Source organism: Motiliproteus coralliicola (genome assembly GCF_003345655.1).
GTDB lineage: Bacteria > Pseudomonadota > Gammaproteobacteria > Pseudomonadales > Balneatricaceae > Motiliproteus > Motiliproteus coralliicola.
In genome coordinates, this window is the sequence record NZ_QQOH01000001.1 from 1,267,402 (window position 1) to 1,498,087 (window position 230,686).

Sequence of the window (230,686 nt, forward strand, 5' to 3'; positions counted from 1 at the left end):
TACGGTCTTCGCGAGCTTCAGCAGCCTTGATGGGAGAAACACCAGTTACGGCTTCTTTCATGCGGACAACCATGTTACGGATGACGGCATCGTTGAAGCGGAACAGGTTGGACAGCTCGTCCAGGGCTTCATTGCTGCACTCGACGTTCATCAGTACGTAATGAGCCTTGTGGATCTTGTTGATCGGGTAAGCCAGTTGACGGCGGCCCCAGTCTTCCAGACGGTGGATCTTGCCGTTGTCACCTTCGATAACGCCGGTGTAACGCTCGATCATAGCGGATACTTGTTCACTCTGATCCGGGTGGACCATGAACACGATTTCGTAATGACGCATTGTGTCTCCTTATGGGTTAACAGCCCCTCAACGCGGCTCGGAATGATCCGGTGAGAAGCAAGGAGTTAACTAAGTTTTTGGGACCGCGAATACTACAGGCTCTTTGACAACCAGGCAACCCCATCGTTCTAAATCAATTTCGACGACCGAGGGATCAACCGTTGCGCTGGCGAACCGCCTCGAACAGACAGACGCCAGCGGCCACCGATACATTCAGACTACTGACCGAACCGGCCATCGGAATCTTCACCAACTGATCGCAGTTCTCCCGGGTCAGCCGCCGCATGCCGCTACCTTCGGCCCCCATCACCAACGCCATTGGCCCGGTCAATGAAGCTTCGTTCACCAACTGGGTCGCCTCGCCGGCGGTACCGGTAATCCAGACCCCGGCGGCCTGTAGCTGCTTCAGGGTGCGGGCCAGGTTGGTGACCACCACGTAGGGCACCGTATCGGCAGCCCCGCAGGCCACTTTGACGGCGGTGGCATTGAGCGGCGCCGACTTATCCTTGGCGGCGATCACCGCCTGTACTCCGGCTGCATCGGCGGTACGCAGGCAAGCACCCAGGTTGTGCGGATCGGTGACCCCGTCCAGCACCAGCAGAAACGGCGGTACTTCGAGCTGTTGAATCAACTGTTCCAGGAAGGTCTCATTACGGATCTGCACCGCTTCGACTTCGGCAACCACGCCCTGGTGGACACCATCGATCATCTGATCAAGCTCTTTGCGATCCAGATGTCGGATCTTGATCCGGTGATGCTTGGCCAAGTCGATCAACTGCTGGATCCGCTTGTCCTTGCGTCCCTGTTGCAGCAGCAGCCCCCGCACCCGCTTGGGCTCGCGCTCCAACAACGACTGTACCGCGTGAATTCCAAAACTGTACTGGCTCATTGATCGGCTCCTGAAGCACGGCTGGGCTCAAACCACTGGGACGCCTGCTCTCGAACCAGTTGGGTCAGCAATCGGATATGGGCAGGATCACTATTCAGGGCCGGGATATAGCCATAGTTGGCTCCACCGGCCTCAAGAAACTCCTGTCGGTTTTCTTCGGCGATCTCTTCCAGGGTTTCCAGACAATCGGCCGAAAAGGCCGGGCTCAGCATATCGACCGACTTAACCCCCTCAGCGGCCAGGGTACGCAGGGTTTCATCGGTATAGGGTTTGACCCACTCCGCCGGCCCAAAGCGTGATTGGAACGTTGCCTGGTAACGGGATTCCGGCAGATCCAACTTGGCCGCCAACAACGCAGCCGTCTCACGGCACTGCTGCGGATAAGGGTCTCCCTTGTCGGCGTACTCCTTCGGAATGCCATGGAAGCTCATCAGCAACTTGTCGCCCGCCTCGTGCTCGCTCCAGTACTGCTGTACCGATTGCGCCAGCGCTTCAATATAGAGCGGATGATCGTGGTAGCTTTTCAGGATCCGAATGTCGCAGACTTCACGCTGATCCAACTGGAAGCGCGCCACCTGATCGTAGACCGGTGCGGTCGAAGTGGCGGAATACTGCGGATACAGCGGCATCACCAGAATACGCTGGTAACCGTCCTGTTTGAGTTGTTTGAGCATCGGTGTCAGGCCAGGATTGCCGTAGGTCATCGCCGCGAACACGTCCGGGCTTCGACCAGGAAATTCGTTCTGCAGCGCAACCTGTAGCGCCGCCACCTGCTGATTCAGAATCTTGCGCATCGGCGAATCCTGGTCCCAGATACTCTGGTACAGCTTGGCGACCTTGCCGGGTCGAACCTGCAGGATGATCAGATTCAGCACCAGCCACCAGAAAGCGCGCTTGAACGGCCCTCCTTCAATAACCCGCTTGTCCCACAGAAACGGTCTCAGGTATTGGCGGACAGCCTGAGCCGTCGGTTGATCGGGGGTTCCCAGATTGACCAGAATAACAGCGCTCTTTTGCATGCTCGTGCGAAGATCCTTAACGAGATGAACCCACCCGGGTCGGCGGGCCCTTTTTGAGAACCGCTATTATTCCCGAGCTGCCGCGGAAAATACACCGGCTTTATCGCATCCAGGCTCATCAACAATTCGGCAATGCCCAAATCCATTTACTTTCCGACAGGGGCTATGCAGAATCCGAGTCTCTTTCGTGCAACGAACCGCGCCGATCCGCATCGACGCCACCACCGGACCAACAACTGATGGACGCCACCGATCGCCAGATTCTCGACCTGCTGCAGCAGGATGCCACGCTCTCGACCGCCGCGATCGCCGAACAGGTAGGACTGAGCCCAACCCCCTGCTGGCGTCGGATTCAGAACCTGGAAAAAGCCGGGGTGCTGCGAGGACGGGTCGCCCTGCTCGATCGCAAGCAGCTCGACCTCAATGTCGATGTCTTCGTCGAGATCAAAACCGATCGACACACCCCAGAGTGGATCGAAACCTTTACCCGCGCCATCGACGAACTGGATGAAGTGGTCGAATGCTACCGCATGAGTGGTGAGGTCGATTACCTGCTACGGGTCGCCGTCGGCGATATCGAAGCCTACGATGCCTTCTATAAGCGTCTGATCGAGCGGGTTGAGGTGGCCAACATCAGCTCCTATTTCTCGATGGAGCGGATGAAATACACCACCGCACTACCACTACAAGCCGACGACCAAAGCACCGAAGTGTAGATTACACCGAAGGCAAACAGCGTCGAAGACAGATAGCCCCTGATCGCCAGCTCCTCCCCAGAACGAAAAAACCCGCCAATAGGCGGGTTTTTTTATCAACCGACAACTAAGTCAGTTTATTCCAGACCGGCAAATACCGCGTCACGGATATCCTGGACCGAACCGACACCGGCAACATAAACGTAGCTCGGAGCCGCTTCCGCGTCTTCTTTCGCCCAACCCTTGTAGTAAGTGATCAGCGGAGCAGTCTGCTCGTGGTAAACGCCCAGACGGTCACGAACGGTAGCTTCGTTGTCGTCGGCACGCTGAACCAGGTCTTCACCGGTCACATCGTCCTTGCCTTCCACCTTGGGCGGATTGAAGGTCACGTGGTAAGTACGACCGGAACCCGGGTGTACTCGACGACCGCTCATACGCTTGACGATCTCTTCGTCAGCCACATCGATCTCAACCACGGCGTCGATCTTCACGCCAGCTTCCTTCAGCGCGTCGGCCTGCGGGATGGTGCGCGGGAAACCGTCGAACAGGAAACCGTTGGCGCAGTCAGACTCAGCGATACGCTCCTTAACCAGACCGATGATGATCTCGTCGGAAACCAGCTGACCGGCATCCATCACCTCTTTGGCCTGCTTACCCAGCGGGGTTCCCGCCTTAACCGCAGCACGCAGCATGTCGCCGGTAGAGATCTGCGGAATGGAATACTTCTCGGTAATGTACTGTGCCTGAGTGCCCTTTCCTGCGCCCGGGGCGCCGAGCAAGATGATACGCATAAACGCTCACTCCATCATTTTTAAGAATAATTCGGTGTCAGGGCCACTGCCCTCAGATACAAACCCGTTCCGCCGGTCTTACCAGATTGCCGGAAACACGACGACTATCAGAATCGGGATTGTCAGCAGACAGCCATAGTTCGAAGAACCAGCTGTCTGCACGGTAATCATCCCACCCGATCCGCTCAATACGACATTAGGACTAACGACGGCCAGCGCTTCGCGCCCCGTCCGTCCGGATCGGGAGGATCAGGCAGACTAGCCTATCCGCTCAATAGACACAATCCCCTACAGATTCAAGCGCCTGCCATTCAAGAGTTGAGCAATATTTCGCCAGAAACCGTAGATATTGTTGATATAGGTCAGAGGACGTAAGAAATTGTTTTCATACGTCCGTTTTAATCACTAAGCTTGCCCCAAAGCCATGCCTGAGTGAGCCCCTTGACTGTACCCCAGCCCAGCCGATCCATCTTTATCTACACCTTGGTCAGCACCCTGATCTTTGGGCTCCTGATCTGGGTCGGTGCCGAAAGCCGCCCATCGGTTTCTCGGCTGCTGCTGGCTGGCCTGGGCGCGTTGCTCTGCGCCGGGCTGCTGCCGAAGATACTTCATCAATTCATCGACCGGTTCGGCCGCCATCCGGCCAGCGCCGCGATCGACTCCCCCCAACCGTCGGCAAACGCCCTCAACCTAACCATTGAATCCACCCCCAGTCAGGGCGAGATCTACCTCGACCAGGCCCAGGCTCTGATCCTGGTACTCGACCACGAAGGTCGGGTCGAATACCTGAACCAATACGGCTACCGTCTACTCGGCTACCCACAGGAGTCACTGACCGGTCGGGAATGGCTCAAACTCTGCGTTCCAGCCAGCGAACACAAACCGGTACTGGAAGCTCTTGAGGCTTACCATAAGCGAAACCAGCTGACACCATTGGCGGTGGAGCATCCGGTGCTGACCGCCGAGGGCAAGCTGCGCCTGATCGCCTGGAACTGCCGCAGTGTCGCACTGCCCGACGGCTGTCGACAGCTGCTCTGCTCGGGCCTGGATGTGACCGAAAACCGTCGCACCCAGAATTCGTTGGAAAAGCTGTCCTGCGCCGTCGAGCAAAGTTCGACCTCGGTGTTGATCTTTGATCGCCAGGGCCGGATCGAATACGTCAACCCGGCGTTCAGTCTGATGAGCGGCTACAACGCCGATGAGGTAATCGGCCGCAAACCCCGCTTCCTCGAAAGTCCCGATACCGAGCGCAAGACCCTGCTCGACCTACGCGCCACGATCCTGCGTGGCGAAAACTGGCAGGGGGAGATCTGCTACCGGCGTAAAGACGGCCAACACTTCTGGGTTCGCGCCCGGATCTCGCCGATCAAGGACGAACAGGGTCATATCGACCACTATGTCAGCGTCACCGAAGATATCACCGATGCCCGCAAGCATCAGATGCAGATCGAGCGGATGGCATTCCAGGATCCACTGACCCAGCTGCCCAACCGGCGCGGATTCCACCAGCAACTGCAGCAGATGCTTGAGGAGTGCGACGAGCAGCAACAAACCCTGATCCTGTACAGCATCAACCTCGATCACTTTAAGCGGATCAACGACAGTCTGGGCCATAATGCCGGCGACCAGTTGCTGTGTCGCACCGCCAAGATGTTAAAGAAAGAGATCACCGGCCAAGATCTGCTCGGACGTCTGAGCAGCGACGAATTTCTGCTGGCGCTGCGTAACGTTAACCACGATCAAGCCACCCAGTTCGGCAAACGGATCAACCGTCTGCTGCGCCAGCCGCTCACCTCAATCGGTGGAGACAGTCGACGTGAGAGCGGGCTGATGACCGCCAGCATCGGTATCGCCAGCTTCCCGGAACACGCCCGCGATACCAACGAGCTGATCAAATGCGCCGACCTGGCGATGCAGAACGTTAAACAGCACGACCGTAACGGTTACCGTTTTTTCTCAGCCCGAATGAAGGAAGCGTTGGAAGCCGACCTCTTCCTCGAACGGGAGCTGCAGCGTGCCTTGCAGAACGACGAGTTCGAACTCTATTACCAACCCCAGGTTGATCTGCAGCTGGGCTGCGTCAGCGGGCTGGAGGCGCTGTTGCGTTGGAAACATCCGCAGCGGGGGCTGATCGCACCGGATACCTTTATCTCGGTGGCCGAGCGCTCTGGATTGATCATTCCGCTGGGACAACTGGTGCTGCGCAAAGCCTGTCGCAGCTACCAGATTCTCGACCTGCTGGGATTGGGACACCTGCGAATCGCCATCAACCTGTCAGCGCTGCAGTTCCGTGATCCGCTATTCCCCCGCACCTTCCAACAGATCATGACCGAGCATCAGGTCAATCCGGCCCAGATCGAGCTGGAGCTGACCGAAAGCATGCTGATGACCAATATCGAAGAAGCGATCATGATCCTCGATCAGCTCAAGCAGCTCGGCGCCACTCTAGCGATCGACGACTTCGGCACCGGCTACTCGTCACTGAGCTACCTGAAGCGGCTGCCGGTAGATATCATCAAGGTCGATCGAGCCTTCGTGAAGGATATCCCCGACAACGAGAATGATATGGAGATCACTGCGGCGGTGATCGCCATGGCCCACAAACTCAAACGCAAAGTGGTGGCCGAAGGGGTCGAGACCCTGATGCAGGAGCAATTCCTGCGCGACAACGATTGCGACTACCTGCAGGGTTACCGCTACAGCCCGCCGCTACCTGAGTCGGAGTTGACCAGCCAGATTGCACGGATCGATCTGGAGTTGGGCAACAGCAGCGGCAATGGCCGCTGTATCCAGTTGGAATTCGACTCCTGATCAAACTCCACTTGCCGAGCCATATCCGCTGTATTAGTGTGGAATTAGAAATTACGCGGGTTGAAGGGGCAGCACGTCCCCGGTAACCGGCGACTGGAAAGAGGTTGCGCTAAATGGATTATGAGCAACTGTTTGATCAAAGCTTCGAACGCTGTCGGGCCAGAGATGACCTTGAGCCCTTCTTCGAAAGCTTCTACAACCGCTATCTTCAGACCGATCAGCGGGTAGCCGAGGTGTTCGCCAACACCGACATGGCGCGACAGCAGAAGATGCTGGAGAAATCGTTCTACCGGCTGCTGATCTTCTACGCCACCAACAGTGCCGACGACTATATCGAGCAGATTGCGGTGCTGCATAACCGCCACCATCTCAACATCACTCCGGATCTCTACGATCTGTGGCTTCAGGCACTGATCGAAACCGTGTCCGAATACGATACCGAGTTCGATGACTCGATCGAGCTGGCCTGGCGGCTGGTTCTCTCGACCGGTATTACCTATATGAAATTCAAATACGATCACTGAACATGATCGCTAGAACGGGGGAGCCAGAGCTCGGCCCACCCGTTACGGACAACTTTTTACCAGCCTTTAGGGCCGGGCTTGTCCGGTTTGTTCTTTTTCTTCTGCTTAAGACGCCACAAGGCGCCCTTCTTGACCGGCTTCTCCTCCATCCCCAACGCCTTGGTAAAGCGATCACGCAACTGCTCGAGCTTCTCTTCCTTACGCTCATGGGATTTACGGTGGCGGGCATCACCCAGTTGAACCACCTTGTCGTTATCGGCCATCAAAAGCCTCCGATCGGCAGAGTTAGTGTTTTAGAATACCCCGAATAGCTGGGCCTGTTAACCGGCTGCCATAAAGGCCGCCCATTCGCCCCATTTTAGGTCACCGATAGCAACGCTGTATGAAGTCACTCCCGATCGATAGCGCCCTGCCCGAGCTACTGCAGGCATTAACTAAGCACAATCGCTGCCTGCTCCAGGCCGCTCCCGGTGCCGGTAAGACCACCCGGGTGCCGCCGTCACTGCTGCAACAGCCCTGGCTTGGTGGGCAGAAGATACTGATGCTTGAACCCAGACGCATCGCGGCCCGCAGTGCGGCGGCCTTTATGGCCTTGGAACTGGGTGAGAAGGCCGGACAGACCATCGGCTACCGCTCCCGGCTCGACACCAAAGTCAGCGCCCAGACCCGGATCGAAGTGGTCACCGAGGGGATCCTGACCCGGATGCTGCAATCAGATCCGGCGCTGGAAGGGGTCGGCTGCGTGATCTTCGACGAATTCCACGAGCGCAACCTCAACGGCGATATCGGCCTGGCGCTACTGCTGCAGTCCCAGCAGCTGCTGCGTGACGAGCTGAAGATCCTGCTGATGTCGGCCACGCTGGAGCTCGAACCTATCCGCCGCCTGCTGGGCCCAGACACCCCGGTGATCAGCAGTGAAGGGCGCAGCTTCCCGGTGCAGATCGAGCATCTGGGCGGCAACCCCAGCCCGTTTGATCCGACCCGGATGGCCCAGGCGATCGAACAGGCCCTGAGCGAAACCGAACAGAGCCTGCTGGCCTTCCTGCCCGGTAGCGGCGAGATTCAGCGTACCCTGCGGGCGCTGCGGCAGTGCCGGTTGCCGGATAACGTCGAGTCGATTCCACTCTACGGCCAACTCAGCCCCAACCAACAGGACCGCGCCATCAATCCCCCTGAGCCGGGCCAGCGCAAGCTGGTGCTGGCCACCGCCATCGCCGAGACCAGTCTGACCCTGGAGGGGATCGACGCCGTGGTCGACGGCGGGCTGATGCGACTGCCCCGTTTTGATCCGCGCAGCGGCATGACCCGACTCCAGACCCAGGTGGTCAGTCGCGCTTCGGCAACCCAGCGCGCCGGTCGAGCCGGTCGACTCCAGGCCGGCCGTTGCTACCGGCTCTGGGCCGAGGAGCGCACCCTGGTCGAACAGAGCCCGGCCGAGATTCTCCACGCTGACCTGGCCCCGCTGGTACTGGAGCTGGCCCAATGGGGCGCCGAGGCCGACGAGCTGGAGTGGCTCGACGCGCCGCCGCCGGTGCACCTGGCCCAGGCCCGCGAGCTGTTGATTCAATTGGGCGCGTTGTCCGACAGCAACCAGCTGACTACGATGGGCGAGCAGCTGTTAAAGCTCGGCACCCATCCACGACTCGGCACCCTGATGCTACATGCCAAACAGCTGGGGCTGGGCGCGTTGGGCTGCCAGTTGGCGGCGCTGTTGAGCGAGCGAGACCCGTTCAGCAATCAACCCGGCGCCGACCTGCGCCAACGACTGCTACAACTGCAGCACAGCAAAGAGCCGGCCGCGCAACGCATCCGTGAGAGCGCCCGACGCTGGTGCCGCCAACTGAAGGTGTCCGATCAACTGGATGGGGATGGGAATGGAAATGTCGATGCGGCGCTGGAACAGTGCGGCCTGCTGCTGGCGTTCGGCTTTCCCGATCGGATCGCCCAACGGCGTAGTGGCAGCACGGATAACAACGACCAACCAGGTCAGCACTACCGCCTGCGTAACGGCAAAGGCGCCGAATTTCGAGATCGTGATCCGCTATGCCGCCACCGCTATCTGGTCTGCGCCGATCTGGACGGCGACGCCCGCTCGGCACGGATATTCCTGGCCGCCCCACTTGATGCCGAAGAGTTGAAACAACACTTCGATGCCCAGATCGAACAGCGCCAGCAGATCGGCTGGGATAACCAGACCGAGTCGGTTCGCGGCCACTCAGAGCGCTGGCTCGGCAAGCTGTGTCTGGATCGCCAACCGCTAGCCGAGTTGGACGAGCAGCAGCTCGCCGACGGCCTGATCGCCGGTATCCGGCAACGGGGAGTTCGCGCCCTGCCCTGGGAGCCTCGCAGTCGCCAGTTGCAACAGCAATTGGCGCTGCTACGACAATACCTGGGTGAGGACTGGCCGGATCTGTCCGACGCCCACCTGACCAACAGCCTGGAGCACTGGCTGGCGCCGTATCTCAACGGCATGCGCAAGCTGACCGAGCTGAAACGGCTCAATCTGCGCGAACTGCTCTACAACCAGTTGGACTGGAACCAGCAACAACAACTGAGCCAACTGCTGCCGGAGCGTATCCAGGTTCCCAGCGGCTCCCACATCCGGATCGACTACAGCAATCCAGAGCAACCGCTGCTGGCGGTCCGGCTGCAGGAGATCTTCGGTTGGCAGCAAACCCCGACGCTGCTGAACGGCAAACTGCCGCTGACGCTGCAGATCCTGTCACCAGCGCAGCGGCCGATCCAGATCACCCAAGATCTGGCCGGGTTCTGGAGCGGCTCCTACCGTGAGGTGTGCAAGGAGATGAAGGGGCGTTACCCGAAGCACTTCTGGCCCGACGATCCGCTCCAGGCGGTGGCGACCCGTCAGACCAAGAAGCGGATGGATCAGCAGGCCAAAGCCAAAAACTGAGGTGAAAGCTTAGCCATATTAACCCTCGAGCGCCTGCAGCAGATCGGACCAGATATCCTCGACCCCTTCAAGGCCGACCGATAGCCGGATCAGCCCTTCGGCGATACCGTGCTCGGCGCGCTGTTCCGGGGTGTAGGTCGAGTGGGTCATGCTGGCCGGGTGCTGGCAGAGGGTTTCGGCATCTCCGAGACTGACCGCCCGTTTGATCATCTTGAGCCGGTTCATAAAGGCCATGCCCGCTTCCAGGCCGCCCTTCAGTTCGAACGCGATCATGCCGCCGGGTTGCTCCATCTGCTTCCAGCACAGACCGAAATAGGGGTTATCCGACAGGCCTGGATAGTGTACCGCCTTGATCTGCGGCTGCATCGACAACTGCTCCGCCAAGGCCTGGGCACTGCGGCTATGACGCTCCATCCGCAGTTGCAGGGTTTTCAGCCCCCGTAGCACCAGAAAGGCGGTCAACGGTGCGATCACCGCGCCAGTCATATCCTTCAAGCCGACCAGACGGATCTGCTCGATGGTCGCCGCGTCACCCACCACCGCGCCGGCCACCAGATCGCCATGGCCGCCCAGGTACTTGGTGGCCGAATGCACCACAAGATCCGCCCCCAAGGTCAGCGGTCGCTGCAGGGCCGGGGTGCAGTAAGTATTGTCGACCACCACCTTGATCGACGGATCGCAATCGTGGACCAGATCGCTGATAGCCGCGATATCCATCAACCGCATGGTTGGGTTCACCGGGGTTTCGAAATAGACCACCCGGGTGTTGTCGCTCAACGCCGCCTTCAGTGCGTCCAGATCGGTACAGTCGACAAACTCCACTTCGATGCCGAACTTACGCAGCCCATGATCCAGGTAAGCGAAAGTGCAGCCGTACAGGGTGATGTCGGCGATCACCCGGTCGCCCGGCTCCAGCAGACTCCAGAGCGTGGCGCTGATCGCCCCCATCCCGGAGGCCGTCGCCAGCCCGGCTTCGCCCTGCTCCAGCGAGGCGAGGCGCTGCTCCAGCAAGTCCTGGGTCGGGTTGGAGATCCGGGTGTAGAAATGGCCCTGCTGCTCGCCGGCAAAGCGGGCGGCGCCCTGCTCCACCGAGTCAAAGCCGAAGGTTGAGGTCATATACACCGGTGCGGTCAGCGCACCATGGGGATCCTGTCCGGCATCCCCGGCATGGATCGCGCGGGTGGCGAAATTCGGAGCGGCACTGCCGTTGGGTGCAGTTAGGTTGAGAGTAGCTTCGTTGGCTTTAGCTCCGGTGGGAGTAACGTCGTTGGCAGCAGACATCGGTGGCTCCATAGCAGTTATTGTTCTAAAACCACTATATGCCAGGCATAATCGCCAAGAACTCCAATTACCAACACCATCAAACCAAATATTGGCACCAATGAATAAAAATAGAAAAATATTGGAATTATTCACCAATGACAAAACTTGACCGCATCGATCGCCGAATTCTGGCCGAACTGCAAAGCGACGCCACCATCAGCAACCTGGAGCTGGCCGAGCGCGTCGGCCTGTCACCCTCGCCCTGCTCCCGCCGCGTTCGGCAGCTGCAGGAGCGTGGTCTGATCGATCGAACCGTCACCCTGCTCAATCGTGACAAGCTCGACCTCACGCTGACGATCTATATCCAGGTACATATGGCCAACCAGCTGACCAAGACCTTGGATAACTTCGAGCTGCGGGTCAGCGAGTTCGACGAGGTGCAGGAGTGCGCCCTGGTCACCGGCAGCGATGCCGACTACCTGCTGAAGGTGGTGATGCCGGACATGGCGCACTATGAGAAGTTCCTGCTCAAGCAGCTGAACCAGATCGACGGTGTCGCCAGCATCCGTACCAGTTTCGTGCTGCGGCAAGTGCTAAGCCGGACCGAGCTGCCGCTCAAGCACGTAAACTGATCGGCTTTATCCCAGCGATTCCCTGGCGCTGACAAAGGCTCGCACGGTACGCTCGACATCCGCCTCGGTGGTGGCCCAGGAACAGACACTGACCCGCACCACCGGCCGATCCTGCCAGCGACCGGCACCGGCCCAGCATTCCCCTGAGGACTGGATCGCGGCCAGCAGCGGTTCGATCTGACTGTCATCGGCCAGCCCCACCAGCACCTGGTTGAACACCACCTCGTTGCGAATCTCGAAACCCGCCGCGCCCATGGATTCGGCTAACTGACGGGCACGCAGGTGCAGCCCGGTCACCAGTTGATCGACGCCCTCGCGACCCAGGTAGGCCAGCGTGGCCCAGAGCTCGACCACCCGGGCTCGCCGCGACATCTCCGGGGTATAGAGCATGCCGTCGCGCTGCTCGCCGTAAAGAATATAGGACCCGGAGGCCTGCAACGCGCCGCTCAGTGCCTCGGCATCGGTGCAGAGCACCAGGCCGTTGTCGTACGGGGTATTAAGGGTCTTGTGGCCGTCCACCGAGAAGGAATCGGCTAGCTCGATACCGGCAGTCAGATGCTTCAATGATTCACTGGCCGCAGCCCAGAGCCCAAACGCACCATCGATATGAACCCAGCTGCCCGCCTCCCGTGCCCGTCTGCACAGAGTCTGGAAATCATCGAACGCGCCGGAGTTGACGTTACCGGCCTGCAAAATCAGCAGAGTCTGTGCATCCAGCGGCGGCACCTGCTCGGCCAGGATTCGGCCCTGATCATCGGCGTCGACCCACTCGATCGAATCGGTACCCAACCCCAGCATCGCCACGGCTTTGATCACTGTACCGTGGGCATGACGACCGGCCACGATCCGCAGAGTCGGTGCCCCAGCCAGCCCCTGCCGATTGATATCCCAGCCCTGGCGCTGTAGCAGCCGAAAGCGTGCCGCCGCCAGGCCGCAGAGAATCGCCATCGATGAACCACTGACAAACCCAGCCACCGTCTGCTCCGGCAGCCCCAACAACTCACGCAACCAGCCTTCGGTAACTGTTTCCAGTGTCGCGGCCACCGGCGAGGTCACATACAACGGCGTGTTCTGATCCCAAAAATCGGACAGCCAGCGCGCCGCCAGACCGACCGGCACTACACCACCGTTGACCATGCCGAAATAGCGCCCGCCGATCTGCGCCACTGTCGCCGGCGATCCGACCCGGTGCAGTTGCTGCAACACCAAGGCAGGATCACCAAGGTGTTCGGGCAAAGGCGCGTCAAACTCACCCAACGCCGCTAGCGAAGATTCGGACGGATAGACCGGTCGCTCGCGGACCTGATCGGCATACTCAAAGGCATAACCGCTGGCTTGCTCGAATAGCTGCTTATCCTGCATCTGGGCAAACATCTGTTGCCGAAACTTGTCAGTTTTAGTCTCTTCGCTCACTCGCTAATCCACCCTATTAATCGATTAAGAATGGGTAGAACTTAGCAGCCGATAACAGATACAGACAGCAACAGTGATAAGAAATTGTACCTTGACTGTACTGGTGACACGACAGATACAGAGGCAGGTATATGAAGTAACCTTTCCTCTGGAAAATCAGCAATTATTCCTGCATTATCAATTTCTTAAGGATGAAAAACATCGAGATAGTGATAACTATCCACCAGATAGGCACACAGGCTCGTTTTCAATGGAATGGAATTACAGCTTATTCAAAATACCATTCCCTAAGTTGCTTTTGTTCATAACACAAGCTTTACAAGCCTAGTCGATCTATTATCAAGCCAACATGAAAGGGAATGAATATGCCAGACGATCTACAGCTATTAGTATCAGGTGATGACAGAGACTCACTAGTACAGATACCAATTAAAAAGAAAGATTTTGGAGACTTTGTTACTAATCTCCTAGGCCAACCTGAAACTATAGAATGGAGAAGGAGTGGCTCATTTGATATCGATTTCGGATGGCTTGTACATATACACCATTTATTAGATCAAAGAGTAACTCAACAAAATCACTCGAGCTTAGTAGATTTCTCCGCGGTTATTAAGTATGAAAAAGGTCCTGAGCGGAGGCTAAACGATATTGATAGCTTCCTTCATTTTAATGAAGCAAAGAAAGAAATCACAAAAAGTGTGAAGCTAACGTGGACTTATCTTGTTTCATTTCCCAATAAGCCAGCACCTGAAAAGCAAGAAGTTTCTATTTACATTTCAACAAACAGCGTTGTTAAGATTCGGTTTGGAAGTACTAGCAATACTAGAGAAGAAACTGAAGGCAGAGGAGATATTAGCTGCTCTATTGCTTACACGGAGCGTACTTGGGGCGACGACATCGAGTCATTACTGAAAAAAGAGACTGACTCCATTATCGAAAAGCCTAAGTGGTATAAAAGCGCATTAGACTTTTCACTATTTCTTCTCGTAATGAGTTTTTTTATATCAGGAATAATTGTTCCTGACTATATAGAGCAATTGATTCAAGAGCAAAATATCTCACAAATTTTTCAAGGATTCATTCCTGAAAGTGGAAATATAGAGTCCCTGAAAGATTCTGAAAAACTAGATCTAATAGTTAAAGTACTCGATCCTAGTAGTAAGCTACATGCTGTTGAAGCCTGGTTTAGAGTTGTATCATTTTTAGCTGGAATTGCCCTTTCTGCGATGGCTATGATGCTATTAATGATGGAAAAGCCATCATTTTTAGTTGTAACTAAGAGTGATGAAGAGCGTAGAGAAAAATTAAAGAGACAAAAGACAAAGAAATTTATCATGAGGTCTCTATCATTTATAGTCGCTGTATCTGCTGGAGTGGCAGGAAATTATTTATATTACTATCTCACCGTAAGTTAATTATATAAATAATAGCAAATACATTTTTAAGAACAAATATGCGAATTTAACCGGGCTAGTTTTGCGTCGTTATGGAGTAAGTTCAAAACGCCTTCACCCCTCTACCAGACTGGCTCATATTCGACCACTCTTAAAATCAAATAGCTCATTTAAAGCTTCACTGGCAAAACAGCAATAATGTTTTGCCAGCGAAGGTTTTTAAGCTTGGGAACACTTCCAGTTTAGCTGCCCGTCGCCACCGGACGTGCCGGATCGCGAATCCACTCGCTCCAAGAACCGGGATAGAGGCGGGCCCCTTTCAGGCCGGCGATCTCCAGTGCCAGCAGATGGTGGCAAGCGGTAACGCCGGAGCCGCACATCATGACGGTATCCTCGGCCTCGACCTCACCCAGTAGCTGCTGCCATTCGTCTTTCAGTTGCTTGGCAGTTTTGAAACGGCCTTCGGCGTTGAGATTGTCGGTCAGCGGTCGGTTCAGCGCGCCGGGCACATGACCGGCCACCGGATCGATCGGTTCCTGCTCGCCGGCAAAGCGCTCGGCGGCGCGGGCATCGATCAGGGTGAAGCTGGGATTGTCCAGATTGGCCTGTACCTTGGCGGTGTCGACCAGCCAGTCGTTATGCAGCACCACGGGGCCACCTTTGACCGGCGTAGTCTGTGCTTCGTTGTCGCTCAGCTCACCGCTGACCGCCTGCCAGGCCGGCAAGCCGCCATCCAGCACAGCGACCCGCTCGTGGCCGAGCCAGCGCAGCAGGAACCAGGCCCGTACCGCCATGGCGCCGTTCATATCGTCGTAAACCACCACCTGAGTGCCATCATCGATCCCCCACTGGCGCAGTTGGACAGCGAAGTCGAACGGATCCGGCAACGGATGACGACCGCTGTCGTCGGTGATCGGCGACGACAGGTCCTTCTCCATATCGGCGTGGATCGCACCGGGGATATGGCCCTCGCGGTAGAGCTTTTCACCGGCTTCCGGATCCAGCAGTTGCGAGCGGCAATCGAGAATCACAAGATCCTTGTTGCCGAGCTCGTTCTTCAGGCTCCAGGCATCGATCAGGGTACGGTTATCCATGGTCGTCTCCTCGGTTTGATCGGTTTCAGCTTGATTGACTTCAGCTTGATCAGTTTCAGTTTGATCTGACAACTTAAGGCGGTGAGCCGCTATTCAGCGGCTCATATCAGGCCCTTACAGGTACTGAGCCCACTCTTCGCGCAGCAGCTCCAGCTCGTTCTCGGCCTTCTGCTTGGCTTTCTTCTTCAGGCTTTCGACCTGGGCCGCTTTCTCGGCGATCAGCTGTTGAGCCACGGCAGCCTTGTCGTCGGCCTGTTCGACCTGTTCCAGCAACGGTTTCAGCTGCATCAGAATGCCGCGACGACGGCCCTCTTCGGCACGGGCCAGTTGCTCGGCGCTCTTCTCTTTCTTGGCTTTCTGCTCACTAACCGCAACCGAAGTCGCCGTCAGGGAGCGCAGGCCGACAGCATCGCGAACCTGCTGCAGCAGCGGTACCGAGTATTCACGGGCTTTCTCGGCTCCCTTGAGCAGCTCGGCTTCGACACTGCTCAGGTCCTGCATCAACTCGTTGTAGCGCTCGCGCGGGGCCTTAAGGTAGTTGTTGAGGTATTCGAACAGCTCCAGCTTGGCATCGCCCCAGCCGATACCCTGCTCGAACTTGGTCCGGAAGTCGGCGCTCTCTTCGTCGCTGGCAAACAGCGAGTAGAGCTCGAAGATGGTGCTGTCGTCGGCATCCTTTGGCTCGCCCGGTGCCTTGGAGTCGGTCTTGATCTGCTTGATCAGCTTCAGCAACTCGTCTTCAGAGCAGAACAACGGGATGGTGTTGTCGTAGCTCTTACTCATCTTGCGACCGTCGAGGCCGGAGATGGTCAGCGGATCGTCGTCCACCATCGGCTCCGGCAGCACGAACAGGTCGGCGTAGGTGTGGTTGAAGCGGCCGGCCACATCACGGGCCATCTCGATATGCTGGATCTGGTCCTTGCCCACCGGGATATGCTTGGCGTTGAACATCAGGATGTCGGCCGCCATCAGGATCGGGTAGCTGAACAGCCCCATGGTGACGCCGTCGTCCAGGTCGGTCTTGCCGGAGTCGCGGTTGGCATCCACCGACGCCTTGTAGGCGTGGGCCCGGTTCATCAAGCCCTTGGAGCACAGGCAGGTCAGAATCCAGGTCAGCTGCGGAATCTCGGGGATATCGGACTGACGGTAGAAGGTGGCGTTATCGGTATCGAGCCCCAGCGCCAGCCAGGTCGCCGCGATCTCACGGGTGGAGCGGGCAACCCGCTCCGGATCATGGCACTTGATCAGCGCGTGGTAGTCTGCCAGGAAGAAGTAGGAACTTAGGCTGGCATCTTGGCTGGCCCGTACGGCCGGCTTGATGGCACCAAGGTAGTTACCGAGGTGAGGGGTTCCGGTGGTGGTAATACCGGTCAATACACGATTCTGGGTCATGGATCTGAGTCTTTTTCGAGCGAATTTTCAAAGCCGACAATCATACAGCAAAGCGCTCGACATTGGTCGTGTTTACCGCGTCGACGCCGCTGCTTATAGTCGGTAAGTTACTAACTCGCCTAGAGGAATGGCGAGGCTTCTTGATAAAAGCCCAATAATAATAAGGAAAAATCTATGGCTTCCTGGCTGATCGTCGGCGTTTTCCTGGCCACGGTGGTTTATCTGATCAACTGTAACCGCAACTTCCAGCCCCTGGCGCTGGTCGCCAGCGTCGGCACCGCCATGATCCTCTGCTTCTTCGGTTTCCTGTTCACCGGTGTCATCAACGCCCTGCTGCAGCAGTTCGGCACGCCGATCGAGGCCCCGCTGGTTCAGTCCCTGCTGGTCGCCGTCGGGGTGGTTATCGGGCTGCTGATCCGGCATCGCTGGAAGCGGATCTGACCCTTCAGTCCTTCGTCTGCTCCATCATCCATCAACCCAAGCCCTACTGATGAACTCAACTATACTCAGGTAACCTGCCGAGCTGGCAGGTTTCTTTGTCGTGTTTGTTGTGAACAGGTTGTGATAGCCGGAGGACGGTCATGGACACCAGCATCCACAATATGCAGGGGCTTTTTCAACAACTGGGACTACCCAGTGAGCCCAAACAGATCGAGCAGTTTATTCGCCAACACCGCTGCCAGACAGGGCTCGACCCACTGGAAGGCGCTCCGTTCTGGAGTCCATCCCAGGCCCATTTTATTCAAGAAGCGTTGTATCAGGATTCTGACTGGACCGAAGTGGTCGACGAGCTAAACTGTCGGCTACATCAGTGATACCGGCGCAGAGCGAAGCCCTCGGAGGCTGGCCATATTAGGTCTCTAGACCGATCTGACGCTGATAGAAAGCCAGCTCACGCTCCAGCAGTTGGGCGCGATTGGCGGCCAGCTTAAAGCCGTGCCGCTCCTCGGAGAAGGCAACGTATTCCACCGCCAAGCCTCGGGCACGGAGTCGGTTGTACAGATTGTAGGTCTGGGTGGCCGGCACAACCCGATCCAACCCACCCTGGAAAAAGATCAGCGGGCGGCTGAATTGCTCCAGCTGATGGATCGGCGAGCGCTGGCGATAACGTGAGCGCTGCTCCGGCCAGTCGCCGATCAGCCAATCCAGGTAATGGGACTCGAATTTATGGGTCTCCTGCCCCAGCCGTTCCAGATCGCTGATCCCGTAGAGACTGGCGCCACCGGCGATGCCGTCGGTATCCGAACGGCTCAGCACCCGCAGCACCGTGTAACCGCCGGCGCTGTTACCCCGTACCAGAATCCGCCCCGCTTCGGCCCAGCCCTGGATTTGGGCATAACAAGCGGCGGCCAGCACATCCTCCACCTCCGCCTCCCCCCAGCGTTGCGCTAGACGGTGGCGATAATCCCGACCGTAACCAGTACTGCCACGGTAATTCAGGTCCAACAGGGTAAAACCCCGTGACAACCAGAACTGCTTGAGCGGATCGAAGCGGGCGTCGGCCTGGGCGGTCGGACCGCCGTGGAGCTGAATAATCAGGGTCGGCTGTGAAAGCGCGACCACCGGATCGGGGCGGTACAGCAACCCGTATACGGGCATTCCGTCCTGCCCTGGCAGCTCGATATGCTCGACCCTAGAGCCGCCCTTAATCTGAACCAAGGTTTCCAGTCTGGCCAAGGCTCGGATCTGCCGTCGGCCAGCTCCAACCGAACAACCGACCAACTCGCCGGGGCGATCCTGAGGCTCACAGATCGCCAGCAACTCAGATTCGTCAGGGGCCGTCTGAACCTGCGCCAGACTGTGGATCGCCGCTCCCTCCCGCAGCACGTTCAGCTGGCCGGATTCGGGATCCAGCACTCCCAGCCCAGCTTCGGCGTTGCGCCACCACTGGCAACCGATCTGACCATCATCGAGCAACACATAGGCCCGCTGCCCCAGCTGCCAGGGCGCCCGGCAGAAGTCCGCCTGACGCGGGCAGAGCGGCTCCACCACCGCCGCCGTTGTCGGACAAGGCTGCTCGTCCAGCCCGCCCTCTACGTTGGCTGCAAAACAGAGCTCAGATCCTGCTTCCCCTAGCCGGCAAAGATAACGGTATAAATTCCAGTAGCCGCTGCGATCGGATAGAAAATAGAGCCTGCCGTCGCGATCGAATTCCGGCTGCACCACCGCCTCGCTCTGCCCCAGCCAGTGGCCGTCGGTCAGCGATAGAACGGCGCTGGGCAGTCCTTGTGGGTCCAGCAGCGCCAGCTGCAACCGACTCGATAACCAGGGCTGATCGGGGTGATTCCAGCTAATCCAGGCCAGCTGGCGGCCATCGTGGCTGACCCGGGGCGAGGCATAGAAATCCTCCCCTTCGGCCAGCACCCGCCGCTGTGGTATGCCTTCGGCGCCCAACCCGATACCGACCAGTCGATTCACCACGTCGTGCTGTGCTGCATCGCCCGATTCCTGATGCTGCTCTTCGACCGCCAGCAGCCGTTGATGGGCCTTATCGAAGACCAGATCGCCATAACGACAACCCTCTTGGCTCCAGACGGGTTCGGGCGCAGCATCCGTTTGTCTGGCTAACGATTGGCGATAGATCGATTGATCGGCGCCGTTGACGAACCAGAGCCAGCCACCGCCCACAGCAAAGCTGCCGCCGCCGTATTCGTGTACCCGGCTGCAGACGCTGACGCCTTCCGGGGTGACGGGATGAGGGCGAGCCTGGCCAGGCAAAAGGCTAACAACCTGATTGGCGCCGCGGTTGGGATCAAACTCCAGCCAGAAGATCTGCTGCCCATCGGTACGCACTTCGGCCCACTGACGTCCGGCCCGGCTGGCGTCGGCGGCGCTGATCGGCTGGCTCAGTACCGTCGCCGTTTCCGGTTCAGTTTCCGGTAACGGCTCGACCCGTTTCAGCATCGGGCGATGATCCGATCCAGCTGCTGTTTGGCGCGGCCGATATTGCGGGCGTTTCGCAGCACCGGTTGGGAACCCTGGCCGCTGTTAGCGGCGGCGATCTCGTGCAGCGCGCTGTCCCGGGCCTGTTCGATCAGGTGATGGTGGGGCGATTTTTCACACACCGGGTCAGCGTTGGCGGCATCGCCGGTCAACTTGAACGCCTGACAGCGGCAACCACCGAAGTCCTTCTCCTTCTCGTCGCAGGAGCGGCAGGGTTCCTTCATCCAGCCGTAGCCACGAAAGTGATTGAAGCCGGCGGAGCGGTACCAGATATCCTCCAGCGAACTGTCAAGCACATTGGGGAAATCGATCGGCAGTTCGCGGGCGCTGTGGCAAGGCAGCGCGGTGCCGTCCGGGGTGATGGTCAGGAAGAACTTGCCCCAGCCGTTCATGCAGTCCTTGGGGCGCGACTCGTAGTAATCAGGCATCACGAAGATCAGCTTCGGTCCCCGGCCGTCGAGCTGATCACGGTAGCGGTTGGTGGTGGCTTCGGCGGCTTCGAGTTGGGCCGCGCTGGGTAGCAGCTGGTCACGATTGGCCAGCGCCCAGCCGTAGTACTGCGCGGTGGCCAGCTCGACGTAGTCGGCTTCCAGCTCGATCGACAGTTCGATGATCTGATCGATGGCGTCGATGTTGTCGCGGTGGATCACGAAGTTGAGCACCATCGGGTAGCCCTGGGCCTTAACCTCACGGGCCATCGCCAGCTTCTGTTCAAACGCTTTGTCGCTGCCGGCCAGGCGGTTGTTCAGCTCGGCCGAACTGGCCTGGAAACTGATCTGGATATGGTCCAAACCGGCTTCCTTAAAATTGGCCACCCGCTCGGCATCCATCCCCATACCGGAGGTGATCAGATTGGTGTAGTAGCCCATCTGGCGGGCTTCGCGGATCAAGACTTCCAGATCCTTACGCAGCAGCGGCTCGCCACCGGAAAAGCCTAACTGGGCGGCGCCCATCTTGCGGCCCTGGCGCAACACCTCAAGCCACTGCTCGGTGCTCAGCTCGTCGCCGCCGTTCTTGAAATCGACCGGGTTGGCGCAGTAGCTGCACTGTAGCGGACAGCTGTAGGTCAGCTCCGCCAGCAGCCAGAACGGCTGCCCCACCCCTTTGGGCAACGGCGAAGGTTTAACTGCGGCTTGGCCCGGGTTAGTCGAACTGCAACCATTGCTTGCCATGGGCGACCCCCAGAAACTCTTTGATATCGCCGCTCAGCCCACCCGCTTCCGGGTAGCGTTTTTCCAGCGTATCGATGATTTCATCAACGGTAGAACTGCCGTTGCAGCAGGACAGGATCTCACCGGCGCTGCCGTTGAGTTTGACCATGCCTTCGGGATACAGCAGCACATAGGCCTGCTGCGCCTCCTCCCATTGGAAACGGAAGTGACGGGCGATCGACGGGATCAGCTCGCCCTGACAGTCGTTGATGCTGTTCATGCGACCTCCTCCGTCAGTGCGCTCAGTGGCGTGGTTTTGACGTTGTGGTACGGCGCCCGATCCAGCTCGTAGGCCATCGTCATCGCATCGAGCATGGTCCAGAGCACATCGAGTTTGAACTGCAAAATCTCCAGCGCCCGCTCCTGCTGCTCGCGGGTGACAAAGTGATCCAGGGTCACTTGCAGGCCATGCTGCACATCGCGGCGCGCTTCGGTTAGGCGGTTGCGGAAATACTGATGCCCCTCGACGTCGATCCAGGGGTAATCCGTGGGCCAGGTATCGAGACGGGACTGATGGATCGTCGGGGCGAACATCTCGGTCAGCGACGAACAGGCCGCTTCCTGCCAGCTGCTGTGACGCACGAAGTTGACGTAGGCATCCACCGCAAAACGAACCCCCGGCAACACATGCCGCTGCGAATGCATCTCCTCGCGGCTCAGTCCGCAGGCTTCACCCAGCCGCAACCAGGCTTCGATCCCGCCGTGGGCATCGCCGTAGCCGTCATGGTCGAGAATTCGCTGAGCCCAAAGCCGGCGGGTGTCGCGGTCCGGGCAGTTGGCCAGCACGTTGGCGTCCTTGACTGGAATACTGATCTGGTAATAGAACCGGTTGGCGACCCAGCCCTGGATCTGCTGCTGGCTGCAGCGCCCTTCGTGCATCGCGATATGGTACGGGTGGTGGATATGGTACAGCTCACCCTTGGCCCGCAGGCGACGTTCGAACTCGACCCGCGACCAGGGTTGTCTTGCATTGCCAGGCTGGGCCGGAGGTACGCTGATCATCGGTTGGTGGAGTGAATTGATTGTCATGGGGAACCTCGGTTTTTTTATTATCTAGACCGGTTTTATTCCGGTGTGAGCATATTCCGGTGTGACCATGCCGTCCCTGTCTGTGCTTAGAGTCTGTGCTTGGATCGCACTAAAGATCGATCTCCATGCCGTCCCAGGCGACCTCGATTCCCTGACGGGTCAGCTCGGCCCGTTCGGGTGAGTCCTCGTTCAGAATCGGATTGGTGTTGTTGATATGAATCAGCACCTTGCGGCGGGCCTGCAGCGGCTGCAGCACTTCGATCATGCCGCCCGGACCGCTCTGGGGTAGATGGCCCATGGTACTGCCCAACTGCACCCCCACCTCCTGGCGGATCATTTCGTCATCGGACCAGAGAGTGCCGTCCACCAATACGCAGTCGGCCCGCTTCATCCAAGGCTCGAGATGGGGTTCCACCTCGCCCAGTCCGGGCGCGTAAAACAGGGTTCCCCCGGTGGCCAGGTCTTCGACAAAGACGCCGATATTGTCACCGGGGACCGGGTTGTCGCGATGGGGGGAATACGGCGGTGCCTTGGAGCTGAGCACCATGGCGTGAATCCGCAGGTTACGGATCGATGGAATCTCAAACCCGGCCTCGGCATCCGGCGAAACCGGCTGCCGGGCAAAGCCGCCATTCCAGGTCGGACAGTTGAGCATTGGGAAGATCGGAAAACCCTGACTCAAATCCTCAAAGACCGGGTCGGTGCAATACACATCCAACGGGCAACCCTCGCGGAGCATCAACAGGCCGCTGGCGTGATCAATCTGGGCGTCCATCAACAGAATCGCTGCAATGCCGGTATCGCGAAGTTTGCGGGCCGGCTGCAGCGGTTCGAAGGACGCGAGCTGTGCGCGTATGTCTGGAGAGGCGTTGAACAATAGCCAGTTCTCACCGTCACTGCTGATGCAGATCGACGACTGGGTCCGGGCCTTGGCATTGAGGGTACCCTCACGGAAGCCCCGACAATTACGGCAGTTACAGTTCCACTGCGGAAAACCGCCACCGGCAGCAGCACCCAGGACACGAACTTTCATGGCATCGACCTCCAGACTTTCACGGCAAAACGCGCCCGAAGGCGCGGGATCTTAACGGTTGCTGAAGTACATGGTGACTTCAAAACCAACGCGCAGATCGGTAAAGGCAGGCTTAGTCCACATGGTGTTATCCTCGTTTTGTTATTGTCGGTGAGCCGGTTGACTCAAACTCAGCATCGCAAAGCCTTACCCCCAGCAACAGAAGACCATGGAGGGCTTTAGGGGGGTCGAAAGTCGTAGAACCGAAGACCCTATCTCTATCTCTACCTCTATCCCAGCCCGGCCCTGCCTGGCCCAAAGCTGACCCTCAGATATAAAAAACCCCGGCCTAACAGCCGGGGTGTGGTAGATATCCACCAGGATAGGAATATCCGGGTCGAGAGGATGTTCCTGAGCCGTAAAAAATCAGCCTTGTTCGAGGCAGCCTCCCGCCGCCTCGAACGGTCAAGCTTAGAAGAAGCCCAGCGGACTGGTGCTGTAGCTGACCAGCAGGTTCTTGGTCTGCTGGTAGTGCTCCATCATCATCTTGTGGGTCTCACGACCGACACCGGACTTCTTGTAACCACCGAAGGCGGCGTGGGCCGGGTAATGGTGGTAGCAGTTGGTCCAGACACGACCGGCTTCGATGCCGCGACCAACGCGGTAAGCCCGGTTGATATCACGGGTCCACAGACCGGCACCCAGGCCGAATTCGGTATCGTTGGCGATCGCCAGCGCTTCTTCCTCGTCCTTGAAGGTAGTCATACTGATGACCGGTCCGAAGATCTCTTCCTGGAACACGCGCATCTTGTTGTCGCCCTTGAACAGGGTCGGCTCGACGTAGTAACCCTTGTCGAAGCCGCTGCCAACCTGAGCCGCATTACCGCCCATCAGCACCTCGGCGCCTTCCTGACGGCCGATCTCCAGGTAGCTCATGATCCGGTCATACTGCTCCTGAGATGCCTGAGCACCCACCATGGTATCGGTATCCAGCGGGTTGCCGCGTACGATCTTGGCGGCACGATCGACCACCAGTTGGGTGAAGTCCTGAGCGATCGACTCCTGCACCAGCAGACGGGACGGACAGGTACAGACTTCGCCCTGGTTGAAGAACGCCAGCACCGAGCCTTCGACACACTTGCTCAGGTAGTCGTCTTCGAAGTTCATCACGTCTTCAAAGTAGATGTTGGGCGACTTACCGCCCAGCTCGACGGTGGACGGGATAATGTTTTCGGCCGCGCACTTGAGGATGTGGCTACCGACCGGGGTCGAGCCGGTAAAGGCGATCTTGGCGATACGCTTGCTGGTGGCCAGCGCTTGCCCCGCTTCCTCACCGTAACCCTGAACCACGTTCAGTACGCCCGGGGGCAGCAGGTCGCCGATCACTTCCATCAGCTTGATGATCGAACAGGGAGTCTGCTCGGCCGGCTTCAGCACGATGCAGTTGCCGGTGGCCAGGGCCGGAGCCAGTTTCCAGGCCGCCATCAGCAGCGGGAAGTTCCACGGGATAATCTGACCCACGACTCCCAGCGGCTCGTGGAAGTGGTAGGCGGCGGTGTGCTCGTCAATCTCGGCGGAGCTACCTTCCTGGGCACGGATACAGCCGGCGTAGTAACGGAAATGGTCAACCGCCAACGGCACGTCGGCAGCCAGAGTTTCACGAACCGCCTTACCGTTATCCCAGGTCTCGGCAACGGCCAGCATCTCCAGGTTCTCTTCGATGCGGTCGGCGATTTTCAGCAGAATGTTGGAGCGCTCGGTCACCGAGGTTTTGCCCCAAGCGGCCTTAGCAGCGTGGGCGGCATCCAGGGCTTTATCGATATCAGCGGCGGTGGAACGCGCCACTTCGGAGATCACATCACCGGTTACCGGCGACGTATTAGTGAAGTAACGACCCTCAACCGGCGGTACAAACTCACCACCAATGTAGTTGCCATAACGCGGTGCAAAAGAGACGACGGCTCCCTCAGAGCCAGGATTTGCGTAAATCATATCGGTACCTTTTTGTTTTAGTTCGTAGCCGGATACCCGCCGCCAAGCGATTCGGGCATTCTACTGGCGCCCCTTGATTTGATTCCTTCCGGGAAGCGCAGCACTCGAATTCATAGTACGAACCCTGCCCCTGTCACCAAATGGCACTTTGGCGCAGAAAAACTAGTTCCTTGGTAGTAAAAACAGTGATCTGGCCAGCGGCGAGGGCCTGACGGCAAAGGGAGACCCTGCCGTTCAGGCAGCAGCTAAGAAGAGAGTTAAGAATGGAGGAATCAGGACAGGTTACGCTTCGAAAACGTCCTTTCGGCGGTTCCGCACGAACGACACTCGTAGGGTATGGTTATCCAAGTCTTCATATTAACCGAAACCCCATAGCGCTCCTTACAGCAGGGGCAACGGATTCCCCGAATCAGGGCTTTCCAGCCAAGCATTGTTAACAGCACAATCAGCGGGCCGAAGACAATCAACAGCGGCAACATGTCGTTTTGAACCGCTAAATAGATCAGCGCCAGCTCAGCAACCATGCAGAGACTAACGGCAAGTAAATGATAACGAGCAGTTAACGAGGTTACAGTCATAGCACCTGGGGTTAAGCTGCAATAACAGCACGGAACTTAGATTCCGAATACGCAGGGCGGTCGTTAATAACTTTTATCGCTGATCCTCGGTAGAGACCAACCTGCCGCCAAGGATAAACAGCAACCATTGCTACACAACTACCGATTAGTATAGGTCTGTATCGATGCAGGGAACGAAGGGCATTTATCACCCAGTTACGTTCTTACCGCTGAAAAGTCACCCCTGCTTATGACTTAACCTGAAACCGACCCGGTCGAATCATTTCGATGCTGTTCCTGCTCCTTGTCACTCTTCTTCTTTGTCTCGGTGCCCCAACCGTGCCAGCACCCCTCTAACAACCGCATCACAGCGATGTCCGGCAAACTCATAAAGCGCCACGCCGGATTCACTGAGATGCGAGCTCAGCTGCTTTTGTAACAGGGCGTTGGCGCGAAAGAGACGGGTTTTTACGGTCGCCTCTTCCAGATCGAGTATTTCCGCCGTCTCACGCACGCTGCATTGCTCGATCGCCCGCAGGATAAAGACACTACGGAAGCTGTCGGGCAACTGATTGATATTGCTCTCCAGCAATTGCCCCAGCTGCTTGTTGGCGACCTCGCTATCCGGTCCATTGTCGTTCTTTGTCATCGCCGTCAGCTCCACAACCGATTCCAGCTCCTCGGGGGCCATGGCGACATTACGCTGATTACGTCGCAGGAGTTGCAGCGCCTCGTTGCGTGCAATACGCGACAGCCAACCGGGTAACGCCGGGATCGACTGCAAGCGCTCCAGTTGCTCGTAGGCCTTGATATAAGCCTCCTGAATCGCATCCATGGCCTCTGCATCGCTATTCACGATGCCTCGGGCTACCCGGAACAACCGTTGGTTGTAGCGTCGCATAATGCCTTCATAGGCGTTCGTCTCCCCCTGCAGGATACGCGTCACCAGCTCAGCGTCGGAGCAACCCATCAGTGTTTGTGTCTTTAGCTGTTGTGCTGCGATCGTCATCACAGCCCTCCCATTCTTTTTGTTCTCTTTACCTAGCGACATTCAGGCCATTCGTTCATCGCGATTAAGTAAGCGATCAAATCGCTACGGTCATTGTCGTCTTTAATCCCGGAAATCCCCATATTGGTGCCGGGTATGTAGCCCAAAGGGGAGAATAGAAACGAATCCAACGTCCGGACTGACCAGATAAGCTTCGATTCACGCATCGACTTGGAGTAATCAAACCCCGCTGCCGTCCCGGCCTGACGACCGATCAACCCACAATGCTTAGGTCCCGTTCGGTGACGCTCCGGAGAGTGGCAACCGACACATTGAGCGTAAAGCTGTTTACCGCGCGTCGCGTCTCCGCTCGTCAACACGGACATCTCAGCGCTCGCTGCCGAGGCATCGGCAAGCAGGCCGGCAACCGTCAGCAGCGCGGTACCGAATGAAACCGTCGGCATCATGAGAAGAATGCACCCGGCACGGGATCCAGCCCCAGTGCGTGACGCAACACCGCCCAATGCATCGCTTCATCGGCCAGAATACTGGCCGCAGCCAGGGATAGATCACGGTTGTCGAAAACAGGAATCGCTCCGGCATAAGCACTCACCGCCCCACGCTCCAACCCTGCGGCAAACTCCAGCACATGGGTCTGATTTTTGAGCTGATGGACGGGGAAGCCGTAATCGCTCTTCGCCTCAGCCGGCGTGCCGCCCATCGACATCACGGCTTTGGCAAGGGCTTCGATATGTTCTTTGTGATGCCCTTGGAACTGCACCGCCACTTTCAGCACATCGTTACTCAACAAGCCACTCTCGGCGCCCACCTGGTAGGCCGCCACGGCCTCATGCTCGGCACCGATAGCGGTATTGAGTATTTTAACATCCTGGCTAACAGCCCCATCTGCGGTTCCGTATTTGCCGGCATTAACACAGCCGCTGAGCATCGCTACGCCGGCTGCAGACAGAGTCACAGCCCCAGTACGTAGCAGGAAGTTACGGCGCGAGCGGGCCGACATCGTTTCTACCAAACCCGATTCGGATATTTTTGACTGTAGGATTTTCATGATGCTCTCCGTTGGTAATAAAGGGCCTGATGGGCCCTAGTTGGCGAGAAATATCTCGCTCTTCACCAACAGGATGCAGCTGGACCAACGAAGGTTCCCAACGCGTTGAAAAAACCTGTCCCAGGTAAAATGGTTGGTAGTGCTTCCAGGCTTTATCGGAGATCAGGCGTCAGCCGGGTTAAAAGGATGCCAGTAACCAATCGATAAAACGCCGGGCATTGGCGTTATCGAGGGTTCGCTTCGGATAAACCAGATAATAGGCCCGCCCCAATGGCAGACTGATCTCGCAGGGAGCGACGAGTCGACCCGCCTTCAGCTCGTCGGCGATCAGCATCCGTTGCCCCAGCAGTAGCCCCTTCCCCTGAACGGCGGCGTCGATCGCCATACTCGACAGATTGAACCGCGGTCCCGCTTTCGAGGTGGCGATATCCAACCCGGCGGCCTGCAGCCAATCCTCCCAATCCGGCAGGCTGTCGTTGTCCTCACCCCAGTCGATATGGATCCGGGGCAATTGGGTGATTGCCTCGAGGGACTGGGGCTCGGCAACGGTTGCCAGCAGCTGCGGGCTGAGGACCATCGACACCGAATCGGTAAACAGCAGCTCTTTGTTCAAACCGGCATAGCCCGACTCACCGTAGCCGATACAGATATCCGATACCGAGCGGTTGAAGTCGACCCGAGCGTGACTGGCCTCCACCCGAACCTGCAGCCCGGGGTTGAGTTCCATCCATTGCAGCACCAGCGGCATCAACCAGTTCGAAGCCAGCGACGGCAATGCCGTGATGGTCAGCACATCGACACGACGAAACAGCTCGATCTGCTGCTGACCAAGGCGCAACTTTTCCAGCGCTTCACGGATAAACACCAGGTAGCTCTGCCCTGCCCGGGTTAACCGGACTCCGGACTTGGAGCGTTCAAACAGCCTGATGTCCAGCTGCTGCTCCAATACCTTGATCTGTTGGCTGACCGCCGCTGGGGTCACAAACAAGCGTTCGGCCGCCGCGGCAAAGCTACCGGCTTCAGCCGCAGCCTCAAAAGCCAGCAACGCCTTCAACGGTGGAATCTGTCTGGTTTTCATCAACGGGTCTCTCGCCACAGCATCAGCACTCATCCCATCATTAAGACTTTCTTATGGATAAGATCAATAAATATCGTTGGTTATGACTTATGTCATTAGCTTATTTTGTTTTTAAACAAATAAAACAGGTAGCCACAACATGCAACTAGAGCAGATCATTCAGTTCAACGAGTACCCGCTTTCCGATACCGCCTTCCAACAACGCTGCAAGCAACACCTGGATGAACACGGCGCCTTGGTCCTGCCGGACTTTATCTCGGCCGAGGCGCTGACCAAGATCTGCCAGGAAGGCGCGCACAAGAAACACCTGGCCTACTACTCCAAGGACGACCACAACGTCTATCTCAAAGACCCGGATCCGGACTTTGCTGACGACCACCCGAGAAACCAACCGGTCCAGTCCTCCAAAGGCTGTATCACCGACAACCAGATCGCTGAAGACTCACCGCTTCGCACCCTCTACGACGCCGAGACGTTCCGTGACTTTCTCGCCACCGTGCTGGGGGAACAGGGGCTGTACAACTATGCCGACCCGATGTCGTCGATCAACCTGCATTACGCCGATGAGGGTCAGGAGCTGGGCTGGCACTTTGACAACTCCTCCTTTGCCATCACGCTGCTGATCCAGAGTCCGGAAGCGGGTGGGAGCTTCGAATATGTCGAGAATCTGCGCGATGCCGATCGGGGCGAGATGAACTATGACGGGGTGGCTGAAGTTCTGGCCGGCAAACGTCAGGTCAAGACCCTGCAGGCCGGGCCCGGCACCCTGGCGATGTTCCGCGGCCGCAACGCCCTGCATCGGGTCACGCCGGTTAAAGGTGACAAGACCCGGATGCTGGTCGTGCTGGCCTACAACTCCGAACCGGGTATCGCGCTGTCCGAATCCGCCCGTCTGACCTTTTATGGGCGTCTCTGACTCGACTCAACCAAGCAGAGCTTGCTGGGAAGATAAGTCCGCGGATCAGGCGTTGGTCTGATCCGCGGCGGCCAGCATCCGCTCAATCTGTTCATCGGAGAATCCCTGCTCACGCAAAACATCGCGAGTGTGGGCTCCCAGCGGCGAACCTATGCTGCGGTATTCGGCTCGGCTACGGGAGAACTTGATCGGGCAGCCGATCTGACGAACCCTTTGTTGGTTTGATAAGGATTCCGGCTGCTGCCCTGACTGCCGTTCAGCAAGCGGAACCTCGACCAACATTTCACGGCTTCGGAACAGCTCCGAAGCCGCCGCCTCACTGAAGCTCAATACCGGCTCGACGCAGACATCAAGTTCGGCAAAGACCTCGCTCCAGTGCCGCAGTGACTGGGTTTCGATGATGGACTGGATATCGGCCTTGAATGCCTCAACCGCCTCGGGTCGGGTATCAGATGCCCGCCCTGCCCACTCCGGTTTACCCAGTGCCTGCAGCAACCCTTTCAGAAACGGCGACTCAAGGCTCCCCACCGACAGGTAACGATCATCGGCGGTTCGGTAGTAACCGTAGAAACTACCCCCGTTCAAGAACTCGCTGCTGAGTTGGGGGTCCTTGCCGCTGACCAAACTGTTGGCACCAAAGAGTGCGTTCATCGCCAGCGAGCCATCGGCCATACTGATATCGATCGCTTGCCCCTGCCCCGACTGCTGCCGCTCAATAACCGCCGCCAGGATCCCTACCACGGCCTGGTGCGAGCCGCCGGCGATATCGGCTATCTGGGTCCCCGACAACACCGGCCCGGTCTCTGCGCGGCCGCTGTAACCGGCCAAACCTGAAAGTGCCAGGTAATTAATATCGTGACCGGCTCGATCACGGTGACTGCCGTTCTGGCCATAACCGGTGATCGAGCAGTAGATCAATCGCGGATTGATCCGGGCGAGCTCGTCATAACCCAAACCCAGCCGGGCCATCACTCCCGGACGGAACTGCTCCACCAGGATGTCGTAGTCACCGATCATCCGCTTGATCGCTTCAACTGCGGCGGGATTTTTCAGATCCAACGCCATCGCCCGCTTATTGCGATTCAGGGTCGCAAAGCAAGCCGAGGTTTGATTCTCCCCCTCCCCTAGCAACGGCGGCAAATGTCGGAGCAGATCAACCCGGTTGGGGGCCTCAACCCGCACCACTTCAGCCCCCAGGTCCGCCAGCATCATGGTGGCGTAGGGCCCTGGCAACAGGGTGGAGAAGTCGAGCACTTTGAGTGATTTCAACGGCATAACGGCATCCTGCAGTCAGACAGAGGGTCGGAGACCACACTATGCCGAACCACAAAGACACAAAAAACGACGCAAACTAACTCATCAAATCACAAAAGATGACAATCGCTGTTGAAACAAGCAGGCCAACACTCTTATTCAGTGTGCGCTCGAATCGAATGAGAAAGCGGAAAATGAGAACCCTGCGAAAAGGCTGCAGGGGGTGCTGAACTCCAGCAGAACAGGGTCCGTAGGTAGACCCCCTGGCCCAGAACCTAAACGGGCCACCTTCTCAGAGGTAGCCCGTTGCGCTTGGAATAGAGTCAGTTTCTTACCGACTCACAGCAGATTATAGACGAATACCACCAGAACCGCAGCCGGTGTCAGGTAACGCAGTACGAACATAAAGACGTTCAGCGCCAAACCGTTACCCAGCTTCAGCTCACCTTCGGTGATTTGCTTCGACATAAACCAACCGACAAACACAGCGACCAGCAGACCGGACAGCGGCATCATCAGGTTGGCGGTGACAAAGTCGAGCAGGTCAAACAGAGTCTTACCCTCGAAGCGCTCGAACATCGCCAGCGGCGTCACATCGGCCCAGACGTTGAACGACAGCACCGTCACGATACCCAGCAGCCAGACCGACAGACCGGCAATCAGAGTCGCACCAAAACGGGAGATCGCCGGCTTCTCTTCCAGCCACTCGACCACCGGCTCCAACAGCGAGATCGCCGAAGTCACCGCAGCCACCACCAGCAGCACGAAGAACAGGGTGCCGAACAGCACACCGCCCGGCATCTGGCTGAAGGCCAGCGGCAGAGTTTGGAAGATCAGTCCCGGACCCGCACCCGGCTCCAGGCCGTTGGCGAACACCAGCGGGAAGATCGCCAGACCGGCCAGCAGCGCCACCACGGTATCCAGTACCGACACGGTCACCGCGGTCTTCACGATCGAGACCTGCTTGGGCAGATAGGAGCCGTAGGCCATCATCACGCCCATCCCCAGGCTAAGGGTGAAGAACGCATGACCCAGCGCGGTCAGCACGCCTTCGGTGGTCAGCTTGGAGAAATCCGGGCTGAACAGGAAGCTGAAACCGGCGGCAAAGTGATCGGTATTCATGGCGTAGCCGACCATCACCAGCAGCAATACAAACAGCAGCGGCATCAGGATATTGATCGCTTTTTCCATTCCGGAGCGGATCCCGCGGGCCACGATCAGAATCACCAGCGACATAAACAGCGTGTGCCAGAGCAGCAGTTCGCCAGGATTACCCAGCAGGTTGCCGAAGATCGCGCCGATCTGCTCGGTGGTAGCGCCGACAAAATTACCGCTGACCGAATTACCCACGTAGGTCATCGCCCAACCGCCGATCACCGAATAGAACGACAGGATCAGGAACGAAGCCAGCATGCCCATGCCACCCAGCCACTTCCAGCGCGACGATAGTCCGCTGTCGGCCACCAGCTTGCGCATGCTCTGCAACGGGCTGCCGCCACCGCGACGGCCGATCATGACTTCGGCGATCATGATCGGAATCCCGACGATCGCAATACAGAGCAGGTAAACCAGTACGAAAGCGGCACCGCCATTCTCGCCGGTGATATAGGGGAATTTCCAGATGTTGCCCAGGCCGACGGCAGAACCGCTGGCGGCCAGGATAAAGGCCATCCGTGAAGACCACATCGGATGGGATTTGGCTGATTCAGATGCCGCGGAGGCGGCGGAGTCCTGGATGATCTGTGTCACCGTTGTCTCTCCTGTTGTTTTTATTGGAATCAAAGTTGTCACTCGCATCTGCCGTTCGGATGAAATCCCGCTGGCAGACGCGCTGACTCATTTGTTTGTGATTGTTGTGGTTTAAAACTCAGACGCTGACCGTCTCCGGCGCCATAAAGCGCTCCTCGGCCAGTTCGTTAGCGATCTCGCCGGTCGGGCGATCCTGCAGATCGGCGCGGCGGAAGATCTCATCGAGGGTTTCGCTAATCGATTCGATATGGGCCAATACCTTGCGATGATCGTGACCGACCCGCTCGTAGAAGATATCGATGATGCCGCCGGCGTTGATGGCGTAATCCGGGGCGTAGAGAATGCCGTGCTCGCGCAGCATCGCATCGTGCTCGGGGGACGCCAGCTGGTTGTTGGAAGCACCGGCGACCACCTTGGCTTTGATCTGCGGAATGCTGACATCATTCAACACCGCCCCCAGTGCACAAGGTGCCAGCACATCCACGTCCAAGGACAGGATCTGCTCGGCGCCCACTTCGATGGCGCCCAGTTCGCTGACCGCCCGGGCCACCTGCTCCTGATGGATATCGGTGACGTACAACTCGGCACCGGCCGCGGCCAGGTGCTGCGCCAGACGATAGCCCACATTGCCGACCCCCTGGATCGCAACCCGCAAGCCACGCAGGTCCTGCTGACCCAGCTTGTGCTTCACCGCTGCCTGCAAACCGACAAAGGTGCCGTAAGCGGTAGCCGGTGACGGATCGCCATTACAGGGTTTGCCGTCAATTCCGATACGCTCGGTGATCCCGGCAACGTTGCCGGTGTGGCGAGACATCACCTTCAGGTCGGCCACGGAGGTCCCCGAGTCCTCGGCGGCGATATAACGATCGCCCATCGATTCCAGGCAACGCCCCATCGCTTCAAGCAGTGCTTCGCTCTTATGTTGACGGGGATCGCCGATAATCACCGACTTGCCGCCGCCCAGATCGATATTGGCCAGCGCCGACTTGTAGGTCATTCCCTTGGACAACCGCAGTACATCCCGCAGGGCCTCTTCATCGCTGCGATAATTCCACATCCGGCAACCACCCAATGCCGGACCGCGATTGGTGTTATGCACCGCCACGATCGCTTTTAGACCGCTTTGTTCATCGCAGAAAAAATTCAGTTGTTCATGCTGAGAAAACTCAGGATGACTAAATACACTCATGGTGTTTATCCCTTAATTCAGATCTGGGGGAGAAGCCTGTTTAACCGTTACACACGCACCATCCAGCCGAGCCAAACCCTGCCGAAACACAGGCAATGGTCGAACCGAAATCAGCGAAGCGTTAGATCAGTAGCGGGTCGGGATCCGCAAGAAGCGTAATGGAGTGCGCCCAAGAACTGCTGGGGCTGGGGAGCCGACGGGAGCGGCACAAGGTACAGGAGAGCACCTTAGCAATGGAGGCGACAACGGAGCCAGTGTCACCAACGGACGGTTGATCGGAAAACATAGACGTTCACCCACAATCCAGGCCGGATCACGGCTTGGACCAGATTTAATTATTTTTATCCGGTCGGTACGACCGTTATCTGTTATGCCTGCCACCCTCGTGAGGTAAGCAGGAGCCCAACGTTATGCCCACCCACAACAGCTCGTCAAGTATTTTTTACAAAATCGATAAGATTGGCCGATTTTAGAATTCAGGATCTTTACCAAAACGCAACCGTTCTATTTGATCCAGACCGCTTTAAATGTAACTGATCAGTTTCTGCCCGATTCTCTTAAGCGCCCGTCATGACTAGCCTGCAGCCATCTAAGCAAAAGCTGCCAACAACTCTATCCACAACAACTGGGGATAAATTAGCAACAGTAAGCCTGGCCGTGATGATGATGAATTTCTTCACAATCGGCACTGCTATGGCATCTTGCATCGACTCACTAGCTTCAGCGGTGACTCAATGCCACCACATCAGTAATCCTGATGGGCTACTCTTCTGAATACGCGAATACCCACGAATTAGATACCATCACTGATAGGAGGGTGAGCAGATGTCCGCTGAAGATAAATTAGGTGGTTATGCCCAAGGCTTCGGTAGCCTGGATGCCGCAACCGTCGCAGCGAATGTAACTGAGGATTACAAGCTACTCGATAAAGATGGAGTCATACACGAGAAGAAAGACTTAGCAGCCTACATCACCGAGTTGAAGCAGCTTGGAGAATCGATGGAAATAACAGATGTCAGTGTCAGTGAAGGCAAAGCCTGGTGTAAATGGAAAATCGGCGATGTCGTAGGAGCAGGATTGATTAGCTTCGGTGATGCGGGCGTCAGCGAGGAACAACTGTTCTATCACTAATCACTATGACCTGGCGACAACCGGAATGTCGAACTGAAAGAAACTCCAAATGGCGGGTGATCGAGCTTCATAGCTCGCAGGGATAGCCCGCCGTCTTTGCATCAGAAAAAATGCCTCATTACCAAGCATCGCATGGACTAGCGGAGAAGCCTCATTTCCAACGAGCAAGTTGATCTCGGGCCTGTCACCACGATCGGCTTCGCGTAACGCTGCAGCTACCCGACTGACATGGCAGAGACACGAAAGCGGCCTATTCAACGCACTGCACAAAAAACCAACGCACCGTACCAACCCAGACGGCATCAGGCTTTGCGGCTATTACCCTCAGCTCACAGACAAACTTATCCACACTTTCTGTGAATATCGACCAGGGCATCTCGGCGCTGCTCTGGGCAACAGATCGACGTCCAACAACGCCAGCGATTCGTAGTCATCCCTTTGACCACCCGTCGGCGGCTTGAATGCTCCAGATCAATTGTGCAACGCACAAGCCTGACCCATAATCAGGGTAGCGCCGGGAATCGAGATTCCATCTAGTCGCTGAGTCCGGCGCTTCGATCGATGCATTGACGATGAATTGAAAGGAGTTCAAGACATGTCCCCTGCTCGCCGAAATGACTGGCACGCCCTGAGCGAATCGGAAGTTGCAGACCTGCTCGATACAGAGTCTGAGCAAGGGCTGAGCGCCGATGAAGCCAAGCAACGCTTGGATCAGGTCGGTCCCAATGCGCTGACCCAGAAGCAAGATCAAAACCCCTTCCTGCTGTTTCTGCAGCAATTCAATCAACCGCTGGTTTATATCCTGCTTGGTGCGTCGCTAATCACCGCACTGCTGCAGGAGTGGGTCGATTCCGGGGTGATTTTCGGTGTGGTGCTGGTCAATGCCGTGATCGGGTTCCTGCAGGAGTCCAAGGCGATGAAGGCGATCCGCGCCCTGTCCCAGGCCATGGTCAGCGAGGCCACAGTGATCCGGGACGGGTTGAAGCGTCGCCTCTCTTCCGCCGAACTGGTGCCCGGCGATATTGTGGTGTTGCAGTCCGGAGACAAGGTACCGGCCGATATTCGCTTGGTCCGCTCACGAGAACTGCAGATCGACGAGTCAGCGCTGACCGGTGAGTCGGTACCGGTCGAGAAGCAGGTCGACGCCGTGGCCAAGGATTGTGTGCTGGCCGATCGCAGTAACATGGCTTACGGCTCGACTCTGGTGACCTACGGCACCGCCACCGGCGTCGTGGTTGCCACCGGTGATCGCAGCGAGATCGGTCGCATCAATGAGCTGATCGCTACCGCCGAGGTGCTGGCCACCCCCCTTACCCGCCGGATCGGCCAGTTTAGCCACATGCTGCTGCGGGTCATCCTGGCGCTGGCGGCGTTCACCTTTCTGATCGGGATCCTGCGTGGCGAATCCTGGATCGAGATGTTTATGGCGGCCGTGGCGCTGGCCGTCGGAGCGATCCCCGAAGGTCTACCGGCGGCATTGACCATCACACTGGCGATCGGGGTCGGCAAGATGGCCAAACGCCATGCGATCATCCGCAAACTGCCGGCCGTGGAAACCCTGGGTAGCACCACCATTATCTGCTCGGACAAAACCGGTACCCTGACCCAGAACCAGATGACGGTTCAGGAGATTCACGCAGCGGGTCTGAAGCTGTCTGTCTCCGGGGTCGGTTATGCACCCGAGGGCAGTTTCAGCCTCGACGGCAACGACTATCCACCGCAGAACCATCCGGCTCTGCTGGAGTGCCTGAAAGCCGGGCTGCTATGCAACGACTCCCAGTTGGTGAAGACCGACGAGGGTTGGCGTATCGAGGGCGATCCCACCGAAGGCGCTCTGATCACCTCCGCCCACAAAGCCGGGCTAACTCTGGATAGCCTGCTGCAATCATTACCGCGTATCGATGCGATTCCGTTCGAGTCGCAGCACCAGTACATGGCCACCCTGCATCAGCGGGCCGACGGCAAGCGGTTGGTGTATCTCAAAGGCTCGGTCGAGAGCTTGATTAAGCGTTGCGCCAACGTACTGGACGAGACCGGCGCTATCGCCGAACTGGACCAGGCACGCTGTCATCGTGAGGTGGAAAGCATGGCTGCCAACGGGATGCGGGTGCTGGCGTTCGCCGTTGCCGAACTGGCCGACGATCAAGCCCAGATCAGCCATGCGGACCTGGTCGAGGGGCTGACCTTTATCGGCCTGCAGGGGATGATCGATCCGCCCCGTCCCGAAGCCGTTGAAGCCGTCAGCGCCTGCCAAAGTGCCGGTATCAGCGTCAAGATGATCACCGGCGACCATGCGGTTACTGCCGCGGCGATCGCCCAGGAGATAGGGCTGGAGGGCAAGCGCCTTGAAAACGGTCGACTGGCGGCCGTGACCGGACACGAGCTGGCCGAGATGAGTGACGAGCAGGTTGAGCACCTGGTAGGACACATAGCTGTGTTCGCCCGCGTAGCACCCGAACAGAAGCTGCGCTTGGTGGAAGCGATGCAGCGTCGCGGCGATGTGGTCGCGATGACCGGTGATGGGGTCAACGACGCACCAGCACTGCGACGGGCCGATATCGGCGTGGCGATGGGCATCACCGGCACCGAGGTCTCCAAGGAAGCCGCCGACATGGTGCTGACCAATGATAACTTCGCCTCGATTCGCGCTGCGGTCGAAGAGGGTCGTGGGGTTTACGACAACCTGATCAAATTCATCACCTGGACCCTCCCCACCAACCTGGGCGAAGGCCTGGTGATCCTGACCGCAATCTTCGCCGGTTTAAGCCTGCCGATTCTGCCGGTCCAGATTTTGTGGATCAATATGAGTACCGCGGTCTTCCTGGGGCTGATGCTGGCGTTCGAGCCCAAAGAGCCAGGCATCATGGAGCGACCTCCGCGGGACCCGCAGAGCAATATCCTGTCGGGGGGCCTGATCATGCGGATCCTGCTGGTGGGTTTCCTGCTGTTGGTCGGCGCCTACGGCCTGTTCGAGTGGGAGCTGGCTCAAGGCGAGTCCGAGCTGGTCGCCCGTACCGTGACCGTCAACGTGTTTGTGTTTGGTGAGTTGTTCTACCTGTTCAACTGCCGCTCGTTGCGCTATTCGGTATTCAAGCTGGGGTTCTTCTCCAACCCTCTGCTGCTGGTCGGTGTGGCGGGCATGATCCTGCTGCAGCTGTTCTACACCTACTCGCCGATGATGAATGCCGCCTTTGGCAGCGCCCCGATCGGCGCCGCCGAGTGGCTGAATATTCTCAGTGTCAGCTTTGGTATCTACGCGGTGATCGGGATCGAAAAATGGTGGCTACGACATAAGCTAGCCACCAGCAGCATCAAACCGGAAGCTAAGCCGGAGTCTAAACCGCAGAAGCAATCCTGCTGATCGATTAAGTGTTCTCGGGACGCTTATGGCCATCGATATCCGGCTGAATTCCAGTCGGGAAAAAGCAGCTGAATTCCCTTGACAAGTTGATGATTTTCTTTGGATTCTCAACTTGCCAGGGAATTGAACAAAAAAGCACCGAGGCGCGCCAGGCACCATGGTATGGGGGCTTGAGCCGGATACCCTCAAACCACGGACAGTGTTATCCACAGTTACTGTGCATAAGCAGTTGGTCTAATTCCCAGGCAGCGGGTCAAGCTTCGGGCAGTAGTCGGGTCAACGGCATCTCTGCCTGCTTATCGGCCACCGACAGATAGAGAAGATCGTCCTGTCGGTTGAGCTGCACCTCGGCTCCGCTACGCAGCCCCTCGCTAAGGGTTTCGATCACCGTATTGTCGAGCTGATAGAAACGCAGTTTCGGCAATGCCGACAGGCTCGCCTGATGTTGATGCCACCAACGGTGGGCATTGGCGCCATAGGCATACAGGCTCAGACGTGGATGGCGCTTATGCAGCTTGGCCAACCGCTCCAGGTCAGGCTGACCGATCTCGATCCAGTGCTGAACCTCGTCAAAATCGTTACGCAACCAGATCGGTGCTTCGTCGGTGCTGGAGACTCCACCACCGAAGGCCAGGCCCGGCTCATACTCCAGCCCGAACGCCAGTAGCCGGGTCAGCAGCCGCTGCTCCGATTCCGACGGGTGCTGGGCCAGGGTCAGATCCAATTGTTCATAACAGTGGCGGTCCATGTCGCTCAGATAGAGCTTTAACTTAAAAATTCGACTACCTCGGGCCATTTAATCGAGTCCAAATTTGAGACGGTCCACCGCGGCTGTATGGTCGTCCAGTTGATGATATTTTTCGATCGCCACCAACAGATGGCTGTGCAGCTGTTCATCCTGACCGGCATGAAGAAACTGCTCGGTCAGTTTAAGCACCTCTTCCAGGTGCTGTAATCGGTAATGGCAATTCAATAAAGACTTCGCCACAGAGTGCGGATCGTGCTCACGTTCGCGCATCCCGATGGCGACAGCCAGCGCTGTTTCGAGTTGCTGCTTGGTCGGTTTTCCCATCATGCACCTCCTCACTAAGACCATTTATGCCTGAGCTTACAACGAAAACCTCTGTCCTCCCTATATTGCTGGTACTGTCTGAACGCAGTTATTGAGCCAGGTCTTAGGGAACGCACAATTACCTTGTGTTTATTAGACCATTGGCTATAGTCGACGAGCACATGGTGAAAATAATAAGTCCAATCGCACCGTTAGCTACTCCCTACTGTTCGATCAGTTAGCGGTGCACAGCAGTGATTTGGAGTACCGCTATGACCTTGCTAAACAGCCTCAACCGTAAACTGGTTGCGGCATTTCTTTGTCTCTCGCTGATTCCGCTTTTGATCTACGCCGGCATCAGCATTCAACGCGCATCAGACGCACTCGAATCCCAAGCCTTCAATCAACTTCAATCCATACGATCGATCAAACAGGCGCAAATCAGCGATTTTTTTGCCAATCGTCGGGCCGATATGAATGTGCTGGTCGATACGGTTGAAACCCTGAGCGATGAAGCTTTCAAAAAGCTTGCCGCCGTCCAGGCCAATAAAAAGTCCCAGCTCGACGAACATATCTCCTCAATGAAGGCTCAGTTGCGGATCACCCGCGACTCCCCCTTTATCGGTGAGGCCCTGGACGCCCTGAACCTGGCGGTAATTGGTAGCGACGATTTTATTAACAGCGGCCGCTGGCAGCGCCGTGCTGACGTCTACGGCCCCCGGGTCTCGAAGATTGTCGAAGCCAACGGCTGGTATGACCTCTATCTGATCGCCCCTGACGGCACCATTCTCTATAGCGATGCCAAAGAATCCGATATGGGGATGAACATCCCCAACTCCGAATTGAAAGACAGCGGTCTGGGCCAGGTACTGGAGATGGCGAAAAAGCAGGGGGCTAAAGCGATCACCGTATCCGACTTTGCCCCCTACGCTCCGGCCGGAGGGGCACCGGCGGCCTTTATGATGGCCACTGTCACCAACCTGATCGACGAAGTCAGCGGCTACGTTGCCTTCCAGGTACCGTTGGACAGCCTCAACGATGTGATGCTGCGCCGTGATGGCATGGGTAAAAGTGGTGAATCCTATCTGGTGGGTCCGGATCGACTGATGCGTTCGGACTCGTTCCTATCACCCAAAACCCACAGTGTAGAAGCCTCCTTCGCCAACAATACCCAGGTCAGTACCCAGGCGGTCGAGCAGGCTCTGGCAGGTAAGCCCGGTGCCGCCATTATCCGCGACTACAACGATAACCCGGTGCTCTCCTCCTGGGATCTGGTCGATGTCGGCAGCGGCGTACGTTGGGCGATCATCAGCGAGATCGATGTTGCCGAAGCCTTTTCACCGGTCGACAGCGATGGCGTCGACTTCTACAAAAAATATATCGATAAGTACGGCTACTACGACCTGTTCCTGATCGATGACAGCGGTTACGCCTTCTACACCGTCACCCGTGAAGCCGATTATCAGACCAATTTGGTCGATGGCAAATACGCCAGTTCCAACCTCGGTTCCTTGGTTCGCCAGGTCATGCAGAGCAAAGACTTCGGACTGGTCGACTTTGCCCCCTATGCGCCCTCCAACGATGCTCCGGCCAGTTTTATCGCCCGACCCATTGTTGATAACAACGGTCATGTCGTGATGACGGTGGCGCTGCAGGTTTCCCTTGGGGCTATCAACGCCATCATGCAGCAACGCGAAGGCATGGGTGAAACCAGTGAGGCTTATCTGGTCGGACCGGATAAACGCATGCGCTCCGACTCCTTCCTCGATCCGACCGGTCATTCGGTTACCGCCTCGTTCGCCGGTACCGTGGAAGCCAACGGCGTGGATACCGAGGCCTCCCGACGCGCGCTGAAAGGGGAGACCGGCGTCGATATCGTCATCGACTATAACGGCAACCCGGTCCTGTCTGCCTATACCCCGGTGCAGGTGGGTGATACCCAATGGGCATTGATGGCCGAGATCGACGAAGCCGAGGCTCTGGCCACCGTCAAGCAGCTGATGCTGCTAACCACGATTATGGTGGCCGTAGCCGTGGCCGTTATTGCCGCTCTTGGAGTTCTGCTGGCCAAGAGTATCAGCCGCCCGATCACCGAACTGGTCGATAAAACCAAACAGATCGCGGCCGGTGATCTGACCACCGATATCCGGGTCACTCAGCATGATGAAGTGGGCGTGATGCAGCAAGCGATGGCAGATATGGTCGCCAGCCTGCGCAGCACCGTCGGCACCATCAGTGACTCCGCCTCGCAACAGGCCGCCGCCTCGGAGGAGCTGGCCGCCATCACCGAACAGACCGGCCAGAACGTGGTCCTGCAACATCAGAATACCGATCAGGTTGCCAGCGCCATCAACCAGATGAGCGCCACGGTACGCGAGATCACCCAGAACACCTCATTGGCAGCCGATGCCGCCAACAGTGCCCGGGAACAGGTCGCGCAAGGTTCCGACGTGGTCGGTGAAACGCTACGCGGTATTCAGGCGCTGGCCGAAACCCTGGAAGGCTCGATGGGCATGGTCAACGAGCTCGAGCAGGGCACCAGCAACATCGCCAGTATTCTCGACGTGATCAAAGGGATTGCCGATCAGACCAACCTGCTGGCGCTGAACGCGGCCATCGAAGCCGCCAGGGCTGGTGAACAGGGTCGAGGCTTTGCCGTGGTTGCTGATGAGGTGCGCTCGCTGGCGCAGAACACTCAGAGTTCAGCCAGCGAGATCGAACAGATGATCAGCTCGCTGCAAACCGGCGCCCTGCGCTCCACCGAGGCGATGAAACGGGGAACCAGCCAAGCGGAGGGTTTGGTCGAACAGGCCCAACAGGTCACCGAAGCGCTGCAAGGGATTCGAGGTTCTGTGGACACTATCGGGGATATGAGCCTGCAGATTGCCAGTGCCACCGAAGAGCAGCTGAGCGTTGCTGAAGAGGTCAGTCGCAATGCTGAGGAGATCAGTAAGCTGTCTCAACAGACCGGCCAGGGCACCGAGCAGATCGCCAGTGCCAGTGAAGAGTTGGCCAAGCTGGCGGTCGGCTTGAATCATGAGGTAGAGCAGTTTAAGACCTGATTCGAGGAGTTTGACTCGAAAACCCATCAATTAAACCTCAAAGCCGGCATCAAGATGCCGGCTTTTTTCGCCTCCCCTAGCACGACCCCAATCGTGACCCCGGAGAGAGTCCCTTGGGCTCAGGGGCGAGACCAACGCCTTATCCGAGCAATCTCGTCAGCCTCAATATCGAGTGACTCCAGAAACGCTTGATGGCCGTCAGGCTCGTTGTGTTCAAACTGAATATGCCAGTTATGCATATCCTCATCGCTCAGACCGGCATTGCGCATAATCTGGGTCCAGCGCTCCTTGGAAACGGCGCCACGTTCGGGCAGTTGTGGCTGATCCATATATTGAACGATCGCTTTCTGTTGCAGCCGCAATTGCTGAATCTGCTGTTCTAGCGCATTGAACTGAGCCTGTAGAATCTGCTGCTGACCAGCATCGGCCTTCATTGCCAGCAGTGAAGCCAAGTGGGCCACCGGGACACCAAAGGAGCGGTAGGCCATGATTTTCCCCAATCGCTCGACAGCATCCTGACCGTACCAGCGATAACCGTTATCGCCGCGTTTACTGGGCAACAGCAGCCCCTGTCGTTCGTAGTAAAGAATGCTGGTACGCGAAATGCCGAACTGTTGGGCCAATTGAGAAACTGTCAGCACACTAAGCACCTCGCCAAGTAACTTATTAGTAAGCTAAAGCTTATACCTATAGACAGATTAAAATACTCCTTGGTACACCTTGATCCGAGTCCCATCAATCGAAGACTGCTTTCGGACGGCTAGATCTGAACGAGCAGACCACCTGCCAGACCCAAGGTACCAATGCACTCAATAGCAGCACTACAACGCCGAAAACCGATAGCACATTAGGAAGCTCAGCAAACAACAGGTAGCCCAAGATCAGCGAATACAAAATCTTGACGTATTCCACATTGGCTACGATATTGGCTTCAGCCTTTTGGTACGCCGTGACACCTATCCATTGTGCCAGCGACGATATCACCCCCACTGAAATCAGCAGCAATAACTCATTTTTTGTCGGCCATTGCCACGCACACCAACTCGGCACAAGGGTGATCAAGCCAACAAACAGGGCTTGGTAGCTGAGCAGCACCGTCCGAGGTTCAGTCTTTGCCAGCCAGCGGACACAGACCACCGCAACCGCCGCCCCCAAGGCAGCTGTCAGACCGGTCATCATGTAGATCAGCGACGGACTGTCAAAACCTGGTTGCACCACCAATAGCACTCCGACAAACCCGATTAGCAGGGTCAGCATCCGTATCGTTCCGACCGATTCAGCCAGAAACAACCTCGAGATCACAGCGACAAACAGCACTTGGGTAAACCCCAGGGCCGTGGCATCAGCTAGCGGAATATTACTGACCGTGACAAAACCCAGATACAGCGCCAGAAACGCACCAGTGATCCTAAGCAGGTGAAATCTAGCCATCGATGTGCGCTTCAAAGTATCGAATGACCTTAAAATAGCCGGCGTCAGCAGTGTGATAAAAACGAGTTGGCGGAACAGTAATATCTGAAACAGATCTATCCGCTCGCTCAGGATCCTAACCATCACCCCAACCACTACGAAAAGAGCCGTAGAGATCAAAGCCAGCAAGATACCCTGCATCGATTGGGAAACCCTGCCCTCAAACCGGCTCTTGAATCCCGATAAAACGACTAAAATTGCCTGTTGTTGCATGGTTGAACTACCTCATCATCAAGGATGGGTAGCATGTGGGTTACACCTGTAGACAGGTCAACGGTTTGAATTCATCTTACGCGTAGCTTCAGGCGCGGTAAGATCACAAGAAACGTTTCACAAGGCCTAGTCAGCCTGGCTGTCCGAGGTGATCTAGGAAAACCTTCTTGTTAAGCCTAACCGGCTAGTACCATCACAAAGACTCACCAATGTCGCTAAAACTGCTCATAACCGCTTTGTTGACGATTCTCTGCAGCCCGCTATACGCGAGTAGTAGCTGTGCGTTACATATCGCCAGTTTCAACATTCATTACATTGTTCCTAGTGACAGTGATGAAACCTGGGATACTCGTAAACATGCGGTCAGCCGTATCTTGAACGAGATGGATGCCGACATCGTGGCGTTTCAAGAGGCGGAGACCTTTGATGGGGGAGACTACAGTCCTAGAAACCTGCAGCTGGATTGGATCCATGCCTCCACCACCGGCTATCAAAACGCCGCCATCGGTAACCCCGCAGCTTTCCCGATAACACAACCGATTATTTATAAAGCCAACAAATTCGATCTGCTCGATCAGGGTTTCTTCTTTTTCTCAGATACGCCGGACAGGATCTATTCCAGCCAGTGGAACGGGGGCTACCCCTACTTTGCCAGTTGGGCCAGATTCCGCAGCCACTGCAGCAACCATCAGTTTTTTCTGTTCAACGTCCACAATGATTACAAGAGCCGCAGCAATCGGCTAAAGAGTTCGACACTTATCGTTGAGCGCATCAAAGATCTTGTCCGGGAACCTATTCCCGTCATCGTCCTAGGTGACTTCAATGTTCCCAGTGGCTTCCAAGAGGTTCGTCTATTTGAAGAGATAGGCTTGAAGGTCATTCCGCCCGAAGGTTCAACCAATCGGATCTTCGGGCTGGATCTACTACCGGCGATTGATCATATCCTTATCAGTTCTGCCTTCAGGCCGATGTCGGAAATCAAGGTATGGAGAAACCAGTACGATGGCGTTTATCCGTCGGATCACTACCCGATCAGCATCCAACTCAATCTCGCCCCTCCGTCGTAACCCTCAGCGACTGGACGAGTCCAAAGACAGAGCTAGACTGCATAAATTTCGCGCTAAGAGATCTGAAGCCCTTACCACGACCTATTAACCATGACCTATGACGAATTCAACGCCTTCTGCGGTGCGCTTCCAGCCACTACCCATGTGGTTCAGTGGGGCGACTCCCATGTCTGGAAAGTTGGTGGAAAGGTGTTCGCCATCGGCGGCTGGAGTAAAGCGGAGAAACCGGCCTATACCTTCAAGACCTCCGAGCGGAATTATTATTTTCTTCACGATATGCCCGGCTATCGCCCGGCACCCTACCTGGCCTCCCGAGGGATGAAGTGGATTCAGCAGTACGATGTATCGGAGTCGGCCGATAATGATCTGAAATACTATCTGAGCGAGTCTTATCGGATCGTTTCACTGGGACTAACCAAGAAGAAACAGAAAGAACTGGGATTGAACCAGCCATAACCCCACCTTGGCTCTCGGTGTTGCCACGGGTAGGATTTAGCTGAAACACTAACGCCCGATGACCCGATTCTATCAAGCGAGATACTTCCCTGATGTCCAATTCGCAGTACGGCAACATTCGTCTTCTAGGTCTTCCACAAGACAACAACTCCAGCTACCTGACCGGCCCGGCGCTGGCACCAACTCGGATTCGGGAGGCATTCCAGTGCGATTCAGCCAACCTGTTCACCGAAACCGGTTTTGATCTGGGCGATTCGTCCTTGTGGCAGGATGCCGGCGATGTCGCGCTATCGGGACTGGCAGGTAAAGCGGCCTTCGATGCCATTTACGACTCGGTACAACAGTCGCTCAATGCTGGACATCGATTACTGAGCCTGGGCGGCGACCACTCGGTCTCGTACCCGGCCATTCTGGCTTATGCGGACGCCTACCCAGGCTTGAACGTACTGCACCTGGATGCCCATCCGGATCTGTACGACAACATGCAGGGCAACCCCTACAGCCACGCGTCGCCGTTCAGCCGCCTGATGGAAACCGGCAAGTTGAACCGTCTGGTTCAGGTGGGTATCCGTACTCTGAGCCGCCATCAACAGCAGCAGGCCGAGCGTTTCGGGGTCGAGATCCACCATATGCGGGATCTTAGCGGCGTAGCCGAGTTGAGCTTTGAAGGCCCGGTTTACCTGTCGCTGGATCTGGATGCGCTGGATCCGGCCTACGCCCCTGGCGTTTCTCACCACGAGCCGGGAGGTCTATCGACCCGAGCCGTGCTGGATATCATCCATAACTTTAAGGGGCAGTTGGTAGGCGCCGATCTGGTGGAGTTGAACCCGCTTCGGGATATCAATGACATGAGTGCAATGGTGGCGGCAAAACTAGCCAAGGAGCTGATCGGTCGGTTACTGCTGGATCGTCCCGAATCTTAGGCTCGGAATAACTAACCCGGGATTATTTATTAGGGGCCGTTGCGGGGCTGTCACGAAGCCCCCTCTTTGATCGCGATCTGGTACAGCGGTACCCGGTTATCCTTGAGTACCGCATAGACCTGCAGGTCGATCTGCTCTGCATCGGCCATCTTATCCATAATTTTGAGCACACTCTCAACACTCAGTCGCTCTCGGTAGGGCCTCTTTTGGCATAACGCTTGGAAGATATCGGCAATACAGAGTATCCGTGTCGGCAGATCGATCTGCTCGGCACTCCAACCAAACGGATAACCGGACCCATCCAGCTTTTCATGGTGTTCCGAAGCCCACTTGGCGATCGGTGTATTCGGAAAGATCGCCCAAAGGACCCGTTTACTGTCCAGTGGATGGCTGTGGATCTGGGCCAACTCCTCGGCAGTCAGGGCGCCGGGCTTTTCCAGAATTTCATCCGGCGTTCTTAGTTTTCCAACATCATGGAGAAGCCCAGCTATCCTAAGCAGGCGCATCGTATGTTGATCGTATCCAACCAATCCGGCCAGGGAGTAGGCCAGATCGGCAACCCTCAGGCTGTGGTAGTGGGTGAATGGACTCTTGGCATCGACGATCTGCGACGTCAGTTCCCCTAGCGCTTCGATCTCGTCAAACCCCAACGAAATCCGGTAGTCCTCCGAAGAGAGCACTTCAAAGATCGCGTCATCGAGGTACTCATCGCGCAGCTCCAACCAAAAGCTGTCTTTCTTCGCCGCTTCTTCAAGCGCACTGAACAGAGTTTCGCAAAACAGCGTGCCCACATATTCGCGTAGTTCTCCGATCAGCTTATCGCGGTTCAGTAGAACTAGGTGATACGGATTCTCAAGCACGAACGCGGCATAGATAACATCCAGGCGATCCGCCAAAAAGATCAGGTTCGCATGTTCTCGGGTGGAAGGATCCAAAGCCTCTGGCAAGTGCTCCCAACGGGTATGGTGATGCCGAACTGCGGCTGCGTAGCCTTCAAAGGGGGCAAAGCTGCTAAGAAAGAGGTCCCCTCGGATACAATGTTGCTCTGCATCTTTCCACTCGACCTCATCCACCAACTTCTGATGCACAGCGGTGGACGAGACGCCACAGTCGTGGAGCATTCCCGCCAGCAGCACATGATGACGTCGATCCTTACTCCACCCCAGCGCATGGGCGATTCGATGGCAAAGTAAGCCGACCCGGCGACCGTGGCTCTTGTCATCGACACCGACATAATCCAACGCCTTGGTCAGAGTATGAACCGCACGGCCAACATCCACATCGAGTCCAGCAACGACTCCAGGCCCTCCGGCTGGTTCTGCTGTGAGCATCACGCCTCCTGCGAGCTATCTATCTGATTCAATTTAGAATAGACAATGATTTCCAACTTGTTTTTCCAGCTTGCTACCAAGGCCAAGCCGCAACATCGGCAGCGCGATCTGCCTAGACAACCAAGCTTGCCCCCCCCCCGATAGTCCGGTTCCGTTACTCCATTAATTTCGCCTCAGCATCGCCTGGTGATTTGACGGTTTGGTGGCAATCCTGTTCCTGGAGGGGCGGTTGTTCCGGTGGCTGCCGTTGCTCAAAACGGGCTGCCAATTTGCGGCACTGCTCGGCTTTGTCGGCCATGGCCGGAAGCTCGTCCAAGCATTGGGCCAGTAGACGGTAGGCCTCGGCTAGGGCTTCATACTCGGGAAAATCGCGATGGAGTCCGGCCAGCAGCTTCACCGCCAAGCGCGGGTTGCCGGACTGCTGGCAAGCTCTGGCCAAATGGTGCCTCAGCTCGGCACTGGCAGGCTGGTAGTTCTGGTCCAGCTGCAGCAGCTTTTTATAACCGGGATAGAGCTGATCCTGGCGGCCCGCACTGAGCAGGAAGTTAAAATAGCGCGGCGCAAATTTCACCAAATCGGAGCGATTGCCGGTTGAGTACAGAAACTCAAAACAGTTAAAAATGCAGTCCTTATCGTTGGGGTACTCTTTGAGCGCCAGCCTGAAACTGTCCAGCGCCTCTTGATAGAGTCCCTCCTTGACCTGAATATCGATCCGAGCCAGCAGCAATGCCTTGGCTGACCTGACCTCTCGCTCCACACCGTAGTTTTCTCTGGCGCTAAATCCCAGCTCCTGCTGATTCTGGAAGATGATGTAGCCCATCATATGGAACACCACGACCATGTAGTAATAAAAAACAACACTTTGCAGCGCGGCTGACAGGATGGAGAATTTATCGCCGATAACGCCGCTGATGATTCCTACTGAACCCGACATAATCAGAATAAAGCCCAACAACAAGCCGTAAGGCAGTCCGATAGCGAAGATCAGCTGCAGCATACTCAATGGATTGATCGCCTCGGTAAAGCGCTCGCTGATGGCATAGTTGATCAATACCGCCGGCAGACCGATGGTAAAGATCACGCTGAGGGTGCTGGCTATCCCAGGCCCCAGATAGATACCGGCGGCATAAATGGCACCGGACATGACCAGAAAAATGCCCAGGATATTGATGATCAGGTGGACCCCGCCCTGAAAGGCGTCACCGGTCCCCGGGGCGACCAGCAGTCCGTTGGCGGTATTTTGCAGACATAGGAAACTGTACTTGATCATCACCCCGGAAACCCCGACCCAGAGCAGAAAGGTGATCAGCGAGCCATAGGATGCAAGGATGGTGGACAGCACCGAAACCCCAATGATCAGCAGCATCGTGCTCTTGTTCATCGGGTAACGGAAACTTTGCTGTAGGCGGCGCCAGAACGGCTCGATACTGTTTGCCGCTCCCAAGCCTTCGACCTCGCTACCGCAGACAAAGCAGCGTTCGATGCCCCGAAACCCTCCCTCGTCCACGCAGCTATCGCACATCGAGGTTTCGCAGTTTGGACAGGTGTAGGTGGCCGAAACCAATGGGTGGTACTTACAATAATCCATTATTTGCTCTTCCTTAAAATCCTTGTCGACTAGCCGCTAAGACGACAAACGCAGCTCAGGACTGCTGCAACTGATCAGCAATACTGGCGTAACGCTTTTTCTTCAGATTATTGCCAAGATCACCGTGCAGGCGCGCCAGCTTGCGGGCCAGGTGCCCCAGCGGCCGCCCTCGCGTTTCACGGCTATTGAGTAATGCAAAGATCTGATCGGCGGTAGAAATATCCGGCAGTGCGGTCAGCTTCCAACCCAGTTTAAGCAGCGCTTCATCATCCAGCTGCGACTGCAGTTCGGGGTTGTCATGCCAGATCTCATCAACGGTCTTGAGCTGCTGAGGTCGCAGTCGATCCTCGCGCAACAGCGCCTGCACCGCATCGGAGTAGCCGTCACCCTTTTGCAACTTCAGCAGGTTGTAGCGCAGTAAAGAGAAGTCAAAACAGGGGCCGTACTTCTCAACCACTTTGTCGATCGCCTTCAGCGCCGAATCAAACCGATACTTCTCGATATACAGATAGATCTGGGCTAGATCCTGCTGGCGCGGGTCAATCTGCTGGTCCTCCTCGATATACTCCTCGTCGAGGATTCGAGAGTTGATCACCAACGCCAGCATAATTAACAGGCCGCCAGCGATAAAACCGCCGGTATGGGCCATAAAGGCCACGTTGGAATCCAGATCGGTCATATAGCTGTAGAGCTCCTTACCGATATAGAACGGCAGGATAAACAGGGCCGGAGCACGGAAATAACCGACAAAGATAAAAAACCAGTAGAAAAACTCGATCTTTTTAAGCCTGAACACCCCCAGGTACATCGCCATCACTCCGGAGATCGCCCCCGAAGCCCCCACCAGCGTGGTTGGACTGTTCAGATTCAGCGCCATATAAAGCAATCCACCGGCCGCGCCTGAGATCAGGTAGAACAGCAGAAAACGCCAATGCCCGATCGCCGCTTCCACCGCGAAGCCACAGATCACCAGGAAGAACAGATTGCCCATCAGATGCATCGTATCGCCATGCAGAAACTGGTGGGTAAGCAGTGTGATCGGGTTCAGGTCGTTGGGCTTCAGGCCAAAGGCCAGATAACTCACCGACTGGACCTGGTCATGGATTTCGGCCCGATTTTCCCAATAGCCGAAGTCTTCCGGTACCGGCAAGGTTTGACGATTGGCCTTCAGGTAGTGATAAAACCCGGCATCGCTGAGTACGTAGTAGCCCAACTCGGCGGTGTGCTGTTGCTGGTAGAGTTCGCGGTAGTCCTGTAACTGCTGAGAATCGGAACCATCGCTCTGCTCGCTCAGGTAAGTTTCAAAGATCGGCCACTCATAATCCAGATACTGTAGCTGCTCATAACTGACCAGTGCCCGTTCGAACTTGGCGTCGTCGTTGGACTGGTAGAGGGCGAAAATCAGAATATTCAGCAGCACGATTACGAACAGCACAATAGGTGCGTGCTCCCACTCAAACCGCTTCTCGGTGGGGATAATAACCATAACAATCCGATTCCATTCGTTGGTTATTGGCACGGTATCGGCTACCGTGATTCCTGTGCCGAGATTATCACTATTCGACCGGCACTGCCTATCGAATCAGCTCAGGCCTGAGCGTACGCTGGTCGTCAAAAATCCCTAGGGGAAACAGGAGCTATCTCTCTGAGATACAGAAAGTGGCTACCAAGGATGATACTTATTGGAGTTGTCCATCCATCAAAAAACGTTCATGCAGAACAACCTTTTGATTGGGAGTTATATGAACTATTCGGGCGCTAACACCCAATAACGGCCTACTGGGCAAGAATCTGTTCGATATCCAGACTATTTGCGATCGACTCTAACCTCTGCATCAGCAATTGAGCGTCCGGGTAGGTCTTGTTCAACACCAAATAGACATCTAAACGAGTTAGGACATCATAATCGATTGTCGGTATCGAAATGACTTCCAGCATCTCCTCTGAAGGGCCTGCATAGTCCAGCACGTAATCCACTCGTCTTTGTCGCAGCATCTTGAAAGCATTATCGTGACGGGCCGCCTCCGACAAAATAACTCGATTAGCGTTGTCACGAACATACCGACCGATTTTTCCATAACTGTAACCGAGCAGTGCAACAACCCTTTTCCCTTCCAGTTCCCGGTAATGATTAATAGCGGGGGCGTCCTTACGGCGGTATACCCTTAACTCAGTTGAAGTAATCGGCTTTTCGCTGAACAGGCAACACTCCTTCAGACTGGAGGCCCGCACCAGCATCGAGAACATTGAACGCCCTTCCTTGAGGCGTTTAAACATTCTCTTGGCAGGGTAAGGCGTAGAATACCAATCCAGATTGGCTTGATTGAATATCTCCTTGGCTAGGCCAAGAAGCGGATTTTTCAGCACTCCATTGGAGTCACGAAATGTGGTCCAAACCGATTGGTCCGGATAAGCGTATTCGATAGGATCAGCCGCATCTGCCTGCTGCAGAGGAACCGCAACAAGACATAGGGTTATGACGAGTGACGACAGTAGATAAAGCCTGCTTCCACTAAGCATATACAGTGCTCTCACGTCATACGATCTCTGAAGCATGCTCGTTTGACCTAATCAAGTAAATGGTTGATCCATATACGAGTTGATAGCTGACTATCAGCCTGCAAATTGAGTGTTATTGATCGGAATTATAGATTGCGTGTTGATCCCTTTTTATCGTCTGGTCTGGCAGCCAAACGTGTAAAGGTGGCGATGCAGAGTGCACGCAAAGCAGAGTGCACGCAAAGCCGAAAATCTAGAAGTGCCCTGCGCGCAAGTCAGACAAGCAATGGGGATGATCAATACTGCCAATCGCTGCTTTAACTTACTGCTTTACGTGATCGATTCCGGTAATCGCCAGTCGATCACTGACTTGCCGTGCTGCTGTAGGTAGGCATTGGCCTGGGAGAAATGGCGGCAGCCGAAAAATCCGCGATGGGCCGAAAGCGGCGACGGATGCGGCGCTTTGAGCACGCAGTGACGGCTCTGGTCGATAAAGGCGCCCTTCTTCTGGGCGTAGCTGCCCCAGAGCATAAATACGATGCCGTCATGCTGTTCGTTGAGGATATGGATGATCCGGTCGGTAAAGCGCTCCCAGCCTTTACCTTGGTGAGATGCGGCATTGGCCTGCTGCACGGTCAGCACCGAGTTGAGCAGCAGCACCCCCTGACGAGCCCAGGATTCCAGATAGCCGTGGTTGGCCGGCGGGATTTCCAGGTCGGTGGCCAGCTCCTTGTAGATATTGACCAGCGAAGGCGGCGTCTTGATTCCCGGTTTAACCGAAAAGCACAGGCCATGGGCCTGATCCGGGCCGTGATACGGGTCCTGCCCCAGTATCACCACCTTGACCTGTTCCAACGGAGTGAAGTTGAGGGCATTGAAGGTGTCGCTCGAGTGGGGGTAGATCACCTTACGTTGGGCTTTCTCCTCGACCAGAAACTGGCGCAGCTGCTGCATATAGTCGGCGTCGAACTGATCGGCCAAGGCTGTCTTCCAGCCTGGCTCTAGGTTCAGCAAAGGTGAATTCATCAAGAGATCTCCGATCTTTGAGCGTTCAGTCACCGTCGGGGTGACCCCAGCTCCAATCGTTAAGGGTGATTTTGCGACCGTAAAACGGCGAATAGTAGCGCTGGCGACTGGGAGCGTGGGAGATAATTCCGGAGATCAGAATCACCACAAAGATAACCCCCGGATCGAATGACGGCGGCAGCGCCGCAGCTCCACTCAACAGCACCAGTTTGACCAGAATTGCCATACCGCGAAGCTGCAGCAACCAGATGCAATGGCTCCAGAGCTCGATCAGCACCATCGCCGTTCCGGTCAACAGGGTCAGCCACAGAAACGGAAGCCAGTCTTGCGACTGGGCATGGTAGAGATAGGCGCCACCGATACCGGCAACGCCAAACAGATGCAGGGTACGTAGGACGATTTTGGCCCAGCGTTTACCCGGAAACTGACGCGAACGGGGTGGGAACAACCAACGCCCCATCAGGCTGTCGGTCGATCCACTGCGCCCATCCGCCATCGGCTTACTTGTCCTTACTCTTCAGCTTGAGCCTGTGGCTTCAGCTCAGGCCGCATATGCGGGAACAGCAGCACGTCACGGATCGACGGCGAGTCGGTGAAGTACATCACCAGACGGTCGATGCCGATGCCCTCACCGGCGGTCGGCGGCAGGCCGTACTCCAGCGCGTTGATGTAGTCGGCATCGAAGTGCATCGCTTCGTCATCACCGGCATCCTTCTCGGCCACCTGGTCCATAAAGCGCTGGGCCTGATCTTCGGAGTCATTCAGCTCCGAGAAGCCGTTGGCGATCTCGCGGCCGCCGAGGAAGAATTCGAACCGATCGGTTACGAACGGGTTGTCGTCGTTACGACGGGCCAGCGGCGACACCTCGGTCGGGTACTCGGTGATAAAGGTCGGCTGGCTCAGGCGGTGCTCGACGGTTTTCTCAAAGATCTCGATCTGCAGCTTGCCCAGGCCCCAGCTGTCCTTAACCGGAATATCCAGACGGGCCGCAATCTCACGGGCCGCATGCTCGTTGGCCAGTGCTTCGGGCTTGATGTCCGGGTTGTACTCGAGGATGGAGTCGAACACGCTCAGGCGCTTGAACGGTGCGGCCAGGTCGTATTCGATCGTTTCCAGCACTTCGCCCTGCTCGTTCTTGACGGTGTTAACCAGGGTGGTGGTGCCCAGTACCTGCTGAGCCACGGTGCGCAGCATGTCTTCGGTCAGATCCATCAGGTCCTTGTAGTCAGCGTAGGCCTGGTAGAACTCGAGCATGGTGAACTCAGGATTGTGACGGGTCGACAGTCCTTCGTTACGGAAGTTACGGTTGATCTCGAACACGCGCTCAAAACCACCCACAACCAGACGCTTGAGGTAAAGCTCCGGCGCGATCCGCAGGTACATGTCGATATCCAGCGCATTGTGGTGAGTCACAAACGGACGCGCGGTAGCGCCACCCGGGATCACCTGCAGCATCGGCGTTTCGGCTTCGACAAAGCGGCGCTCTGACAGGTAGTTACGAATCGCGGCGACGATCTTGGCGCGAATCTCGAATACCCGACGCGAGTCTTCGTTGGTGATCAGGTCGACGTAGCGCTGACGGTAGCGCATCTCGGTGTCCTGCAGACCTTTATGCTTGTCCGGCAGCGGGCGCAGGTTCTTGGTCAGCAGCTCGTTCTCTTCCATATCGACGTACAGGTCACCCTTGCCAGACTTGTGCAGGGTGCCTTTGATACCGACGATATCACCCAGGTCCAGCGACTTGGCGAACGGACGCGCGCCCTTGTTGACGTACAGCTGGATTCGACCGGTCATGTCCTGCAGTACCGCAAAGGCACCGCGGTTGAGCATCACCCGACCGGCAACGGCGACCTGGATACCCGCTTCTTCGAGCTCCTCTTTGCTCTTATCGCCATGCTCGGCCTGCAGATCGCCGGCGTAGCTGTCGCGACGGAAGCTGTTAGGAAAACCGTTGGACTTGGAGTCCTGCTCGCGCAGGGCGTTGAGTTTCTCGCGGCGTTCGGCGACTAAACGGTTTTCATCTTTCGGGGCGGCTTGCTTATCTGACATCGGTGTTATGTCCTAAAAATCGTCAATAAATTCGGTTATCGGTATTGAAGCTGTTTGAATAAGCCGGTTTATAAACCGGCTTTGAGAGAGGCTTCGATAAACTGGTCCAGATCGCCATCCAGTACCTTGTCGCAGTTGCTGGTCTGGACGTTGGTGCGCAGATCCTTGATCCGCTGATCATCGAGCACGTAAGAACGGATCTGGCTGCCCCAACCGATATCAGATTTGGTATCTTCCAGCGCCTGTTTCTCTTCATTACGTTTGAGCATCTCCTGCTCGTACAATCTGGCACGCAGCATTTTCCAAGCCTGATCACGGTTTTTATGCTGGGAGCGCTGACTCTGACATTCAGCCACGATACCGGTCGGTTCGTGGGTCAAACGTACCGCCGAGTCGGTCTTGTTGACGTGCTGACCACCGGCACCGGAGGCGCGGTAGGTATCGGTGCGCACATCGGCCGGATTGATGTCAATCTCGATATTGTCATCGATCTCGGGAGAGACGAAGACCGAAGTAAAGGAAGTATGGCGGCGACCACCGGAATCGAACGGCGACTTACGAACCAGGCGGTGCACACCGGTCTCGGTACGCAGCCAGCCAAAGGCGTAATCGCCCTCGAAACGAATGGTGGCGGATTTGATACCTGCCACTTCACCGGCAGAACATTCTTCCAAGGTGGTCTTAAAGCCCTTGGCTTCACCCCAGCGCAGGTACATCCGCAGCAGCATCTCACCCCAGTCCTGAGCTTCGGTACCACCGGAGCCGGCCTGGATGTCAAGGAAGGCGTTATTGGGGTCCATCTCACCGGAGAACATCCGGCGGAATTCCAGCACTTCCAGCTTGGCGACCAGATCGTCAAGTTCGGCTTCGACATCGGCAACGGTATCTTCGTCCTGTTCCTCGACCGCCATCTCCAGCAGGTCAGAGGTGTCGGTCACACCGGCTTCCATATCGTCGATAGTCTTGACCACCAGCTCCAGCGCCGAGCGCTCCTTACCCAGCTTCTGGGCGTTATCCGGGTCGTCCCAGACGCTTGGCTGCTCCAGCTCACGCTCCACCTCCACCAGACGCTCGTGTTTGGTCTCGTAGTCGAGGTAGTTTTTTAGCTGGGCAGTGCGGTCAGCGATATCCTTGATCCGCAGCTGAATGGGATTAACTTCGATCATGCCTGGGCCTTGTCGCGTGTTTCTTGAGGTAGGTAGCAAAACCGCTGTCTTCCCATCGGTCGAAGCGGCTGAAGCAAAAGGCGGAATTTTACCTGAATCGGACCGCTGTTGGGTAGGGGTTACAGGGGCGGTTTAGCCACTGTTTTGGCACTGAAAGCCACCCTTCCGAGCTTTCAGCATTCAGGCTACCATAGGCGCCAAGGTCAACTCCTCGTCAAATCGCTCAGGCGCCATTGTTACCATCAAGAGTTCATTTCCCCTTGCAGCAGTCATCATCGGAAATTTTCAGCGTTAGCTCCTTGAACCAGCAAGCCCGCCTGTTGCTTGAGTCCGGCTTCGGCCTGTTGCAGGTGGAGGGAGAGATCTCCAACTTCGTCTGCCCCAGCTCCGGGCACTGGTACTTCACCCTTAAAGACGAGCGAGCCCAGGTTCGTTGCGCCCTGTTCCGCAACCGTTCTCGTTACCTGAAGTACCGTCCCCAGAACGGCGATCGGGTATTGCTGCGGGCCAAAGTTAGCTTGTATGAGGGGCGCGGTGAGTTTCAGCTGATCGGCGACTATATCGAACCGGCTGGTAGCGGCGATCTGCAAGCCGCCTTCGAAGCGTTGAAAAACAAGCTCCAACTCGAAGGTCTATTTGAGGCCGAGCACAAAAAACCGCTGCCGGAACATCCGCAGCATATCGGTGTGATCACCTCCCCTACCGGCGCCGCCGTCCAGGATATTCTCAGCGTACTGAAGCGACGCTTTCCTGCCATTCCGGTCAGTCTCTATCCTGCGGCGGTACAGGGTGACGAGGCGCCTGCACAGCTACGCCAGGCGCTAGCCCTGGCTCAGCGGGATCAGCGTTGCGATGTACTTGTGATCGGTCGTGGTGGCGGCTCGGCCGAAGACCTGTGCGCCTTCAACGATGAGGCATTGGCGCGGGATATATTTAACTGCCAGATTCCGATCGTCAGCGCGGTCGGTCACGAGATCGATTTCAGCATCGCCGACTTTGTCGCCGACCTCAGGGCGCCGACCCCGTCGGCGGCGGCCGAACAGCTCAGTCCGGATCGACAACAACTGCTACAACGATTCGAACTGTACCAACAGCAACTCAGCCGCCAGATGCAGCAACGCTTGCAGCGCCATCGCTACCAATGCGAATCCTTGCGTGCACGGCTGCGTCACCCTGGACAACGGCTGCAGGAGCAAAGCCAGCGGCTCGACTCGCTGGAGCTACGGTTGCGACAGGCTACCGAGAACCGACTCCAGCGCCAACGCCTACGACTGGCCCATCTGCGCGAACGTTTGCAGACCCGGCTGCCTCAGCGTCAGGTGAACCTATACGCGGATCAGCTACCCAAACTTGAGTTGCGACTCAAACGTGCCATCGAACAGCAGCTACAACGCCTCGGACGGCGCCTCGGGGAACAGGCCCATGCGCTGAATACCGTTAGCCCATTGGCGACGCTGGATCGCGGCTACAGCATCAGCCGCGGTGAGTCCGGCCAGCTGATTCGCGACAGCGAGCAGCTCAGTGTCGGTGACCAACTGTATACCCGGCTGGCCAAAGGCGAACTGGTCAGTGAGGTCACCGAGGTGATTCCGGCGCTGGTCCAGCCACAACTTGAACTCGAATGATGGGTACCCCATGAAGCGATCACTAACACAACCGCTGAAACGATCCTGGCTTGCCCTGCCGCTACTAACGTTGACCCTGAATCTCGGCCTGCTGAGCCCCTCCCTGATGGCTCAGCCCCTAAATTTACCGGAACACTCATCGGTACCCGGCGGAGTTGCGTTGATTCCGCTGACGATCGACAGCAACACGCCCCCTGAGGCCCGATATGGCAAAAACCGGGTTCTGGTGGTACCCAGCACTAACACCGACTATGCCGATCAAGCCCCCTGGGTCGCCCTGATCGGCATTCCACTGAGCGCCAAGCCAGGAACCCAGCAACTTAACGTCGGTAACGAAGTCATCAGCTTCGAGGTGGTCGACAAGCATTACCGCGAGCAGCGACTGGTGATCAAAAACAAACGCAAGGTCAATCCCAACAAACTCGACCTGGACCGGATCGGCAAAGAGAAGAGAAAGATGCTGGCGGCACTGGGCAATTGGGGTGACTCCAATCTGAACGTGATCCGATTTGCCCGCCCGGCCAAAGGCCCGTTCAGCAGTCCCTTCGGCCTTAAGCGTTTCTTCAATGACCAACCCCGCAAACCCCATAGCGGCCTGGATATCGCCGCCCCCAAAGGCACCCCGATCGTTGCGCCGGCCCCCGGTATCGTTACCGACACCGGCGATTACTTTTTTAACGGTCGCAATCTGATCCTGGATCACGGTCAGGGGCTGATCACGATGTATTCCCATATGAATCGTATCGATGTCGAGGTTGGACAGCGCGTCGAACTGGGCCAGCAGTTGGGCACCGTCGGCAGTAGCGGCCGGGTGACCGGGCCTCATCTGCACTGGAGTGTCAGCCTCAACAATGTCCGGGTCGACCCGATCCTGTTTCTCTACCCGGATCAGCGTTAACTGTGCCATCAGGAAGCCCGCCGGCTAGCCGATCCTTAAATACACCGTAACCGCTGCGATGCTGCTATAATCGCGCGCTTTACGTTCCGTAATCTCACATCCACTCTCATAGAAAGCGAGAAATTGAATGAGCCAAGCAATCGACACCGTCGCCCAGAAGGTCAGTTACGGCATCGGCCTGCAGATGGGTTCCCAGCTGCGTGACAACAACATCGACGGTCTGGAGATCGACCTGGTTATCGAAGGTCTGCGTACCGCCATCGCCCGCGAAGCCTCCCGCGTTCCGAACGAAGAGCTGCAGGCGGCATTTGAAGAGCTGAACAAGCAGATGCAGGCTAAAGCAGAAGAAGCCGCCAAGGAAGCCGAAGCCGAAGGCCTCAGCTACCTGGAAGAGAACGCCAAGCGTGACGGCGTGGTTGTGACCGAATCCGGTCTGCAGTACGAAGTTCTGGTTGAAGGCAATGGCGCCAAGCCGGATGTCACCTCCAACGTTCGCACCCATTACCACGGCACCTTCATCGACGGTCGCGTGTTCGACAGCTCCGTTGAGCGCAATCAGCCGGCCGAATTCGCCGTTGGCGGCGTCATCTCCGGCTGGACCGAAGCGCTGCAGCTGATGGGCGTTGGTTCCAAGTGGCGTCTGGTTATCCCGTCCAAGCTGGCTTACGGTGCCCAAGGTGCCGGCGGTTCTATCCCGCCCCACAGCACCCTGGTGTTCGAAGTCGAGCTGCTGGACATCCTGTAAGTCGAGCACACAAAATACGAAATCCGATGCAACTGCACGCCAAAAGCTACGGTCAAGACAACAGCCCACCACTGGTTATCCTGCATGGGCTGTTCGGCTCGCTGGATAACTGGGCCGGCCAATCGAATGTGTTGGCCGAGCACTTTAAGGTCTGGACCCTGGACCTGCGCAACCATGGCCGCTCCGACTGGAGCGAGCAGATGAGCTACCCGGCGATGGCCGATGACCTGTTGGCTTTTCTCGACCAGCAGGGTTTGGACAGTATTGACCTGCTGGGCCACTCGATGGGTGGCAAAGTGGCGATGCAGTTCGCATTGGATTATCCGCAACGGGTCAAGCGATTGATCGTGGTGGATATCTCTCCGGTTCGTTACCCGCCGCACCATACCGACGTTTTCGCCGGTCTGCGGGGGGTCGAGCTGGACACCATCGGGTCCCGTCGCGAGGCGGATCAGCAGTTGCAGCAGCAGATCGAAGATGCCTCCATTCGCAACTTTCTGTTGAAAAACCTCTACCGTGACGGTGAGCGTTTTAACTGGCGTGCCAACCTTGAAGTACTGGAGCGCGAGTACGACTTCATCGCTAGCCCACCGGCCCCCCGCTTCGAACAACAACGCTTTGAAGCACCGACGCTGTTTATCAAAGGCGCCGAGTCCCACTACATCCAAGCCGAGCATCGACCGGCCATCGGTGCGCTGTTTCCAAATGCCGAAGCCCGGATCATGAACGGTGTCGGCCACTGGCCCCATGCCGAAAAACCCAAGGCCTTCAACGCCCTGCTGCTACGTTTTCTATCGCCGCAAGCATAAAAAACCGGGTAAGTCCCGGTCTAGCTCCAGCCGTTCGTTTTCTCCGTTGATCAGGCCGTTGTATCCAACAGACTTCCCTGTAATAAAGACAGCGGATCCACCTGGCCGGTTTCGATCAGCTGTTGCTGCACTTGCTGTATCCGCCGATTCAGCTCGGCCAGTTCCTGGGCAAATTCCTGTTGAGCCTGGGCAATCCGCTCCTGTCGCGCCTGCTGCTCTTCTTGTAACTGCTCGGCCCGCGCAGCTCGTTCGGCCTGCTCCACCTCACGCTGTTCAGCCGCGTTCAGCTCCTCATCGGTACCTAACTGACTGGGGCGTTCCGTTGAAACCGACGGCGTAAGTTCGTCCGTGGTTACATTAGTGCCCGCGCCTGGTGAAACATCGGACTCGGTGTCAGTTGCCGTGCTGGCTAAGGATAGCTCCGGCTGTTGCGCCGTTTCCTGTTGCTCTGCCTGCTCCAACTGCTGGCGCTCGCTGCGCTCCAGTTCTGCCTGGGCGGCGATCAGTTCGGCCCGTGCCTGGGCAGCAATCCGCAAATCCTGAGGTGAGGGTTCGGCCGGTGCCAACGCGGCCTCAATGACAGTTCGCGCCCGCTCAATCGTCTCCTCAGGGGTGGATCCTCTCGGCGATTCGACGCTAACTTCGCCGGAGGTCGCATAACGGCGACCATCAGGGCCTGTGGTATAGGAATAGGAAGGCGCCCCGGTCAGACTCCCACCGGCCGCGGCATGCGCCGCCTCGTGAGCCCGGACCTCACGATCACGCTGGGACAGTTGGCGGACTTGGCTCAATTCCTCGAGCTCCAGCTCACCATCAGCACGATTATCCCCTCCTCGCTGTTGAGCCAGGTTGCCCGAGCTCTGAGCCGCCGAACCAGCATCGCCACGATTGTCGGAGCGCTGTCCCGCTTCCGGGCTAAGAGGATCATTAATCCGCGCTGGCAGGCTGTCGGGTTGGCCGGCGTTGATACTGGAGGAATTGTTTGGGGAGGAAGCAGGCTGTCCTGAGGTCTCCAGTGGATTGGAGACCGACGGGGCTACAGAGCGAGGCTGTAGCGAATTTGCGGCTAAGCTGACACTGCTGATATCCATGCCGACTCCCCGGGGAACGACACCTTATGCAGTGGTGTCGATATTCAGTCCCAGGGTCGTGCCGAGGGTTTCATCGGCGGCAGTGACGACCTGGGTCTGGGTAGCAGCTTGGGGTTCCGGTGCGTCGGTGACTTCCTGCAGGCTTTGAGCTTGGCTTGTCACGGCATCACTGCTATCGGTCTGGCCGGTAGCCTGGGATGCGTCTTCAGGCTGGCTGGTGCCGCCCACGGCTCCCGGCGCCTGACGAGATCCATCAACATTCTGGGTGTTGGTCAGCAGCGTTTGGGCTGCCGATGAAACGGCTGGGATCTGCATAACGATTACCTCTTGGAATCTTCGCAAGTGGTTGAAGTATACGTCGCTATATTCGAATAGATCAATTTTTGGGCAGCAGGCTATCGACCGATCCACCGAAAGCTTGAGCTGCATCACGAATTGACGGAGTCGACTGGTGTCTAACCTCGGCCAACAGCGGTGCCCGGATCAGCCCCTGCAGGGTTTGAAGATTCTCTTCATAACAGCTCATCTGCGGGTCGATCTGATTGGCGACCCAACCAGCCAATGCTAGTCCGTCATTGCGGATCGCCTCGACCGACAACAACGCATGATTGATACAACCCAGGCGCATCCCCACCACCAGAATAACCGGTAGATTTAACTCCTTCGCCAGATCGGCCAGGGTTTCGACCCGATTTAACGGCACCCGCCAACCACCGGCTCCTTCAACCACAAACAGATCACTGGGCGTCATCATCGCCCCGCGACAGTAACCCGCCAACCGACCGACGGTCAGGTTCTTGCCTTCACGAGCGGCAGCGATATGGGGCGCCACCGGCTGTTTCAGCAGCATCGGATTGACCTGGGGATAGCTGAGCTTGACCGAGCTGTGTTCGATCAGCGATAACGCATCCTCATTCGCCTCGCCGCTATCATCGGCTCCGGCCGCCACCGGCTTGAGGCCAAAGCTGCGCAATCCTTTATCGGCAACCGCCTGCAATAGCGCACTGGCGCAAAAGGTTTTACCGACCTCGGTATCGGTACCCGCGATAAAGTAACCCTGTCCCACGTTAACTCCTTAAATTTGTCTTGCCGCGCTGAATATCGGCGGGCTTAGCGGCGACGCAACCTGAAGTAGAACACCTGATAGGTCGCCGGTATCTTGCCGTCTTGATCACGCAGCTGTTCGTAGGCATCCCGAAACGCACGAATCCGAGCCCGCCCCGACAATGAATGCTGGCGACCGGAATTGAGGTTATGGGCGCCGATCCCTTTTAGCTCATCGGTCATCTGCTTGAGCTGGTCGTACTGCAGCACGATATCCTGTTGCTTCAGTTCAACGAGCTCGAATCCCGGTTCGATCGCCTGACGCATGGTTTCCAGCGACTCGAAACGGTTCACATGTTCGAACTCGTCAACTGCGGCCCAGGCCTGTCGAAGTTCGTGTAGGGTCTGCGGTCCCAGCGTGGCAACCAACGCCGTAGCACCGGGCTTCAACACCCGCGCCAACTCGGCAAACAGCTGCGCCGGGCTCAGGCACCACTGGATCGCCAGCGAGCTGAACAAGCCGTCAATACTGGCGTCAGCCAGCGGTAACTGTTCGGCGTCGGCGCACAGGTAATCGATATCCGGGTGGGGCCGTTCACGACGGGCAAACTCCAGCATCCCCTCGGCCAGATCGACCGCCAGCACTCGACAGCCCGGCAGTTGCGCCAACGGCAGCGAAAAATAGCCGGTTCCCGAGCCCAGGTCGATCAGTTGCCCTTGCCAATCCGCAGGGCGTTGGGACAACAGTTCAGTACCGACGCGCCGTTGCACCCCGGCCATTGAGTCGTAACTAACGGCTGCCCGACTGAAGGAGCCGGCCACCTGGCGCTTATCGAAATGCTGCTCTTGCTGCAGCGACTGTTTTACCTTTTGCTGCGCCTTTTGACGCAGCTCCTGAGCCGGTTCAGCCATTGGCAGCCTCGGTTATCTGGGCGTTCAACCACTGCTCAAGTTGGCATACGAAAGCGCCGGTGGCGGTCAAAAAGGGAACATGTCCCACCGCGTCCATCACCCGAGCATGCTCGTCCAGCAGCGGCTCCCGGCTGACAGCCTCGGGAACCAATGCATCTTCGGCGGCGAACAGGTGTAGCCGGGGGCACTGAAGACGACCGAATAGATCACGGTAATCCTCAGCCAGCAGGGCCAGGGATTCCGCCAATTTCAGCCCGGGCTGCTCCAGTAGATCAGCAATCACCGGCTTGAGCTGTTTCAGCAGTGCCCTAGCCTGGGGATCACCCTGACCCTGTAACATGGCAAAACGGTTCAGCGTCTTGGCCGGCTGGGCCTCAAGGGAGGCCTGGAATGCATCGAAGGTATCCGGCGCCATCGCCGCAGGCCAATCGTCGCGCTGCACAAAGCAGGGATTGGTCGCCACGGTCACCAATGAGGCCACGCAGTTCGGATGGCGCTCGGCGATCGCCGCGGCCACCACACCACCCAGCGACCAGCCCAACCAGATTGCCGCTCGGTCCAAGCGCGGCTGGATCTCAGCCTGGATCCGATCCGCCAGGGCTTCGAGCCGGTAGGGCTGCTCGTCAGACCAGGTGCTACGGCCCAGCCCCGGCAGGTCAACGCAAAGCAGCCGATAGTGTTCGCTCAGGCGCGGCAAACAGGCCTGCCAGACCCGGCTGGACATGCCCCAACCGTGAAGTAGCACCAACGCCGGCTTGTCGGCGTCGCCATGCTCTTCGACATACAAAGATTCAATACACAAACTCATTGGCAGACCTGCTCCAACGCACCGAGAAGTCGATCAACCTGCTGCTCGGTATGGGCGGCACTCAGGGTCACTCGAAGGCGAGCACTGCCCTCGGGGACCGTGGGTGGACGAATTGCGGTGACGAAGATTCCCTGCTGTTCCAATGCCGCGCTGATCTGCAATGCTCGCGCTGAGTCGCCGATCAGGATCGGTTGGATCGGTGTCGTGGAGTTCATCAATTCCAAGCCAAGCTGCTGTGCTCCGCGACGGAAGCGGGAGATCAACGTCTCCAGTTGCTGACGCAGGTGCTGTCCGTCACGAATCAGTTGAAGCGAAGCCAGGGTTGCTGCCGCCACCGCCGGTGGCATCGCGGTGGTATAGATGTAGCTTCGAGCATGCTGGATCAGGGTTTCGATCAAAACTTCAGAGCCAGCCACGAAGGCACCGGCGGTGCCGAACCCTTTACCGAGGGTCCCAACCAATACCGGCAGCTGCTCCAGACTCATACCGAACGCCTGCGCACAGCCCCCGCCGGTTTCACCGAGACAGCCGAATCCGTGGGCATCGTCGACCATCAACCAGCCATCATGCTGACGGGTGACATCGGCCAGCTCAGTCAGCGGCGCAATATCGCCGTCCATGCTGAATACCCCGTCGGTCACCACCAATTTACGATTGGCCTCGGTGCGCGCCAGCTTCTTACCTAGACTATCCGCATCGTTATGCAGGTAGCGTTGAAAGCGTGCGCCGGAAAGCAACCCTGCATCGAGCAGGGAGGCATGATTCAAGCGGTCCTCGAATACCGCATCGCCCTTGCCGATCAAAGCATTGATCGCGCCCAGATTGGCCATATAGCCGGTCGAGAATAGCAATGCCCGGGGCCGACCGGTAAACTCGGCCAGCGCTTCTTCGAGCTGATGATGGTAACGGCTGTGACCGTTGACTAGGTGGGACGCACCGCTACCGACGCCGAATTTCTGGGCGGCATCGGTAAAGGCATTGATCACCTGGGGATGATTAGCCAGCCCCAGGTAGTCGTTACTGCAGAAAGCCAGATATTGGCGCCCCTCGACCACCACTTCGGGGGCCTGGGCCGATTCCAGCGTTCGGCGGACACGGTATAAAGCATCCTGTTGGCGCTGCTGCAGCGCCTGCTCCAGTCCTTCAAAGCCCGCCATGTGACTGCTTCCTTCTGTTTAAGCTTGGTAAAACAGCTTGTCATCCTGCTGCGCTTGCAGGTCTTTGGCGATCTGTTGCTCCTGCTGCTCGTCGGACGACTCGATCCGCTGCTCGACATTGATCCCCAGGCGCTTGAACAGTTGCAGGTCGCGGTGGGTTTCCGGGTTCGGCGTCGTCAGCAGGCACTCGCCGTAGAAGATCGAGTTAGCACCGGCGAAGAACGCCATCGACTGCAGTTCATCGGACATCTGCTCACGACCGGCGGACAGTCGCACGTGGGATTTGGGCATCATGATCCGGGCAACAGCGATATTGCGGATAAACTCCAACGGATCCAGATCCTCAACCTCTTCCAGCGGGGTCCCTTCAACCTTGACCAGCATGTTGATCGGTACGGACTCCGGCTGTTTCGGCAGGTTGGCCAACTGACAAAGCAGGCCGATACGGTCATTGGCGGTCTCGCCCATACCCAGGATGCCGCCGCTGCAGATCTTCATACCGGCATCGCGAACATGACCCAGGGTGTCCAGCCGATCCTGATAGGTGCGGGTAGTGATGATCTTGTCGTAGAACTCCGGCGAGGTATCCAGATTGTGGTTGTAGTAATCCAACCCGGCCTCGGCCAACTGCTCGGCCTGATCCTCTTTGAGCATCCCCAGCGTCATACAGGTTTCCAGCCCCATCTCTTTGACGCCTTTGACCATATCCAGCACATAGGGCATGTCACGGTCGGTCGGGTGCTTCCAGGCTGCCCCCATGCAGAAACGGGTCGAGCCGGCTTCTTTGGCCTGCTTGGCCTTGGCCAGTACGGCTTCGACTTCCAACAGCCGTTGCTTTTCCAACCCAGTATCGTAATGGGCGCTCTGGGGGCAGTATTTGCAATCTTCCGGGCAGGCACCGGTTTTGATCGACAACAGGGTGCTGACCTGAACTTCATTCGGATTGAAGTGTTGACGGTGGACGCTCTGGGCCTTAAACAACAGATCATTAAACGGCAGCTCAAACAGCGCCTGAACTTCATCGGCGCTCCAGTCGTGACGGACCGGGCTGGTTTGCAGTTGAGCGGTGGCATGATTTGACATAAAACAGACCCTGAAAAGTAATTGTAAGCGCACAGACCGGCTCTGAGCGCCTCTCAGCCATGGAAAGGCTGAGTCTACTGACAGGGAGGCCACTGTCAACCCATGACAAAACCCAGGGTTTACTTTAGATCATTTTTTGATCGCCTTATTATAAGTTCTTCGTGCCTGCTGTGTGGGCAACCAAGTCGACGACCGCTACCACTGTGCCAAGGTTGCGAACAGGACCTCCCCCGCCCGATGGCCAGTTGCTGCCGCTGCGCCGAACCCTTCTGCTGGCGCAACCCAACGCTTCGGATTTCGGTGACTGCATCGGGTACCCTTTGCGGTCGCTGCCTGAAACATCCGCCAGCATTCGATCGCACGTTATGCCCACTACTCTATGAATTTCCGGTCAACTGGCTGATCCAAAACTACAAGCATCACTTCGATGGCTGCAGTTTCAATATTCTCAGCGAACTGCTGCTACGCCATCTACAACAGCATTACGGCTCGCGGTCGCCCTGGCCGCAGTTGCTGATACCCGTTCCGCTGCACCCCAAGCGGCGTTTCGAACGCGGTTTCGACCAAGCCGCCGAGCTGGTCCAACGACTAGGCAATGCCCTCGACCTGCCGGTAAACACACTCAGCTGCAAACGCCGACTCGATACTCCACAACAGCAGGGCTTGGACGCCAAGCAACGGCGAAGAAACCTGCGTCATGCGTTTGAGGTGGATGCCGATTCACTGCAGCTGCACAGTAAGATTTCACATGTCGGCTTGATCGACGATGTGATGACCACCGGCAGTACTGCGCAAGCGTTATCGCGAAAGCTCAAGGCCGCCGGAGTCGAGCAGATCGATATCTGGTGTCTGGCCCGGACCCCCAGAGAGCGTATCAAGGGTATCTAGAGTTACCGATCGCTAAGACCTTGGCCTAATCAAGAGGATCTATGCGTCATTCTTGTAACGCTTGCATTGGCCGGCGCCGATATCTCGATTAGAGTTTGCGGTCGGAAACGATCCTGGACGGTTTACCATTGGGCCTCTTTTCGAACTCCAGATCGCTAGAGCAAACTCACAATGAAATCAGACTCTGATGAGATCTGGGGCAACAAACCCCTGCTGTTGTCCTGGCTGTTATGCATCATCTACGGTACTTATGTGGCCGTCACCAATGAACCCATCGAGGGTTCGCTGGATTGGTTCAGCGTCTGCATGGAAGGCACATTGACGCTGTTACCCGCCTCCGTCCTCTACGCCATCCAAGGGTTAAAAAAGCAATCCCAGGTTTATCTGCCCCTGTTTGTCGGTCTGACGTTGATAATACTGGCCCTGATCACCGATACACTGGATGAACTTGTGCATATGCCGACCGCCCTCAACGCTTTGGTTGAAGGTGTCTTCCAGGTGATCGGCTACCTGTTGTTATTGATCGGCTTAAAGCGCTGGGTTGATATCGATAACGAACAGAAGAAACACCTTCTCAAGCTTGCCACCACGGACTCCCTGACCGGGATTTTCAACCGTCGCCACTTTATCGACGCCCTGAACAAAGAAACCTATCGCTGCCGGCGCTACAACGAGGCGTTGTCGGTGATCTTATTCGACATCGATTTTTTCAAGAAGATCAATGATCAACACGGACATAACGTCGGGGATACGGTATTAATCGAAGTCACCCAGCGGGTACGCCATGCAATCCGTGATAGCGACCTTCTGGCCCGTTACGGCGGCGAGGAGTTTATGCTGCTGGTTCCTGAGGCCAATGTAGAAACCGCAACCAGGATGGCGGAGAAGATTCGACAACAGCTACAGCAGAACCAGATGCAGGGCGTAGGCCAAATCACCGCCAGTTTTGGCGTCAGCCAGTACCGGATCTGTGAATCACCCCACGACCTGCTGACCCGGGTCGACCAGGCCCTCTATCGTGCCAAATCGGCAGGTCGCAATACCGTGGTGTCTCTGTAGAGACTGAATCGAGTCAACGGCAGAAGCGTTGAAACATGCGGCGATCTTTCTGTGCATGATCCGAATCACCCGCCAACTCTGCCCGCTTGATCGCAATCTGCCAATGATCGCAAGGGGGAGCAAAATCCTCTTCGAGAATATAGGTGGCGATTTTTCGCAACACGCCGTCCGGTAACGGCATCGCCGGCATCAGACCCAACTGACTCACCGCTTCGCGGTGAACCGCGGTCTCTATTGAGGGCGATTTCACAAAGCTGACCATGCTATCCACAAACGCCTGATCATCGGCCATCTGCTTCTTATAGCGCCGCTGCACTCCCCACATCGGCGGTCCCTTCGGCGGATCCAGTGCCTGATCGTGGCAGGCACTGCATGCCACGTAGAGCGTTTTGCCCTCTTCGGCCTCGGGACTGAGCGCCTGAGCATTTCCAATCAACAACAGCGTGCTGACCGCTAAAGCAAACCTGGCTTTCATCGTTGCCACCCCTTCCAAACAAATTCCATCTAATTTAACACCTGCTAATTTAAATACTATTAGAATCTGAATCCGAATCCTGGCTTTTCTGACCTTGATCAAACTGCCCTCATCGAATGGCTTCTGGTACCCTAGCGCACCTGTTTTTCCTGTAGTCCAAACTCACCCTCCAAGCCGGATAGCCGTTGATGTCGCTGGATAGCCAACACCCTTACGATGCCCTAAGTCCCGATGCCGTGATCGATGCCGTTGAGTCGGCCGGTTTTTGGTCCGATGCCCGGGTCTTTGCGCTTAACAGCTACGAAAACCGGGTCTATCAGGTGGGTATCGAAGAGGGTGAACCGCTGATCGCCAAGTTCTATCGCCCCGAGCGTTGGAGCGAGGCTCAGATTTTGGAGGAGCACCGCTTCACCCAGGCGCTGGCCGATAATCACATTCCGGTGATCGCCCCCATTCGTGACGATAACGGGAATAGTCTGTTCGAACACGGCGGGTTTCAGTTTGCCCTGTTTGCCCGTCGCGGCGGCCATGCACCGGAACTGGATAACCTCGACAACCTTTACGTACTGGGTCGAACCCTGGGGCGAATCCATCTGCAGGGTTCCGCGACATCGTTCGAGCATCGACCGGCGTTGGATACCCAGACCTTTGGCCATGCCTCACGGGAATTTCTGCTGAATAACAACTGGCTGCCGAAGCACTATGCCAGCGACTACCAGCACCTGACCGCTGAACTGCTTGCACTGATCGAACAGCGCTTTGCCGATATCGATCAACTTCGCCTGATCCGACTGCACGGTGACTGCCACCCCGGCAATATTCTCTGGCGTGACGAGGCTCCCCACTTTGTCGACTTCGATGATTGCCGCAGTGGACCGGCGATTCAGGACCTGTGGATGCTGATCAGTGGCGACCAGCAACAGCAGCGACTGCAGATGAGTGAAATTATCGAGGGTTACGAAGAGTTCCAGCCGTTCGACCGACGCGAGCTGGCACTGATCGAGCCGTTACGCGCCTTACGAATCATGCATTACAGCGCCTGGCTGGCACGGCGCTGGCAGGACCCGGCCTTTCCGCTGCACTTCCCCTGGTTCAACACCGAATCCTACTGGATGGAGCACCTGATGGAGCTGACCGAACTGCGCAGCACCATTCAGGCCGAACCGTTGCAGTTGGGAGGCTGAGATGACCTCAGTCAACATGACATCGATCGGTACCCTGCACTCCTGCTTCAAGGAGAAATTCGGCATCCCGCGCCAACCCGGCCTGGCCAATACCGCTCGGGCTGAACTGCGCCTGGAGAACGAGTTTGCGACCATGGATGCCGTACGCGGACTCGAACAGTGCAGCCATATCTGGGTGCTGTTTCTGTTCAGTGAACATCTGGACCGGGGCTGGACGCCGCTGGTACGACCGCCGCGATCCGGTGGCGGTAAGCTGGGCGTGTTCGCTACCCGGGCCACCTTTCGCCCCAATCCGATCGGCATGTCGGTGGTCAAGCTGGAGCGGATCGAGAATCGTAACGGTCAACCGGTACTCCATCTGAGCGGTGTCGATATCCTCGATGGCACCCCGGTTCTGGACATCAAGCCCTACCTACCCTACGCCGACCGACTCGATGAAGCCGACTACCCCTACGCCCCCGATGGGCAAAAAACCGCACTTTCGGTGGTTTTCAGCGAACAAGCACAGCAGCGGCTGTCTAAGGATTCAGCGGCGGCTCAGCTTCAACAACTGATCATCGATGTGTTGAGCTGCGATCCCAGGCCGACCCATCGTCGTAAGCGCGACGATGAGCGGGTCTACGGCACCCTGCTCGAGCACTACAATGTACGCTGGCAGATCCAGCAAGATCGCATCGATGTATTGGCGATCGATCCGGCCACCGACAACACCGATTGAGGTCACGAAAAACCATGATTAACCCAGCGTTTCAATCTCTTCGCCTACGGTTTTCAGCGCTGCTACTGGCCCTGGTTTTACCACTGGCACCGCTCCAGGCTGACCCTCTCTCCGAGCCCGAATCCAATCAATGGCAGATCGATCAGGCACAGGCACTGATCGCCGAGGTGCTGAACAATATCGATTGGGAGCTGTTGATGCGGGTGCAGAAAAACCTGCTCAGCAACATGGACCTGCTGATCCCCTACACCCAGGAATACCTGCAGTGCCTGGAAGCAGAAGGACTGGTCCACGATGATCAACCCCTGTCACTGGAGCTGCTGATGCAGCAGGCTGGCCAGGCTTCGAACCGTTGCAAGGTGATCGTACAGTCGCTGCTTGGCCAGCTTAATTTCGACATCAGTGCCGAGGAGTTCGAACAGGGCCTGAGCCCGGAATACCGCGACCAGTACCGCGAGATGCTCGAGCAGAGCCTCTAACCCGCCCCGCAACCGGACTTCTATACCATGGCCCGTTTCTCCCGTTCCGGCTCCAAACGTCGCTTTTACCAACAACCCACCAAGTCCCAAACGGCCGTTACAGACGACAGCCCGTTCGAGGTTCAGATCGATCGGCTCAGTCATGACGGTCGCGGGCTGGCCAAGCGCAGCGGCAAAACCCTGTTTGTCGACGGGGCTCTCCCCGGCGAACGGGTTCAGGCCCGCTATAACCAACGCAAGAGTAAATTCGATCAGGCCGTCACGCTGCAGGTGATCGAACCCAGCCCTGAGCGCGTCGAACCCGATTGCCCCCACTATCAGCACTGCGGCGGCTGCCAACTACAACACCTGCACAGCGAGGCACAGATTCTGGCCAAGCAGCAGCAGGCGTTGGATCAACTGCGCCGGATTGGCGGCGTGGAACCAGAGCAACAGCTTGAGCCGCTGGACGGCCCCCACTGGCACTACCGCCGCCGGGCCCGCCTGGGCATCTTCAAGCCCAAGGGTAACAATCCGTTATCGCTGGGGTTCCGCCGTGGCCAAAGCAACAAGCTGACCCCGATCAGCCAATGTGCGGTACTCGCCCCCCGAGCGAATCAGCTGATCGAGTCCCTCAATTTGCTGCTCAATGAGCTACAACAGCCACTGGCAATCAGTCACCTGGAGCTCTGCCTCGGCGACTCGGAACTGGCCTTGGTGATCCGTCACCCCCGCCCCCTGCTAGAGACCGACCAGCAAGCACTCTCGCAGCTATGCCAAGAGCAGCACTGGCAGCTGTATCTTCAACCCGCCGGTATCGATAGCCTGCACCGACTGGATGGCAAGTCCGAGCTGGCCAGCCTCAGCTACCGACTCCCGAGCAAGGGCGACGACACCGAACTCCAGCTGGCCTTCGCACCAGGGGATTTCACCCAGATCAACGCCGATATCAACCGCAATATGGTTCAGCTGGCGATGGAGCTGCTTGCGCCCGAGCCACAGGACCGGATCCTCGATCTGTTCTGCGGTCTGGGTAACTTCACCCTGGCACTAGCACGCCGCGCCGGCGAGGTGGTCGGCGTTGAGGCGGTCGAAGCGATGGTCCAACGCGGTCGCGCCAACGCCGACCGAAACGGTTGCAGCAATGCCAGCTTCCATGCCGCCGACCTAACCCAGCCGATCCAGCACCTGCCCTGGTACGGCCAGGGCTTCAACAAGGTACTGTTGGACCCGCCCCGAGCCGGAGCCGCCGAGCTGATCGAACCGCTGTGTCGACTCCAACCCGAGCAGATCCTCTATATCTCCTGCGATCCGGCAACCCTGGCTCGAGACGCCGGGTTGCTGGCCAAGCAGGGATACCAGCTGCAGCGATGGGGTGTGATGAACATGTTTCCACATACCACCCATGTTGAGTCGATCGCACTGTTTCATCGCTAGCAACAGCCATTAAAGAACGCCTTGGTTTCGCCGATTTATAACTGGTAACCCACTAGGATCCACCGATGGCCGACGACGACAAGAACGACGAAAAACCAGAGCTTTCCCCCGAAGAGCGCCTCGCCAAACTGGAGAAAGGGCGGATGTTCAGCTGGATCGCCATCGTCCTGCTATTGCTGCTGGTGTTGGGTGAAGCGGGTTGGATCTATATCAGCACCACTCAGGGACCGGACCCCCGGATTAGCGAACATCAGGAGGAGCTGGACCGCCTGACCCGCAGGCTCAAGAATATGGAAGCGGATTACGAGACCGCCCAGGCCTACAACGAAGATGCCCAGCGTCTGGAAGGTAAGCTCGATCGGATCATGGAGACGATCCAGTTGAACAACTTCAACACCCTGCGCGCCCTGATGGTCGAACAGGAGATGAGCTATCAACAGTTTATCGTGGTGTTGCAGCAGGGCATGTACGATATCTCCCGGATGGTGCCCGGTTCGCGCACCTGGTATGAAGTCTACAAGGGCGACCTGGATATCGTCATCGGCGACAGCGAAGCCCGTAGTGAGAAACTGGCTCAGGATATCGTCAAGCTACCGCCACCCAAACCAGCGGCCAAGAACAGCAAGGCGGCGGCAGATGAACGCCCCGACAACTCCCCCAACCGCCTGCCGGTGGAAGATATTCGTTCACAACTGAACCTCGAAGCCGAATTCAGCGCCCAGTAGTTCAGATTCAGTCCCGCTCCGAGTCAATACTGGCCATCACCGGATCACTGTACCGGGCACCCGCGACCTGCTCATCGTTGATCGCCTGGTCCAGTAGTCGGTACTGGGCTTGGGTCAGAGCAATACCACCGGCGTCAAAATTCTCGATCATATGATCCAGCCGACAGGTACCCGGGATCGGAATCATCGGATGCTCGCTGCTGGCCAGTAACCAGGCCAGCGATAATTGCGCCTTGGTGCAACCCAGCTCATCGGCCAGTTGCTGCAACGGCTGCAGCAACTTCAGGTTGGCGGCAAAATTGTCCGGCTCAAACCGTGGCCGCGCGATACCCAAACGGATATCACCGTCATCAAAAGCGGTCAGGTCGGTGGCCGAACCGGCGAGAAATCCACGCCCCAGCGGGGCAAAAGGCACAAAGGTGATCCCCAGTTCGGCGCAGGTGGGTAGCACGGCCCGCTCGGGCGTTCGTGACCAGAGCGAGTACTCCGATTGAACCGCGCTCAGCGGAAATTCCCGGTGTCCACGGCGGATCGTTTCGGCACAAACTTCCGACAATCCGATCGCCTGAATCTTACCTTCGCCGACCAGTTCGCCCAGCGCGCCGACACTCTCCTCCACCGGTACCTGCGGGTCCAACCGATGCAGGTAGTAGAGATCGATCACCTCGGTATCGAGCCGCTGCAGACTCTTTTCGCATTCGCGCCGAAGCACCTCGGGTCGGCCGTTGACCTTGGGAGCACCATCATCACCCCGAAACAGACCGCCCTTCGAAGCCAGCACAAACTGATCCCGAAATGGCTTGAGCAGTGTCCCGATCAGATTTTCACTGTCACCGTGACCGTAGATCGCCGCTGTATCGAACAAGCGGTAGCCCCGCTCCAGGGCTTCAGGCAATAGACGCTCCCGCGCTTCTGCAGTCGCTGGCCCATAGCCTGACGACAGATTCATGCAGCCCAAGCCGATCGGCGGTAGCTCGAACGGTCCCAGTTTCACGTGATCCATAGGGTTCCCAGTAACGCTTGAAAGGGTTTAAAGACAGCCTCACCCGCCCCTGTCGGTTCGAATACCGATGCAGCTAAACCGGTGAGATCGGACGTCATTTTGTCCGACCCACCCCTGCTCAGCAACCATCTTCTCGACCAGGTTTCGATTTCAGCAATCAATCTGGCAGGTTAATCGTCACCACAGAAGATAACGGTATAAAATCCAGGCTCGAGATATCAGCCAACTAAATCAGCAATTAAGAGCTTGCCGGACGTAGCCGCAACAATTTGCCGCTGTCTGTCGAAAGGTACAACCAGCCTTGCGGGCCTTGCAGTAAAGCCCGGATTCGTTCGCCCAGCTCGGTCAGCAGCCGTTGCTCTTCGATTACCTTGCCCTGCGGATCCAACACTAGGCGATTCAGATGCTGGAGTTTCAATGCCCCGGCAAACAGGTTGCCACGCCACTGTTCAAAGGCATCACCCTGGTAGAACAACAAGCTGCTCGGTGCGATCGAAGGGGTGTAGACCTTGGCCGGCTGTTCGGTACCGTCTCGATGGGTGCCTTCGCCGACCTGCAGTGGAGCCCAATACTCCTTGCCGTATGAGACCAGCGGCCAGCCGTAATTCGCGCCGGCCAGAATCAGGTTCAACTCGTCTCCGCCACGGGGACCATGCTCGATCGCCCACAACCGTTGCTGTTGCGGATCATAGGCCAGCCCCTGGGGGTTACGATGGCCATAACTCCAGATCTGCGGCAGTGCACCGCGACGACCTTGAAACGGGTTATCCGCCGGCACCGAGCCATCGAGATTGAGCCGCAGGATGCTCCCGGCATGGGTGCTCAGATCCTGGCCGTTGGGCCGATCCCCCCGATCGCCGATGGAAAAAAACAGGTGTCCCTGTCCGTCGAAGGCGATCCGGCTGCCGTAATGTCGATCGCTCGAACTGCCCGAACGGGTCACCAGCAGATCCTGCCAGTCCACCAACTGTTCAGCCTGAAGCCGCGCCCGCGCCAGCGTCGTCAGCCCGACCCCATCTTGGGGTTTGCTGTAGGTGAAGTAGAGCCAACGCAGGCTGCCATCACCCGATCCACTTTGCGACGTCTCCGGCCCTACCACCAGATCCAGCAAACCTCCCTGCCCCGACGCCCGCACGCGGGGAGCGCCACCGATCTCCGTCAATCGGCCGCTATCCAGCTCCAGCAGCCGTACTCGTCCATCACGCTGGCTCAACAGCAATCGCTGAGGCCCAACCCAGGCCATTCCCCAGGTCACCCCCAGCCCATCGACCAACTGCTCCACCACAAACGCCTGCCCCTGATGCTCGGCGCGCAGTATCACCTGCGCCTGAGTGATCGGCGCTAGCATCAACACCAGTAACATCAGCAGCGCTGCATAAGAGCGGGGGTTCAATGTCATCCCCTCCCTCCGAGTCAAGCCAGCTGGATTAACCATTCTCCTGCTCCAATTCGAACTCAATACAAGATTGCCCCTCTGCATCCAGGCGCACTCTGACCAGAATCGGCTGACAACAGCGCTGACAATCTTCGATATAGCGCTGTTCGCTTACCGACGGATCCACCAGGAACAGCTGTCCACTGCCGCAGTAGGGGCAGTGCCCTGATTGTTCGATCAAGTCCCCCATGCTTATCTCCTCCTCCCGTCAATCGGGAACATCCAATGGCCGTTGACCACCGGATTCGGCTTCTTTCTCCCCCAATTCGGCCCACCCCTTAGCTTAGTCGGATATGCTCGTCCGGATCGGCTATAATGCCCTGTCAACCGAAACGAAATCAGCTACTGAGCCTGCAACACCGACGTTATGAAGCACCGTCCCAGCAAAGCCGAAATCCGCGCCGAACTTAACCAGCAGGTTCAGGAGTTCCTCGAGCGCGGTGGGCAGATCAAGGAGTTTGACGCCGGCGTCAGCGGCTTCGCCGACGGCCAGTACCACCGCACCGGCGGTTTTATCGAGCGCCCTAAGGACAGTCGAACCCCGGTTAACGAGGTGGTGGCCCGTATCGAGTCCCGTCGGCGTAGCAAACACCTGGCGGTGCGAACCCAGCGCAATAACAAACCGCAGAAAAAACTGCTCTACGACGATTTCGGCGAGCCGTTACGCTGGGTCTGGAGTGAAGACTGATACCGATTCAGACCGGCATTCACTAGTAAGCACCTAACCGCTTTAGCGACCCTGAACCGGCATACTCTCCCTTGCTGTCAGCAGCCCTGATACCCGCTTTAACCCCCGGCTGCCCACTCTACAAGCCCGGTACCTAAGTCGTAGTTAACCGACCCGATGGGACCATTGTCGCCCTCACCTCCCGAGCCCTAAGCTGTGCCCAAACCCTGTTGCAAACTATCCGGGAGTCATCATGAAACCGCATACCTCCATTTTCCGCCTGCTGGGCCTGACTCTGGCATTGGTCGGCCTGACCTTCTCCGCTGTCACCAGTGCCGCCGAACGGGGTACCTCCCGGCAGGCCAAGGTCATGCTGGACAACGCCGTCCATGTACTGGAGCAGCAGGGGCCGAAACAAGCTTTCGCCAAGTTCAACGACCCTCAGGGCGGCTTTATTCAAAACGATCTGTATATCTTCGCGATCGATATGGACGGGGTCTACCAGGCCACCGGTGCCAACCCGAAACTGGTCGGCCAGTCGCTGGCCCAGACCACCGATGCCGCCGGTAAGCCTATCGGACGGGAGATCTTGACCCTGGCCGACAAGATCGGTTACGGCATTATCGAGTATGAATGGTTGAATCGGCACACCAACGACGTGGAGCACAAGTTTTCACGGATCCGTAAGGTCGGAGACTATGTGTTGGGGGTCGGCTTCTACCTGCCGAACGAGGAGCAGTAGCTCATCCCTCAGAATACTTCCCTTGCTGGCGCCTTCCTTGCCTCCCCGTCAAGAAAGGCGCACTGCATTTAAGGCCCTTGCCCACAGTTACCGTCAATCGGCTAGTGTTAGGCTTCATCCAACAGGGCTTTAAACTCTTCCGCCAGCCAGTGCTGCGCCTCGCCGGAGGCTCTGCCTTTGGGCATCACCCGATCCACCGGCGGGCTCCAGGGCTTGTGATCGAAACTGATCGGCAGGCGTTTGAGGCCCCGTGAGACCCCCTCCTCCTCGGCCAGATGGCAGGGTAGAAAGCCCCAACCCAGTCCCTGACCGATGAGTTCGCGCAGTACATAGTAATCGTTGCCCCACCAAACTTTGGCCGACACCCGCGCCATCGGCGCCAGTTCCTCTTTATTGACCCCTCGTGAAAGCAGCTGTCGATGGGGCGTCAGGTCGGAAACAGAGACCGAGGTGAGCGCCGCCAACGGATGATCCTGGTGACAGTATGCACTGAACGGCAGATTCCCGATGTAGCAGAGCTCCACGGTGCGGGGGAAACTGGGGTCGGCCAGCATCAACCCCAGGTCGGCCCGACCACTCTCGATCAACCCGATCACATCGCTGCTGGCGACCTGCTGAAATTCCAGCTCGGTCACCGGGAAGCGCTCGCTGAACGCCTGCAACTTGGCTTCCAGCGTCGGCACCATCAAGGCCGGATCGATTGCCAGGGTCAGCTCGGCCTCATGGCCCCGGTTCAGTGCTCGGGCAGCCAGGTCCAGCTCGCTGCTTTGTTCCAGCACCGCCCGGGCATAGTTGAGCAAACGCTTCCCCGCCGCCGTCAAGGTAGGCCTGCGGGTGCTGCGGTCGAACAGCTCGGTCCCCAGATCGATCTCCAGGTTGGCGATCCCCTGGCTGACCGCCGACTGCACTTTTCCCAAACGTCTGGCGCTGGCCGAAAATGAGCCCGACTCGGCGGCTTCGACAAACATCCGTAATTGCTCAAGGTTGTACATGGGCAGACTCTAAGTTCCGACGCGGCTGATTAATCAACCCAAACTATCACCAATACTGATAGTTACCAACTTTAAAGCCTGGAGTTTACCGATAGAATTGCGACATCTTCACCCTGTTAGAGCAATCATGATGTCGACCAGAGAACGAATTTTTCACGCGCTGATATTTGAAATTATCGCCATTGCCCTGTTTGTGCCGATCTCAATGTGGGTAACCGGTCAGGGTGCTGGAGCGATGACAGGTCTCGCTATCACGCTGTCATTGATCGCCATGAGTTGGAACTATGTCTATAACATCCTGTTCGATCGGTACGCAGGGGAGGATCGGATCAACCGCAGCCTAAAGCTAAGAATGACTCACAGCCTGTTGTTTGAGGCTGGATTAATGGTGATCTGTATTCCGGTCATCATGTGGTGGACGCAGCTGGATCTATTGACCGTGTTCCTGCTCGACCTGGGTGCAATTCTGTTCTTTCTGGTTTACACCCTGGCGTTTAACTGGGTCTACGACCACTGCCGGTACCGGCTACAGCAGCGCCAAATGGCGCTGGAGAGCCACGGCGGTTAGTCCGCCTGATAGTGAAAGCGCAACACCTTGAGAGCTCGATTCGGATCCTGTTCGGGGAAACTATCGGGATTGGCCAAACGCTCAACATAGGTCGCTTTCGGACAATGCTGCTGCATCAATTCAATCAAGAAGCCCGGTGCGATGGTGGGATCGTTCAAGCAGACCAGTAGTTCAGCTTCGGGAAGGAGCAGCTCCGGTAGCCGTCGCAGTACGCGCTGGTAGTCTTCACTGGCGACAAAGCTGCCCCGTTGGAACGACGGTGGATCGATTACGACCCGGTCGTAAGGTCCCGATTTGCGCAATTTACCCCAGCTGCGGAACAGCTCATGGGGGAGAAAACGCACCCCGCGCAGGTCGTGGTCGTTGAGCTGATGATTCTGCTGCCCCCGCTTCAACGCGCCTTTGCTCATATCCAGATTGACCACCGTCTGGGCGCCGCCAGCCACCGCCGCAACCGAGAAGCCACAGGTGTAGGCAAACAGATTCAAAACCCGAGCCCCCTGAGCACGCTGACGCAACCATTGACGCCCATTGGCCATATCCAGAAACAGGCCGTGATTCTGGCTACGTCCCAGCTGCAGGCCGTATTTCAGACCCTGCTCAGTGACTACCAGTTCGGTTAGCGGCTCTCCCAGCAGCCAATCGATCGGCCCACCACGCTGATACCGATGTTGTACCGCCACCCGACCAACCCCCTTGACTTGAGCCTTATCGACTAGTGGCTGTAAACGCTCATTGGACTCGGCCTGATACAACGTAATCAGCATCACCGGTGGCAACCAGTCGATGTTGAGGTGCTCAAGGCCGTCAAAACAGTGGCCCCGGCCATGGAACAATCGGCTGATCTCGGTACAACCGGCAACGAACTCGGTGCCTTCGATCGCTTCAATCGCGGCAGTTAACGATGCCTCCTGGGCTGATGTGGAGCGAGGGGATGTACTGCTAGATGAAGTGGGCATTGTTAGATATCCGCGCCAGACAAGGTGGCTGCGGATTATAGCCGCCGCAGAGCCTGTCGCAATGGGCCAGCACGGATCGTTGCCGAAACGAAGGCCGGTCAAGGTCGCTATGACCGTCATCGCAGATGCGCAACCCAAGGGTTTCGACTAATGGTGGATCCGGGCTATCTGCACACGGACTCCCCGAACCCTTTATCATCTACCGCCGCATAAGCCCTGCATTGTAGGAGGCGACGAATTAAACGATCTGTATCGATGTACCGTTGAAACTTTGCCCCTCCGGCCCCATCTAAATTAGCAACCTGAATAACCAAAGGAACCCTGAATGCGAATTCTGTTATTTCTAGCCACCAACCTAGCTGTGATACTTATAGCAGGCGCCTCATTTACTATCTTGGGACTAGACAGTTTTCTCTATTCTCAAGGCCTAGCGATCAATTTACCCGGTATGCTTCTCTTTTGTGGAGTATTCGGTATTGGCGGGTCTCTAGTATCTCTATTTATCTCGAAGTGGATGGCCAAACGCGCTACCGGTACTCAGATTATCGAGCAAGCTCGGACCGCCGATGAGCAGTGGCTACTCGATACCGTTGCTGAACTGTCCCAGCAAGCCGGTATCAAGATGCCGGAGGTGGGGATCTTCCCATCGCAGCAATCCAACGCGTTCGCGACCGGCTGGAATAAAAATGATGCCCTGGTGGCGGTCAGTATCGGCCTGTTGCAGCGCTTTAGCCGCGACGAAATCAAAGCCGTTATGGCCCATGAGATCGGCCATGTCGCCAATGGTGATATGGTGACTCTGGCGATGATTCAAGGCGTGGTAAATACATTTGTTATGTTCTTTGCTCGAATCTTAGGTCATTTAATCGACAGGGTTGTGTTCAAAAATGAAGAAGGCCATGGAATTGGTTTTTACGTTGGTTGGTTCATTTCCGAAATAATCTTAGGCATCTTAGCATCCACTATTGTTGCTTGGTTCTCACGCCGCCGTGAATACCGCGCCGATGAAATGGGGGCCAAGCTGGCCAGCAGCGGAGCCATGATCAGCGCGCTGCAGCGTCTCAAGGCCGAGCAAGATCAGCCATCACAGATGCCTGATCAACTGGTAGCCTTTGGGATTTCTTCAGGATTAAAACAAGGCCTAATGAACCTTTTAGCCAGCCACCCGCCGCTGGATGATCGCATCGACGCACTGCGTCACGGCTAAGCTGCCGCTGACCCAGCCGCCCACAAAAAAGCCGCGATGAATCGCGGCTTTTTTTTGCCTCGGCGTTGGTGGACCGATCAGGTTTCCGCCCCGACGCGCCGGATCGGAATCTGAATATGGATGGTGGAGCCCTGTTCCAGATCCGAGGTCACCGCCATATGGCCCCGGTGCTGCTCGGTCACGATGTAGTAGGAGAAGGACAGGTGCTTGCCGGCATCGAAATCGTCCGCACTCTCGTTGTTGCTGAAGAAGGGTTCAAACAGCACCATCTGCTCATCTTCGGTTAACCCGACACCGTTATGGCTGAGCTTAAACCAGAGGTTGCCGAACGACTCCATCAACACCAGCTTAATCCGCGGTTCGAAGCCATTTTGGTTCTTACGCTGCAATGCCCAGCTGGCATGTCGCAGCAGGCTCAGGAATACCTGCTGCAGCTCGGTCACATAACAGGGTACCAGCGGTAAGCTCTGGTCATACTGCTTCTCCAGCTTGATCCGCTGGAAAGACATACCACCGGCGGCCGGTATCACTTCACTGGCCAGCTGCAGGGTATGGTCCAGCAATTCCGGCACATCCGCCACCTGGCGTTTTTCATGACGGCCGCGGGCAAAGTTCAGCAGGTTACTGACGATCTTGGATACCTGTTCGCCGCGGGAGGACATATCTTCCATCACCGCCTGCAGACGCTGCATATCGGTTTCATTGTCGCTGTTGAAGTTCGGTGCGCCGTCACCACTACGGTTCTTGCTCAGCAGTCGGTCAAAGCTACGCAGATCCATCAACAACCCCTGCAATGGCAGGTTGATATCATGGGCCATGGACGACGCCAGTTCGCCCATAAACGACATTTTGTCGTTGTGGATCAGCATGTTTTCCGCACTGGTCTGTTTCGACACATCATCGACCAGGATAACCACCCCCTGGTTGCTGTCGTGCAACGGGTAGATGGTGATATCAAAGTGGGCCAGCCCTCGCAGGCTCTGTTTCAGATGGATCGGCTCGTTGGTTTCGATCGCCTGCCGAATATGATCGGGCACTACCGTTACCGTTGGGTAGACCTCCCAGAGTGAATTACCCAGTGCCTGGGCTGCAGGGATACCGGACACCCGCTCCACCTCATGGTTCCACTGGGTCACCCGGCCTTCAGAGTCCAGCCCCACCAGCATCAACGGCATGGAGGTCAGGATATCCTGAATATAGGACTCCGATGCCAGCAGTTGAGCAGTGGTGTTGCGATGCTGGTCGATCTCCTGCTCCAGATTGGCGGTACGCTCACGCACCCGCTGCTCCAACTCCCGACGGATCTTATCCAGCTCGCGGTTGGCGCGATTAGCACGACGCCGGGCCAGGTAGAGATAGACACTCAGGATTGTCAGCAGAATGATAAAGGTGCCGGCACTCCAGTTGGCCAGATGCTGCCAATTGGTGTGGCCATCTTCCTGCCGGAACAGTGGGATTTTGGCCCAGCCGGTCTGACTATAAGAGAAGAGGAGTAAAGCACTGACGATGACGCCAGGCTTGCCCCTGGCCAAGGTCGTATAAAACACTGCTCGCCGCTGGAGAAGCGATGAAATCCAGCCGTACAGTTTTGGGGCCATCCTTAATACATCCCAAAAAACAAAAACATAAAAACCCAATGGTAGCACAGCCCAACCCTGGGTAGAGAGCACCATTACATGACGATGGCGATATGCCGATGGGGTCTGAATCGGTCTAGGGATTGTGGCCGCCGTCGGCAGCGCAAAAGGCCCGCCCAGAAACAGCCACGCCGGGCTCAACTGCTTGCCGATTCGGGTTATGATGGCCGCTGATTTTACCGGCGCTAACCCGGCTGGTGAAACAAACCACGGCGAACTAACCCACTCCGCGACTGATTCAGGGAACACCCAATGCTCGATCAACTTGAACCTAAACTGCTGTGGCACCATTTTGCCCAGATCTGCCGGATCCCTCACCCCTCCTACCATGAAGAGGCGCTGATCCAACAGCTGGAGGCTTTCGCCGAGCAGCAGCAGCTTGAGCATTTTCGTGATCGAGCCGGCAACCTGATTATCCGCAAACCTGCCAGCCTCGGCTGCGAGCAAGCCCCGGGCGTCATTCTGCAAAGCCACGTCGATATGGTGCCGCAGAAAACCGATGACTCCGGTCATGACTTCCAGCGTGATCCGATTCAGCCTCGAATTGTCGATGGCTGGGTGCACGCTACCGACACCACCCTGGGGGCCGATAACGGTATCGGTGTGGCCGCGTCGTTGGCGGCGCTGGAGTCCACGGAGTTGCGTCATGGTCCACTCGAAGCCCTGTTCACGATCAACGAAGAGAGCGGCATGGACGGCGCCAAGGGGCTGGAGCCGGGACGCCTTCAGGGTGAGTTGTTGCTGAACCTGGATTCCGAACAGGAGGGCGAGCTCTACGTGGGCTGTGCCGGCGGTATCGATGCCAGCGCTCGACTACCACTGCAACGGCAAGCCCTCAATCCGGATCAGACCGGGCTCCAATTGATTGTACGTGGGCTGGCCGGCGGCCACTCCGGTCTCGATATCCATCTGGGGCGCGGCAATGCCAATCAACTGTTGGCCGGCTTACTGCAACAGCTCGGGCAACAATTTGAACTGCAGTTGATCGATTTTCGCGGCGGCACCCTGCGCAACGCGATCTCCCGCCGAGCCGAAGCCCTGATCGCGGTACCATCGTCTCAATGCGAGCAGTTCCGGGCTGCGCTGGAACCGCTGAAGCAAAAACTGATCGAGCAGTTCCAACAGGTGGAGCCGCAGCTGGCGATCGGTTTACTGGAGGAGCCGCTGGATAATGAAACCGCGTTGGATGCCGACAGCTACCAACGGTTGATCGAGGCGATTCTGGCCTGCCCCCACGGGGTCGAGCGGATGCATCCCGACCTTGACGGGGTGGTCGAAACCTCCAACAACCTGGCCGCCGTCCGGGTGGCTGAACAGAGCGCCGAACTTCAGTGTCTGGCTCGCAGCGCCATTGAAGCGCAGCGCGACAAGCTGTGCCAACGGATCAGCCAGCAGCTGACACCCTTCGGCGCCGACTGTCACTTCGATGGAGCCTACCCGGGTTGGTCACCGCAACTGAATTCGCCGCTGCTGGCCACCCTGCAACAGGTGCACCAGCAACAGTTCGGTCAGCCGGCGGAGGTGATGGTGATCCATGCGGGGCTGGAATGCGGGCTGTTGCAGACCGCCTACCCCAACTGGCAGATGATCTCATTCGGACCGACAATTCGATTCCCCCACTCCCCTGGAGAGAAGGTTGAAATCGCATCGGTCGAACGGTTCTGGGATTACCTGGGAGCCGTATTGAAGGCCCTGGCCGACTAGATAACTTCACACCGGCACCAGCAACAGGGCCTGTTTTCAGGCCCTATCCTATCCCGGCAGGCTGATGGTCTCCGGATCATACCGGTGGGTACAGTTCCGGCCGTTAGCCTTGGAATGATACAGCGCCGCATCGGCCTGTTTAATCCAGGTCTCGAGCGCGCCGGTGCTCGACTGAATCTGGGCGTAGCCCAGACTGATGGTGAAACTGACACTCTGGTCATCGAACTGCAGGCTCAACGCTTCGACCTCCCGGCGAATACGCTCGCAGAACTGCTCGGCGCCGTCCTGATCGGTATCACACAGGATCACCGCGTACTCTTCACCGCCATAACGCCCGGCCATATCACTCTCACGAATCAGGCGCTGGGTCAGAGCGGCGGTGGCCTTAATCACCTCGTCACCGATCTGATGACCGTAGTTATCGTTGATCCCTTTGAAATGGTCGATGTCGAACATCACCAGCGTCGAGATATGGCCGTAACGCAGACAGCGCTTGAACTCTCGCTGGGCCATCTCTTCCCAATGGCCGCGGTTGAACAGCCCGGTCATTCGGTCGGTGCGACTGATCTTCATCAGCTCTTTGTTCAGCGCGGTCATGTTCTGTTCGTTAACCGCAGCCTGGGTAACGTCGTAGATCGAAATACAGATCTTATCGACCTCGCCGGTGGTCGACAGCAACGGCAGGAAGGTGATGTTCTGATACATATGCGCGGCCTGCCCGGTGATCGGCCGATAGCTTTTGAACCGGAACAGGTAGGGGCGCTGCTGCCAGGTCGAGTAGACCGGCAGGTTCAACGCCACCACCGCCTGTAGCTGCCGCAACAACCACTCGCTGGGCAGCTCGGGGCTCAGCTCAAACAGATTGGACCCTACCGCATTGCTGACCCGGATATCGGAGTGATTCTCCATAAAATCATTCCAGGCCACGACTCGGTAATCGGTATCGACCACAATCAATCCGACATCGATCCCCTGCAACGCCCCCATCATCCAGTGCACGTCATTGACGGATATCTGCTCAGACATGCCTGCTTACTCCACCAGCCATTTAACCCGTTCCTCCAGTGCCGGTGTTGAATCACCGGTGAAGATCAGCATCAGAGTGCAGTTGATGCGTTGTTCCTGTATCCCGTAGCGGATCCCGATCGTCAGCCGTTCTTCATCAGCACGGCCGTGCTGGAACCGCAGAGCACCAACATCGATCCCACGACCAAGCACCTCAGGATGGCCAACGCTGAACTTCAACTCCAGCTGGTCCGCCACACCAGACATACAGGCGCCGATCAGAATATTGGAGATCTCCATCAGTAGATCCAGTTGGGTGCTGCCCTCCTCCGGATCGAAAATGTAGCTCAACTCCGAAAGGTCGCTCTCGTCGATAAACAGCAGTGCCTCACCACTGATTCCGGCACAGGCAAACCCTTGACTAACAACCGATAGGCGATGATTCGGTACCGTTTCTGCCACCACTTCGGCCAGCTGAACCCCAGGGGTCAAACGGACCTGAGGGATCGGCAGTTCGATAAAGACGTGGAGCAACCGCGCCAACAGATCCGCCGCCTGCCCCATGGCTACGTTGGCGACCTCCTGATAGCCCTCGGTGATATCAAACTCCACCTGGATATCCGAAGACAGGCTCTCGAATAATTGATCCGGCGCCTCCAGCTCCTGGAGTACCCCGTAGCGCTGCAGAATCGCATCGAGCTTGTCACGATTGATCGGTTTCTCGATGAAGTCCAGCGCTCCCAGCTCCATCACCCGACGACGCGCCTCGGGCTGGACATCCCCCGAGACCACGATCACCAGCGTCGGCAAGTCCTGGGATCGAACCACTTCGAGGACCTGGTAGCCGTCCATCAACGGCATATTCAGATCGAGGAACAGGACATGGGCCTGGCCCTCTTTAATCGCACTCAGTGCTTCGAGGCCGTTGGCGGCAAAACTGACATCCACATTCCAGTTTTCGGGTAGCGAGCGAGCCATCTGCTTGCGGGCAAAACCGGAGTCGTCACAGATTAATATCGGAATCGGCATAGTTTCGGATCTACTTCCGGATACCAAGCTCAAGGACGGAGAGCCCCTCTCTCCCCGCGCGTATGGCAACCATGGCAATACGCTTGGGACTGTCTTGAGCAGGGATTATCTCAACATCCATCGCATGGACTTCATTCATCTAGGTATAAACCGGATTCTAATCACTTAAGCTATTGATCTACCAGACCATTAGCAAATTAACCTAGATAATTTGTGGATTAAGCCTCCAAGCCTGATCCGCAAGGGCCACGCGGGCAAGCGGTAGCCCTTACGCTCGATCCGACTCAGCTCTCTCCCTTGGATTCGCCACCCATTTGAGGCGCGCAAGCCAAGATCCGATCGGCCAGCCGGGAGAACGGCAGGCTCTGGATCCAGACGGTCCCGGTTCCACTAAGGGTGGTCAGGCAGAAACCTTCGGCGCCGAACAGCATCGATTTCAAGCCCGATACCATCTCGATATCGTAGTCGATCCCCTCGCTGAAGCAGACCAGGCTGCCGGTATCGAGTTTAATGGTTTCGTTATTGAGCTGTTTGCGGATCACGGTACCGCCGGCATGGATGAAGACCAGTCCATCCCCCTCCAGCTTCTGTAGGATAAAGCCTTCGCCACCGAAGAAACCGGCGCCCAGTTTCTTCGAAAAAGCGACCCCGATCTTGGTTCCCAACGCGGCGGCCAGAAAGGCATCTTTCTGGCAGTACAGAACCCCGCCCTGATGGGCCATGTTGACCGGTACGATGGAGCCTGGATAGGGTGCCGAGAAAGCCACCTTTCGGCGGTCCTGGCCCTGATTTTCAAAATGGGTCAAAAACAGCGACTCACCGGTCAGCATCCGCTTACCGGCCGAGAACAGTTTACCGAACACGCCTTGATCCGGATCCGAACCATCGCCCATCTTGGTCTCGAAGCTGATCCCCTGCTCCATGTAATTCATCATGCCCGCTTCGGCGATCACCGTCTCTCCGGGATCAAGGCCGATCTCAACCAACTGCATCGACTCGCCCTGGATGTGGTAATCCACTTCATGACATCGCATCTTTTATTCCTCGTCACTGTCATCGGAAGATGCTCGAAGCATATCAGCATCGTCGCCCGCCCACGACCCGTGTTGGCCACCAAAAAACCGCTACTGCCGCTGAAAACCCGATGAATGACAACAGATTACGGTTTGGCTTTCCGATAAACCCGGCCCACGCAACCGCTAAGCACGCCCCGGTAGCGGAACTCCGTAGCAGATGCTCAAGTCGGATGAACCCGATCTCTTCGACCAAAGTTATCCCGCTAAATAAAGGAAATCGTCATATACCGGTGTTAACCTCTATGGTTCGCTGTGACGGAAAACGGTGGGCTTTTCGTAGGAAGTAACAGTGAACAGCACAGTTAAAGCCGAGCTTGCTGGATCGATTGTTATCACCCGGCAACCCGGCAAAGCCTCGGTCATCGCAATGGCTCAATGCCCTTTGTCATTGCGATGACTGAACAAGTTAGCCTTTTTAAGGAGTAATACATGGCAAATCGTGATGTCTATGTCCTAAGCGCAGCCCGTTCGGCAGTTGGTGGTTTTGGCGGTTCGTTGAGCGGTATGGAGCCGGCCGAACTTGCGGGCACGGTAATGAAAGAAGCGGTATCGCGCTCTCAGGTAGACCCGAACAAGATCAACTATGTCACTGTCGGTAACTGTATTCCGACCGAAGCACGTTCTGCTTATGTGGCTCGTGTCGCCTCAATCCAAGCTGGTCTGCCGATGGACTCGGTAGCGATGGCCGTTAACCGCCTGTGTAGCTCCGGTCTGCAAGGCATCGTAACTTCCGCGCAAGCGATCATGCTGGGTGATTGCGACTACGGCATCGGTGGTGGTGTTGAAGTCATGTCCCGTAGCGCCTACCTGGCTCCTAGCCTGCGCAACGGTGCCCGCATGGGCGATACCACCATGGTGGATGCGATGGTAGCGACCCTGACCGACCCGTTTGGTGTCGGCCACATGGGTATCACCGCCGAGAACCTGGCGGAGAAGTGGGAGATCACCCGTGAGGAGCAGGACGCGTTCGCAGCCGAGTCTCATCGTCGTGCCGCCGCCGCTATCGAAGCCGGTCACTTCAAGTCACAGATCGTACCGATCACGCTGAAGAGTCGTCGTGGCGAAACCATCTTCGACACCGACGAGCACGTCAAGCCGGGCACTACGGCCGAGAAGCTGGGCGGTATGCGTCCGGCCTTCAAGAAAGACGGCACCGTAACGGCCGGTAACGCCTCGGGCATCAACGACGGTGCGGCCTTCTTCGTACTGGGTGGCGCCGACGCCGCCGAGCGTGACGGTTACAAGCCGATGGCTCGCCTGGTGTCCTACGCGGTCGCCGGTGTTCCGAACCACATCATGGGTGAAGGCCCGATTCCGGCCTCCAAGCTGGCGCTGGAGCGTGCTGGCCTGTCGCTGGATCAGATGGATGTGATCGAGTCCAACGAAGCTTTTGCTGCCCAAGCGATTGCGGTAGCCAAGGGTCTGGGACTGGATATGGCCAAGACCAACCCCAACGGTGGTGCGATCGCCCTGGGTCACCCGATCGGCTGTTCCGGTGCCTTTATCGCCACCAAGGCGCTATACGAGCTTGAGCGTACCAACGGCCGCTACGCACTGGTCACCATGTGTATCGGTGGTGGTCAGGGTATCGCGACCGTGTTTGAGCGCTGCTAATACCCGCCTCCCGACAGGCAGACAATCGGCGATCTTCGGGTCGCCGATTTTTTTGCCCATGCCGCCGTATTTTCCGGCCAAAAACTTGGCCAAGCCCACTGAAAAGTCAAAAAATCTTCAGCCAATCAAGCACTTTGCTTTCTTTTGATTTATATCAATTCTATATTAAGCAGTCCGCCGATCGCTGCCATGACTGCGATCAGCAGCTTTACGGATTCGATTAACAGACAAACGGACTTGGCTATCTGAAGAGACGTCTACATGAAAACCATAGGTGCGAAGCTAACTTCCGTTTTCCTTCTAACCATTCTGATTCTGCTCGCCGTGGTCGGCTGGAGTGTCAGCGCACTCTGGGGGCAGATCAACCACTACCAACAGCTGGTAAGCCATGCCGCCCATTATCAGGGTGATATCCTCAGCATTCAGGCCGAATTTAAAACCCAGGTTCAGGAGTGGAAGAACATCCTGATCCGAGGCGCCGACGACAGCCAGAGGGAAAAATATTGGGGCCGGTTCCAGAAACGCGAAGCGACCATCCAGGCGGATATTGCCAAGCTCAATACGGTGCTCAGTGAGTATGCTGCCGGCAACCCCCTCTACAACGACTCTCAGGTACTGCAACTGATCAGCGACTTCATCCAATCCCACCAGCAGATGGGCCAGGCTTACCGGCGCGGATACGATGAGTTCATTAATTCAGGTCACCAAGCCAGCGTCGGTGATAAAGCCGTCTCCGGAATCGACCGGGCTCCGACCCAATTGCTGGCCTCGGCCGCCGAGGAGATCGAACGACTGATGGATCTGGAGTCCGAGCAGGCCTACCAGGATTCTTTGAGTGTGATCACCAGCGAAATCATAGTAATCCTGCTCACAGCGTTGCTGGGTGTGGTGCTGTTTATCATCGTCTCCCGCCGTATTATCGTCCAGCCGACCACGCTGCTGACCAACGAGCTGGCCCAGATGGCTCAAGGCGACTTCTCCTCACCGACCCGCTACCAGAGCAATGACGAGATCGGCCAATTGGCCGACAGTGCTCGAATGGTGCAGACCAATATGACCGACGTTCTGGCCAGCCTTAAGCATGCGGCGGACGAAGCCAGCAGCGCCAGTACCAATCTGGCCGATACCAGCAGCCGCGCCCACGATGTCGTCAACGAACAGCAGTCTCAGACCGAACAGGTTGCCACCGCGATGAATGAGATGGCTGCCACCGTCCAGGAAGTGGCCCAGAGTGCCCAGACCGCCGCCGATTCGGCCAGAGAGGCCGATGACCAGGCCCGAGCCGGACACCAGGTGGTCCAGGGTACGATTTCCTCGATCAACAACCTGGCCGCCGAGGTGGAACGCGCCTCCTCGGTGATCGAAGCACTGGCCCAGGACAGCAACAGCATCGGTTCGATTCTGGATGTGATCCGCGGTATCGCCGAACAGACCAACCTGCTGGCACTCAACGCCGCCATCGAAGCCGCACGCGCCGGCGAACAAGGCCGAGGGTTTGCGGTGGTTGCCGATGAGGTCCGCTCCCTGGCCCAACGCACCCAGGAGTCGACCGAAGAGATTCAGCAGATGATCGAAAAGCTGCAATCCGGTGCCACCGATGCCGTGGCGGTGATGGAGGCCGGCAAAGCCCAGGCCCAGCAAAGTGTCGACAGCGCGGCCGCAACCGGTGAAGCCCTGGGGGCTATCGAACAGGCGGTCTCGGCTATCAACGACATGAACCTGCATATCGCCAGCGCCGCCGAGGAGCAGTCATCGGTGGCCGAAGAGATCAACCGTAACGTGGTGGCCATCAGCCATTCAACCGAGGTGACCGTCGACAACTCATCGCGTATCGAAGCGGTCAGCCAGCAGGTCGCTCAGCTATCGAGCGAGTTCCAACAGATCACCGCCAGGTTCAAGGTGTAATCATCCCAGCCACAAAAAAGCCCGCACTATGAGGGCTTTTTTATGTTCGCATGACCCTCAATGATGGATCCGGTAACAGGGTTGGTAATCGCTGAAGTTGATCTTCATCCGCCGCTGCTGCACAAACTGCTGCAACAGGCGATCCAGGTTTTGCATCAGGGAGCTATCACCATGGAGCTCGAACGGCCCATTGGCTTCGATCTCCCGTATCCCGGCCTCCTTGACATTACCGGCCACGATGCCAGATAGCGCCCGCCGAAGGTTCGCTGCCAGCCGGTGAGTCGGTTGGTCCCGGTGCAGCTCCAACGCCGCCATGTTGGGATGGGTCGGCTCGAATGGCTGCTGAAACAGCTCGTAGTCGATAAACAGCGGCCAATTGAAGTGAAAGGCCTCACCGGTTACCCGGCGATGCCGGGTAACCTGGAACAAACCCGACTTCATCAATCGTGCCACCTGCACCGGATCATCGACGATGATCTCATACTTGGACGCAGCCTCATCGCCGAGACAGTCACGAATAAAGCGGTCAATACTGTCGAAGTAGGCCCGGCTCGATTCTGGCCCGGTGAAGATCAGCGGGAACGGAATATCCCGGTTTCGCTCGTGCAGTAACACACCCAGGATAAACAGGATCTCCTCGGCGGTCCCCGCACCACCTGGAAATACCACGATGCCATGGCCCAGCCGCACAAATGCCTCCAGCCGCTTCTCGATATCCGGCATGGTAATCAGCTCGTTAACGATCGGGTTGGGCGATTCGGCGGCAATGATGCCTGGCTCCGAGATGCCGACGTAGCGACCGTTCTCATTGCGCTGTTTGGCATGGGCGATGGTCGCCCCCTTCATCGGGCCCTTCATGGCTCCCGGACCACAGCCGGTACAGATATCCAAGGCACGCAGGCCGAGCTCGTAACCGACCTTCTTGGTGTAATCGTACTCTTCGCGCTCGATCGAGTGACCACCCCAACAAACCACCAGATTGGGCTTGATCCGCGGTTTAACCGCACGAGCATGGCGCAAAATATGGAACACCTCGTTGGTGATCGATTGGGACGGTTTCAAGCGGGTGTAATTCAGGTCCAGCTCGTCACCGACATACAGAATATCGCGCAGTACCGAGAACAGGTTCTCGCGGATACCGGCGATAATCTTGCCATCAACAAAGGCGGTATCGGGCGCATTGAACAGGTCCAATTGGATCCCGCGATGCTTCTGGCTGATCTGAATATCGAAATTCTTGAACCGTTCCATCACCTCGCGGGTGTCGTCCATATCACTGCCGCAGTTGAGCACCGCCAGTGAACATTTACGGAACAGTTGGTAGAGGCCGCTTTGACTCTTATCCAGCAGCCGGGTGATCTCATACTGAGACAGGGTATCCAGCTCAATTCTCGGGGTGACACTGGCGGTGACGCCTTGATGATAATCCATATACTGACTCCAACTTCTTGTTCTGCTCGCAGTCTATGTCGATCGGGTGACGCTTTTGTGACTGCGCTTGGCTAAACAGACTACCGACAACTGTTAACAGTTCCCTAAGCATAGTTGGTTTGAATTCAATCGTTTAAGGAATCTTAAGCCGGCTGCTCGGCACTCTTAATTCTGCTGAGCCATACAATGGCGACTACTACCAGCAGCAGCGGCGGTGCCATCGCCAGGTTGACCCAGTCCCAGCCCCACAGGTTCTGCAGCAGCCCGGAGCAGAAGCTGGCCACCATCACCGACATCGACACCAGCATCTCGTTGATCCCCTGGGCACGGGCTTTTTCCGCCGGACGGTAGGCCTCGGTCAGCAAGCTGGTCGATCCGATAAACAGGAAGTTCCAGCCCACCCCCAGCAGGATCAACGCACTGGTGAAATGCCAGCGGCCGATACCCTGCAGGTTGACCAGAATGCAGCCGATCATCAGTACCGACCCCACCAGCATGATGGTCGTCACACCGAAACGGCTGATCAATCGTCCGGTGATAAAGGACGGCGCGAACATTCCCAACACATGCCACTGAATCACCCCGGCGGTGATTCCGAAACTGAAACCGCAAGCCTGCATCGACAGCGGCGTGGCATTCATGATCAACACCATCACCGCGTAGGCCACTACCGCACCGAGTACCGCCACGATGAAGACCGGCTGGCGCACCACTTCGGCAATCGGACGGGCTTGGCCGTGCACCTCCTCATCGCTGGATGGCGGCACCCGGACCCAACCCAGCGCGGTGATCGCCAACAGATAGATCAGTACCAGCGCCAGGTAGTTGCCGCCGTAGAGCAGATCCGGCAGCCAGTCCCGACTCCAGATCGCTAATGCCGGCCCCACTAGGGCAGCTACCAGTCCACCAGCCATCACTAACGAGATAGCACGATGCTTATGGGCTTCATCGCTGACGTCGACCGCCGCGAACCGATACAGCTGACTGATGCCGATACAGGCACCGATCAGCGCACTGCCGAAACAGAACAGCAGCAAGGATTCACGCCCCAGCGCCCAGAACGCCACCAGGGCACCGACAATACCGAGACCGTTACCGATCCAGAATCCGGCGCGGCGTCCTATCCGTTTCATCAACAGCGATGCCGGATAGGCGGCCAGCATGGTACCGAGGAACTGTATCGCCACCGGTAGGGTCGCCAACGCCGGTTGATCGGCCAGCTGGTTGCCGATCAACGCCAGCACCGAGACCAGCAACACATTGCCGGTGGTCAACAGCGCCTGACATAGCGCCAGCAACGCCACACTGCGATTGATAAAGAACGAGCTCAGTGCAGAGGCTGACAACACGCGATCCACTCCTTGGCGGCGATGAAAGAAAAACGAACTTAGCGTACAACGAGATTACCCGCTGCGATTTGACGCAACGGGCAACAGAAGTTGAATGTTAGTCTAACAGTTGGCGGACAAAGGCCGGCACCACGTCGCCGGCCGGTCCGTAGATCTGCTCGGCAAAGGCCGACTCCTGCCGCGACGGTTCCAGATTCAGCTCCACCGTATGGGCGCCGGCCGCCAACGCCACCTGGACAAAGCCGTTGGCCGGATAGACCGTGCCGGAGGTGCCGATGGAGATAAACAGATCGCAGCGCTCCAGCCGATCGTAGATTTGGTCCATCTGCATCGGCATCTCGCCGAACCAGACGATATCGGGCCGCAAGGTTCCCAGCTCGCCGCAGCAACGGCAGCGGGTCGAGCCATCCAGGTCCTCCAGGTGCTCAAACACCTCTGAGCTGTCCAGACAGCGCGCCTTGGTCAGCTCACCGTGCATATGAATCAGCGACCGTGAGCCCGCCTGTTCGTGGAGGTTGTCGACATTCTGGGTCACCAGACAGAACTCGCCGTCGAAACGTTGCTCCAGCTCCGCCAGCGCCTGATGAGCCAGATTGGGCTGGGTCGACGGGTCCATCAACTGACGACGCCGCATGTTGTAAAACCGGTAGACCAGCTCCGGATCACGCTGAAACCCTTCCGGCGTTGCGACATCCTCGATCCGATGATCCTCCCAGAGCCCATCGCTGGCACGAAAGGTTTTCAGTCCTGACTCGGCCGAAACACCGGCACCGGTCAGTACCACAATGGAACCAAATCGAGCCATAACGCCTCTCCTATTAATAGGGATGTCATCAACGATTAATGAGGCTACGATAGAGGTTAACCGACGGGAAGGAAACCCTGGTTAGCGGGTTCCTGCCGGTTGTCCTCATGCCCAAGGAGACTCTGCATGCGATCATCCAAGCTGTATATCCTCGATACCAATAGCCAACCACTCTTTATTAGCTGTGCTAATTGCCTGTTTTTCCTTAGATTTCACGGGGCTTAGAGCCAAGGCCACTTTGTGGCTACCTGCATAAAAGTGCATAGAGCCGCGTAATTTTCGCACAAAAAACGCACATGAAACGCACAGATAATTGATGCCCGCTTTATTAGCACTGCTTATAATATGCGAATCAATCTATTGGAGATATTCATGGCTGTTTACGCTCTCACTTGCGGACGATGTGGCGGAATTAACCTCAAGGACAAAGGGCCTCATCGACAAAAACGTGAATATCGCTGTTACGACTGTGGGCACACAACCACCAAATTCGAACTAAAGGCGGTCAAACCAAAAACAATCGCCCCGTTCGAAGAGCACCAACTAAAGAAACAAATTCGCGAGGCTACCAAAGAGACCCGCGAAGCTCACAAACAAATTGAAGAACTCAAGCACTCCCTCGGTATCGCCAATGAACTCACAGACACTTCGCTCCAGCCCCCTGAATGGCTCCAGTCGAACCCAGCCTCAGCGCAAGACGCAGTCTCCGTTGCCTTCTTATCTGATACCCACTTTGATGAAGTGGTGGACCCAGCTGAAATCAACTTCGTTAACGCTTACAACCGAACCATCGCTGAAAATCGACTCCGTACCTTCTTCAATATTGCCGTGGATATTGCCAGCGACCCAGGTCGCAATCTGCGCACTAGCGGCTTTGTTCTCCCCCTCGGTGGGGACATAGTTGGCGGAAACATCCACGAAGAATTAGCCCGAACCAATGAAGCAGGGATCATGGACACGGTAATCCACTGGTCGAACGAGATCGCTGCGGGCATTGAACAACTAGCTGATAAGTTCGACCGCGTTACCGTCCCATGTGTGACCGGGAACCACGGACGCAACACACTCAAACCGATCAACAAAGGCCGCACAGGCGATAACTTTGACTACCTGATTTATCGCCTACTTGAGCGGCACTTCCGAAAAGACCGCCGAGTCAGTTTTATCATCCCCCGCTCTATCGCAGCCAAATGGAACGTATATGGACATCGATTCCATCTCGAACATGGCGACAACGGTTTTAGAGGCGGCAACGGCATCGCAGGAATTTGGTCGCCAATTATGCGGGGTGACATGAAACTTCGACAACGTGAACAAGCGGTCGACCAAGAATACGACACCCTCATGCTAGGCCACTTCCATCAGCTCAAATGGGGTGGCCACTTCATTATGAATGGGAGCCTAAAAGGGATCGACGATTACGCCAGCAACGGTAAATTCGGCTATGAACAGCCCCAACAGGCGTTCTTCATGGTGGACGCTAAGGGCCAGATCGTGAATATGAATAGCATCCAGGTTGCTAGAGACGAGGATTACGAAGGCGTCTCCGTATTCGAGGTTACGGCGTAGAGTGGATTACCCAACGGGTATGATCTGGCGCTCGATCACCCTGTATACCGTTAACAGAAAAATACGGCGGAAAGAAAACCATATTGGTTCCGGTCCACTCACCGCCGTGTTTTTCGGCTAACCGTTTCGCTTCGTCGTGGTCCCGCTTTAGCCTGTCGATGTTGTGGGTTAGAGCATACTCGACCGCCGCCACATATAACCCCGGCTGACGAATCGCCCCGCCTATCATCTTTCGAATACCCCGGCAGCGTTTGATTGCCTCTTTGCTTCCCAGCAGCATAGCCCCAGACGGGCACCCTAGGCCCTTATTCAGACAAACCATAATAGTATCGCAACCGGCCACCAGATCGGCCAGCGTATCGCCTGTGGCAACGTGAGCGTTCCAGATGCGGGCGCCGTCCAGATGGACCGACAGCCCGAACGATTTAGCCCGGTCGCACATTTCCGCCATTCTGTTAGCGTCCAGCGGGCGGCCCCGGTGGGTGTTTTCTAGACAAACCAGAGTCGTGGGCGGCTTAAACAATAGATCACGCTGCGGGATGATATCCCCGATATCTAGGCCGCCATCTGGGGTAACCGGAACTGTTCGGCCAACCGCCCCGCCTAAAGCCATTGCGCCGCCGCACTCTTGCCCGTAGATGTGATAATCCGCCCCAATGATAAATTCGTCTCCGCGCCCGCAGTGATGCAGCATGGCAATAAAGTTAGCAGCGGTCCCGGTGGCCGTAAGCATCGCGTCAGCTTTGCCGAACATCTGAGCAATATGCTGCTCTAGCTGGAACGTCCGCCCATCCTCCTGCCTAACATCGTCGTCATAGGTAGCCCGAGTCATGGCCTCCAGCATCCCCACACTAGGGCAGGTTCGGTCATCACTCCTATAGTCCAGCATGAGCGATCGCTTCCTCATCAGTCATCAACCATACCCCTTCAGCAGTAATACAGGCGGGCAAACTTTCCCGACTCACCGCCCGCCCCATCAATGAATAGACCTTGGTCTTTTCTCTGTAGTCAGAATCACCAGTTAACAACTCGATGTACTGCTTGGCGATATGCTTGTAGGTCATCGACGGTAGCCAGCATTCATCACTTTCAATTGTGGCTCTGTCGATCTCCTGGCTATCCAAGAACGGCAGCACTGAACCTGTCGCCCAGGTTGCCACCGTGTTGTAGTAAACAGTCGAATAAGTCTGCCTGTTGAATTCGCTGAACCAGATATGGAAATCCAGCCCGGTGCTGATTTTCCGTTCTGCAGCCGCAACATCAGCCTCGAAGTGCTCCACTTTGTCGGCGGGCAAAGAGTCGCGCCAAGACTTCTCGGCCAGGTAATAACCTAGCGCCCCGTACTTTGAGCCGCAAAGGAGGTCGAATTCACCGTATAAAGTGATGCCGTTGTCGGGGTAATACTCACTAAACCACCGGCCTGGGTCCATGATGATGGCCCTGCCTTTAACGTAGCGGTCATAAAACAACGGATATTCTTCGGCGCTGCGAGGCGTCATCAAAAATGTCAGGTCTGGGGCTTCGTTTCGGATCAGCGCCGCCGCCGCCAAGGTGGAGTCAACGCCGCCAGACCACAGGACTGCTAAGGGCTTCCCGGAAGCAATTAGCGACTGTGCCCGGTTGTCGATGGCTTCAATCAATGACAGCTGCGCGGTATTGTCTTCGAAGAATGCTCGACGCCGGGAAAGACCAGCCCCTAGCATCGCTATACGGTTAACGTCCCTGAACCTGTCGGGGATAAGATCAGTCTTTAAATAGATCAATTCTGAGCCTCCACCTCTACACGCAGGCGGTACATTTCACGCTTTTCTGATATCGCTGTTCCCGCTAGATACATGCGTTCCAGCTCCCGCAATACCTCCCAGTCGGAACCATCCAGCGCTTTTTGGCTAGGAGTCCGCCCGTCTGCCATATCTGGGGGGATATGGGCTATCTCAGCGCCGTCCCACGGCAGCGTTAAGCTCGGCAATTCTTCAGCGATGTACAGTACGGAACAACGCTCAGAATATTTAGAAGTTACACCGTCAAGCTGGCTACACTCGCCCCCGTAAACAAAGCCAGTAAAGGCTTCGACAGGAGTCGGTGCGTCAGCTATCCGATGATCCTCTATAGCAAAAACTGTAGGGAAATTTGAAACCGTAAACATCCTTTCGGGCTCGGTTTTCCAGGCGGTCTTCATTGCTCTAGCCGCCACAGCAATAGCGGCTTCGGGTCTACCGAAAACCAGCACCACCGGTGTAAGTTCAATAGCTAGCGGGCGTTCGGTACTGGCTGCTGTGGGCATCCGCATTACAAATACCTCGATTGATCATCAACTATCGTTGCCGCCCCAGTGAATGATGACGACGAAAAATGTTCCCCCGAGTTGATATAAGTGCGCCATCGGAACGCAACCTTTCTACCTGCAGATTTTGTGAACGACATCGGGGTTATTCTTCCTTCGACCCGCATACCGGATACATAGTTGAGAGAGCCACTCGGCCACCCATCGTTGTCATATAGAGTTGTCGTACCTCCGGTTAGGGTCAGAGTTCCAACAAAGTTAGAGTTATTGATCGACCAAGTACCTGACTTGTAGTTGCCTGACGGGGTGAAGGCGTCAAACTGTCTTATCGAATTAAAGACTCCGTTTTTGTCCAAATAGCCTATTTGAATACGGAACCCGGAAGCGTAAACTGTTCGCAGCGTCCCGCCTGTTTTATCCAAATCGATAGTTATGTGAGGGTCGACGTTATTCTTTAGGTAACGGTTGTACGGGGTGTATACCAAATACCCATCAGCGTGTGACTCGGTTCCGCTCGCTGTATAAGCACTAGAAGCGATATCAAGCTCAATAGCCGGAGAATAGGCACTCCATGATGGCTCGGTTGAATGGGTGTAGGAGTAGTTCTTAGTATTCGACCCGCCAACCCCAACCGTATAGGCAACAAACCGAGGCTCTGAGCCTATATCTGCTTCAGTAGGCAGCGTGATGATAGTCGAGCCAATGAACAGCCCACCTTCGATCACTGAGCCGGTCACACGGGCGCCAATAATGTCACCGGACGCCTGAAGCTTCCGAACGATGAAAGTCCCATCCTTCGAGATAAACCACCCGTTGGTCGCGTCGTAGTTGTCAGATTGCAGCGTTTGAGCAATCTTCGCGCTGCCAATAGAGGCATTTTCAATATTGGCGGAAACAAAGGCGGCGGTATCACCAATGATTTTATCGACGCTGAGACTGGCAATCTTCGCACTAGTGATCGTCGCGTCCTGGATGTACGCGCCACTCATCACGGTCTTTCCGTTATGTACCGTGAAAGCCAGCTTCGGGCTCGTCGGGTCCGTTGCATCTGGGTGAAGAACGCTGAACTTATCTGCCAGTACGGTAAATTCAGACTCAGTGCCGTCAGCTTGGGCAGGACCAGAAGCGAGCCCGTAGCCAGCTACGTTGCCGTTAACATCCAGCTTTACCGTATATTGGCCGCTTAACCCGTTCAGGGTTGAGCCATGCGTTGATAGAGTCGAAGTGTGTCCATCAACCGTAGTCGACAGCGTAGAAACCGACTGAGCAACAGCGGAATCTCCGGCAGCCCTTGCGTCGGATTCAGCCAGGACTGCAGCAGCACGATCAATAACTTCCTGCGCTAGCCCCGACTCCGTTGTCTCAATCTTATTTAGTCGTGTATTAAGCTCCGCAGTAAGCGTACTGGCATCGATCGAGTCCTGCAGAGTCGCCAACAACACGGCAGGATCTTCAGCCGTAGAGGCTGCAACACCATTAGTGGCGTTATAAGTGCCGGCGATTCCAGCGTCCGATACATGACGTACCCAATAATAATAGGTGACACCTGGGTCCACTGGGTCAGAGAAAAGCGTCCCCGTAGCCTGCCCTATATAAACCGCAGTACCTAAGTTATCGTCGCTATTCCTATGGACCTCAGTATGTGAAATGTCATCTCGCCCAGTAACATTTGTCCACTGCAACACAACATGAGTGAACGCACCTTGCGCCGTAAGCCCCGTGGGACTCCCTGGGATGGATAGATCCACTTCCGCAGAGCCACTTGCCCCGCTATGACTCTCAACCTTAATGCCCGTATTAGGTAGCCGAACCTCTCCCTCAACATACTGGCCATTAACTTTCACCATCCCAGTGTTGTAGAGGTCGCGCCAAGTCACACCAGCATCGAGTGCCTCGCCTCGGCGCCCGAGCCTAACTTCAAACGCTTCGCGGACCGACTCCATCCAACGCCTTAGCGTTGGATCTGCAGAGCTAGGTGCAGCGGGGATAGCCGGGATCTTAGTCTCAGGCATTCGACAGTTCCCCAAATGAGGTTGCCAACGCCACGCTGTTCACCGCCATATCGCCAGATAACTTAACTTGCCAATCCCGACCGGTTAAGAGTGGGATGTAAAAGGGCTCGTGGTCATACGCTTGGACTTGCGTAGTTTGGCCATCCACCACAATATCAAGGGCCACTGGATAATCGACCGCGTCTACTTGCGCTGCCGCAAAGCACACATCCCAACCGTGATGGAATTCCTTCGAAGTCCAAGTCCAGCTCAACGCTGAACCAGCGTCGAATGCCCGAACCTCGTTACCTTGGAGAAGGTATAATTGATCTTCATCGGCATCATAGTAACCCCCAGACGCAGTTATAGAGAGCGGCATAAACGCCACCGCTGCATCGCTGCCAGGGGTAAAAATGAAGCCGGCGGTATCAGTGAACGCGACATACTTGCCGTTATAACGGTAGGCATGGATCTGTTCCGGGTTGTAGGCCCGCCATTGGTCACGGGTCAACAGACCATCGGTAAGCACCCGCACATTACCGCCCTCAACACCGATTAACCCATCCGGTGAGGCGTAAATTGCGTAATCACCCATGTCTACAGCAGAGCGCTTAGAAACACACGCCTGGCGCTTATCCAATGGCTGAACAGAAATAGCCCCCGGATCATCACCCAAAGCCACGCAAGGCTTATCTGCCGTAAGCACTGCAAGTCCTGCGCTAATCGGCACAATCGCAACGATTTCGTCCGGAACTGGATAACGGTTATCTGTTGGCCAAGCATGAGGCATATAAGGCGCGGAAAAACACAAAGTCCGACCAGTGAAACCCGCTAACACGCCGTTTGGCAGCGCGCATAACCCTTTCATCGGGCCAGTGGGGTAAAGTGCTACATCATCATCAGGGGGGCCGTCCCAAGTAACCGAGGGGATCAGCTCCGCCAACGCCGAATTCTGTACGGTATCGTCGAAGGAAGTTTGAGTGATAGGCACTTCGGTTACGAACTGAAACACGGTCGCATTCGAGCCGGTGTTAGCCCGATAAATCCGGCGAAGTGCACCCGAAGCAAAATTGTAGTTCCCGCTGGGAACCGGCCCCATGGTCACCTGAACTGTTGAGCCGTCCTTCGTAGTAACCGCAGCTGAAGGCTTGCTCGGCGGACCTTCCCGCCCCCAAGCGTCAACCCAGGTGTAGAGGTAATACCGATCCTGCTCAAGTGCATCAGTATCTCCGCTAGGGGATGTTTCGAGCACCGTGGGAACAATATCGGGGGCCGGAACACCTAGCCGATACGATGCCGCAGGCAATCTGCCCGCACCTAACGCCGTATCATTCCGAGTGATCCGTGGGTAATCCTGCCCACTGAACGCAATGAGATCCGTCGAGTCGAACGCAATCGGTGTCTTTACGACATCAACATCTTCGGCCCACTCCAACCAATCGTTGTCGGTGTATCGGTACAACGAAGTGGGCGAGCCGAGTACTAGAGCCTTCTTAAAAGTCGTGTCACGGTAAGGAACAATCTGCCCTGTTTCCGTCGACACGTTTTCCGCATCAGTCGCGTACTGCTGGTCGAGTAATCGAGGAGATAGTTCTTTTACAACACCGCCGAACGAACCAATGCGGAGATATGCCATTAGGACTTCTTAGTGACCCGTTCGTTCTCACGCTTCATAGCCGCCTCGATGTTAGCGACATACGTGTCGTCGACATCGCTTTTAGTGCTCTCTGCCCACTTTTTCAGCAGATCAACAACAAAAGGCTTCAAGGCGTCCTCATCGAGCGCCGCTTTCAAGATCGCCTTGGCAACTTGCAACAGCGCAACTTTAACTAGGGAAATCATGCTTTGTAGCTCCAAATACGTGGCCGGGGAAACTCCGGCGCAGTCAGATCGTCGAGGTGAACAATGCGTTGGGAAAACGGGCCGTGTTGGCGAACACCAATACCAGTGAAACCAAACCGCTTGGCTTCGGTAAAAATCTCCCAGGCACGTTCCCCGCTGGTTCGAATGTCAACTGCACGCCCCGTTGTATGCGGGCCAGTCATGCCAGTACGGGAGACACGCCGGTTGTGTTTCGCACACCGAAACGCGCTGCTTACGGGGAAAGGAAAACCAAGCGTATCGCGGAGCCGGATTAGCCTATACATAAACTCCGGGTCCATATCTTTTGCCCCGCAGCCGCATTTGCACTCCAATTCATAGTCGGGGAAATACTGATAGCTCATTTCGTCAGTACCTCCGGGACAGTCCCCGTCATCTTGTATTGAACAAAAGCCCAAAGACCGATAGCCGCCGCGATCAGCGCAAACGTCAAACCTCGATCTAAGAGCTTTAACCGAAGGGAAATCCAAAAATCCCCCATAGCCTTATCAGCTTTTAGCCGACGACGGATAAACTCTCGCTCCTCGGAACTCAGACGATCCTGATCCATCTGCTCTTCCAGCTGACGGTGACTATCTCTCAATCGTTCAAGCTCACCCGCCATCGCGGCTAAGCGCTGATCTGACTTTTCCATACAGCCCTCAAATATTAGCAGTGCTTATATTTTACAGGACAACCACGGACTTGAGCGACCACTTAATAGTCGCTTAGACCGAGTTCAGACCGGAGCCAAGGCACCTGGTTAACAACAGGAAGCGAACGACTGATCTTTCGATTCCAAGGATCAGTCATCAACACTTCCAGGTGCTGGAACGCAGGCCCCATCAAGGCAACAACCCCTGACGACCCGTAATCTTCAGCGTCTAGGTAGCTGAAACCCAACTCGAGCGGGCCGTAAACGCCTGCGCGGGAAATCAGCTCCGCTAGCCATTCACCCTCATCCATTTTGTCAGAGGGCGCGCGCGCCCCACCGTATTGGATCAGCTCTCGCAGCTCTAACCCCAAACCGGCCAATGGTAGTAAGAACATGCCCGCCATCATTGTCGGGACAGCGGCTACAGCGGCCCTTTTAGCCCGAGTCCCGCTCGCATTGTTCCAAGCCTCTAGCGTATTCCGATAAACCCCACCGATGACGACCTTGCCGTAGGCGTAGAAGAATGATTTCAGGTGCCAAAGCAGCATGAATCGTGGGTCACTCGCCCAAAGAGGACGCTGAGCAGCGTTAGGGCGAACAATAGACTCATCCGTGAATTGCCCAATCGCATCCTGAACGCGTCGAGCAGTCGCGTTAGCTGCCTCATCCTGCGCCGTGTAGCGACCGCCACCGGGTTTCGCTCGCCCTTGTTTAACGTTAGGCGACCACGTGGGCTGGCCTGCAGCCTGCCACGACTGGATCTCATCCGCCTGAATGTTCAACTGACGAAGGTACTGTGCCGACTCTTTACTGCTGCTGTTCGCGTGGTGGGCCAAGAACTCTTCAGCCACAGCGGACGACATGACGCGCGTCATATCAGTCCACTGTTCCTGCAGGTTATGCCGGAAGAACCAATCCATCGATTGCTGTGCAAAACCAGACAAATGGTTAAGCCCGTATTGCTCCAACAGCGCTTGGTTCGTCAAACGATGGTTAACGATACCCATAGTCCGATACCGCGCAATTAGGTCTTTGCGATCCTTCAGCGCTCGGGATTGGGCGCGAATTGCTCGAAGCGCACCATCAAAAGTCTTTGACCGTAAAATAGGGCCGACTACATCTGGGAGTGACGCCAAAGTGGAGAAGAGCAAAGTAAGGTAGGTCTCAGCAACCATTACCCCGGACATCAGCTTCCGTGCTTGGGGAGACATATCGATGCCGAGCCGCCCAAAGTAACCGTCAATGATCTTCAGGGCACGATCTTGATCCTCTCGGCCTAAATACCCGATCATCTCTCGGAGACGCATTCCCCCATCCCAGCGTCGAATCGGCTGACCGTGTTCATCTAACCCAGTCGACTCGCCCCAGTCCCCAAACATCCGCTCGAACTCAACGCGTTTTGTCATCGACTGGACATACTGCCCTAGCGCCTGTAATGGGTCTGCGTCGATAAATCCCGCTTCAACTAACGCAGCGTCAAAACCGTCTGCTTGCAAATTCCTTGACCGGCGACCACCAGCCCCTGGACCAAGCGCTCGGGCTAGGAACCCTCCGTTTACTTCCCCCATGATGTCCGAGTAGACCTCGTCCACGTTCATGTTCGGGAAGTACTGCCGAAGGACTTCTTTGAACCCCTGTGGGTTGTCACGGAGCGCCACCATGTTATAGATGCGCGGGAAGTATCCATCTGTCAGCTTACCGAGATCGGCAACACCTTCTTTCGCGTAATCCCAAAAACGGGATAGAAACGACTGCACTTTCTGGGTAACTGCATCAGCATGATTAAACTCGCCCCGCTGCATCCGCTGAAGCGCTAGCGCAATTTCCTCATCTGTTGCCCCTGAATCACGGAGAGAGTTCTGGAGTTTCGACAGCGCATTAAGCCACTGCCCTGACCGGTTCGTAATTAGCTGGAAAAGGCCATGGCCAATCGCTGGGTGGCCCGCTTCCGTATTCGATTGGCGATAGAACATATCAGCTAGAAGCTTGCCGTTCGGCCCCATTCCCCTCAGCTCGCGATCAGCGGTACGAAGGAAGAAAGGAATCCAGTCCCCCTGCTGCAAAGCCCGTTTAATTCGAGTGCCCAGCAATCGGATTCTTCCAGGGTTGGCTGCCTGCCTCACCGCGCTAACAATCGGATCAAGCGTGAAATTCTTAATCTCGCCGTAGCCTGCGTCGGACTGGGTATCGACTACCTGCCGCCCAGAAATGACCTTAGCGAAAAATTTATCAAAACGTGTGCTAACTACATCGAAGCGGGAATCAGCAAAGAGGCCGTCAAAGAAATCTTTCAGCCGCTTAGCGATACGGCTAAACAATGTGTCAGGCGCCTTTTGGCTCAGAGAAATTCGGCGGACCTGTCGCGCAACCTGGTCAGCGAACCATTCTTCAAATTGACCATCTTTATACGTGCCAGAGGATACAGCCTTGGTGTATGCACCTTTCAACCGGCCAACATCAGCAGCGCTAATATCCTGGCGTAAACGGTCATAGTAGATGTGGCCCAGCTCATGAGCGATCTCCATAACGCGCGCGCCGCGCTGGTAGCTCTCGGCTTTACCTTTGCTTACAGGCCGAACAAGCACAACGAAATGGTCCCCATTCGGTACAAGTCGAGCCCGAATGGTTGCGTCTGCCTTCATAGCGCTAAGCGCCATCGTCGCGCGGGCCGATGGAACCATGTTGGCCTTGGCCATTGCTTGGAAGCCACGTACATCAGCTAACACAACCGGCATTGTTAACTTGCCTAGCCGCATAGCCTTGGCGATGAACTCCTGCTCCAGTTTCCCTACAGTATCACCGATAGCGATGACACCTTCGAACTTGCTCCACTTTACCCCCGCAGGGATAGGAGTCTTGTACTGCCAGGGGCGCGAATGTGTTTTTTTCTTCGGTCTGGTGCTGTAGGTGATGGGATCACCGGCAATGTCTCGCTTGACCGGCTTCTTGTCTTGGTCGCCAAACGTATGGTCGTCGGTTCCGACCTGCTGTGCGTCACCTTTACCTTCAGCCGCTCGCTCTGGTGGAGACCATTCATTCTGCTCAGCAGCACGAGCATTCTTCTCGCGATGCTTCGTCGCAATGCTAAGCGCCGCGTTTACCTTTGCTGACTTACGGCGTGCAGCTAAGTCGCCAAAACGAACCTCACGATCACCTTGCTTAAAGACAAGCGTATCCGCCGACAATTCTCCGCCTACAGGGGTCAAACCATGCCGGTCGAACAGGTAAGTGAGCGCATGAGCCACAGCGTTTTTCACACGCTGCTGGCCACCAACCTCAGCGCCCGTTGAGTTCGAATCAACATCTAGCGCAGCCAACACTAACGGCAGCATAGCGACGTTTGTTGAGCCCCCGTCGGCGGAACTAAATTGAGCTTTGTTGTGCCGTACCTTTCGCGCCTGAGCGAATGCCGAATCAAAGTGCCCGGTTTCAGTGGTCTGTGAACCGTCGGACAATTCCACGGCAATATCGGGCTGAGAAGCAGACTGAATCCGATGTTCCAAGATGTATTGGACTGGCTGTTTGTCGCCGTCACGAATGACCGTAGGGCTTAGCGTATAGAACCGGCCTTTAGGGTTGCCTTTCTCGTTCAGCGCAGCAACGTGGTCTGAAAGCGGCTTATCAGGCTTCGAGGGGTGATTAAACACCAACATTCCCAGGCCAGTTTCAGGGTCGACCGGCCAGCCCTCGATCCCATCGCCATAAGCGATTTCTGAGATATACTCCCGACCGCTTTTAGCGTCAGTGCGAAGTTCACGCCCCACGATCCGAGCGTCAGCATCTCCGAAATTAGCCTCCACCGCGCTCTTCTCCGCCGCGTAGACCTCAGACGGAACCCGGTGCTCCACCGCGTCTAACGCGGCTTCTTTCTTTTCTGGATTTGGTGTGGGGGTTAACCCCTCTTGGCGAACCTGCTGGTGCTGCTGACGACTCTCCATCTGATCTTGCGCGGCGATCTGTTGCTGCATCGACTGGAGGCGCCCCATCAACGCCGTCAAATCTTCACTCAATTGGGGAGTCACACCCTCACTGGCAACACGTTGCTGTAGCCCTTGCATCTCAAGAACCATATCGCCCAGCTCCGCATCAGTTGGAGGGAGCGGTAAATCGATCTGCTGTTCTGGTGAGAAGGGCAATTCATTAGAGACAGGCTCAACATGGGATTGCTCCACCTCGCCACCAGGCTCCCCAAGATCAAATTCCATCTGACCTTTAGGGGGCTCTGTCTGATCCTCCAACTGATACTGTCGCTCGATCCCAGGAGCAGTGTTCTCAGGAGCACCTGCCAGCATCCGGTATCCACCGCCTGCGAGTGAAGTAAGCCCGCTGATACCGCCGCCGACTAACCCCCCTTTAATGAATGCCTCAAACGTTTCGTGCAGATTATCATCAGACACTAAGTCATATTCATTGCCCTTCAATAACTCTAGGGCGACAAAATCCGTTACCTGCTGGAGTGCCTCTGTTGACCCCTCCCCCGCAAAACTGACACCAAGTCGCTTGCCTGTCAGTCCCACAAGCTCAGCAAAGGACGAGGGGTTGACGCCAACTGATTCCGCCGCTTTGCCCAATAGCAACCGTAAGGACGCATATTCGAGAGCCGTTTTCGGTATGCCCGCTGTTAAAGCAGCAATTGGATCATCGACGCCCTCTTCAAGCTGAGTGATGCGGCTTTCACCAGCGACTTGGCCATAAATCGCACCGACTGCCCCCGCTTTACCCCCGCGTTTTAACGCAGCGGCTCTAGCGCCAGGGAGAACCTCGCCAGCCAACTCCCGCCCTACCTTTGTGTCGGCGAGGTCAACACGACGTTTCATTGCCTTACGAACGTAAGCGGAATAGACCTTATCCCCCAGCTTTGCCTTCATGGCTTTGCCGAGGGCGGCCCGTGTGGCTAGGGGAATGGACGCCGCACCAAGCGTAGCAACACCCGCCGCAACGCCAAGTGCGTCAACAGCGAAGTTAGGAAGCTGTTCGCCCAGTGCCTCAAGCCAGAACATACCGAAGTCACCCAAGGTTTGGATGTCATCAGTAGTCGCTATTTCCGGTGGGCTTTCAGCAGCTTCGCGTAGGTTACGGATAATGCCTTCTTCGCCCCACTCGGCAATGACGTCAGCACCAACCAGATTCCCGAAAGCATTCATGGTGGCGAAATTGGTCGCCTGCATCATATCCGTGCCGCGATGGACTGCACGAGTAAATGGATTGCGATTATCTGTCGAAGAACGCGGTTTCGTATGACGAAGGCTAGTTGGATCAGCCTGGTCATCAAACACCGGTAACGAGCCAGTTTCGCGATACTCTAACTCGGCGATTCGTGCAGCTAACTGGGCTTGGTCATCATCTCGACCGGCATAGTCTGGGCGTGCGTAACCCTCTGCAATCAGAACGTCATCGAGAGTCTCGCCGGTCTCAGGGTCAACATACTCGTCTAGCGCTCGACCGTAGCGCCCTTTTTGACCCGATGGCTGACGAATAAAACGACCTGTTGCCAGCAGCTCTTGGCGACGATTCCTCGCTTCAACTGCATACGCCTGCGGGTGCGGACTACCGGACACCTTAATCTCAGGGGTATCAATGCGTGGCGAGCGGATACGCTCGCCGCCATCAACATTGGTGTCACCGTCGTAGGTATGGTCGCCACCTGAATCTAAAGGGCGGCTGAACTTTCCAGAGTCCAACGCAACGTCAATGGCTGAAGCAACCGCCGCGTTTGAATCGGCGGCGGTAGATCGTTGGGAAGCGACTTGTTCATCAACCAGCTGCTCAATTCCCATAATCGATAATCCCTTTCCGCTGCATTTGCTGAATCACCTGGGCGTGGGTGTACTCCCCATTACCCGCTTTAACGATGGCATCGACGTCATACTGCTGGCCATCTTTACCAACGACGAACCGAGTATCCTGGAGCACCTGTTTACTAGGCTTTGGGACGGCCAAACTATTGTTAATGAGACCGTGTTGATCAAGCTTCAATAGAAACCAGCTGCCGGAGTCTTCAATTCGGTTACGCTTATTGTCCGAATGCCAATCTCGCGCCAACGCACCAAGGGTTTCCCGGTCTAACGACTGTAGGTTCACGCCATACTGCTGACGAACGAGCGCTGTGTTAGAAGTAATCAACTCACGGAAGTTCGCGATGACCTGGTTCTCAGTATTCCAGTGGGTTGGTGCGTTCCGCCCTTTACCTTTGAATACGACGCCGAGGCTCTGAACTGCTTGCTTAGTAAGATCATTAAATCGTTTTTCGGCTGGGGGAGTGCCACCGGACGATCTGTCTGATTTGGTCTTCCACTTCACATCAAGTCGCTCTGTGGCGTAGGCGCCAGTTGACTTGTCGTACTTCAGGACATGGAAGTAGCCGTCGTCCCCCTCGATAGTTTTCATCGAAATAGATGTTTTCGCCGCTTGAGACCAGCTGCCAGTTTTGGCGAAGCGTTCAGCTGCCGGTAAATCGGCTAGGCCATAACGCAGCATCGCAGCGGCTACGCCTGCCCGTGCAGCCCGGTTCTTCAAACTGCGGTCCCGCAATGCTCGCCCGAGGGAGACTTGACTGGCGACTGCTTGTTTAGCTGCTGAAGATTCAGGGTCCATCTCAGCAGTAACTCGCTGCACTGAGGGGTTCTTAACCGGTTCCCCACTAGCGCGAACCAGTTCCAATCCTGGGTTGGATGAAGCGGGTGACGCTTCGAGCTTTTTTCGGATAGCGGCGGAAGACGGATGGTCAGGATACTTCTCTGCAAACTCTCGCTGCTTCTGCGTTACCGTCTCAGCCTTTTGACCCTCACCAGCTGCAACTTGACGGATATAGTCGGTAGACTGCTTCACCCAATTAGGGCCGCCCGCTTCAGGAGCCTCAACCTTTTGCGGGCTCTGAGGCTCAACATGCGTGGCTGCCATGGACTGCGAAGTTTTTTTAGCCTCGCGTTGATCAAACGCCTGGATCGCTGACCGCGCTTCGACATCTGATTGTCTCGGAAGAATCTTATCCGCTAGCGCACCGGGGGTTGGGTTAGCGTCAAGATACTCCTTGATCCGAGCGCTTTGAGCGCCCCGATCTGCAGCAGTGCCTAACACTAACTGCTCTTTTTCGGGTGTAATGCTTGGTACAGCGCTCTGGCGAGCGGAAGCTTGTCTCCAACGACCCTGCTCTTGGTTAGTGTGCGCGGAAACCTTCCGCTTATCCGCAGCTTCAATGTCTGTTAGGACACGTTCGGCCTGCTCATAAGTGATCTCACCTCGATCAAGCGCATCGTTTAGTGACTTCTGCCGTGGGTCCGCTGTATTCAAAACTAGCATTAGAAGCGCTCTCCCTTAGCCGCTGCGCCAATACGCGGGCGATAACCACCAGGGCGTTCATTAACCTTGGCTGTTGCCCCAAGCTCGTTCGCTGTCTTCAGATCGAGTGGCTGAACGCGATCAACCTGGGCAACCCGCTCTCCTGGAGCTAACTGCTGTAGCGTTGGTGGCTCGTTGTTGTCTTCCGGCTTCTTGGGTGGGTGCTTGACCTTGTATTGCGGGTGCGAGAATCCAGCGGCATCTGCGCCATAAGCCAACAGCTGGGGATCGCGATAGTCTTTCAGGGATGAATGGCTCTGTCTCAGCAGGTCCATAACCAGATCGCCACCAGTAATGGGGATGTTGTCGTTAGTGCCTCCAAGGCTTGAAGCCGGTTTGATCGAGCCGTCTTTCATTTTAAGGTTAACAACAAGGCCCATTTGTCCTGTCTGCGGGTTCTTTACTTTTTCGAACCCAGCCAGCGAGTCCACGTTAGGGTTCCGGCTGGCAAAAAACTCTTGAATCGCTGGCGTGTTTAGGTGTTTAGCGAACTCCGACGAATGATCCGCAACAGCTGCGTTCCAGTCGGTCCTTACCACGCGCTCAAATACAGGCTGACCGCTAGAGTCCACCACTTGTTTGTTGGTTTTCGGGTCGTAGACCGGCTGGTCTTCGATAACCTTATAGCGGGGGTCAGCCATGATTGCTTCTTGCAAGGCAGCAGCAGCGCGATAGCCCTTCTCAAGCTCTCTCTGCGCCTTCGCATACTCACGGTCCTCAATATTATTCATCAACGACTGGAAATTATGAGCATCAGCGATAGCCTGCCCGATGATGTTCTGCGCCATAACCCTTACCCTAAAGCAAAACCTGCAATGCCGCCGATAGCCGCGCCCATGGGGCCTCCAACCATGGCCCCCATCATTGCTCCGCTCATCGCGCCACCTAGTTGTGATTGTTTCTGCTGCTGTTTAGCCTGCCGGTTATACATTTCCCGGTTCTTCTCCGCTTGCGCGGCAAAGCCAAGACCTTGCATAGACTGCGATGTATTTTCTCGGGATAGGTTTAGGATCTCCGCTCCAATGGCATAGTCCCGCTCGACCTCAGCGACACGTGCGTTATTCACCGCGTCTGCTTTAGTAGATGCGTTACCGATTGCTGTCCGACGAGACATAGAGCGACGCTGTGCAGCAGAGAGGTTCACACCAAAGCGAGAAATATTCCGCTCCTCAACACCTTTTGCCAGGGCAGAATTCTCGTCACTATATTGGGCTGCGTCCTCGGCATATCGGCTTCGGCCTATCTCCGATTGCAGCTCTTTCATGCCGGGCAGGTACTTCTCCTTCCACTCTGCCCACTCATCCCGAGTGATCGACGCGAAAGTATCGGACGCTTTCCCCATTACACACCCCTCCAAGAACCGAAGCCCCAGGACGTATTTTTGTATCGGCCAGGATCGGCCTTAGCCGCTCCTTGATAAGCCATATAGTCAGATGCACCAGCCATGCCGAGCGACATCACTGCCTGCTTCTTAAAAGCTCGATCATCGGCGGCTAACGCTGCCGTATGTTGGGCTTCCCTGTTCGCAATTTTTGCGGCAGTTTGCATACCCGACTGGGCCGATGTCGCATGTCCTTGCCCTTGCCTTACCAAATCAAGACGGGCGTTGTCCTTAATGCCTTGTGCTGTTTCCCGCGCTGAGACATCACCGACGGTTTTTGCTTTAGCGAATCCTAATTGCTCTACCCCCGCGTCCCGTACCGTTCCGCCACCCGCTTGGATGGAATCCAGCGTAGAACTGCGGTTCGCTTGAGCGACGTCAGCCGAATTACGCCCCCGAAGCATCTCGGTGTGGTCTAGGCGACCAATTTCACGCTGCCTAGGCTCAACCTCATCCCGGATTTCACGGGAAATATCGTATTGTTCGCGGGAAGCTTCTGCCTGCGCTTTTTCCTGCGAGGTTTCCTGTTGCTTGTTCCCTTTAGGCCCGCACCCCATCAGGTAATCTCCTGTTGTTCAGCGACCCATGATTCCAAAGTTTCAGGATCGGTCTCGTAAAAAGTGGCATACGCCTCTTCTGTAACTCGGTTGGCGTGATCAAAGCCTCCAGTAAGGTGCGCTACGACTGTAGCTATTTGGATACTGATCGTACGAAGGACGTAAGCAAAGACGAGGTCTTGTTGCCGATTAGACCGCGCTAGCTTATTCGCGAGCGACCATTGGTGGAGAAGCACAGCAAAAACGGGGCGGAGTGCACCTTCATTCGCCCGATAGAAGGGGTTCTCGGGGATCTCGATAAGCATGACCCCGATCATTCGAGCAGCGAGGCGCTCACGCTCTCCCACTTCACCAGTAAACTGGTCGTTGTCGGCGAAGTCATCCATGCCCTGCATGACTTCGAAAAAATGGGAAAGGAACTGAGCAGCCGCACTGTCATTGTTCGCCCAAGATAAGTATTTTTCAGCCCAGTTCATAAACCACCTATTTATTAGCTGTGCTAATAATTATACGCGGTTAGGCTAAAACCCACCATACGCAACTGTGCGAGTGATGCGGGAGTCACCTGTTTCTGCTTTCCGTCGAGCGCGATTGATCTCATTCTGGAACATAGCTCCATAGCTGGTCGCTAAGGCTAAGTTCGCCCATTCAGCCTCATGCATGGACAGCAGCTCGTTCAGGGCGCCATGCACGAATCCATCGTGGTATTCATCGGCTATAGCCGCGTCGAGTTCTGATGCATCTAGTGTTGGTTTTAACGCTGCACGAATAAGCAACGCTGCTGTTGTGCCCTGCGATGGAACTGGGGAAAGAATAAACTCAGCCGTCGACCAATAGTAGTACTCTGGTCGGCTCAACTCGGTAGCAAGAAGCCCATCATCCGTGGCTCCTTCCAGCTCTTTGCCTTCCAGCTTCGCCCAAAGAATGCGCGCAACTTTGCTCTGCTCTGGAGGCGTCACTGCGTATGCTGCCTGCCCTGCAACGGTATCGATGGCAGGTAAAGTGGCGCGCCAACAGGCTGACCGCTCGCATAAACGAATAGCCGCATGACGGACCGCTCGCTCAATAAGCGGGTCGGGACAACCGTTAACGAACGGTGCGATGAAAGGGATAAAGTCGCCGAGTGGCTTACTCATTCTCTACCGCCTCATGTAGTGCGACTTCAGCGCCAGCAGCGCCGTTGAGCGAGGAGGTGAATAAGCCTTTATGAACCTCACCTCGGGCCAACTGCCCAGGATCATCCGAATCCTTGGTGAAGGCGAGAAAGAGCGCATAATGGACTGCTGCGTCGGCATATTCATCCGCGATACTCAACAAGGCAGAAGACGCGTTCAGCGCTGACGGCACAGCCAGGTATTCAACGACGAGTTTGGTATCTGCAACCGCAGGCGGATAAACGTAAAACATCTTCCGCTTCGGGGCGATCATCGTATGCTTGATCGCTGCCGATTCACTCTCTGCCTGCCAATTCGGGAAGGCTTCATCAAGGATTCGCTTTTCTACCTGCCGAACAAAAGCACCGGTGGGTAGACGCAAGCCCCGCACAAATGAACGCCCGTCTGCAGGGAGAGTTTGTTCGGCACCAGCCACCAGAGTAACTTCAGTAACCTTCGATGCCGATTCTGGAGCCAAGGTGGCGATAAGTAGCTGAGCAGCGGACAGGTGCGATAGCAACTCGGGCTCCTGCCAGCGGACCCCGGAAGGGTCGCGGAGGATATGCCGAATTTTCTCGATTAGCGCACCCGCTGTGGTCATTACTCAGCCTCGAACTCAGCCCAAGCAGCGTCACGCTCACCTGCGGTGATATCACGACAGAGGACGCGCTCAATTGACTTTACGTGGGGCTTTCCGCTCTTACTGAAATCATCCGGATTACCACCAGAAACCAGCTCCGCGATAGCTCGCTGGATGCCGTCGTCAGCAAGATCCTCATCATCGTCTAGTACGGCTTGTGGAGTTAGCGCAGCCAGATCGATGTTCGGATCGTGCTTGAGGATGCCTTGTGCAATAGCAGTGTTAATCATGGATTTGCGTAGCGGGCGCGGGACACCGGCTTCAAAACGCGCGGTGATACCGGTGCCTTCCAGCACAATCTGACGGTCAACAGGGGAAACAAACAGTTGGGGGGTAGACATGATCATTCCTCGGGGACAGGGAAAAACGGGAGGCACAACAACCGAGGTCGCTGCCCTCCCGCCGTGTTTTTACAGCGCGGTGTCGACGGTAATGACGCCGAAGTCTTCTAGGCTGTCCGGGCGAAGCGGATTACCCTTAAACTGCGGCTTCAGGAAGCCCAGCATCTTCTCGATGCGGATACCTGCCTGGTTGTCGTAGTCGAACTCCTTCTCGAACCAGCCCGGTACACCCAGATCAGCCATACCCAGTGCTTGTGCACCGCAGAACAGAGCCCGCTGACCAACGTCGTTCCCGTTGGTGGTGCCGAACCGCGCACCGTTGGCTGCGCCTTCGTTGGAATACACGTGGCGGAACTGGTGGACCATCACGCCATCGACCATCACGCTGTTAGAGCCTGCGAACAGCGCGTTCTTGGTGCCGCGAGTCGCAGCGTTACGAACGTTGGCGATGTAATCCGGGTCCAGTTTCAGTTTGGCCATACCCTGCGGGGTGACGAACATGTGGTAAATCTCTTCACCATCGCCGGTCTTGATGCCTCGGATGTACTCATCCTTAGCTCGCGCCTGCAGGTTCACGATATCCTGGTAGCGGATGTGGCCTAGAGAACCGTCGGTAGCATCGTAGCCGGTGCCGTTCTGGATACCTGCACTGGTCAGGTAAACGGAGCGGTTGGTCGACGGAGCTGGGCTAGCAACAGCAAACTCCAGATCGGAGAAGTTCTGGCCAGTCGCTTTAACCGGGCGCAGCGCGCCATTGGTTTTTTGCGTCAGCGGGATACTGGACAGGGTCAGGAACGCGATCTGATCGATACGGTCCGCAAGCCAGTAGGCCAGTACGTCGCGGCTAGACTTACGGAAGTTAACGATGGACTTCTGGTCCGCCAGCTTACCCTTCAGTCGGTTAGCGTTACGCAGCTGGTCGATCTGGACAACGGTGTCGTATGCCTTGATCTCTTCCTCGTTGCCTTCCAGGGTGTAGTCACCAACAACACCATCTCCAGTCAGGTCAGCCAGCAGCGTCATTACTGCGCGGGCACCCTTCTCGGTTTTGGTCAGTTCGGTAATACGCTGGATCAGGGAGTTGTGGCCCTTACCGGTGAACTTCATCACGAAGCTCTGGTTTCGAGCGGTACGCCACAGGTCCATTGCCCACGCTGTTTTCTGCTCAGTAGTCAGCGCAGCAAAATTGGTCAATGCCATTTCTGCAAATCCTCATTGGGATTAGTAATTCCGAGCAAAGGCAGGCACGAAAACCGGCAAGCCAAAGCTCACTTCGATTTCCGTGTCGTGGAAGGACGCTGATCGCAGTTAACGCGTGCGGGTCGGGCACCTGTGTCGTCGGAGCCATACGAAATTTGGTCTACCTGTGTCGTCGGTAGTTACGATACTTAAATTATAAGCAGTGCTAATATTTATGCGCAACAAATATCAGCACTGCGCCCACCGGGTTAGTTAGCGATCTCCCAGTCATCCTCAAGCTGGTCAGACTGGCTTGCTAGCCACACACCACATGTTCCATCGGCGTACTTCATATCCAGATGAGGGCGGTAAGTGATCTCAGTGCCCTCCGGATAGATACCGAGTAGCGGGGGACGGTTCACCACGAATGTTGATCCGGGGACGAGGTAGACGAACATCCTTTTTCCGTTCCAACCACGACGAGTGAGTTTCTCACCGTCAGCAAGGCGCTGAAGCGCCCAGCCGTAAGAACCGATCTTCGTGTCGACGCCGACCTGCATTGCGATAGACTCCTCGAAGATGGCCTTCGGGCACCAGGCAATATATGCGTTGGAACCATCCGGGCGCTCGTAGTCCACCACATAATCACCAATACTGGGGAGGCCAGCCGAAAGGTTCCCCAGCACAGATGCTGGGACAGTCTCACCGCCTTCCAGGAGGATCAACGAACTGGGCGTGTCGATGGTTTGAAACACATCGGCTACACGTGCAGCCTTCACTGCTTTGCTAGTGATATAGCTTTCCATTAGATGCTGTCTCCGCGCAGTGATGCCAGGGTTGACTCGGGGAGCGCATCAAACTCGTCCTGCGACAAAGTCGCTACATCGATCTGGTTCGGGCGCTCAGCGCTGGTGGATACACCTGCCGCTGGTTCAGGTGGTTGAGCATTAGCAGCGGCTACACTCCCACGAACGTCCGGGCTGGTATCCCGTTTTGGTTGAACTGGCGGTGTCTCAGGCACTTCCGTTTCGCTAACAGGCGCAAGGTCATACAACTTCACGACATCAGCCAACGCTTTTTCTACAGACTGCGAAGCGGTATAGCCTTCTGCGTAATACATGCGTTCCAGAGAAGCAGTCCGCTGTTCGATTGCCTCGTTATAACTCTCTGAATCGCGATCCAGGGCCGGGTAATCACGCTTAGCCGCTGCAACCAAGTCATCAACTTTGATCTGCTGCATAACCTGCTCGCGGATCTGAGCAGCGTCTACAGTCGGCGCAGGCTCCGTTGGTGCGGTCGGCTGGAGGAGCTTGTATGCTTCGCGCTGTACCTTTGCTGCCTCCGCAGTCTCCCCCTCCAGGACCAGGTCGTTGGCCTTAGCCATCAGTTGGTCAAACTCAGCCTGGGCTTTCTCTGGATCAATCGCGGGTTCTTGGGCGCGTTCAGCGGCTTCGGCCTGAAGCTGCTTGACCTGCTCCTCCAGTAGACGGCGCTTGGCCACCTCATCTTCCAATCGCCCTTTCGGGATCATTATCGGTTTACGCTGGGGCTGGGGCTCCGGTTCAGGTTCAGGTTCAGGTTCAGGCTCCGGCTCCGGCTCCGGCTCCGGCTCAGGTTCCGGAGCTGGTTCAGGCTCTACATCGTCAGCCTTCGGCTCGGGCGCAGGCTCAGGAGCTGGTTCGGGCTCAGGCTCCGGCTCGGGGGTTGATTCAGGATTGCTCCCAAAATCCAAGCTTCCCAGGTCATCCAAATCGTCGTCGAAGGGCTCAAACCCAGGCATTGCATCAAGCGCTTGATCATCATCGTGTTCCATCGGGGGCATGGTTAATACCTCGTTTCGGGGTTAGGGGGTTTTCTTGTCGGGTTGTGTCTTACTAGGCTCAGAGCGTTCCAGGTCGGCGCGCTTCATCAGCATGTTGGCGCCCATCTGCTGTTGCTTGACCCGGTTCGTCATCTGGGCCAGCTGCAAACGCAAGAACAACTCTTCACGCTTGCTGCTAATCTGCTTATCGATCTGTTCCAGCTGCGTAGCATGAGACTCACTGGTGTGTTCTGCCTTCGCCTCGTTCAAGCGTGCTCGACTCAGCAGTTCCTGTTTTTCGGCGTCAAGCTTCTGGATTTCAAGCTGCGCAGATTCGATAGCCATCTGCTGCTGCAGGTCCATCAGCTGTTGCTCTTCTGGCGAAGGCGGTGCCATGCCAGTGAGTTGCTTGACCTGTTCAGCAATTTCGCGTTTATGCGTCAGGTGTGAATATTCGATAACGACATGATCCGGGATGGCGACACCCGCAGTTCGCAGGTTCATTGCCTCAGCAAACTGGATATCCCCGAAGTTATCGCGAGCCGGTTGAGTCGATACAACAACGTCGTATTTACCGAGGGTGATGTCGTTGAGGATTGAGCCGTCAGCTTGAGGCTGATTGATGACGACTTCTTGCTCCGCCTGCTCAGGGTGAGTCTCGTCGACAATTCGATACACACGCTCGTTGGTGTAGAACTGCTGAACCAGCTCCAGTACTTTCAGTGCAAGGAATCGACGAGATCGAGCCAAGTTATCCAGAGCGACCTGGATCTGTACTTGGCCTCTAGCCTGCTTCGCCTCAAGGGCAACGCCTGACACCTCTGGACTCGTGTTCCCGAGCATCCCGTCATTAACGCCGCTGATTTCACGGATGTTGGCGGCTGCTTTCATGCCGATGCGGTCAAGACCAGTCGGTATCTGATTTGGGGTGATCTTGTCCGGTTTATTGGTGCCGCGAGCGTGAACTAGCACAAGCCCTGTCTTAGCCCCATCGCGCGCCAGATCGTCCTCGGTCATATTGACCAGAGAGCCATCTTCGAGAACCCACCCGCTGTTGGCTGTGGTGTTGACGATATGCAGCTCTTGGCTGGAGACCTTGTTCAGCTGTTCTTGCGGCGACAGCAGGTTTGATACAACGCCGAACGGCTTACCCCGTCGAAAATAGGGGAAGTACGGGATGATCGTGTACGAGTTGTAAGGCGACCAGGCGTCATGGAGCAGCACTTTATCTGCAGACACTGTCCAGCGGATCTGGGGGGTCAACTTCTTGACAATTCCAAGCTGGAATTGAGCTTGGAACTGCATGACTTTCTCATCGTCCCAGGTCTCGGGAACAGGCTTCGTGTCCCCAGTACGCATATCGACGAAGTGCCGTGCGTAATTCATCTTGCGGTACTGGCGTTCGACAACCCGTACGAAGCGGACCGTTTTTCGGTCATCCTCATCGGCGCCGTCGCCACTATAAGCGTACTCAGCCTCACCGAACTTATCCTCCTCGATAATCATCGAGAAAGGGCCGAACGAGGTGTTGCTGGCGCCGATAATATTCAGCTTATCTTCCTTATCCTTGCCATACAGCAGACCGACCTCTGCTGGTGACATGAACCGCGAAGTGAAGACTTCAGACCAGGTAGTCGGATCGTACTCTTTGGCATCAGGGTCGAGGATGACGTCTTTCGGATCTTTCGCAGTAATACGGACCTCGCCAGCGATGTTTTCGCTGAAGTCCATACGGACGTCGAAATACCCGCGCTCCTCAATAATGCCGTCCGCAAATACTTCGCCTTCAACCCAATCCAACTGATTCTCGTCGCTGATTTGACGGAATAACTTCGTAAGCGTATCGGCAGTTTCGTCGCTATCGGTCAAGTGCCGTGGCTTGAACGCAATGTCCATGCGGTTGGTTGATTGCTCCCCCAGAACCGCGTTGACCGTCGAGAGGATCGTATTGATCGTTAGCGCTGGGCGTCCCTCAGCGGTAAGAGTCGCTTTTACTTTTTCATCCCACTGGTCCCCAACATAAAAAGCCGCGCACTGCTTGGCTTTGGCCATGTATTCTTCGTGGCCGCGCTCATAAGCACGCTGGTATCGCAGGAATTGACGCTGCGCGATCTGGTGGTCTACATCCACCGAGCTTGGCTTTTTGTCTTCAGCTTCCATGAGGCACCAAATCGTGATTTTTTAGCATTAGTGCAAGCCACTCAGGATCAATCCCCAGGGCTACAACAAATGGGCTGGACGTAAGGAACTCATGGGCAAGGCGAGCGCCATGAGCTGCGGGGAGCTGCATCAGATCTAGAAGACTTCGTTCGATAACGGCAAGCCAGAGGCGTTGCTCTCCAGAAAGCTCCTGGCCTTGCTCCGGCTCAACCTGTCCTTTAATGAGCGAGAAGATGTGCGTGATGCGCTGTTTCGGTGTGATTTCCTGCATACGGCCCATTTTATTAGCAGTGCTAATACTTTTGGAATAGGTTGTGGGCCTTTCACCCACTCGGCCTAGCGGCTACCCCCGAATCGGTGGGCTAGTCGATCACATCTACGATGAGCACACGGTAATCCTCCAGCCCATCAGTAGTCACAATCGTATTCTTGGCGAAATAGGTGCTCCCCGGCTCACCACCGGCGAGGCGAACGGCTGTCTTTGTCGAGTCATTGGTGTCTTGGGCTACGCTCAACCCAGGCGCCGACCAAATAGACGACTGGATCGAACGGCCTTTTAGCCAGTTCGTCCAGTTAAACCCGTAATCTAGGGTGCTCCCCTTCCGCTTCACAGGCATTGATTAAGCCCCAGTGAAGACGCCGTTGGTATCGTCGATATCGACCTTCAGTGTGTTGCCGTCAGTTGCGGTCAGGTCCGCAGGCGTACTGTCCAGCAAGCAATGGGCAATGATCGCTTTGTTCGGGTGTGTGTCATCGTAGATGACTGCATAACGAGCGGTGATATCCCCACCAGCTGCTGTCCAGATCGGGTCATCAGCAGTGATTTTCACCGTGCCAGCAGATTCCCCCCAAACAACCCCGGCCAAGGTCAAACCACCGGTGGTATAGCCGTTTGCGTTAGCAACTTGGTTCGTCAGCGACGCATAGTCTGTCACCGACAGCGTGGCTGCGTTAGACGCACTGGTGAACAGGGCGCACTTCAGCGAGTCAGAACTAAGGTTGATTTCCTTCAGGCCAAGGCGGTGAAGGAATTTATGGTGGATTACCCAGGCGCCTGCTGCGGCCATTCTTTTCTCCTATACGACAAAATGTCGCTGTTCGAAGGGAACCGTAAATTCACGGTTCTCCCAAGGGACGTCCTCTAACGTGACGCCTGAAATGTCGAAAAACGGTGCTTGCCAGAAGCCTCGTGTCGGACTGCCTGTAATTATAAGCTGTGCTGATATTGGCGCGCACTCAATATCTCCCGAACCAGCGATGATGCCTGCCGTTGGGTACTGACCAGTAAGACTCAGCGTTGCGGCTGCTGGAGCCGCAGTAACTGAAACACTGGCCTGAATGGAGGGTGCGTGCCCTGTTAGCGCCAGCGTATCAGCCGCTGGGGCGGATACCTGATGGTCGCTTAGCGCAACTACTGGGGTGTGCCCGGATAGAGAAATCGCTGCAGGGGCCGTTTTTGCAGACTGATGATCGCTCGCATCCGCAGAAGGAGCATGGCCCGTCAGGCTAAGGGTGCCTGCAGTCAGTGCAACGACCTTATGGTCGCTAACGACCAGCGTCGGGTCATAACCTACCAGTGTGATCGAACCGCTGGAGGGATATGCGGAGATATCGCCACCAGCCTGGATGACCGGCGCGTGGCCAGTTAAGGCAAAACTAGCAGGTAGGGGCGCAGCGATCTGATGTGCTGAGGCCGTTACTGAGGGAGCATGGCCCATCAAGCTAAATGCTGCGGCAGCAGGAAGCGCGGCTACTGCGCCACCAGCTGTCACGATTGGTGCATGGCCAGAGAGGGCGAGTGTTGTTGACGCCGGAGCTGCTGCTCGGTGTTGGCTCAGGTCAACAGTCGGGAGCTGACCGACGAGCGAGAGCGAAGCGCTAGCGGGGGAAGCTGTGGTTTCAGTACCACCGCCCCCACCGTCGGCCCATGCGCTAACCGTTCCCCATGCGTCGGGAGCTGATTGGTTTTCGTGCTCGGTTAATAGCCAGCTATCAGCCAAGGCGGATCGGCGAATGCGGACTCCGCCTACCCGTCCATCCATCCAATAAGAGGAGCTATTGTTGTAGTAAGAGCCGACTTGAAACGGATCATTACCGACCAAAGCCAATCCGGTTGTTCCTGCTTTGCTGGTAAGGGCTACCCCGTTACGGACGGAATAGATGTGGGTAGCATCCTGCCTTAGCGCGACCCAATGAGTTTCCCCTAAAGGTGGATTAGCCGGATCGGTTGGCCGTACTTCCACGGTCGTTTTGTTATATACCCGGCCTGACGTTTGGATCTGGGTCCAATGTACGTCGCTGCCACTATCCGACCTGTTGCCGACTAGCCCTTGAATATCTGACGACTCGTCTAGGTTCACCATTGCTTGTATGGTGTGTTCGGTGTTGTCTAGCAGGCTATTAGAATTAGCCAACACCAAATAGCCGCCTTTAGTGAAATCGAGCCAATCGCCCCCAGCGGGGTGGGCAGTGGTGACTAATCCCCCGTTTGTGCCGACCAACGTAGCATCGTGGCCGTTGCCGGTAGAGTCGGAATAAGTCAGGTCATTGAGGAGCAGAACCGCTATGTAATCCTGCCAAACCTCGTTGCGCCCGTGCTGGGCGCCAACTGCCGGTTGGCTAGTCTGGGTTTCATCGGCCTCAAAGTGGAGTGTTGCGCCTGCCTGCTCCAGAGGCACCCGAACATAAACTTCGGCGCTTGGGGTTGTTCCGGTGACAAGCCGAAGAACATGGACAGGCAGCCGGGTTGTTTTGCTGCTGTCGGTATAGGCGCACAAATTGCCGCCGCCGTTTGTAAACGCTTTAGGGGCTACCCATTGCGAATCGTCGGCGGGCAGGTTGTACCATGTGCCGTCCGCACCGTTGCCCAGCGTTTCGGGGAATACCGTGCCGGATGAGAGCGCTCGCAAATCGTAAAAGCGGTTCTTCGTTACGTCGTTGGCGTCGGTATTCTTTAGGTAAAGGAAGATCCCTTTTTGGTAAGTATCGGTATCTATTCGGCCCGCTTGGACCCAATCGCGGGTTGATCGACCGTTAGATAGCCCGGTTCGAAGCTCTACTAATTGCCCGTTTACCTTAACCTCTATGTAGCGATCTGCACCGTCATACCCACCTCGAAACGAGTAAACATTAGCAGCGTTGTAGTCCAGTCCCAGCCCGGACAGATCGAAGTACTGATCGTTATTGTTGAACCGGACTCGAAGCTGGTTCGTTGACGGCTTCAGCTCAACAAGGTTGGCGATTGAGGTCGATTCGCCAACAACCCAAACATCCTCGCCGTTAACAGCGGCCACGCAAGCTTCGACCGTCGAGTCGTAGACCGTACCGGTGTAGTACGCCCTTGGAATGTCGATGGTGGCGTACTGGTCAACCCCGTTGACCCGCACCCCAAACCCGTCGCCGCCATGCCCGCCGTCGTGGTTGATGGCGTGTATCGGGAAGTCGGCAGTCTTGAGCTGCCGGACAAAACCCGAATGCGAGCCAGATCGCCCCGCTGTCGGGCTTGTATGGTCAAAGCCATAGGCCACGGCGGTACTCCGTTACGACTTGTATCGGGTGTCGAAGGTGGCCGGATCGAGCGAATAAGTGCTGACCATGTTAGCTAGATTCGTAGCGCGAGCCGTAGCGTCCGGGTTACCGTCGGCATCCAGTGCCCCGCAAGCCTCAATGGCCTGCAGCTTAGGTAGAATGTCGGTTAGAAGTGGGACCAGTTGGTTTTGGAACCGCTGCGATACGTTGGCGATATGATCAACATCCACCGGGCTGTTCTCGTCCAGAACCTCGGTAAATAGATAGGCAGTGATACCAAGCATCAAATCCGTCTGAGCCTTCAGTTGACTGACGGCGTTTGCGACGTTCCGGTTCACCTCTTTGTCGTCTTCGAGCAAACCGTCGATGATCTTCTGTTGGGTAACTGTGGTGGTCATTAGAAATTACCTTACGGGTGATAGTGTTTTTTGAGCGCGTACACATCGGTCGGCGTGAGCTGGCCCGCCGTGGAGCCATAGAAGAGCGCGCAGTCACACCAAGTACTGATGTTGGCTACGAACTCAGAGCAGATTTCTTTGGTCTTGTGGTGACGTATAAACGGGATCTTGGTGCCAAACAGCCCTGGCCAGTCATAGCTGACGTGCTTCTTGGCCCGCAGGTAGGCGTAAACCCGCTCGGCGGCCCATGGCACATCAACCAGCTCCCAGCCTGGTTTGCTGTGCTCCCCTTTTGGGGTTCGATAGATACCGGTAACACCGCGTCTTGGGGTGTATCCGATGCCGTCGACGACGATCTCGCAGTGCGCGTACTTACCACTGAACAGCGAGATCAGCTTGTGCATACCGCCGCCGTAGCGGCCTTCGAAGAATGCGATCTGTACCCGAGCCATAATCTCAATTATAAGCAGTGCTAATATTTGAGATTATACCGCCGCAGGCAGTCCACGCGCACGAACTAAGCGCTCATCGGGTCTCGTTCCGACTTACTGCCGCCAACAAACGCCCCTAGCTTGTCTTTCCAGCTCTTCGCCTTCGGTGGAGGTGCCAATCGAACGACGCCCATGTCCTGTATCATCTGACCGATCCATGCCAGTGCGTCCACCTGGTCATCGTGCGTGCCGTTGGGGAACCGCAGAAGCTCGTTGATAAGCTCCTGGGCACGATCGCAGCGCTGGCGGAACAGAACCATTCCCCGCTGCATCATACCTTGGATCGGTCGAGCCCGAAGCGCCTTATCCCGCCGCCCTGGGGGTAGTCCCTCGTAGAAAAACGCCGTGTAGCCCCGTCGAACAATCTCCTCCTCAAGATACGGCCCAATCGCCATCTCGATGTGGCCTTTCTCGATGCCGGTCTTCTCCGACCGCCACACGTCCCAGCAATCGAGGATCTGGTCCACAATTTCCTTGGAGTTCCATCTCCCTCGCCGGATATCCACGACCCACAGCTTCCGTTGCCGGTCGATCCCCACCGTGATCCCCACCGAGTAGTCATTCGACTCATTCTTCCCGATGGCCAAGTCCCACGCCGTATAAAACCGCATGTCCGAGATCGCAGGCAGATCATTGATGTCGTACCGATAGATCATGTCCTTGGTGAAGTAGTCACCTTCATCGGGCACCGGATTCTGCTGATAAAGAGCCGACCAAACACGACTCCCCACCGCATCCCTAATCCGATTAAGTGCCGCCTCGTCATATCGCTCGGGGTGCAGTGCCTGGTTCTGGCTCCGGTACAACTCCTGCTCCGTGGCCAATGCCGGGTATCGGATCACCTCCCACGGCTCACCGCCCTCTTCCTGCTTCTTAAGCAAGCGACCGGCCAAATCATCGTCATGCCAACGCGTCAGGATAATTAGCACACCGCCGCCGGGGGCTAGACGGGTATAAGCCGTCGAGGTGTACCAGTTCCACAACGATTCACGCGCTGCCTCCGAATCCGCATCTTCAGCGTTCTTGATTGGGTCATCGATGATCAGTACATGGGCACCACGCCCCGTGATTGGGCCACCAACACCCGCCGCGACGTAACCACCACCCGCCGTCGTGTTCCAGCGCTCAGCTGACTGGCTATTCTTATCAAGGGCACTATCGCGAAACACCGTCCTGTAGGCAGCATCACGCAGCAGTTCGCGCACTTTCCGGGAAAAGTCCATCGCCAGCGCGCCAGAATATGAACTGGCGATTACTTCGTGATGTGGGTGACGCCCCAGGTGCCATGCGGGAAAGGTTTTTGACGCCAGTTCACTCTTCCCATGTCGCGGGGGCATGAACAACATCAATCGAGGGGATTTCTTGGCCGCGACGTCGTCGCTGAACTTCTCAAGGCGCCGGCAAATATCCTTGTGGACCCAGCCAGCCATGTAATCCGGGCTGAAACGCTCTACAAAGGGCAACAGGAACCGTCGACTCGCCTCACGCTTCGCTAATTCGCGACGAGCTTCCATTTTCGCGTCAAACTCGGCCTTCCGACGCTCTTCTTCCTGCTTTTCGATCTTAGCCTGGCGCCGACGCTCCTCTTGCTCCTGCTTTCGGCGCAGGACTTCCAATTCCTTCTGTTTTCGGAGATCCGCTCGCTGCAACTCCGCCTTTCTGGCGGCCTCACGAGCCTTCTTCGCTGCATCCTCCTCTCGTTGGGCAGCCTCCGCCGCTTCCTGAGCGTCCTGGACGCAGTAAATGCATGTATCGCCAACAAAAAACGCCGCCGGGCGGTCAGATTTACAGCTACCACACCGTTTCTGGAGCACCTCCCGGCGGCGCTTAACTTTTGTCGCCTCTACGGGCGTGTCAACCTTCTTCTGTTCCTGGTTGGAGTCGCTCAAATGAATCGCCTGCTAGTTCTAGCAGCTGAGCATCGTCCATCACCTCTAGCTGATCGGTCTTGTTGATGTTGTTGATGTTCACGCTAACCAGCGGATCTTTCTTGTCCTGACCCAATCCGTGCAGTTTCATCTGCATCTCGACGCCACGGAACCACTCCATCGCGTTTGCTGACATCTTCTTGCCCTGTTCGATGTCCATGTGGGCATCTTCGAGCGAATACCGGACCTCTTTCGCCAGAATCTCGGCCTTCTCGGCGCTCAACTGCGCGATATGGGCCTTAATCTCGGGGCTAACCGACCATTTCTCGCCGCAACCAACAGATATACCGGCGCGTTTAGACGAAATAGGGATCGTGAGGCCGTGAAAACGGCATTCGGCGAACACCAATTGCTGGTGCGTTAGGGTGGGAAGTTCTGTCTCATCAACCATAGAGGCGAATTATAAGCACTGCTAATACTTTTGGGCAATTCCCACTGAACGATAATTTATTCAGTGGGGTTCGGGGAGCGGTTTAGGGCGAGAGCCGGTTGAGCGCCTGGGCGAGTACCGCGTTATCCGTGTCGGACGGCCCCTCGAAGTGCTGCATTGTGTTCGTGACGATCCCAACAAAGAACAAATTCACCACATCAACCATCTTCGACTCAACCGCAACGCCCGGTCGAGAGCAGATATCGTCTAGCGTCGTAAAAAACTCGTCGACCTTCTCAGTCGTATAAACGCGCTTCCCTTCCTGGATAACAACATCCGGGTAACCGATGTCGAGTAGCTCCTGACCACTAGCCTGAATCATCTGACCCAAGGCGACGTTCATTGACGCCTTGGACTCTGCCGGAAGTGGATAGCGCTTCGTCGCGGCGTCGTTATAGATCAGGAAATCAGCGCAGGTTGTGTCAGCCAAGGTGTAGATACGCGGGGCGGGTGCCGAGTAATTCGTTTCTGGTGTCGAAACACAGCCGAAGAGTGACGCGGCAATGAGTGCCGCTGCGAAAATTGTCCTCATCCTTGACTCCTATTCATGTGAGCCTTGGCAGTATACGTCGGGCGAAAAATCCGTGGGGAAAATTTCGTGAAAAATTTTGAAAAATAATCGCCTGAATTACCCTACCCCCTTTCGTCAAGCGGCGGGGGTCACCCCTTTTTCGTCCTGCGACATGCGTTTCTGAAAACTCGGCGCTGGAACCTTGTTTCGTCGCTCATGCGGCAGGCAACACAAGGCAAACAACACGCGACACTCAACGCAGTGGCACCCGCCAAGCGCTGTGTGTCCCTCCCGATTCGTCATTCAACGCCTCCGGCGATCCGTATTTGTCGTGAATTTAGCGGCACAGGAGGATACGCCCATGTTCATCGCCTATTGGCAAGGTCAGCGCTATACCGGCAGCTGGCCAGACATTAAACGGAGGATCTATGCCTCGGTTTGAAGAGACACTCCGCGAGAAGCTCACCTTCCCGGAGCGAAACGATATGACTCAGCATTTCGCTGACCAAGACGCACTTGAAGAGACAGTCGCCGACGATCTCGCGTCAACCAACCCTGAAACCCTCGTCGAACTCGCCGAACGCTTCGAGCAACTGACCTTCGACGTTGAATAACGACTTACCTTTGGAGAAAGACCATGACCGACATGACTCAAAAGCAAATGATGGCCGCCATGATGGATAACATGAATGCAATGGCCGCCGTTCTCGCGCAGCAGACCCAGCAACCGGCAGCTGTTAGCCCGGAGGCGCAGGCCGCTGCAACCATCACCATCGATACCGAAGCGATGAGCGCAGCGCTGGCTGAAAAACACGGCAAGGCGCAACGCGAAGGTGAAGCGAAGTCCAGCGATGTGATCAGCTTCTACGAAAACTTCGGCTTCGACGGCCTGACGCTGGCGTTCCGCATCAACGGTGTCTGCCGTGACGCGCAGTACGGTTACTTCCGCGCGCGGCAGGAGATCGAGCGCGTTGCAGCCCGCGAGGCCATGCCCAACCGCTTCGGCGAGTCCGAGGATCTGTCGGCCCGCAGCGAACGCGCTGTGACTGAGGCGGACAGCAACCTTGTGATGTTCTACGCCGCCGATAAAGCGCTACGTGACATCTACCAGCACCTCAAGGTTGAGGGCGCCATGGAAGACGTCCAGCGTATGGAGGAGTACATGAAGCCGATCACCGTCGATGAAGCAGCGGTGCAGGCTTTCCTCCAGAAAGCAGACGACGACTGGGCAAAACGCCGAGCGCAGTCCGGGCGCGCAGCACGAGTTGCCGCGTCAGCCAACTACGCCGCTACCAGCTAGCGGCTCAGGCATCAGGTCGAAAGACTTGGTGCCTTTTTCTCGTCCTCCGGAGCCAGGAACCCGGTGGGTGGACGAGGGCAACGCGGCGAACCGTGGAGGTTGCGCGGGCGGCACTCGACAAGCGACAAGTAGCCTGCAACACAGGTTTTTCGGCGCTTAGTAGCAAAATCGCCCAGCAAGCGCTGAATATTCACTGACAAAACCGCCCGCCACTTGACTCGTGGCGGGCGGTTCCTCGGCAGAGGACGGGGTGGCGCCCGCTAAAACGCGCTGAACCGTGGAGCGACTGGCCCGCGACAAGGGCTCTTCAACTAACCAGGGAGGGAACTGCCAATGTAAACGACCCGCCGCGAGGCAATAAAGCGCGCTCATTTATCCCGGCGTCCCGCGCCGCAGGTGTAGCGACCTGATACAACACGCTCGGCTGCGGAAATGCCCAACAGCCGTGAGGCCCGATGGAGAGCCGGTTGCCGTGGGACAGAGCAACGCCGGAGTCGTAACCGGCAACGTATCTTCCTCCCCTAGCGTCCCGCGTTGCTTGTCCCGTGTAGCGTGGGACGCGCCTTTCTCCCCTATTCCCGCGACACTCGCCAAGCTTCCCACCGTTTTGTGTCACTTCTCCCCCAACAATCGCCAAACGCTGATGGTTATTGGGTTACAAAACCACCCACAATCCACTGACAAAACCGCTTAGTGACACATGACACAATAAGTTTTGTGTCACTATAGTTGCGTTTATATAACAACGTTTTTACCTCTAACGAGGGTTCTAAAGTCAAAAAGCACTTTTTTCTACGCAACTTGAATGACACAAAACATTGTGTGTCGTGTCACAATAAACACCCAAATCTGCCTTGCAGGCCGCATGGTTACTGCATTCTTGCCAAGTGACACAAGTCCCATTTTCGAGGCCAAAATCTGTGTTGTGTCACTTCATCGCGTTATTTTATTTTTGTGTCACTTCTCGCTCCGCGCCCTCGGTTGATCAACAGGCAACGTTATGACACAAAAAACAGGCTTAGTGACACAAAAAACAGGCCATTTCGTCTTTTGTGTCACTTGCCTTTTCACTAACATTTTCGACCATTAACCCGTCAACCCGCGACAGTTGCCAAGCGCCAAAGAATCTGTATTATTAGCAGCGCTGATATATTAGCAGCGCTTATAAAGGACGATACCCATGACTCGACCACTCAACACCGGCTCCTGCACCTCACAGCAGACCCTGTTCGACACCATCTTCAAGATGAAATTCTTAGATGTACCCCCGGCCAGTGTTCGCAAAGTCGCTCAACACACTGGTATATCCTTCAAGACAGTCAGCCGTCACCTCGCGACACGCACCCCGAGCAAGTCAGTAATCGACGCGATTCAGACCGAACTGGGTTACTACAGCGCTGAGTACCCGCCCCACTTCACCATTGTCGCGCTACTCTGGAGTTGGTTCGAGAAAACCAAAGACCCCGACACCGCACCCTCAGAGCGAACGTTCTACGCCCGTCGACTCCGCAGCTTCGGCGTCGACACCGACGTCCTTCAGGGCTGGAAGGTTGCCAAAGCCCGAGGCGAGCGTGACTACCAAACCCGACTGGCGAACGAAGCTCAGAAGGACATGGACGCGTTCACCCGCAAGAACACCATCGACCGCGCCTACCTGTCAGTAAACGCCCTGCGCAAAATCGCCCAGGAATCGGAACGCTCGTGGGAGAACGCCACGGCCCGAGGCGACTTTGAGTTCAACTTGAAGAACGCGATCACCCACTATCGCACGATCCACACCGAGTACCCCGAAGAATACGCCCGACTACCCGACCTCGCGGCAACCGTCACAGAGCTGTTCGACATCGGCGAAGCAATGACCGATTTCGTCACTCAGCACATCAACTCAGAGCTGGACAGAGGCTTGCACTAAGGACACCGCTATGAACTTCCAACTCGACAATAACCTCGAAACAACCGCCCCTGCTGGTCCCTTCTTTGCCGTCTGCTGCCGTACCGCATTAGGTATCGACCTATCCACAACAAACAGTCTACATAGCGTTTGTCTAGCTGATTCGACCCTGATATCGGGTTACACCCCCGGCAAGGACAAAGGGTCCGCCGTATTGGGTTTCACCTCATATGAAGCCGCAGCTGCGCTCAACAACGTGAACAAAAACAACAACCCCCAATACTCACACACTGTAGTTACCCCAGCCGATCCACTCCATGTAGTGATTAGCCAACGCTTCAAGATAAATCTGGTCGACTCCCACCCGCACGTAGAGGGCCGAGCATGAACTTCCAACTCGACAATAATCTCGATTCGACCTCTGCAGCTCACTTTTTCCTAGTTTGCGCCTCTTACACCCAATCTGAAGCCGAGGTAATACTGAACACGATCAACGAGTTTGTGTTCAATTACGGTCGACGCCCTCATGATGTTTTTAACCTCTATCTCTACTCAATCGACGCTGGTTCATTAGACGTTGATTGGAGTGAATTGCAAGAGGAACAACAAGCCTTCCTACTCCCAAACGAAACTGAAATTAACGCCCTGATCGATGCAGATATGGAAGAGCATCCTGGCGAGTACACCTACGCCATCGTCAGACCCGGAACACCATTCCATACCCTACTCGTCAAAGAGATCCAGACAGGGGAAATCAAATGAACTTCCAACTCAACAATAACCTCGAAACTACCACCCCGGCTGGCCCTTTCTTTGTGTTCTGTATGCTGACACACGCCGAAGACGAGATCCGCTATGACCTAGGTAAATACCTGAAAGCAAATGGCGAATATAACACCACACTCCACACGCCTTTTGTCAGACACAAGACAGAGCTTGTCGACTTCCGGGTGTGGGGGCATCTTGAATATCGCAAACCATTCGCGTTCAAGACCTATAAAGAAGCCCTAAAAGCCTGTGAAATCAACCAGCGCCATAACGGCATGGGATGGACCTACCTAATCATTGGCCCTGACGATGAACTTCACGCCGAGCTTATGGCCCGCGAGTTCTTGTTACACGAAGGGGAAATCAAATGAACTTCCAACTCGACAATAACCTCGAATCAACCATCCCTGGTATTCCGACTCAGATCCAAAACCTGCTCGCACAGCTACACGCCAACGGATTGAGCAGCATCTCGCTGCCTATCGTCATTTGGGCAAACACACTCGACACCGGTGGTCGCATATACCGCGACAATGCTGACTCAATCTGCACCAGAACTGAACGCAACTCACATATAGCCCAAACCAACAAAATACTCCTAGAGAATGGTCTTAGACCCATCACCGAAAACCAACCGTTCTGCCATCGTGTCCGATGCGCCACCTGTCCCTTATCACGCGGCTCTATTAGACAACTATACGACCAAGACCAAGAAGCCCAAATACGAAACAAGCGGATGATCGATCTGTTTTCTGTAAACCTAATCGCCATCAGCCGGGGGAAATAGAATGAACTTCCAACTCAACAATAACCTCGAAGCAACCGCACCTGCTGGCCCTTTCTTCGCGGTGTGCTCCGAAGGGCTATCTCAAACGGCGCTAAAAACCACAAAATCAGTACATAAGGTCCACGCCCCAATCAATCAGGACTACGGCTGCTTCCCACCAATCACCAGTGGCCGTATCCGCAGAATCCGCGCGTTCCACACAGTAGAAGACGCTACCGCAGCCTGTGACTTCAACCGTAGTCGAGTCTCTCGTGGCTGGTCCTACGCCGTCATCCAACCTGGCGACCCACTTTATCCAGCACTAAAAGTTCGCTTGGACGAAATCGTATAACTCCGGAGACTGGTATGGACTTTCAACTCAATAACCAACTCAAACCATTGATCCCCTCCGGCCCTTTCTTCCTGTTATGTATAGGGGATCACTGCGCCCACGCTGAAACCTGCCTGGATGAAGAAAATAGTTTCATTCAAAACAACGGCGTTCCAAACCATACCCATCGAGATCGCCCATTGTTTTATGTAACGCAGCCTAAGGGGCCAGACTGGCATCGACTGTATGCCTATGGCTCCAGAAAACCGCTGATGTTCGAAACGCCAGAACTAGCTACCGAAGTAATCGTGCGTGATGAGAACGCCACTGGTGGCGAATACACCTATGCCATCGTCTATCCCGGCATGCCCCTCCATAAGCATTTATTCGAACAAGCATTACTGAGGAACTAACCATGGACTTCCAACTCAACAACCAACTTGAAATCATCCGCTCCCCGGCTGCCGACAGCTTCTTCGATATCATGGATAACGCACCGAGCGGCTCAAAATTCTTCCAATTCTTCCTTTGGGCTTACTTATGCGGGCCACGCGACTTATTGCCTGAAAACCCCAACGATATCTGTGAAATGGAACCCCACGAGGAACTACGTGCACTTGACCAAATAACTGGCGAGTTAGCACTTCCAAAAATTGATCCCAAACTCCGTGCCGATGCATCTTTCTGTCGCGGTATCACGTGTGAGACCTGCCCCTTCCATCATCGCGCAGTCGACCCTGGACAACGCTTTCGTTTCTTTGCCGATAGATACCAGATCCCCGTAATTAACATCCTGTGAGGCCAACGATGAATTTCCAAATTAATAATGACCTCAGCAACCTTCCTGTACCCGCACAAAACATTGTCGCCTTCATGCTTGATACACGGCCTAAACACTGGCGCATGTTGGTGAACTACATTATCCATTTTGATAGCCCCAACAATGCTTGGAGCACTCTCTATGCTACTGGAACCGACTGCGGTTCCACCCAATCCGTACGTGACAAAACCGTCAGAGCGTACGCCAAAACAAATCGTATTCCCGCAAGACTCATCAATGACATTTCCAATCAAGGCTGGTGCGCTGCAGTTAGTTGCACCGCCTGCCCCTCTGAAACTGGCTCAGTTAGCCACCGCATCAAAAGCCTAAAAAAGCTCGTCGAAGAATCCATTGAGTCGGGGGCACCTACTGAACTGCGCACCCTACTAGACCGCGCGATAAACCCGGAGTAGACCGATGAACTTCCAATTCAACAATCAACTGGAGGCGACAGCATCCATACCCGAGTTCTACGTCGCATTCACTTCAAATGCCTACGATGATGATCTCGCATTAGGAGCAGCGCTTAATAATTATGGTTTCAACCCAGTGGATATTCACTGCCGCGATGAATCAGATGACGAGGGTTCTTGGGGTACAGACCTGAACGTTGCACAAACCCCGTTCCGGCACAGCTGTATCAGCGAAGCGCAAGACGCGTGCGACAAAAACCAAAATTATAACTCTGGCTGGACCTACGCCATCCTCCCCAACACGCATCCGGTTGTCATCGATATCCTCGAAGGCAAATCCCGTTAAATTAACTATTGACATTATTAGCACTGCTAATAAAATACCGACCACCATATCGAAGGACACAGACTATGAAAACCTCCGGCTTCAAGATCAAACCCAACGACCACTTCGTTGTAACGCACGGTGAACGCTCAGGTTTTAACCCCTTCAGGGCAGAAACACACAATGCGGCAACATTGACATCAGCCATCAACGACTCTCGGACTATCGAAGCCCCCAGCTTCATCAACACATTCGACAGTCGAGCACGAATGATCCCGGTGGATTACAACACCCAGATGCGAGACAGCACCCCTGATCCCATTCTGCCCGGTATGCTGTTCGCCGCCAAAGATCCCAGTGTCCACAAAGTCGTCGTGCTGATCCTGGGCTATGAAACCGATGACCAAGTCACCGTCCAACGGATGGTTCAATTCAAAACCGAAGTTAAACGCCTATCGCTAAACGACATTAAGCGGTTCTACCGCTGGGTGGGCAATGCCGTAAACTTCTGGAACCACCTGACCCCCGAAGCTCACCAAAAAACCCTGGAACTGAACTCCGACCTTAAACCCCCGCGTGAGAACGTTACCTCCCTGGCTGAATTGAAAAAGCTCCGCCCTCGCTTCGAAGCATGGAGCAAAGCCGTCGCCGGTAAAGTCATCGCCGTCGGCTCACAACGCTTCTTCGCTCCGTCCGAAGAAGTCAGCGAAGACAACTGGATGATCTGGCGCGAGTTCAGCCGCTGGGTCGAAAATGATTGGCCCGCACCCTGCACACGAAAGCATCTGTCCGCTCTGGATCACCCGTTCGTTAAAAATATTAGCGGTGCTGATACCGCTGGACATTTCCCCAGCATAAGCCCATTAAAACCGGGCATGGTGTCTTTCACCAAAGACAACGAGGCTCGCCAACGCGACCGCCGCGTTGCAATGAAAGTCGGTAAGTACATCCGACGCTACTACAAAGAATTGTCCGACGAGCAAGTTAAGCAGGTCACCACCCAAACACTGGGTAAGCATGGCCACATGATCGTCGTCGCTAAAACCCCAAAAGATATCCATCAAGGTTATCTCAAGGGTCCGTCCAGCTGTGCCTCCTATAAGCCCGAAACAAGCGAGTGGTATACCAACATCGATCCTGACTCCGGTATTCATCCGACAATGATCTACGGAGACGATGATCAAATCGAAACAGGCGTTCACCTCCATATGGCCGTCGACGTTGCCGGTAAGATCCAGGCACGCACCCTGGTCAACATGAACAACAACACCTACGTCCGTATCTATAGCCAATCGGGCGATGCTGAACGAGACCTAATCGCTCACCTGAAGGATAACGAATTCAGAAAAGACGGCGAATCACTCGTTGGTACGGCTCTACGCCGCATTGATCTACCGGACACCAACAGTGACGGACAAAAACAAGTAGTTTGCCCTTTCATTGATGTTGGGGACGGTAGTACATCAAAACCTATCGCTGTACTTAAGGACCGGATCGTAGTTTTGAAGAGCAGCTGTAGCGATGAACAAATGATCGATGCTGCACCTGAAGGATCACTTTACTACGGTCGACCTTATTACCGCTCAGGTGCAGCTGGCCTAACAGCAATGCCGGTAGAACAACAATGCGATCACTGCAGTAAAACCCACCGCACCAACGTACCGCTAGTGGTCTGTACAGTCGTCGATGGTGTTATCGAAGAACAAACCTGGTGCCGTGATTGTTACGACAAAGCACGACGCTCAGACCAGCTTTTCACCATCAACTTCTTCACTGGAGAAACGATCGAAGCGCGCATGTTCTCTGCGCCGGAATACAACACCACCCGCGTCTATATCGGGAACAGCATACACAACGTGCACCCTTCACAGGTAACGGCCATCGCAGCCCGTTTCGACCTAGTTGAATGTCACGGAGGCGAATATCGCCCCCGCAACGCAACAACGGAACTTCGCGATGGTAAACGCTACCCCAACCACGAAATTATTAGCATTGCTGATACTGGGCAGCTGTACCACACCTCAGAACTGCGAACACTCGCCCCCGATTACATCGGCGTCAGTCTCGCACCCCTACACGAAGAACAAACCACTGAATCGCGCGCTGCTTGACTGAGCGCGCCGGAACCATGGCGAGTAGCACTTCCTGATCACATCTCCGACGCTCTCGCCTCGGTTTGGGACGGACAAACAGACAGCAGAAGGACACAGAACAATGACTCAATTCAATCGCACAGCCGCTCAACCCGTCAAACCCCGCAGTATGACCGGATTACCATCGACGAGTTCATCCGAGGGTGGGACAACGCAGAACGCAACAACGGTCGGATCGACAACTCCATCGCAGACGAACGCTCGCGCCACCTCCGCGAAGCATACGGCGCCATCCGGACCGGCATGTCGCGGCACGTGTTCGACCCCGCAAGGGTGCAGCTGTGGACGTCAGACTGGCACGCCGCCAGCAACAACCCGGCGGCCCGTATCGACAATCAACCAAGCGTCCAAGAACGCACCCAAGCAAACCGGAACAGCTGGCTCCGCGAAAACCCAAGGGCAATCCGTGCGCTACACCGCCAAGCCCAGCTTCGCGGATGATCCGATGCCAGAGAACTGGAACGGTGACCTGGCTCGCTTGGTCGACATGCTGACCTACGTGCGGCCCGCTGGCTCTCGCGGTGAACAAGCATTCATCGACAAATATCTACGCGACATACCAAACATCTGCGAAGACGCCTACGGCAACTTCTTCCTGGTAATTGACAGCCCGAATAACGAGGGCATCACCACGATGTTCACCTCGCATACCGACACCTGTCACTTCGACCCGATGTCGTTAACCCAGTTCTCAATGCACTTCGACCAAGCAATCGAAGAGCCTCTAATCAAACAAGAACTGAAGTACGACGCCTCCAAACAGACGCTATGGAAAGATGATCACGACTGCTTAGGCGCTGATGACGGAACCGGTATCTGGATCATGCTCAACATGATCGAAGCAGGGATACCAGGTGCCTATGCTTTCTTCCGCGAAGAAGAGATCGGACGAAAAGGCTCCATCTGGTTTGCAGAAATGCACAAAGACCAGTTGGAAGGAACCGCCATCAAACACTGCGTCAGCTTTGACCGCAAAGGCTGCAGCGACATCGTATCCAGCCAGAAAGGCCAACCCTGCTGTTCAAAAGCCTTCGGTGATGCGCTAGCCAAACAACTCAACCAGAGCCCAAGCCTGAACTATAAGGCCGGAGCACTAGGCAGCTACACCGATAGCGCAAGCTTCATGGAAATCTTCCCGGAGTGCACCAACATCGCCGTTGGTTACTTGAATCAGCACACCTCTCGGGAAACCCAAAACCTTCGCCATGCACAACAGCTCCTCGATCAGCTACTGAAAGTCGATTGGGCCAGCCTGCCTGCCGAACGCGACCCGAAAGCAATCCCGCCTCGCCCTGCCTATCAAGGCGGCTACCAAGGCTACGGCGGACACAACTCCTTCTACGGCAATGATCCGTTTGATTACGACAGCACGGCCCTAACTGCCGCCGAAGACGATGACCTGCTCTTCGATAGCGACGACTCAGCCGAAGATCGACTGGATGAACTCAATTCCATTATGGGGCTGATCGGTGATCACCCGCGCGGAATCGCCGAATGGCTAATTACCCAGGGCTTTACCGCATCGATTATCAAACACGAATTGGAGGACTACGAACTGCTCGAACTCGATATCCCGTCAACGGAGGCAAACGATGTTGATTCTTAACCTAGCCCCCGGCGAGGAGGTCATCGTTGATCCTGACGGACCCAATCAGGTCATCGTGACCTCGCTCGACAAAAACCCGAAAACCATCGCTTTAGGGTTCACGACTCTCGACCAAGACGTACCGGTCTACCGCCGTGATCTCTACGAACGACTCAAGGCTAAAGGGAATAAGCCCAAAAGCCTCGCTAAACCAAACCAACAGAAGGATTAATCCTCATGCTTTTCTCTACTACTGAAACCACTCCTCCGGTCACTTTCCGCCCGATCAGCCTGAACATCACCCTGGAATCTCCGGACGATGTTCGTTGGTTCTACCACCTGATGAACTTCCAGGCGAAGGAAATCAAAGCCGGTTACAGCGCCTCCTCCAAAGGCAGCTTCGACTCGCGCTTCCAGCAGTTCGACCTGCCGGACAAGAAACCGCTGTTCAAGGCTATTAAGGCCGCCGCCGCTGACCAGGGCATCACCCTGTAGTCCAGCAACCAGCTGTAAACGCAGCGGGCCATAGACGCCCGCTGCCCCTCTCTATCACCACGGGATCACACAAATGGCACGCACCTACGACGAAACTGAACTCAAAGCCATCAAACAGCGTTACCACTTCGACCGTGAACTGGGCCTGGTTAAAACCAAGACCGGTGAACAGGCACGCTGCTACAGTACCTCCCGCCAAATTCAAATCGCTGCTCAAGCACGATACATTAGCTTCAGCCCAGCCCGTGTATGCTGGTTTTTAGCGACAGGCCAATGGCCTACTGGTCGCGTCCGCACAGCCAACGGTAACCACAACGACACCCGCCCAATCAACCTGTACTGCGGCAGCGTATGCCTTTACAACCTATTGGCCCAGAAAGACTCCACGCCTGAACAACCGCAGGCAACAGCGAACATCCATCCGCTGCCATCAGCCCAACATGCCGACATCAAAGTTATCCGCCGCCAGGTTGAACACCTGAGCGATCAACTGAGCGAGCAACAAGAAGCCACCAGCGAAACCCTCACCAAACTACGCCGTGAAGTCTTCCAAGTCAGCGAAGCGCTCAACACATTACTCAAAGAATTCGGCGTCAAGGCCAGTTAAGGAGAACACCAAATGACCTCCCGCAGACTCTCAAAAAACCTAATCCAAGAAATCGCCGACACGGGCTGCAACAAGAAATACAACGCAAAAATCGAATCCGCCACACAGGCCCTCGCAAACGCGGCACTCGCGGTCTACGAAGCTCGTTTAATGCACCATCACAGCTTGACGCGTACTCAATTGGAAGCTTTAGCTAAAAAAGCTGAAAAAGCCTACCTCGCATTACCCGACGTAACGAGGAACCACTCTAATCCAACCCGTAAAACCCAAGAACTACGTATCTCTGCCCCAGGACTGTCAGACTACGGCGCCAGCGTCTTTTTACCGACCGTTGTTTATGACTTTAGCGGCCGAGCAGCACCTTGTATGACCCTCAATGAACATCCAACAACGCTTGCCGCAGCACACGCGTTCGAAGTAGTGCAGAAATTAAAAGAAGAAAAAACAAAAGCTCACGCCGAACTTTCAACAGCACTGGCCAAGTTCACCACGACCAAAAAGCTGCTCGCCGAATGGCCTGAAATTGAAGAGCTAATCCCTCGGGCTGCCAACCCAACCAATAACCTTCCGGCAATCCCTGTCCATCAGCTCAACGAAAAATTCGGGCTCCCATCCCCTACGGCTCAAGCCAGTTAAGGACCCCATGTTCAACCTACCCGACCACTACTGGGCGTCCACCGGATTCTTTCACTGGTGGGCATCCAACCCAGACGCAACGTTGCGCGACATCGCGACGATGATTCAACAAATCGCATAAAGGAACCGTCATGGAACTCGCTTTTGTTATTTACCTAATCAGCCTACTCGGTGACGGTAAACCGTTTTTAGCCGGGGGCACATTATTTTTCTCGATAGCTATAGGTGCTGGAGTGCTGTTCTTTTTCACCATGTATTACAACTGCGAACAGAATGAAGACCTGCCTGACGCAATGAAATCCAGCATCGCCCTATTCACCGATTTTCGAAAATACATAATTGGATGGATCTGTTTTTGCGTCTTCGGCGCAATCGCTAACACTGTTATTCCAGACGAAGACACAGCCTACAAAATGCTCGCAGCCTACGGCGTCACAGAACTCGCAGCCAACGAACAAATTCAAGGCATCGCTAGCAACAGCTTGCAGCTGATAGAGAAAACTATCCAAAAGCACATCGAATCGCTTGAAGGAGACCCCAAATGACCGCCCCAGACTATCAAATTCTGTTGTTCATCTTCTTCGTGATGACTATCGGCTTTCTTCTCCTGTTCATGATCGCAGTATCCAAACTAAATGGATTACGGGATGAGAACAAACGCCTAGTCAGCAACGTGCATCGGCTGCGTAGTGAGCTGTCATTGTTCCAAGGGCGGGGGTAGGTATGAGCGCTACCCCCCACTTCATCAGTGACCTTCACTTAGGCCACAAAAAGATCCTCCAATTCTCTAACCAATGGCGAGGTGGAACAACTATTCAAGAGCATGATGACTGGATCGTTACCCAATGGAATAAAACCATCGGCAAACGCGACCCCGTCTACGTCCTCGGTGACGTTGCCTTCACCCGCGAAGGGCTCCAACGAGTTAAAGAGCTTAACGGCCAGAAGTTCCTGATCATGGGCAACCACGACTTCGCCCAGATCCACGAGTACGAAGACGTTGGATTCAGAATTCTTGGTGGAATCGTCAAGTACAAAGGGTTTTGGCTAAGCCACGCACCAATCCATCCAAATGAACTCCGTGGGTGCGCAAACATTCACGGCCACGTTCACAGCGAATCGATCGACGACTCTCGTTATATCAACGTCTGCGTCGAACCGCTCGGTGGTGTCCCATTATCTATCCACGAAATCTCTAGGAGAAATTTGGTTTGAGCCACCACCTAACCGGCTTAATGCTGCTCTTTGACGAACTCATATACCCCACCCGCGACTCGGATCTCCGCGCCAAGTGGGGCTACTGGATGAACTGGAACTATGATCGACCTCCGAATCCCCAGAAACCCCGACCTCGCATTAGGACTTCGCGTCCAAGGGCACACACCTGGCGTGGGCCAAGCGACCATCGTCAAAGCTGAAAACGGAGGCGGCCTTTGGCGCCTTCGCTACAGCAATGGCAAAACTCGCGACTGGTCTAAAACTCACGTTCGTAAATACTACCGCCTAGTCGAACCGCTGGAGCAACAAGCATGAAGCAAGCAGCGAATAAACACCGCGATTTTAAAGCGCTAGCCTTAGCGCTACACGCGATCTATACCACCACCAACGAACGAACCGACAATCGGCGGAAGGCACTAGATACGTTAGCTGCAGAACAAAAGTTCGCCACCACAGCCGGAATGTTGAGTAGCTTCGCTTCTCACGCCCGCAAACATGAAATGAGTTCGGCTGATTATCGAAAGGCTGCCGCAGAAGGGACTCTCCCTAAACACATTTCTTTTGTCCCTAAGCCGGTGGTGTCAAAAGGCACAAACCAATCGTCCCCAATTAGCACACGGCGAAAACTACTAATTCGCCCCTGGACCCAGCAAAACCTCCAGCTAGAGATTCCAGCATGAAGTACGTAATCGTTACAGGTCGAAATTCAGCGGAGCTAACTGCATCGGTTAAGACCTACCTCAAAGCGGGGTGGGTGCCCCAAGGTGGAATAGCAGTTAGACCAGGCACCAGCCATGACTCCCCCCTCTGGTCGCAAGCGATGGTCTGTTCTGATGGCTAAACACGCAAAAACCGTCGCAGAGTCTCTATGGCGCCATATTCAGTGCTCCACGTGCTTGAAATGGTTCGCTGTAGAAGACGATCACAAACCGGAGTACTTCTGCGCCCACTGCGGAGTACCGAATCGGGTCAGTACTGCCGATGAACACGCTGCCAATCAATAAGATCACAGCCCACGCACAACATCGCTGGGCTGAACGCTTCCCCAAGTTAAGCCTTTATCCGGTGTGGCACGAATCGCGCATCGCCAAAGGTAAAGTACGACGAGCAATCAACAAACAATGCCCAAGAAAAGGGAAACGCGTAACTCGTGGGTCCAACATCGATTACCTAATTAACAAAAAAGAGCGAGTAGTCTTCGTCTACGACAAATCCACCGCAACAGTTATCACCGTTTTCCCGAAACAAATTAGTTACCATTATTAGCACAGCTAATATTATGTGCTATAGTCCCACCCCACTGCGCTACGCGCCATAAAACAGGAAATATTAGCTGTGCTGATTAACGGAACTGACTACCTCGTCCTCACCCTCGACTTCGAAACGTTTTATGGCACCGGCTATAGCCTGACCAACCCGAAGTACAACACCTTCAAATACATCACTGATCCACAATTCAAGATTCACGGTGTTGGCGTTCAGATTGATGACGACACAGAGAACGCAATCTATTTCCGGCACGAGCAACTCTACGACGCTAAAGTCTGGTTGAATGGCCTGCGCAAACGATTCAATAAGCCCATCGCGCTCAACTGCCATAACACTGCCTTCGACGGCTTGATCCTGTGGCACTGCTTCGATAAATGGCGCCCGGACTACTACCTAGACACCCTTTCGATGTCGCGCGGTATGTTCGTGGGCTTCCCGGCAAACCTTAAAGACCTCGCCATCCGTTTGTGGCCGGAGGATGAAACCCGTCGTAAAGGCGATGAGCTAATCACCACGTTCAACAAGCGCGAACTCACTGACGCTGAACAGGATGTCCTCGGTGGTTACTGTATGCAAGACGTCAACCTGACCTATCTCGCATTCATTGAGATGGAGCAGTACTTCCCCGACGATGAAATCGAAGCGATCAACAAAACCCTCCGCTTCAACTGCTGGCCTTACTTCGAATGTGACCAAGCGTTGCTGAACGAAGAGATCAACTATCAGCTGTCACAAGAAGCCGAGATCCTAGCCTCTGCCGCCGATCAATATGCAGCAACCGATGCAACCATCGATACATTCAAAAAGCAGCTCTCGTCTAACCCCCAATTTTCTGCACTACTAGAGCGCTTAGGAGTCCGCGTACCCTTAAAGAAAAACCCCAAAAACGAAGATATCCCTGCGCTCGGGCAGAAAGATTGGGACTACCAGAAGCTCGTTGCCTCCCACCCGGAACACGCAACATTGTGGGCCGCTCGAAAAAACGCGAAGTCCAACATCCAGCTTTCCCGAGCGCGTTGGGTTCAAGCGGTCGCTCAATGGTGGGGCGGACAACTTCCTGTCCCGCTCAACTACTACGGCGCCGACACAAGCCGCTGGTCAGGCGGTGAGAAGTTGAATCTCCAAAACCTCCCACGAAACAACAACGGCGAAATCATCACCGATCCGAACTCTGGTCGATTGCGCCGATCAATGCGTGCCCCAGAAGGCGGCGTCGTCGTCGTTCGAGACTTGAACAACATCGAAGGTCGCGTACTCGCTTGGGTAGCCCAGCAACAACATCTGCTAGACCTGTTCCGGAACGGTGACTGCCCATACCTCTACATGGCAGCTGGCATCTACGGGCTTAACTTTGCCGAAATGACCAAGAAATCGCACCCCGGAGAACGAAATGTAGGGAAAGTCGCAGTACTTGGGCTTGGGTATGGACTTGGCGCCCAGAACTTCTGGGTTCAGTTGAACACCGGCCCGATGGGTATGGACCCAATCCCCTGCGACTTCCCCTTTGCCCATCGTATCGTAACGACCTATCGAACCACTAACGATAAGATCGTCGGCTACTGGGGTCGCTGCGATCAATACCTGGCTGACATGTACCGTGGAGCCTCCTATGAGGACGGCCCGCTGACCATTGGCCCGAATCACATCATGCTGCCTAACGGCATGGCGTTACAGTACCCGAATCTTCAAGCGCGCGAACACGCCAACGGGTTTGACTTCAAATTCGGACCCAAAGGGCCTAACCGGAAAATCTACGGCGGCCACCTAACCGAGAACATCGTCCAAGCCTTAGCCCGAGTAATCATCAACGAACAGATGATCACCGTAGACCGCAACCTTCGCGACAACTATGGCTGGGACCAAGCTCGTCTCGTCCACATGGTCCACGATGAAATGATAGCGATCGTCCCAGAAGACAAGGGCGACGAGGTTTACCAAATGATGGGCGATGTCATGTCCACCCCACCCACTTGGGCCACCGACCTTCCTCTGCTGTCAGAAGGCGGCGTTGCTCAAGAATATTCAAAATAAAACGGGGGCAGCAAAGTAAAGATTATGGACGACCAGATAACGCTAGAGTGCGGCTGTATTGAAGACCACTCTGATCCCGTCGGTGCTTTTAAGGTAAAGACGTGTAAAGAACACCACGAAAAAACCTCTACCTTTAAACACCTAAAACGCATGAAAGAACAGGAGGCGAACAATGAAGAGTATTTATCCACCCTTCTCAATTGCCCTTTCTGTGGGCATAGACCAACCGTAAACCGCAGCATACACGGCGAAGAACACTATTCAGTTTGGTGTAGTCCTTGTGGATTTAAGGGACACGGGCTGCCCCCTTCTATCTGGAACACTCGTAAGACTGATGCAAGAACAACTGCCGTTCCGAAAATAGCCCTGCACTGGCTACTAGCAAATACAACAGCCTCAGTCCGCGAAAAATTCGAACAGATACTCAATCCCAGCAAAACGTAAGTAAAACTGACGAAGGACTACCCATGTTTGGTATCGCGCTCAACATTACTCTCACTGCAGCACTCGTCTTCATCGCCTGTGTATTAGCCGCCAAAGCGCTGCCAGTAAATTTACTTGGCAAAGTTGAGGCCCCCGAATGGCTCCAAATCTCAATCGGTCTAGGGCTCATAGGTAGCGCTATAGCTAGCTTCGCTGGCGGCATCGCAATGATTTGGGCGTAACGCTTAACTCTAAAAAGGACCACCACCATGTATGACGTTTCTTTCGACCTAGAAACCCTCGGTGTCGCTGATGACGCCGTTATCATCTCCATCGGCGCCGTCGTCTTTAACCGCGAATCCGGCGAGATCATCGAACGCTTCTACGCAGCCATCGACCCTGAATGCGAAATCGAACTGGTTAACGCGAGCATCAGCGCCTCTACCTTGAAGTGGTGGATGACCCAGCGTGCAGAAGTACTCGCCCAAGCCTTCGAAGAGGCCAAAAACCCCATCGAAGCCCTATCTGAACTGTTCGATATGCTCAGCAAGTACACCATCCAAGGGTACTGGGGCAACGGTGCAACGTTCGATATCACCAAACTTGGCCAGATGGCCAAACGCTACAGTCTAACCGCCCCCTGGGATAACCCGACAATCCCTCATAGCTTCACCTATGTTCGCGACCTGCGAACGTTGATGGGTATCGCAACTTCCTTGGGCTTCAACAAAACCTCTGTCCCACGTGTCGGTGATCACCACAACGCCCTGGATGACGCCGAATATCAAGCAAACCTAGTTACCCACGCCACCAACTTTATTAGCACAGCTGCTAACGCGGCATAACCGGCCCCCGGTCTGTGTTTATCGGGCGGCGGTTCGAAGACCGGGCTAACAAAACATAAACCGCCCCATGGGCACCCGTATCGCTCCCCTTCTCTGGTACGGGTGCCCAGTTTCACTACTAATAGGGATTACGCCATGAACTACAGCTACGAAGATTGCGCCAAGCAGATTGAGTCCACAATTCGTTACTTTGATCGAACGGCACAACTGCTCCGACAGATCCAAGTAAAGGCAAACCGAAACGAGCTAAAAGCCCCAGACGTCGTGGAAGTCATCGGGCGCACTGAGAACATTCAAGACAGTGCCAAAGGCGCCAGTGGAGCAGTTATCAAATTCTTCGAGGCCCAGATCGGCAAACCACTAGGCGCCAGCCTTCAAGAGCTAGGCGACGACGAAGTCAACCGTATCCTGGACAACATGGAGTAAACATCATGGCCGAACAATTCCTAATCGCATTTCTTGGGATATTAGCGCTCTTCTTCCTTGGCGCATTCGTCTTAACCACCAACAAGCTCGAAACATATCGTGTCGAGGCCACTACATTCCTGGCGCTCAAGAATCGTTATCCGGAGCTTTCGTTAAGCAGAGCACCACTCAAAGATGGCGAGATTGTCCCACAACGCGTGGTCTGCGCCGCAAATCGATGCGAAGAAACCGGCAAGATCATCCTCGGCGCAAGACATTTCGACCCATTCATGCGCGCCCATGCGAAGCTCTACCCTGACTCCAACTGGATCAAGTCCACCCAGGGTTTCATCGACCAGAAAGGTAACTTCCTGACTCGCGCCGAAGCCCTCACCATCGCCCTAAAAGAAGCCCAGATCATCCGACGTTGCGGCGGTGATGAAACCCGTCTATTCAGCGAGAACCTTTACTGAGGTCAACAATGAACGCGCCTGACACAATCTTCCTCATCAACCAGGGCAATGAAATCTCCTGGGCTAGCCCTTCAAATCATCCGACTGCACGAGGAACGAAATGAACTGCGAAAATTGCAATGATACCGGCGACGTCCATAGCCTCGACGGCGAGTGGCGAGGGATCTGCTCGTGTCCCGCAGGAAAAAATCTCTCCAAACGAAAACCAACAGCCTTCACCGATACCCAAATAGCTGCAATCGCTAGCACTGTTAACGATTGGGACGATGACAAATCGATCAAACGCGCCAGCGAAGAACTATTAGAGCTAGCCTTAGTCTTGCTCCATTTAGACAGAGGGAAAGCCACTATAACCGACGTCAAACTAGAAATGGCCGATGTTCGCATCGCCCTACAACATCTAGAGCTAAAGGTCGGAAACTACCAGGCCGAACTAGACGCCAAGGTCATTAAAGGAAACCCTCAATGAGTAAATGGCACCAACGCTACATCGACCTAGCCCATACAGTCGCCTCATGGTCCAAAGACCCCTCGACAAAAGTTGGCGCTGTCATCGTCAGCCCTAACCGAGAAGTCTTGTCCACAGGCTATAACGGCTTTCCACGGGGCATGATTGACCGCCCGGACTGGTACGCCGACCGTGAATTCAAACACAAGCACGTAGTCCACGCCGAGGCTAACGCGATCCTTAATGCCGCACGCTACGGAGTGCGCCTTCAAGGCTGCACACTCTACGTAACACACCCTCCCTGCCCCAGCTGTGCTCGTACCATCGCCCAGGCTGGCATCGAGTTTGTTGTCTACGACATCCCCACTGACGAAGGATTCAAAGAACGATGGCCACTACAAACCATGAAAGAAGCGTTCACCCTGTACAACCTGCAAACCAGCGAGCTAACGCCATTGAGTCTCTAAAGCAGGTAGCAGGTTACTTCGAAAAGCGGGCAAATGAGCACCGCCGACTTGCTGACTGCTGGACGTTCAACCTGGCACAAAGCCAACTCCACAATGCGTCCGCTGCCGCCTTTGACATCGCCCAGGTACGCATCGTCGAAGAATTGGAAAAACTAGGTGCCAACTAAATATTAGCAGTGCTAATATTCTACCCCGCACGATTAACCAGACTCACCGGGACAATCAATGTCGAGAGATTTTGCTGATCAAGCATCCGACCTTACTGAATTCCTAACAGGTATCGCACTACAAAACGCTAAAGGAGCAGCGAATCGTCTACGGCCAACAGGATATTGCCACAACTGCGATGAACCACTAGGAGGGGAGCCCTACTTCTGCGACGGCGATTGTCGCGACGACTGGGAAAAACGCGAACGCAACCGGAAGTAACTATGGCCATCCCACTGACATTCCTCGAAGCCTCCAGTGGCAAGCCAATGGCGAAGACCTTCCGGCAACAGGAAACCCTCAGTTACCCGCTGGTTAAGAATGTCACCAGCCACCACTACGAAACAGAAGCAACGCTCGACGGAATCCGCGAGCGTTTTTCTCTGATCAAACAACACGCGGGCTTAAACCACTGCATGTTGAAAGGGCCGCTTACCCGTCAGTTAAGCAACGAGAGTCGCAAAGGCACCAGCGACAGTAACGCACCAAGTCAAACGCTCGTTATCGACCTGGATGGACTGTCCACCACCGGATTGGATCTGCCGATCCCCGACCAGTTCACAGGTAATGCGCTAAAGGATCTTGCTGAAAAGCTAATCCAGTATCTACCTGAAGTGCTCCACAACACGACGTATATCGTCCACGCCTCCAGTTCACTGGGGCGCAAGGCGCATGAGATCAGCCTGCACCTTGAGTTCATGCTGGCTCAACCCGTTAAACCTGCAGCACTGAAGTTGTGGCTAAAGGGGCAAAACTTCAGCTGCGAAGCCCTAAAAGATCGCCTGTCACTGACACGTTCTGGCATGAACTTGCATTGGCTGATCGACCCAAGCTTGGCCGACAACAGCCGCATCATCTATATCGCACCGCCGATTTTCGAAGGCGTCGACGACCCCTTCAGCGATGACGATGCACGCTGGCAGCTGATCGAAAAAGAAGCACATAGCGTTGATATTCTGGCCCAAGCAGCCAGCCTACTCCCAGCAGGCATTAATGCTTTGCGGCAGGAGCGTTTGAACGCGCTGCGAAAAGCCATCGGTCTGAAGAAGCACAACCCGAAAACCCGGATGCTACTCGATGAAGGCCGACGCGTTTCCGTCATCCAGAACCCCGATGAAATGACCATCGAGCTTCACCGGGTTGACGGCGAGTATGCAATTTTTGATGTTAACGGCGGCGACAGCCACAGCTACTGGTGTCGGCTAAGTAACCCAGAAATCATCTACAACTTCAAAGGTGAAGAGCCTTTCGAGTTCGCCAAGGCTGATCCACAGTCCTATCAGAACTTCATGGAGCAGTTCGGCGGCGAAGTCATCAAACGGCAAGACCTGATCCCAATGGTTGTTCGTGACATCAACACGGATACCCATTTTTGCTTCATGTATGACCAGCCCGAAGATCGAGTGACCCTTGATCCCGAAGGCAACAGCTCGTTGAAAACCATCCAGCGGGCCAACATCGAAGACTTCTTGGCAGAGCACGGCAAACCCGTCCCCGATCCAATGCCTCAATGGCACCTGGTCTTCCGGCCCCAGAACACTCAGGTGATGCAATTTCAGGAGAAGGTTCTAAACACCTACACCGCCCCAGACCACATTCGTAATCCACAAAATCTGCTATCAGATCACTGCGGGATCACCTACAAGGTCGGACACGAATGCCGTGATATTCGAGCCAACATGCAACTGCTGGCGCCTACCTGCCACAAACTACTTTGGCACGTACTAGGCCAAGATACCGCAAGCTATAACCACTTCATCAATTGGCTCGCTTTTGTGATCCAGAACCGGGATATCAGCGGCACAGCCTGGATTCTCTCGGGAACCCAAGGCACCGGTAAAGGCATTCTACAAAGCCAAGTGCTGAATCCGCTCATCGGCAAGGCATACCACCGCCACGTGACGATGGATAACCTCGAAGATCGGTTCAACAGCAACATGGCTCGAACACTGATGTATACCGTGGACGAGTTCCGGCTAGGCGACTCACGTGAGGCTAATCACCTCATCGATCGCATTAAGAATTACATCACGGAAGGCCACGGGGAACTACGAGGAATGCACCGTGAAGCGCAGACCCAACGGATCTACGCCAACTGGTTATTCTTCTCAAACCACTCTGATGTTATGCCAATACCCGATGGGGACCGACGCATGAACGTAGCCGAGCCCCAACGAAGAAAACTGATGGACGTTCACCCAGAACTCCAAAACGAAATCCACCAACTCGAAGCAGAGATCGGCACCCTAGCCGCTTTCCTACTGAACTTTAACGTCAACGAACTCGCTGCACGCAACCCGCTTGAGAACGACGCCAAACAACGGATGAAAGTCGCATCACTCAACACCTCAGAGCAGTTCTGCTATGCCCTGCGTACCGGTGATTTCGACTATTTCGCTGAGCATGCTCTGAAGAAGACCGAAACGGTAACCGACACCAATCAGGTTATTCATCTGCATTCAGCAAAAGAGATCATCAGCACCTGGGCTGCCAGCGTTGAATTGGAAACAGCCTGTAACGTATCCATCGACGAAGCCTTCCGCGTCTGGCAAGCGCTTAATTCGGAACGCAGCAACAACATCAACAAGTTCCGAACCATGCTGGCTCGCAACGACGTTGACATCCAACAAACCAATATCGAAGGCCGCCCAGTAAGCATCATCACTGTGATCTGGAAGCCTCAAGACAGCGATATTACTCGGCTTAAAGACTCTGGACTGGTCGACAGCCTGTCGGGGGCAACACCTCCGGCTACGACCACCGGAGGTATGTCATGGCTTCACAAAAAGCCAGTTCACTAACCCTGAAACTCCCCGAGATGCTGCATGTGGCTCGTAATGACCCACAAGCAGCGCACCTCGTTTACTTAATCGACTTCGTCACCTTGCAGCTGCAAACCGCTGTTAACGAAGCCAAAGACTTTAACGATCTAAAGCGCCGGATCGACATCATTCACAACTCACTGGCCCAGACCCCGGAGTGCCACTAATGAGCAAAGCGTTCGATCCAAGCCGGTTCAATGCGGCCCCCATCAACCCCGTGCGGACAGACGACAAAGTAGCTTTTGACCCGGCAAAGACCTTGCAACGGATCAAAACAGCCAAAGAGGAAAAAGTCAGTGAAGAAGTAGCACTACTGGACCGCCCCATCGGCCAAATCAAAGCATGGTCATTCTCGTCGCTAATGAAGTTCGAGGACTGCCCCTATTCAATCTTCTTGAAACAAGTCGAGAAATGCCCAGATCCCAGCGGTCCTGCTGCAGAACGAGGTTCGCGGATTCACACCTCCATCGAGGATTACATCCAGGGCCTCAGCGCAGAACTAGACCCCGAGATCAAACACTTCCATAAGCTGATCGATCAGCTACGCGACCTCTACGCCGAAGGAAGCGTCGAAATCGAACAGGACTGGGCGTTTAACCGCACCTGGGAGATCACCGGTTGGCGCGATAAAGACTGCTGGGAACGGACCAAACTGGACGCCTTCATCCATGAGTCCGAAACCAGTGCTTGGATTATCGACTGGAAAACAGGACGGAAGTACGGCAACGAAATGAAGCACGGTCAGCAGCTCCAGCTGTATGCCATCGCTGCATTCCTCCGCTACCCAGACCTCGAATTTATCAAAGCCGAAATGCGCTACCTCGATAAAAACGAAGAGCTAAGCGCGACCTACACCAAAGATCAGGCAATGCGCTTTTTAAAACGCTGGACCATCCGTGGCAACACCATGACCACGGCCACCACGTTCCCAGCCAAACCCAGCCGCCATAACTGCCGTTGGTGCCCACATAAAACTACCCAAGAAGGCTTTGATAAACCGGCCTGTGATTTCTTCGAGGAGTAAGCATGGAGATTTTCTCGCTACTGCTGTTTTTTCTTGGGCTCGATAACGACGAGGAGTAAGTCATGCGTTATTCAGAAGCAGAACTCTACACCTTTCTCATCTCCCACTTGCGCGAACTGCCCAACGGTTGGGGGGACGTAACCCAAATCGACCCAAACCAGATGTTCGACGGTTACTTTGAGTTGGATGCGGTGGCCGTTGATGCTGGCGGTAACTGCGCGAGCTACAACCTACATTACCCGACAGAAATTCTCTTCGGAGATGTCGAAGAAATCGTCTTTACCATCTATGCCCACTGCGCCGAAGGCGGACGCCAAGCGCTGCATGACTTCAGAAAACAGTCCGCAGCAAAACGATGCTACGACGCCCTCACCAAAAAATTCCCCGCAGAGGGCTAAGCGATGCTACCACCACTCTACAAACACCAAGAGTTCACTGCCGATTTCATCGCTAACAATCCCCGCGTGCTGATCACTTCTGATCCAGGAACCGGTAAAACTCGCTCGGTGCTCGAAGGGTTTAAACGACTGCGCGCAGCAAAAGGCATTCGACGGATGCTAGTTCTGGCTCCACTCTCGATCCTACGCGCGGCATGGGGAGACGACATTCTTCGCTGGACCCCCACCCTAAGCTGGGGAATCTCCACTGCCGGATCAGACAAAAAACGCCTCAGTGCTTTTGAGTCCGACTGCGATGTCGTCATTACAAACCATGATGCAGTGAAGTGGCTCGACAAAAACCGGCACGTATTAAACGAATTCGACGTTATCTGTACCGACGAGTCAACCGCGTTCAAGAACCCCACAAGCCAACGCTCAAAGGCAATGGCACGAATTGCCGATCTGTTTGAGCACCGCATCACCATGAGCGGTACGCCAAACCCGAGAACCGTCCTCGATCTATGGCACCAAGCCCTTATCACTGACGACGGGGAACGCCTTGGCAAACTGTTTTGGGAGTTCCGCTCTCAAGTCTGCACACCAATTAAGGTGGCAGCCGCTGCCAACGCCGTGCAATGGATCGACCGCCCCGGCGCCACAGAAATCGTTGCCGACAAACTACGCGATATCACTGTTCGTTTCCGGTTAAACGACTGCATCGATATGCCGGAAAACACCATCCGCTCGATCTATACCGATCTGCCACCGAAGAACATGGCCCAATACAAACAGCTGGAAAAAGAATCGGTGATCATGGCTGATAGCGGCGATTATATTAACGCGGTCCATGCCGGTGCCAGAGTCCAGAAACTATTGCAGCTGTGCTCCGGTGCGATCTACGACGAAACCGGTCTAAGCCACCAGTTCCAGCAAGAACGCTATCAACTTGTGCTCGACCTCGTAATGGAGCGCGACCACTCGGTCGTAGCGTTCCTGTGGCGGCACCAACGAGAAGCACTCTGCAAACTCGCCGATAAAGCGGGAATCAAATACGCAGTAATCGATGGTTCAACGCCAACAGATGCCCGCACCCTAGCAGTTCAAGCCTTCCAACGAGGCGAACTACAAACCATTTTTGCTCACCCGCAATCAGCAGGCCACGGACTAACGCTCACTAAAGGCTGTGCCACAATCTGGGCATCGCCGACATACAACTTAGAGCACTACGAACAATTCAACGCCCGCATTAACCGCGCAGGCCAAACTCGTAAAACAGAAACCATCCACATCGCCGCCCGAGGTACTTGGGAAGAAAAGGTCTACGAAAAACTCGAAGCCAAACAGGTTTCAATGCGTGACCTGCTTCACATCTTTGCCGAAGGCACCCAAGACGCAGCATAAGGAGCCAGCATGAGCTTTGAGGAAATGAACCTAGGCGATCTGATCGCCGCCGCCCACGACATCCGTGAGCAAAAACGCGCCCTAGATAAAGCCAGTAAAGAGCTGGGAAAAGAATTCGACGAAATGGGCATCGCCCTCGTTAAGAAACTTGATGAACAGGGCGTCGATAAAACGACCGTAAACGGCATCGCCATCTCTGTTTCAGAGCAAGAAATGCCCCAAGTATCCGACTGGGAAGCCTTGGGCGAATACATCATCAGCAAACGATTCCTACACCTCCTGCAGCGCCGTGTGTCCGCAACAGCGTTCCGCGAACTACTGCAGGCTGGGGAAAACGTACCGGGAGTGGACACCTGGACAAAACGTGGTGTGAACATGCGTGCCACGCATTAAATTATTAGCATAGCTTATTATTAGCACAGCTGATATACTCTTTAATCTTGCCCTGAAGGGCCTTATAGGTAATAAAAATGTCCAAAAGCATCGTAGCCTTTTCTAAAGACAACAACGTCCCTGCACACCTCCGCACTGGCAGCAGCCTGGGTAATGAAAACGTCACCGCCGACAATCTGAAAATCCCCCGTCTGGATCTGATCCAGCAGCTGTCCCCGCAGTGTATCAAAAGCAATCCGAAATACATCGAAGGCGCCGAAACTGGCCTGATCTTCGACAACCTGACCAACGAGCTGTATGAAAACGTCTTCGTCGTAAACCTGATGTTTGAAGAGCACTTCAGTGTCTTCAAGAAACGTAGTCTAGGCGGCGGTTTCGAAGGCAACTTCGAAACGGAAGAAGCAGCCCGCCAGCACCTAGAGTCTAAGGGGCTGGAACTGGCGCAGTACGACATCAGCAAAACAGGCGTCCACAAATGCCTGATGCTCGACGATAAAGGCGTACCGAAACAGCCAGTGCTGCTCTACATGAACGGCTCAAAGCTGCCTGTTTCCGATCAGTGGAACACCCTGATCCGCCTAAAAGGTGAAGGCACTGACCGTTTCGCTACTGCCTGGGTGCTGTCGTCCCAAGAAGCGGTCAACAAACAAAACCAGCCGTACCAAAACTGGAAAGTTGATTTTGCGGGCTTCGTAAATGAAGACCTTTATAAAGCGGCAAAAGACACCTACCTGTCATTAACCGGCCAACGTGGCCAGTAAAAACCTCTATTGATTCCAGCCCCTCGAATTGAGGGGCTTCTTTTTACCCCGAGGAAATCACTATGCAAGAAATCCAGGTCACGCAATATCAAACCTCCGACGGCAAAATATTTTCCGATGCCGACGAAGCTACTGGGCATGAAGCGATGATTAAAAACACACCGATTATCGACGCTTTTTTCAAACAAGACGGCCTTCAAGAAATGCGAGAACGAACGGCTAAAACTCTACGCAAGCAACTAGAACAATTCGTTCAATTCCAGGCGTGCCAAGAAGCCGCCTAGAAGCTGTATTTATGACCAAATTAGTATTGATTATTGATCCAGTAATAACCGAAGCCAAATAACCGTGGATAAGCCTTGAACGAACATGGTTTTATTCGTAGTATCCATCGTAAGTTGCCGACCTCCGTCTACGCATGGAAGATAAACGACAATTACGCAGGAGGCGTTGCGGATGCCTATTATTCTGGCAAGGCTGGCGACTGCTGGATTGAATATAAATACTTAACCAAATTACCAATACGGGATAGCTCGAAGGTCACATTTGGGACGTCTACCCAGCAGAAACTCTGGCTAAAGGCTAGATTCGACGAAGGTAGAGATGTGGCGCTAGTTGTGGGTTCGCAGAACGGCTGCGTGGTGCTAACAGGGGAAGATATGGCGCTTGATCATATTAGCAGGGCTGATTTTATTAGCAGAGCTGTTGACAAGCAGGCTGTAATCGACTTTATTATTAATGTAACTACCACACATACCGTTTCTTCTGGACACTAGGATGAACCGCACTATAACTGAGCACGACCGCGAGGTCGCAGCACGGCTAAAACACTTTTATAACGCAAAGAAAAAGGAGCTAGGGTTAAACCAGACCATTTTGTCTGAACTCCTTGGCGTTAATCAAAGTTCAATAAGCCAAATGATGAACGCCACTATGGCGATGAATCTAAATCACAAAGCTATGATGGCTGATGTGTTAGAAGTAGATATTTCTCAGATTGATCCGAAAATTAAATCTTCAATGCTGAGGGTGCTGCCTACTCCAACAACCGTAAAGGTCAAGTTCGCACTAGAAGGAGTTCCTGTGAACAACAACCTTAAAGTTACTACCTTACGACTGAGCACCGAGCAGGAAAGAATCTGCTATGCCATTGAATTAAATACTGTTAGCGGAATCGCTGTAGCGGGCAGTCATGCTATTGCCGATCCTTCAGTCGAACCGATTGAAGGTGACACAGTATTTTTGGCCCGAGGTAATGGGGAAAAAATAATTGGATTATTATCCAATCCTGGCGGTAATAAAATACGCGTAAGTGCTGGTGAAAACGAAGTCACCTTGGATTTAAACAAAGAAGAGCCGTTGGCCTTCGATTTAATTCTCGGCTTCGAAATGAATCAGGCCAAACACGCAGATCGCGCAAAGCGATAAACCTTAAAGGGCGCAGAAAAATATGCGCCCTTCCTTATTTCTTTTTTATTAGCAGGGCTAATATAAATGTCATTAACTGAAACCATGCCGTCTTATCAGCCGCTACAACCCGAAAACGATCCGACAGGCCGTGGGCAGCACGAACCTGGCGCCAAAGTAGACGCAGGAAAAACCCGGCTCGACCTAGTACTAGGTGCCTTTGCAAACGCATTAATGGGTGTCGGTGAAGTAGGCACATTCGGCGCAAGAAAATACACCGACGATGGATGGCTGAGCGTACCAAACGGTAAGGCACGATACTCTGACGCCCTACTCCGACATTACTTCAAAGAACAACGCGGTGAAATAATCGACTCGGACTCCAGACTCCACCATGACCTACACTTAGCTTGGAACGCCTTAGCCCGTGTTGAGCTTCGCATCAGAGAAGAGCAAGAGGCGATGACTGCACTACAGGCCAGTTTACCTGAGCCCCAACCCGTGCCATCGACATGAGCAAATGGGTCCGACTGAAAAAATATTGCGAACTAACAGGTGAAACCGAATCCAGCGTTCGCCTAAAACGTGAGCAAGGTCACTGGGCCGAAGGCTTCCACTATAAAAAGCTAGCGGCAGATAGTAGGATTTGGATTCACACTGAACGAGTGGATCAATGGGTAGAAAACGAAAGTGGCCTGTCGGAATAACCGAGAGAACGCTAACGGACGGCAAGAAGCGTTTCCAGTTAGCGTTCACCTTTCGCGGAACCCCAATCCGTAAACTGACCGAACTAAACGTCAACGCTGCCAACGCAAAGTACCTCTCCAACTTACGCGCAGTCATCCTCGTTGAGATTGCAGATGGCACCTTCCAGTTCGGAAAGTACTGGCCTGATAGCAAAGAAGCCCAGAAGTATGACCGCGCAAATAGCGAAACCAAACTCATCTCCACACTGCTGACCGAGCAGATCGCACAGTTCCGAAAGCAAAAAAGCATTGAACCCGGAACCATTGATACCTACGAAATCAACGTCAATAACCAATTGATTCCAGCGTTTGGCCATCTACGCCTAGTAGATCTCACAACTCGACACATCGAAGAGTGGGTCCGCCACCACAGCGCGACGGTCAGCTCCGCCAGAACCTACCTCATTCCACTAAAGCATGTCTGTCGTGCTGCACACCGGTACGGTGAGATCCAAAAAAACCCGCTTGCCGACGTTGATTACAAATCTTTGCAGCCGAAAGACGAACGCATCCGCGACGACAGCGACTCAATTGATCCTTTCTCGATGGACGAGGTCGTTCAGATCGTCAACAACGCGATGCCTTGGTCTAAAAACGTCATCAAAGCCAACTTCTTTATGGGCCTACGCCCTTCAGAATTAATCTGCCTGAAGTGGACCGACATAGATTTCGGCGCCAAAACCGTCACGATCCAGAGGGCAGTAGATCATCGCGGCGTTATTAAAAGGACAAAAACCGACTCCACCCGAGTAATAGAACTAATCCCTCCGGCACTAAGCGCCCTGTTAGAACAACAAAAGTACAACCAAGGACGATCCGAATTCGTTCTGATCAGCCGCCGAGGAACCCCGTTCCCCAGCTATAGAAATCTCCATCTACACTGGGGGAAAGTACTAGCGAACTGCAAAGGAATTCGCTATCGATCGCCTTATCAGATGCGACACACATTCGCCTCACAAATGCTCAGCAATAAGGAGGACATATTCTGGGTAGCACATATGTTGGGACACAAAGATATAAAAACTGTCCAACAACATTATTACCGATGGATACCCAAACCCGAGGGTGAGTTCAAAACCAACACGGATTGGGAAAAAGCGCTAAATTCTGCAGAAAAACGCACAGAATTCGCACATGGAAAAACTACCGGGATACAAGTCGATGAAATCATTACAAAGATCCACTAAGCTGTATATCCTCGATACCAACGTTCTGCTGCACGATCCCAACTGTCTAATCGAATTTAAGGAGCAAGATATCGTCATCCCGATGACGGTTCTCGAAGAGCTGGACAGCATCAAAGACCGCAAGAAAAACGTCGCCCAGGAAGCCCGAATCGCGATCCGCGCCATCGATCGTATTCTCAGCCAGGCCGCCTCTCCCGAAGAGATCAGTGGCGGTGTACAGATCACCCTGCCGACCCCGGATCCCGACACCGTACTGGGCAAGCTGTCGATCTTCCCGGATCACGAACTCTCGATGCGCAAAGGCTTCCTGCCGGACCACAACAACAACGACAACCACATCATCAACTCTGCCCTGCACCTGCAGTCGCTCTACCCGGACCGTCAGGTCACTCTGGTCACCAAAGACATCAACATGCGGCTCAAGGCCCTCGGCGCCGGACTCAAGCGGGTCGAGGATTACCGCACCGATCAACTGATCTCCGATCTGGACCTGCTGACCCCCGGCTACCACAAGATCGACGGCAACTTCTGGGACCAGGTCAGCGAAGTCAAAACCGAGCAGGAGCGCGGCCATACGTTCCACCATCTTGCCCGCGACATACTGCCCGATACCTACCTGAACGAATATATCTTCGATGACGAAGGCTTCGCGGCTCGAGTCGAAGAAGTGGGAGAAGAATCGATTACCCTGTTGGACATCAACCAACAGTTCCTGCTCGATCAACAGTGCTGGGGAATCAAACCGTTGGATCTGCCCCAGAGCTTCGCCATGGACGCACTGACCGATCCCAATATCGACCTGTGCATCATCAACGGTGCGGCCGGCTCCGGTAAGACCCTGCTGGCACTGGCGGCCTGTCTAGAGCAAGTGATCGAGCACAAACGCTACAACAAGATCATCGTCACCCGCTCAACCCCGCCGGTTGCCGAAGATATCGGTTTCCTGCCCGGCACCGAGGAGGAGAAGATGACCCCCTGGCTCAGTGCGATCCAGGACAACCTCGAAGCGATGCACGAGGGGGATGAACAGCCCCACAGCTCGATCAAATACACCATCGAGAAGGCCAACATTCAGTTCAAGTCGCTGAACTTTATCCGGGGTCGAAGCATCCAGGAAGCGTTGGTGTTGATCGACGAAGCCCAAAACCTGACCCCCTCGCAGCTGAAAACGATCCTGACCCGTTGCGGCAAGGGCACCAAGATGATCTGCCTGGGCAACCTGGCGCAGATCGACTCCAACTACCTTACACCGCTGACCTCAGGACTAACCTATATCGTCGAACGCTTCAAAGACTACGAAGGCTGCTCGACCATCCATCTGCAAAGCGTGGTGCGTAGCGCCCTGGCCGAATTTGCCGAAAGCAATCTTTAGGCCTGCCACACACCTGCAACAACAGGCGGGACTGCCGTAAGTCCGGATCGAACCGGCCGGCAGTCCTGCCATTAGCTCCCCCGCCCCCATCGATTAGCGGCTCAGCCCGTGGCCGCTTTGTTGTGATAGATCATTGTATGAGCGCCCCCAGACGCTATGATCTGATGAGGGGCCCATGAAATCGCGCGACCGGAACCTCTGGGCCCCAGCCATGGCATCGCGATCGATTCTGAAGGCGCCGAGGCGGCCATTAGCAACATCGAAACCAGCGTCAGCTGATTGAGGGGGTGTCCCTTATGCCCCGCCGACACCTGCAGTCGCAATACCTGCGCAATCTCAAGCGATTGCTGCTGGCGATCGTCGGCATCACCATTGTGGGGTTGGGCATCGCCACCAGCCTGCTGCTTCTCAAAGAACGTCAGACTATCCTGCGCAATTCCGGCGCCAACCTCCAAGCCATCGCCGTAACCCTCAGCAAGGAAGCAGACGCCACGCTGGATCACGGCGCCGCCAGCCTCGAGCGAATCAAGCCGCAGCTAAAGTTTGATGACCGCGGCCAACTGCAGGATCCCGACGCCATTCATCGCCTACTGGAGACTGAGAGCAACTTCTATAATCGCGCCATCGGCTCCGACAAATTCGGCCATATGGAAGTTTTCGATGCGAACGGTTTTGTCGTCGCCAATTCCGACATCCACCCATTCGCCACTACCAACGTCGCCGACAGGAAATACTTCCAACACCACCGGATCAACCCAGATAACCGCCTGTATATCAGCCAACCTCACCTGAGCGAGTACAGCGGTGAACCGATCCTGCACCTGACGAAACGGCTGCAGGATACTGAGCAGCAATTCCTCGGCGTCATCGGCATCCACTTAAAACTCAGCCACTTCGACAGCCTCTATGGGCAACTGGATCTCAATGACGGTAGCCATGTCACCCTGTTGCGCACCGATGGCTGGGGCGTTTTCCGCTACCCGCAAATGGAGGCCTTCTACAAGCGTTCTCTGGCGGGCAACCGCCGTTTCAACAAGATGCTGGCACAAGGCAGCGGATACTTACCGATCAACCCCAGTCCTTATGATGGAGTGCGCCGATTGGTGGCTTATCAGATCAGTGACAGCTATCCGATCCTGAATCTGATCAGCGTTCCTGAGGCCCAGTTATTGCGCCATTGGCGCCGCCAGTCATTAAGAACGCTGAGTTATGCCACGCTTGGCGGCCTGATGCTGCTGGGGTTGACCCTGTTCACCTATCACCAGCTCAACCGGCTGCAGAGTACCCTTCGCGCCTCCAGCAGCGATCCCCTGACCGGGTTGGCCAACCGTCGTGAGCTTGACCGACGGCTGACCGATGAATGGCGCCGGGCTCGGCGCAAACGGCACAGCCTGTCGATGCTGTTTATCGACATCGATCACTTCAAAAGCTACAACGATCATTATGGACATCAAGCCGGTGACGACTGTCTGGTCCGGGTCGCCGAGGCCCTGCAACAGCAGTTCCGTCGTGGTGGCGAGCTGGTGTGCCGGTACGGCGGCGAAGAGTTTGTCGTACTCCTGTCCCAGGACAGTCTCACCGATCGACCAGAGCAGATGGCCGATCAGCTGCGCTTGAGAATCCAACGGCTGGGACTCAAGCATGATTACTCCGATACCGCCGAAGTGGTCACCATCAGCCTCGGCGTTGCCACCCTGATCCCCATGGATAACGAACCCGCCACCCTGATCCGGCTGGCCGATGAGGCCCTCTACCAGGCCAAACGCAATGGCCGCAATCAGGTCGCCCTGGCACCGACAAGCCCCTGATTTTCAACCCCTACACAAAAAAAGAAAAATAAATGACAAATATCGAGTAATTTGCTAGCCAAGTCCGTATAATGTGCGGCCCTAATTTCCCCTTTCCGGTATCCACCATGTCCGACACCCCCCGTTTCGACGAGCTTGAGCTTGGCGAAAATATCCTTCGTGCGCTGACCGAACTCGGCTACGAAACCCCCTCCCCGATCCAGGCCCGCTGCATCCCGATTCTGCTCAATGGCCAGGACGTACTCGGCATGGCTCAGACCGGTACCGGAAAAACCGCCGCTTTCGCATTACCGTTGCTGCAGCGCATCGACCTCAAGGCCAGCCACCCCCAAGTACTGGTGCTGTGCCCGACCCGCGAACTGGCGGTACAGGTCGCCGAAGCCTTCCAGGCCTATGCCCGCTTTATGCGAGGCTTCCACGTGCTGCCGATCTACGGCGGCCAGAGCTACAGCCTGCAGCTACGCCAGCTCAAACGCGGTCCGCAGGTAGTCGTTGGTACCCCGGGACGGGTGATGGACCATCTGGAACGCGGCACCCTGAAACTCGACAAGCTCAATGCACTGGTGCTGGATGAGGCCGACGAGATGCTGCGTATGGGCTTTATCGAAGCGGTCGAAACCATCATGGCGCGCACACCGGAGAGCCGCCAGACTGCGCTGTTCTCAGCCACGATGCCGGAAGAGATCCGTCGAATCACTTCCGACTATATGTGCGACCCACAGCAGGTCAAAATCGCCGCCAAGACCTCCACCGTATCGAACATCGAGCAACGCTGCTGGATGATCCAAGGGGTCAACAAGCTCGATGCCCTGACCCGGATGCTGGAAGCCGAAGACTACGACGGCGTGATCATCTTCGCCCGCACCAAGAATGCCACCGCCGAGCTGGCTGAAAAGCTCGAAGCCCGTGGTTACAGTGCCGCGGCTCTGAATGGTGATATGAACCAAACCCTTCGCGAGCGCACCGTTGACCGACTGAAGAAGGGCAATCTCGACATACTGGTCGCCACCGATGTCGCCGCCCGAGGTTTGGACGTTGACCGCATTAGCCTGGTGGTCAACTACGACATCCCCTACGACACCGAGGCCTATGTGCACCGGATCGGGCGTACCGGCCGCGCCGGACGCCAGGGCAAAGCGATTCTGTTTGTCTCCTACCGTGAGAAACGCCTGCTACGGGCGATTGAGAAAGCTACCTCGCAGCCGATCGAACCGATGGAGCTGCCCAGCCGGGATCTGGTTACCCAGAAGCGGGTGGATAAGTTCCGTGAGCAGCTGGTAGACGTGTTCGCCAGTGAAGACCTGAACTACTACCGCGAACTACTGGGACAACTTTCAGAGCAACTGGTGATGGAGCCCAGCGAGCTGGCCGCCGCGCTGCTGTACCTGGCCCAGAAAGAGAAGCCGCTACAACTGCCACCTGAGGCGCCGGTACGTGAGCGCAAGCCGCGCAAAGAACGCGATGGCGACAGAGGGCATGACAAGCGTGACCGCCCGGAACGCGACGGCAAGAAGCGCAAGTTCGAGAAAGACGAGTCGATCGACTGGGAGCGTTACCGTATCGATGTCGGTCGCGATGACGGCGTCGAGCCCAAGCACATCGTCGGCACCATCGCCAATGAGGCGGACTTGAACAGCCGCTATATTGGCCATGTCAAACTCCACGATGACTACTCCACCGTGGAGCTGCCCGAAGGGATGCCCAAAGAGCTGTTGCAGCACTTCCAGAAGCTGCAGATCTGCGGCAAACCGATGCATCTGCAGCGGATCGGTTACAACGATGACCGCCAAGGCAAGTCCGACAACGACGGTGACTCCCGCGGCCCCCGTAAGCGCCAATTTAACGATGACAAAAAGCGCAAGCCACGGGTCAAGCCGCATCGCAAAGGCCCGGGCGGCCCGAACAAGAAAGCCAAGCGAAGCGACGACAACCGCTGAGTCTCGGCGCAGGGACCAGGACCGGGTCTGGTACCGGGACCGGCGACGTTGTGGCCCACAGCCACAGATAAGCCTGGAACCGGCCCCGCTCTTCAGGCTAGGCTTAAGCGGAATTGATTCTGCCCGCTGAGCAACCGCCATGACCGACTGCCTACATATCACCAACGGTGACAGCGCCACCGCGCTAATGCAGGAAGCGGGCCTCGGTGGCGAGCTACTGCCCTGGCGCGACCTGCTGCACCAGGGCCCGATCCCCCAAGGCCTCGAATTAGAGGCGTTATCCACCTGCCGGGCCGACTATATCGCCGCGCTCGGCTGGGGCGATGCCTCCCAGCTGCAGCAGGACTTCAAGCAACGGGATCAACGGTTGCAAGCCGCCCAAGATTATCAACAGGTGGTGCTCTGGTTCGAGCACGATCTGTACGACCAGCTACAGTTGCTGCAACTGCTGGATTTTTTCCAACACCACCCCCATCCCAACCTCAGCCTGATCTGCACCGACCAGTATCTGGGCCGACAGTCCCCGGACCAGTTGCTGCAACTTCGCCGCTATCGGCAGCCCGTCAGCCGCCGCCAATTAGAGCTGGGTAGCCAAGCCTGGAGCGCTCTACGCCACCCCGATCCCCGGCACTGGCAGGCCCTGCTGCAGGCCGGCAGCTCGGCGCTGCCGTTCCTTAATCAAGCGGTGTTGCGATTGCTGCAGGAGTATCCGAGTTGCCGTAACGGTCTGTCACGCTCCGCCGAACAGGCGCTGCAACTGGCCGCCGAAGGCATCGAACCCGCCGCCGAGCTGTTCCGTCAGAGTCAGCGATTGGAGTCACGGGTCTTTATGGGCGATGCCAGTTTCTGGCAGCTGCTGGCGCAGTTGCTGTCGGCCGGAGCGCTGCAAACTCTCAACGGCGAAGCGCTGCTCAACCCGATCGATAACCCGCCGAAATCGTGCGGAGCACAGCGGCTGCGCATTACCGAAACTGGGCGTCAGCTATTGCGAGGCGAACGGCAATGGGAGCAGCTGTACCCTATCGACCACTGGATCGGTGGCGTCCATCTTCAGGGGTCAAACCTGTGGTGCTGGGATGCTGGGTCGCAATCGCTCAGGAAAGCCGCGAATCAGGCCTAGCAGGCGATGCTTGGCTGGGCGGATCGGGTCTGACCGAGGTCAGTCTGAAGCCCACCGTCCGACTCAGGCCCGCTGAGGCCGAGCCTGGGAGTCGGGCTCCTTCACTTCAGCCGTGGATTCGACCAGGCAACCGAAGTCGGGGTCCTGTTGCTGACGCAGCAGCAATGTTGCCAATCGGTCCGGCATCATCGGCGGGCCGAACAGCTCACCCTGCCCCTGGCGACAGCCTTCAGCGGCCAGATCATGCCACTGACGCTCGGCATCAATGCCCTCGGCCACTACGGTCATCGACAGGCTCTCGGCCATCGACAGCAGGCTGCGGATAAAGCGCAGGTCGGGGTTCAGCTTATTCAGGTCCTGGATAAAAATGGGGTCGATCTTGAGCTTATCGAGCGGCAGACGACGCAGATGACTCAGCGAGGAATAACCGGTGCCAAAATCATCAAGCGCGATTTCGATGCCGTACTGCTTCAACTGCAGGATCTTCTCGACAGCGCTGTCTTTGGATCTCAATACGGTCTCTTCACGAATCTCCAGCATCAGGTTGTAGGCCGGCATGGAGCTACGTTTGAGGAGCTGTTCCAGCACCGGTAGCAGGTCTTGGCGCCATAGCATCGACGCGGACAGATTGACCGCGATCTGGATCGGTTTGATACCTTGCTGTAACCAATCGGTGTACTGGGCACCGACTCGCTCCAGTACCCATTCGCCCAACGGGCCGGCCATCCCCGACTCTTCCGCCACCTGCTCGATCTCAGCCGCGTTGATCAGGCCGTAATCGGAATTCTGCCAACATAGAACCGCCTCCACCGCCTGAATCCGGCAGCCACTCAGATCCACAATTGGCTGGTAGTGTAATTGCAGCTGATCGTCTTCTAGCGCCGCTTCCAACCCCTTGGAAAGCTCCCGAATACGACGCATCGCCTGGGTCATCGAAGGCTCGAACAAGCGGTAACTGGCGCCGTAATCCTGCTTGGCTCGGTACATCGCCATATCGGCATTGACGATCACATCCTGCAAACTCTGACCATCATCCGGGAAGATACTGACACCGATACTGGCCGACGGCCTAACCCGAAAACTACCCAGCCGTACCTCTTGGGTAATGCTCTCGCAGAGTCGATGCGCCAGCTGTGAACAACTCTGCGGACTGACCTGTTGCCGCAGCAGTACGGCAAACTCATCACCGCCCAGCCGAGCCACCAGTTCCTGTTCGCGTACACAACCACGCAACCGCCGCGCAATCACCCGCAGCAGCTCGTCACCGCTGTCATGGCCGTAGGTATCGTTAATCTCTTTAAAGTTATTCAGGTCGATGATCAAGACGCCGATCCGATCAAAACCATTGCTCTGATCCCTTTCGGCCTTGGCGACTTTATCGGTGAAATGCTTGCGGTTGGGCAACCGGGTCAAAGGGTCATGGAGAGCCAGTCGGTGGTTGCGGGCACTTTCTCGGATCAGCAGCAACACCAGCAGTGAGCCGGACAGCACCAGTCCCAGTACCGACAGAGCCAGCATTCGTCGCTCTTCAAAGGATTGCACTAGCCGTTCTCGAACCCGATCGCTACTGAAGCTGCTGACATTCAGGTCGCGGATACGATGGCGGTAGGGTGCCAATTGCGCAATCAACGCCCGCGCACCCTGACGATCATCCATCGCCAGATTCATGACCGTCGGCTCAATCCGTCGCACCAGCACCATCAGCTCATCCAGCAACGCACGGGACTGACGATCGGAGCGAACGGTGGCGGTCTCCTCACCGGTCAGCAGGGTTTCGATCCGGCTCCACAGCAGATCGTAGCGCAGGATCAAACGATCCAGATTGCCCTGACCTGCAGCCACTTCCAGCAGGGCGTAGTCAAACTTGGTGAACTCGCCTTCCAGCTCGGACGCTGCCCAGGCCCCGACCTTGACCGACGTCGAGATGGCTCGAGAGGTCTCTGAATTGACCTTGTAGCTGATATAGGAGCTGACGCCGAAGACCAGCACCAGCAGAATCATTCCGACCAGCCGTAAAGGCGCGGGTAGCGTCATCGTAGCGACTCCGACGACCAATGCCCGGCGCTGAGTTGCCCAGAAATTGGCGCTATTCGACAACCCTGCCCAGTGAAATGGCAGTACCGACCCATAACGTCCTGTCCTTGTTATTGTTGCGAACGAGTATAACCAAGTGACCAGGCTGTTAGTATAGTCCTGAGCTAGCGTACGCTTCGGTACCAGGCGGCCGGCTCAATCAGCTCCCCCTGATCATCCAGCGGCGGGTACGCCAGTCCGTGTCGGTGGCAGTAGTCGGCCAGCTGGGGCTGGCACCAGCGAAACAGGGTGTCACGATAGGTTTGCTCATCGATCCGGCGCTGTTCGTAGAGTCCGGCCAGTTGGCGTTGACGCTGCACTTCAGACAGGATGATGCCGGCGGCCACCGAGACATTCAGCGAACCGACCATTCCCACCATCGGCACCAGGATATGCTGATCCGCCAGCTCACTGGCGGCATCGCTGACCCCCTGCATCTCAGCCCCCATCAGGATGGCGCAAGGTCCGGTATAGTCGAACTCTCGAAAGTCCCGGGCCCGGTCGCTGAAATGGGCCGCATAGATCTTCATCCCCTGTGCTTTGGCGGCATCGATAGCTCCGTGGTATGTATCGTGCGTTACCACCTCGACCCATTGACCCGAGCCCCGTGCAGTACCGCGATAATCCCGATAGCCCTCCTTGGGGGCCACCGCATGGATCCGCTCCATCCCGACCGCATCGGCAGTTCGGATCAGCGCGGAAAGGTTTTGGGGCTTATTGACCTGATCAGCGATCAGAGTCAGATCGGGCTGACGGTGGTTCAGTACCCGTTGAAATTTGGCCAGACGTTCGGGGGTCATGGAACAACTAAACTCCGGATATTTCAGATCTGGTAAGTGTTAGGGAGCCGACACATGAGTCCTGGCCCCCTGGAGATGGCTCGCTATTCTCGCAACTTTGCAGTTCCATTTCAGCTGTTTCCGGAGCTCGCACCCAGGCCCGACGGCCGCCGACAACCGATGCGCCAGCATTAGCTCCACTCAGACAAGCCGCGTCAAAGATCGGCAACTTCTCGACGTTGCTCCTCACTGGTGCAGCTGCAACATAACCCTGATAACATGGGCGCTTCAATTTTTGCCCGCCAGTTTCGGGCTTCGCAGCAATCGAGACCATGTACGAAGATATCATCGTCTATCAGGGCCGCCCCGGTGCCTATTCACACCTTTCCTGCCGTAAAGTTTTTCCCGATATGGATGCCCAGGCTTGCGAGTCTTTTGTTGAGGCGATGGAGCGAGTCGAGCAGGGACTCGCCAAGCTGGCGATGATTCCGTTGGAAAACTCCACCGCCGGCCGGGTCGAAGAGATCTACCGGCAGATGCCGAAAACCAAGTTGCATATCATCGGTGAGCACTTTGAGCCGGTGAACCATTGCCTGCTGGGACTCAAAGGAAGCAAGCTGGCCAATATCCGTAAGGCCGGATCCCATCCACAAGCGCTGGCCCAGTGTCAGGACCACCTGAAATCACTCGATATCGAGCCGGTGGCGATGTTCGATACCGCCGGTGCTGCGCTGGCGTTGAGCCAGCAGCAGGACGCCAGCCAGGCCGCAATCGCCTCATCACTGGCCGCCGAACTTTACGGCCTGGATGTACTCAAAGCCAACATGCAGGATGTGGACGGCAACACGACCCGCTTCCTGATCCTGTCCAAAACCCGCAAGATGCCCGACTTTGTTCCAGGTAAGCGCTACATCACCTCGATGATGTTCAAGACCCGCAACATACCGGCTGCGCTGTATAAATGCCTGGGTGGTTTTTCCACCAACAACGTCAACCTGGTCAAGCTGGAAAGCTACATGGCCGGTGGCACCCTGAAAGATTGCAGCTTTCATCTTGATGTCGCGGCCCATCCGGATCAGCACTCGATGCAGCTGGCTTTGCAGGAGTTGGACTTTTTCGCCCTTGATATCCGCAATCTCGGTACCTACGAGGCTCACACGTTCCGTACCGACCATGAGTTGATCGAATAATGCTGGAAAAATTTACCGGCGAATCCCGGATGTGGATTCTACTGATGGTGGCAACCGCGCTGCTGGCGACCCTGCTGGTAGTGACTCAGGACCTGCGCCAGGCGGAAGCCGGCAACCAACTGTTTTCACCACTGCCCTGCTCCAAAGGCCAGCTGAAGACCGGCTGTATCGCCCAACAAGGGGTCGATAAAGAGATCCGCTTTATCATCGACTCCGACGAGGTCAACAGCAATGCCCCCCTCGACTACCGCGTGCAGTTGAAAGGTTTCGAGGCCGACAAGGTTGAGATCGATCTGCAGGGCAAAGATATGTACATGGGTGAACTGCGGATGAAACTTGAACGCGGAGAGGATGGATTCTACCGCGGACGGGGTCAGCTGCCGGCCTGCACCACGGAGGAGATGACCTGGCGGGCAACCGTCTGGATCGCTCAGTCGGGTGAAGAACCCACCGGTAGCTGGTTTGATTTTGACGCCAAGTGAGGGAAAAACATGGCTAAGAAACTGAGTTCTATCGAACGTCTGGCACTGATTCTTTGTGGCATTCTGCTGGCGCTGAGTGTCGGTCTGTATCTGTATGGCCAGGCCTTGGGGCCGACACCGGAAAAGCAAAGTGGACTGGGAGGCGACTTTACCCTGCAGGGAGTGAACGGGCCGGTATCGCTGTCGGACTTCAACGGTAAAGGGGTAGTGCTGATGTTTGGCTACACCTATTGTCCCGATGTCTGTCCCACCGGATTGGCCAACCTGGGAGCGGCAATGAACCGCCTCAGTGAAGAACAACAGCAGCAGGTCCAGCCGATCTTCGTCAGTGTCGACCCGGACCGTGACACCGCCGAGCGACTGGATGACTACACCCGTTATTTCTACCCCAACGCTATCGGTATCACCGGCAGCAAGAGCGAGATCGACAAGGTCGTCAACGCCTACGGCGCTTTCTATCGCATGGTCGAGATGCCTGACTCCGCAATGGCCTACAGCGTCGACCACTCCGCCCGTATCTACCTGATCGACCGAGACGGTAATCTGAACCGCCTGATCGATCACAACGCCCCGGTGGCCGACCTGAGTTCCGCCATCAAAGCTCTGCTGTAACCGACAAGTTGCATCGACCGGCAGCGCCTCGCAAGTTGCTGCCGGTCATCTCTTCCCCGCCTATTGCCTCCTTGCACCGTTGCTGTGTTGTTACCCCTCCCGCATTACTGCGATTTTAGCCAGCCTCCTTACGGAACCCGGCGTCGGGTGGATAAGAAGCTATTCTTTCTGCAGAGGCAGTTATCACCTATAGGATCGATCATTAGGCTGGGCAGGCGTACGGTTTCGCCGATGAGCAACGAGTCGTACCAGACCGCTTGATGACCGGTCGGCATCCGAGGGGGAGGCACTGAGCATGGAAAGCAACGCTCAGCAGGCTGAGACCGATGATCAGATCGAGCAACTGCGGGGACTGTTACTCGCAGATATCCACACCATGATCAATTTCGCCCTCGAGTCCGGCATTCCGATTCCCAAAGAGCTGCGTTCGGAGATCAGCCAACTATTGGAACCGGGGGTTAATAACAAGCGGGAACAGCAACCATGAGCGGCCACGGTGAGCTGAATCGTGCGCTGAAGGTTCACAGCGAACTCTGCCGGTTGATCCGGCCTGTAACGCCCGAATCGATACGAGCCAGCCGGGTCAAAGATAATCTGACGCTTCAGGGACTGATTCTGGCCGGCTTGATCAGCTTCGTCCTCTTTGTCCTGCCACTGGCCACCCCGAACCTACCGCAGTTTGTCCAGATTCTGGGGGCCGCGGGTCTGGGCAGCACCTTCCATGCGCTCTACACCGCCAACAAGTACCTACACCGCTCCACCTTCAACCCCAAGTACAACCAGAAATACATTATCAACTTCGCCCTGGGGTTGTTTGCCGGCAGCATTCTGGGCATGTTCGGCACCGACCTGCTAGCCAAGCAACAAACCAGCTTTTTCCTTACCCCCAGCCTGCTGGCGCTGGTGGGTGGTTTTTCCGCCGAAGCGGTAGCGCAGATTCTGCAGCGGATTGCAGACACCCTGGTGACCATGGTCAAAGGCTCGTCAAGGGACAAGAATCAGGTCAAAACCGATAAGGCGATTACTCGGGCCAACGGCCATTTGGCCAGCAAGCTGCACCAGGCGCTTGAGGGCGATGAGCAACAGGTTCGGCAGAATGTGGAAAAGCTGCTGAAAGAGTTGTTGAATCAACGCTAACCCCAAGCTGGTTTCAACTCGGACAGCTCTCAAGCTGTGGAACCCGTTTCCCGATAGATCGCCGGCTTGATATCAAGCAGCACGGTACCATCCAGACAGTCCAGCCCGATAACCGTAATGCAGCCCTCGTCGATCCTGTCGATCGGTACGACCGCGGCCCCGATGGGGTTAGGTCGAATCGGCGTCCGGAGCGAAAACACCCCGTGTGGATCACTGTCCGATTCCGACCTCTGCCACCTCACCTGTTGGGCCTTAGCGTGCCCCACTTCTGGCCGAGCAGCTCCCAACCAATAGAGAATCAAAATCAGCTGTCCCGGCTTAAGTCCCCGCAGCTCGTCCCAGTACGGCGGATTTAACTGTAGCTGGCACTGCGGTCCGTCCGGTTGGATATTTCTGGGGCACTGATCGAGCCTAAGGAACGGGGTACGGATCTGGCCGATTGCGATAAGTTGTGCTGGCATGCTGTGCTCCTCGCTTCAAACCGATGATCGGCCAGGCCGTGAGGCGACAACGGCGTAAAGAAAGATTGTCACCAGGATAATTCCACCACCCAGCAGACTGGCCGACGGGGGGATCTCGCCAAAAACCCCGAACGCCCACAGAGGCGCAAAGACCGCCTCAATCATCAAAATCATGCCGACCTCCGCTGCCGTGATATAACGCGTGGCAACCTGCGAAAGCACCCGCCCGAAGGGTGCGGTGAACAGTCCCATCAGCGCCATAATGAGCCAGGTTTCAAGGCTGAACGACGACGGCGAGGCCAGCATGAACATCACCAGCGCCAGCAACAACCCGCCGACACCCACACTGGCCATGCGACTGACATGCTGGTATTTGCGCAGCAGGGTCTGATTCAGTGCCACACAGGTAACCGCGAATACGGCCAGCAGATCGCCGAACCAATTCCCGGTTTCATAGGAGCCGGAGACGACAATGCCAATCCCGATCATCACAAAGCCGATCGCTATCCAGGTCGCTCGTTGAGTGACCTCTCCCAGAAACAAGCGGCTGAAAACCGCCGCCAGTGCGGGTGCGGCACTGAGAATGACGAAGGTATTGGCGATCGAGGTGTTCTTAATGCTCAGCACCAGCGCCGACGCGCTACCCAGCATCAAGATTCCCGAATAGATCACCGGTACTCCGCTCTCTTTCAGAGTCGCCAACAACCCTCGCTCATCGCGAAACTGGATGAAAAACGGCATCGAGATCGCCGTAAAGAGTCCAAATAAAAAGGCCGTGTCGAAACCACTGACACCGGAAAACCGGATAAAGATTGGATCGAAGCTCATCAACAAGGCGCCGATAAGAGCGATCAGAATACCCGCCAGTCGCGGATTCAATGAGCTTTTCAAGCTAGTGGTTTGAGTCTGCATAGTATCCTCCTTACAAATCATACCAGTCAGTATGATTTATTAGAGTTGCAAGACTGTCAACAAATTCATACCATTCAGTATGATTTTTTGAGATGGCCGATAGTGAGTAAAGTTGAGCAGAATAAGCAGCGGAAACGAGAGGCGATCCTGACAGCAGCCCAGAACGTGTTCCTATCTGAAGGCTATGTGCTGGCTGGCATGGATCGGATCGCGGCCCAGGCTCAGGTCACCAAGCAGACGGTGTACCGCTACTACCCTTCCAAGATCGAGCTCTTCAAAGCGACCCTACTGAAAATGGGTCAGGAGAATGGGTTCGACTTTGCCGATCAACTGCAGCAATCGGACAGCCGACAAGCCCTTTACGACTTTGCCAAAGGGTTTATCAAAGCTCACCTATCGGAGCAGCACCTGGCGACCTTTCGGTTGCTGGTCGCCGAGAGTGCTAAAGCTCCGGAACTGACCCGCAGCTTCTGTGATATCGGTCCTGACCACACCGCCGATAAACTCAGTGAGTTCTTCCGTCAACGCTTCGAACTCAAAGATCCTGAAGCCAGCGTACAACTCTGGACTGCGATGCTGCTGGCCCAACGTGCCGGGGTGCTGATCGGCATGGATAAGCCCAGCGAAGCGCAGATTGAGCAACATGCTAAACGGGCAACCGATATGTTGCTGGCATCGATCGGCTGAAATTCGAGTAACTCAAAGCCTGCCGGCAAGTTTCAACCTTGGTTAAATTCGGTCCGGCTCTTCGACGGTCCGGCATTCGAACCGGCCAGCCCGACCACGCCGGTTCGGTGTAGACAAACGCGCAACTTTTCAGCCCTCTGCTAACCTACTAATGATTCAGTTATTTTTGATCACAGTCGCGATGTATTAGGTAAATTGTGTTGGCTAAGAAGTACGCATAATTTCATAACGCCTTTAGAGGAGTGTGAAACATGCAGATCGCTGAAGCCGTTAAAGGGGTGCAGGAACTCGATACCGACGAACTCGAAGATTTCGGTGCCCGACTTTCCAAAGAGATTCCCGGCAAAACCCAAGCGCTGATCACCCGCTCGCTGGTTGAGAACATGAATTCGATGGAGAAGGCTCAGGTGGTCAAGGAAACCGCCGCGGATCTCTCCGATGAAGATAAAACCCAGATCGCCCAATCCCTTGGCTTGGGCTCTCCCACGGAAAGAACCCTCGATAAACTCTGGAAAATCGCCGTCTGGGCTTTCGCCATCGTCATGGTCGGTTCGTTCCTGTTCATCGCCGCCGGTGCCTTTATCGAGAAGCCCGATACCCCCATCGCATCGGGCGATATTCTGCTAAGTATCTTTACCGCCTCTGTGGGATTCTTTGCCGGCCTGTTTTCACCCAACCCTTCGCAAAACGGATAGGTACACCGCCACCAGCAGCGTTCATCTAGGGTTACCTAAACGGAGAGGATGATGAAAACAGTCAGGTTAGTGATGCTCTGTTTGATCACGCTGATCATCGGCGCCTGTTCCGGCAGCGGTAGTCAGATCGCATCCTTTGAGGACCTGACCACCGAGGCCAGTAAAGAGGGCTTCACCAAACTGCCCCAGTATCGGGTGATATCGATCCCGGGGCTGCTGCCGTTTTTGCAGGTCGGCGGAGTCCATTTTTATAAGCCCCAGCGCAAACCCTCCTCGGCGATCGGATTGAGTTTCGGTGAAAAAAGCTACACGGTCCAAACCACCATCGAGCCAACCAGGCTGACTGCCGATGGCTCTGAAAATGGCTGCGATGCCGGTTGCCTGGTCGAGATTCGAAATAAGATTCTAGCCGTCAAAGAAACCGCCGCACGGTTGATCGAAGAACGGGTCAACCTTACTCGGCTGGCCACCGACCCAGGCTCCTCCGGCGCAGTCCCCTCCTCGCGCAGCAGTTATCAACAGCTGCGCCAGAAATTAGATCAGAAGCATCGCGACGCAGTGGCCGCCATCCAACACCGCGGCGTGATGGTGTTTCGCTGGAATACCAATACACGACAGCAGGGATCTCTGGGGCTGGGTGGCCTGTTCGGCGCTTCCGGCTCCAGCGATGAGACCCAGAGCGGCTTCGGTCTGTTAAGCGGTTTGCGAACCACCACCGTCTATCTGGGTAACGATATTCTCGCTACCTGGGGCGGGCTAAACGGAGATTCGAAATTTACCAATCGCCTCGAGCTGACCAGCTACACCCTGCAGGCCCGGCACATCCTCTATATGTCCGAGAACGATCTAAGTCGTTCACTGGGCGCCAAGCTGGAAGCCTCCTACGACCAGCTGACCAACCTGGATGAGACCCTCAAGACACTGGACAAGATCGAGATCAATGCGGCGCTGGCCAAGGTCTCCAATCTGGCCAATATCGGCGTCATCGGCGGTGCCAAGAGCGAGAAAATACCGATCGACTGGCAGAAGCTGGCCAACGGGGATGACCTGACTGGCCAGCACGACTGGCAGACCATCTATGCGGTGAAATCGGATCTGTCCGAAATACTCAAGATGATGAGACAGCTGAAACAGCCCGCGGTGAATCCCTAGCTAGGCTAACGGGATCAAGGTTTGGTGAGCGGCATGTACGAAGAGAAGATCAATCCATCGACCATTCGGCTAGAAGAGGAAGAGGAAGCCGACGACGACTATCCGTCTAGAATAGGCTTCAACGCTGAATTGTCACCTCCGGAACGGCCCTCGCGCGCCCACTCCGGCAAAGAGCTCGACATGTCCGATGCGATCCATCAACTGATGCAGGAACGGCGCCTGATCGTCGACAACGACCAGCTCAGCACCCGTGACAAATTGAAACTACTGGAAACCAACCGCAAAGCACTGGTGATCGCCCGTGGCGGAACCGTGCGAAAGACCGAAAACGTGGTCTACGGCATTCTGATGTTCGGCGGCGTGGTGGTGATCATCCTGGCACTATTGACCACCTTTGCCGGGTTACCCGCCGAGGTAACCCTATCCTTCCTGGGCACCGTACTGGGCGGCACCATCGCGACCATTGCGCAGAAACTGGGGAAGCTCTGACCGACGATCTCTACGACCAGAGCTACAACCCTTAGTAATCAACGCTCAACAAAAGCTCGCTCGATCACATAGTGTCCCTGATCGCCATGGCGGGCCTCCTCGAATCCCATCTGATCCAGAATGGAGCAGCAGTCTTTCAGCATCGATGGACTACCGCACAGCATGAATCGATCCTGCGCCGTATCCAGGTCTGGCATTCCCAACCGTTTGGTCAGGATGCCGTATTTGATCAGGTCCGTCAGACGCCCCTGATTCTTGAACGGCTCCCGGGTCACGGTCGGGTAGTAAACCAGCTTGTCGCGAATCAGCTCCCCCAGATATTCATGTTCCGGCAACTGGTGAATCATCTCGCTATAGGCCAGTTCCGACCGGTAACGCACACCATGGCAGAGGATCACCTTGTCGTACTTCTCGTAGATCTCCGGGTCCTTGATCAGACTCAGAAACGGCGCTAACCCGGTGCCGGTACTGATCAGGTAGAGATGACGGCCCGGTAGGAGATGATCATCGATCAGGGTGCCGGTGGGCTTACGGCTGATCAGGATTTCATCGCCGACCTGAATCTGCTGCAGCTTCGAGGTCAGCGGGCCGTCCTGGACCTTGATACTGAAAAACTCCAGCTCGTCTTCGTGGTTGGCACTGGCAATACTGTAGGCACGCATCAACGGCCGTCCCTGATGCTCCAGACCGATCATGGTGAAGTGACCGTTCTTGAATCGAAATCCCGGATCCCGGCTGGTTTTGAAGCTGAACAGGGTGTCGTTCCAGTGATGTACGCTTAGCACCCGCTCCTGACCGATCGCTGCCATCTAGCTCTACCTCGTTCTATCTGCCATCAACATATAACTAAAACCTATAAAAAGAAGTTTTAGTTAAAACTTGCAGACACTTTAGTCCCGAACTAACTTATCTGCCAAACGACTATTTCAAATATGCTTAATCGATTTTTTAAATATGAGATACAGCCTTCGTCAACTGCAGGTCTTCCTCGAGACGGCCCGACAGCAGAACATCAGCCGCGCGGCAGCGTCGTTGTCGATGTCGCAAAGTGCCGCCAGCAGCGCCTTGAAAGAACTCGAGAGCCAGTTCGACATCCAGTTGTTCGACCGGATCGGAAAGCGACTGCAGCTCAATGAACTGGGGCGCTTGATGTTGCCCCGAGCTCAGGCCTTGCTGGAACAGGCTTTAGCACTGGAGGCAGACCTAGATCGCCATGCCGAGAGCGGCCCGCTCAAAGTCGGTGCCACCCTGACCATCGGTAATTACCTGATGGTGCCGCTGATCGCCCGCTACATGGCCCACTGCGCCAGCGCCCGTATCAATCTGGAGATGGCCAATACCGCCGAGATCGCCGAGCAGGTACTCAATTTCGATCTGGATATCGGTCTGATAGAAGGTGAGTTGCAGCACCCGGACCTGTTGATTACCCCCTGGCGCGACGACGAGCTGGTACTGTTCTGCGCCCCGGACCACCCATTGGCCGCCAAGGGGCGGCTTTCGGATCCGGATCTGACCGCAGTCGAGTGGATCTTAAGGGAGCCGGGCTCCGGTACCCGCCAAGTGTTCGAACGGGCCATGCACGGCCTGCTGCCCCACCTGAACATCACCCTGCAGTTGCAACACACCGAAACCATCAAACGGGCGGTAGCCTCAGGGCTAGGCATCGGCTGCCTGTCCCGGATAGCGCTGATTGATGCCTTCCACCACCGGACGCTGGTTCCTCTGGATGCACCGGGACGGGACTTCAGCCGTCGACTCTATTTTGTCCAGCATCGGCATAAATATCTCAGTGCAGGGATCCGACGTTGGATCGATATCTGTCGGGAACCATAAGCAGCAGACAAACCCCGCCATAGGTTTTATGATTTAACCATCGAACTGGAAAGCGGATCATATGAATATCAACGACCCCTTCGGGCGCATGGGCAAACAACGTCAACGAGAGTACGAGTCCCTGCGCGAACAGCTACACCAGGTGGGACTGAGCAACCGCGTCGACGCCCAAGAGCTGATCAGCAATCTGGAGAAACGCCAACGCTTCGGCCTGGTCGTGATCATTCCGATAGCTGCCCTGCTGGCATTACTGTTCCCGGATTTCCGGATCGTCACGGTGAGCTTCGGAGCCCTGGCCTGTCTGTGGCTGGTCAACACCACAAGGCGCGGCAAGATGTACATCGAGCGCTTTATCAAAGAGGAACTGGCTGATCACGGTGATTCGGAAAGCTTCTAGCACAGGTTCTCGTTTTCTCGACCCTTAAATCTCAGCAACTTTCGATTCCAAAGCGAAGCCAACAACCTGGCTGTGTTTTTTAACTATCCAGCCATTAAATCATTAGTTTCTAACTGCCAAAAACTCGCCCTTGCCCCTAAGATAGCTCTCTTTCAGAAACACCGTTTGAGAGCTACCGCAATGACTTTTATCTCCCCATCCCACCTGCTGCTGATCTGTGTTGCCGCCATCTGGGGCTTCGCCTTTGTCGCTCAAAGTGCCGGGATGGATTACCTGGGACCGCACAGTTTCAATGCTGCCCGCTTCCTGCTCGGTGCCCTGTCGCTGGTACCTCTGTGGTTTCTGATGGGGAAAAAACGCCTACCCCAGGGCAGGACGCTGATCCTTGGCGGTCTGGCTGCCGGTACCATCATGTTCGGTGGGTTCAGCTTCCAGCAGATCGGCCTGCTCTACACCACCGCCGGTAACGCCGGTTTCATCACCGGTATGTATATCGTCATGGTGCCGATCGCCGGCATTTTGCTGGGTCAAAGTACCAATCTACAGACCTGGAGCGGTGTGATCCTAGCGGTGCTGGGGCTCTACAGTCTATCGATCGGCCCCGACTTCGAGATGGCCTACGGCGACCTGCTGGAGCTGATCGGCGCCTGTTTCTGGACCGCCCACGTGATCGTCATCGGCTGGCTATCGCGCAAAGTCGACGCTATCGGCCTGTCGATCTGCCAGTTCTTGGTCGCCGCCGTCTGGGCCACGATCGCCGCCCTGCTCTACGAAACACCGACACTGATCGATTTCCAGGGAGCCTGGTTGCCGCTGCTCTACGCCGGGGTAGCCTCCAGCGGTATCGCCTGCACCCTGCAGATCATCGGCCAGCGTAAGGTCGAACCGAGCGTTACCGCCCTGATCCTCTCGACCGAAGCGATCTTCGCCGTAATCGGAGGCTGGCTACTGCTGGGCGAAACCCTGGGCAGCAAAGAGCTGCTCGGTTGCAGCCTGATGCTGGCGGGTATGCTGGTGAGCCAATGGCCCAGTCGTAAGCGCCCGGAAATGGCGGCCCAGGGGTAAGCGGCCAGAAATGGTGGCCCAGAGATAAGAAAACCTCAGCGATCGGTAGACGGCAAAACACACCGAGCTGTCGATCGCGCCCTAGCTACCTGAAATTGTTGGAAGACTAGTAATTGGAAGGCTAGTCGTAAAAGGTCTGCGGCACCGCGCGATCCACCGGTGTGGACAGGATCATCATGGTATTGGTGTCGCTGAAGTCCAGAAACGACTCCAGGATATTGTCGAGCTGCTTCATCGACTGCACCGCCAGCTTGACCAGAAACGCCTGTTCCCCGGTCACGTTGTGACACTCGATTACTGATTTACAGGCCAGCATATGGGCCTTGAACTCGCGCTCCTTGGTCCGGAACACCTTGCACTGCACCAGCGCCACGATGGGATAGCCCAGCTGATCCAGATCGACCTTCAGGCTGTAGCCGCTGATGACGCCGGCACTTTCCAGCTTTCGAATCCGTTCGGCCACGGCTGGTGCCGACAGGTGCACCAGCTTACCCAGCTCGGCATAGGAGATCCGAGCATTCTGCTGTAAGGCAGCGATAATCTTACGGTTTATGTTATCGATCATGGGCCTGCGACTGTCGATTCAACGGAGCACCACTATCGCTGCTTCCAGCTGCCCGGGCAAGCGGCAATTCAACTACCTCAACCTATCTGTCTATCAGACTGTCCAATCAAACCCTGTCTTATCCCCGCTACATACCCCACTGCCTTCTAGTAAGCAGCTCATCGCCATTCCCGTGCGGTGACTTTTTTAATGACCAAAGCCACAGGGATCTTCACTTTAGTCTAATAATCTGTACCATATGCGATCCTTAATCCATAGCATTTATAAAACTTATGGCACAACTTCTGCTACAGATATTCCTGCTAGCCGTTCAATCGCTACATTTAGGCGATTTTTGACCCATAAGAATACCGTTAAGGGGTGACTTTCCACCCAAACAGCGCACCAAGACAGGCTGATGACAGCCAATCGTGCTTTGATAGACCTGTGCATCCCGTCCCCGCGACGACCGGGATGACGATAAATTGAGGAGAACTATTCGATGTCGAGCGATTTCGATAAAGACGCCCTGGCCTACCACCGAGCCGGGCCAGCCGGGAAACTGGCGATTGTCGCCACCAAGCCCATGGCGACCCAACGTGACCTGGCACTGGCCTACTCCCCCGGGGTTGCCGCTGCCTGTAACGAGATCGTTCGTGACCCTTTCGAAGCCTCCACCGTCACCGCCCGCTCCAACCTGGTCGGCGTTATCTCAAACGGCACAGCGGTGTTGGGACTGGGAGCTATCGGCGCCCTGGCCTCCAAGCCGGTAATGGAGGGTAAGGCGGTTCTGTTCAAGAAGTTCTCCAATATCGATGTGTTCGATATCGAAGTGGACGAAACTGATCCGCAGATGTTTATCGAGACCGTTGCCCGTCTCGAGCCCACCTTCGGCGGCATCAACCTGGAAGACATCAAAGCGCCCGAGTGCTTTATTATCGAAAAAGAGCTGAAACAGCGGATGAATATCCCGGTGTTCCACGACGATCAGCACGGCACCGCCATCGTCGCCGGTGCGGCGGTCTACAACGGCCTGCGGGTGGTGGACAAGGATATCAGCCAGATCAAGCTGGTCGCCTCTGGTGCCGGCGCGGCAGCGCTGTCGTGCCTGAATCTGCTGGTTAAGATGGGCGTCCCTCGGGAGAATATCTGGGTCACCGATATTGCCGGCGTGGTCTACGAAGGCCGCACCGAGCAGATGGATGAATACAAGGCGGTCTACGCGCAGAAGACCGACGCCCGCACCCTCGATGACGTCATCGAAGGCGCCGATGTGTTCCTTGGACTATCCGCAGCCGGTGTGTTGAAGCCGGAGATGGTCAAGAAAATGGCCGCCAACCCGATGATACTGGCGTTGGCCAACCCCAACCCCGAGATCATGCCCGACCAGGCCCTGGCCGCCCGCGACGATGTGATCATGGCGACCGGTCGTTCCGACTACCCCAACCAGGTCAACAATGTCCTCTGCTTCCCGTTTATCTTCCGCGGTGCGCTGGACTGTGGCGCCACCACCATCAACGAAGAGATGAAGGTCGCCTGCGTCAAGGCATTGGCCGATCTGGCGATGGCCGAGCCGATCGACCGGGTCCAGAAAGCCTACGCCGGCGAACCACTGCGGTTTGGCCGGGAGTATCTGATCCCCAAACCTTTCGACCCGCGCTTGATCTTTGAAGTCGCCCCGGCGGTGGCCAAGGCGGCGATGGATACTGGCGTTGCGACCCGTCCGATCAAGGACCTGGATGCCTATCGCCGCAGCCTAGCCCGTTATGCCTACCGCTCAACCCAGGTGATGAGCCCGGTACTGGAACGCGCTAAGCGGGAACCCAAACGGGTGGTATTTGCCGAAGGCGAGAGCAACCGGATTCTGCAGGCGGTACAGCAGGTGGTGGATGAAGGCGTCGCCCGTCCGATGCTGGTGGGCAGCACCAAGCGGATCAAACGCAAGCTGGAAAAGCTGCAGCTGCGACTCAAGCCCGGCATTCACTTTGATATCGTCGATCCTCAGGATAACGACTGGTTCGATGCTTACCTGGAAGATTACCTGCAACGTATGGGCCGTCGCGGTATCTCCCCGGACGAAGCCAACAGTCTGCTGCGCTCGGATAAGACCGTGATCGCAGCGATGATGCTGCTTCGTGGCGACGCTGACGCGATGCTCTGCGGTGCCCACGGCCGTTTCCGCCAGCATCTGGAGCGGGTCGACAGCCTGATCGGCAAGTCCGAAGGGGTCAAGGATTTTGCCACCGTGACGGTTCTGAGCTTACCCAAAGGCACCTTCTTCGTTTGTGATTCCCATATCAACCCGGATCCCACACCCGAAGAGGTGGTCCATACCACCCTGCTGGCTGCCGAAGAGATGCGCCGCTTCGGCATCCTGCCCAAGGCCGCCCTGCTGTCGCACTCCAATTTCGGCACCAACGATCACCCCACTGCACTAAAAATGCGCAAGGCCCTGGCGCTGCTGCGCCAACAAGCACCGGAATTGATGGTCGATGGTGAGATGCACGCCGACGCAGCCATCGTTGAAGACCTGCGCAACAAAGTACTACCCGACTCAGTGCTGCGAGGCCAAGCCAACCTGCTGGTGATGCCCAATGTCGAGTCAGCCCATATCTCCTACGGTCTACTGAAGACCCTGGGGGGCGGGATCTCGGTCGGTCCGATCCTGCTGGGTGCCGAGAAACCGGTTCATATCATGACCGCCAGTACCAGTGTTCGCTCGATCTTCAACATGACAGCCATCGCGGTGGCCGAAGTGCAAAACCTGGTGGACGAACAGGCCTGATCTTTGCTTAGCTTAAGGAGACGCCGGGTGAACCTTTCCCCGGTGCTCCCAGCCAAGCTCAACTCTGGAGTACCTCAGCCCATGCCTGGACAAGATAGAGAACTAACCCTGCGCTTTCTGGCCGAACCTGCCGACGTCAATTTTGGCGGCAAGGTCCACGGCGGTGCCGTGATGAAATGGATCGATCTGGCCGCCTACGCCTGCGCTGCCGGCTGGAGCGGCAAGTACTGCATCACCGTCTACGCCGGCGGGATCCGCTTTGTACAGCCGATCTTCGTCGGCAATATCGTCGAAGTCTCCGCCAAGGTGATCTACACCGGCAGCACCTCGATGCATATCGGCCTGGACGTGCGCGCCCGCGATCCGAAGAGTTCCGAGCGCCACCTGACCACCCACTGCGTGGTGATCATGGTTGCCGTCGACGACGCCGGCCGACCCAGTTCGGTGCCGGAATGGGTTCCACAGACTGACGAAGACATCAAACTGCGCGATTCGGCCATCACTCTGATGGAGATGCGCAAGAAGATCGGCCAGGAGATGGAAGCCCACGTTAACAGCTGAGATAAGCGCTAACGGCCGCTTTCAGTCCCCTCTAGGCAGGGATCAATGTTGGAAGCGGCCATGCTCCAGATAAAAAACCACCTGCTCGATAACCTGGTCATTTCGCATCATGAAGGGATGGGTTACCGGCAGCACTAAGTGATCCCGCATCCCCTCCAGCCGGCTGCTCTCGATCGAAACCTTACCGTCGTCGATACCGGGGATCAGTAGCGACAAAATCAGGTTCACACTTCGGCTGCCAGCGATAATGCCGACATCGAAATTCGCCGGACCCAGGCTTTTCGGGATGCTCATCGCCCCGGTTCCCAACTGCAACCCCGCATCACCATTGATAAAGTGAAAACCGGGTACGGCGGCGAGCTTGTCGACCACCTCGCTGCCTTGATTGGGCGGCCCCAACATCACCACCCGCCCCAGGTTGGCGACGGGTTGTTGGCGCAAATATTGACGGATCAAAATTCCACCTAACGAGTGGCTGACAAAATGGACTTCACGAGCCTCATGACAGGTATCAAGCGCCGGAGATATCGCCCGGTCGGCAAGTTGCTCAATGGGATAATCGCGAGAAGGGTAACTTCGGTTGATAACCTGAGCCCCATGCTCTGCCAGGACGCTCTCCAACTTCGACAACGAAGCCGACGAGCGGGCCAGGCCGTGAAGCAGAATCACGCAAGACTGGTCATCCAGCCTACTCGGGGAGGGTTGTTCGGACTGCTGTTCGGAAGGCTGCGCCGAGGCCATTACCTCAGGACAGGCCAACAGACAAAACCAGGTCAACCATCGAATCTTAGCTATCCTTGCCATCACTTTCATAGGAACACCTCCTGTCTCCACTGCAAGATTCTAACCGACCTGTGTCAGTTTGTTACAGACCAACAAAAACGGCCACCCAAGGGTGGCCGTTTTGGCTTCAATAGCAGCGGTCGTTATCCGAAGATCACGCCCGGTAGCCAGAGTGCAATTTCCGGGAAGATCACCACCAGCGCCAAACCGATGGTCTGCATGATCACGAACGGAATAGCCGACTTGTACAGATCCATAATGGTGATCGATGGTGGTGCCACCGATCGCATATAGAATAGGTTGTAGCCGAACGGTGGCGTCAGATAGGCCGCCTGCATGCTGAGGATAAACAGCACCGCGAACCAGATCGGATCGAAACCCAGGCTCTGCACAATCGGGACGAACAGCGGCACCGTGATAAACACGATGGCGAAGTCATCCAGGAACATCCCCATGATGAAGTAGCAAGCCAGCATCGCTACGATAACCAACATCGGCGCCAGCTCTGCATCTTCCAGAAGCTCTTCGACAATGTAACCGGCACCTAAACCGATATAGATCTTACTGAAGAACACCGCCACCATGGTGATCCACATGATCATACCCATCAGCTTGGTGGTCGAGAACAGCACATCTTTCATCATCTCCATCGTCAAACGGCGGTGCATCGCCGCTGCAACGATAGCGCCAAAGGCACCGATGGCCGACGCTTCAGATGGAGTGGTGATACCGAAGATGATACAGCCAAGCACACTGCCGATAATCAGGCCCGGCATAATCAGCGCTTTCAGTGCTACGATTTTCTCAACGCCATTACAGCGCTCTTCTTCCGGTGCCGGCGGCCCCATATCAGGATTAATCCGGCAGCGGATCAGCACGTACAGCATGTAGATAACGGCGAGCATCAAGCCGGGAACCAAACCAGCAGCAAACAGCTTACCGACCGATTCCCGAGCCAAGAAGGCGTAGACGATCATCAGTACGCTGGGCGGAATCAAAAAGCCCAAGGCGCCGCCGGCCATGATGGTGCCGGTTACCAACTTCTTGTCATAACCGCGCTTGAGCATCGACGGCAGCGCGATAATACCCAGCGATACTGTGGCCGCACCGGAAACACCGGCCATCGCTGCGATCAGCGCACAGATAATAACGGTTCCGATACCCAAGCCGCCGGGCAGGCCACCCATCAACTTGTGCATCATCTCAAACAGGTCATCGGTGATGCCGGAGCGCTGCAGCATCAAGCCCATGAAAATAAACAGTGGCAGTGCCACCAGCAGGAAGTTGTCCATCACTCCGTAAGTGGAGGTGACCAACAAGCCGAGGCCCTCAACGCCCCAGAGGAAATAGGCCGAGCCGACGCCGGAGATCAGCAGCGCCCATGCTAGCGGCGCCCCCATCATCAACAGCACCAGCATCGAGCTGAACATAATGCCGGTTACGACTAGCGGATCTAAATCAGCCATATAAAACAGTCCGGAAAAGTAACTCTCACAGATCCACATCCGACGATATCGCTAGCGTCAGATACAGCTGACCCACCAAAAGGTGGGTCAACGGATCAAGTCAGGGGCTCGTGCTCCTGCGCGCGGGGATCATCTATCTCGATATTGAAGGCGGTACAGAAATCGCGAATCAGCTCGGCCAAGCTTTGCAAAATAACCAGCCCTACCGCGATCGGCATCACCGTTTTGAACGGATAGATAATGGGTTGCCAGGTACCCTTGTTGGAAATCTCCTCCATCGCCCAAGACTCGGCAGCGAACTCCCAAGCCAGTTTGAAGAAGATACACATTACGAATAGTCCTAGCGAATGGGTGATCAAATCCAGGAACGCACGACCGCGCTTGCTGAATAGCTGATAGATCACTTCGCTTCGAACATGCCCTTTGTGACGCAGGGTATAAGCCCCCGCTCCAAAGCACACAGTACCGTAGATCATCGCCGACAGTTGATGCACCCACTCGGTGGGCACACCAATGATGTAGCGATTGGCAATTTCCCACAGCAGGATCCCGATCATCAACGGGATCAGCCAGGAAATGGACTTTCCGACCCAGTCGGAAAGTCCATCCTGAAGCACCAGATACTTGGTGATCAGGCTCATTACAGACGACCGGTCGCCTTAGCCATCTTCACAGCCAGCTCGATCGCCTTGGCATTACGCGGAGAGCGATCAGCTTCAGCCTTCCAGACATCCTGAGCTGCAGCGGTAATACGCTTGGAGTCTTCAGCAGACAGGGTATTGAAGACGAACAAGCCTTCTTCAGAAGCGGCTTCACGGTTACCGTTGTTGAACCAGTTGTACTGGTCAGCAGCAAGCTGAGTAACAGCCATGGTCAGAATCGCTTTATGCTCTTCGGACAGTTTGGCCCACTTCTTCTCGTTCATCAGGATGCAGTCGGTCCATCCCGGAGTGATCATGTTCAACGAGGTGTAGTGCTTAGCCACTTCAACCAGCTTCAGATCACGGTATTCCATGGTGCCGCCGTAGATACAGCCGTCGATAACACCAGTGGACAGAGCAACGTACAGCTCCTGAGCCGGCAGGTTGACGGTAGGAATACCCAGCTGTTTGAAGGTCTTGGCAACAGCCGGCGTGGCACGGATCTTCATCTTCTTCAGATCGTCCAGGCTCTTGATCGGCTCTTTGGTCAGCAGGTCATAACCGCCGCCGTAGCTGATGCCCATGTGGCGGATGCCTTTCTCGGCGTAGGCTTCGGCTACCAGGTCGTGCAGACCCATGCCGTGGAACAGGTAATCGGCTTCGTCACGGTTCGGCCACATGCCCGGCAGGCCGGATTCGATGGTGGCGATGTCGATCTGGCCCGGCCAGTAACCGCCGTAGCCCAGCGCCATGTCCAGAGTGCCCTTACCTACCGCATCAGCCATCTGATCGTTCGGTACCAGCTCACCACCGCTGAAGTTGGTGATACGCAGGCTACCGCCACTGGCTTCTTTAACCAGCTTGGCGAAGCGCTTCATGTTCGCTTCGTTCTCGGTGCCGTAAAAGCGCTGCATACGAAGACGAACGGTCTTGGCGGCGTTGGCGCTGGTGGACATCATGGTTGCAGTGCCAGCAGCAACACCAGTAGCAGCTGCGCCTTTCAGAAACTTACGACGATCCATAGTTATCCCCTATAGGTTATTTTTTTGGGTTGAGCACACATCAGACGGGTACTTCGAGTACCTCTCAACGCTGAGTCTTTTGAACAACGCTGTTAAAACTACCCGCATCGCACCGGGTAAGTAAACTAGTAAATTATTTATCGATACTCTTGTTTCTTTAAAAACCATATATATTAAATATGAAACATAGGGTCTCTTTATATAAAATAGCCGATTGGTCCAGCAGCAGCCCAAAAAAAGGAAATACGTTGGTGTATTTACAATTTTTAGGAAATCTTCCTAAACAAGTGATCAAACACTCGTTATAAAGACCATGCTGATTTTTTTTCTAAAACTTTAGTCTCGCTTGAGAATTTCTCAGCCCAGGGTGCTATCCAGCTCTTTCACGTTCTCCATCACCACAAAGGTGCTGGTTTGCTGCACATGGGGCAACGATGACAACTGCTCCCCCAATACCTGTCGATAGGACGCCATGTCGCTGGTTCTCACCTTCAGCAGATAGTCGAATCCACCCGCCGTCATATGGCACTGCTCTACCGCAGGCAACTGACGCACGGCCAGATTGAACGCTTCCAACGCCTTTGAGCTGGTATCGCTGAGCGTGACCTGGACAAACGCTATATGGCTCTGTCCTAACTTGGTCTGATCAACCAGCGCCACATAGCCTAAAATATATCCCTGCTGTTCAAGGCGTTTCATCCGCACCTGACAGGGGGTCTTCGAAAGACCGACCCGGGAGGCCAATTCCGTTACCGTAATTCGACCATTCTTTTGCAACTCGGCCAGTATCGCAAGGTCGAGCTTGTCGAGAACCTCTGGCATAGGACAGCTTCCTTTATAAGCACTTCTTTTCTTTTTTATTCAATAAGATAGCAACTACCGGCTCAAAAACCATTACTGCAACGCAAAAGTCTTAATCACCACAATAAGACCAACTTTATCCCAAAATTCCTTTTTTATTGCAAATAAAAATCCTTCAGACCACAAACCATCTAAAATTTAGGAAAAAAGCAAAAAGCCTCAACCCTATAATTTCCCCACAACAAAACATTGAGGATTTAAGCATGTCATCGGCTATCGAGAACGCCCCACAAACCGACTCCCTACGCAGCCAGATCCAGCAACACTACCTGGCCGATGAAGCCCATTGCATTAAGCAGTTGATCGCCAGAGCTGCCCTGTCGGAGCAGATCCGCCAGCAGATTTCTGACAACGCCGCTGAGCTGGTTCGTCAGGTCCGCAGCAACTCCAGCCCCACCATGATGGAGAAGTTTCTCGGTGAGTATGGGCTTAATACTGAGGAAGGCGTTGCCTTGATGTGCCTGGCTGAGGCGCTGCTCCGAGTTCCTGATAGCTACACCATCGACGCGCTGATCGAAGACAAGATCTGCTCCGGCAACTGGAGCGAGCATCGCGGCCAGTCCAACTCGTCGCTGATCAACTCTTCCACCTGGGCGCTGCTGATTACCGGCAAGCTGATCGGTCCGGTCGACAGTCAGGGCCTGACCCAGACCCTGCGATCACTGCTCAAGCGCCTGGGTGAACCGGTGGTTCGAACTGCCGTGGCCCAAGCGATGAAAGAGCTGGGACGCCAGTTCGTGCTAGGCCGCACCATCAGCGAAGCAACCAGCCGTGCCCGTAAGTATGAAAAGCAGGGGTACAGCTACTCCTACGACATGCTGGGTGAAGCCGCGCGTACCGATGCTGACGCGCTGCGTTACCACCAAGCCTACAGCGATGCGATTGCCGAGCTGGCCAACAGCTGCCAATCCGACGATATCCGTACCAACCCGGGTATCTCGGTCAAGCTGTCGGCATTGCACCCTCGCTACGAATACGGCCAGCGTGAACAAGTGTTGGAAGTACTGGTTGAGCGGACCAAACAACTGGCCCGTCAAGCCCGCGCCGCCAACATGGGCTTCAATATCGATGCCGAAGAGGCCGATCGCCTGGACCTGTCGCTGGATATCATCGAGGCGGTATTGAGCGATCCCGAGCTGGAAGGCTGGGATGGTTTCGGTGTGGTGGTGCAGGCCTTCGGGCAGCGCGCCCCGTTCGTGCTCGACTGGCTCTATGCCCTGGCTCAGCGCCTGGATCGCAAGATCATGATCCGTCTGGTTAAAGGTGCCTACTGGGATGCCGAGATCAAGCGCGCCCAGACCCTGGGGCTGAACGGCTTCCCGGTGTTCACCCGCAAGCATAACTCGGACCTGTCCTATATCGCCTGCGCCAAGCAACTGCTGCAGATGACCGACCGGATCTATCCGCAGTTCGCCACCCACAACGCCCACTCGGTCTCGGCGATCCTGGCCCTGGCCGACGACAAGGCCTGTTTCGAGTTCCAGCGCCTGCACGGGATGGGTGAATCCCTGCACGACACCGTGCTGAAGCAGCAAGGCACCCGCTGCCGGATCTACGCCCCGGTCGGCGCCCACAGTGACCTGCTGGCCTATCTGGTCCGTCGCCTGCTGGAGAACGGTGCCAACAGTTCGTTCGTGAATCAGATCGTCGATACCCGGATCAGCCCGGAGCAGATCGCCAGCGACCCGTTTGATACGGTTCTGGCGCTGGGCGACAACCTCAGTTCCCAGGCGATCGCCCGGCCGGCCGACATCTTCGGCAAGGGTCGGATCAACGCCCGCGGCTGGGATATAACCGACCCGGTGGCGATGGATGAGCTTGACCGTCAACGCAATGAGTTCCGTCAGCATCGCTGGAGTGCCGGACCGATCACCGCCGCTGGTGCCGACGGTGCGCAGACCGAGATTGTCCGCAATCCGGCCAACCCGGAAGATCACGTGGGTCAGGTGACCCAGTCATCCAGCACCGACATCGACAACGCCCTTCGCGATGCCGTCGAGGGTGCCGCCCAGTGGCAACAGGTGCCGGCCGAACAACGGGCGGCCTGCCTGAAGAAAGTGGCTGACCTGTACGAGCAACACGCGCCGGAGCTGTTTGCCCTGACCTGTCGTGAAGCCGGCAAGAGCATGCTCGATAGTGTGGCCGAAATCCGCGAAGCGGTGGATTTTGCCCGTTTCTACGCCGACGAAGGGGTACGCAACGCCCAGGGCCAAGCCCGTGGCGTAATCTGCTGTATCTCGCCGTGGAACTTCCCGCTAGCGATCTTCTCCGGCCAGATCCTGGCCGCACTGGCGGCCGGCAACAGCGTGGTCGCCAAACCAGCACCCCAGACCGTTCTGATCGCCGCTCGCGCCGTCGAACTGATGCACCAGGCCGGTATCCCTCGCGACGCGCTACAGCTATTGCCGGGTGACGGCGCCGAGGTGGGAGGTGCGATGACCTCAGACCCACGGGTCGATGGCGTTTGCTTCACCGGCTCCACTGCCACCGCCCAACTGATCAACCGCAGCATGGCCGACAAGCTGTCTCCATCGGCACCGCTGATCGCCGAAACCGGTGGCCTCAACGCGATGATCGTCGATTCCACCGCGCTGCCGGAGCAGGTGGTGCGCGACGTACTGGCATCGGCGTTCCAGAGCGCCGGCCAACGCTGCTCGGCACTGCGGATGCTCTATATCCAGGAAGATATCGCCGACTCGCTGCTGGAGATGCTGTTCGGCGCCATGGACGAGCTCAAGCTCGACAACCCCTGGCTGCTGTCCACCGATATCGGCCCGGTTATCGACCTGGCCTCCAAGGACAAGATCGACAACCACTGCGCCGCGTTTGCCGCCCAAGGCCGCCTGATCAAGCAGCTGCCGATTCCAGCTCAGGGTACCTTTGTCGCCCCCGCCGTGATCCGTCTCGACAGCATCGATCAGCTGGAGCAGGAGATCTTCGGCCCGATCCTGCATGTGGCCACCTATAAGGCCAACGAGCTGGATCAGGTGATCGACAAGATCAACGCCCGCGGCTACGGCCTGACCTTCGGCCTGCACACCCGGGTCGACAACCGGGTCGATCACATCATCAGCCGAATCAAGGTCGGCAACCTGTACGTCAACCGCAACCAGATCGGCGCTGTGGTCGGCAGCCAGCCGTTCGGTGGTGAAGGCCTGTCCGGTACCGGTCCCAAGGCCGGTGGCCCCCACTATGTGGCCCGCTTCCGCCTCGAGCAGCGTGATCCGATCAACGTGAGTGGCGAAGCCAAAGCGATCGACGCCAGCGCACTGGAGCAAGCCCTGGCCCAGATCGGCCAGCGTCAGGTTGAGTGGAGCCAACAGGCCGACAAGCAAGCCAAGCTCAAGGCGCTGTTCGGAGAGCGGGTCGACGAGTTGAATACCGATGCCTTCGATGCCGAGTTGATGCCCGGACCGACCGGCGAACTGAACCGCCTGTCCAGTAGCGCCCGCGGCACCCTGCTGTGCCTCGGACCGGATAGCGATTCTGCCCGCGACCAGGCGATCCTGGCCCTGGCCCAAGGCAATGCTGCGGTGGTGGTCACGCCGAATACCGAGGCACTGACCGGCCAAGCTGCCGAGCTGGGTCTACCGCTGGTGGCGATCGACGGTCAGCTCCAAGCCGAGGCGCTGGGCTCGATCCAGGGGATCGCTGCGATCTGCAGCTACGCCGAGGATCAGCAACTCAAAGGCTATCGTCAGGTACTGGCCCAGCGTGACGGTGAACTGCTGGCACTGATCACCGAACGCAACGCCCCGGAGCGTCTGGTACTGGAACGCCACCTGTGCATCGACACCACCGCCGCCGGTGGTAATGCCAGCCTGATCGCCGCGTCCGAGTAAGCCCGGTCACCCAGACCGACCCTTAGCGGTCGGTCTGGAACACGGATGGCGCCGCCACCTTGTTAGCCAGCTCTCAGCTCGTTTCCGACAGGGCGTGGTTATCGTTGCGGCGCCGTTTGATTTCGGACCAGGGGAAGAAATAGACACTGTAAACCACCGCGTAAACGATAAAGGACTCCAGCGCCAGGAAGTGACAGAAGGCGAAGAAAAAGATCAGCAGGTGCATTCGCACCACATTCATATAGGGACGTGACATCGCGTCACCCATCTGCGACTTACGCTTTTCAGCCGGTTTCTGAACCGTCTCGGGAAGCTCTCGATCCGCAACGTCTTGCTCCGGACGTACCGCGTCGATGATCGGCTTCAGCAGGTGCCGGCGCTCGGCCAAAACGGCCGGCAGCAGGAAAATCCCGTACGGCACCATCAGATGCTCGAAGGTTAACGTCCACAACAGCAATGGATTCATAAAGGCGTCGCCAAAGCCATCGTCCGGCATCCCCTCAATCGGAAAGAAGCTGTTCAAAAAGACCGAGTGGCCGGCGTGGAAAGCACCGAAATGGAACGAGAAAAAGGCCAGAAAGAACAGACCACCGCCACCGATGGCCAATAGCAGCGGCAACAAGACCCCACGATTGACGCCGGGCTGACTCGCCCCGCGGATGACGGCAACTGCACCAGCTAGAATGGCCGACAACAACGTCAGATACCCCAGCACCAGACTGCACAGCCACAGACTCCAGACCAGATCACGGGTCTGCCATTGCATCGCGTAGGCGATCCCCAACCCGACCAGAAAAGCGACCAGATCGAGACGGGTTCGCTGTACAAGGGTACCCGCTGGGGCTGCTCTCATTCGACTCGCTCCTTCTACACTGATTCGTTCAGAATACGCTATAGCAGTCCATGGGATGACTCAAGACACTCCCAGCCCAAGAGTTTAATGGTGGATCCGATTCGCCTGCTGGTGCGCCCCGAACCCATGGATTAATGTTCAGACTCCTTCAGCACTGCATCTAGATATAGGTCCAATAACCGATCCCCATGCTGCTCAAGATCCAATCGAAAAGCACGGTCCTGGCTCGGTGACAGGTGGCTATGGAGTAACCCGTGGGTATAACTCATCAGCCCCTGGGCCAGCAGCGCCGGCGGTAATGCCACCTTCAAACCATCCCGCTCGGCTAGGAGTTCGAAAGCCTGCGCCATGGCACTCCAGATCTCCTCTTTCTTGCCCGCAAGATAGCGATGCAGTTCGGTCTGCTGCTCGGTGAATTCGATGTTGTGCATCACGATCTTCATCATCTGCCCCAACTCCGGCTCACTGGCCAGGGATTGGAGGATCTGCTTCAACGCCTGTCGGAATGCCCGCGCCGGGTGCTCGGTGTCCAGCTTCAGCAGCAGCTGAGCAAAGCCGTGGTGCAGGGTTTCGGCATTGCGCTCCCACAGCGCCTGAACCACCGCATCCTTGTTTTTGAAGTGCCAGTAGATCGCCCCCCGGGTCATCTTTGCTTCCGCGGCGATCTGGTTCAGGGTCGTGGTCGCCACCCCCTGGCGGATAAACAAACGTCCAGCCGCATCCAGCAACGCGTGGTAGGTCTGTTCGGCTTCCTGTTTGGTTTTACGGGCCATGATAACGGGATCGTGATTAATAATTTCGGCGCCAAGTATAACGCACCCTATAAACATACATTCATGTATGTATAATTTCGATCTTTATCCATGCCTACCCAATGGACCCCATCATGTCGCGTCTGTCAGCCTTCAACACCGCCGCCCTACTGTCTTCACTGCTCGGCCTGGCCGGTTGCCAGCCCGAGCAATCCCAATCCACTCAATCTCAAGCGGAGATCGCCCGTCCCGCCAAGATCGTTATGGTCGATCAGAACCTGAGCAGCCTGGTACGAACCTACCCCGGTACACTGGAGGCCTCCGAGCATGTCGACCTCTCGTTCCGGGTTGGCGGTCAATTGATCAAACTACCGGTGCAGCCAGGGCAGCGGGTTAAGAAAGGCGAGCTGCTGGCTCAGTTGGACGAAGCGGATTACCGCAACAGCTTCACCGAGCGTCAGGCCCGCTTTGAGTTGGCCCAGATCCAGTTCGATCAGATCGCCAAACTGCGTAACAAAAACCTGGCCAGCAAACTGCAGCACGACCAGGCTTCGGCCGAGCTGAAGTCGGCCCGTGCGGCCCTGAGTCAGGCAAGCGATAACCTCGACTACACCCGCCTGATTGCCCCCTTTGACGGCGTTGTGGCCAAGCTTGAGGTTGAAAACTTCCAATCGATCCAGGCTAAGTCACCGGTTCTTGAACTGCAGGACGACAGCCGTATCGATATCCATTTCAGCGTGCCCGAATCACTGATCACCAACCTGAAGCGGATCGAAAACCCGCAGCTGGCGATGAAGAGCCTCTGCGGCCAGGCGCGTTTCTACAGTCAGCCCGGCAAAGCGTTCAAGGCCTGCTACAAAGAGCATGATGCGACCCCCGACCCGCTGACCCGCAGTTTCGGCTCGGTGTTTACTCTGGTCGAGCAGACCGACTTTCCGGCCCTGCCCGGCATGAGCGCATCGATCAGTGTCGACCTGTCGGCCTTCGTTGCCGAGCAACCCGACAACAGCCTGTTGGTTCCGCTTGAAGCGGTGTTTGAGAACCAGGGTAAGCGTTGGATCTGGCATGTCGATCAACAGTCCCGTGCCCGCATGGTCGAGGTTCGGGTCGGACGCCTGATCGACGACCAACTGGAGGTTCTCTCCGGGCTCGACAGCGACAGCCGGATTATCGCCGCCGGGGTCAGCTATGTCCGCGACGGCATGCTGGTCAAACCGATGGTCAAAGAGCGGGGGCTGTAAGCGATGGATTTAACCGAATACAGCATCCGCAACCGCACCATCAGCTGGATGGTGGTGCTGCTGTTGATCGGTGGAGGCTTTCTGGCCTTCAACGACCTGGGCCGGCTGGAGGACCCCAACTTCACCATCAAGCAGGCGATTATCCTGCTCGACTATCCGGGTGCCTCGGCGCTGGAAGTCGAAGAGGAGGTCACCCTGCCGGTGGAAAACGCGCTGCAGCAGCTCTCCTATCTCGACAACATCACCTCGACCTCCAGCAACGGCCTGGCGCAGATCATGGTCGAGATGAAGAGCATCTATCGCAAGGATGATCTGGCCCAAATCTGGGATGAGATGCGGCGCAAGATCCATGATATGCAGGGCCGCCTGCCTCCCGGAGTTTCAGAGCCGCGGATTATCGATGATTTCGGCGATGTTTACGGCATGTTCCTGACTATTACCGGCCAAGACTACAGCTACGAGGAGCTGGCCGATTACACCGACTACCTGCGCCGCGAGCTGGTGCTGGTGCCAGGTGTGGGCAAGGTGAATGTCGGAGGACGCCGCCAGGAGCAGGTCTTTATCGAGGCCGACCGGGCTAAATTGACCGCCACCGGCTTTGCCATGAGCGATATACAGAATCTGCTCAGAACCCAGAATCTGGTGGGCGATGCCGGTAAGATCCGGGTCGGCAGCGAGTATCTGCGTATCAGCAGCAAGACCGAAGATGGCGATGGTCTATCCGGGCTGGCCAACATGCTGATCGGCAATGTCGATGGCCAACTGATCTACCTGCAGGATGTTGCCACCATCAGCAAAAGCTACGCAGACCCTCCCGCCCACCTGTACCGGTTCAACGGCCAGTCGGCCCTGACCCTGGGGATCTCCTTCGCCAGCGGGGTCAACGTGGTCAAAGTGGGTGAGGCGATCGACACCCGCTTGGCCGAATTGGAAGGCCAGCGTCCGGTCGGCATGTTGCTGGGAACCGTCTACGACCAGCCGGGCCAGGTGGCCGAATCGGTGGATAACTTCCTGATCAGCCTAGGCCAGGCGGTGTTGATCGTGATCCTGGTGCTGTTGTTCACCATGGGATTGAAACCGGGCATCCTGATGAGCTCGGTATTGATGCTGACGATTCTCGGCACCTTCATCGTCATGGATATCTACGCCATCGAACTGCACCGGATCTCCCTCGGCGCCCTGATCATCGCACTGGGTATGCTGGTGGATAACGCCATCGTGGTGACCGAAGGGATCATGATCGGACTGCAGCGCGGGCAAACCCGATTGCAGGCGGCCAAGTCGGTGGTCGGGCATACCAAATGGCCGCTGATGGGCGCCACCATCATCTCCATCACCGCCTTCGCCCCCATCGGCCTGTCCCCCGATGCCAGCGGTGAATTCACCGGCAGCCTGTTCTGGGTGCTGTTGATCTCGTTGCTGCTGAGCTGGATCTTCGCCATCACCCTGACCCCGTTTTTCTGCTATCTGATGTTCAAGGAGCAAAGAACTACCACTGATGGTGAAACGGGCGATCCCTATCGGGGCTTTGCCTACCAGGGCTACCGCGTCCTGCTGCAGCTATGCCTGCGGTTTCGCTGGTTAACCATGACCGCGATGCTGGCGGCCCTGATTGCCGCGCTGGCCGGTTTCACCCAGGTCAAACAGGCGTTCTTCCCGGCCAGTTCGCTGCCGATGTTTATGGTCGAGTACTGGTTGCCGGAAGGTAGCGATATCCGCGCCGTCAATGCCGATATCCAGACGCTGGAGCAGGACCTGCAGCAGTTCGAACAGATCCAACAGATCACCGCCACCATCGGCCGAGGCGCCGAGCGTTTTATGCTGACCTACAGCCAGGAGTTCAGCTACCCCAGCTATGCGCAGTTGATTATCCGGGTGGAAAACTTCGATCAGGTCCAACCGACCATCGATGAACTGCGCCAGCTGTTGAACCAACGCTATCCGCAGGCCTTCACCAAGTTCCAGCGTTTCACCATCGGCCCGAGCACCAAAGCCAAGATCGAAGCTCGCCTGATCGGTCCCGATCCCCAGGTGCTGCGACGTTACAGCGAGCAGGTGATCGCGGTGTTCGAAGCCGACCCGGATACCATCAACGTTCGCCAGGATTGGCGTGAGCGTACCAAGGTGCTGCAACCGGTCTACAACGAAGCCGAGGGACGCCGCCTGGGAATCAGCAAGTCCGACCTGGATACCGCCGTCGCGACCCATGTCGAAGGCGAAACCGTCGGACTCTACCGCCACGGCACCAAGCTGCTTCCGATCGTGATCCGGCCACCGGCAACCGAACGTGCCTCGATCGGCTCGCTGGAGGATATCCAGGTCTACAGCCCAGCCAAAGGTGCCTACGTCAATATCGGCCAGGTGATGGAGCGGGTCGATCTGGCCTGGGAGGACCCACTGATCAAGCGTCGCGATCGAAAGCGCACCCTGTCGGTCCAGGCCGATCCGATCGACGGCATGACGGCCACCACACTGCACAACAAGATCCGTGGCAAGATCGAAGCGATCGAATTACCGCCCGGTTACGAGTTGCAGTGGGGCGGCGAGTACGAAACCCAACGCGACGCCAACAAGGCCGTGTTCGCCTTTGTGCCGCTGGGGGTGCTGGTGATGATCGTCCTGACCGTGGTGCTGTTCGGCTCCGCCAAACAGGCGCTGGTGGTCTGGATCACCGTGCCGCTATCGGTGATCGGCGTCACCATCGGCTTGCTGGTGATGGATTCGCCGTTCAGCTTTATGGCGCTGCTGGCGGTACTGAGTCTGGTGGGGATGCAACTCAAAAACGGTATCGTTCTTGTCGAAGAGATCAAGCGGCTGCGTGAGGACGAAGGTCAACCCTGGCTCGAATCCATCACCCAGGCGGCGATCAGCCGACTACGTCCGGTGACCATGGCGGCTATCACCACCGTGCTGGGGATGCTGCCGCTGCTTAGCGACGTGTTCTTCCAGCCGATGGCGGTCACCATCATGTTCGGGCTCGGGTTTGCCACCCTGCTGACCCTGATCGTGGTGCCGGTGTTGTTCGCGCTGTTTTATGGGGTGCGTTATCGCGCGGCTTAACAACAGGCTACTCAGTCCGAAGCGCCGGGTTACTGATTCGATAAAATAGCGCCCCTACTCGACCTGCGGGGGCGCAGGGATCCAGTGAAGGGGGTCAGCTTCGGTGACTCCCCCTTCCATGCTTTCCTACCCGAACACCGGCATCAGATATCTTTGACCAGCCTCAGCGCATCGTAGATCGCGGCATGAGTATTTCTGGAAGAGACCGCGTCTCCGATACGGAATAACTGGAACTCGCCATTCTCGTTCGAGCGGATCCTTTGTGGGCGCCCTGCCACGAGATCTTCATAGTTCACCTCGCCCAGGTTGATCGACAACGGTTTCAACTCGGTATAGACATCATCCAGGGGGCGGGTGCCGTGATTCACCACCACCTGATCCACAGATCGATCACGCCGGAAGTCACCATAGTCACTACCGACGACGGCTTTGAGACCAGCCCCGTCACGGGTGACGCTTTTCAACCGCCAGGCCACGGTAAAGGTGGTATCAAGTACCTGCAGGGATCGCATATAGGGGACTAGATTCATCGCCATCACTTCGGGGGCGAAGGAACGATCCGGGGTCATCACTTCGACTTTGGCGCCGCTGGAAGCGATAATTTCCGCCGCCTGAAGCCCGGCATGATCTCCGGCATCATCGAAGATCAGCACATTGTTACCCGGTTTTACATCACCGGCGATAATGTCCCAGGCGGACACCACCAGCTCATTGCCCTGTTCCAAGATATCGGTATGGGGCAAACCACCGGTCGCCACGATCACCACGTCCGGATTTTGCTCACGCACCCCATCGCCATCGGCAAAGTTGTTGAAATGGAACTTCACCCCCATCTCGATGCATTCGTCATAGCGCCAGTCGGTGATGGAAATCATCTCCCGGCGCCGTTCCGATTGAGACGTCAGCAGCACCTGACCACCGGTTTTATCCGCGGCTTCAAAGACGGTGACCTGATGCCCCCGTGTCGCGGCAACCCTGGCGGCTTCAAGCCCGGCCGGGCCGGCCCCGATGACAACAACCTTCTTGGGCTGGTCCGCTTTGGGGATGTCGTGGGGGATGGAGAGTTCACGCCCGGTGGCCGGGTTGTGAATACAGTAGGCCTCACCGCCCTGATAGATCCGATCGAGACAGTAATTGGCACCGACACAGGGACGAATGCGATGCTCCTGGCCCGAGGTGATTTTACGAATGATATGTGGATCCGCCATATGGGCACGGGTCATCCCCACCATGTCCAGTTTGCCGCTGTCGATCGCATAGCGCGCCGTGGCCACATCGGGGATTTTTGCGGCATGGAAGACGGGCAAATTGGTCGCCTGTTTGACCCGTGCGGCAAAGTCCAGGTGTGGTGCATTGCGCATCCCCTGCACCGGGATCACGTCGGTTAAGCCCGGATCGGTATCGATATGGCCCCGAACCACATTGAGAAAATCGACCATCCCCGATTGTTCGAGCAGCCGTGAAATTTCAATACCATCGTCTTCGTTCAAGCCACCGGGAACCGCTTCGTCGGCGGTATAGCGGACCCCGACAATAAAGTCGTCGCCGACCCGTTTTCTGATCGCAGCTAAGGTATCGAAGGTAAAACGCAGTCGATTGTTCAGGTCTCCGCCATAGGGCGCCTCGAGCGAATTGGTTAACGGCGACCAGAACTGATCCATCAGGTGGCCATAGGCCTGTAACTCGATGCCGTCCAGACCGGCGGCTTTCATACGCTCGGCGGCATCGGCGTAATCATTGATGATCCGATCGATATCCCAATCTTCGGCCTGCTTCGGAAAGGCCCGATGCGCAGCCTCACGCTCGTGCCCTGCCGAGACCGCAGGCAACCAATCCCCTTTGTCCCAACGGGTACGTCGTCCAAGATGGGTTAGCTGAATCATCACCGCCGTACCGTAGTCATGGCACTCATCAGCAATCTGTTTCATCCAGCCTACGACCTCATCCTGCCAGGCGAGGATGTTGTTGAATACCGGCGGACTATCACGCGACACGGACGCCGAGCCGGCCGTCATCGTCAACGCGACACCGGCTTTGGCCCGCTCCACCGTATAGGCCCGGTACTTGTCTTTTGGCATCCCGTTTTCAGGATAAGCCGGTTCATGGGACGTGATCATGATCCGATTGCGCAGAGTTAGGTGCTTTAACTGAAACGGGCTGAGTAATGGGTCTTTGGACATGATCCACCTCGGTTCTTATTGCCATTTTTTCAGCGACCCTACCCCTCAATGTACACCAGTGTCAATCATGAACACACTGGTGTCGTTTTCATTGACGTCTTTGTTGAGACTGGCTATAAAGCCCGGCATGAATAGCAATAAAGACAAATCCCCGGATTCGCGCAGTTCCCGAGAGCTCTGGCTCTCGGCCGCCTTTGAGGCCTTGGTTCAGAACGGAGTTGGCGCCGTCAAGATCCAACCGCTGGCGGAGCAGTTAAAGTTATCCCGGACCAGCTTTTACTGGTATTTCAAGGACAGAAAAGCGCTGTTAGCCGCGCTGATTGAAGAGTGGAATCATAAGAATACCGGCGGGTTAACCGCAGCAAGCGAAGCCTACGCCGAATCACTTGCAGAAGCGGTACTCAATGTCATCAGCGCATTTCTTGATCCCAACCAGTTTGATTCCAAGTTGGACTTTGCGATCCGAAGCTGGGCGTTGCAGGATCCGGACGTAATGGAAGAAGTCAGAATCGCGGATGAGGTTCGACTACAAGCCCTCACCGCCATGTTCGAAAAACACGGCTACGACAGCCACGATGCCGATGTGCGCGCCCGAACCATCTATCTGGTCCAGATCGGCTATATCTCGATGCAAGTCCAAGAGGATTTGGCCACCCGGATGGCGCGTATTCCCAACTATGTCGCCACCTATACCGGCCAGCAGCCTACCCCCAATGAGATCGCACGCTTCCATGCTCGCCACCATTTCGTTCCTGAGTCTTAAAACCACGGAGCCGATGCCATGCTGAAACGGGTTGGTCTGGTGGGGGCAACAGGTTGGATGGGCGCACTGATTGGCCAGGCCCTGCTTTCCGGCAACAGGCTCCGTCCGGAGCAGCTGAGCTGCCTGAACCGTAGCACCGCCAACGCCGGTTACGCGGCCTATCCCGCGGTCAGGTGGGCCGCCAATTTTTCCGAACTAATCGAGCACAGCGATACCCTGATTTTATCCGTGCGGCCGGAACAGTTTCGTGACGCGAATTTCTACTGTGGCGATAAGCTGGTGATCTCACTGATGGCCGGCATTCCGATGAAAGAGCTTGCCGAGCGGACCGGTGCATCACGGATTATTCGAGCCATGCCTAATGCCGCCGCTGAAATAGGCCGCTCCTTCACTCCCTGGTTCGCCAGTCCAGAAACAGCAGAAACCGACCGCCACATCGCAACTTGTATCCTTGAAACGATCGGCACAGCTCAGCAGCTCGATGATGAGCAACAACTGAACTTTCTAACCGGTTTGTCGGGTGCCGGACCTGCCTACATCGCCCTTCTAATTTCTGCGCTGTCTCAAGCGGCGATGAATATCGGCATACCCAAAGAAATCGCATTAAAAGCTGCGACAGCAACGGGGGTAGATGCCGGGGAAATACTATCGAAGACCAATAAAGGCACTGAAACAGTTATTCAACAGTATCTAGATTATGACGGTGTGATAGCGGCGGCGCTCAAGGCCGCAGAAGCTGGCGGCTTTCACGCTTCTATCAACAATGCTCTTCTGGCGGCCAGCCGAAAAGTTTCTGATATGGAGAGCCAAGCGGACTAGCGTTTGTCAGCTTTACCGTGACTTTCCTGTAGTTATGTAGAATCTGGAGGACCTAGCTTTCGCCTGGTTTGGACCCTAATCCGACTTGGGCAGCTTCAGCTGATCAAGCAATTGGGAGGTGTAGTGGCAAGCACATTTCGCCAAACAGGGATCTTCAGGGCTAAGGCAGTAGCCGGGCTTGTTCGGTTTGCCCTTGTTTTCTTCCAGATAGAACTCATCGGGATTGAGTTTGACGAAATCAAACAAAGGGATAGCTAAAGTCGTCCCGCAGCAACAGTTGAACAGGAACAGATTGAAGTAGTGATTCTTCTGATCAATCATGCAGTCCAGCAACTGCTTGTCCCCGTCCGCCACAAACTCATCCAGATTTCGCCAGGTTTTGCCGCAAAAGCTGCAAATTTTGAAGCAGCTGTCAGACTCGCTTGAGAACGCAGCGGTATAGCCCCAGTTTTCCGGCAAATCACGCCCATCCAGGTAATCGGCGATCTTGCTATCCTCGATCAGGATGTGGTGAGCGATCCAGTCCTTCAGAAACTCCAGCAGCTCCAGGTCAATCGACTTGGCCCCGGAGAGATACATTCGGGACAGTTCGGTGGCGTGATCGGCCAGATCTAAATGCTGGTCTTGATGGCGTTGCAGAAGCGGAAAGCCGATCGCCCGCATCACGGCCTCTTCATTGTGGAAGTGCTTCTCCGTATAGCGGATCAGATGAGAAAAGGTTTCCGCCAGACTTTGCTGCGAATCATTCGCCAGGATTTTACTGTGCAGGCCATTGACCAGGGCCACCAAAAATTTATGCTCTACGTCGATCTCAGGGATACCGATACTGAGTTCGTCACTCCACTCTATGATCACTGTTCATTCCTGGGCTGAGCGTTTTCGACGGGGCTTGAACCCGGATTCTCACAACCAACACTGTGTCGATTCTGCCAGCGGCAAGCAAGGCTCGGCCTGATCCAATTGGGGTAAATTTCGACTAAGTGATAAGCCCGCAGCCGATCAAACCGGCCAGAACACGGATATTTACCGAACGCCAGAAACTACCGCCCCCAGTAATTAGCGAACCCAGGCAAAGAACCGGGCATCACTGATCAGCAGGTGATTGGTGATAACCTCCTGGGTCAGGTAATAGATGATCCTGTTGTTGTCGATCAAGCCCCGATTAAAATCCGACAACAGCTCATAGCCTCGGCGGATAAGCACCTGATGTTCGTTGGCATGGGTGTTTGCCTCCGGGTAGCCCACCTCCTCCAACAGCCGCTCTTCATCGCGGAAGTGTTCCTCTATGAACTCTAACAGTTGGCCGATTTGGGTAGTGACCTGGGCCTTATCGGCCCCCTCGACCATCAATTCAATCATCCGATTGGCCTCTTCGAACAGGTGCTGATGCTGCCCGTCTACCGCATCGCTGCCCGATGAGTATTCGTTTTTCCACTGCAGTCGCATCGGGTTTTGAACTCTGAGGTCCACTTCGGCCCGATCCGGATGCACCCGGTTCCGTCCGGAAGCCTTGGCTTGATAAAGCGCCTTGTCGGCAGTTTCATACCATTGATTGAAGTTTTGTCCGAGCTCGAATTCCGCCACACCGATACTGACGGTGAACCTCGGTAGCTCATCAGTGTGGATAGCCTCCACCGCCCGTCGTAGCTTCTCGGCCAGATGAACGGCCCGCTCCAGCGGTGTATCGGACGCCAGAATCAGAAACTCCTCGCCCCCCCAGCGCACCAGATGATCGGTTTCACGCATCAACGGCACCAGGCGTTGACTCAGCAGCTTAAGCACCTCGTCGCCGACCCGGTGGCCAAAGTGATCATTGACGGACTTGAAGTGATCGATATCCAGCAACAGGATACAGACCGGACTGTTGGCCCGACGCCGACGAGCCATCTCTTGATTCAGAAGGCTCTCGCTGGCGTGCCGATTCAGCAGCCCGGTTAATTGATCGGTATTGGCAAGCAGCAGGGCCTGATTTTCCGCCCGCTGGCGCAGCTGGACCTCTTCGCGCAGTTTGCGGTTGATCCGGCCGTACCAGACCAGGATCGCGCTGAACAGGATCACGACACTGAGCAGGGAGGCCAGCGTCATCCGCCAATCGATCCCCTTCTGGTACTTGAACGAAATCCAGTGATTGACGATGTCGTGATGATCATCGGGCGTCAGTTGGTTGATCGCCTTATCGAAGATCGCTCGAAGCAGCTGATCGCCCTTTCGCACCCCCACACTCAGCGCCCAGGTCTCCTCAAACTCGGCCGAAACTTTGAGCTGGCCGATGTAGTTATCCTGGATCCAATAACCGGCCGATACCAACGAATCCGCGTAGCCAAACAGGGTTCCATTGGCCACCCGCTGCAAGCCGTCGGCAATATCTTTAACTTCGATGAATTTCAGCTCGGGGAATCGACGCTGCAGGCTGCCCCCGAAGGCGTAATCCTTCACCACCCCCACGGTTTTGCCCTTCAGTCCCGAGATATCACTGATAAAAGGGGCCTCAACAGCTGTAGTCAGTACCAAAGGAGTCTGCAGATAGGGCTGGGTAAAACTGAGAAAGCTGCGCCTTTGCGGGGTATCCATGATCAAAGGAAACAGATCACACTCGCCATTGCGGCCCGCCTGCAGCGATTCCTGCCAACTATTGGTCGCCCTCACCTCCATAGGAAGGTCGATCAAACGCTTAAAGCGAGTAAAGAAATCCGCCGCAATCCCCGTATGCTTCCCATTTTCGAGCGCCTCCAACGGCATCCAGCTTGGATCGATACAGAGTGTCAGCCGGCCTTTATCGGCCAGATAGGCCCTCTCCTGCGGATTGAGATCCTTCTGCTCTGCGTGACCAGCATCTGCATGCATCCATTTACGTTTCAACTCCGACACCTGACGGTAGCTGATCGCTGCCGCCGTCTTGGTCAGGATACTTTTCAGCAGCGTGTTGCCCTTGGCGACCCCCATCGGTAACTGGGTCTTCACGGGAAGGTCGAACCCCTCCGCCTCGGCTACCTCCACATTGCTAAGCCAGAGTTTCTCGATGTAGTAATTCAATGCCGGCAAGCTTCCGATTACCGCATCGGCCTTACCCGACGCAACCGCCTTCACCGCATCGCTGGTGGATGCGGTCAGCAGCAGAGCCTGGTTGGGGTAATTGTTGGCCAGGTAGGCGTGCAGAAAGGTCTTTTTGGCCACGGCGATGACCTTGTTCTGCAGATCCTCCTGTCGGGCAATCTGCTGGCCTCTGCGAACCGCCAGCGCAGAGGTGTACTCAACATGGTTAAAGGGCGTGAAATCGATAAACTCGCGCCGCTCATCTGTCACGGCGATATGGGGAATAACATCCAGCTCCCCGGTCTTGAGCATCTCAAGGTACTCGTGCCAGGGCCGGTGACTGACATACTCGATCCGGACACCCATCAGTGTCCCCATCAGATTCATATAGTCGATGCTGTAGCCAACGGGTTCTCCCCCGTCGTTATAGTTGAACGGAGGGAAGGTGGTAAGGTTCTGAACCCGCAGCACGGGGTGGGCTGCCAGGTAGGCTTTTTCCTCTGCGTTATATTGAATCCGTGGCATCGGGGCTTGCTGAGACCAGGTCCAGCGGGAAAGAATCCGCTCACTCTCCTTTAGCGGAAATTCGGCCACCGCTTTGTTCAAGATCCCGGCAAGGATGCCATAGTCTTCCCGCAAAGCGATCACACTGTTCGGGTCCAAGCCGCTGAGCACGTGGATCGGTTCGACCTCGAGTATGCTGTTGCGGGTCAGGTGATAACTGTCAAGATTCATACCCACAACCACGTCAGCCTGACCGCTGACCAAGGCGTAAAAAGCCTGCTCCGTGGTATCAGTGGCCAGAGGCGGCAATCCGCCGTCCAGATGCTTCTCCAGGTAGCGCTGGATATGTCGTTTGTCTCGATGGTATGCGACCCGGAGCCCCTTGAAACTTCTATCCCCGTCGTAGACAAAGTTTCGGTTCTTATGTGCAAACACCAGGGTAGAGAAATTTATCGGCGACGGAACGCTATGAAAGCCAAGCCCCTGGGCCGTTTCATGGTTCATCGCCCCGACGATATCAAGTTGGCGCGATTTAACTCGATCCAGAACCCTGGACCAATCGTCCGCCTCAAACACAAAACGAACACCCAGTTGGCGGCCGAGGATATCAAAGGTATCAGGAAGAATACCCTGTAGGCTGTTATCTGGACGCTGGATTAGCAGGGGTTGGAAATGGGCTGTTTCGCCGACTCGAATTTCTGGATGAGTATCCAGCCAGCGCTGCTCCTCATCCGTCAGCGTCAGAGCAAGACTGGGAGCCGATACCAAGATCAGGAAAAAAGCTAACAACAGCGGGAAAGTCGGATGATATGTCCAGGTTGAGCCTGTAATTGTCGAAGGAGAGCGGAACATCCTATCCATTTGGCCGGTACTTCGTTGTCCTGAGAAGCGACAGCCCTTAGTACGAAGCTAAGGGACTGAAAATCCAGCCAATTATAAAGCAAAAACGCCTCCCCCTGTGTTAATTCCTCTGGGTTCGGAGGCAAAAATACCACTAAGATCTAACGGATCAGGCGAACTTCCCCCCGGCTCCGCGTCAGAAGCCAAAGCCGAGGGAGGAGTCCTGATACCTGATCATCGCTTGGATCGACGCGCGACTGAAGTTCGCAATGCGGCCAAGCCAATGCCTAACAGCAGTAGGGTGCCGGGATTGGGGATATCGGTCGACGCGTCAGGATCTCGCGCCCAGATACTAATGCCGGATATGCCACTTCCGAAGCCCGTCGACTTGGTATCAAAAGTACCCTCTATCAAGTACGGCACGTCAAACTCGATCAAATCATCATCGGTAAACAAGATCCCATCTAATCCGCTAGCCAAGATATTAAAGTCGAAGTCGATGACGCCCCAACCGTTTCCCGCCTTAACCAGAAAATCAAGGTGATCAAAGAATGCATCCTCTCCTAACAGATCTCCACCGACTTGCAACGCTTCGGGGAAAACATCAATAGCCCAAGTTCCGGTGCCGCAATCACTATCTGTACAGGAGAAAGTTATATTGAGTAGCTCACCGATACTTATAGAATCGCTCCCCGAGCCGATGGTGCTATATTCGATATCGATTGAATTACCATCAGTTTCAGCGCCACCCAAACGGATATAGCCAGGATCAACTCCTGTTCCTTTATCATTTAGCTGGTCAGCAGTGATAAACATCAGCGGATCAAAGTAGTAACTCGTTTGCCCCTTGGTGATGAGTTCGCCATTCAATAGCCCATCATTCCAATCACCGAGATTATCCATCACAGTTCCGGGACTCTCGGGATCCCCACTGGATTGTGGATCTATAATTTCTCCAACTGTGGAGGTTGAAGTAATTGCTCCGCTGAATACTGTCTTTTCGTCCCCGGAAATGTTTCGGTCACCAAGATCGGTAATTCTGGTAATCTTGAACATCGATGACGAAGCGCCAAAAACGTTGACGTAGTCATTCAGATCAGAATTCGAGGTGGTTGTTGGCTCACCATTTGCCTTCAAAACCGGCGCAACACCCGCCGCATTGTAAGCAGCATCAAATTCGGCCACGCCAGACGAATACTCATAAGAGCCGGTCTCACCATCATAGGTGATTGTGGCTCCGGTAGTTGAATAGGTTACGGGGACAGCGTGCACGGCAGTGCTGCTTAAGGCGATAACAGCTAGTAAAAATCGAGCTTTATCCATCTCGGGCCTCTCCTACTTCAAGACAATCCTGTCCTACTACAGGTCATAACTCATCCCAAAGCAAAATCCATGCCCGATACTATTTCATCAATATAAATTAGGAATATATGATCAACCTGAAGAAAACCTATGATCAACCAGGCTGTCACATGTAAAATTTTCCGACATAAATTAAAAAGATTGATTTTCATTCATGGCGAGAGTTGAGCGGTTCCGCCCGGTAGATAAGAAAAGACCAATCCTCCCCACGGCCGCTCAGTCAGAGTCATCGCTCAGCTGCTCAAGAGCGGCTAACGCAGCCTCCGCTTGGTGATGCGGTACGAAGATATGGTCATGGTAATAGGCTGCGATAACATTGGCGCTGATGTCCCGCTCGGCCAGCCGACTCGAAACCGCCGCGGTCAGCCCGACTGCATTGAGACTGGAATGCACGCTAAGGGTAATCATCCGGAAGACACCTTCGAAACCCAGTCCAGCTTCAAGGGCCCGCCGCTGTTCCAGCACCAAGGTTAAACCTTCATCTTCACGGAAGGTTGCTAGAGGGTCCAGAGAGAGATGCTCGGCCACCGTACCGTCGACACGGCAAAAGACATAGCTTGTATCCTGTAGCTGTGGCGACATCGATCGCAGCAACAGTTCCAGGTCGATAATTGCACTCATGATCTCGATCCACCTATCAAATAAAGAACCAGTCTACATATCCAGTCAGTCAGCCATCGGCTCAGGAAACGACATCAAGCCTCCAGCAAGAGACGGCATTTCTCTCTGAGCATCTCACGAAAAGCGATCACCGCCGGAGTCACCTGCTTCCTGCTCGGGCAAAGCAGGTAAAGTTCAACCGGAGGTGAATGGTACGACGACAGCAGCGGTACCAATCTCCCTTTGCGCAGGTCAGATTGGATATCGATGCGTGACCGATGGGCGATTCCCTGCCCCGCGATAGCCCAGCGTCTGACAATATCGGTATCGTTGCTGATCCGATTGCTATCGACCTTAACCCGGTAGCGTCCGGATTCATCGGTATAGTCCCAACGATCAAACAACCTGCCATCCAATCGATAAAGCAGGCAGTTGTGGTTTCTTAACTCATCCGGGTGCTGCGGTTCGCCATGTTGGGCGATATACGAGGGTGAGGCGCAGGTTACTCTATCGATCGTGGCAATATGAAATGACACCAACGTGGAGTCCTGAGGCTTTCCATACCTGAGCGCCACATCGATCTGATCGAGGAAGAAGTTGGACAGCGAGTCACCCACATGGAAGTCAACCGATAACGATGGATAACGCCCTATCATTTCGTCCAGCCAGGGTAAGACAATATTGCGACCCAGGTCCGATGATGCGCAGAGCCGCAACTCTCCCCTGACATCATTCAGCATCTCCTGAGCCGACAACACGCCCAGGTCCAGCGAATCCAGGGCCTTGCGGCAATGAAACAGAAACCGCTCCCCCTGAGGCGTGATTCTCAGCTGCCGGGTCGTTCGGATAAACAGCTGTAGCTCCAACGCTTTCTCCAGTCGCCGTAGAGCAAAGCTGGCTGCCGCCGTCGTGATTCCCAGCTGTTTGGCTGTCTCGGTCAAGCTACCGGTTTCTGCAATTCGAACAAACAGATTCAGATCTGAGGTATTCATTATTAAGCATTACTTAATAGTGTTTATTTAATTACGCTGTTTTTACTTTATCAACATTCCTTAATCATGTCGTTGCAGCTCTGGCATAACCGCGATAGCCAACGCAATCCCAGCCTGGATAGGTAACGACGATGATTAACAACGAAGCAACGGCGACTAGCCTCAAACTCACCGAGACTCAGAAGCCCGATATCCAGCGCAAAGCCATACGGCTCGGGCAGTCCCTCAGGCTTCCCTGCGGTGCGATACTGAAAAATCGGCTGCTGAAATCCGCCATGTCCGACTCCCTGGCCGATGGCAAAGGCAACGCGACCTTGGAACAGGCCCGGCTGTACGAGCGATGGGCAGAAGGTGGCGTCGCCCTATCGATCATCGGCGAGGTACAGGTGGACCCTCGCTACCCCGAGAAGCCGGGAAACCTGGTGCTGGGTCCTAACACCAACCGTCAAGCGTTATCGGAGTTAGCGGCACGAGGATCCATCAACGACACCCATATCTGGCCTCAAATCGGCCACGCCGGCGCGCTGGCGGCCCCGCTGATCAGCCAACCCAAAGGCCCTTCGGCACTTAGGGTTGGCAGTTTTAGCTGCGCCGGGATGAGCTTATCTGAAATCCAGCAATTGCCGGCCGTTTATACCAACGCGGCACTGCTGACAAAAGCGGTGGGCTTTAGCGGCCTCCAGCTTCATGCTGGCCATGGGTTCTTACTCAGCCAGTTTTTATCACCACTGTTTAATCGTCGCCAGGATCAATACGGCGGTTCCGTCGACGCACGCGCCAGAGTCATTGTTGATATCATCGAGAAGGTACGCGGCGCTGTCGGCCCCCACTTCCCGATCGGAATCAAGATCAACTCGTCCGATCAACTGGAGGGTGGCTTGAGCCAACAAGAAGCACTTGAGGTTATCGGTATTCTAGATAGAACCTCGATTGATTTGATTGAAATCAGCGGTGGTACCTACTTCCCCGGCGCAACCTCCAGCTCCGATGCCGCCACTGATGGCCCCTATTTCATCGACTTTGCCAGCCAGGCCAAACAACTGACCAAGATCCCTATCGTGACGACGGGAGGGTTTAAAAACCGGCCTCAAGCCGTCGCCGCCCTCGGGAGCGGCGAGACCGATATGATTGGAATGGCCCGGGCACTGGCCTTGAACCCCAGCCTTGCGAGGCAGTGGCTGAAGCCGACCGCCGACGAGGTTCACTTTCCCCGCTTCAACACCACCCCACCGGGCGGGATAACGGCCTGGTACACCATGCGCTTAACCGCCTTGGCAAAGGACAATGAAGACAACTTCAGCATGGATTTGGAATCGGCAATACGGTGCTACGAACAGCGCGATCAGTTACGAGCCGAACGCTGGCGGCGCCGTTTCTCATCGAGTCAGTAGTCCGACTAAACCCTGTCGATGACAACAGGAACCTGCGATTAAGCCTATCCGAGCTGCTGCAACTTGCTTAGCGCTCTAACCGGTAGTGTGCCAGCAACTGCTGCCGCAGCGATTCATGCTCGCGGCCTGTCGACTCTTGGGAACCAGTGGCAACACATTGACGCTGCGGCCAGCTGTAAACCACTCGGGTTGGGCTGTCGCCGAGGACCAGAATTCGATCGGCCAGTTCCAGGGCATCCTCAAGGTCGTGGGTCACCAATACCATGGCGGTCTCGGGATGCTGCTGACGAACCTGCTGGATCAGCCCACGCATCTGTTTCGCCGTGGGCGGATCCAGCGAGACAAAGGGTTCATCCATCAACAACAGCTGCGGTCGATTGATCAACGCCCGAGCCAGGGCCACCCGCCGCGCCATCCCCAGGGATAGACGATTGGGGTATAGGCCAGCGCTATCGGACAACCCCATCGACGCCAGCATCGGCTCGATCAACTCCCGCCGGGCCGGTTCGGCTACCAGCTCCAGATTCTGCGTTACCGTGTACCAGGGCAATAACCGGGGTTGTTGAAACATGTAGCCGATGGCGCCGGGACGCCGTAGCGAGCCGTTAGCCTTGAGCTGTCCTTGAAAGCGTCGGTCCAGCCCCGCCAACAGATTGATCAGCGTGGTCTTGCCACAGCCGGATGGCCCCAGCAGACAGAGAAATTCCCCCGGCCGCAGAGACAGACTGAAGTGGTCGAACAGCCTTTTGCCGCCATAGACTTTGCTGTCCAGTTGCAATTCAAGCATCCAGATCCACCTTACGCCAGCGTTGCTGCAGGCGATCCAGCGGCTGCAGCACCAGCCATTCAATCAGATAGACGATTACGATAAAGCTGAAGCTGTAGGCCAGAATCATCGGTACATCGAACATCTGAAAAGCCAGGTGGAGTTGAAAGCCGACCCCATCGCTACGTCCCAGCAGCTCGACCACCAGCACAATCTTCCAGATCAATGCCAACCCCGAACGGGCAGCGATCAGAAAATAGGGTGCCAGCTGCGGTAACAACAGCGCGGTCAGTCGCTTCCAACGCGATAAGCGGTAGACCCGTGCCAGCTCATCTAGCTGCGGGTCCAGACAGCGGGCACCTTCGCGCAAAGTTACCACCACATTGGGTACCTTGTTGATCACCACGGCAGCAATTGCCGCCAACTCGCCCATCCCCAACCAGATATACAGCAGCAGTATCACCACCAACGCCGGAATATTGAGACCGGTTATCAGTAGCGGGTCCAGCCCCCGATTGCAGCCGGGGTACAGCCCCATGGCAATGCCGATGATCGAGCCCAACAGCATCGCCAACACGAAGCTGATCGCCACCCGCTCCAGGGTCGCCCCCAGATGCGCCATCAGCTCGCCACGTTGATAGTGCTGCCAGATAGTCGCCAACACCTCTGACGGCTGCGGCAATAACGGCTGCTGCAACAACACGGCCAGCAGATGCCAGGCGCCGATCAATCCGATAAAGATCAGCGGTTGCCAGCCCCAACGACGTCCCAGCGCTGCGGCCGCGCTAAACGAGCCGCTTAAGTCCGCGCCGCTCGCCGAGCTGGAACGACTGTGACTCATCGCCGTGGTCCGCATCGATGCGGTTTAACGATCACCATCGACGCCCCAGAAGCCGGCCCGGTCAAAATGCTCTGCACGCCCCATCAAGCGTTCACCACCAACCTGATACAACAGGGCGAACATGCGCGCTGCATCATCGACCTGTTCCGTCTTGATCGGCCCCGGAATACCGGCCAGATAACCCAGCCGCAACTGCTCAAAGACTTGATCGTCGCCAGCTTTCATCATCGGCCGCAGCGATCGCCAACCCGCTTGCTGCTGTTGCAGGTAGGTTTTGGCGTCAGTCGATGCCCGGTGCAAGCCAGCCACCAGCTGCGGATACTGCTCAGCCCATGCCTGTTTGAAGACAAACCCCAGCATCGGCAGATCGGTACGCAATCCCAGCTCAGCACTGATCGACTTCAGATCGGTCAGGATCGGATAGCCCTTAGCCTCGAATCGTGCGGCGTAGTGCCAGAAGGTAACGATGGCATCGATTCGACCCTGCTCCAAGGCGGCGTTAAGCAACGGCGGCGCGCCGAACTGCTGCTCGGTCTCGACCTTCAGATCGACCCCTAGCTGCTGCGCTCTCGCCTGCAACAACAACCAGCCCTTGCTGGCCGCGCCACCGGCGATCCCGAGCCGCTTGCCGCGCAGATCTTCGAGCGAACGGATGGCACTATCCCTAGCCAGAACCACCTTGCCGATGGCGGTGGAAAAAGGCATAAACTGTAATGCCTGCCCCTGTTGGCGCTGACGGTTGACCCAGATCCAATCGGCCACAATCACATCGGCCGAACCACTGAGCAGCGCGGTCCGAGTGGCACTCAACCCGGCCAACGGGATAACGTGCAGATCAAATCCCTGAGCCTGGTCCAAGCCCTGTTCTTTGATGGTATTCAGTTCCCAATTCAGGGTCCCGAATTTCAACGCGGCTACCCGGATCGACGCTCGATCGGCCGTAGCGGTTGACGGCCATGACAGCCACAATGCGATAACCAGCATCAACAGGGAGCGGCTCGGTAACAGCACCTTAGCGGCAGTTTGCATCACTATCGCCTCCAGGGTTTCTCTCGTGCAGCTGCTCGATCTGCTATGCAGGTATTGGCCCGCAGCTACGCCATAAAACCAGCCTAACGATGCCTTTTGGTTACCGGCATAGTACTTTCGACCCCTTTTTTGCGCCCGAAGGTAGCATGTTGATTTATCGCATTTAGGGTTCTAATGGACTCATATAATAAGAAGTGCAGAAGGAGTTAAACGATGCAATCGCTCCAGCCCCCGATTCAGCCGTCCAATCCGGCCGACAATCGACCGAATCTCGGCACTCAGCCCTCCCGGCAGTTTTCAGCCACCGACAAAATAGGTCAGAATGACGCTATCGACGGACAGATAGACGATACCCAGCCCTTGGAGTCTTCCGTGTATAAGCTACTCATTGCTGACGATCACCCTCTTTTTCGCGAAGCGATCGCCGATGTGATCCGCGCCCGCTACCCCGATGCCGAAATCCTGCAATCGGAAAACCTCGAAGGCGCCCAGGCACTGGCCGAGGAACACGACGACCTGGATCTGATCCTGCTGGATCTGAATATGCCGGGGATGTACGGCCTTAACGGCCTGATGCAGCTGCGCAACGAAGCCCCCACCATTCCGGTGGTGATCATCTCCGCCGAAGAGGACAAGAACATCGTGCTGCAGGCGATGACCTACGGTGCCGTGGGCTTCATCATCAAATCCCTGCCTCGCGACAGAATGACCCAGGCGTTGGAACAGGTGTTGGCCGGCCAGGTCTACCTACCCTCGGACGTCATCCGGGCATCGAGCGACAACAGCCGAACCCGTCGCCGCCAGGATGAAAATCAGATCCCGCCGGAGATGCTCAACAGCCTGACCCGTCGTCAGTTGCTGGTTCTGGAGCGAATGGCAAACGGCGAGTCCAACAAGCAGATCGCCTACAACCTCTGCATTGCAGAAACCACCGTTAAAGCGCATGTATCGGCGATCCTACGCAAGCTCAATGTCCATAATCGGATTCAGGCGGTGCTGTCCGCCGGCAATATCGATTTCAACCAATACCTGAAGCGCTGAACCGACCAAGGAGGCCGCAGGCACTCCATCCGGTCGCCGTCGCAAGCGTCAAAGTCTACGAAAAGTCCGTTCCGACTTAGGCACCATTGTGACTTTGGCAAAGTCGTAACCTAGCCACCGCTCCAACCTAGGCCAGGCCTCGCAGCGGTCGGTGTTCTCATCCACGGCAACGCCGTGGCACAATAACGCTCCGATTTGCATTGCCCCTCAGGAGAACACCGTGCTGCAGCTGATTCTGGTTCTGGTCGCCATCATTGTTTTGTTTGTGCTGTTCAACCGTTTTGCCAACAACCCCAAGGCAGCGGCCGAAAACGTTCGTCTGGGGGATGAGTTTCTGATCCAGAACCAACAACGCGAAGGGGTTCTGAGCAGCGACTCGGGCCTGCAGATGGAAGTGATCCAGAGCGGCAGTGGCAACCGTCGTCCGGGGCCAAGGGACAAGGTCAAGGTCCACTACCACGGTACCCTGATCAACGGTTCGGTGTTTGACAGCTCGGTCGAGCGCGGCGAACCGATCGAGTTCGGCCTGAACCAGGTTATTCCCGGCTGGACCGAAGGCTTGCAACAGATGGTGGTCGGCGAGAAGAGCCGGCTCTATATTCCCAGCAAGCTGGGTTACGGCAACAGCGGCGCGGGCTCGATTCCGCCGGGCTCGACCCTGATTTTCGAAGTCGAATTACTGGCGATCAACGGCGAGACCGACTGAGGAGTTGCTCAACAGGGACTCTCAAACAGACTGCCAACACCGCATCGCAGCGCCGATCTAGCCAATCAGGTGCTGCATCACCGCCTTGAGCTTGGCGGGTTTGACCGGCTTATTCATCAGCCGATATCCCAACGCCCGTACCTGCTGCTTCAGATCGTTGCTGTAGTTGGCGGTGATCATCAATACCGGCGCCAACACCCCCAATTCGGACCGAATCCGCGCCACGGCCTCCAACCCGGTACGATTGTCATCCAGGTGGTAGTCGGCGATCACCAGATCCAGCCCGGTCAACTCCTCACGCTGTGCCAACACCTCATCATAGCCCAGCGCACTGACCGTCTCGCAGCCCCAGCCTTCGAGTAGCAACTGCATCGCTTCGCAGATCGCATGATCATTATCGAGCACCAGCACCCGTCGATGGCGCAGCTGTTGATCGGCCAGCTGCTGCCAATGGGCACTCTGCAGCGGCGGGCTGCGCAACTCCGGTGCAGCCGGCTCACCGTAAGGAACCAGCACCGAGAAGCAGGATCCCCGTCCCGGAGTCGAACGCACACTGACCTGGTGGCCGAGAATACGCGACATCTTATCGACGATCGCCAGCCCCAGACCCAACCCCTTATCCTGGGCCGAGTTGTTATGACGCACCCGGTTGAACTCGACAAAGATCTCTTCGAGCTTGTCGGCGGCGATACCGATGCCAGTATCCCAGACCTCGATCGACAGCCCGTCGTGACGACGACGGCAACCGAGAAGAATCCGGCCCTGTTCGGTGTAACGCAGCGCATTGCTGAGGAAGTTGCGCAGAATACGCGCCAGTAGCTGACTGTCGGTATCGATCACCGCCGACGAGCCGACCCAGTCAAACTGCAGCGTACTCTGGGCCGCCAGGGTCTGGTATTCGTTGGCCAGGTTGGCGAGCAGATCATTGGCGCTGAACGCAGTGACATCGGGCGTCACCACCCCGGCATCCAACTTGGAGATATCGACCAGCGCGGCCAGCAGGGTTTCGACATCCTCCAGCGAATAGTTCAGCGACTGAACCAGGGCCCGGGTTTTGTCCTCCAGTCGATGCTCCAGCAACGAGGCCGAAAACAGCCGCGCCGCATTCATTGGCTGCAGCAGATCATGGCTGGCGGCGGCCAGGAACTTAGTCTTCGAGTGATTGGCCTGCTCGGCCTCCTTCTTGGCTTCCAATAACCGTTTTTCGATCAGCCGTCGTTCGTCAATCTCCTGTACCAACTGGTGGTTAACCTCGGTCAGCTCGACGGTACGCTCCTCCACCCGCTGCTCCAGCAATTGATGCGATTGAGCCAGGGCTTCGGCGCTGCGACGCTGTTCGGTGATATCGTGGACCAGCACATAAAACCCCTGCACCCGACCTTCGGCGTCGCGCTGGGGGCGATAGTTCTTGATCACATAACGGTCTTCACCGTCGCTGGAGGGGTCGGCGATCTCAAAACTTACCTGCTCGCCAGCCAGGGCTTGCTCGATGTACGGTTGCAGCTTGGCCAGCTGCTGCGGCGGCACAACCCGGTCGAGCTGTTGGCCCAGAATATCTTCACGCTCCCAGCCGTACCACGCCTCGTAAGCACGGTTGGTAAACTCGAACCGCAGCTGTTTATCGACGTAAGCGATCAGAGCCGGCACCGCATCGGTGATCAGCCGGATACGTTGCTCGCTGCGCTCCAGCGCCAACACCGCGCGCGAGCGCTCGGTGATATCGGTATAGGTATTGACGAACTCTCCGCTGGGAAGCGGGTGGCTGCAGATCTCCAGAATACGGCCATCGGACAGCGCTTGTTCCTGCCGCAGGCAGGGCTGGCCCCTCGAATCGCGACTGGCCGGATTCAGATCGGAGACTTCGGTATCGGCCATCAGCGCACTGAAGGAGTCACCGGCCTTGATGCGATCAAACTCGACCCCGATCAGCTGGCTGAAATGCCGATTCCAGGCTTCCACCTGATTTTTTCGATTGACCAGCACCACGCTCTGGGACAGGTTATCGAGGGTGTGCTGCAACACCTTGGACTTGTTCGCCAGGGCCCGCTCGCGCAATGCCCGTTCGTTCTCGATCAGCGCCGAGATATCCTTGTACAGCACCACCAGACCACCATCGCCGGTCTGCCGCTGACTCACCTGCATCCAGCTGCCACCGCGCATCCGCACCACTTTGCCGTCACCCAGCGGCGAGCCGCCGGTGTCGAGATCATCGCCGTAGTAGCGCTCGATCAGACGCCGTTTCTTGGCCAGTGCAAGAATCTCTTCGTAATGCATCCCGGCCCGGATCTGAATTCCGCAGGCTTCCCAAAACGTTTTGAAATTGGAGTTGGCCAACAACAGGCGGCGGTCTCGATCGTAGAGAACGAAACCGTCGGAGATACTCTCTATCGCTTCCTGAAGATTCAGATGGGCAGTCTGCGCCTCGGCGTTGGCCAGCTTCAACGCTTGGTTGCTGAGCTTGATCTCCTCCAATGCACTGTTAAGCGCATCGGTTCGATCACGCACCTGCTCGGCCAGAAACACCGCGTGTTCAAAACTGCCGTAGGCGCCTTCACTACGACTGGGCCCCGACTCGACCCGTTCCATCAACGCCTGGTTGATCTTGCGCAGCCTCCGGTTATCTTCGCGCAGTTGCTCCAGCTCCTGCAGCAATGCCGGATTCTGGGAAGCGGAGGCGTCAACGCCTGCCAGGGTTTCAATCTTAGCGCTGCTCACCGTCGCATCCCCCCAGGGCCACCCCGGTGAAAGTCTGGTTCAGATGCATCCCATCAAGCTGTTCACCGTAGGTATTGAAGCCCAGCACCCGATAGCGCTGGAAGATCCGTCGGATCGACTCGTCCAACCCCAGCTGCTGCGACTCCAGGCGACGGAAAATACAGTCGTAGCCGATCACCAACTGCGGCGGACCGATCTTGCGCTCGATATCGTCAAACAACTGCTCCAACCCCTGCACCATATCGCCGCAACGGGCCCGGGTCAGTACGATGCCGGTCTCGACCGCACAGTAAAACGTCAGGCTCAGATCGTCGTTGACCTTCTGGATCGCGCGCGAATAGAACCGATCACCGATCCGCACCGACAACGGGTTCATCGCGAACACCTCCGGGGTCAGCTGATCAATCTCCAACCCGATGGTACGGGCGTACTCCTGGGCCGCCGGTACCGCGTTGAATTCGTAGACCCGACGCTCGGAGCTGTCGGCCTCGGTGACCACCAGTTTGTCACGGGTATCGCTCAGGTGATCGATACTGAAGACTTCAAAACTGCAGCGGCTGTTGACCACCATCAAGATCGCCGCATCGGAGTGAAAATGGCCTTCAAAATAGACATGGGTATCGCGGAAGTAGAGGTCATCGCCGGCGGAGCCACCCAGTAATGGGATGCTACCCAGGTGGGCGTTCAGAACGTTGAGCAGCTGTTCTTCACGCACCGACAGCCCATCCAGCAGCGCCAACGCGAAGGAGTGGCCCTTAATCGGTGCGACCTGGCGAGACTGGCAGCCGTCAAGAATGCCATGTACCAACGATTGAGCATCGGAGAAACTGAAGTCGGCCAGGTTGTTGACCAGCGCGGCCTCGATGGCAAAGTCCTGTTCACAGAACCCGATCGCGCTGATGCTGCCGCTGATGTAGCCATCGGTTCCAATCTCACCGGCCGTGGTGCAACCGACCAGCGGAATCTCCCCAAAGCGACGCTGTAAGGCGCTGGAGAGGGCCTCAAGATCATAGTGGCTGGCGCAGAAAAACAGCACCAGGCTCAGGGGGCAAATGGTCAGTTCGGCATACAGCTGTTGCGCTGCCGCCTCGACATCCTGGTCGTGGGTCACACTGGTCAGCACCCCCGCACGGGGCATTTTTCTGAGCTGTTCGCCAAGTGGTTGGGTAGCTAGCACAGTCTCTCCCGGTCTAATCCCTTTGTGCAGATTCTAGGGTCGGAACCACAACCGACACCATAGTACTTCCGACCCTTTTCGCTAAGACCATTTGTGGAGCATGGATTAACGACCCTCCGTCCGAAGCGCTCTGCACCGGCCCGATATGGTCTGCTGCCAACTCATCGAAGGGTTTGAATCCAAACAAAAACGGCGCCCGAAGGCGCCGTTGAGAGAGCTGGACGAGTACGATCAATCGATCCGGAAACGACCGACCAGCACACTGAGGCTGTCGGCGTCGCGAGCCAGTTCATCACCGGCCGAGCGACTCTGTTGGGCGATATCCACCGAGCGAACCGATTGGTCCGAGATCGCAACGATCCGCTGGGCGATATCATCACTGACCTGGTTCTGCTCGTTGGCCGCGGTGGCGATCACGTCGTTAACCTGCTGCATCCGATTGATATTGTCGGCGATCTTCTGCAGTTCCGCCGAAGCAGCCTCTGATTTTTCCACCGCCTCGTGACTGCGATCGAAACTCTGCTGCATCGCCGCGACCGAGGTCGAGGAGCCCTGCTTCAGCTTCTCGATCATGGCGTGAATCTCTTCGGTGCTACTGTGGGTCTTGGTCGCCAGAGTACGGACTTCGTCGGCAACAACCGCAAAACCACGGCCCTGCTCACCGGCCCGAGCCGCTTCGATGGCCGCGTTCAATGCCAGCAGGTTGGTCTGCTCGGCAATGCCCTGGATCACATCGACTACGGACACAATCTCATGGACGTTACCCTCCAGCTGCTTGATCGCCTCGTTGGAGGAGTTGATATCGTCAGCCAGCTCAACCACCACGTTGCGCGAGTCGGTGACGATCTGCTCGGCGCTGCGGGCATTCTGATCCGCCTCAGAGGCCGAACCGGCAGCCTCGGTTGCACTGCTGGCGACCTCCTGGGCCGACGCCGACATCTCGCTCATCGCGGCCGCCGCCTGTTCGGTCTGGGCATTCTGCTCGCTCAGCAGCCCGTCGATCTCTACAATCTGTGAAGTCATCACCGTCGAGCGATCGGTGACATGGGCAGCCAGCGTCCTCACCTGCCCGATCATATCCTGAAGACTGGAAACGAAGGCGTTAAAGCTGCCCGCCAGCTGACCCAACTCATGCTTGCCGGACGCATCCAAACGGGCGGTCAGATCGGCGTCCCCTTTGGCAAGATCGGCCATGGAGTCGCTGATCTGGCTCAACGGCAGCATGATGCTGCGACTGATCAGACCACCGATAATCACGGTCAACACCAACAAGCCGATACTGGTCAGCGCCAGGGTGGTAACCATCCCGGTACGGCTGTCATCGGCAGTCTGCCGGATGCCACCGACGATCTCGTTAACATCGTCCAGGTAGAAACCGGTACCCACCATCAGATCCCAGCGGTCGAGGAAAATGGCATAGGAGAGCTTCGGCTCCGCTTCGGTCTGGCCCGGCTTGGGGAAATGATAGGTCACATAGCCACCGCCGGCCTTACCGGCCGCGACCAGCTCCTGGATCAACTTCTTGCCGTTGGAGTCGGTTAGGTCCCAGAAGTTGTCGCCAATTCCTTTATTGCCCTGACCAATAAATATACGGTCACCGCTACCGCTGTAACCGAACACATAACCATTCTTGCCATATTTGATACTGCGCAGAATCGGCAGGGCTTCCTCTAAGGTCGCACCACTTTCATACAATGCCTCGATCGCGCTGTAGGCCACCTCAATATACGCTTTAACTTCCTGTTTCTTCAGTTCCAATAAACTGGTTTCAGCGGAGCTGGATTGACGCTCGGATAACGAGCTGGCTTCCCAGGCGGTAATCAACAGCAGAATTAACGCCAGAATAGTAACCGGCGCGACGGATAACACCGTCAAACGGGATCGAATCGAAAAACTCATTGGACAGGCCCTAACTGTGTGAATCGGTCCCGGTCAAAACCGGATACATCCTACCTGATACGCCAAAACTGCAACCGACTCAGCTAATCTTCTTTCGATGGAGAAGCGGGTCAGTTCCTTGACCGCTAACAACCCTCCATCGGGCGTATATCCTGTTGAAGTATAGATAGATCTATGTCGATGAAAACGACTCAGATCATGATAAGAACACTTTCAGTAGGGACATTAGTCTAATGCCTCGGATCGATATCAATCGGTAAAAAATATCAGTCCAATACCGGCCTGATTAAAGAATGATCAGCGGCTTATGCAGCGAACAAGATCGACGGACTTATCGATTGGCTGCGGGCGCAAGCAGCAGCACAAAAACCGGGCCTGCGAAGGGGATGCAGAGCCCGGCGACCCAGGGGTGGGGATCCCCCGGTCATCGGCAACGGTCAGACGCCACCGATACGGCTGATACTGGCTCAGCCCTAATCACTCAGCGCCTAGTAACTCAACACGGCACCGATCGCGATCGAGCGAACCTCTTTGGAGTCGGATTCGGCCTTATCGTACTCGGCCACCAACTGGAAGTTATCGTTAACCTTGTGGAACCAGGCCACCGCATGGTTCTTCAGATCCAGTTCGTTGCCACCCGGCGTGGTACCGCCCTTATTCTTGCCGTAGGACAGAACCAGACGCTCTTTTCCAAAGCTGTAGGAGGCCTGCAGCAGATGGCCGTCAACATCGGCATTGTCGCTGGTCACCGTATTACCCAGCCCCGCCGCTCCGACACCGGTAGCGTCAAAACCCGAAGCGCTCAGCGACAGACCACCGAACTTAACGTTGGCGCCGTAGGAAAGGCCATTGGAGTCGACTTTGCCTCCCCCACTGACCTCCTTCGACGACTGGGTCATGCCACCTAACCAGACCTTGTAGGAGCCCTGATCGAACTCGCCGTTATAGGTCGCCTCTGCCTCGAACCGTGGCGCGCTCTCTTCCGAGGTGGTTGAGCTCTTGTTCGGGTCGAACACCCCAGCAGCAACCTGGAAGCCGCTCATCACCGGGCTGCGGTAGGTAATCTGTGCAACCGGGAACGGATACAGATAGCCGGTACCGATGTTACCGAAGGAGACATTGGCCGCATCGGAAGTGACGGTATGGGTCTGACCGTAGCCGAGCAGGATCTCATCACCCAGAATATTGCTGCGGTTAAACAGTCCGAAGTCCTTACCGATCAGCACTTCACCCCAGTCCGACGCCACAGCGCCGTAAAACTGGCGCACATCGATACCGGTATCGGTAAAGCCGTGGGTCGAGTTCTGAGTTCGGATCGGGTCGCTGTCGTTGATAGTGACCCAGAATGAGGAGCGGGCACCGATCTTCAGATCATCGACCTGCTTGGCGAAGTTGAAGCCAATCCAGTTAGGCAGAAAGCCCATCATCACCCGGGACTGATTCTTGGTTTCGGTGGCGGTTTTTTCCTCGGTACTGACCAGGAAGGTATTGATCATCCCGTCGGTTGAGAAGCTGGTATCCCCCTGTTCATAGATGGTGATCGCCGCCTGCGCCTGACTGCTGATGCCGAGCGCAACCGCTAACGGCAACAGGAGGCGTAAACTGTTTTTATTGTTCATCACATGGCCCTTCGTCGTTGGTAGGAATCGCTGTATCTGGACAGCAACGACGGCCAGTATCAATCCACGCCAGGTGAGCTAACATACTGCCTTGAAACGACTTTTCTAATCAGACGGCAGCCCCTTCAAGGTCTTGCGCCCCTCTGCCACTAGTGCACTGAGTCTCCGCTTGGGACGATCTACGACCTCTGTCGTCCGCCGATAATGGTTTAAGTTGCAACCGGATCGGTGGGCACATTTGTGCCCCGAAACCAGACCCGATTGACGTAAGCATCCGTCGGCACCTTCGTTGATAGCCCCTGATCTGCAACTCTGCCCGGCGAGTCGTAGCACCACCGGAATAGCGCCAGTTACCACGACATAATGCTCCTTCGACCTCCTGCTACCGAAGTCGTAGAGGTTTGCTCCTCAAGTGTCATTGTTGTTGTCCGTCGGCGCTCTAGGATGGAATCAGGCACCGTCCGAACAACGACAACTAACGACGGGAGAGGCTTGTCAGGATGACCCATAGAGACCGCATCGGCCGTCCTCTGGCCAGGGGCTGGCTACAACTACTGTTTGCGCTTTGCCTGCTACTGGGCAACGGTCCGGCGTTTGCGATGGAATACCAGGCCATCATCGAGCAACTGTTTCCCAAAGCCACCCGCATCGAACCCAAGCAGCAGGATTACCCGGTCTACCCGGTTTATCAGCTCAACGAACTGCTGGGCTACGCCTACGAATCCACCGACCTGAGCGACCTACCCGGGTTTGCCGGCAAACCTATCAAGCTGATGATCGGGCTCGATACCGCCGGTCGCTTCAGCGGCGTCAAGGTGCTCGACCACCACGAGCCGGTGTTTCTCCACGGGCTCGGCCAGCAACCGTTGTTCGATTTTGTTGATCAATACCAAGGGCAGTCGCTGACCGATCCGATCGTGATCGGCGAAGGCAACTCCGAGGAAGGCGGGCCGGTCTACATCGACGGCGTCAGCAAGGCCACCGTATCGGTGGTGATCGTCAACGACACAGTACTGGCCACCGCGCTGCAGGTGGCCCGAAATCGGCTGGAAGGATTTGCCCAGTCTCCAGCCGCACGCCCGAAGACCGATCTGTTCGAACCGCTGAGCATCGACGAGTTGATCGCCCGCGGCTACCTGCAGCACTGGCAGCTCAATCGCGCCAGCGTCGAGCAGGAACTGGGACAGTCGCTGGACAACTATGGCGATATCGATCTGGAGCACGACCTTAATCTGACCCCGGAGCAGCTGCAGCGAATCGATCAGGATCCTGGCCAGGCGCTGTTTAGCGAACTCTGGGTTGCCTATCTGAATGCCCCAATCATCGGCCGCAACCTGCTGGGTGAGCAGCACTACCGACAGCTGATCCAGAGTCTAAAAAAGGATGAACAAGTTTTTGCGGTGCTGTCACGCGGCCCCTTCGGCCACGTCAAAGAGGATTTCAAACCCGGCACCGTGCCAGGTCGCCTGTCATTGCAGCAGCAAGGGCTGGCGATTGAGCTACGCGACCTGAACGCGCTGGAGGACAGCAGCGACCCGAACGCCTTCGCCGACGGCATCCCGGAGTTCGACCAGGCTCACCTGTTCCGAATCAAGGGCCACGCCGGGTTCAACCCCGGCGCTGAATCCCAACTGGTGCTCAATGTCGACCTGGCCCGAAACCACCTGATCAGCGATCAGGGCAGCTTCAGCTACAGCCATAAGTTGCCGGACGAGCTGTTCGAGCTAGTCGAGGTGGAGATCGCCGCCGCACCGCTACCGCTGTGGATGCGGATCTGGAAGGACCGCACCGCCACCATCGCCACCCTGCTGCTGGGGCTCGGACTGCTGAGCTGGGTCTTTGTCCGCCAGCGTCGATACAGTTACCAGAGCCGATTTATGCACTATTTCCGCTGGGGCTATCTGTGGTTCACGCTGCTATTTATCGGCTTCTACGCCCAGGGCCAGTTGTCGGTGGTCAACATCTATACCCTGCTGCTGGCGCTCTGGGACGGTTTCGATATCAAGCTGTTCCTGCTCGACCCGGTGATCTTTATCCTCTGGAGCTACACCTTTATCAGCCTGTTCCTGTGGGGTCGAGGGCTGTTCTGCGGCTGGCTTTGCCCGTTCGGAGCGCTGCAGGAGATGGTGGCCTGGGTTGCCGCCAAGCTAAAGATCAAACAGTGGAAGATGCCGGAGCCACTGCATCGACGCCTTATTCTGATCAAGTACCCGCTGCTGCTCGGGCTGGTCGTCACCGCCTTCGGCTCCCTGACGCTGGCCGAACAACTGGCCGAGGTGGAGCCGTTCAAAACCAGTATCACCCTGGTGTTCGTGCGTCACTGGCCGTTCGTCCTTTACGCCCTGTTGCTGCTCGGAATGGGTCTGTTCGTGCACAAGTTCTACTGCCGCTACCTGTGCCCGCTGGGGGCCGGGCTGGCGGTGCTCGGTCGGCTGCGGCTGTTCAACTGGCTCGATCGCATCGAGCCCTGCGGCAGCCCCTGCCAACTGTGTAAGCGCCGCTGCGGCATCAATGCCATCCACCAGGACGGCCGGATCGATTACGACGAGTGTATTCAGTGCCTGGAATGCGTGGTGATCCTGAACGATCCCAAGCAGTGTGTCGCCTCGCTACAACAGGCCAAGAAACAGCGCCGCCGCAACCAATCACTGGCCGTAGATATCAGTTCTGGCCCGGTCAACGAGCCTCAACCCGGGATCAAACCGGTGGTTGGATAAAACACCACCATCGCCGCTAAGCGCAGTGCTAATCAGGCCTGCAGCAAGGGTTCCCAATCCTATGCACAAAATCATCCACAGATTTTGTGCACAACCTCACCGAGCTCTGCTGGTGCCCCTTGAGCAACAACAGGTCCGGTCAATGCTCACAGGACCAGGACATCCCTGCTAACATGACGGCAGCTTTGTCCCTAGTCACCCGGAGTCCCCATGAAACAAACGGTTGTCATTACCGGTGCCAGTCGCGGCATCGGCCTGTCGCTGACCAAACTCTATCTATCCAAAGGCTGCAACGTCTTCGCCCTCTGTCGTCAAGCCTCGGCTGATCTCAGCACCAGCGGTGCCACGGTGGTCGAAGGAATCGATATGGCAGATGACGGTGTCATTGAGCGTCTTAAGAGTGCGCTGGCCGGTGTCCGGATCGATCTGCTGATCAACAATGCCGGCATCCTACGCAACGAAATTCTGGGCCAGATCGAGTTTGATTCTTTGCGGCAGCAATTCGAGGTCAATACCCTCGGCCCGATCCGCGCTGTCGAAGCGCTGGGGTCGAACCTGGTCAACGGTGCCAAGCTCGCCATGATCACCAGTCGTATGGGCTCGGTCGCCGACAACACCAGCGGCGGCCGCTACGGCTACCGGATGTCGAAGGCCGCGCTGAACATTGCTGCCGTCTCCATGGCCCATGATCTGAGCCACCAGGGAGTCAGCGTTGCCATCATTCATCCGGGGTTGGTCGGTACCGAGATGATTGGGGGCCATGGCGATATCACACCCGATCAAGCGGCTGAGCGTATCGCTCAACGTATCGAGGGTTTAACGCCGGAAACCAGTGGTACCTTCTGGCATTCCAACGGCGAGGTACTGCCCTGGTAAGAAAGACCAACCACCGGGTTGATCGATGTGATGATTAGGCTTGGAGGCTCAATGCGCCGCTAGGCGCCCTGGCTCAACCAATGACGGGCTTTGTATTCATCGACAGTGGGAAAGAACTCGATCTCAACCGGGCGTAATCCCTGCCCGGTAAAGAGCAGCGCCTGCTCTTGCCAGCGGGGATCACCGACGATCGCGATCCGTCGAACATGCTGGTCAAAGCTGTCAGAGAAGAGCTGCCCTTCCCAACCGTCGGAGTGCTCCCAACCGTCGAACTGCTCCAACAGAATCAGGATCTCGGTCGGTAACACCTGATCCAGACGCGCTACAAGCTGATCGGATACCCGGGCGAACTCATCGACCTGAAGCTCACCGCTAACGCGAATAATGACTCGGTTGCTCTGTTCAAACTGAAGCGAGACGGCCATCGTGGAGATTCCTTTGATATGGGGCTGTTCCGATTAGTCTAGAACAAACATTTACAGATCAGATAGTTGAGTTCAAAGCGACCTTGGTTCAATAGCAACTACAATTATCCCAACGCCTCTTTCAATTCCAATAAGCAGCTGTACACTGGATGCATTCCAGCATGGTCTCTGCGCCAGCAGAGTGGTTTTCTATGGCAGTCAGTACGCAAACAGAGTCACCCTACTTCAGAGCTTTACTTCGGGCTCTGGTGTTGTATCTAGTGAGTTGTTGTACGGTATCGGCTGATGAACAGGAATCAGCCCCCTATCTGATGGTCGGCACCTTCTTCCCCTACATTTTGGAGGAGTCGATGGACGGCAAACCGCAAGGTCTGGCAATCGACGTACTCCATCGAGTAACAGAACTGACCGGAGACCAATTCAAGGTGCTAGTGCTACCCTGGCCCCGGGCGTTGCGGCTGGTTGAAGTCGGTGCGGCGGATGGCCTGATCGGCCCCTATAAAACCCGTCAGCGCGAAGCGATACTCGACTATTCGGCGACGGAGATCTATCACGACCATATGATCTTTCTCTCCCGCGGCAAGGACTTTAAAACCATCCGTCAATGGCGCGGAAATCTTCAAGGCATCGCCGATCAGCGCATTATCACCGTCCGAGGCTGGGCCTACGGTGCCGAGTTTGAACAGATCAAACCGCGGCTGCAGACCGTCGAAGCCAACACCTTTTCTCATGGCTTGCAGCTACTCCAGAAAGGCCGGGGCGAACTGCTGGCAGCCAATGAGCGCAACGCTATCTTTGAAGTGAGAAAAGAGCAGCTGCAACCGAAAATTGCCTACCTGACGCCGCCATTTGGACGAATGGTCGGCTATTTCGGCTTCTCCAAGCAAAAAGGCGATCATCAATTTCAGCGACGCTTTAACCAAGCACTATCTGAAATGCATCATAATGGCGAAATGCTCGAGCTCTGGACCAAGCACGGGTTGAAGCTTTACCCCGAAACTGCCCCGCAAAGTCTGTCTGAATAGTCCGGGGCGAGGAATCGACGTCTAACAGCCCCCTTCTAAATACCCCGCTAGTCGGTCTAGCCGGCACGAATTCGGATACGCTGATCCATCCCATTGGATAACAGCGGTCCCAAGCCACGTACATCGTCAAATAACCAAGATTCCAACAACTGGGTGCCGATCAGTAACGGCCTAGTACCTGATTGCTAATCACCACCTTAATTGGATCAGAGAGCGTCCTCAGCGGACGGCATGAAAACGGCATCAAGCTGGGCCTTGGTGGAGCTGATCTACTAGATCGCCGCCCTGCCCTGTCTTAAAGGTTTTCAGCCAGTCCCGAACCTCCCCGATCGTCAGTTCCTTGTAGGTAACTGTCAGAACGGACTCAACCGGGATTTGCTTTTGAAGTGCCATATTTCGCCCATAAAAAAGGCCCCGTAGGGCCTTTTACTGTTTGTAATATACGCCAGCTTTAAATAAATTCAACGTTGACAATCATCTTGTTTAACATCAATTCGGAAAGATTATTAGAAAGCTCTATGTCTACCAAAACTTATCAAATACATCAAAAATATAGCTAGAAGAACAATCAACTTAGTCGGAGGCTCAGGTATGGGAGTACTATCATCAATAATAGTTGTAATAGGTACCATTCTAACCGATCCGCTATTCCAATCGTCTGTAAAACTAATTCCCATCGGAAAGGCTAAACCATTATCAGGGTCAAGCATCTCTTCCGCTTCAATGCCTCGTATTCCGAAAGCTCTTATCCCATCTTGAATCCCTAAACTTGAAATAACATTAAACTCTTCACCAGCCAGAAGGTTTTTTCCAGAATCGACAAATGCACCAAACTCATCTAACAAAAACAAATCATATATATCATCACCAAAACCAACAGGAGCAACTAGTGATGCAATATTTGGGACAGATGGATCTAAATAAAAATCATATCCAACAGCCACCTCAGGATCTAACCAGCCTACAACCCCACCCGTTAGTCCATCTCCGCAGTCAAAGGTTGCAAGGCTACATTCCACAGGCCATCGAGGTGGGTTAATTTCTATATCCTCCTCGTCTTCTTCTGGGGGAATAGGATTCTGCTGGTCCCACCCAGGGCCTCTAATAATTATATCATCCCAGAATGATCTGCCTTTTAGACGAAACGGTGAAGTAGACTCCTGAACAAAAGCTCCACCTTGTATCCCTAATGAACTAGGCTGCCCTGTAGCGCTAAAATTAAATAGATTTTCACCTTGCTCAAGAGCAAAACTCATAGAATCTATATTTACGCTATCGTCTTCAATTTTAATTATTCCTGACCAATTAGCCCCATTATCATCAAAATGAAAAACTTCTCCTGATGAATTATCAGTAACAGTTGCCGAGAAAGAAACAACTGTATTATTATTTATACTACCGTCTGGTTGAATGAAATCAGTATCAACTTTTGCTTCTGCACTCCCAAAACCCGAGTCATCTACAAATATAAGATCTAAAAATACAGCTTGCGAAGAAGAACTAATAACAAGTCCGACAGCAAAGATTAACATCTCTAGTTTCTTATTCGATGCCAAATGACTCAGGCGAGTGCCTGATATAAACGGAAACATGATTCACTCCATCTAATAAGTTGATCAAAAAAATAATCAACAGCGGCCAAGACACCTAAGACGAAGCTCTGATATAGATTTATGTATAGGCAAATCACTGCTTTTAAGCAAGTTAATTAATACTGCAGTTTGCTGGTCCGCCTCACGGGCCAATCAGGACCTCCCCACGGACCAGAAAGCGGGGTTATTGGGGCCTCACTGGTCCGCCACACGGGCACCTTTATATATTTACCATAGGTACGGCATCAAAACGGCAGTTGATGGGCAGTAAGTGCGATAACCCGATCTATAGTAGATCGGCTATTTGGGAAGGCAGATGCTTCGAAGCAAAGGGAATCAAAAAGCGACCCTGTCCATTTGGACAATACACGCGGCGATCGAAACTGTTTATGGGTCCTGCTGGCGTTACGGGTGTGCGGCTGCGCAAGACTTTGATAGCTACTGAATGCGTTACTGACTTCCTTCCTATTAAGCGAAGGGACAGCCATTTGTCACTAGGGAGTGACAGAGCTGAGGCACTACCTGGTGACACAGATAAGTAACCGGGTGGGGGTGGGTTGAATCTTCGTGGTCTAGTACCAAATGACCGCCGCCCCAGCAACGCAACCACGCCGCCAAAATGGCCAGCCTTTGAGAAGGCCGACTAGACAGGATCGGAGAGCACCCATAGTCACAAGTGGAATTGCCAGCCGGACCAACCACAACTTAATCTGTTCCTGCGCCCTGAAAGGCCAAGCATTTGACCAACCAGAGCTAAACACAACTGCAAAACAAGGAGATTGCAGCCATGCCTTACGTTATTGGACCCACATCACAGCACAAACTCACTGAGGTCTCAGACCAAGTATTTGAAGCCCTCGAACTCTTAATCGAATCTTGATGATAAGAACCGGGAAATAGCCATTGGGTGGTTAGATGAGCTAGCTGAAGGGAAGGATCCTAGCGAACTGACGCCACTACAGTAGCGCAGCGCACGACCTAGAGATAATGAGACGTATTATTATCAATAGCTACGCTTGGGGGCGGTAATTATCAAGATGGATAGTTGTTGATTGTTGGTGGGTGTAGATAGGAGTTAGAAACTCGATTTTTTCTACACGATGGCGCCTATATGGCACCCAACAGAAAACAGAGATAGGTGACATCAGGGCCGATATGCAACAATCGGTTTTTAAGGGGAAAGTTGGTCGGCGTGAGAGGATTCGAACCTCCGACCCCATCCTCCCGAAGGATGTGCGCTACCAGGCTGCGCTACACGCCGATCTTTTCTTGCAGGGGCTGTTTCCAGCGGCACGCATGATAGATAAAGCGCCCCTTGAACACAACCATTTCGTCATCTTTTTTTAATGCTTTTGGCGATTTATCGACGATCGGTTATTTGTTGTACGATCCGGCAGGCTGGTTGATCAAAGCTTGGTCAACGGGCCGCCATCGAGTCGAACTAAAGCCTATCGTGGCGGTTATGCCCGGCACTCCAACTGGTCCAGGCAGTGGTCGCGCAGATCAATATAATCCAGATCGGATAAGCCCAGGTATGTCAGGGTTGGCAGCAGATCTGAGATATCCGGACTGGAACTACTCAGACGCCAATACCGTCGATATCTCTCACTGATATTCTTGGCCAGCATGATCAGACAGAGCAACGTTTTGCTGCTGTCGTTGCTGTGATCCGATGCATCCAACAACACCGTCGGATATTGCAGTTGAAGTCGAATCGCCTGACAGACTCTGTCCGGCATCCCCCAGGTTTCGGCAATCTCCGCTCCGATGCTGAAGTGGTCGACGCCGTAGCGCTCGTTCTCCTGCAAACTCAACGCCGCCACCTGTTGCCCTTCGATGGCTCCGAGGAACTCCCGGTAGTCCGGGTAGCTCTCGATCATTAGCGGGATGCCGCAATCATGCAGCATGCCGACGGTATAGGCGGTATCCGGGTCTTCACTGGAAACTCGAGGTGCCAGCATGGCCGATAGTTCGGCGACCTCTATCGCACTATCCCAGAAGCGCTCCAGTCGACCCGCTTTTGAAAGGGATTTTTTCAACACGATTAACTCGATCAACGAGTAGAGCCGTTTAAGCCCCAGCCGCATGACAACCTGATGTAGCGAGGTAAATTTCTGAACGCCGGCATATCGGGGACTGTTGGCCATCGACAGCACCACGGTATAGATCGAGACATCGGTCTTGATGGTTTCCACGATCGTGTCAAAGTCTGGTTCCTCGGCTTTGACCAACCGGGTTAGTGTCAGCAGAACTTCCGGACGCGGTGGGATGAGATAAGGCTTACCGTTCATGGTACTTCTAGCAGTCCTTTGAGTTGTTTTTTTTGCAGTGTAACAGTGCCTCGGCCTGAGCAACAGAAGCCTGTATCCGCCTCGAGAGCCATCCCCGTATTGTTTTGGATCGGATTCGCTTGGACAGGTCAGCTTTTCCTGAACTAGGCCGGTTTTGACGCTTATTTCAGCGGCCTGATTTGACAGTTTCTCCTTTGCTGACTAGTACTTGTAGCAGGCTATTACGCCGCCAACGGGTCTCGAAGGCCGGGTCAAAAACCCGCCTGCTGCAGGCCTGTTTGCCTTTTTGCGGTCTCTAATCACCAAAGCTGCGGGTATCTGAACCATGTTAAAACTCAAGAATATTGCTGTAGTCGCACTGTCCACCTCCATCGGCCTGACGGCCTCGTTGTCGACCCAAGCGGCCGAGCAGCGGTTTGTGACGATCGGAACCGGCGGGGTCACCGGGGTCTACTATCCGACCGGGGGGTCCATCTGTCGACTGGTTAACAAAGGTCGTAAGGAGCACGGTATCCGCTGTAGCGTTGAGAGTACCGGCGGCTCGGTCTACAACCTCAACACGATCCGTGAAGGTGAGCTGGATATGGGTGTGGCCCAATCCGACTGGCAATATCACGCCTATAACGGCACCAGCAAGTTCGAGGACAAGGGCGGCAACAAAGATCTGCGCGCCATCTTCTCGGTCCACCCGGAGCCCTTCACCGTGGTCGCCCGTGCCGATGCCGGTATCAAGACCTTTGACGACCTGAAAGGCAAGCGGGTCAATGTCGGCAACCCCGGCTCTGGTCAGCGCGGCACCATGGAAGTGCTGATGAAAGCCAAGGGCTGGACCATGGATGACTTCGCCCTGGCGTCCGAGCTCAAGTCCGCCGAGCAGTCCTCGGCGCTGTGCGATAACAAGATCGATGCGATGGTCTTCACCGTCGGCCACCCCAGTGGTTCGATCAAGGAAGCGACCACTTCCTGCGACAGTGTTCTGGTCGAGGTCAGCGGCGATTCGGTTAACAAGCTAGTGTCAGACAACAGCTACTACCGCACCGCCACCATCCCGGGCGGCATGTACCGTGGCAACGATAACGACGTGATGACCTTCGGTGTCGGCGCCACCTTCGTTTCCTCAACCAATACTCCGGATGATGTGATCTACGAAGTGGTCAAAGCGGTATTTGAAAACTTCGATACCTTCAGAAAGCTGCACCCGGCCTTTGGTAATCTGAAGAAGGAACAGATGATCAAAGACGGTCTGTCTGCCCCGCTGCATCCGGGCGCGGCCAAGTACTACAAAGAAGCCGGTCTGATGTAAGACCCTGATCCCCCGGAGCCCTGGCTTCGGGGGATTGTCTTTTCTAACCACTTAGTAAGAATCGACCCCGGCTGTCAGGGAGCCTGCCATGAGTCACAATGATGATACGGCCGAAAAAGAGATCCAGGAGCTAGTCGCCTCTTCCGACAGCGGCGCTCGCGACCCGGGTGGCTTACCCGGTAAAATCCTGTTGATCACCCCGGTCTGCTGGGCCCTGTTCCAGCTCTGGTACGCCTCCCCGCTCCCCTTTTTGCTCAACTTTGGCGTCCTTAACGACACCGAAGCGCGCTCGGTTCATCTGGCTTTCGCCATCTTCCTGGCCTTCACCGCCTACCCGGCACTGAGCAGCTCTCGACGTGACCTGATTCCGATTCAGGATTGGCTGATGGCCCTGGTTGGCGCTTTCTGCGCCGGTTACCTATTCCTGTTCTATGCCGAGCTGTCGGATCGGGCCGGTTCGCCGACCCAGTTCGATATCGTCACCGCCGTGGCCGGGATGCTGTTGCTGCTCGAAGCGACTCGCCGAGCTCTAGGACCACCGTTGATGGTGGTGGCCTCGGTTTTCCTGATCTACACCTTTGCCGGCCCC

General features: G+C 55.9%; 220 protein-coding genes and 1 tRNA gene (2 of these 221 running past the window's edge). 106 read left to right on the top strand and 115 right to left on the bottom strand.

Annotated elements, in window-relative coordinates:
- From rpsF to hemH, 3 genes are all read right to left on the bottom strand, one after another.
- Positions 1-334: the 5' portion of a 30S ribosomal protein S6 gene (rpsF, locus tag DV711_RS05595; RefSeq protein WP_114694633.1), read on the bottom strand. 86 nt of this gene lie to the left of the window's left edge; 334 of the gene's 420 nt are visible here — the first part of the coding sequence; it begins with the start codon at positions 332-334; the stop codon falls past the left edge of the window.
- Between the two features lie 154 nt (positions 335-488).
- Positions 489-1,223 (bottom strand): 23S rRNA (guanosine(2251)-2'-O)-methyltransferase RlmB, encoded by a 735-nt coding sequence (gene rlmB / locus DV711_RS05600; protein ID WP_114694634.1) that lies wholly within the window; start codon positions 1,221-1,223, stop codon positions 489-491.
- Positions 1,220-2,242, bottom strand: coding sequence for a ferrochelatase (hemH, locus tag DV711_RS05605; protein ID WP_114694635.1), 1,023 nt, complete (start codon positions 2,240-2,242; stop codon positions 1,220-1,222). The genes rlmB and hemH overlap by 4 nt, the downstream gene beginning before the upstream one ends.
- Positions 2,243-2,481: 239 nt before the next feature.
- On the opposite strand from hemH, the gene DV711_RS05610 reads away from it, so the two are divergent.
- Positions 2,482-2,958 carry an Lrp/AsnC family transcriptional regulator gene (locus DV711_RS05610; protein WP_114694636.1) on the top strand — a complete coding sequence of 159 codons (477 nt, stop codon included), beginning with the start codon at positions 2,482-2,484 and terminating at the stop codon, positions 2,956-2,958.
- A gap of 116 nt (positions 2,959-3,074) precedes the next feature.
- Here DV711_RS05610 and adk read toward each other — a convergent pair whose 3' ends face one another.
- Entirely contained in the window at positions 3,075-3,728 is a 654-nt protein-coding gene (adk, locus tag DV711_RS05615) for an adenylate kinase (protein ID WP_114694637.1), read from the bottom strand.
- Between the two features lie 441 nt (positions 3,729-4,169).
- Here adk and DV711_RS05620 point away from each other — a divergent pair, with 441 nt between their 5' ends.
- The gene (locus DV711_RS05620; protein WP_165840007.1) at positions 4,170-6,539 is read left to right on the top strand and encodes a putative bifunctional diguanylate cyclase/phosphodiesterase; all 2,370 of its coding nucleotides are present in this window, start codon (positions 4,170-4,172) and stop codon (positions 6,537-6,539) included.
- 113 nt (positions 6,540-6,652) lie between these two features.
- Positions 6,653-7,063 (top strand): globin family protein, encoded by a 411-nt coding sequence (locus DV711_RS05625; protein WP_114694639.1) that lies wholly within the window; start codon positions 6,653-6,655, stop codon positions 7,061-7,063.
- A 56-nt stretch (positions 7,064-7,119) separates the two neighbouring features.
- Here DV711_RS05625 and DV711_RS05630 read toward each other — a convergent pair whose 3' ends face one another.
- Positions 7,120-7,326, bottom strand: coding sequence for a hypothetical protein (locus DV711_RS05630; RefSeq protein WP_114694640.1), 207 nt, complete (start codon positions 7,324-7,326; stop codon positions 7,120-7,122).
- Between the two features lie 119 nt (positions 7,327-7,445).
- Here DV711_RS05630 and hrpB point away from each other — a divergent pair, with 119 nt between their 5' ends.
- Entirely contained in the window at positions 7,446-9,974 is a 2,529-nt protein-coding gene (gene hrpB, locus DV711_RS05635; RefSeq protein WP_114694641.1) for an ATP-dependent helicase HrpB, read from the top strand.
- A gap of 18 nt (positions 9,975-9,992) precedes the next feature.
- Here the strand turns inward: hrpB and megL are convergent, their stop codons facing one another.
- Positions 9,993-11,255: a methionine gamma-lyase gene (gene megL / locus DV711_RS05640; protein WP_114694642.1), complete on the bottom strand. Its 1,263-nt coding sequence runs from the start codon at positions 11,253-11,255 to the stop codon at positions 9,993-9,995.
- Between the two features lie 137 nt (positions 11,256-11,392).
- On the opposite strand from megL, the gene DV711_RS05645 reads away from it, so the two are divergent.
- The gene (locus DV711_RS05645; RefSeq protein ID WP_114694643.1) at positions 11,393-11,869 is read left to right on the top strand and encodes an Lrp/AsnC family transcriptional regulator; all 477 of its coding nucleotides are present in this window, start codon (positions 11,393-11,395) and stop codon (positions 11,867-11,869) included.
- A 6-nt stretch (positions 11,870-11,875) separates the two neighbouring features.
- On the opposite strand, the gene DV711_RS05650 is transcribed toward DV711_RS05645, so the two are convergent.
- Positions 11,876-13,282: a pyridoxal phosphate-dependent decarboxylase family protein gene (locus DV711_RS05650; protein ID WP_207802539.1), complete on the bottom strand. Its 1,407-nt coding sequence runs from the start codon at positions 13,280-13,282 to the stop codon at positions 11,876-11,878.
- Positions 13,283-13,641: 359 nt separating this feature from the next.
- Between DV711_RS05650 and DV711_RS05655 the strand changes: the two genes are divergently transcribed.
- Positions 13,642-14,697 carry a hypothetical protein gene (locus DV711_RS05655; RefSeq protein ID WP_114694644.1) on the top strand — a complete coding sequence of 352 codons (1,056 nt, stop codon included), beginning with the start codon at positions 13,642-13,644 and terminating at the stop codon, positions 14,695-14,697.
- A gap of 221 nt (positions 14,698-14,918) precedes the next feature.
- Here the strand turns inward: DV711_RS05655 and DV711_RS05660 are convergent, their stop codons facing one another.
- Positions 14,919-15,770, bottom strand: coding sequence for a sulfurtransferase (locus DV711_RS05660; RefSeq protein WP_114694938.1), 852 nt, complete (start codon positions 15,768-15,770; stop codon positions 14,919-14,921).
- A 114-nt stretch (positions 15,771-15,884) separates the two neighbouring features.
- Complete coding sequence (gene trpS / locus DV711_RS05665) at positions 15,885-17,162, bottom strand: tryptophan--tRNA ligase (protein ID WP_114694645.1); 1,278 nt, start codon at positions 17,160-17,162, stop codon at positions 15,885-15,887.
- 174 nt (positions 17,163-17,336) lie between these two features.
- Between trpS and DV711_RS05670 the strand changes: the two genes are divergently transcribed.
- Together DV711_RS05670 and DV711_RS05675 are read left to right on the top strand one after the other, a co-directional pair.
- Positions 17,337-17,603, top strand: coding sequence for a hypothetical protein (locus tag DV711_RS05670; RefSeq protein WP_114694646.1), 267 nt, complete (start codon positions 17,337-17,339; stop codon positions 17,601-17,603).
- A gap of 140 nt (positions 17,604-17,743) precedes the next feature.
- On the top strand, positions 17,744-17,977 hold the full coding sequence (locus tag DV711_RS05675; RefSeq protein ID WP_114694647.1) for a DUF2789 domain-containing protein: 234 nt from the start codon (positions 17,744-17,746) through the stop codon (positions 17,975-17,977).
- Positions 17,978-18,014: 37 nt separating this feature from the next.
- Here DV711_RS05675 and DV711_RS05680 read toward each other — a convergent pair whose 3' ends face one another.
- From DV711_RS05680 to DV711_RS05735, 11 genes are all read right to left on the bottom strand, one after another.
- The gene (locus tag DV711_RS05680; protein ID WP_114694648.1) at positions 18,015-20,066 is read right to left on the bottom strand and encodes a S9 family peptidase; all 2,052 of its coding nucleotides are present in this window, start codon (positions 20,064-20,066) and stop codon (positions 18,015-18,017) included.
- Entirely contained in the window at positions 20,060-21,277 is a 1,218-nt protein-coding gene (pqqE, locus tag DV711_RS05685) for a pyrroloquinoline quinone biosynthesis protein PqqE (RefSeq protein ID WP_114694649.1), read from the bottom strand. The genes DV711_RS05680 and pqqE overlap by 7 nt, the downstream gene beginning before the upstream one ends.
- Positions 21,249-21,536 (bottom strand): pyrroloquinoline quinone biosynthesis peptide chaperone PqqD, encoded by a 288-nt coding sequence (gene pqqD / locus DV711_RS05690; protein ID WP_114694650.1) that lies wholly within the window; start codon positions 21,534-21,536, stop codon positions 21,249-21,251. The genes pqqE and pqqD overlap by 29 nt, the downstream gene beginning before the upstream one ends.
- Positions 21,533-22,318, bottom strand: a complete 786-nt coding sequence (gene pqqC, locus DV711_RS05695) for a pyrroloquinoline-quinone synthase PqqC (RefSeq protein WP_114694939.1) — start codon at positions 22,316-22,318, stop codon at positions 21,533-21,535. The genes pqqD and pqqC overlap by 4 nt, the downstream gene beginning before the upstream one ends.
- Before the next feature lie 136 nt (positions 22,319-22,454).
- On the bottom strand, positions 22,455-23,378 hold the full coding sequence (gene pqqB / locus DV711_RS05700) for a pyrroloquinoline quinone biosynthesis protein PqqB (protein ID WP_114694651.1): 924 nt from the start codon (positions 23,376-23,378) through the stop codon (positions 22,455-22,457).
- A gap of 51 nt (positions 23,379-23,429) precedes the next feature.
- Complete coding sequence (pqqA, locus tag DV711_RS05705; protein ID WP_114694940.1) at positions 23,430-23,501, bottom strand: pyrroloquinoline quinone precursor peptide PqqA; 72 nt, start codon at positions 23,499-23,501, stop codon at positions 23,430-23,432.
- Between the two features lie 327 nt (positions 23,502-23,828).
- Entirely contained in the window at positions 23,829-25,349 is a 1,521-nt protein-coding gene (exaC, locus tag DV711_RS05710) for an acetaldehyde dehydrogenase ExaC (RefSeq protein ID WP_114694652.1), read from the bottom strand.
- Between the two features lie 864 nt (positions 25,350-26,213).
- A complete protein-coding gene (locus DV711_RS05720) occupies positions 26,214-26,915 on the bottom strand; it encodes an RNA polymerase sigma factor (RefSeq protein WP_165840008.1) in 702 nt (233 codons plus the stop codon).
- Between the two features lie 32 nt (positions 26,916-26,947).
- Positions 26,948-27,361 (bottom strand): c-type cytochrome, encoded by a 414-nt coding sequence (locus tag DV711_RS05725; protein WP_207802540.1) that lies wholly within the window; start codon positions 27,359-27,361, stop codon positions 26,948-26,950.
- On the bottom strand, positions 27,358-27,963 hold the full coding sequence (locus tag DV711_RS05730; protein WP_207802541.1) for a ferritin-like domain-containing protein: 606 nt from the start codon (positions 27,961-27,963) through the stop codon (positions 27,358-27,360). The genes DV711_RS05725 and DV711_RS05730 overlap by 4 nt, the downstream gene beginning before the upstream one ends.
- A gap of 178 nt (positions 27,964-28,141) precedes the next feature.
- Positions 28,142-29,041 carry a LysR substrate-binding domain-containing protein gene (locus DV711_RS05735; RefSeq protein ID WP_114694655.1) on the bottom strand — a complete coding sequence of 300 codons (900 nt, stop codon included), beginning with the start codon at positions 29,039-29,041 and terminating at the stop codon, positions 28,142-28,144.
- A 139-nt stretch (positions 29,042-29,180) separates the two neighbouring features.
- On the opposite strand from DV711_RS05735, the gene DV711_RS05740 reads away from it, so the two are divergent.
- Entirely contained in the window at positions 29,181-29,957 is a 777-nt protein-coding gene (locus tag DV711_RS05740; protein ID WP_114694656.1) for a HalD/BesD family halogenase, read from the top strand.
- Positions 29,958-30,002: 45 nt separating this feature from the next.
- On the opposite strand, the gene DV711_RS05745 is transcribed toward DV711_RS05740, so the two are convergent.
- From DV711_RS05745 to DV711_RS05755, 3 genes are all read right to left on the bottom strand, one after another.
- Positions 30,003-31,232: a CaiB/BaiF CoA transferase family protein gene (locus tag DV711_RS05745; RefSeq protein ID WP_114694657.1), complete on the bottom strand. Its 1,230-nt coding sequence runs from the start codon at positions 31,230-31,232 to the stop codon at positions 30,003-30,005.
- Positions 31,233-31,550: 318 nt separating this feature from the next.
- Positions 31,551-32,960 (bottom strand): sodium-dependent transporter, encoded by a 1,410-nt coding sequence (locus DV711_RS05750; protein ID WP_243633740.1) that lies wholly within the window; start codon positions 32,958-32,960, stop codon positions 31,551-31,553.
- 118 nt (positions 32,961-33,078) lie between these two features.
- Entirely contained in the window at positions 33,079-34,149 is a 1,071-nt protein-coding gene (locus DV711_RS05755) for a Leu/Phe/Val dehydrogenase (protein ID WP_114694659.1), read from the bottom strand.
- A gap of 825 nt (positions 34,150-34,974) precedes the next feature.
- Between DV711_RS05755 and DV711_RS05760 the strand changes: the two genes are divergently transcribed.
- Together DV711_RS05760 and DV711_RS05765 are read left to right on the top strand one after the other, a co-directional pair.
- Positions 34,975-35,280: a hypothetical protein gene (locus tag DV711_RS05760; RefSeq protein WP_114694660.1), complete on the top strand. Its 306-nt coding sequence runs from the start codon at positions 34,975-34,977 to the stop codon at positions 35,278-35,280.
- A 595-nt stretch (positions 35,281-35,875) separates the two neighbouring features.
- On the top strand, positions 35,876-38,641 hold the full coding sequence (locus tag DV711_RS05765; protein WP_114694661.1) for a cation-transporting P-type ATPase: 2,766 nt from the start codon (positions 35,876-35,878) through the stop codon (positions 38,639-38,641).
- Positions 38,642-38,894: 253 nt separating this feature from the next.
- Here the strand turns inward: DV711_RS05765 and DV711_RS05770 are convergent, their stop codons facing one another.
- Positions 38,895-39,437: a YaeQ family protein gene (locus DV711_RS05770; RefSeq protein WP_114694662.1), complete on the bottom strand. Its 543-nt coding sequence runs from the start codon at positions 39,435-39,437 to the stop codon at positions 38,895-38,897.
- Entirely contained in the window at positions 39,438-39,713 is a 276-nt protein-coding gene (locus DV711_RS05775; protein WP_114694663.1) for a hypothetical protein, read from the bottom strand.
- A 251-nt stretch (positions 39,714-39,964) separates the two neighbouring features.
- Between DV711_RS05775 and DV711_RS05780 the strand changes: the two genes are divergently transcribed.
- A complete protein-coding gene (locus DV711_RS05780; protein WP_114694664.1) occupies positions 39,965-42,754 on the top strand; it encodes a methyl-accepting chemotaxis protein in 2,790 nt (929 codons plus the stop codon).
- Positions 42,755-42,873: 119 nt separating this feature from the next.
- Here the strand turns inward: DV711_RS05780 and DV711_RS05785 are convergent, their stop codons facing one another.
- Both DV711_RS05785 and DV711_RS05790 read right to left on the bottom strand, forming a co-directional pair.
- On the bottom strand, positions 42,874-43,395 hold the full coding sequence (locus DV711_RS05785) for a MerR family transcriptional regulator (RefSeq protein ID WP_114694665.1): 522 nt from the start codon (positions 43,393-43,395) through the stop codon (positions 42,874-42,876).
- Between the two features lie 94 nt (positions 43,396-43,489).
- Complete coding sequence (locus DV711_RS05790; RefSeq protein WP_114694666.1) at positions 43,490-44,437, bottom strand: DMT family transporter; 948 nt, start codon at positions 44,435-44,437, stop codon at positions 43,490-43,492.
- 209 nt (positions 44,438-44,646) lie between these two features.
- On the opposite strand from DV711_RS05790, the gene DV711_RS05795 reads away from it, so the two are divergent.
- The 3 genes from DV711_RS05795 (at position 44,647) to speB (ending at position 46,883) form a co-directional block, all read left to right on the top strand.
- A complete protein-coding gene (locus tag DV711_RS05795) occupies positions 44,647-45,504 on the top strand; it encodes an endonuclease/exonuclease/phosphatase family protein (RefSeq protein WP_114694667.1) in 858 nt (285 codons plus the stop codon).
- Positions 45,505-45,594: 90 nt separating this feature from the next.
- A complete protein-coding gene (locus tag DV711_RS05800; RefSeq protein WP_114694668.1) occupies positions 45,595-45,960 on the top strand; it encodes an MmcQ/YjbR family DNA-binding protein in 366 nt (121 codons plus the stop codon).
- 92 nt (positions 45,961-46,052) lie between these two features.
- Positions 46,053-46,883 (top strand): agmatinase, encoded by an 831-nt coding sequence (speB, locus tag DV711_RS05805; RefSeq protein WP_114694669.1) that lies wholly within the window; start codon positions 46,053-46,055, stop codon positions 46,881-46,883.
- Between the two features lie 50 nt (positions 46,884-46,933).
- Here the strand turns inward: speB and DV711_RS05810 are convergent, their stop codons facing one another.
- The 8 genes from DV711_RS05810 to prfB all read right to left on the bottom strand — a co-directional run bounded on the left by DV711_RS05810 (position 46,934) and on the right by prfB (position 56,542).
- A complete protein-coding gene (locus DV711_RS05810; RefSeq protein WP_114694670.1) occupies positions 46,934-48,214 on the bottom strand; it encodes an HD domain-containing phosphohydrolase in 1,281 nt (426 codons plus the stop codon).
- Positions 48,215-48,368: 154 nt separating this feature from the next.
- Positions 48,369-49,802, bottom strand: coding sequence for a hypothetical protein (locus tag DV711_RS05815; protein WP_114694671.1), 1,434 nt, complete (start codon positions 49,800-49,802; stop codon positions 48,369-48,371).
- Positions 49,803-49,857: 55 nt separating this feature from the next.
- Positions 49,858-51,288: a rhomboid family intramembrane serine protease gene (locus DV711_RS05820; protein ID WP_114694672.1), complete on the bottom strand. Its 1,431-nt coding sequence runs from the start codon at positions 51,286-51,288 to the stop codon at positions 49,858-49,860.
- Between the two features lie 290 nt (positions 51,289-51,578).
- A complete protein-coding gene (locus tag DV711_RS05825; RefSeq protein ID WP_114694943.1) occupies positions 51,579-52,322 on the bottom strand; it encodes a substrate-binding periplasmic protein in 744 nt (247 codons plus the stop codon).
- A 309-nt stretch (positions 52,323-52,631) separates the two neighbouring features.
- Positions 52,632-53,327, bottom strand: a complete 696-nt coding sequence (gene ung / locus DV711_RS05830) for a uracil-DNA glycosylase (RefSeq protein ID WP_114694673.1) — start codon at positions 53,325-53,327, stop codon at positions 52,632-52,634.
- A 25-nt stretch (positions 53,328-53,352) separates the two neighbouring features.
- Positions 53,353-53,823, bottom strand: a complete 471-nt coding sequence (locus DV711_RS05835) for a hypothetical protein (protein ID WP_243633741.1) — start codon at positions 53,821-53,823, stop codon at positions 53,353-53,355.
- Positions 53,824-53,837: 14 nt separating this feature from the next.
- A complete protein-coding gene (gene lysS / locus DV711_RS05840; protein ID WP_114694674.1) occupies positions 53,838-55,376 on the bottom strand; it encodes a lysine--tRNA ligase in 1,539 nt (512 codons plus the stop codon).
- A gap of 68 nt (positions 55,377-55,444) precedes the next feature.
- Entirely contained in the window at positions 55,445-56,542 is a 1,098-nt protein-coding gene (prfB, locus tag DV711_RS05845; protein WP_165840009.1) for a peptide chain release factor 2, read from the bottom strand.
- Between the two features lie 260 nt (positions 56,543-56,802).
- Here prfB and xseA point away from each other — a divergent pair, with 260 nt between their 5' ends.
- The 4 genes from xseA to DV711_RS05865 all read left to right on the top strand — a co-directional run bounded on the left by xseA (position 56,803) and on the right by DV711_RS05865 (position 60,619).
- Positions 56,803-58,167 carry an exodeoxyribonuclease VII large subunit gene (xseA, locus tag DV711_RS05850; RefSeq protein WP_114694675.1) on the top strand — a complete coding sequence of 455 codons (1,365 nt, stop codon included), beginning with the start codon at positions 56,803-56,805 and terminating at the stop codon, positions 58,165-58,167.
- 10 nt (positions 58,168-58,177) lie between these two features.
- Positions 58,178-59,065, top strand: a complete 888-nt coding sequence (locus DV711_RS05855; RefSeq protein WP_114694676.1) for a M23 family metallopeptidase — start codon at positions 58,178-58,180, stop codon at positions 59,063-59,065.
- Between the two features lie 127 nt (positions 59,066-59,192).
- On the top strand, positions 59,193-59,810 hold the full coding sequence (gene bamJ, locus DV711_RS05860; RefSeq protein WP_114694677.1) for a BamJ family beta-barrel-assembly machinery protein: 618 nt from the start codon (positions 59,193-59,195) through the stop codon (positions 59,808-59,810).
- A 26-nt stretch (positions 59,811-59,836) separates the two neighbouring features.
- Positions 59,837-60,619 carry an alpha/beta fold hydrolase gene (locus DV711_RS05865; protein WP_114694678.1) on the top strand — a complete coding sequence of 261 codons (783 nt, stop codon included), beginning with the start codon at positions 59,837-59,839 and terminating at the stop codon, positions 60,617-60,619.
- A gap of 50 nt (positions 60,620-60,669) precedes the next feature.
- Here DV711_RS05865 and DV711_RS05870 read toward each other — a convergent pair whose 3' ends face one another.
- The 7 genes from DV711_RS05870 to bioB all read right to left on the bottom strand — a co-directional run bounded on the left by DV711_RS05870 (position 60,670) and on the right by bioB (position 66,714).
- On the bottom strand, positions 60,670-61,710 hold the full coding sequence (locus tag DV711_RS05870; protein ID WP_114694679.1) for a putative metalloprotease CJM1_0395 family protein: 1,041 nt from the start codon (positions 61,708-61,710) through the stop codon (positions 60,670-60,672).
- A gap of 24 nt (positions 61,711-61,734) precedes the next feature.
- Positions 61,735-62,025 carry a hypothetical protein gene (locus DV711_RS05875; RefSeq protein ID WP_114694680.1) on the bottom strand — a complete coding sequence of 97 codons (291 nt, stop codon included), beginning with the start codon at positions 62,023-62,025 and terminating at the stop codon, positions 61,735-61,737.
- 61 nt (positions 62,026-62,086) lie between these two features.
- Positions 62,087-62,776 (bottom strand): dethiobiotin synthase, encoded by a 690-nt coding sequence (gene bioD, locus DV711_RS05880; RefSeq protein ID WP_114694681.1) that lies wholly within the window; start codon positions 62,774-62,776, stop codon positions 62,087-62,089.
- Positions 62,777-62,820: 44 nt separating this feature from the next.
- A complete protein-coding gene (bioC, locus tag DV711_RS05885; RefSeq protein WP_114694682.1) occupies positions 62,821-63,666 on the bottom strand; it encodes a malonyl-ACP O-methyltransferase BioC in 846 nt (281 codons plus the stop codon).
- Positions 63,659-64,474 carry an alpha/beta fold hydrolase gene (locus tag DV711_RS05890; protein ID WP_114694683.1) on the bottom strand — a complete coding sequence of 272 codons (816 nt, stop codon included), beginning with the start codon at positions 64,472-64,474 and terminating at the stop codon, positions 63,659-63,661. The genes bioC and DV711_RS05890 overlap by 8 nt, the downstream gene beginning before the upstream one ends.
- Positions 64,471-65,631 carry an 8-amino-7-oxononanoate synthase gene (bioF, locus tag DV711_RS05895; RefSeq protein ID WP_114694684.1) on the bottom strand — a complete coding sequence of 387 codons (1,161 nt, stop codon included), beginning with the start codon at positions 65,629-65,631 and terminating at the stop codon, positions 64,471-64,473. The genes DV711_RS05890 and bioF overlap by 4 nt, the downstream gene beginning before the upstream one ends.
- Positions 65,632-65,649: 18 nt before the next feature.
- Positions 65,650-66,714 carry a biotin synthase BioB gene (gene bioB, locus DV711_RS05900; protein ID WP_114694685.1) on the bottom strand — a complete coding sequence of 355 codons (1,065 nt, stop codon included), beginning with the start codon at positions 66,712-66,714 and terminating at the stop codon, positions 65,650-65,652.
- A gap of 237 nt (positions 66,715-66,951) precedes the next feature.
- Between bioB and DV711_RS05905 the strand changes: the two genes are divergently transcribed.
- Together DV711_RS05905 and DV711_RS05910 are read left to right on the top strand one after the other, a co-directional pair.
- Positions 66,952-67,602, top strand: a complete 651-nt coding sequence (locus DV711_RS05905) for a ComF family protein (RefSeq protein WP_207802542.1) — start codon at positions 66,952-66,954, stop codon at positions 67,600-67,602.
- 171 nt (positions 67,603-67,773) lie between these two features.
- The gene (locus DV711_RS05910) at positions 67,774-68,661 is read left to right on the top strand and encodes a GGDEF domain-containing protein (protein WP_114694687.1); all 888 of its coding nucleotides are present in this window, start codon (positions 67,774-67,776) and stop codon (positions 68,659-68,661) included.
- 13 nt (positions 68,662-68,674) lie between these two features.
- Here the strand turns inward: DV711_RS05910 and DV711_RS05915 are convergent, their stop codons facing one another.
- Positions 68,675-69,136, bottom strand: a complete 462-nt coding sequence (locus tag DV711_RS05915) for a cytochrome C (RefSeq protein WP_114694688.1) — start codon at positions 69,134-69,136, stop codon at positions 68,675-68,677.
- Positions 69,137-69,324: 188 nt separating this feature from the next.
- On the opposite strand from DV711_RS05915, the gene DV711_RS05920 reads away from it, so the two are divergent.
- The 5 genes from DV711_RS05920 to DV711_RS05940 all read left to right on the top strand — a co-directional run bounded on the left by DV711_RS05920 (position 69,325) and on the right by DV711_RS05940 (position 73,658).
- Positions 69,325-70,320 (top strand): serine/threonine protein kinase, encoded by a 996-nt coding sequence (locus DV711_RS05920; RefSeq protein ID WP_114694689.1) that lies wholly within the window; start codon positions 69,325-69,327, stop codon positions 70,318-70,320.
- A 1-nt stretch (position 70,321) separates the two neighbouring features.
- On the top strand, positions 70,322-71,038 hold the full coding sequence (tsaA, locus tag DV711_RS05925) for a tRNA (N6-threonylcarbamoyladenosine(37)-N6)-methyltransferase TrmO (protein ID WP_243633742.1): 717 nt from the start codon (positions 70,322-70,324) through the stop codon (positions 71,036-71,038).
- Positions 71,039-71,052: 14 nt separating this feature from the next.
- Entirely contained in the window at positions 71,053-71,517 is a 465-nt protein-coding gene (locus DV711_RS05930; protein ID WP_114694690.1) for a hypothetical protein, read from the top strand.
- Between the two features lie 27 nt (positions 71,518-71,544).
- Positions 71,545-72,933: a 23S rRNA (uracil(1939)-C(5))-methyltransferase RlmD gene (gene rlmD, locus DV711_RS05935; protein WP_114694691.1), complete on the top strand. Its 1,389-nt coding sequence runs from the start codon at positions 71,545-71,547 to the stop codon at positions 72,931-72,933.
- 65 nt (positions 72,934-72,998) lie between these two features.
- Positions 72,999-73,658 (top strand): hypothetical protein, encoded by a 660-nt coding sequence (locus DV711_RS05940; RefSeq protein ID WP_114694692.1) that lies wholly within the window; start codon positions 72,999-73,001, stop codon positions 73,656-73,658.
- A gap of 7 nt (positions 73,659-73,665) precedes the next feature.
- Here DV711_RS05940 and DV711_RS05945 read toward each other — a convergent pair whose 3' ends face one another.
- The 3 genes from DV711_RS05945 to DV711_RS05955 form a co-directional block, all read right to left on the bottom strand.
- Positions 73,666-74,661 carry an aldo/keto reductase gene (locus DV711_RS05945; protein WP_114694693.1) on the bottom strand — a complete coding sequence of 332 codons (996 nt, stop codon included), beginning with the start codon at positions 74,659-74,661 and terminating at the stop codon, positions 73,666-73,668.
- Between the two features lie 238 nt (positions 74,662-74,899).
- Positions 74,900-76,060 (bottom strand): PQQ-dependent sugar dehydrogenase, encoded by a 1,161-nt coding sequence (locus DV711_RS05950; RefSeq protein WP_114694694.1) that lies wholly within the window; start codon positions 76,058-76,060, stop codon positions 74,900-74,902.
- Between the two features lie 28 nt (positions 76,061-76,088).
- The gene (locus tag DV711_RS05955) at positions 76,089-76,286 is read right to left on the bottom strand and encodes a CPXCG motif-containing cysteine-rich protein (RefSeq protein WP_114694695.1); all 198 of its coding nucleotides are present in this window, start codon (positions 76,284-76,286) and stop codon (positions 76,089-76,091) included.
- Positions 76,287-76,463: 177 nt separating this feature from the next.
- Between DV711_RS05955 and DV711_RS05960 the strand changes: the two genes are divergently transcribed.
- Entirely contained in the window at positions 76,464-76,784 is a 321-nt protein-coding gene (locus tag DV711_RS05960) for a hypothetical protein (RefSeq protein ID WP_114694696.1), read from the top strand.
- A 232-nt stretch (positions 76,785-77,016) separates the two neighbouring features.
- Positions 77,017-77,505 carry a cache domain-containing protein gene (locus DV711_RS05965; protein WP_114694697.1) on the top strand — a complete coding sequence of 163 codons (489 nt, stop codon included), beginning with the start codon at positions 77,017-77,019 and terminating at the stop codon, positions 77,503-77,505.
- Between the two features lie 107 nt (positions 77,506-77,612).
- Here DV711_RS05965 and DV711_RS05970 read toward each other — a convergent pair whose 3' ends face one another.
- A complete protein-coding gene (locus tag DV711_RS05970; RefSeq protein WP_114694698.1) occupies positions 77,613-78,497 on the bottom strand; it encodes a LysR family transcriptional regulator in 885 nt (294 codons plus the stop codon).
- Between the two features lie 127 nt (positions 78,498-78,624).
- On the opposite strand from DV711_RS05970, the gene DV711_RS05975 reads away from it, so the two are divergent.
- Entirely contained in the window at positions 78,625-79,065 is a 441-nt protein-coding gene (locus DV711_RS05975; protein WP_243633743.1) for a PACE efflux transporter, read from the top strand.
- Here DV711_RS05975 and DV711_RS05980 read toward each other — a convergent pair.
- Positions 79,062-80,024, bottom strand: a complete 963-nt coding sequence (locus tag DV711_RS05980; RefSeq protein WP_165840010.1) for a class I SAM-dependent methyltransferase — start codon at positions 80,022-80,024, stop codon at positions 79,062-79,064. The two genes, DV711_RS05975 and DV711_RS05980, sit on opposite strands and share 4 nt — an antisense overlap.
- Positions 80,025-80,349: 325 nt before the next feature.
- On the opposite strand from DV711_RS05980, the gene htpX reads away from it, so the two are divergent.
- On the top strand, positions 80,350-81,231 hold the full coding sequence (htpX, locus tag DV711_RS05985; RefSeq protein ID WP_114694700.1) for a protease HtpX: 882 nt from the start codon (positions 80,350-80,352) through the stop codon (positions 81,229-81,231).
- Between the two features lie 77 nt (positions 81,232-81,308).
- Here the strand turns inward: htpX and DV711_RS05990 are convergent, their stop codons facing one another.
- A complete protein-coding gene (locus tag DV711_RS05990; RefSeq protein WP_114694701.1) occupies positions 81,309-82,829 on the bottom strand; it encodes a two-component system sensor histidine kinase NtrB in 1,521 nt (506 codons plus the stop codon).
- A 291-nt stretch (positions 82,830-83,120) separates the two neighbouring features.
- Here DV711_RS05990 and DV711_RS05995 point away from each other — a divergent pair, with 291 nt between their 5' ends.
- Complete coding sequence (locus DV711_RS05995; protein ID WP_114694702.1) at positions 83,121-84,572, top strand: aminoacyl-histidine dipeptidase; 1,452 nt, start codon at positions 83,121-83,123, stop codon at positions 84,570-84,572.
- A gap of 48 nt (positions 84,573-84,620) precedes the next feature.
- On the opposite strand, the gene DV711_RS06000 is transcribed toward DV711_RS05995, so the two are convergent.
- The 3 genes from DV711_RS06000 to DV711_RS06010 all read right to left on the bottom strand — a co-directional run bounded on the left by DV711_RS06000 (position 84,621) and on the right by DV711_RS06010 (position 87,640).
- Positions 84,621-85,598 (bottom strand): GGDEF domain-containing protein, encoded by a 978-nt coding sequence (locus tag DV711_RS06000; protein WP_114694703.1) that lies wholly within the window; start codon positions 85,596-85,598, stop codon positions 84,621-84,623.
- Positions 85,599-85,604: 6 nt separating this feature from the next.
- A complete protein-coding gene (locus DV711_RS06005; protein ID WP_114694704.1) occupies positions 85,605-86,606 on the bottom strand; it encodes a response regulator in 1,002 nt (333 codons plus the stop codon).
- A 284-nt stretch (positions 86,607-86,890) separates the two neighbouring features.
- Positions 86,891-87,640: a TIGR00266 family protein gene (locus DV711_RS06010; RefSeq protein WP_114694705.1), complete on the bottom strand. Its 750-nt coding sequence runs from the start codon at positions 87,638-87,640 to the stop codon at positions 86,891-86,893.
- A 471-nt stretch (positions 87,641-88,111) separates the two neighbouring features.
- Here DV711_RS06010 and DV711_RS06015 point away from each other — a divergent pair, with 471 nt between their 5' ends.
- Together DV711_RS06015 and DV711_RS06020 are read left to right on the top strand one after the other, a co-directional pair.
- Positions 88,112-89,296 carry an acetyl-CoA C-acyltransferase family protein gene (locus DV711_RS06015; RefSeq protein ID WP_114694706.1) on the top strand — a complete coding sequence of 395 codons (1,185 nt, stop codon included), beginning with the start codon at positions 88,112-88,114 and terminating at the stop codon, positions 89,294-89,296.
- Positions 89,297-89,557: 261 nt separating this feature from the next.
- Positions 89,558-91,201: a methyl-accepting chemotaxis protein gene (locus DV711_RS06020; protein ID WP_114694707.1), complete on the top strand. Its 1,644-nt coding sequence runs from the start codon at positions 89,558-89,560 to the stop codon at positions 91,199-91,201.
- Between the two features lie 57 nt (positions 91,202-91,258).
- On the opposite strand, the gene ppnN is transcribed toward DV711_RS06020, so the two are convergent.
- The 3 genes from ppnN to cobB form a co-directional block, all read right to left on the bottom strand.
- The gene (ppnN, locus tag DV711_RS06025; protein WP_114694708.1) at positions 91,259-92,632 is read right to left on the bottom strand and encodes a nucleotide 5'-monophosphate nucleosidase PpnN; all 1,374 of its coding nucleotides are present in this window, start codon (positions 92,630-92,632) and stop codon (positions 91,259-91,261) included.
- A 143-nt stretch (positions 92,633-92,775) separates the two neighbouring features.
- Positions 92,776-93,981 carry an MFS transporter gene (locus DV711_RS06030; protein WP_243633744.1) on the bottom strand — a complete coding sequence of 402 codons (1,206 nt, stop codon included), beginning with the start codon at positions 93,979-93,981 and terminating at the stop codon, positions 92,776-92,778.
- A gap of 97 nt (positions 93,982-94,078) precedes the next feature.
- Entirely contained in the window at positions 94,079-94,786 is a 708-nt protein-coding gene (cobB, locus tag DV711_RS06035; RefSeq protein ID WP_114694709.1) for a Sir2 family NAD+-dependent deacetylase, read from the bottom strand.
- 372 nt (positions 94,787-95,158) lie between these two features.
- Here cobB and DV711_RS06040 point away from each other — a divergent pair, with 372 nt between their 5' ends.
- The gene (locus DV711_RS06040) at positions 95,159-96,355 is read left to right on the top strand and encodes a hypothetical protein (RefSeq protein WP_114694710.1); all 1,197 of its coding nucleotides are present in this window, start codon (positions 95,159-95,161) and stop codon (positions 96,353-96,355) included.
- On the opposite strand, the gene DV711_RS06045 is transcribed toward DV711_RS06040, so the two are convergent.
- From DV711_RS06045 to DV711_RS06195, 30 genes are all read right to left on the bottom strand, one after another.
- On the bottom strand, positions 96,345-97,199 hold the full coding sequence (locus tag DV711_RS06045) for a threonine aldolase family protein (protein ID WP_165840011.1): 855 nt from the start codon (positions 97,197-97,199) through the stop codon (positions 96,345-96,347). The genes DV711_RS06040 and DV711_RS06045 overlap by 11 nt on opposite strands.
- 31 nt (positions 97,200-97,230) lie before the next feature.
- Complete coding sequence (locus DV711_RS06050) at positions 97,231-98,118, bottom strand: hypothetical protein (protein WP_114694712.1); 888 nt, start codon at positions 98,116-98,118, stop codon at positions 97,231-97,233.
- The gene (locus DV711_RS06055; RefSeq protein WP_114694713.1) at positions 98,115-98,645 is read right to left on the bottom strand and encodes a hypothetical protein; all 531 of its coding nucleotides are present in this window, start codon (positions 98,643-98,645) and stop codon (positions 98,115-98,117) included. Before DV711_RS06055 ends, DV711_RS06050 begins: the two co-directional genes overlap by 4 nt.
- Positions 98,645-100,516: a phage tail tip fiber protein gene (locus tag DV711_RS06060; protein ID WP_165840012.1), complete on the bottom strand. Its 1,872-nt coding sequence runs from the start codon at positions 100,514-100,516 to the stop codon at positions 98,645-98,647. The genes DV711_RS06055 and DV711_RS06060 overlap by 1 nt, the downstream gene beginning before the upstream one ends.
- Positions 100,517-100,643: 127 nt before the next feature.
- Entirely contained in the window at positions 100,644-102,266 is a 1,623-nt protein-coding gene (locus DV711_RS06065; RefSeq protein WP_114694715.1) for a hypothetical protein, read from the bottom strand.
- On the bottom strand, positions 102,266-102,472 hold the full coding sequence (locus DV711_RS06070) for a hypothetical protein (protein ID WP_114694716.1): 207 nt from the start codon (positions 102,470-102,472) through the stop codon (positions 102,266-102,268). Before DV711_RS06070 ends, DV711_RS06065 begins: the two co-directional genes overlap by 1 nt.
- Entirely contained in the window at positions 102,469-102,855 is a 387-nt protein-coding gene (locus DV711_RS19770) for a D-Ala-D-Ala carboxypeptidase family metallohydrolase (protein ID WP_114694717.1), read from the bottom strand. The genes DV711_RS06070 and DV711_RS19770 overlap by 4 nt, the downstream gene beginning before the upstream one ends.
- Positions 102,852-103,145 (bottom strand): hypothetical protein, encoded by a 294-nt coding sequence (locus DV711_RS06080; RefSeq protein WP_114694718.1) that lies wholly within the window; start codon positions 103,143-103,145, stop codon positions 102,852-102,854. The genes DV711_RS19770 and DV711_RS06080 overlap by 4 nt, the downstream gene beginning before the upstream one ends.
- A 62-nt stretch (positions 103,146-103,207) precedes the next feature.
- On the bottom strand, positions 103,208-108,922 hold the full coding sequence (locus DV711_RS06085; RefSeq protein ID WP_114694719.1) for a thermonuclease family protein: 5,715 nt from the start codon (positions 108,920-108,922) through the stop codon (positions 103,208-103,210).
- A complete protein-coding gene (locus DV711_RS06090) occupies positions 108,912-110,444 on the bottom strand; it encodes a hypothetical protein (RefSeq protein WP_114694720.1) in 1,533 nt (510 codons plus the stop codon). Before DV711_RS06090 ends, DV711_RS06085 begins: the two co-directional genes overlap by 11 nt.
- Positions 110,444-111,271 carry a hypothetical protein gene (locus DV711_RS06095; RefSeq protein ID WP_114694721.1) on the bottom strand — a complete coding sequence of 276 codons (828 nt, stop codon included), beginning with the start codon at positions 111,269-111,271 and terminating at the stop codon, positions 110,444-110,446. The genes DV711_RS06090 and DV711_RS06095 overlap by 1 nt, the downstream gene beginning before the upstream one ends.
- A 5-nt stretch (positions 111,272-111,276) precedes the next feature.
- On the bottom strand, positions 111,277-111,825 hold the full coding sequence (locus DV711_RS19550) for a hypothetical protein (RefSeq protein ID WP_207802543.1): 549 nt from the start codon (positions 111,823-111,825) through the stop codon (positions 111,277-111,279).
- A complete protein-coding gene (locus DV711_RS06105; protein WP_114694722.1) occupies positions 111,825-112,421 on the bottom strand; it encodes a hypothetical protein in 597 nt (198 codons plus the stop codon). The genes DV711_RS19550 and DV711_RS06105 overlap by 1 nt, the downstream gene beginning before the upstream one ends.
- Positions 112,421-112,897, bottom strand: coding sequence for a hypothetical protein (locus tag DV711_RS06110; RefSeq protein WP_114694723.1), 477 nt, complete (start codon positions 112,895-112,897; stop codon positions 112,421-112,423). The genes DV711_RS06105 and DV711_RS06110 overlap by 1 nt, the downstream gene beginning before the upstream one ends.
- Before the next feature lie 45 nt (positions 112,898-112,942).
- Positions 112,943-113,557: a phage adaptor protein gene (locus DV711_RS06115; RefSeq protein ID WP_114694724.1), complete on the bottom strand. Its 615-nt coding sequence runs from the start codon at positions 113,555-113,557 to the stop codon at positions 112,943-112,945.
- Positions 113,550-114,176 carry a phage adaptor protein gene (locus DV711_RS06120; protein ID WP_114694725.1) on the bottom strand — a complete coding sequence of 209 codons (627 nt, stop codon included), beginning with the start codon at positions 114,174-114,176 and terminating at the stop codon, positions 113,550-113,552. The genes DV711_RS06115 and DV711_RS06120 overlap by 8 nt, the downstream gene beginning before the upstream one ends.
- Positions 114,176-114,556: a hypothetical protein gene (locus DV711_RS06125; protein ID WP_114694726.1), complete on the bottom strand. Its 381-nt coding sequence runs from the start codon at positions 114,554-114,556 to the stop codon at positions 114,176-114,178. The genes DV711_RS06120 and DV711_RS06125 overlap by 1 nt, the downstream gene beginning before the upstream one ends.
- 69 nt (positions 114,557-114,625) lie before the next feature.
- Positions 114,626-115,756 (bottom strand): phage capsid family protein, encoded by a 1,131-nt coding sequence (locus DV711_RS06130; protein WP_114694727.1) that lies wholly within the window; start codon positions 115,754-115,756, stop codon positions 114,626-114,628.
- A 248-nt stretch (positions 115,757-116,004) separates the two neighbouring features.
- Complete coding sequence (locus DV711_RS19555; protein ID WP_207802544.1) at positions 116,005-116,541, bottom strand: Thoeris anti-defense Tad2 family protein; 537 nt, start codon at positions 116,539-116,541, stop codon at positions 116,005-116,007.
- Positions 116,541-117,548, bottom strand: coding sequence for a hypothetical protein (locus DV711_RS06140; RefSeq protein ID WP_165840013.1), 1,008 nt, complete (start codon positions 117,546-117,548; stop codon positions 116,541-116,543). Before DV711_RS06140 ends, DV711_RS19555 begins: the two co-directional genes overlap by 1 nt.
- A gap of 30 nt (positions 117,549-117,578) precedes the next feature.
- Positions 117,579-119,696 carry a portal protein gene (locus DV711_RS06150; RefSeq protein ID WP_114694729.1) on the bottom strand — a complete coding sequence of 706 codons (2,118 nt, stop codon included), beginning with the start codon at positions 119,694-119,696 and terminating at the stop codon, positions 117,579-117,581.
- Complete coding sequence (locus DV711_RS06155) at positions 119,686-119,967, bottom strand: hypothetical protein (RefSeq protein ID WP_133297406.1); 282 nt, start codon at positions 119,965-119,967, stop codon at positions 119,686-119,688. The genes DV711_RS06150 and DV711_RS06155 overlap by 11 nt, the downstream gene beginning before the upstream one ends.
- A gap of 91 nt (positions 119,968-120,058) precedes the next feature.
- Positions 120,059-120,313 (bottom strand): phage fiber-tail adaptor protein, encoded by a 255-nt coding sequence (locus tag DV711_RS19775; RefSeq protein WP_114694731.1) that lies wholly within the window; start codon positions 120,311-120,313, stop codon positions 120,059-120,061.
- Positions 120,314-120,316: 3 nt separating this feature from the next.
- Complete coding sequence (locus tag DV711_RS06165) at positions 120,317-120,763, bottom strand: hypothetical protein (RefSeq protein WP_114694732.1); 447 nt, start codon at positions 120,761-120,763, stop codon at positions 120,317-120,319.
- A gap of 9 nt (positions 120,764-120,772) precedes the next feature.
- On the bottom strand, positions 120,773-123,223 hold the full coding sequence (locus DV711_RS06170; protein ID WP_114694733.1) for a LamG-like jellyroll fold domain-containing protein: 2,451 nt from the start codon (positions 123,221-123,223) through the stop codon (positions 120,773-120,775).
- A gap of 12 nt (positions 123,224-123,235) precedes the next feature.
- A complete protein-coding gene (locus DV711_RS06175) occupies positions 123,236-123,622 on the bottom strand; it encodes a hypothetical protein (RefSeq protein WP_114694734.1) in 387 nt (128 codons plus the stop codon).
- An 11-nt stretch (positions 123,623-123,633) separates the two neighbouring features.
- A complete protein-coding gene (locus tag DV711_RS06180) occupies positions 123,634-124,074 on the bottom strand; it encodes a hypothetical protein (RefSeq protein ID WP_114694735.1) in 441 nt (146 codons plus the stop codon).
- Positions 124,075-124,139: 65 nt separating this feature from the next.
- A complete protein-coding gene (gene terL / locus DV711_RS06185; RefSeq protein ID WP_114694736.1) occupies positions 124,140-126,002 on the bottom strand; it encodes a phage terminase large subunit in 1,863 nt (620 codons plus the stop codon).
- The gene (locus tag DV711_RS06190; protein ID WP_114694737.1) at positions 125,968-126,432 is read right to left on the bottom strand and encodes a hypothetical protein; all 465 of its coding nucleotides are present in this window, start codon (positions 126,430-126,432) and stop codon (positions 125,968-125,970) included. Before DV711_RS06190 ends, terL begins: the two co-directional genes overlap by 35 nt.
- 82 nt (positions 126,433-126,514) lie before the next feature.
- Positions 126,515-127,003, bottom strand: coding sequence for a hypothetical protein (locus tag DV711_RS06195; protein WP_114694738.1), 489 nt, complete (start codon positions 127,001-127,003; stop codon positions 126,515-126,517).
- Positions 127,004-127,410: 407 nt separating this feature from the next.
- Between DV711_RS06195 and DV711_RS06200 the strand changes: the two genes are divergently transcribed.
- From DV711_RS06200 to DV711_RS06420, 45 genes are all read left to right on the top strand, one after another.
- A complete protein-coding gene (locus DV711_RS06200) occupies positions 127,411-127,596 on the top strand; it encodes a hypothetical protein (protein ID WP_114694739.1) in 186 nt (61 codons plus the stop codon).
- A gap of 23 nt (positions 127,597-127,619) precedes the next feature.
- Positions 127,620-128,282 carry a hypothetical protein gene (locus DV711_RS06205; RefSeq protein ID WP_114694740.1) on the top strand — a complete coding sequence of 221 codons (663 nt, stop codon included), beginning with the start codon at positions 127,620-127,622 and terminating at the stop codon, positions 128,280-128,282.
- A gap of 1,180 nt (positions 128,283-129,462) precedes the next feature.
- The gene (locus tag DV711_RS06210) at positions 129,463-130,194 is read left to right on the top strand and encodes a hypothetical protein (RefSeq protein WP_114694741.1); all 732 of its coding nucleotides are present in this window, start codon (positions 129,463-129,465) and stop codon (positions 130,192-130,194) included.
- Positions 130,195-130,557: 363 nt separating this feature from the next.
- Positions 130,558-130,935, top strand: coding sequence for a hypothetical protein (locus tag DV711_RS06215; protein ID WP_114694742.1), 378 nt, complete (start codon positions 130,558-130,560; stop codon positions 130,933-130,935).
- Positions 130,932-131,312: a hypothetical protein gene (locus tag DV711_RS06220; protein WP_114694743.1), complete on the top strand. Its 381-nt coding sequence runs from the start codon at positions 130,932-130,934 to the stop codon at positions 131,310-131,312. Before DV711_RS06215 ends, DV711_RS06220 begins: the two co-directional genes overlap by 4 nt.
- Positions 131,309-131,728, top strand: coding sequence for a hypothetical protein (locus DV711_RS06225; RefSeq protein WP_114694744.1), 420 nt, complete (start codon positions 131,309-131,311; stop codon positions 131,726-131,728). Before DV711_RS06220 ends, DV711_RS06225 begins: the two co-directional genes overlap by 4 nt.
- Positions 131,729-132,073: 345 nt before the next feature.
- Positions 132,074-132,451, top strand: coding sequence for a hypothetical protein (locus DV711_RS06230; RefSeq protein WP_114694745.1), 378 nt, complete (start codon positions 132,074-132,076; stop codon positions 132,449-132,451).
- 2 nt (positions 132,452-132,453) lie between these two features.
- The gene (locus tag DV711_RS06235; RefSeq protein WP_114694746.1) at positions 132,454-132,837 is read left to right on the top strand and encodes a hypothetical protein; all 384 of its coding nucleotides are present in this window, start codon (positions 132,454-132,456) and stop codon (positions 132,835-132,837) included.
- Between the two features lie 8 nt (positions 132,838-132,845).
- The gene (locus DV711_RS19290) at positions 132,846-133,271 is read left to right on the top strand and encodes a hypothetical protein (RefSeq protein WP_133297407.1); all 426 of its coding nucleotides are present in this window, start codon (positions 132,846-132,848) and stop codon (positions 133,269-133,271) included.
- Between the two features lie 4 nt (positions 133,272-133,275).
- On the top strand, positions 133,276-133,617 hold the full coding sequence (locus DV711_RS06240) for a hypothetical protein (protein ID WP_114694747.1): 342 nt from the start codon (positions 133,276-133,278) through the stop codon (positions 133,615-133,617).
- Between the two features lie 65 nt (positions 133,618-133,682).
- Entirely contained in the window at positions 133,683-135,707 is a 2,025-nt protein-coding gene (locus DV711_RS06245; protein WP_114694748.1) for a hypothetical protein, read from the top strand.
- A gap of 448 nt (positions 135,708-136,155) precedes the next feature.
- Positions 136,156-137,355, top strand: coding sequence for a hypothetical protein (locus tag DV711_RS19295; RefSeq protein WP_133297408.1), 1,200 nt, complete (start codon positions 136,156-136,158; stop codon positions 137,353-137,355).
- Positions 137,342-137,566 (top strand): carbon storage regulator, encoded by a 225-nt coding sequence (locus DV711_RS06255; RefSeq protein WP_114694750.1) that lies wholly within the window; start codon positions 137,342-137,344, stop codon positions 137,564-137,566. Before DV711_RS19295 ends, DV711_RS06255 begins: the two co-directional genes overlap by 14 nt.
- 5 nt (positions 137,567-137,571) lie before the next feature.
- Entirely contained in the window at positions 137,572-137,829 is a 258-nt protein-coding gene (locus tag DV711_RS06260; RefSeq protein WP_114694751.1) for a hypothetical protein, read from the top strand.
- 73 nt (positions 137,830-137,902) lie between these two features.
- On the top strand, positions 137,903-138,436 hold the full coding sequence (locus tag DV711_RS06265) for a hypothetical protein (protein ID WP_114694752.1): 534 nt from the start codon (positions 137,903-137,905) through the stop codon (positions 138,434-138,436).
- Positions 138,437-138,448: 12 nt separating this feature from the next.
- Positions 138,449-139,072 carry an Nmad5 family putative nucleotide modification protein gene (locus DV711_RS06270; RefSeq protein WP_114694753.1) on the top strand — a complete coding sequence of 208 codons (624 nt, stop codon included), beginning with the start codon at positions 138,449-138,451 and terminating at the stop codon, positions 139,070-139,072.
- A gap of 131 nt (positions 139,073-139,203) precedes the next feature.
- On the top strand, positions 139,204-139,617 hold the full coding sequence (locus DV711_RS06275; RefSeq protein WP_114694754.1) for a hypothetical protein: 414 nt from the start codon (positions 139,204-139,206) through the stop codon (positions 139,615-139,617).
- Positions 139,614-139,793, top strand: coding sequence for a hypothetical protein (locus tag DV711_RS06280; protein ID WP_114694755.1), 180 nt, complete (start codon positions 139,614-139,616; stop codon positions 139,791-139,793). Before DV711_RS06275 ends, DV711_RS06280 begins: the two co-directional genes overlap by 4 nt.
- A 2-nt stretch (positions 139,794-139,795) precedes the next feature.
- A complete protein-coding gene (locus DV711_RS06285; RefSeq protein WP_114694756.1) occupies positions 139,796-140,287 on the top strand; it encodes a metallophosphoesterase in 492 nt (163 codons plus the stop codon).
- 314 nt (positions 140,288-140,601) lie between these two features.
- On the top strand, positions 140,602-140,970 hold the full coding sequence (locus tag DV711_RS06295) for a hypothetical protein (protein ID WP_114694758.1): 369 nt from the start codon (positions 140,602-140,604) through the stop codon (positions 140,968-140,970).
- Positions 140,971-141,625: 655 nt separating this feature from the next.
- Complete coding sequence (locus DV711_RS06305; RefSeq protein WP_114694760.1) at positions 141,626-143,590, top strand: DNA polymerase; 1,965 nt, start codon at positions 141,626-141,628, stop codon at positions 143,588-143,590.
- Between the two features lie 24 nt (positions 143,591-143,614).
- On the top strand, positions 143,615-144,034 hold the full coding sequence (locus DV711_RS19300; protein WP_133297409.1) for a hypothetical protein: 420 nt from the start codon (positions 143,615-143,617) through the stop codon (positions 144,032-144,034).
- Positions 144,035-144,057: 23 nt separating this feature from the next.
- A complete protein-coding gene (locus DV711_RS06310; protein WP_114694761.1) occupies positions 144,058-144,255 on the top strand; it encodes a hypothetical protein in 198 nt (65 codons plus the stop codon).
- A gap of 27 nt (positions 144,256-144,282) precedes the next feature.
- Complete coding sequence (locus DV711_RS06315; protein ID WP_114694762.1) at positions 144,283-144,858, top strand: 3'-5' exonuclease; 576 nt, start codon at positions 144,283-144,285, stop codon at positions 144,856-144,858.
- A 135-nt stretch (positions 144,859-144,993) separates the two neighbouring features.
- Entirely contained in the window at positions 144,994-145,284 is a 291-nt protein-coding gene (locus DV711_RS06320) for a hypothetical protein (RefSeq protein WP_114694763.1), read from the top strand.
- A gap of 5 nt (positions 145,285-145,289) precedes the next feature.
- A complete protein-coding gene (locus tag DV711_RS06325) occupies positions 145,290-145,736 on the top strand; it encodes a Y16D family protein (protein ID WP_114694764.1) in 447 nt (148 codons plus the stop codon).
- Between the two features lie 100 nt (positions 145,737-145,836).
- Complete coding sequence (locus DV711_RS06330; RefSeq protein WP_114694765.1) at positions 145,837-146,205, top strand: hypothetical protein; 369 nt, start codon at positions 145,837-145,839, stop codon at positions 146,203-146,205.
- On the top strand, positions 146,202-146,651 hold the full coding sequence (locus DV711_RS06335) for a deoxycytidylate deaminase (RefSeq protein WP_114694766.1): 450 nt from the start codon (positions 146,202-146,204) through the stop codon (positions 146,649-146,651). Before DV711_RS06330 ends, DV711_RS06335 begins: the two co-directional genes overlap by 4 nt.
- Before the next feature lie 431 nt (positions 146,652-147,082).
- Positions 147,083-149,659: a primase-helicase family protein gene (locus DV711_RS06345; protein ID WP_114694768.1), complete on the top strand. Its 2,577-nt coding sequence runs from the start codon at positions 147,083-147,085 to the stop codon at positions 149,657-149,659.
- Positions 149,632-149,847 (top strand): hypothetical protein, encoded by a 216-nt coding sequence (locus DV711_RS19305; RefSeq protein ID WP_133297410.1) that lies wholly within the window; start codon positions 149,632-149,634, stop codon positions 149,845-149,847. Before DV711_RS06345 ends, DV711_RS19305 begins: the two co-directional genes overlap by 28 nt.
- Positions 149,847-150,704, top strand: coding sequence for a RecB family exonuclease (locus DV711_RS06350; RefSeq protein ID WP_114694769.1), 858 nt, complete (start codon positions 149,847-149,849; stop codon positions 150,702-150,704). Before DV711_RS19305 ends, DV711_RS06350 begins: the two co-directional genes overlap by 1 nt.
- Positions 150,705-150,766: 62 nt before the next feature.
- The gene (locus DV711_RS06355; RefSeq protein WP_114694770.1) at positions 150,767-151,102 is read left to right on the top strand and encodes a hypothetical protein; all 336 of its coding nucleotides are present in this window, start codon (positions 150,767-150,769) and stop codon (positions 151,100-151,102) included.
- A gap of 3 nt (positions 151,103-151,105) precedes the next feature.
- A complete protein-coding gene (locus DV711_RS06360) occupies positions 151,106-152,485 on the top strand; it encodes an SNF2-related protein (protein WP_114694771.1) in 1,380 nt (459 codons plus the stop codon).
- A gap of 9 nt (positions 152,486-152,494) precedes the next feature.
- The gene (locus tag DV711_RS06365) at positions 152,495-152,878 is read left to right on the top strand and encodes a gp33 family protein (RefSeq protein WP_114694772.1); all 384 of its coding nucleotides are present in this window, start codon (positions 152,495-152,497) and stop codon (positions 152,876-152,878) included.
- A gap of 77 nt (positions 152,879-152,955) precedes the next feature.
- Positions 152,956-153,639: a hypothetical protein gene (locus tag DV711_RS06370; protein ID WP_114694773.1), complete on the top strand. Its 684-nt coding sequence runs from the start codon at positions 152,956-152,958 to the stop codon at positions 153,637-153,639.
- 62 nt (positions 153,640-153,701) lie between these two features.
- Positions 153,702-153,923, top strand: a complete 222-nt coding sequence (locus DV711_RS06375) for a hypothetical protein (RefSeq protein ID WP_114694774.1) — start codon at positions 153,702-153,704, stop codon at positions 153,921-153,923.
- Positions 153,924-153,998: 75 nt separating this feature from the next.
- Positions 153,999-154,415, top strand: coding sequence for a hypothetical protein (locus DV711_RS06380; RefSeq protein WP_114694775.1), 417 nt, complete (start codon positions 153,999-154,001; stop codon positions 154,413-154,415).
- Position 154,416: 1 nt separating this feature from the next.
- A complete protein-coding gene (locus DV711_RS06385) occupies positions 154,417-155,067 on the top strand; it encodes a helix-turn-helix domain-containing protein (protein WP_114694776.1) in 651 nt (216 codons plus the stop codon).
- Between the two features lie 84 nt (positions 155,068-155,151).
- A complete protein-coding gene (locus DV711_RS19780) occupies positions 155,152-155,562 on the top strand; it encodes a dATP/dGTP diphosphohydrolase domain-containing protein (RefSeq protein ID WP_424398985.1) in 411 nt (136 codons plus the stop codon).
- A complete protein-coding gene (gene xisR / locus DV711_RS19785; RefSeq protein ID WP_114694777.1) occupies positions 155,559-155,753 on the top strand; it encodes an excisionase family protein in 195 nt (64 codons plus the stop codon). The genes DV711_RS19780 and xisR overlap by 4 nt, the downstream gene beginning before the upstream one ends.
- A complete protein-coding gene (locus DV711_RS06400; RefSeq protein WP_114694778.1) occupies positions 155,720-156,979 on the top strand; it encodes a tyrosine-type recombinase/integrase in 1,260 nt (419 codons plus the stop codon). The genes xisR and DV711_RS06400 overlap by 34 nt, the downstream gene beginning before the upstream one ends.
- Positions 156,954-158,351 (top strand): PhoH family protein, encoded by a 1,398-nt coding sequence (locus tag DV711_RS06405; RefSeq protein ID WP_114694779.1) that lies wholly within the window; start codon positions 156,954-156,956, stop codon positions 158,349-158,351. The genes DV711_RS06400 and DV711_RS06405 overlap by 26 nt, the downstream gene beginning before the upstream one ends.
- A gap of 296 nt (positions 158,352-158,647) precedes the next feature.
- Complete coding sequence (locus DV711_RS06410; protein WP_114694780.1) at positions 158,648-160,159, top strand: sensor domain-containing diguanylate cyclase; 1,512 nt, start codon at positions 158,648-158,650, stop codon at positions 160,157-160,159.
- A 107-nt stretch (positions 160,160-160,266) separates the two neighbouring features.
- On the top strand, positions 160,267-162,096 hold the full coding sequence (locus tag DV711_RS06415; RefSeq protein ID WP_114694781.1) for a DEAD/DEAH box helicase: 1,830 nt from the start codon (positions 160,267-160,269) through the stop codon (positions 162,094-162,096).
- A gap of 139 nt (positions 162,097-162,235) precedes the next feature.
- Entirely contained in the window at positions 162,236-163,216 is a 981-nt protein-coding gene (locus DV711_RS06420) for a DUF1835 domain-containing protein (RefSeq protein ID WP_114694782.1), read from the top strand.
- Positions 163,217-163,279: 63 nt separating this feature from the next.
- Here DV711_RS06420 and DV711_RS06425 read toward each other — a convergent pair whose 3' ends face one another.
- Together DV711_RS06425 and trmH are read right to left on the bottom strand one after the other, a co-directional pair.
- Positions 163,280-165,250, bottom strand: a complete 1,971-nt coding sequence (locus DV711_RS06425; RefSeq protein ID WP_114694783.1) for a putative bifunctional diguanylate cyclase/phosphodiesterase — start codon at positions 165,248-165,250, stop codon at positions 163,280-163,282.
- Between the two features lie 164 nt (positions 165,251-165,414).
- On the bottom strand, positions 165,415-166,089 hold the full coding sequence (gene trmH, locus DV711_RS06430; RefSeq protein ID WP_114694784.1) for a tRNA (guanosine(18)-2'-O)-methyltransferase TrmH: 675 nt from the start codon (positions 166,087-166,089) through the stop codon (positions 165,415-165,417).
- Between the two features lie 311 nt (positions 166,090-166,400).
- Between trmH and DV711_RS06435 the strand changes: the two genes are divergently transcribed.
- The 5 genes from DV711_RS06435 (at position 166,401) to DV711_RS06455 (ending at position 169,489) form a co-directional block, all read left to right on the top strand.
- Positions 166,401-167,258, top strand: coding sequence for a prephenate dehydratase (locus DV711_RS06435; RefSeq protein WP_114694785.1), 858 nt, complete (start codon positions 166,401-166,403; stop codon positions 167,256-167,258).
- On the top strand, positions 167,258-167,740 hold the full coding sequence (locus tag DV711_RS06440; protein WP_114694786.1) for a hypothetical protein: 483 nt from the start codon (positions 167,258-167,260) through the stop codon (positions 167,738-167,740). The genes DV711_RS06435 and DV711_RS06440 overlap by 1 nt, the downstream gene beginning before the upstream one ends.
- A gap of 9 nt (positions 167,741-167,749) precedes the next feature.
- Positions 167,750-168,352: an SCO family protein gene (locus DV711_RS06445; protein ID WP_114694787.1), complete on the top strand. Its 603-nt coding sequence runs from the start codon at positions 167,750-167,752 to the stop codon at positions 168,350-168,352.
- Positions 168,353-168,647: 295 nt separating this feature from the next.
- Positions 168,648-168,839: a hypothetical protein gene (locus tag DV711_RS06450; protein ID WP_114694788.1), complete on the top strand. Its 192-nt coding sequence runs from the start codon at positions 168,648-168,650 to the stop codon at positions 168,837-168,839.
- Complete coding sequence (locus DV711_RS06455; RefSeq protein WP_114694789.1) at positions 168,836-169,489, top strand: hypothetical protein; 654 nt, start codon at positions 168,836-168,838, stop codon at positions 169,487-169,489. The genes DV711_RS06450 and DV711_RS06455 overlap by 4 nt, the downstream gene beginning before the upstream one ends.
- A 29-nt stretch (positions 169,490-169,518) precedes the next feature.
- Here DV711_RS06455 and DV711_RS06460 read toward each other — a convergent pair whose 3' ends face one another.
- Both DV711_RS06460 and DV711_RS06465 read right to left on the bottom strand, forming a co-directional pair.
- Positions 169,519-169,950, bottom strand: coding sequence for an SAM-dependent methyltransferase (locus tag DV711_RS06460; protein WP_114694790.1), 432 nt, complete (start codon positions 169,948-169,950; stop codon positions 169,519-169,521).
- Positions 169,951-169,965: 15 nt separating this feature from the next.
- Positions 169,966-170,862: a DMT family transporter gene (locus DV711_RS06465; RefSeq protein ID WP_114694791.1), complete on the bottom strand. Its 897-nt coding sequence runs from the start codon at positions 170,860-170,862 to the stop codon at positions 169,966-169,968.
- Positions 170,863-170,964: 102 nt separating this feature from the next.
- Here DV711_RS06465 and DV711_RS06470 point away from each other — a divergent pair, with 102 nt between their 5' ends.
- The 4 genes from DV711_RS06470 to DV711_RS06485 all read left to right on the top strand — a co-directional run bounded on the left by DV711_RS06470 (position 170,965) and on the right by DV711_RS06485 (position 173,885).
- Positions 170,965-171,549: a TetR/AcrR family transcriptional regulator gene (locus DV711_RS06470; RefSeq protein ID WP_114694792.1), complete on the top strand. Its 585-nt coding sequence runs from the start codon at positions 170,965-170,967 to the stop codon at positions 171,547-171,549.
- Between the two features lie 251 nt (positions 171,550-171,800).
- Positions 171,801-172,244, top strand: a complete 444-nt coding sequence (locus tag DV711_RS06475) for a hypothetical protein (protein ID WP_114694793.1) — start codon at positions 171,801-171,803, stop codon at positions 172,242-172,244.
- Between the two features lie 51 nt (positions 172,245-172,295).
- Positions 172,296-173,396, top strand: a complete 1,101-nt coding sequence (locus tag DV711_RS06480) for a hypothetical protein (RefSeq protein WP_133297411.1) — start codon at positions 172,296-172,298, stop codon at positions 173,394-173,396.
- A gap of 33 nt (positions 173,397-173,429) precedes the next feature.
- Positions 173,430-173,885 carry a hypothetical protein gene (locus DV711_RS06485; RefSeq protein WP_114694795.1) on the top strand — a complete coding sequence of 152 codons (456 nt, stop codon included), beginning with the start codon at positions 173,430-173,432 and terminating at the stop codon, positions 173,883-173,885.
- 38 nt (positions 173,886-173,923) lie between these two features.
- On the opposite strand, the gene DV711_RS06490 is transcribed toward DV711_RS06485, so the two are convergent.
- Positions 173,924-174,694 carry a ferredoxin--NADP reductase gene (locus DV711_RS06490; protein ID WP_114694796.1) on the bottom strand — a complete coding sequence of 257 codons (771 nt, stop codon included), beginning with the start codon at positions 174,692-174,694 and terminating at the stop codon, positions 173,924-173,926.
- 145 nt (positions 174,695-174,839) lie between these two features.
- Here DV711_RS06490 and DV711_RS06495 point away from each other — a divergent pair, with 145 nt between their 5' ends.
- The 3 genes from DV711_RS06495 to DV711_RS06505 all read left to right on the top strand — a co-directional run bounded on the left by DV711_RS06495 (position 174,840) and on the right by DV711_RS06505 (position 177,180).
- The gene (locus DV711_RS06495; RefSeq protein WP_114694797.1) at positions 174,840-175,718 is read left to right on the top strand and encodes a LysR family transcriptional regulator; all 879 of its coding nucleotides are present in this window, start codon (positions 174,840-174,842) and stop codon (positions 175,716-175,718) included.
- Positions 175,719-175,779: 61 nt separating this feature from the next.
- A complete protein-coding gene (locus DV711_RS06500; RefSeq protein WP_114694798.1) occupies positions 175,780-176,115 on the top strand; it encodes a hypothetical protein in 336 nt (111 codons plus the stop codon).
- A 180-nt stretch (positions 176,116-176,295) separates the two neighbouring features.
- Positions 176,296-177,180: a DMT family transporter gene (locus DV711_RS06505; RefSeq protein WP_114694799.1), complete on the top strand. Its 885-nt coding sequence runs from the start codon at positions 176,296-176,298 to the stop codon at positions 177,178-177,180.
- 121 nt (positions 177,181-177,301) lie between these two features.
- Here DV711_RS06505 and DV711_RS06510 read toward each other — a convergent pair whose 3' ends face one another.
- Positions 177,302-177,745, bottom strand: coding sequence for an Lrp/AsnC family transcriptional regulator (locus DV711_RS06510; RefSeq protein ID WP_243633745.1), 444 nt, complete (start codon positions 177,743-177,745; stop codon positions 177,302-177,304).
- A 481-nt stretch (positions 177,746-178,226) separates the two neighbouring features.
- Here DV711_RS06510 and DV711_RS19720 point away from each other — a divergent pair, with 481 nt between their 5' ends.
- Complete coding sequence (locus DV711_RS19720; protein WP_114694800.1) at positions 178,227-180,509, top strand: NADP-dependent malic enzyme; 2,283 nt, start codon at positions 178,227-178,229, stop codon at positions 180,507-180,509.
- 81 nt (positions 180,510-180,590) lie between these two features.
- The gene (locus tag DV711_RS06520; protein ID WP_114694801.1) at positions 180,591-181,070 is read left to right on the top strand and encodes an acyl-CoA thioesterase; all 480 of its coding nucleotides are present in this window, start codon (positions 180,591-180,593) and stop codon (positions 181,068-181,070) included.
- Between the two features lie 42 nt (positions 181,071-181,112).
- Here the strand turns inward: DV711_RS06520 and DV711_RS06525 are convergent, their stop codons facing one another.
- The 5 genes from DV711_RS06525 to DV711_RS06545 form a co-directional block, all read right to left on the bottom strand.
- A complete protein-coding gene (locus DV711_RS06525) occupies positions 181,113-181,847 on the bottom strand; it encodes an esterase/lipase family protein (RefSeq protein WP_243633746.1) in 735 nt (244 codons plus the stop codon).
- A 149-nt stretch (positions 181,848-181,996) separates the two neighbouring features.
- Complete coding sequence (locus DV711_RS06530) at positions 181,997-183,319, bottom strand: TRAP transporter large permease (RefSeq protein ID WP_114694953.1); 1,323 nt, start codon at positions 183,317-183,319, stop codon at positions 181,997-181,999.
- Positions 183,320-183,414: 95 nt separating this feature from the next.
- Positions 183,415-183,960 carry a TRAP transporter small permease subunit gene (locus tag DV711_RS06535; RefSeq protein WP_114694802.1) on the bottom strand — a complete coding sequence of 182 codons (546 nt, stop codon included), beginning with the start codon at positions 183,958-183,960 and terminating at the stop codon, positions 183,415-183,417.
- Positions 183,960-184,982 carry a TRAP transporter substrate-binding protein DctP gene (dctP, locus tag DV711_RS06540; RefSeq protein WP_114694803.1) on the bottom strand — a complete coding sequence of 341 codons (1,023 nt, stop codon included), beginning with the start codon at positions 184,980-184,982 and terminating at the stop codon, positions 183,960-183,962. Before dctP ends, DV711_RS06535 begins: the two co-directional genes overlap by 1 nt.
- 357 nt (positions 184,983-185,339) lie before the next feature.
- The gene (locus DV711_RS06545) at positions 185,340-185,804 is read right to left on the bottom strand and encodes an Lrp/AsnC ligand binding domain-containing protein (protein ID WP_114694804.1); all 465 of its coding nucleotides are present in this window, start codon (positions 185,802-185,804) and stop codon (positions 185,340-185,342) included.
- 242 nt (positions 185,805-186,046) lie between these two features.
- On the opposite strand from DV711_RS06545, the gene putA reads away from it, so the two are divergent.
- Positions 186,047-189,685: a bifunctional proline dehydrogenase/L-glutamate gamma-semialdehyde dehydrogenase PutA gene (gene putA, locus DV711_RS06550; protein ID WP_114694805.1), complete on the top strand. Its 3,639-nt coding sequence runs from the start codon at positions 186,047-186,049 to the stop codon at positions 189,683-189,685.
- A 73-nt stretch (positions 189,686-189,758) separates the two neighbouring features.
- On the opposite strand, the gene DV711_RS06555 is transcribed toward putA, so the two are convergent.
- Entirely contained in the window at positions 189,759-190,538 is a 780-nt protein-coding gene (locus DV711_RS06555) for a DUF6498-containing protein (protein WP_114694806.1), read from the bottom strand.
- A gap of 131 nt (positions 190,539-190,669) precedes the next feature.
- Positions 190,670-191,311 carry a TetR family transcriptional regulator gene (locus tag DV711_RS06560; RefSeq protein ID WP_114694807.1) on the bottom strand — a complete coding sequence of 214 codons (642 nt, stop codon included), beginning with the start codon at positions 191,309-191,311 and terminating at the stop codon, positions 190,670-190,672.
- A gap of 113 nt (positions 191,312-191,424) precedes the next feature.
- Here DV711_RS06560 and DV711_RS06565 point away from each other — a divergent pair, with 113 nt between their 5' ends.
- Together DV711_RS06565 and DV711_RS06570 are read left to right on the top strand one after the other, a co-directional pair.
- The gene (locus DV711_RS06565; RefSeq protein ID WP_165840014.1) at positions 191,425-192,531 is read left to right on the top strand and encodes an efflux RND transporter periplasmic adaptor subunit; all 1,107 of its coding nucleotides are present in this window, start codon (positions 191,425-191,427) and stop codon (positions 192,529-192,531) included.
- A gap of 3 nt (positions 192,532-192,534) precedes the next feature.
- Entirely contained in the window at positions 192,535-195,591 is a 3,057-nt protein-coding gene (locus DV711_RS06570) for an efflux RND transporter permease subunit (protein ID WP_114694809.1), read from the top strand.
- Between the two features lie 143 nt (positions 195,592-195,734).
- Here DV711_RS06570 and DV711_RS06575 read toward each other — a convergent pair whose 3' ends face one another.
- Complete coding sequence (locus DV711_RS06575) at positions 195,735-197,771, bottom strand: NADH:flavin oxidoreductase (protein WP_114694810.1); 2,037 nt, start codon at positions 197,769-197,771, stop codon at positions 195,735-195,737.
- Positions 197,772-197,898: 127 nt separating this feature from the next.
- On the opposite strand from DV711_RS06575, the gene DV711_RS06580 reads away from it, so the two are divergent.
- Together DV711_RS06580 and DV711_RS06585 are read left to right on the top strand one after the other, a co-directional pair.
- Complete coding sequence (locus DV711_RS06580) at positions 197,899-198,534, top strand: TetR/AcrR family transcriptional regulator (RefSeq protein ID WP_114694811.1); 636 nt, start codon at positions 197,899-197,901, stop codon at positions 198,532-198,534.
- Between the two features lie 18 nt (positions 198,535-198,552).
- On the top strand, positions 198,553-199,353 hold the full coding sequence (locus tag DV711_RS06585) for a pyrroline-5-carboxylate reductase family protein (protein ID WP_114694812.1): 801 nt from the start codon (positions 198,553-198,555) through the stop codon (positions 199,351-199,353).
- A 75-nt stretch (positions 199,354-199,428) separates the two neighbouring features.
- Here the strand turns inward: DV711_RS06585 and DV711_RS06590 are convergent, their stop codons facing one another.
- The 5 genes from DV711_RS06590 to DV711_RS06610 form a co-directional block, all read right to left on the bottom strand.
- Complete coding sequence (locus tag DV711_RS06590; RefSeq protein WP_114694813.1) at positions 199,429-200,208, bottom strand: bacteriohemerythrin; 780 nt, start codon at positions 200,206-200,208, stop codon at positions 199,429-199,431.
- A gap of 201 nt (positions 200,209-200,409) precedes the next feature.
- Entirely contained in the window at positions 200,410-203,679 is a 3,270-nt protein-coding gene (locus DV711_RS06595) for a transporter substrate-binding domain-containing protein (RefSeq protein WP_165840015.1), read from the bottom strand.
- 285 nt (positions 203,680-203,964) lie between these two features.
- Complete coding sequence (locus tag DV711_RS06600) at positions 203,965-205,053, bottom strand: PEP-CTERM sorting domain-containing protein (RefSeq protein ID WP_114694815.1); 1,089 nt, start codon at positions 205,051-205,053, stop codon at positions 203,965-203,967.
- Between the two features lie 255 nt (positions 205,054-205,308).
- The gene (locus tag DV711_RS06605; RefSeq protein ID WP_114694816.1) at positions 205,309-205,713 is read right to left on the bottom strand and encodes an ACT domain-containing protein; all 405 of its coding nucleotides are present in this window, start codon (positions 205,711-205,713) and stop codon (positions 205,309-205,311) included.
- 74 nt (positions 205,714-205,787) lie between these two features.
- The gene (locus tag DV711_RS06610; RefSeq protein WP_114694817.1) at positions 205,788-206,684 is read right to left on the bottom strand and encodes a LysR family transcriptional regulator; all 897 of its coding nucleotides are present in this window, start codon (positions 206,682-206,684) and stop codon (positions 205,788-205,790) included.
- A gap of 131 nt (positions 206,685-206,815) precedes the next feature.
- On the opposite strand from DV711_RS06610, the gene DV711_RS06615 reads away from it, so the two are divergent.
- Complete coding sequence (locus tag DV711_RS06615) at positions 206,816-208,075, top strand: oxidoreductase (protein ID WP_114694818.1); 1,260 nt, start codon at positions 206,816-206,818, stop codon at positions 208,073-208,075.
- A gap of 67 nt (positions 208,076-208,142) precedes the next feature.
- Here DV711_RS06615 and DV711_RS06620 read toward each other — a convergent pair whose 3' ends face one another.
- The 3 genes from DV711_RS06620 to DV711_RS06630 are packed head-to-tail and all read right to left on the bottom strand — an operon-like array spanning position 208,143 to position 210,711.
- On the bottom strand, positions 208,143-208,862 hold the full coding sequence (locus DV711_RS06620) for an ABC transporter ATP-binding protein (RefSeq protein WP_114694819.1): 720 nt from the start codon (positions 208,860-208,862) through the stop codon (positions 208,143-208,145).
- A complete protein-coding gene (locus DV711_RS06625; protein WP_114694820.1) occupies positions 208,855-209,682 on the bottom strand; it encodes an ABC transporter permease in 828 nt (275 codons plus the stop codon). The genes DV711_RS06620 and DV711_RS06625 overlap by 8 nt, the downstream gene beginning before the upstream one ends.
- 24 nt (positions 209,683-209,706) lie before the next feature.
- Positions 209,707-210,711 (bottom strand): ABC transporter substrate-binding protein, encoded by a 1,005-nt coding sequence (locus DV711_RS06630; RefSeq protein ID WP_114694821.1) that lies wholly within the window; start codon positions 210,709-210,711, stop codon positions 209,707-209,709.
- Between the two features lie 372 nt (positions 210,712-211,083).
- Between DV711_RS06630 and DV711_RS06635 the strand changes: the two genes are divergently transcribed.
- Together DV711_RS06635 and bamJ (DV711_RS06640) are read left to right on the top strand one after the other, a co-directional pair.
- A complete protein-coding gene (locus DV711_RS06635) occupies positions 211,084-211,752 on the top strand; it encodes a response regulator (protein ID WP_114694954.1) in 669 nt (222 codons plus the stop codon).
- Between the two features lie 220 nt (positions 211,753-211,972).
- Positions 211,973-212,458, top strand: coding sequence for a BamJ family beta-barrel-assembly machinery protein (gene bamJ / locus DV711_RS06640; protein WP_279386508.1), 486 nt, complete (start codon positions 211,973-211,975; stop codon positions 212,456-212,458).
- A gap of 57 nt (positions 212,459-212,515) precedes the next feature.
- Here bamJ (DV711_RS06640) and DV711_RS06645 read toward each other — a convergent pair whose 3' ends face one another.
- From DV711_RS06645 to DV711_RS06660, 4 genes are all read right to left on the bottom strand, one after another.
- Complete coding sequence (locus DV711_RS06645) at positions 212,516-215,173, bottom strand: NahK/ErcS family hybrid sensor histidine kinase/response regulator (RefSeq protein ID WP_243633747.1); 2,658 nt, start codon at positions 215,171-215,173, stop codon at positions 212,516-212,518.
- Complete coding sequence (gene nosP / locus DV711_RS06650; RefSeq protein WP_243633748.1) at positions 215,160-216,350, bottom strand: nitric oxide-sensing protein NosP; 1,191 nt, start codon at positions 216,348-216,350, stop codon at positions 215,160-215,162. The genes DV711_RS06645 and nosP overlap by 14 nt, the downstream gene beginning before the upstream one ends.
- Before the next feature lie 231 nt (positions 216,351-216,581).
- Positions 216,582-218,249, bottom strand: a complete 1,668-nt coding sequence (locus DV711_RS06655) for a methyl-accepting chemotaxis protein (protein WP_114694823.1) — start codon at positions 218,247-218,249, stop codon at positions 216,582-216,584.
- Between the two features lie 488 nt (positions 218,250-218,737).
- On the bottom strand, positions 218,738-219,868 hold the full coding sequence (locus tag DV711_RS06660) for a porin (protein ID WP_243633749.1): 1,131 nt from the start codon (positions 219,866-219,868) through the stop codon (positions 218,738-218,740).
- Between the two features lie 500 nt (positions 219,869-220,368).
- Between DV711_RS06660 and DV711_RS06665 the strand changes: the two genes are divergently transcribed.
- Both DV711_RS06665 and DV711_RS06670 read left to right on the top strand, forming a co-directional pair.
- Positions 220,369-222,585: a NosR/NirI family protein gene (locus DV711_RS06665; RefSeq protein WP_207802545.1), complete on the top strand. Its 2,217-nt coding sequence runs from the start codon at positions 220,369-220,371 to the stop codon at positions 222,583-222,585.
- A gap of 210 nt (positions 222,586-222,795) precedes the next feature.
- Complete coding sequence (locus DV711_RS06670) at positions 222,796-223,461, top strand: SDR family oxidoreductase (protein ID WP_114694825.1); 666 nt, start codon at positions 222,796-222,798, stop codon at positions 223,459-223,461.
- A 59-nt stretch (positions 223,462-223,520) separates the two neighbouring features.
- Here DV711_RS06670 and DV711_RS06675 read toward each other — a convergent pair whose 3' ends face one another.
- Positions 223,521-223,886: a SpoIIAA family protein gene (locus DV711_RS06675; protein ID WP_114694826.1), complete on the bottom strand. Its 366-nt coding sequence runs from the start codon at positions 223,884-223,886 to the stop codon at positions 223,521-223,523.
- A gap of 260 nt (positions 223,887-224,146) precedes the next feature.
- On the opposite strand from DV711_RS06675, the gene DV711_RS06680 reads away from it, so the two are divergent.
- Complete coding sequence (locus DV711_RS06680; RefSeq protein WP_165840016.1) at positions 224,147-224,911, top strand: substrate-binding periplasmic protein; 765 nt, start codon at positions 224,147-224,149, stop codon at positions 224,909-224,911.
- Positions 224,912-225,417: 506 nt separating this feature from the next.
- On the opposite strand, the gene DV711_RS06685 is transcribed toward DV711_RS06680, so the two are convergent.
- The 3 genes from DV711_RS06685 to DV711_RS06695 all read right to left on the bottom strand — a co-directional run bounded on the left by DV711_RS06685 (position 225,418) and on the right by DV711_RS06695 (position 228,794).
- Complete coding sequence (locus DV711_RS06685) at positions 225,418-226,503, bottom strand: hypothetical protein (RefSeq protein ID WP_114694828.1); 1,086 nt, start codon at positions 226,501-226,503, stop codon at positions 225,418-225,420.
- Positions 226,504-227,687: 1,184 nt separating this feature from the next.
- Positions 227,688-227,764, bottom strand: a tRNA-Pro gene (locus DV711_RS06690).
- A 199-nt stretch (positions 227,765-227,963) separates the two neighbouring features.
- Positions 227,964-228,794 carry an HDOD domain-containing protein gene (locus DV711_RS06695; protein WP_114694829.1) on the bottom strand — a complete coding sequence of 277 codons (831 nt, stop codon included), beginning with the start codon at positions 228,792-228,794 and terminating at the stop codon, positions 227,964-227,966.
- A gap of 325 nt (positions 228,795-229,119) precedes the next feature.
- Here DV711_RS06695 and DV711_RS06700 point away from each other — a divergent pair, with 325 nt between their 5' ends.
- Together DV711_RS06700 and DV711_RS06705 are read left to right on the top strand one after the other, a co-directional pair.
- Positions 229,120-230,097: a TAXI family TRAP transporter solute-binding subunit gene (locus tag DV711_RS06700; RefSeq protein WP_114694830.1), complete on the top strand. Its 978-nt coding sequence runs from the start codon at positions 229,120-229,122 to the stop codon at positions 230,095-230,097.
- Between the two features lie 88 nt (positions 230,098-230,185).
- A protein-coding gene (locus DV711_RS06705; RefSeq protein ID WP_114694831.1) for a TRAP transporter permease crosses the window boundary here: on the top strand, positions 230,186-230,686 show its 5' portion. It continues 2,088 nt past the right edge of the window; 501 of the gene's 2,589 nt are visible here — the first part of the coding sequence; its start codon is at positions 230,186-230,188; its stop codon lies off the right edge, out of view.

Coding starts and splice junctions, on each gene's coding strand:
- rlmB (WP_114694634.1), bottom strand. CDS start 1,223: ATGAGCCAGTACAGTTTTGGAATTCACGCGGTACAGTCGTTGTTGGAG.
- hemH (WP_114694635.1), bottom strand. CDS start 2,242: ATGCAAAAGAGCGCTGTTATTCTGGTCAATCTGGGAACCCCCGATCAA.
- DV711_RS05610 (WP_114694636.1), top strand. CDS start 2,482: ATGGACGCCACCGATCGCCAGATTCTCGACCTGCTGCAGCAGGATGCC.
- adk (WP_114694637.1), bottom strand. CDS start 3,728: ATGCGTATCATCTTGCTCGGCGCCCCGGGCGCAGGAAAGGGCACTCAG.
- DV711_RS05625 (WP_114694639.1), top strand. CDS start 6,653: ATGGATTATGAGCAACTGTTTGATCAAAGCTTCGAACGCTGTCGGGCC.
- DV711_RS05630 (WP_114694640.1), bottom strand. CDS start 7,326: ATGGCCGATAACGACAAGGTGGTTCAACTGGGTGATGCCCGCCACCGT.
- hrpB (WP_114694641.1), top strand. CDS start 7,446: ATGAAGTCACTCCCGATCGATAGCGCCCTGCCCGAGCTACTGCAGGCA.
- megL (WP_114694642.1), bottom strand. CDS start 11,255: ATGTCTGCTGCCAACGACGTTACTCCCACCGGAGCTAAAGCCAACGAA.
- DV711_RS05645 (WP_114694643.1), top strand. CDS start 11,393: ATGACAAAACTTGACCGCATCGATCGCCGAATTCTGGCCGAACTGCAA.
- DV711_RS05655 (WP_114694644.1), top strand. CDS start 13,642: ATGAATATGCCAGACGATCTACAGCTATTAGTATCAGGTGATGACAGA.
- DV711_RS05660 (WP_114694938.1), bottom strand. CDS start 15,770: ATGGATAACCGTACCCTGATCGATGCCTGGAGCCTGAAGAACGAGCTC.
- trpS (WP_114694645.1), bottom strand. CDS start 17,162: ATGACCCAGAATCGTGTATTGACCGGTATTACCACCACCGGAACCCCT.
- DV711_RS05670 (WP_114694646.1), top strand. CDS start 17,337: ATGGCTTCCTGGCTGATCGTCGGCGTTTTCCTGGCCACGGTGGTTTAT.
- DV711_RS05675 (WP_114694647.1), top strand. CDS start 17,744: ATGGACACCAGCATCCACAATATGCAGGGGCTTTTTCAACAACTGGGA.
- DV711_RS05680 (WP_114694648.1), bottom strand. CDS start 20,066: ATGCTGAAACGGGTCGAGCCGTTACCGGAAACTGAACCGGAAACGGCG.
- pqqE (WP_114694649.1), bottom strand. CDS start 21,277: ATGGCAAGCAATGGTTGCAGTTCGACTAACCCGGGCCAAGCCGCAGTT.
- pqqD (WP_114694650.1), bottom strand. CDS start 21,536: ATGAACAGCATCAACGACTGTCAGGGCGAGCTGATCCCGTCGATCGCC.
- pqqC (WP_114694939.1), bottom strand. CDS start 22,318: ATGATCAGCGTACCTCCGGCCCAGCCTGGCAATGCAAGACAACCCTGG.
- pqqB (WP_114694651.1), bottom strand. CDS start 23,378: ATGAAAGTTCGTGTCCTGGGTGCTGCTGCCGGTGGCGGTTTTCCGCAG.
- exaC (WP_114694652.1), bottom strand. CDS start 25,349: ATGATTTACGCAAATCCTGGCTCTGAGGGAGCCGTCGTCTCTTTTGCA.
- DV711_RS05720 (WP_165840008.1), bottom strand. CDS start 26,915: ATGACGATCGCAGCACAACAGCTAAAGACACAAACACTGATGGGTTGC.
- DV711_RS05725 (WP_207802540.1), bottom strand. CDS start 27,361: ATGATGCCGACGGTTTCATTCGGTACCGCGCTGCTGACGGTTGCCGGC.
- DV711_RS05730 (WP_207802541.1), bottom strand. CDS start 27,963: ATGAAAATCCTACAGTCAAAAATATCCGAATCGGGTTTGGTAGAAACG.
- DV711_RS05735 (WP_114694655.1), bottom strand. CDS start 29,041: ATGAAAACCAGACAGATTCCACCGTTGAAGGCGTTGCTGGCTTTTGAG.
- DV711_RS05740 (WP_114694656.1), top strand. CDS start 29,181: ATGCAACTAGAGCAGATCATTCAGTTCAACGAGTACCCGCTTTCCGAT.
- DV711_RS05745 (WP_114694657.1), bottom strand. CDS start 31,232: ATGCCGTTGAAATCACTCAAAGTGCTCGACTTCTCCACCCTGTTGCCA.
- DV711_RS05755 (WP_114694659.1), bottom strand. CDS start 34,149: ATGAGTGTATTTAGTCATCCTGAGTTTTCTCAGCATGAACAACTGAAT.
- DV711_RS05760 (WP_114694660.1), top strand. CDS start 34,975: ATGTCCGCTGAAGATAAATTAGGTGGTTATGCCCAAGGCTTCGGTAGC.
- DV711_RS05765 (WP_114694661.1), top strand. CDS start 35,876: ATGTCCCCTGCTCGCCGAAATGACTGGCACGCCCTGAGCGAATCGGAA.
- DV711_RS05770 (WP_114694662.1), bottom strand. CDS start 39,437: ATGGCCCGAGGTAGTCGAATTTTTAAGTTAAAGCTCTATCTGAGCGAC.
- DV711_RS05775 (WP_114694663.1), bottom strand. CDS start 39,713: ATGGGAAAACCGACCAAGCAGCAACTCGAAACAGCGCTGGCTGTCGCC.
- DV711_RS05780 (WP_114694664.1), top strand. CDS start 39,965: ATGACCTTGCTAAACAGCCTCAACCGTAAACTGGTTGCGGCATTTCTT.
- DV711_RS05790 (WP_114694666.1), bottom strand. CDS start 44,437: ATGCAACAACAGGCAATTTTAGTCGTTTTATCGGGATTCAAGAGCCGG.
- DV711_RS05795 (WP_114694667.1), top strand. CDS start 44,647: ATGTCGCTAAAACTGCTCATAACCGCTTTGTTGACGATTCTCTGCAGC.
- DV711_RS05800 (WP_114694668.1), top strand. CDS start 45,595: ATGACCTATGACGAATTCAACGCCTTCTGCGGTGCGCTTCCAGCCACT.
- speB (WP_114694669.1), top strand. CDS start 46,053: ATGTCCAATTCGCAGTACGGCAACATTCGTCTTCTAGGTCTTCCACAA.
- DV711_RS05810 (WP_114694670.1), bottom strand. CDS start 48,214: ATGCTCACAGCAGAACCAGCCGGAGGGCCTGGAGTCGTTGCTGGACTC.
- DV711_RS05815 (WP_114694671.1), bottom strand. CDS start 49,802: ATGGATTATTGTAAGTACCACCCATTGGTTTCGGCCACCTACACCTGT.
- DV711_RS05820 (WP_114694672.1), bottom strand. CDS start 51,288: ATGGTTATTATCCCCACCGAGAAGCGGTTTGAGTGGGAGCACGCACCT.
- DV711_RS05825 (WP_114694943.1), bottom strand. CDS start 52,322: ATGCTTAGTGGAAGCAGGCTTTATCTACTGTCGTCACTCGTCATAACC.
- ung (WP_114694673.1), bottom strand. CDS start 53,327: ATGAATTCACCTTTGCTGAACCTAGAGCCAGGCTGGAAGACAGCCTTG.
- DV711_RS05835 (WP_243633741.1), bottom strand. CDS start 53,823: ATGGCGGATGGGCGCAGTGGATCGACCGACAGCCTGATGGGGCGTTGG.
- lysS (WP_114694674.1), bottom strand. CDS start 55,376: ATGTCAGATAAGCAAGCCGCCCCGAAAGATGAAAACCGTTTAGTCGCC.
- prfB (WP_165840009.1), bottom strand. CDS start 56,542: ATGATCGAAGTTAATCCCATTCAGCTGCGGATCAAGGATATCGCTGAC.
- DV711_RS05855 (WP_114694676.1), top strand. CDS start 58,178: ATGAAGCGATCACTAACACAACCGCTGAAACGATCCTGGCTTGCCCTG.
- bamJ (WP_114694677.1), top strand. CDS start 59,193: ATGAGCCAAGCAATCGACACCGTCGCCCAGAAGGTCAGTTACGGCATC.
- DV711_RS05865 (WP_114694678.1), top strand. CDS start 59,837: ATGCAACTGCACGCCAAAAGCTACGGTCAAGACAACAGCCCACCACTG.
- DV711_RS05870 (WP_114694679.1), bottom strand. CDS start 61,710: ATGGATATCAGCAGTGTCAGCTTAGCCGCAAATTCGCTACAGCCTCGC.
- DV711_RS05875 (WP_114694680.1), bottom strand. CDS start 62,025: ATGCAGATCCCAGCCGTTTCATCGGCAGCCCAAACGCTGCTGACCAAC.
- bioC (WP_114694682.1), bottom strand. CDS start 63,666: ATGGCTGAACCGGCTCAGGAGCTGCGTCAAAAGGCGCAGCAAAAGGTA.
- DV711_RS05890 (WP_114694683.1), bottom strand. CDS start 64,474: ATGAGTTTGTGTATTGAATCTTTGTATGTCGAAGAGCATGGCGACGCC.
- bioF (WP_114694684.1), bottom strand. CDS start 65,631: ATGGCGGGCTTTGAAGGACTGGAGCAGGCGCTGCAGCAGCGCCAACAG.
- bioB (WP_114694685.1), bottom strand. CDS start 66,714: ATGTCAAATCATGCCACCGCTCAACTGCAAACCAGCCCGGTCCGTCAC.
- DV711_RS05905 (WP_207802542.1), top strand. CDS start 66,952: ATGGCCAGTTGCTGCCGCTGCGCCGAACCCTTCTGCTGGCGCAACCCA.
- DV711_RS05910 (WP_114694687.1), top strand. CDS start 67,774: ATGAAATCAGACTCTGATGAGATCTGGGGCAACAAACCCCTGCTGTTG.
- DV711_RS05915 (WP_114694688.1), bottom strand. CDS start 69,136: ATGAAAGCCAGGTTTGCTTTAGCGGTCAGCACGCTGTTGTTGATTGGA.
- DV711_RS05920 (WP_114694689.1), top strand. CDS start 69,325: ATGTCGCTGGATAGCCAACACCCTTACGATGCCCTAAGTCCCGATGCC.
- tsaA (WP_243633742.1), top strand. CDS start 70,322: ATGACCTCAGTCAACATGACATCGATCGGTACCCTGCACTCCTGCTTC.
- DV711_RS05930 (WP_114694690.1), top strand. CDS start 71,053: ATGATTAACCCAGCGTTTCAATCTCTTCGCCTACGGTTTTCAGCGCTG.
- rlmD (WP_114694691.1), top strand. CDS start 71,545: ATGGCCCGTTTCTCCCGTTCCGGCTCCAAACGTCGCTTTTACCAACAA.
- DV711_RS05940 (WP_114694692.1), top strand. CDS start 72,999: ATGGCCGACGACGACAAGAACGACGAAAAACCAGAGCTTTCCCCCGAA.
- DV711_RS05945 (WP_114694693.1), bottom strand. CDS start 74,661: ATGGATCACGTGAAACTGGGACCGTTCGAGCTACCGCCGATCGGCTTG.
- DV711_RS05950 (WP_114694694.1), bottom strand. CDS start 76,060: ATGACATTGAACCCCCGCTCTTATGCAGCGCTGCTGATGTTACTGGTG.
- DV711_RS05955 (WP_114694695.1), bottom strand. CDS start 76,286: ATGGGGGACTTGATCGAACAATCAGGGCACTGCCCCTACTGCGGCAGT.
- DV711_RS05960 (WP_114694696.1), top strand. CDS start 76,464: ATGAAGCACCGTCCCAGCAAAGCCGAAATCCGCGCCGAACTTAACCAG.
- DV711_RS05965 (WP_114694697.1), top strand. CDS start 77,017: ATGAAACCGCATACCTCCATTTTCCGCCTGCTGGGCCTGACTCTGGCA.
- DV711_RS05970 (WP_114694698.1), bottom strand. CDS start 78,497: ATGTACAACCTTGAGCAATTACGGATGTTTGTCGAAGCCGCCGAGTCG.
- DV711_RS05975 (WP_243633743.1), top strand. CDS start 78,625: ATGATGTCGACCAGAGAACGAATTTTTCACGCGCTGATATTTGAAATT.
- DV711_RS05980 (WP_165840010.1), bottom strand. CDS start 80,024: ATGCCCACTTCATCTAGCAGTACATCCCCTCGCTCCACATCAGCCCAG.
- htpX (WP_114694700.1), top strand. CDS start 80,350: ATGCGAATTCTGTTATTTCTAGCCACCAACCTAGCTGTGATACTTATA.
- DV711_RS05990 (WP_114694701.1), bottom strand. CDS start 82,829: ATGGCCCCAAAACTGTACGGCTGGATTTCATCGCTTCTCCAGCGGCGA.
- DV711_RS05995 (WP_114694702.1), top strand. CDS start 83,121: ATGCTCGATCAACTTGAACCTAAACTGCTGTGGCACCATTTTGCCCAG.
- DV711_RS06000 (WP_114694703.1), bottom strand. CDS start 85,598: ATGTCTGAGCAGATATCCGTCAATGACGTGCACTGGATGATGGGGGCG.
- DV711_RS06005 (WP_114694704.1), bottom strand. CDS start 86,606: ATGCCGATTCCGATATTAATCTGTGACGACTCCGGTTTTGCCCGCAAG.
- DV711_RS06010 (WP_114694705.1), bottom strand. CDS start 87,640: ATGCGATGTCATGAAGTGGATTACCACATCCAGGGCGAGTCGATGCAG.
- DV711_RS06015 (WP_114694706.1), top strand. CDS start 88,112: ATGGCAAATCGTGATGTCTATGTCCTAAGCGCAGCCCGTTCGGCAGTT.
- DV711_RS06020 (WP_114694707.1), top strand. CDS start 89,558: ATGAAAACCATAGGTGCGAAGCTAACTTCCGTTTTCCTTCTAACCATT.
- ppnN (WP_114694708.1), bottom strand. CDS start 92,632: ATGGATTATCATCAAGGCGTCACCGCCAGTGTCACCCCGAGAATTGAG.
- cobB (WP_114694709.1), bottom strand. CDS start 94,786: ATGGCTCGATTTGGTTCCATTGTGGTACTGACCGGTGCCGGTGTTTCG.
- DV711_RS06040 (WP_114694710.1), top strand. CDS start 95,159: ATGGCTGTTTACGCTCTCACTTGCGGACGATGTGGCGGAATTAACCTC.
- DV711_RS06045 (WP_165840011.1), bottom strand. CDS start 97,199: ATGCTGGAGGCCATGACTCGGGCTACCTATGACGACGATGTTAGGCAG.
- DV711_RS06055 (WP_114694713.1), bottom strand. CDS start 98,645: ATGCGGATGCCCACAGCAGCCAGTACCGAACGCCCGCTAGCTATTGAA.
- DV711_RS06065 (WP_114694715.1), bottom strand. CDS start 102,266: ATGGCATATCTCCGCATTGGTTCGTTCGGCGGTGTTGTAAAAGAACTA.
- DV711_RS06070 (WP_114694716.1), bottom strand. CDS start 102,472: ATGATTTCCCTAGTTAAAGTTGCGCTGTTGCAAGTTGCCAAGGCGATC.
- DV711_RS19770 (WP_114694717.1), bottom strand. CDS start 102,855: ATGAGCTATCAGTATTTCCCCGACTATGAATTGGAGTGCAAATGCGGC.
- DV711_RS06080 (WP_114694718.1), bottom strand. CDS start 103,145: ATGGAAAAGTCAGATCAGCGCTTAGCCGCGATGGCGGGTGAGCTTGAA.
- DV711_RS06085 (WP_114694719.1), bottom strand. CDS start 108,922: ATGGGAATTGAGCAGCTGGTTGATGAACAAGTCGCTTCCCAACGATCT.
- DV711_RS06090 (WP_114694720.1), bottom strand. CDS start 110,444: ATGCTAGTTTTGAATACAGCGGACCCACGGCAGAAGTCACTAAACGAT.
- DV711_RS06095 (WP_114694721.1), bottom strand. CDS start 111,271: ATGGCGCAGAACATCATCGGGCAGGCTATCGCTGATGCTCATAATTTC.
- DV711_RS19550 (WP_207802543.1), bottom strand. CDS start 111,825: ATGGGGAAAGCGTCCGATACTTTCGCGTCGATCACTCGGGATGAGTGG.
- DV711_RS06105 (WP_114694722.1), bottom strand. CDS start 112,421: ATGGGGTGCGGGCCTAAAGGGAACAAGCAACAGGAAACCTCGCAGGAA.
- DV711_RS06110 (WP_114694723.1), bottom strand. CDS start 112,897: ATGAACTGGGCTGAAAAATACTTATCTTGGGCGAACAATGACAGTGCG.
- DV711_RS06115 (WP_114694724.1), bottom strand. CDS start 113,557: ATGAGTAAGCCACTCGGCGACTTTATCCCTTTCATCGCACCGTTCGTT.
- DV711_RS06120 (WP_114694725.1), bottom strand. CDS start 114,176: ATGACCACAGCGGGTGCGCTAATCGAGAAAATTCGGCATATCCTCCGC.
- DV711_RS06125 (WP_114694726.1), bottom strand. CDS start 114,556: ATGTCTACCCCCCAACTGTTTGTTTCCCCTGTTGACCGTCAGATTGTG.
- DV711_RS06130 (WP_114694727.1), bottom strand. CDS start 115,756: ATGGCATTGACCAATTTTGCTGCGCTGACTACTGAGCAGAAAACAGCG.
- DV711_RS19555 (WP_207802544.1), bottom strand. CDS start 116,541: ATGGAAAGCTATATCACTAGCAAAGCAGTGAAGGCTGCACGTGTAGCC.
- DV711_RS06140 (WP_165840013.1), bottom strand. CDS start 117,548: ATGGAACACGATGATGATCAAGCGCTTGATGCAATGCCTGGGTTTGAG.
- DV711_RS06150 (WP_114694729.1), bottom strand. CDS start 119,696: ATGGAAGCTGAAGACAAAAAGCCAAGCTCGGTGGATGTAGACCACCAG.
- DV711_RS06155 (WP_133297406.1), bottom strand. CDS start 119,967: ATGCAGGAAATCACACCGAAACAGCGCATCACGCACATCTTCTCGCTC.
- DV711_RS19775 (WP_114694731.1), bottom strand. CDS start 120,313: ATGCCTGTGAAGCGGAAGGGGAGCACCCTAGATTACGGGTTTAACTGG.
- DV711_RS06165 (WP_114694732.1), bottom strand. CDS start 120,763: ATGGCCGCAGCAGGCGCCTGGGTAATCCACCATAAATTCCTTCACCGC.
- DV711_RS06175 (WP_114694734.1), bottom strand. CDS start 123,622: ATGACCACCACAGTTACCCAACAGAAGATCATCGACGGTTTGCTCGAA.
- DV711_RS06180 (WP_114694735.1), bottom strand. CDS start 124,074: ATGGCTCGGGTACAGATCGCATTCTTCGAAGGCCGCTACGGCGGCGGT.
- DV711_RS06190 (WP_114694737.1), bottom strand. CDS start 126,432: ATGGTTGATGAGACAGAACTTCCCACCCTAACGCACCAGCAATTGGTG.
- DV711_RS06195 (WP_114694738.1), bottom strand. CDS start 127,003: ATGAGGACAATTTTCGCAGCGGCACTCATTGCCGCGTCACTCTTCGGC.
- DV711_RS06200 (WP_114694739.1), top strand. CDS start 127,411: ATGCCTCGGTTTGAAGAGACACTCCGCGAGAAGCTCACCTTCCCGGAG.
- DV711_RS06205 (WP_114694740.1), top strand. CDS start 127,620: ATGACCGACATGACTCAAAAGCAAATGATGGCCGCCATGATGGATAAC.
- DV711_RS06210 (WP_114694741.1), top strand. CDS start 129,463: ATGACTCGACCACTCAACACCGGCTCCTGCACCTCACAGCAGACCCTG.
- DV711_RS06215 (WP_114694742.1), top strand. CDS start 130,558: ATGAACTTCCAACTCGACAATAATCTCGATTCGACCTCTGCAGCTCAC.
- DV711_RS06220 (WP_114694743.1), top strand. CDS start 130,932: ATGAACTTCCAACTCAACAATAACCTCGAAACTACCACCCCGGCTGGC.
- DV711_RS06225 (WP_114694744.1), top strand. CDS start 131,309: ATGAACTTCCAACTCGACAATAACCTCGAATCAACCATCCCTGGTATT.
- DV711_RS06230 (WP_114694745.1), top strand. CDS start 132,074: ATGGACTTTCAACTCAATAACCAACTCAAACCATTGATCCCCTCCGGC.
- DV711_RS06235 (WP_114694746.1), top strand. CDS start 132,454: ATGGACTTCCAACTCAACAACCAACTTGAAATCATCCGCTCCCCGGCT.
- DV711_RS19290 (WP_133297407.1), top strand. CDS start 132,846: ATGAATTTCCAAATTAATAATGACCTCAGCAACCTTCCTGTACCCGCA.
- DV711_RS06240 (WP_114694747.1), top strand. CDS start 133,276: ATGAACTTCCAATTCAACAATCAACTGGAGGCGACAGCATCCATACCC.
- DV711_RS06245 (WP_114694748.1), top strand. CDS start 133,683: ATGAAAACCTCCGGCTTCAAGATCAAACCCAACGACCACTTCGTTGTA.
- DV711_RS06255 (WP_114694750.1), top strand. CDS start 137,342: ATGTTGATTCTTAACCTAGCCCCCGGCGAGGAGGTCATCGTTGATCCT.
- DV711_RS06260 (WP_114694751.1), top strand. CDS start 137,572: ATGCTTTTCTCTACTACTGAAACCACTCCTCCGGTCACTTTCCGCCCG.
- DV711_RS06265 (WP_114694752.1), top strand. CDS start 137,903: ATGGCACGCACCTACGACGAAACTGAACTCAAAGCCATCAAACAGCGT.
- DV711_RS06270 (WP_114694753.1), top strand. CDS start 138,449: ATGACCTCCCGCAGACTCTCAAAAAACCTAATCCAAGAAATCGCCGAC.
- DV711_RS06275 (WP_114694754.1), top strand. CDS start 139,204: ATGGAACTCGCTTTTGTTATTTACCTAATCAGCCTACTCGGTGACGGT.
- DV711_RS06280 (WP_114694755.1), top strand. CDS start 139,614: ATGACCGCCCCAGACTATCAAATTCTGTTGTTCATCTTCTTCGTGATG.
- DV711_RS06285 (WP_114694756.1), top strand. CDS start 139,796: ATGAGCGCTACCCCCCACTTCATCAGTGACCTTCACTTAGGCCACAAA.
- DV711_RS06295 (WP_114694758.1), top strand. CDS start 140,602: ATGAAGCAAGCAGCGAATAAACACCGCGATTTTAAAGCGCTAGCCTTA.
- DV711_RS19300 (WP_133297409.1), top strand. CDS start 143,615: ATGGACGACCAGATAACGCTAGAGTGCGGCTGTATTGAAGACCACTCT.
- DV711_RS06310 (WP_114694761.1), top strand. CDS start 144,058: ATGTTTGGTATCGCGCTCAACATTACTCTCACTGCAGCACTCGTCTTC.
- DV711_RS06315 (WP_114694762.1), top strand. CDS start 144,283: ATGTATGACGTTTCTTTCGACCTAGAAACCCTCGGTGTCGCTGATGAC.
- DV711_RS06320 (WP_114694763.1), top strand. CDS start 144,994: ATGAACTACAGCTACGAAGATTGCGCCAAGCAGATTGAGTCCACAATT.
- DV711_RS06325 (WP_114694764.1), top strand. CDS start 145,290: ATGGCCGAACAATTCCTAATCGCATTTCTTGGGATATTAGCGCTCTTC.
- DV711_RS06330 (WP_114694765.1), top strand. CDS start 145,837: ATGAACTGCGAAAATTGCAATGATACCGGCGACGTCCATAGCCTCGAC.
- DV711_RS06335 (WP_114694766.1), top strand. CDS start 146,202: ATGAGTAAATGGCACCAACGCTACATCGACCTAGCCCATACAGTCGCC.
- DV711_RS06345 (WP_114694768.1), top strand. CDS start 147,083: ATGGCCATCCCACTGACATTCCTCGAAGCCTCCAGTGGCAAGCCAATG.
- DV711_RS19305 (WP_133297410.1), top strand. CDS start 149,632: ATGGCTTCACAAAAAGCCAGTTCACTAACCCTGAAACTCCCCGAGATG.
- DV711_RS06350 (WP_114694769.1), top strand. CDS start 149,847: ATGAGCAAAGCGTTCGATCCAAGCCGGTTCAATGCGGCCCCCATCAAC.
- DV711_RS06355 (WP_114694770.1), top strand. CDS start 150,767: ATGCGTTATTCAGAAGCAGAACTCTACACCTTTCTCATCTCCCACTTG.
- DV711_RS06360 (WP_114694771.1), top strand. CDS start 151,106: ATGCTACCACCACTCTACAAACACCAAGAGTTCACTGCCGATTTCATC.
- DV711_RS06365 (WP_114694772.1), top strand. CDS start 152,495: ATGAGCTTTGAGGAAATGAACCTAGGCGATCTGATCGCCGCCGCCCAC.
- DV711_RS06370 (WP_114694773.1), top strand. CDS start 152,956: ATGTCCAAAAGCATCGTAGCCTTTTCTAAAGACAACAACGTCCCTGCA.
- DV711_RS06375 (WP_114694774.1), top strand. CDS start 153,702: ATGCAAGAAATCCAGGTCACGCAATATCAAACCTCCGACGGCAAAATA.
- DV711_RS06385 (WP_114694776.1), top strand. CDS start 154,417: ATGAACCGCACTATAACTGAGCACGACCGCGAGGTCGCAGCACGGCTA.
- DV711_RS19780 (WP_424398985.1), top strand. CDS start 155,152: ATGCCGTCTTATCAGCCGCTACAACCCGAAAACGATCCGACAGGCCGT.
- xisR (WP_114694777.1), top strand. CDS start 155,559: ATGAGCAAATGGGTCCGACTGAAAAAATATTGCGAACTAACAGGTGAA.
- DV711_RS06400 (WP_114694778.1), top strand. CDS start 155,720: ATGGGTAGAAAACGAAAGTGGCCTGTCGGAATAACCGAGAGAACGCTA.
- DV711_RS06405 (WP_114694779.1), top strand. CDS start 156,954: ATGAAATCATTACAAAGATCCACTAAGCTGTATATCCTCGATACCAAC.
- DV711_RS06410 (WP_114694780.1), top strand. CDS start 158,648: ATGCCCCGCCGACACCTGCAGTCGCAATACCTGCGCAATCTCAAGCGA.
- DV711_RS06415 (WP_114694781.1), top strand. CDS start 160,267: ATGTCCGACACCCCCCGTTTCGACGAGCTTGAGCTTGGCGAAAATATC.
- DV711_RS06420 (WP_114694782.1), top strand. CDS start 162,236: ATGACCGACTGCCTACATATCACCAACGGTGACAGCGCCACCGCGCTA.
- DV711_RS06425 (WP_114694783.1), bottom strand. CDS start 165,250: ATGACGCTACCCGCGCCTTTACGGCTGGTCGGAATGATTCTGCTGGTG.
- trmH (WP_114694784.1), bottom strand. CDS start 166,089: ATGACCCCCGAACGTCTGGCCAAATTTCAACGGGTACTGAACCACCGT.
- DV711_RS06435 (WP_114694785.1), top strand. CDS start 166,401: ATGTACGAAGATATCATCGTCTATCAGGGCCGCCCCGGTGCCTATTCA.
- DV711_RS06440 (WP_114694786.1), top strand. CDS start 167,258: ATGCTGGAAAAATTTACCGGCGAATCCCGGATGTGGATTCTACTGATG.
- DV711_RS06445 (WP_114694787.1), top strand. CDS start 167,750: ATGGCTAAGAAACTGAGTTCTATCGAACGTCTGGCACTGATTCTTTGT.
- DV711_RS06450 (WP_114694788.1), top strand. CDS start 168,648: ATGGAAAGCAACGCTCAGCAGGCTGAGACCGATGATCAGATCGAGCAA.
- DV711_RS06455 (WP_114694789.1), top strand. CDS start 168,836: ATGAGCGGCCACGGTGAGCTGAATCGTGCGCTGAAGGTTCACAGCGAA.
- DV711_RS06460 (WP_114694790.1), bottom strand. CDS start 169,950: ATGCCAGCACAACTTATCGCAATCGGCCAGATCCGTACCCCGTTCCTT.
- DV711_RS06465 (WP_114694791.1), bottom strand. CDS start 170,862: ATGCAGACTCAAACCACTAGCTTGAAAAGCTCATTGAATCCGCGACTG.
- DV711_RS06475 (WP_114694793.1), top strand. CDS start 171,801: ATGCAGATCGCTGAAGCCGTTAAAGGGGTGCAGGAACTCGATACCGAC.
- DV711_RS06480 (WP_133297411.1), top strand. CDS start 172,296: ATGAAAACAGTCAGGTTAGTGATGCTCTGTTTGATCACGCTGATCATC.
- DV711_RS06485 (WP_114694795.1), top strand. CDS start 173,430: ATGTACGAAGAGAAGATCAATCCATCGACCATTCGGCTAGAAGAGGAA.
- DV711_RS06490 (WP_114694796.1), bottom strand. CDS start 174,694: ATGGCAGCGATCGGTCAGGAGCGGGTGCTAAGCGTACATCACTGGAAC.
- DV711_RS06495 (WP_114694797.1), top strand. CDS start 174,840: ATGAGATACAGCCTTCGTCAACTGCAGGTCTTCCTCGAGACGGCCCGA.
- DV711_RS06500 (WP_114694798.1), top strand. CDS start 175,780: ATGAATATCAACGACCCCTTCGGGCGCATGGGCAAACAACGTCAACGA.
- DV711_RS06505 (WP_114694799.1), top strand. CDS start 176,296: ATGACTTTTATCTCCCCATCCCACCTGCTGCTGATCTGTGTTGCCGCC.
- DV711_RS06510 (WP_243633745.1), bottom strand. CDS start 177,745: ATGATCGATAACATAAACCGTAAGATTATCGCTGCCTTACAGCAGAAT.
- DV711_RS19720 (WP_114694800.1), top strand. CDS start 178,227: ATGTCGAGCGATTTCGATAAAGACGCCCTGGCCTACCACCGAGCCGGG.
- DV711_RS06520 (WP_114694801.1), top strand. CDS start 180,591: ATGCCTGGACAAGATAGAGAACTAACCCTGCGCTTTCTGGCCGAACCT.
- DV711_RS06530 (WP_114694953.1), bottom strand. CDS start 183,319: ATGGCTGATTTAGATCCGCTAGTCGTAACCGGCATTATGTTCAGCTCG.
- DV711_RS06535 (WP_114694802.1), bottom strand. CDS start 183,960: ATGAGCCTGATCACCAAGTATCTGGTGCTTCAGGATGGACTTTCCGAC.
- dctP (WP_114694803.1), bottom strand. CDS start 184,982: ATGGATCGTCGTAAGTTTCTGAAAGGCGCAGCTGCTACTGGTGTTGCT.
- DV711_RS06545 (WP_114694804.1), bottom strand. CDS start 185,804: ATGCCAGAGGTTCTCGACAAGCTCGACCTTGCGATACTGGCCGAGTTG.
- putA (WP_114694805.1), top strand. CDS start 186,047: ATGTCATCGGCTATCGAGAACGCCCCACAAACCGACTCCCTACGCAGC.
- DV711_RS06555 (WP_114694806.1), bottom strand. CDS start 190,538: ATGAGAGCAGCCCCAGCGGGTACCCTTGTACAGCGAACCCGTCTCGAT.
- DV711_RS06560 (WP_114694807.1), bottom strand. CDS start 191,311: ATGGCCCGTAAAACCAAACAGGAAGCCGAACAGACCTACCACGCGTTG.
- DV711_RS06565 (WP_165840014.1), top strand. CDS start 191,425: ATGTCGCGTCTGTCAGCCTTCAACACCGCCGCCCTACTGTCTTCACTG.
- DV711_RS06570 (WP_114694809.1), top strand. CDS start 192,535: ATGGATTTAACCGAATACAGCATCCGCAACCGCACCATCAGCTGGATG.
- DV711_RS06575 (WP_114694810.1), bottom strand. CDS start 197,771: ATGTCCAAAGACCCATTACTCAGCCCGTTTCAGTTAAAGCACCTAACT.
- DV711_RS06580 (WP_114694811.1), top strand. CDS start 197,899: ATGAATAGCAATAAAGACAAATCCCCGGATTCGCGCAGTTCCCGAGAG.
- DV711_RS06585 (WP_114694812.1), top strand. CDS start 198,553: ATGCTGAAACGGGTTGGTCTGGTGGGGGCAACAGGTTGGATGGGCGCA.
- DV711_RS06600 (WP_114694815.1), bottom strand. CDS start 205,053: ATGGATAAAGCTCGATTTTTACTAGCTGTTATCGCCTTAAGCAGCACT.
- DV711_RS06605 (WP_114694816.1), bottom strand. CDS start 205,713: ATGAGTGCAATTATCGACCTGGAACTGTTGCTGCGATCGATGTCGCCA.
- DV711_RS06610 (WP_114694817.1), bottom strand. CDS start 206,684: ATGAATACCTCAGATCTGAATCTGTTTGTTCGAATTGCAGAAACCGGT.
- DV711_RS06615 (WP_114694818.1), top strand. CDS start 206,816: ATGATTAACAACGAAGCAACGGCGACTAGCCTCAAACTCACCGAGACT.
- DV711_RS06620 (WP_114694819.1), bottom strand. CDS start 208,862: ATGCTTGAATTGCAACTGGACAGCAAAGTCTATGGCGGCAAAAGGCTG.
- DV711_RS06625 (WP_114694820.1), bottom strand. CDS start 209,682: ATGAGTCACAGTCGTTCCAGCTCGGCGAGCGGCGCGGACTTAAGCGGC.
- DV711_RS06630 (WP_114694821.1), bottom strand. CDS start 210,711: ATGCAAACTGCCGCTAAGGTGCTGTTACCGAGCCGCTCCCTGTTGATG.
- DV711_RS06655 (WP_114694823.1), bottom strand. CDS start 218,249: ATGAGTTTTTCGATTCGATCCCGTTTGACGGTGTTATCCGTCGCGCCG.
- DV711_RS06660 (WP_243633749.1), bottom strand. CDS start 219,868: ATGAACAATAAAAACAGTTTACGCCTCCTGTTGCCGTTAGCGGTTGCG.
- DV711_RS06665 (WP_207802545.1), top strand. CDS start 220,369: ATGACCCATAGAGACCGCATCGGCCGTCCTCTGGCCAGGGGCTGGCTA.
- DV711_RS06670 (WP_114694825.1), top strand. CDS start 222,796: ATGAAACAAACGGTTGTCATTACCGGTGCCAGTCGCGGCATCGGCCTG.
- DV711_RS06675 (WP_114694826.1), bottom strand. CDS start 223,886: ATGGCCGTCTCGCTTCAGTTTGAACAGAGCAACCGAGTCATTATTCGC.
- DV711_RS06685 (WP_114694828.1), bottom strand. CDS start 226,503: ATGTTTCCGTTTATATCAGGCACTCGCCTGAGTCATTTGGCATCGAAT.
- DV711_RS06695 (WP_114694829.1), bottom strand. CDS start 228,794: ATGAACGGTAAGCCTTATCTCATCCCACCGCGTCCGGAAGTTCTGCTG.
- DV711_RS06700 (WP_114694830.1), top strand. CDS start 229,120: ATGTTAAAACTCAAGAATATTGCTGTAGTCGCACTGTCCACCTCCATC.